The organism is Kitasatospora sp. NBC_00315 (genome assembly GCF_041435095.1).
GTDB lineage: Bacteria > Actinomycetota > Actinomycetes > Streptomycetales > Streptomycetaceae > Kitasatospora.
Window position 1 is genome coordinate 3,330,714 of record NZ_CP108025.1, and the last position, 230,686, is coordinate 3,561,399.

191 protein-coding genes, 5 tRNA genes, 4 pseudogenes and 1 riboswitch (2 of these 201 only partly in view) are annotated in these 230,686 nt (G+C 72.9%); of the genes and pseudogenes, 74 read left to right on the plus strand and 126 right to left on the minus strand.

What is annotated here, in order from left to right:
- The 15 genes from OG823_RS13325 to OG823_RS13395 all read right to left on the minus strand — a co-directional run.
- Positions 1-343, minus strand: the 5' portion of a protein-coding gene (locus OG823_RS13325) for an ABC transporter permease (RefSeq protein WP_371479716.1). It extends 584 nt beyond the left edge of the window; only the first 343 of its 927 coding nucleotides appear in the window; its start codon is at positions 341-343; the stop codon falls past the left edge of the window.
- 142 nt (positions 344-485) lie between these two features.
- Positions 486-2,111, minus strand: coding sequence for an ABC transporter substrate-binding protein (locus OG823_RS13330; protein WP_371479717.1), 1,626 nt, complete (start codon positions 2,109-2,111; stop codon positions 486-488).
- A 208-nt stretch (positions 2,112-2,319) separates the two neighbouring features.
- The gene (locus OG823_RS13335) at positions 2,320-3,336 is read right to left on the minus strand and encodes an ABC transporter ATP-binding protein (protein WP_371479718.1); all 1,017 of its coding nucleotides are present in this window, start codon (positions 3,334-3,336) and stop codon (positions 2,320-2,322) included.
- Positions 3,329-4,384: an ABC transporter ATP-binding protein gene (locus OG823_RS13340; protein WP_371479719.1), complete on the minus strand. Its 1,056-nt coding sequence runs from the start codon at positions 4,382-4,384 to the stop codon at positions 3,329-3,331. The genes OG823_RS13335 and OG823_RS13340 overlap by 8 nt, the downstream gene beginning before the upstream one ends.
- A 14-nt stretch (positions 4,385-4,398) precedes the next feature.
- Complete coding sequence (locus OG823_RS13345) at positions 4,399-5,340, minus strand: ABC transporter permease (protein ID WP_371479720.1); 942 nt, start codon at positions 5,338-5,340, stop codon at positions 4,399-4,401.
- Positions 5,333-6,259, minus strand: coding sequence for an ABC transporter permease (locus tag OG823_RS13350; RefSeq protein ID WP_371484464.1), 927 nt, complete (start codon positions 6,257-6,259; stop codon positions 5,333-5,335). Before OG823_RS13350 ends, OG823_RS13345 begins: the two co-directional genes overlap by 8 nt.
- Positions 6,260-6,405: 146 nt before the next feature.
- Positions 6,406-8,037: an ABC transporter substrate-binding protein gene (locus OG823_RS13355; RefSeq protein WP_371479721.1), complete on the minus strand. Its 1,632-nt coding sequence runs from the start codon at positions 8,035-8,037 to the stop codon at positions 6,406-6,408.
- Between the two features lie 539 nt (positions 8,038-8,576).
- Complete coding sequence (gene typA, locus OG823_RS13360) at positions 8,577-10,445, minus strand: translational GTPase TypA (protein ID WP_371479722.1); 1,869 nt, start codon at positions 10,443-10,445, stop codon at positions 8,577-8,579.
- A gap of 249 nt (positions 10,446-10,694) precedes the next feature.
- Positions 10,695-12,602: an ABC transporter family substrate-binding protein gene (locus OG823_RS13365; RefSeq protein ID WP_371479723.1), complete on the minus strand. Its 1,908-nt coding sequence runs from the start codon at positions 12,600-12,602 to the stop codon at positions 10,695-10,697.
- Positions 12,603-12,749: 147 nt separating this feature from the next.
- On the minus strand, positions 12,750-15,311 hold the full coding sequence (locus OG823_RS13370) for a SpoIIE family protein phosphatase (protein WP_371479724.1): 2,562 nt from the start codon (positions 15,309-15,311) through the stop codon (positions 12,750-12,752).
- A 218-nt stretch (positions 15,312-15,529) separates the two neighbouring features.
- A complete protein-coding gene (locus OG823_RS13375; protein ID WP_371479725.1) occupies positions 15,530-18,388 on the minus strand; it encodes a SpoIIE family protein phosphatase in 2,859 nt (952 codons plus the stop codon).
- A gap of 365 nt (positions 18,389-18,753) precedes the next feature.
- The gene (locus OG823_RS13380) at positions 18,754-19,149 is read right to left on the minus strand and encodes an NUDIX domain-containing protein (protein WP_371479726.1); all 396 of its coding nucleotides are present in this window, start codon (positions 19,147-19,149) and stop codon (positions 18,754-18,756) included.
- 10 nt (positions 19,150-19,159) lie between these two features.
- Entirely contained in the window at positions 19,160-19,288 is a 129-nt protein-coding gene (locus tag OG823_RS13385) for a hypothetical protein (protein ID WP_371479727.1), read from the minus strand.
- Positions 19,289-19,441: 153 nt separating this feature from the next.
- Positions 19,442-20,773 carry a DUF4190 domain-containing protein gene (locus OG823_RS13390; protein WP_371479728.1) on the minus strand — a complete coding sequence of 444 codons (1,332 nt, stop codon included), beginning with the start codon at positions 20,771-20,773 and terminating at the stop codon, positions 19,442-19,444.
- Between the two features lie 340 nt (positions 20,774-21,113).
- On the minus strand, positions 21,114-21,926 hold the full coding sequence (locus tag OG823_RS13395) for a methyltransferase domain-containing protein (RefSeq protein WP_371479729.1): 813 nt from the start codon (positions 21,924-21,926) through the stop codon (positions 21,114-21,116).
- A 145-nt stretch (positions 21,927-22,071) separates the two neighbouring features.
- On the opposite strand from OG823_RS13395, the gene OG823_RS13400 reads away from it, so the two are divergent.
- Positions 22,072-22,656: a pyridoxamine 5'-phosphate oxidase family protein gene (locus OG823_RS13400; RefSeq protein WP_371479730.1), complete on the plus strand. Its 585-nt coding sequence runs from the start codon at positions 22,072-22,074 to the stop codon at positions 22,654-22,656.
- 57 nt (positions 22,657-22,713) lie between these two features.
- Here the strand turns inward: OG823_RS13400 and OG823_RS13405 are convergent, their stop codons facing one another.
- Positions 22,714-24,105 (minus strand): DUF3616 domain-containing protein, encoded by a 1,392-nt coding sequence (locus tag OG823_RS13405; RefSeq protein ID WP_371479731.1) that lies wholly within the window; start codon positions 24,103-24,105, stop codon positions 22,714-22,716.
- A gap of 396 nt (positions 24,106-24,501) precedes the next feature.
- Here OG823_RS13405 and OG823_RS13410 point away from each other — a divergent pair.
- The 6 genes and pseudogenes from OG823_RS13410 to OG823_RS13435 all read left to right on the plus strand — a co-directional run bounded on the left by OG823_RS13410 (position 24,502) and on the right by OG823_RS13435 (position 29,691).
- Positions 24,502-25,646 (plus strand): annotated as a pseudogene (locus OG823_RS13410) (dihydrofolate reductase family protein).
- A 76-nt stretch (positions 25,647-25,722) separates the two neighbouring features.
- On the plus strand, positions 25,723-26,385 hold the full coding sequence (locus tag OG823_RS13415; protein ID WP_371479732.1) for an HAD-IA family hydrolase: 663 nt from the start codon (positions 25,723-25,725) through the stop codon (positions 26,383-26,385).
- 472 nt (positions 26,386-26,857) lie between these two features.
- Positions 26,858-27,115: a type II toxin-antitoxin system Phd/YefM family antitoxin gene (locus tag OG823_RS13420; protein ID WP_371479733.1), complete on the plus strand. Its 258-nt coding sequence runs from the start codon at positions 26,858-26,860 to the stop codon at positions 27,113-27,115.
- Positions 27,112-27,372, plus strand: coding sequence for a Txe/YoeB family addiction module toxin (locus OG823_RS13425; RefSeq protein ID WP_371479734.1), 261 nt, complete (start codon positions 27,112-27,114; stop codon positions 27,370-27,372). Before OG823_RS13420 ends, OG823_RS13425 begins: the two co-directional genes overlap by 4 nt.
- A gap of 454 nt (positions 27,373-27,826) precedes the next feature.
- A complete protein-coding gene (locus OG823_RS13430) occupies positions 27,827-29,242 on the plus strand; it encodes an AAA family ATPase (RefSeq protein WP_371479735.1) in 1,416 nt (471 codons plus the stop codon).
- Positions 29,239-29,691: a hypothetical protein gene (locus OG823_RS13435; RefSeq protein WP_371479736.1), complete on the plus strand. Its 453-nt coding sequence runs from the start codon at positions 29,239-29,241 to the stop codon at positions 29,689-29,691. Before OG823_RS13430 ends, OG823_RS13435 begins: the two co-directional genes overlap by 4 nt.
- Before the next feature lie 147 nt (positions 29,692-29,838).
- Here OG823_RS13435 and OG823_RS13440 read toward each other — a convergent pair.
- A pseudogene (locus OG823_RS13440) lies at positions 29,839-31,214 on the minus strand (IS1380 family transposase).
- A gap of 799 nt (positions 31,215-32,013) precedes the next feature.
- Complete coding sequence (gene ychF, locus OG823_RS13445) at positions 32,014-33,087, minus strand: redox-regulated ATPase YchF (RefSeq protein ID WP_371479737.1); 1,074 nt, start codon at positions 33,085-33,087, stop codon at positions 32,014-32,016.
- A gap of 407 nt (positions 33,088-33,494) precedes the next feature.
- Here ychF and OG823_RS13450 point away from each other — a divergent pair, with 407 nt between their 5' ends.
- A complete protein-coding gene (locus OG823_RS13450; RefSeq protein WP_371479738.1) occupies positions 33,495-34,148 on the plus strand; it encodes a DUF6542 domain-containing protein in 654 nt (217 codons plus the stop codon).
- 177 nt (positions 34,149-34,325) lie between these two features.
- On the opposite strand, the gene ppgK is transcribed toward OG823_RS13450, so the two are convergent.
- Together ppgK and OG823_RS13460 are read right to left on the minus strand one after the other, a co-directional pair.
- The gene (gene ppgK, locus OG823_RS13455) at positions 34,326-35,072 is read right to left on the minus strand and encodes a polyphosphate--glucose phosphotransferase (RefSeq protein ID WP_371479739.1); all 747 of its coding nucleotides are present in this window, start codon (positions 35,070-35,072) and stop codon (positions 34,326-34,328) included.
- A 170-nt stretch (positions 35,073-35,242) separates the two neighbouring features.
- Positions 35,243-36,226 (minus strand): 4-hydroxy-3-methylbut-2-enyl diphosphate reductase, encoded by a 984-nt coding sequence (locus OG823_RS13460; RefSeq protein ID WP_371479740.1) that lies wholly within the window; start codon positions 36,224-36,226, stop codon positions 35,243-35,245.
- A gap of 78 nt (positions 36,227-36,304) precedes the next feature.
- On the opposite strand from OG823_RS13460, the gene OG823_RS13465 reads away from it, so the two are divergent.
- Positions 36,305-37,657, plus strand: coding sequence for an APC family permease (locus OG823_RS13465; protein WP_371479742.1), 1,353 nt, complete (start codon positions 36,305-36,307; stop codon positions 37,655-37,657).
- A 10-nt stretch (positions 37,658-37,667) separates the two neighbouring features.
- Positions 37,668-38,879 (plus strand): exodeoxyribonuclease VII large subunit, encoded by a 1,212-nt coding sequence (gene xseA / locus OG823_RS13470; RefSeq protein ID WP_371479744.1) that lies wholly within the window; start codon positions 37,668-37,670, stop codon positions 38,877-38,879.
- A gap of 12 nt (positions 38,880-38,891) precedes the next feature.
- Here xseA and OG823_RS13475 read toward each other — a convergent pair whose 3' ends face one another.
- Entirely contained in the window at positions 38,892-39,392 is a 501-nt protein-coding gene (locus OG823_RS13475; protein WP_371479745.1) for a GNAT family N-acetyltransferase, read from the minus strand.
- A gap of 75 nt (positions 39,393-39,467) precedes the next feature.
- Between OG823_RS13475 and OG823_RS13480 the strand changes: the two genes are divergently transcribed.
- Positions 39,468-39,734: an exodeoxyribonuclease VII small subunit gene (locus OG823_RS13480; RefSeq protein WP_371479746.1), complete on the plus strand. Its 267-nt coding sequence runs from the start codon at positions 39,468-39,470 to the stop codon at positions 39,732-39,734.
- Positions 39,735-39,885: 151 nt separating this feature from the next.
- Complete coding sequence (locus tag OG823_RS13485; protein WP_371479747.1) at positions 39,886-40,497, plus strand: malonic semialdehyde reductase; 612 nt, start codon at positions 39,886-39,888, stop codon at positions 40,495-40,497.
- A gap of 136 nt (positions 40,498-40,633) precedes the next feature.
- Here the strand turns inward: OG823_RS13485 and OG823_RS13490 are convergent, their stop codons facing one another.
- The gene (locus tag OG823_RS13490) at positions 40,634-41,167 is read right to left on the minus strand and encodes a DUF4245 domain-containing protein (protein ID WP_371479748.1); all 534 of its coding nucleotides are present in this window, start codon (positions 41,165-41,167) and stop codon (positions 40,634-40,636) included.
- Positions 41,168-41,383: 216 nt separating this feature from the next.
- Between OG823_RS13490 and glpX the strand changes: the two genes are divergently transcribed.
- Positions 41,384-42,439, plus strand: a complete 1,056-nt coding sequence (gene glpX / locus OG823_RS13495; protein WP_371479749.1) for a class II fructose-bisphosphatase — start codon at positions 41,384-41,386, stop codon at positions 42,437-42,439.
- A gap of 127 nt (positions 42,440-42,566) precedes the next feature.
- Here glpX and OG823_RS13500 read toward each other — a convergent pair whose 3' ends face one another.
- On the minus strand, positions 42,567-42,929 hold the full coding sequence (locus tag OG823_RS13500; RefSeq protein ID WP_371484466.1) for a WhiB family transcriptional regulator: 363 nt from the start codon (positions 42,927-42,929) through the stop codon (positions 42,567-42,569).
- A 278-nt stretch (positions 42,930-43,207) separates the two neighbouring features.
- Entirely contained in the window at positions 43,208-43,924 is a 717-nt protein-coding gene (locus tag OG823_RS13505; RefSeq protein WP_371479750.1) for a DUF1707 domain-containing protein, read from the minus strand.
- Between the two features lie 160 nt (positions 43,925-44,084).
- Here OG823_RS13505 and OG823_RS13510 point away from each other — a divergent pair, with 160 nt between their 5' ends.
- Positions 44,085-45,749, plus strand: a complete 1,665-nt coding sequence (locus OG823_RS13510) for a fumarate hydratase (protein WP_371479751.1) — start codon at positions 44,085-44,087, stop codon at positions 45,747-45,749.
- Positions 45,750-45,893: 144 nt separating this feature from the next.
- Here OG823_RS13510 and OG823_RS13515 read toward each other — a convergent pair whose 3' ends face one another.
- The gene (locus OG823_RS13515; RefSeq protein WP_371479752.1) at positions 45,894-46,652 is read right to left on the minus strand and encodes a GntR family transcriptional regulator; all 759 of its coding nucleotides are present in this window, start codon (positions 46,650-46,652) and stop codon (positions 45,894-45,896) included.
- A gap of 203 nt (positions 46,653-46,855) precedes the next feature.
- Between OG823_RS13515 and OG823_RS13520 the strand changes: the two genes are divergently transcribed.
- Entirely contained in the window at positions 46,856-47,119 is a 264-nt protein-coding gene (locus OG823_RS13520) for a hypothetical protein (protein ID WP_371479753.1), read from the plus strand.
- A gap of 108 nt (positions 47,120-47,227) precedes the next feature.
- Here OG823_RS13520 and OG823_RS13525 read toward each other — a convergent pair whose 3' ends face one another.
- Entirely contained in the window at positions 47,228-47,455 is a 228-nt protein-coding gene (locus tag OG823_RS13525; protein WP_371479754.1) for a hypothetical protein, read from the minus strand.
- Positions 47,456-47,670: 215 nt separating this feature from the next.
- On the opposite strand from OG823_RS13525, the gene OG823_RS13530 reads away from it, so the two are divergent.
- The 3 genes from OG823_RS13530 (at position 47,671) to OG823_RS13540 (ending at position 54,041) form a co-directional block, all read left to right on the plus strand.
- Positions 47,671-50,652, plus strand: coding sequence for a BTAD domain-containing putative transcriptional regulator (locus OG823_RS13530; RefSeq protein WP_371479755.1), 2,982 nt, complete (start codon positions 47,671-47,673; stop codon positions 50,650-50,652).
- A 545-nt stretch (positions 50,653-51,197) separates the two neighbouring features.
- Positions 51,198-52,046 (plus strand): trans-aconitate 2-methyltransferase, encoded by an 849-nt coding sequence (locus OG823_RS13535; RefSeq protein ID WP_371479756.1) that lies wholly within the window; start codon positions 51,198-51,200, stop codon positions 52,044-52,046.
- A 153-nt stretch (positions 52,047-52,199) separates the two neighbouring features.
- Positions 52,200-54,041: a SpoIIE family protein phosphatase gene (locus tag OG823_RS13540; protein WP_371479757.1), complete on the plus strand. Its 1,842-nt coding sequence runs from the start codon at positions 52,200-52,202 to the stop codon at positions 54,039-54,041.
- A 215-nt stretch (positions 54,042-54,256) separates the two neighbouring features.
- Here the strand turns inward: OG823_RS13540 and OG823_RS13545 are convergent, their stop codons facing one another.
- Complete coding sequence (locus OG823_RS13545) at positions 54,257-55,219, minus strand: LysR substrate-binding domain-containing protein (RefSeq protein WP_371479758.1); 963 nt, start codon at positions 55,217-55,219, stop codon at positions 54,257-54,259.
- Positions 55,220-55,418: 199 nt separating this feature from the next.
- On the opposite strand from OG823_RS13545, the gene OG823_RS13550 reads away from it, so the two are divergent.
- Positions 55,419-55,970, plus strand: coding sequence for a peroxiredoxin (locus tag OG823_RS13550; RefSeq protein ID WP_371479759.1), 552 nt, complete (start codon positions 55,419-55,421; stop codon positions 55,968-55,970).
- Positions 55,971-55,973: 3 nt separating this feature from the next.
- The gene (locus OG823_RS13555; RefSeq protein WP_371479760.1) at positions 55,974-56,516 is read left to right on the plus strand and encodes an alkyl hydroperoxide reductase; all 543 of its coding nucleotides are present in this window, start codon (positions 55,974-55,976) and stop codon (positions 56,514-56,516) included.
- Positions 56,517-56,593: 77 nt separating this feature from the next.
- On the opposite strand, the gene OG823_RS13560 is transcribed toward OG823_RS13555, so the two are convergent.
- The 5 genes from OG823_RS13560 to OG823_RS13580 form a co-directional block, all read right to left on the minus strand.
- Positions 56,594-58,021 carry an AI-2E family transporter gene (locus tag OG823_RS13560; protein ID WP_371479761.1) on the minus strand — a complete coding sequence of 476 codons (1,428 nt, stop codon included), beginning with the start codon at positions 58,019-58,021 and terminating at the stop codon, positions 56,594-56,596.
- Positions 58,022-58,517: 496 nt separating this feature from the next.
- Entirely contained in the window at positions 58,518-59,696 is a 1,179-nt protein-coding gene (locus tag OG823_RS13565; RefSeq protein ID WP_371479762.1) for an IS30 family transposase, read from the minus strand.
- A 324-nt stretch (positions 59,697-60,020) separates the two neighbouring features.
- Entirely contained in the window at positions 60,021-60,722 is a 702-nt protein-coding gene (locus tag OG823_RS13570; RefSeq protein WP_371479763.1) for a transglycosylase SLT domain-containing protein, read from the minus strand.
- Positions 60,723-61,224: 502 nt separating this feature from the next.
- Entirely contained in the window at positions 61,225-62,559 is a 1,335-nt protein-coding gene (locus OG823_RS13575) for a PhoH family protein (RefSeq protein ID WP_371479764.1), read from the minus strand.
- A 223-nt stretch (positions 62,560-62,782) separates the two neighbouring features.
- On the minus strand, positions 62,783-63,577 hold the full coding sequence (locus OG823_RS13580) for an isoprenyl transferase (RefSeq protein ID WP_371479765.1): 795 nt from the start codon (positions 63,575-63,577) through the stop codon (positions 62,783-62,785).
- Between the two features lie 391 nt (positions 63,578-63,968).
- Between OG823_RS13580 and OG823_RS13585 the strand changes: the two genes are divergently transcribed.
- Positions 63,969-65,576, plus strand: coding sequence for a chitinase (locus OG823_RS13585; RefSeq protein ID WP_371479766.1), 1,608 nt, complete (start codon positions 63,969-63,971; stop codon positions 65,574-65,576).
- A gap of 136 nt (positions 65,577-65,712) precedes the next feature.
- Here the strand turns inward: OG823_RS13585 and OG823_RS13590 are convergent, their stop codons facing one another.
- Positions 65,713-66,447: a prepilin peptidase gene (locus tag OG823_RS13590; protein WP_371479767.1), complete on the minus strand. Its 735-nt coding sequence runs from the start codon at positions 66,445-66,447 to the stop codon at positions 65,713-65,715.
- A gap of 125 nt (positions 66,448-66,572) precedes the next feature.
- On the opposite strand from OG823_RS13590, the gene OG823_RS13595 reads away from it, so the two are divergent.
- Together OG823_RS13595 and OG823_RS13600 are read left to right on the plus strand one after the other, a co-directional pair.
- The gene (locus tag OG823_RS13595) at positions 66,573-67,280 is read left to right on the plus strand and encodes a hypothetical protein (RefSeq protein ID WP_371479768.1); all 708 of its coding nucleotides are present in this window, start codon (positions 66,573-66,575) and stop codon (positions 67,278-67,280) included.
- A 148-nt stretch (positions 67,281-67,428) separates the two neighbouring features.
- The gene (locus tag OG823_RS13600) at positions 67,429-68,643 is read left to right on the plus strand and encodes a pyridoxal phosphate-dependent aminotransferase (protein ID WP_371479769.1); all 1,215 of its coding nucleotides are present in this window, start codon (positions 67,429-67,431) and stop codon (positions 68,641-68,643) included.
- Between the two features lie 286 nt (positions 68,644-68,929).
- Here OG823_RS13600 and OG823_RS13605 read toward each other — a convergent pair whose 3' ends face one another.
- On the minus strand, positions 68,930-70,756 hold the full coding sequence (locus OG823_RS13605; RefSeq protein ID WP_371479770.1) for a phosphoenolpyruvate carboxykinase (GTP): 1,827 nt from the start codon (positions 70,754-70,756) through the stop codon (positions 68,930-68,932).
- A 268-nt stretch (positions 70,757-71,024) separates the two neighbouring features.
- On the opposite strand from OG823_RS13605, the gene OG823_RS13610 reads away from it, so the two are divergent.
- Complete coding sequence (locus tag OG823_RS13610) at positions 71,025-71,714, plus strand: hemolysin III family protein (protein WP_371479771.1); 690 nt, start codon at positions 71,025-71,027, stop codon at positions 71,712-71,714.
- On the opposite strand, the gene OG823_RS13615 is transcribed toward OG823_RS13610, so the two are convergent.
- Positions 71,607-72,125 (minus strand): hypothetical protein, encoded by a 519-nt coding sequence (locus OG823_RS13615; RefSeq protein ID WP_371479772.1) that lies wholly within the window; start codon positions 72,123-72,125, stop codon positions 71,607-71,609. The two genes, OG823_RS13610 and OG823_RS13615, sit on opposite strands and share 108 nt — an antisense overlap.
- Before the next feature lie 299 nt (positions 72,126-72,424).
- Between OG823_RS13615 and OG823_RS13620 the strand changes: the two genes are divergently transcribed.
- Positions 72,425-72,841, plus strand: coding sequence for a GNAT family N-acetyltransferase (locus OG823_RS13620; protein WP_371479773.1), 417 nt, complete (start codon positions 72,425-72,427; stop codon positions 72,839-72,841).
- A 150-nt stretch (positions 72,842-72,991) separates the two neighbouring features.
- Here OG823_RS13620 and OG823_RS13625 read toward each other — a convergent pair whose 3' ends face one another.
- Together OG823_RS13625 and OG823_RS13630 are read right to left on the minus strand one after the other, a co-directional pair.
- On the minus strand, positions 72,992-73,831 hold the full coding sequence (locus tag OG823_RS13625; RefSeq protein ID WP_371479774.1) for a hypothetical protein: 840 nt from the start codon (positions 73,829-73,831) through the stop codon (positions 72,992-72,994).
- Between the two features lie 8 nt (positions 73,832-73,839).
- Positions 73,840-74,481 carry a papain-like cysteine protease family protein gene (locus OG823_RS13630; RefSeq protein WP_371479775.1) on the minus strand — a complete coding sequence of 214 codons (642 nt, stop codon included), beginning with the start codon at positions 74,479-74,481 and terminating at the stop codon, positions 73,840-73,842.
- 274 nt (positions 74,482-74,755) lie between these two features.
- On the opposite strand from OG823_RS13630, the gene OG823_RS13635 reads away from it, so the two are divergent.
- On the plus strand, positions 74,756-75,694 hold the full coding sequence (locus OG823_RS13635) for a hypothetical protein (protein ID WP_371479776.1): 939 nt from the start codon (positions 74,756-74,758) through the stop codon (positions 75,692-75,694).
- 51 nt (positions 75,695-75,745) lie between these two features.
- On the opposite strand, the gene OG823_RS13640 is transcribed toward OG823_RS13635, so the two are convergent.
- Entirely contained in the window at positions 75,746-77,803 is a 2,058-nt protein-coding gene (locus OG823_RS13640; protein WP_371479777.1) for a thioredoxin domain-containing protein, read from the minus strand.
- 157 nt (positions 77,804-77,960) lie between these two features.
- Between OG823_RS13640 and OG823_RS13645 the strand changes: the two are divergent.
- Together OG823_RS13645 and OG823_RS13650 are read left to right on the plus strand one after the other, a co-directional pair.
- Positions 77,961-78,329, plus strand: a pseudogene (locus OG823_RS13645) (hypothetical protein); the annotation flags it as partial.
- A gap of 253 nt (positions 78,330-78,582) precedes the next feature.
- Positions 78,583-79,149 (plus strand): Uma2 family endonuclease, encoded by a 567-nt coding sequence (locus OG823_RS13650; protein ID WP_371479778.1) that lies wholly within the window; start codon positions 78,583-78,585, stop codon positions 79,147-79,149.
- Between the two features lie 157 nt (positions 79,150-79,306).
- On the opposite strand, the pseudogene OG823_RS13655 reads toward OG823_RS13650, so the two are convergent.
- The 3 genes and pseudogenes from OG823_RS13655 to mca all read right to left on the minus strand — a co-directional run.
- A pseudogene (locus tag OG823_RS13655) lies at positions 79,307-79,462 on the minus strand (DUF255 domain-containing protein); the annotation flags it as partial.
- 140 nt (positions 79,463-79,602) lie between these two features.
- Entirely contained in the window at positions 79,603-79,794 is a 192-nt protein-coding gene (locus tag OG823_RS13660) for a hypothetical protein (protein WP_371479779.1), read from the minus strand.
- A gap of 70 nt (positions 79,795-79,864) precedes the next feature.
- Positions 79,865-80,761, minus strand: coding sequence for a mycothiol conjugate amidase Mca (gene mca, locus OG823_RS13665; protein ID WP_371479780.1), 897 nt, complete (start codon positions 80,759-80,761; stop codon positions 79,865-79,867).
- Positions 80,762-80,983: 222 nt separating this feature from the next.
- On the opposite strand from mca, the gene OG823_RS13670 reads away from it, so the two are divergent.
- Together OG823_RS13670 and greA are read left to right on the plus strand one after the other, a co-directional pair.
- On the plus strand, positions 80,984-81,397 hold the full coding sequence (locus OG823_RS13670; RefSeq protein WP_371479781.1) for a DUF4307 domain-containing protein: 414 nt from the start codon (positions 80,984-80,986) through the stop codon (positions 81,395-81,397).
- Between the two features lie 321 nt (positions 81,398-81,718).
- Positions 81,719-82,213, plus strand: a complete 495-nt coding sequence (gene greA, locus OG823_RS13675; RefSeq protein ID WP_371479782.1) for a transcription elongation factor GreA — start codon at positions 81,719-81,721, stop codon at positions 82,211-82,213.
- Positions 82,214-82,357: 144 nt separating this feature from the next.
- Here greA and OG823_RS13680 read toward each other — a convergent pair whose 3' ends face one another.
- The 3 genes from OG823_RS13680 to ilvA form a co-directional block, all read right to left on the minus strand.
- Positions 82,358-83,215, minus strand: a complete 858-nt coding sequence (locus tag OG823_RS13680; protein ID WP_371479783.1) for an ABC transporter permease — start codon at positions 83,213-83,215, stop codon at positions 82,358-82,360.
- A 1-nt stretch (position 83,216) separates the two neighbouring features.
- Positions 83,217-84,293, minus strand: a complete 1,077-nt coding sequence (locus OG823_RS13685) for an ATP-binding cassette domain-containing protein (RefSeq protein WP_371479784.1) — start codon at positions 84,291-84,293, stop codon at positions 83,217-83,219.
- Between the two features lie 304 nt (positions 84,294-84,597).
- Positions 84,598-85,809, minus strand: a complete 1,212-nt coding sequence (ilvA, locus tag OG823_RS13690) for a threonine ammonia-lyase (RefSeq protein ID WP_371479785.1) — start codon at positions 85,807-85,809, stop codon at positions 84,598-84,600.
- A 135-nt stretch (positions 85,810-85,944) separates the two neighbouring features.
- Between ilvA and OG823_RS13695 the strand changes: the two genes are divergently transcribed.
- A complete protein-coding gene (locus OG823_RS13695) occupies positions 85,945-86,466 on the plus strand; it encodes a MarR family winged helix-turn-helix transcriptional regulator (protein ID WP_371479786.1) in 522 nt (173 codons plus the stop codon).
- Here OG823_RS13695 and OG823_RS13700 read toward each other — a convergent pair.
- The gene (locus tag OG823_RS13700) at positions 86,463-87,617 is read right to left on the minus strand and encodes a cystathionine gamma-synthase (protein WP_371479787.1); all 1,155 of its coding nucleotides are present in this window, start codon (positions 87,615-87,617) and stop codon (positions 86,463-86,465) included. The two genes, OG823_RS13695 and OG823_RS13700, sit on opposite strands and share 4 nt — an antisense overlap.
- Positions 87,618-87,851: 234 nt before the next feature.
- Between OG823_RS13700 and msrA the strand changes: the two genes are divergently transcribed.
- Positions 87,852-88,517 carry a peptide-methionine (S)-S-oxide reductase MsrA gene (gene msrA, locus OG823_RS13705; RefSeq protein WP_371479788.1) on the plus strand — a complete coding sequence of 222 codons (666 nt, stop codon included), beginning with the start codon at positions 87,852-87,854 and terminating at the stop codon, positions 88,515-88,517.
- A 148-nt stretch (positions 88,518-88,665) separates the two neighbouring features.
- On the opposite strand, the gene OG823_RS13710 is transcribed toward msrA, so the two are convergent.
- The 4 genes from OG823_RS13710 to OG823_RS13725 all read right to left on the minus strand — a co-directional run bounded on the left by OG823_RS13710 (position 88,666) and on the right by OG823_RS13725 (position 93,199).
- Positions 88,666-89,151, minus strand: coding sequence for a DUF1203 domain-containing protein (locus OG823_RS13710; protein ID WP_371479790.1), 486 nt, complete (start codon positions 89,149-89,151; stop codon positions 88,666-88,668).
- 177 nt (positions 89,152-89,328) lie between these two features.
- Complete coding sequence (locus tag OG823_RS13715; protein ID WP_371479791.1) at positions 89,329-90,621, minus strand: Ig-like domain-containing protein; 1,293 nt, start codon at positions 90,619-90,621, stop codon at positions 89,329-89,331.
- A 211-nt stretch (positions 90,622-90,832) separates the two neighbouring features.
- Complete coding sequence (locus OG823_RS13720) at positions 90,833-91,180, minus strand: hypothetical protein (protein WP_371479792.1); 348 nt, start codon at positions 91,178-91,180, stop codon at positions 90,833-90,835.
- Positions 91,181-91,798: 618 nt separating this feature from the next.
- On the minus strand, positions 91,799-93,199 hold the full coding sequence (locus OG823_RS13725; RefSeq protein WP_371479793.1) for a cystathionine beta-synthase: 1,401 nt from the start codon (positions 93,197-93,199) through the stop codon (positions 91,799-91,801).
- A 165-nt stretch (positions 93,200-93,364) separates the two neighbouring features.
- On the opposite strand from OG823_RS13725, the gene OG823_RS13730 reads away from it, so the two are divergent.
- From OG823_RS13730 to OG823_RS13740, 3 genes are all read left to right on the plus strand, one after another.
- Positions 93,365-94,516, plus strand: coding sequence for an SGNH/GDSL hydrolase family protein (locus OG823_RS13730; RefSeq protein ID WP_371479794.1), 1,152 nt, complete (start codon positions 93,365-93,367; stop codon positions 94,514-94,516).
- Positions 94,517-94,616: 100 nt separating this feature from the next.
- Positions 94,617-95,837 carry an acetyl-CoA C-acetyltransferase gene (locus OG823_RS13735; RefSeq protein WP_371479795.1) on the plus strand — a complete coding sequence of 407 codons (1,221 nt, stop codon included), beginning with the start codon at positions 94,617-94,619 and terminating at the stop codon, positions 95,835-95,837.
- A gap of 290 nt (positions 95,838-96,127) precedes the next feature.
- Positions 96,128-97,099: a hypothetical protein gene (locus OG823_RS13740; RefSeq protein WP_371479796.1), complete on the plus strand. Its 972-nt coding sequence runs from the start codon at positions 96,128-96,130 to the stop codon at positions 97,097-97,099.
- Positions 97,100-97,260: 161 nt separating this feature from the next.
- On the opposite strand, the gene OG823_RS13745 is transcribed toward OG823_RS13740, so the two are convergent.
- The 3 genes from OG823_RS13745 to OG823_RS13755 all read right to left on the minus strand — a co-directional run bounded on the left by OG823_RS13745 (position 97,261) and on the right by OG823_RS13755 (position 98,943).
- Positions 97,261-97,653, minus strand: coding sequence for a hypothetical protein (locus OG823_RS13745; RefSeq protein WP_371479797.1), 393 nt, complete (start codon positions 97,651-97,653; stop codon positions 97,261-97,263).
- A 148-nt stretch (positions 97,654-97,801) separates the two neighbouring features.
- Positions 97,802-98,716 (minus strand): Bax inhibitor-1/YccA family protein, encoded by a 915-nt coding sequence (locus tag OG823_RS13750; RefSeq protein WP_371479798.1) that lies wholly within the window; start codon positions 98,714-98,716, stop codon positions 97,802-97,804.
- A gap of 142 nt (positions 98,717-98,858) precedes the next feature.
- Positions 98,859-98,943 (minus strand) — tRNA-Leu (locus tag OG823_RS13755).
- A 429-nt stretch (positions 98,944-99,372) separates the two neighbouring features.
- Between OG823_RS13755 and OG823_RS13760 the strand changes: the two genes are divergently transcribed.
- On the plus strand, positions 99,373-100,146 hold the full coding sequence (locus tag OG823_RS13760; RefSeq protein WP_371479799.1) for an ABC transporter ATP-binding protein: 774 nt from the start codon (positions 99,373-99,375) through the stop codon (positions 100,144-100,146).
- 60 nt (positions 100,147-100,206) lie between these two features.
- On the plus strand, positions 100,207-102,765 hold the full coding sequence (locus OG823_RS13765) for an ABC transporter permease (RefSeq protein ID WP_371479800.1): 2,559 nt from the start codon (positions 100,207-100,209) through the stop codon (positions 102,763-102,765).
- Positions 102,766-103,089: 324 nt separating this feature from the next.
- Here the strand turns inward: OG823_RS13765 and OG823_RS13770 are convergent, their stop codons facing one another.
- The 7 genes from OG823_RS13770 to OG823_RS13800 all read right to left on the minus strand — a co-directional run bounded on the left by OG823_RS13770 (position 103,090) and on the right by OG823_RS13800 (position 111,368).
- Positions 103,090-104,469: an NAD(P)/FAD-dependent oxidoreductase gene (locus OG823_RS13770; RefSeq protein ID WP_371479801.1), complete on the minus strand. Its 1,380-nt coding sequence runs from the start codon at positions 104,467-104,469 to the stop codon at positions 103,090-103,092.
- Positions 104,470-105,020: 551 nt separating this feature from the next.
- Entirely contained in the window at positions 105,021-105,959 is a 939-nt protein-coding gene (locus OG823_RS13775; RefSeq protein WP_371479802.1) for an exopolyphosphatase, read from the minus strand.
- Positions 105,959-106,612: a DUF501 domain-containing protein gene (locus OG823_RS13780; protein ID WP_371479803.1), complete on the minus strand. Its 654-nt coding sequence runs from the start codon at positions 106,610-106,612 to the stop codon at positions 105,959-105,961. The genes OG823_RS13775 and OG823_RS13780 overlap by 1 nt, the downstream gene beginning before the upstream one ends.
- Positions 106,609-107,109, minus strand: a complete 501-nt coding sequence (locus OG823_RS13785; RefSeq protein WP_371479804.1) for a septum formation initiator family protein — start codon at positions 107,107-107,109, stop codon at positions 106,609-106,611. Before OG823_RS13785 ends, OG823_RS13780 begins: the two co-directional genes overlap by 4 nt.
- 130 nt (positions 107,110-107,239) lie before the next feature.
- Positions 107,240-108,526, minus strand: a complete 1,287-nt coding sequence (gene eno, locus OG823_RS13790) for a phosphopyruvate hydratase (RefSeq protein WP_371479805.1) — start codon at positions 108,524-108,526, stop codon at positions 107,240-107,242.
- A gap of 288 nt (positions 108,527-108,814) precedes the next feature.
- Complete coding sequence (locus OG823_RS13795; protein WP_371479806.1) at positions 108,815-109,675, minus strand: transglycosylase family protein; 861 nt, start codon at positions 109,673-109,675, stop codon at positions 108,815-108,817.
- Between the two features lie 5 nt (positions 109,676-109,680).
- Positions 109,681-109,850, minus strand: a riboswitch (cyclic di-AMP (ydaO/yuaA leader).
- A gap of 210 nt (positions 109,851-110,060) precedes the next feature.
- The gene (locus OG823_RS13800; RefSeq protein WP_371479807.1) at positions 110,061-111,368 is read right to left on the minus strand and encodes a cytochrome P450; all 1,308 of its coding nucleotides are present in this window, start codon (positions 111,366-111,368) and stop codon (positions 110,061-110,063) included.
- A 145-nt stretch (positions 111,369-111,513) separates the two neighbouring features.
- Between OG823_RS13800 and OG823_RS13805 the strand changes: the two genes are divergently transcribed.
- Positions 111,514-112,005: an SDR family NAD(P)-dependent oxidoreductase gene (locus tag OG823_RS13805; RefSeq protein WP_371479808.1), complete on the plus strand. Its 492-nt coding sequence runs from the start codon at positions 111,514-111,516 to the stop codon at positions 112,003-112,005.
- 136 nt (positions 112,006-112,141) lie between these two features.
- Here the strand turns inward: OG823_RS13805 and OG823_RS13810 are convergent, their stop codons facing one another.
- Together OG823_RS13810 and OG823_RS13815 are read right to left on the minus strand one after the other, a co-directional pair.
- Positions 112,142-113,152 (minus strand): MazG family protein, encoded by a 1,011-nt coding sequence (locus OG823_RS13810; RefSeq protein ID WP_371479809.1) that lies wholly within the window; start codon positions 113,150-113,152, stop codon positions 112,142-112,144.
- A gap of 48 nt (positions 113,153-113,200) precedes the next feature.
- Positions 113,201-113,818 (minus strand): hypothetical protein, encoded by a 618-nt coding sequence (locus OG823_RS13815; RefSeq protein ID WP_371479811.1) that lies wholly within the window; start codon positions 113,816-113,818, stop codon positions 113,201-113,203.
- 375 nt (positions 113,819-114,193) lie between these two features.
- Here OG823_RS13815 and OG823_RS13820 point away from each other — a divergent pair, with 375 nt between their 5' ends.
- The gene (locus OG823_RS13820) at positions 114,194-114,382 is read left to right on the plus strand and encodes a hypothetical protein (protein WP_371479812.1); all 189 of its coding nucleotides are present in this window, start codon (positions 114,194-114,196) and stop codon (positions 114,380-114,382) included.
- A 53-nt stretch (positions 114,383-114,435) separates the two neighbouring features.
- Here the strand turns inward: OG823_RS13820 and OG823_RS13825 are convergent, their stop codons facing one another.
- Positions 114,436-115,242 carry a DUF5984 family protein gene (locus tag OG823_RS13825; RefSeq protein ID WP_371479813.1) on the minus strand — a complete coding sequence of 269 codons (807 nt, stop codon included), beginning with the start codon at positions 115,240-115,242 and terminating at the stop codon, positions 114,436-114,438.
- A gap of 201 nt (positions 115,243-115,443) precedes the next feature.
- Positions 115,444-115,881 carry an ATP-binding protein gene (locus OG823_RS13830; protein WP_371479814.1) on the minus strand — a complete coding sequence of 146 codons (438 nt, stop codon included), beginning with the start codon at positions 115,879-115,881 and terminating at the stop codon, positions 115,444-115,446.
- Between the two features lie 238 nt (positions 115,882-116,119).
- On the opposite strand from OG823_RS13830, the gene OG823_RS13835 reads away from it, so the two are divergent.
- The 3 genes from OG823_RS13835 to OG823_RS13845 all read left to right on the plus strand — a co-directional run bounded on the left by OG823_RS13835 (position 116,120) and on the right by OG823_RS13845 (position 117,798).
- The gene (locus OG823_RS13835) at positions 116,120-116,971 is read left to right on the plus strand and encodes a helix-turn-helix domain-containing protein (RefSeq protein ID WP_371479815.1); all 852 of its coding nucleotides are present in this window, start codon (positions 116,120-116,122) and stop codon (positions 116,969-116,971) included.
- An 11-nt stretch (positions 116,972-116,982) separates the two neighbouring features.
- Positions 116,983-117,207 (plus strand): DUF397 domain-containing protein, encoded by a 225-nt coding sequence (locus OG823_RS13840; RefSeq protein ID WP_371479816.1) that lies wholly within the window; start codon positions 116,983-116,985, stop codon positions 117,205-117,207.
- A 174-nt stretch (positions 117,208-117,381) separates the two neighbouring features.
- Positions 117,382-117,798, plus strand: coding sequence for a VOC family protein (locus tag OG823_RS13845; protein ID WP_371479817.1), 417 nt, complete (start codon positions 117,382-117,384; stop codon positions 117,796-117,798).
- Between the two features lie 25 nt (positions 117,799-117,823).
- Here OG823_RS13845 and OG823_RS13850 read toward each other — a convergent pair whose 3' ends face one another.
- Complete coding sequence (locus tag OG823_RS13850) at positions 117,824-118,252, minus strand: nucleoside deaminase (protein ID WP_371479818.1); 429 nt, start codon at positions 118,250-118,252, stop codon at positions 117,824-117,826.
- Positions 118,249-119,115 carry a TIGR03619 family F420-dependent LLM class oxidoreductase gene (locus OG823_RS13855; protein WP_371479819.1) on the minus strand — a complete coding sequence of 289 codons (867 nt, stop codon included), beginning with the start codon at positions 119,113-119,115 and terminating at the stop codon, positions 118,249-118,251. The genes OG823_RS13850 and OG823_RS13855 overlap by 4 nt, the downstream gene beginning before the upstream one ends.
- Before the next feature lie 94 nt (positions 119,116-119,209).
- Here OG823_RS13855 and OG823_RS13860 point away from each other — a divergent pair, with 94 nt between their 5' ends.
- A complete protein-coding gene (locus tag OG823_RS13860; RefSeq protein WP_371479820.1) occupies positions 119,210-119,707 on the plus strand; it encodes an Lrp/AsnC family transcriptional regulator in 498 nt (165 codons plus the stop codon).
- A gap of 111 nt (positions 119,708-119,818) precedes the next feature.
- On the opposite strand, the gene mfd is transcribed toward OG823_RS13860, so the two are convergent.
- From mfd to OG823_RS13880, 4 genes are all read right to left on the minus strand, one after another.
- Complete coding sequence (mfd, locus tag OG823_RS13865) at positions 119,819-123,448, minus strand: transcription-repair coupling factor (RefSeq protein ID WP_371479821.1); 3,630 nt, start codon at positions 123,446-123,448, stop codon at positions 119,819-119,821.
- 534 nt (positions 123,449-123,982) lie between these two features.
- Positions 123,983-125,302 (minus strand): hypothetical protein, encoded by a 1,320-nt coding sequence (locus OG823_RS13870; RefSeq protein WP_371479822.1) that lies wholly within the window; start codon positions 125,300-125,302, stop codon positions 123,983-123,985.
- A 216-nt stretch (positions 125,303-125,518) separates the two neighbouring features.
- Positions 125,519-127,801 (minus strand): SUKH-4 family immunity protein, encoded by a 2,283-nt coding sequence (locus tag OG823_RS13875; RefSeq protein WP_371479823.1) that lies wholly within the window; start codon positions 127,799-127,801, stop codon positions 125,519-125,521.
- A 63-nt stretch (positions 127,802-127,864) separates the two neighbouring features.
- The gene (locus tag OG823_RS13880; RefSeq protein WP_371479825.1) at positions 127,865-128,866 is read right to left on the minus strand and encodes an SMI1/KNR4 family protein; all 1,002 of its coding nucleotides are present in this window, start codon (positions 128,864-128,866) and stop codon (positions 127,865-127,867) included.
- A 554-nt stretch (positions 128,867-129,420) separates the two neighbouring features.
- Between OG823_RS13880 and OG823_RS13885 the strand changes: the two genes are divergently transcribed.
- Both OG823_RS13885 and OG823_RS13890 read left to right on the plus strand, forming a co-directional pair.
- Complete coding sequence (locus OG823_RS13885; protein ID WP_371479826.1) at positions 129,421-129,891, plus strand: YwqJ-related putative deaminase; 471 nt, start codon at positions 129,421-129,423, stop codon at positions 129,889-129,891.
- A gap of 103 nt (positions 129,892-129,994) precedes the next feature.
- Positions 129,995-130,465: an SUKH-3 domain-containing protein gene (locus OG823_RS13890; protein WP_371479827.1), complete on the plus strand. Its 471-nt coding sequence runs from the start codon at positions 129,995-129,997 to the stop codon at positions 130,463-130,465.
- A gap of 66 nt (positions 130,466-130,531) precedes the next feature.
- On the opposite strand, the gene OG823_RS13895 is transcribed toward OG823_RS13890, so the two are convergent.
- A complete protein-coding gene (locus tag OG823_RS13895) occupies positions 130,532-131,809 on the minus strand; it encodes a sensor histidine kinase (RefSeq protein WP_371479828.1) in 1,278 nt (425 codons plus the stop codon).
- Positions 131,810-132,116: 307 nt separating this feature from the next.
- Here OG823_RS13895 and ppc point away from each other — a divergent pair, with 307 nt between their 5' ends.
- The gene (ppc, locus tag OG823_RS13900; protein ID WP_371479829.1) at positions 132,117-134,924 is read left to right on the plus strand and encodes a phosphoenolpyruvate carboxylase; all 2,808 of its coding nucleotides are present in this window, start codon (positions 132,117-132,119) and stop codon (positions 134,922-134,924) included.
- Positions 134,925-135,206: 282 nt separating this feature from the next.
- On the opposite strand, the gene OG823_RS13905 is transcribed toward ppc, so the two are convergent.
- The 7 genes from OG823_RS13905 to OG823_RS13935 all read right to left on the minus strand — a co-directional run bounded on the left by OG823_RS13905 (position 135,207) and on the right by OG823_RS13935 (position 140,654).
- Positions 135,207-135,473 carry a hypothetical protein gene (locus OG823_RS13905; protein WP_371479830.1) on the minus strand — a complete coding sequence of 89 codons (267 nt, stop codon included), beginning with the start codon at positions 135,471-135,473 and terminating at the stop codon, positions 135,207-135,209.
- Between the two features lie 206 nt (positions 135,474-135,679).
- A complete protein-coding gene (locus OG823_RS13910; RefSeq protein ID WP_371479831.1) occupies positions 135,680-135,898 on the minus strand; it encodes a response regulator transcription factor in 219 nt (72 codons plus the stop codon).
- Positions 135,899-136,197: 299 nt separating this feature from the next.
- Positions 136,198-136,779, minus strand: a complete 582-nt coding sequence (gene pth / locus OG823_RS13915; protein WP_371479832.1) for an aminoacyl-tRNA hydrolase — start codon at positions 136,777-136,779, stop codon at positions 136,198-136,200.
- 124 nt (positions 136,780-136,903) lie between these two features.
- Positions 136,904-137,494 (minus strand): 50S ribosomal protein L25/general stress protein Ctc, encoded by a 591-nt coding sequence (locus tag OG823_RS13920; protein WP_371479833.1) that lies wholly within the window; start codon positions 137,492-137,494, stop codon positions 136,904-136,906.
- A 287-nt stretch (positions 137,495-137,781) separates the two neighbouring features.
- Positions 137,782-138,759, minus strand: a complete 978-nt coding sequence (locus tag OG823_RS13925) for a ribose-phosphate diphosphokinase (RefSeq protein WP_371479834.1) — start codon at positions 138,757-138,759, stop codon at positions 137,782-137,784.
- A gap of 203 nt (positions 138,760-138,962) precedes the next feature.
- Complete coding sequence (gene glmU, locus OG823_RS13930; protein WP_371479835.1) at positions 138,963-140,429, minus strand: bifunctional UDP-N-acetylglucosamine diphosphorylase/glucosamine-1-phosphate N-acetyltransferase GlmU; 1,467 nt, start codon at positions 140,427-140,429, stop codon at positions 138,963-138,965.
- 152 nt (positions 140,430-140,581) lie between these two features.
- A tRNA-Gln gene (locus OG823_RS13935) sits at positions 140,582-140,654 on the minus strand.
- Positions 140,655-141,110: 456 nt separating this feature from the next.
- Here OG823_RS13935 and OG823_RS13940 point away from each other — a divergent pair.
- On the plus strand, positions 141,111-142,076 hold the full coding sequence (locus OG823_RS13940) for an acyl-CoA desaturase (protein WP_371479836.1): 966 nt from the start codon (positions 141,111-141,113) through the stop codon (positions 142,074-142,076).
- The gene (locus OG823_RS13945; protein ID WP_371479837.1) at positions 142,073-142,855 is read left to right on the plus strand and encodes a TetR/AcrR family transcriptional regulator; all 783 of its coding nucleotides are present in this window, start codon (positions 142,073-142,075) and stop codon (positions 142,853-142,855) included. The genes OG823_RS13940 and OG823_RS13945 overlap by 4 nt, the downstream gene beginning before the upstream one ends.
- Before the next feature lie 160 nt (positions 142,856-143,015).
- On the opposite strand, the gene OG823_RS13950 is transcribed toward OG823_RS13945, so the two are convergent.
- The gene (locus tag OG823_RS13950; RefSeq protein WP_371479838.1) at positions 143,016-143,843 is read right to left on the minus strand and encodes a methyltransferase domain-containing protein; all 828 of its coding nucleotides are present in this window, start codon (positions 143,841-143,843) and stop codon (positions 143,016-143,018) included.
- A gap of 110 nt (positions 143,844-143,953) precedes the next feature.
- On the opposite strand from OG823_RS13950, the gene OG823_RS13955 reads away from it, so the two are divergent.
- Positions 143,954-144,451, plus strand: a complete 498-nt coding sequence (locus tag OG823_RS13955; protein WP_073924928.1) for a MarR family winged helix-turn-helix transcriptional regulator — start codon at positions 143,954-143,956, stop codon at positions 144,449-144,451.
- A gap of 140 nt (positions 144,452-144,591) precedes the next feature.
- Here OG823_RS13955 and OG823_RS13960 read toward each other — a convergent pair whose 3' ends face one another.
- From OG823_RS13960 to OG823_RS13980, 5 genes are all read right to left on the minus strand, one after another.
- Positions 144,592-145,533 (minus strand): LuxR C-terminal-related transcriptional regulator, encoded by a 942-nt coding sequence (locus tag OG823_RS13960; protein WP_371479839.1) that lies wholly within the window; start codon positions 145,531-145,533, stop codon positions 144,592-144,594.
- Between the two features lie 396 nt (positions 145,534-145,929).
- Positions 145,930-146,925 carry a UDP-glucose 4-epimerase GalE gene (galE, locus tag OG823_RS13965; protein WP_371484468.1) on the minus strand — a complete coding sequence of 332 codons (996 nt, stop codon included), beginning with the start codon at positions 146,923-146,925 and terminating at the stop codon, positions 145,930-145,932.
- A gap of 266 nt (positions 146,926-147,191) precedes the next feature.
- Positions 147,192-147,860, minus strand: coding sequence for a LuxR C-terminal-related transcriptional regulator (locus tag OG823_RS13970; RefSeq protein ID WP_371479840.1), 669 nt, complete (start codon positions 147,858-147,860; stop codon positions 147,192-147,194).
- Positions 147,861-148,098: 238 nt separating this feature from the next.
- Positions 148,099-148,174, minus strand: a tRNA-Thr gene (locus tag OG823_RS13975).
- 111 nt (positions 148,175-148,285) lie between these two features.
- The gene (locus OG823_RS13980; protein WP_371479841.1) at positions 148,286-148,801 is read right to left on the minus strand and encodes a winged helix-turn-helix transcriptional regulator; all 516 of its coding nucleotides are present in this window, start codon (positions 148,799-148,801) and stop codon (positions 148,286-148,288) included.
- Positions 148,802-148,933: 132 nt separating this feature from the next.
- On the opposite strand from OG823_RS13980, the gene OG823_RS13985 reads away from it, so the two are divergent.
- Entirely contained in the window at positions 148,934-149,530 is a 597-nt protein-coding gene (locus OG823_RS13985) for a flavodoxin family protein (RefSeq protein WP_371479842.1), read from the plus strand.
- A 136-nt stretch (positions 149,531-149,666) separates the two neighbouring features.
- Here the strand turns inward: OG823_RS13985 and OG823_RS13990 are convergent, their stop codons facing one another.
- The 5 genes from OG823_RS13990 to OG823_RS14010 form a co-directional block, all read right to left on the minus strand.
- On the minus strand, positions 149,667-151,532 hold the full coding sequence (locus tag OG823_RS13990; protein WP_371479843.1) for an ATP-binding protein: 1,866 nt from the start codon (positions 151,530-151,532) through the stop codon (positions 149,667-149,669).
- Positions 151,533-151,947: 415 nt separating this feature from the next.
- Entirely contained in the window at positions 151,948-152,370 is a 423-nt protein-coding gene (locus tag OG823_RS13995; protein ID WP_371479844.1) for a hypothetical protein, read from the minus strand.
- Between the two features lie 174 nt (positions 152,371-152,544).
- Complete coding sequence (mycP, locus tag OG823_RS14000) at positions 152,545-154,098, minus strand: type VII secretion-associated serine protease mycosin (protein WP_371479845.1); 1,554 nt, start codon at positions 154,096-154,098, stop codon at positions 152,545-152,547.
- Positions 154,099-154,198: 100 nt separating this feature from the next.
- Positions 154,199-155,779 carry a WXG100 family type VII secretion target gene (locus OG823_RS14005; protein ID WP_371479847.1) on the minus strand — a complete coding sequence of 527 codons (1,581 nt, stop codon included), beginning with the start codon at positions 155,777-155,779 and terminating at the stop codon, positions 154,199-154,201.
- A gap of 61 nt (positions 155,780-155,840) precedes the next feature.
- Positions 155,841-156,494, minus strand: a complete 654-nt coding sequence (locus OG823_RS14010; RefSeq protein ID WP_371479848.1) for a hypothetical protein — start codon at positions 156,492-156,494, stop codon at positions 155,841-155,843.
- A 599-nt stretch (positions 156,495-157,093) separates the two neighbouring features.
- Here OG823_RS14010 and OG823_RS14015 point away from each other — a divergent pair.
- Entirely contained in the window at positions 157,094-159,052 is a 1,959-nt protein-coding gene (locus tag OG823_RS14015; protein WP_371479849.1) for an FUSC family protein, read from the plus strand.
- Positions 159,053-159,118: 66 nt separating this feature from the next.
- Here OG823_RS14015 and OG823_RS14020 read toward each other — a convergent pair whose 3' ends face one another.
- From OG823_RS14020 to rsmI, 7 genes are all read right to left on the minus strand, one after another.
- On the minus strand, positions 159,119-160,912 hold the full coding sequence (locus OG823_RS14020; RefSeq protein ID WP_371479850.1) for an ABC-F family ATP-binding cassette domain-containing protein: 1,794 nt from the start codon (positions 160,910-160,912) through the stop codon (positions 159,119-159,121).
- Between the two features lie 101 nt (positions 160,913-161,013).
- The gene (locus OG823_RS14025; RefSeq protein ID WP_371479851.1) at positions 161,014-161,940 is read right to left on the minus strand and encodes a 4-(cytidine 5'-diphospho)-2-C-methyl-D-erythritol kinase; all 927 of its coding nucleotides are present in this window, start codon (positions 161,938-161,940) and stop codon (positions 161,014-161,016) included.
- Between the two features lie 2 nt (positions 161,941-161,942).
- Positions 161,943-162,824 (minus strand): 16S rRNA (adenine(1518)-N(6)/adenine(1519)-N(6))-dimethyltransferase RsmA, encoded by an 882-nt coding sequence (gene rsmA, locus OG823_RS14030; RefSeq protein WP_371479852.1) that lies wholly within the window; start codon positions 162,822-162,824, stop codon positions 161,943-161,945.
- Between the two features lie 99 nt (positions 162,825-162,923).
- The gene (locus OG823_RS14035; RefSeq protein ID WP_371479853.1) at positions 162,924-163,802 is read right to left on the minus strand and encodes a TatD family hydrolase; all 879 of its coding nucleotides are present in this window, start codon (positions 163,800-163,802) and stop codon (positions 162,924-162,926) included.
- Positions 163,802-165,421 carry a methionine--tRNA ligase gene (gene metG, locus OG823_RS14040; RefSeq protein ID WP_371479854.1) on the minus strand — a complete coding sequence of 540 codons (1,620 nt, stop codon included), beginning with the start codon at positions 165,419-165,421 and terminating at the stop codon, positions 163,802-163,804. Before metG ends, OG823_RS14035 begins: the two co-directional genes overlap by 1 nt.
- Positions 165,422-165,605: 184 nt before the next feature.
- Positions 165,606-166,037: a hypothetical protein gene (locus tag OG823_RS14045; protein ID WP_371479855.1), complete on the minus strand. Its 432-nt coding sequence runs from the start codon at positions 166,035-166,037 to the stop codon at positions 165,606-165,608.
- A 214-nt stretch (positions 166,038-166,251) separates the two neighbouring features.
- Complete coding sequence (gene rsmI / locus OG823_RS14050) at positions 166,252-167,118, minus strand: 16S rRNA (cytidine(1402)-2'-O)-methyltransferase (protein WP_371479856.1); 867 nt, start codon at positions 167,116-167,118, stop codon at positions 166,252-166,254.
- A gap of 317 nt (positions 167,119-167,435) precedes the next feature.
- Between rsmI and OG823_RS14055 the strand changes: the two genes are divergently transcribed.
- Together OG823_RS14055 and OG823_RS14060 are read left to right on the plus strand one after the other, a co-directional pair.
- On the plus strand, positions 167,436-169,202 hold the full coding sequence (locus tag OG823_RS14055; protein ID WP_371484470.1) for a dolichyl-phosphate-mannose--protein mannosyltransferase: 1,767 nt from the start codon (positions 167,436-167,438) through the stop codon (positions 169,200-169,202).
- 165 nt (positions 169,203-169,367) lie between these two features.
- The gene (locus tag OG823_RS14060) at positions 169,368-171,098 is read left to right on the plus strand and encodes a penicillin-binding transpeptidase domain-containing protein (protein WP_371479857.1); all 1,731 of its coding nucleotides are present in this window, start codon (positions 169,368-169,370) and stop codon (positions 171,096-171,098) included.
- 63 nt (positions 171,099-171,161) lie between these two features.
- Here the strand turns inward: OG823_RS14060 and OG823_RS14065 are convergent, their stop codons facing one another.
- Together OG823_RS14065 and OG823_RS14070 are read right to left on the minus strand one after the other, a co-directional pair.
- On the minus strand, positions 171,162-172,595 hold the full coding sequence (locus OG823_RS14065) for a glycosyltransferase 87 family protein (RefSeq protein ID WP_371479858.1): 1,434 nt from the start codon (positions 172,593-172,595) through the stop codon (positions 171,162-171,164).
- A 181-nt stretch (positions 172,596-172,776) separates the two neighbouring features.
- On the minus strand, positions 172,777-174,264 hold the full coding sequence (locus OG823_RS14070) for an APC family permease (RefSeq protein ID WP_371479859.1): 1,488 nt from the start codon (positions 174,262-174,264) through the stop codon (positions 172,777-172,779).
- Between the two features lie 271 nt (positions 174,265-174,535).
- Here OG823_RS14070 and OG823_RS14075 point away from each other — a divergent pair, with 271 nt between their 5' ends.
- A complete protein-coding gene (locus OG823_RS14075) occupies positions 174,536-175,483 on the plus strand; it encodes a threonine/serine dehydratase (protein ID WP_371479860.1) in 948 nt (315 codons plus the stop codon).
- A gap of 35 nt (positions 175,484-175,518) precedes the next feature.
- On the opposite strand, the gene OG823_RS14080 is transcribed toward OG823_RS14075, so the two are convergent.
- The 5 genes from OG823_RS14080 to OG823_RS14100 all read right to left on the minus strand — a co-directional run bounded on the left by OG823_RS14080 (position 175,519) and on the right by OG823_RS14100 (position 180,808).
- Complete coding sequence (locus tag OG823_RS14080) at positions 175,519-177,030, minus strand: penicillin-binding transpeptidase domain-containing protein (RefSeq protein ID WP_371479861.1); 1,512 nt, start codon at positions 177,028-177,030, stop codon at positions 175,519-175,521.
- Entirely contained in the window at positions 177,030-178,382 is a 1,353-nt protein-coding gene (locus OG823_RS14085) for an FtsW/RodA/SpoVE family cell cycle protein (RefSeq protein WP_371479862.1), read from the minus strand. Before OG823_RS14085 ends, OG823_RS14080 begins: the two co-directional genes overlap by 1 nt.
- Before the next feature lie 94 nt (positions 178,383-178,476).
- Positions 178,477-178,983 (minus strand): DUF1269 domain-containing protein, encoded by a 507-nt coding sequence (locus tag OG823_RS14090; RefSeq protein WP_371479863.1) that lies wholly within the window; start codon positions 178,981-178,983, stop codon positions 178,477-178,479.
- 263 nt (positions 178,984-179,246) lie between these two features.
- Positions 179,247-179,918: an ABC transporter gene (locus OG823_RS14095; RefSeq protein ID WP_371479864.1), complete on the minus strand. Its 672-nt coding sequence runs from the start codon at positions 179,916-179,918 to the stop codon at positions 179,247-179,249.
- Positions 179,915-180,808, minus strand: a complete 894-nt coding sequence (locus OG823_RS14100; protein ID WP_371479865.1) for an ATP-binding cassette domain-containing protein — start codon at positions 180,806-180,808, stop codon at positions 179,915-179,917. Before OG823_RS14100 ends, OG823_RS14095 begins: the two co-directional genes overlap by 4 nt.
- Before the next feature lie 110 nt (positions 180,809-180,918).
- Here OG823_RS14100 and OG823_RS14105 point away from each other — a divergent pair, with 110 nt between their 5' ends.
- Both OG823_RS14105 and OG823_RS14110 read left to right on the plus strand, forming a co-directional pair.
- Positions 180,919-182,256: a VWA domain-containing protein gene (locus OG823_RS14105; protein ID WP_371479866.1), complete on the plus strand. Its 1,338-nt coding sequence runs from the start codon at positions 180,919-180,921 to the stop codon at positions 182,254-182,256.
- 2 nt (positions 182,257-182,258) lie between these two features.
- A complete protein-coding gene (locus tag OG823_RS14110) occupies positions 182,259-183,194 on the plus strand; it encodes a peptidase (protein WP_371479867.1) in 936 nt (311 codons plus the stop codon).
- A 97-nt stretch (positions 183,195-183,291) separates the two neighbouring features.
- On the opposite strand, the gene OG823_RS14115 is transcribed toward OG823_RS14110, so the two are convergent.
- Together OG823_RS14115 and OG823_RS14120 are read right to left on the minus strand one after the other, a co-directional pair.
- Positions 183,292-184,197 (minus strand): hypothetical protein, encoded by a 906-nt coding sequence (locus OG823_RS14115; RefSeq protein ID WP_371479868.1) that lies wholly within the window; start codon positions 184,195-184,197, stop codon positions 183,292-183,294.
- A 217-nt stretch (positions 184,198-184,414) separates the two neighbouring features.
- Positions 184,415-185,332, minus strand: coding sequence for an EamA family transporter (locus OG823_RS14120; RefSeq protein ID WP_371479869.1), 918 nt, complete (start codon positions 185,330-185,332; stop codon positions 184,415-184,417).
- Between the two features lie 45 nt (positions 185,333-185,377).
- Between OG823_RS14120 and OG823_RS14125 the strand changes: the two genes are divergently transcribed.
- A complete protein-coding gene (locus tag OG823_RS14125; protein ID WP_371479870.1) occupies positions 185,378-185,875 on the plus strand; it encodes a MarR family winged helix-turn-helix transcriptional regulator in 498 nt (165 codons plus the stop codon).
- Between the two features lie 164 nt (positions 185,876-186,039).
- Here OG823_RS14125 and OG823_RS14130 read toward each other — a convergent pair whose 3' ends face one another.
- The 10 genes from OG823_RS14130 to OG823_RS14175 all read right to left on the minus strand — a co-directional run bounded on the left by OG823_RS14130 (position 186,040) and on the right by OG823_RS14175 (position 197,431).
- Positions 186,040-190,050, minus strand: coding sequence for a hypothetical protein (locus tag OG823_RS14130; protein WP_371479871.1), 4,011 nt, complete (start codon positions 190,048-190,050; stop codon positions 186,040-186,042).
- A 355-nt stretch (positions 190,051-190,405) separates the two neighbouring features.
- A complete protein-coding gene (locus tag OG823_RS14135) occupies positions 190,406-190,672 on the minus strand; it encodes a hypothetical protein (protein WP_371479872.1) in 267 nt (88 codons plus the stop codon).
- Positions 190,673-190,713: 41 nt separating this feature from the next.
- Positions 190,714-190,787, minus strand: a tRNA-Ala gene (locus OG823_RS14140).
- Between the two features lie 93 nt (positions 190,788-190,880).
- Positions 190,881-192,149 carry a gephyrin-like molybdotransferase receptor GlpR gene (gene glpR, locus OG823_RS14145; RefSeq protein ID WP_371479873.1) on the minus strand — a complete coding sequence of 423 codons (1,269 nt, stop codon included), beginning with the start codon at positions 192,147-192,149 and terminating at the stop codon, positions 190,881-190,883.
- A gap of 150 nt (positions 192,150-192,299) precedes the next feature.
- Positions 192,300-192,926: a GNAT family N-acetyltransferase gene (locus OG823_RS14150; protein WP_371484472.1), complete on the minus strand. Its 627-nt coding sequence runs from the start codon at positions 192,924-192,926 to the stop codon at positions 192,300-192,302.
- On the minus strand, positions 192,923-193,459 hold the full coding sequence (locus OG823_RS14155; RefSeq protein ID WP_371479874.1) for a molybdenum cofactor biosynthesis protein B: 537 nt from the start codon (positions 193,457-193,459) through the stop codon (positions 192,923-192,925). Before OG823_RS14155 ends, OG823_RS14150 begins: the two co-directional genes overlap by 4 nt.
- On the minus strand, positions 193,456-193,899 hold the full coding sequence (gene moaC / locus OG823_RS14160) for a cyclic pyranopterin monophosphate synthase MoaC (protein WP_371484474.1): 444 nt from the start codon (positions 193,897-193,899) through the stop codon (positions 193,456-193,458). The genes OG823_RS14155 and moaC overlap by 4 nt, the downstream gene beginning before the upstream one ends.
- 224 nt (positions 193,900-194,123) lie before the next feature.
- Entirely contained in the window at positions 194,124-195,494 is a 1,371-nt protein-coding gene (glp, locus tag OG823_RS14165; protein WP_371479875.1) for a gephyrin-like molybdotransferase Glp, read from the minus strand.
- 24 nt (positions 195,495-195,518) lie between these two features.
- Positions 195,519-196,442: a UTP--glucose-1-phosphate uridylyltransferase GalU gene (gene galU, locus OG823_RS14170; RefSeq protein ID WP_371479876.1), complete on the minus strand. Its 924-nt coding sequence runs from the start codon at positions 196,440-196,442 to the stop codon at positions 195,519-195,521.
- Positions 196,443-196,495: 53 nt separating this feature from the next.
- Entirely contained in the window at positions 196,496-197,431 is a 936-nt protein-coding gene (locus OG823_RS14175) for a GGDEF domain-containing protein (protein ID WP_371479877.1), read from the minus strand.
- A gap of 66 nt (positions 197,432-197,497) precedes the next feature.
- On the opposite strand from OG823_RS14175, the gene OG823_RS14180 reads away from it, so the two are divergent.
- Positions 197,498-198,097: a 5-formyltetrahydrofolate cyclo-ligase gene (locus tag OG823_RS14180; RefSeq protein WP_371479878.1), complete on the plus strand. Its 600-nt coding sequence runs from the start codon at positions 197,498-197,500 to the stop codon at positions 198,095-198,097.
- Positions 198,098-198,104: 7 nt separating this feature from the next.
- Here the strand turns inward: OG823_RS14180 and OG823_RS14185 are convergent, their stop codons facing one another.
- Positions 198,105-200,828 carry a penicillin acylase family protein gene (locus OG823_RS14185; RefSeq protein ID WP_371479879.1) on the minus strand — a complete coding sequence of 908 codons (2,724 nt, stop codon included), beginning with the start codon at positions 200,826-200,828 and terminating at the stop codon, positions 198,105-198,107.
- Positions 200,829-201,481: 653 nt separating this feature from the next.
- On the opposite strand from OG823_RS14185, the gene OG823_RS14190 reads away from it, so the two are divergent.
- The 4 genes from OG823_RS14190 (at position 201,482) to OG823_RS14205 (ending at position 206,162) form a co-directional block, all read left to right on the plus strand.
- Positions 201,482-202,966, plus strand: a complete 1,485-nt coding sequence (locus OG823_RS14190; protein WP_371479880.1) for a potassium/proton antiporter — start codon at positions 201,482-201,484, stop codon at positions 202,964-202,966.
- A 440-nt stretch (positions 202,967-203,406) separates the two neighbouring features.
- Positions 203,407-204,855: an MFS transporter gene (locus OG823_RS14195; protein ID WP_371479881.1), complete on the plus strand. Its 1,449-nt coding sequence runs from the start codon at positions 203,407-203,409 to the stop codon at positions 204,853-204,855.
- A gap of 133 nt (positions 204,856-204,988) precedes the next feature.
- Entirely contained in the window at positions 204,989-205,342 is a 354-nt protein-coding gene (locus OG823_RS14200) for an FmdB family zinc ribbon protein (protein ID WP_371479882.1), read from the plus strand.
- Between the two features lie 445 nt (positions 205,343-205,787).
- On the plus strand, positions 205,788-206,162 hold the full coding sequence (locus OG823_RS14205) for a hypothetical protein (RefSeq protein WP_371479883.1): 375 nt from the start codon (positions 205,788-205,790) through the stop codon (positions 206,160-206,162).
- Between the two features lie 83 nt (positions 206,163-206,245).
- Here OG823_RS14205 and OG823_RS14210 read toward each other — a convergent pair whose 3' ends face one another.
- Entirely contained in the window at positions 206,246-206,470 is a 225-nt protein-coding gene (locus tag OG823_RS14210) for a hypothetical protein (protein WP_371479884.1), read from the minus strand.
- 183 nt (positions 206,471-206,653) lie between these two features.
- On the minus strand, positions 206,654-207,625 hold the full coding sequence (locus tag OG823_RS14215; RefSeq protein WP_371479885.1) for an RNA polymerase sigma factor RpoD/SigA: 972 nt from the start codon (positions 207,623-207,625) through the stop codon (positions 206,654-206,656).
- 520 nt (positions 207,626-208,145) lie between these two features.
- Here OG823_RS14215 and OG823_RS14220 point away from each other — a divergent pair.
- The 5 genes from OG823_RS14220 to OG823_RS14240 all read left to right on the plus strand — a co-directional run bounded on the left by OG823_RS14220 (position 208,146) and on the right by OG823_RS14240 (position 211,600).
- A complete protein-coding gene (locus OG823_RS14220) occupies positions 208,146-208,910 on the plus strand; it encodes a phosphatase PAP2 family protein (protein ID WP_371479886.1) in 765 nt (254 codons plus the stop codon).
- A 169-nt stretch (positions 208,911-209,079) separates the two neighbouring features.
- A complete protein-coding gene (locus OG823_RS14225; protein ID WP_371479887.1) occupies positions 209,080-210,015 on the plus strand; it encodes a carbon-nitrogen hydrolase family protein in 936 nt (311 codons plus the stop codon).
- Positions 210,016-210,216: 201 nt separating this feature from the next.
- Positions 210,217-210,750, plus strand: coding sequence for a GNAT family N-acetyltransferase (locus OG823_RS14230; protein ID WP_371479888.1), 534 nt, complete (start codon positions 210,217-210,219; stop codon positions 210,748-210,750).
- Between the two features lie 89 nt (positions 210,751-210,839).
- Positions 210,840-211,052 carry a hypothetical protein gene (locus OG823_RS14235; RefSeq protein ID WP_371479889.1) on the plus strand — a complete coding sequence of 71 codons (213 nt, stop codon included), beginning with the start codon at positions 210,840-210,842 and terminating at the stop codon, positions 211,050-211,052.
- Between the two features lie 475 nt (positions 211,053-211,527).
- A tRNA-Arg gene (locus OG823_RS14240) sits at positions 211,528-211,600 on the plus strand.
- Between the two features lie 478 nt (positions 211,601-212,078).
- On the opposite strand, the gene OG823_RS14245 is transcribed toward OG823_RS14240, so the two are convergent.
- From OG823_RS14245 to OG823_RS14255, 3 genes are all read right to left on the minus strand, one after another.
- Positions 212,079-212,579: a hypothetical protein gene (locus tag OG823_RS14245; RefSeq protein ID WP_371479890.1), complete on the minus strand. Its 501-nt coding sequence runs from the start codon at positions 212,577-212,579 to the stop codon at positions 212,079-212,081.
- A 176-nt stretch (positions 212,580-212,755) separates the two neighbouring features.
- Positions 212,756-213,355 (minus strand): HPP family protein, encoded by a 600-nt coding sequence (locus OG823_RS14250; protein WP_371479891.1) that lies wholly within the window; start codon positions 213,353-213,355, stop codon positions 212,756-212,758.
- 277 nt (positions 213,356-213,632) lie between these two features.
- The gene (locus OG823_RS14255) at positions 213,633-214,322 is read right to left on the minus strand and encodes a TetR/AcrR family transcriptional regulator (protein ID WP_371479892.1); all 690 of its coding nucleotides are present in this window, start codon (positions 214,320-214,322) and stop codon (positions 213,633-213,635) included.
- Positions 214,323-214,450: 128 nt separating this feature from the next.
- On the opposite strand from OG823_RS14255, the gene OG823_RS14260 reads away from it, so the two are divergent.
- Both OG823_RS14260 and OG823_RS14265 read left to right on the plus strand, forming a co-directional pair.
- Positions 214,451-214,996 (plus strand): carboxymuconolactone decarboxylase family protein, encoded by a 546-nt coding sequence (locus OG823_RS14260; RefSeq protein WP_371479893.1) that lies wholly within the window; start codon positions 214,451-214,453, stop codon positions 214,994-214,996.
- A 393-nt stretch (positions 214,997-215,389) separates the two neighbouring features.
- On the plus strand, positions 215,390-216,898 hold the full coding sequence (locus OG823_RS14265; RefSeq protein ID WP_371479894.1) for a glycosyltransferase family 39 protein: 1,509 nt from the start codon (positions 215,390-215,392) through the stop codon (positions 216,896-216,898).
- A 168-nt stretch (positions 216,899-217,066) separates the two neighbouring features.
- On the opposite strand, the gene OG823_RS14270 is transcribed toward OG823_RS14265, so the two are convergent.
- The gene (locus OG823_RS14270) at positions 217,067-219,622 is read right to left on the minus strand and encodes a D-alanyl-D-alanine carboxypeptidase family protein (protein WP_371479895.1); all 2,556 of its coding nucleotides are present in this window, start codon (positions 219,620-219,622) and stop codon (positions 217,067-217,069) included.
- Between the two features lie 300 nt (positions 219,623-219,922).
- Between OG823_RS14270 and OG823_RS14275 the strand changes: the two genes are divergently transcribed.
- The 3 genes from OG823_RS14275 to OG823_RS14285 all read left to right on the plus strand — a co-directional run bounded on the left by OG823_RS14275 (position 219,923) and on the right by OG823_RS14285 (position 222,239).
- Complete coding sequence (locus tag OG823_RS14275; RefSeq protein WP_371479896.1) at positions 219,923-220,675, plus strand: GPP34 family phosphoprotein; 753 nt, start codon at positions 219,923-219,925, stop codon at positions 220,673-220,675.
- Between the two features lie 500 nt (positions 220,676-221,175).
- Positions 221,176-222,033, plus strand: a complete 858-nt coding sequence (locus OG823_RS14280; protein WP_371479897.1) for a helix-turn-helix domain-containing protein — start codon at positions 221,176-221,178, stop codon at positions 222,031-222,033.
- On the plus strand, positions 222,030-222,239 hold the full coding sequence (locus OG823_RS14285; RefSeq protein ID WP_371479898.1) for a DUF397 domain-containing protein: 210 nt from the start codon (positions 222,030-222,032) through the stop codon (positions 222,237-222,239). The genes OG823_RS14280 and OG823_RS14285 overlap by 4 nt, the downstream gene beginning before the upstream one ends.
- Before the next feature lie 154 nt (positions 222,240-222,393).
- Here the strand turns inward: OG823_RS14285 and OG823_RS14290 are convergent, their stop codons facing one another.
- Complete coding sequence (locus tag OG823_RS14290) at positions 222,394-223,509, minus strand: ADP-ribosylglycohydrolase family protein (protein WP_371479899.1); 1,116 nt, start codon at positions 223,507-223,509, stop codon at positions 222,394-222,396.
- Positions 223,510-223,725: 216 nt separating this feature from the next.
- Here OG823_RS14290 and OG823_RS14295 point away from each other — a divergent pair, with 216 nt between their 5' ends.
- Positions 223,726-224,841, plus strand: coding sequence for a tyrosine-protein phosphatase (locus OG823_RS14295; protein WP_371479900.1), 1,116 nt, complete (start codon positions 223,726-223,728; stop codon positions 224,839-224,841).
- Positions 224,842-224,899: 58 nt separating this feature from the next.
- Here the strand turns inward: OG823_RS14295 and OG823_RS14300 are convergent, their stop codons facing one another.
- The 4 genes from OG823_RS14300 to OG823_RS14315 all read right to left on the minus strand — a co-directional run bounded on the left by OG823_RS14300 (position 224,900) and on the right by OG823_RS14315 (position 229,630).
- Complete coding sequence (locus OG823_RS14300; RefSeq protein WP_371479901.1) at positions 224,900-225,292, minus strand: hypothetical protein; 393 nt, start codon at positions 225,290-225,292, stop codon at positions 224,900-224,902.
- 26 nt (positions 225,293-225,318) lie between these two features.
- Positions 225,319-226,575, minus strand: a complete 1,257-nt coding sequence (locus OG823_RS14305; protein ID WP_371484475.1) for an amidase domain-containing protein — start codon at positions 226,573-226,575, stop codon at positions 225,319-225,321.
- A gap of 2 nt (positions 226,576-226,577) precedes the next feature.
- Complete coding sequence (locus OG823_RS14310) at positions 226,578-226,898, minus strand: hypothetical protein (protein ID WP_371479902.1); 321 nt, start codon at positions 226,896-226,898, stop codon at positions 226,578-226,580.
- 137 nt (positions 226,899-227,035) lie between these two features.
- Positions 227,036-229,630, minus strand: a complete 2,595-nt coding sequence (locus OG823_RS14315) for a bifunctional FO biosynthesis protein CofGH (protein ID WP_371479903.1) — start codon at positions 229,628-229,630, stop codon at positions 227,036-227,038.
- A 194-nt stretch (positions 229,631-229,824) separates the two neighbouring features.
- Between OG823_RS14315 and OG823_RS14320 the strand changes: the two genes are divergently transcribed.
- On the plus strand, positions 229,825-230,686 hold the 5' portion of the coding sequence (locus OG823_RS14320; protein WP_371479904.1) for an outer membrane lipoprotein carrier protein LolA. The gene runs 380 nt beyond the window's last position; 862 of the gene's 1,242 nt are visible here — the first part of the coding sequence; it begins with the start codon at positions 229,825-229,827; the stop codon falls past the right edge of the window.

Sequence of the window (230,686 nt, forward strand, 5' to 3'; positions counted from 1 at the left end):
TGAGGCCGACGACCAGCTCGAAGACGAAGGCCATCAGCGCCAGTCGGATGGTGACCGGGAACGCGTCCGCCATGATGTCGGTGACCGAGCGGCCGGTGAAGCTCGTCCCGAAGTCGCCCTGGAACAGGTTGCCCATGTAGTGCAGGTACTGCTTCCAGACCGGCTGGTCGAGGTAGTACTGGTGCCGCAGGTTGGCCACCACCGCCGGGTCCGCGGCCTTGTCGCCGAACAGCGCGGCGATCGGGTCGCCCGGCAGGGAGTAGACCATCAGGAAGATCAGCAGTGTCGAGCCGAAGAACACCGGGATCATCTGCAGCACTCGCCGGAGTACGTAGCTGCCCATCGCGCCTCCTTCCGAGAGGACTGAGTGCCTGGGCCCCGCCCTCCGTGCGGGGAGGACGGGGCCGGCGGGGGTGGGGGCCCCTTCTGCCCGGCGGGCCCCTCCCTCCCGGATGGCGGGAGGAAGGGAGGGCGTGGAGGGAGGGTCAGCCCTTGACCTCGACCTCGGTCCAGGCCGGGTTGCCGAAGGAGTCGAACGTGACGTTCTGGACGTTGGTGGAGAAGCCGGAGTTCGTGCGGTAGTACCAGAGCGGGATGGCCGGCATGTCCTGCTGGAGCACCGCCTCGGCCTGCTGGTATCCGGTCGCCGAGGCCTGGATGCTGTCCGCCTGGTCGGCCTGGGTCGCCAGCTTGTCGAACTCGGGGCTGCTGTAGCCGAAGTCATTGGACGCGGCGCCGGTGCGGTAGACGTCGGCGAGGAAGTTCGCGTTCAGCGGGTAGTCCTGCACCCAGCCGGTACGGAAGGCGCCGGTGACGGTGTGGCCGGAGATGGCGGCCCGGGCCGTCTTGAAGTCGACCTTCGGGTCGCCGGCGCAGTCCACCCCGGTGTTCTGGCGGATCGAGTTGCAGACCGCGTCGACCCACTCCTTGTGGCCGCCGTCCGCGTTGTAGGTGATGGTCAGCTTGTTCCCGGGGACGCCGCCGCCCTCGGTGATCAGCTGCTTCGCCATGGTCGGGTTGAAGGTGCAGAAGTTCCCGCAGTTGCCGGCCTTGTAGCCCTCGACCCCGTCGGCGACCCACGCCGAGGCGGAGGCGCGGGAGCCCTGCAGCACCGTCTTGGTGATGGTGTCGCGGTCGATCGCCATCGAGAGCCCCTGACGGACCTTCGCCTTGTCCGCCCCGGCCCAGTCGGGCTGGTAGAGCGGGAAGCCGATGTTCTGGATGGCGCCCTGCGGGGAGTCGACCGCACGGTCGCCGAGGTCGTTCTTGTAGGTCGCCAGCGCGGACGGCGGCACCTGGTCCATCACGTCCAGGTTGTTGGACTGGAGGTCCGCGTAGGCAGCCTCGGCGCTGGTGTACATCTTGAAGACGACACCGCCGTTCTTCGGCTTGTCCACACCCTGGTAGTTGGCGTACGCCTTCGTCACGACCTGCGAGTTGTGGGCCCAGCTGACGAACTGGTACGGCCCGTTGCCCACCGGGTTCTGGCCGGCCGCCGCCGGGTCGTTGTAGAAGCTGTCCGGCAGCGGCGAGAACGCGATGTAGCCCAGCTTGTACTCGAAGTACGAGACCTTGGTGGTCAGCTTGATGGTGAAGTGGGTGTCGTCCACGACCGTGAGACCGGACATCTTGTTCGTGGTGGGCACCCCGCTCTCCGGGTGGACGTCCTTGTAGCCCGCGATGTCGGAGAACCACGAGCTGCTGAGCTGGTTGTTGCTGGTGGTCGCGGCCCAGTTCCAGGCGTTGACGAAGTTGCTCGACTTGACCGGCGTGCCGTCGTGGAACGTCCAGTTGGACTTCAGCGTCACGTTGAAGGTCTGCGAGTCACTGGTGTCGATCGAGTCCGCCACCTGCATCCGCAGCTTGGCGTTGCTCGGGTCGTAGTCGACCAGGCCCTTGAAGAGGTTCTGCAGGATGCGACCGCCACCGACCTCGTTCGCGTTCGCGGGTTGGAGCGGGTTCTGCGGCTCACTGCTCTGGTAACTGAACGTCTTGGTGGCGTCGGACGAGCTGCTCCCGCCTCCCCCGCTGCTGCCACACCCGCTGGCCACCAGGGCCACGGACGTCGCGCCGGCGAGGACCCATCGAACACGGGGGGTGGCTGCGGGCATGGAGGTCCCTCCTCAAGGGTGTCTGTCGCATCACACCCCATGAGAAGCGCGCGGTAACGGCGGCGCGAGCCGGATACCGCCGGATGGGTGCAGCAGACTCACCGTCAGGTGTCCTCGTGGCGCCGCCGTGCCCTCGGCCGTGCCTCCCCGCCCGGAAAACCCGAAGGACCCGCGGCGCGAGGCCGCGGGTCCTTCGGGTCGGGCGGGGTCAGGCGGCGGCCACCGCCGTGACCTCGGCGAAGTGGCAGGCGGAGTCGTGCGCCGCCGGGCCGTCCAGCAGCGACGGCACCGTGAGCAGCGGGACCTCGGTCGCGCAGCGGTCCTCGGCCTTCCAGCAGCGGGTGCGGAAGCGGCAGCCCGAGGGCGGGTTGGCCGGCGAGGGGATGTCCCCGGAGAGGATGATCCGCTCGCGGCCCTCGCGGCCGGTCGGGTCCGGCACCGGCACCGCGGAGAGCAGGGCCTGGGTGTACGGGTGGGTGGCGTGCTCGTAGATCTGCTCGTCGGTGCCGATCTCGACCATCTTGCCGAGGTACATCACGCCGACCCGGTCGGAGATGTGCCGGACGATGGAGAGGTCGTGCGCGATGAACATGTACGACAGGTTGAACTCGGTCTGCAGCTGCTCCAGCAGGTTGATCACCTGCGCCTGCACGGAGACGTCCAGCGCCGAGACCGGCTCGTCGCAGATGATCACCTCCGGCTTCAGCGCGAGGCCCCGGGCGATGCCGATGCGCTGGCGCTGACCGCCGGAGAACTGGTGCGGGTACCGGTTGATGTACTCCGGGTTCAGCCCCACCACGTCCAGCAGATCCTGGACCGCCTTGCGGCGGTCGCCCTTCGGCGCCACCTCCGGGTGGATCTCGTACGGCTCCCCGATGATGTCGCCCACCGTCATCCGGGGGTTCAACGAGGTGTACGGGTCCTGGAACACCATCTGGATGTTGCGACGCACCGCCTTGAGCGCACCGCCCGAGAGCTTGGAGATGTCCTCGCCCTTGAACAGCACCTGACCGGAGGTGGCCTGCTCCAGGTTCATCAGGACCTTGGCCAGCGTCGACTTGCCGCAGCCGGACTCGCCGACGATGCCCAGCGTCTCGCCCTGCTTGAGGTCGAAGCTGATGCCGTCGACCGCCTTGACCGCGCCGACCTGCTTCTTGAAGAGGATGCCCTGGGACAGCGGGTAGTGCTTGACCAGGTCCTTGACCTCCAGGATGGGCTCAGCCATGGAGGGTCTCCTTCCAGAGGTGGCAGGCGCTGCGGCGGCCGGCGATCTCGGCGCCGTCCTTGTCCGTGACCTGGTGCAGAGCCGGGATGTCGGTACGGCACAGGTCGGTGGCCACGTCACAGCGCGGGTTGAACGCACAGCCGGCCGGCACCTTCAGCAGGTTCGGCGGCAGGCCCTTGATCGCGTAGAGCTCCTGGCCCTTCTGGTCCAGGCGCGGGATCGAGCGGAGCAGGCCCTTGGTGTACGGGTGCGCCGGGTTCGCGTACAGCTCGTGCACCGGCGCGGTCTCGACGATCCGGCCCGCGTACATCACCGCGATCTTGTCCGCGACGTCCGCGACCACGCCGAGGTCGTGGGTGATCAGGATCAGGCCCATGTTGAACTCGGCCTGGAGCTCCGCGAGCAGGTCCATCACCTGCGCCTGGACGGTGACGTCCAGCGCGGTGGTGGGCTCGTCCGCGATGATCAGATCCGGCTCCAGGGCCAGCGCCATCGCGATCATGATGCGCTGGCGCATACCGCCCGAGAACTGGTGCGGGTAGTCGCCCACCCGCTGCCTCGCGGCCGGGATCCGGACCCGCTCCATCAACTCGATGGCCTTGGCCTTCGCCTCCTTGCGGGAGGCGCCCTGGTGCACCCGGAACATCTCGCCGAGCTGGTAGCCCACGCTCAGCACCGGGTTGAGCGAGGAGAGCGCGTCCTGGAAGATCATCGCGATCTTCTGGCCGCGCAGCTTGCGGCGCTCCTCGTTGCCCATCTTGAGCATGTCCCGGCCGCGGAAGAGGATCTCGCCCGAGGTGACACGACCCGGAGGCATGTCGAGGATGCCCATGATGGTCTGCGCGGTGACGGACTTGCCGGAGCCGGACTCGCCGAGCACGGCGAGGGTCTCGCCGGCCGAGACGGAGTAGTTCACGCCGTTGACGGCCTTGGCGATGCCGTCCCGGGTGACGAACTCGACGTGCAGGTCCTTGACCTCCAGCAGCGGGGTGCCGGGGGTGAGGCGCCCGCTCGCAGGGGCGGTCTGTGGGTCAGTGACGGTGGTCATGATGCGTCCGCCTCTCAGCGCAGCTTCGGGTCGAGGGCGTCGCGGACCGCGTCGCCGAGCATGATGAACGCCAGGACCGTGACGCTCAGCATGCCCGCGGGGAAGAACAGGACGAACGGGGCGGTACGGATCGCCTTCTGGGCCGAGTTGATGTCGATGCCCCAGGAGATGGTCGGGTCCTGCAGACCGATGCCCAGGAAGCTCAGCGTCGCCTCGGTGGCGATGTACCCGCCGAGTGCGATGGTGGAGACCACGATCACCGGGGCGATCGCGTTCGGCAGGATGTGCTTGAGCAGGATCCGCCGCGTACCCGCGCCCAGCGCCTTCGCGGCCGTCACGTAGTCGGCCTGCTTGACGGTGATGACCGAGCCGCGCATGACGCGGGCCATCTGGGTCCAGCCGATCGCGGTGAGCGCGAAGACCACGCTCCACACCGTGCGGTCGGTGAAGGCGTTGAGGATCACCAGGCAGCCGAGCAGCAGCGGGATGCCGAAGAAGATGTCCGTGACGCGGGACAGCAGGGTGTCGATCCAGCCGCCGAAGTAGCCGGCGAGCATGCCGACCAGGCCGCCGACGACGGTCACCGCGGCGGTGACGCAGATGCCGACGATGATCGAGGCGCGCGCGCCGTGCACCACCCGGGAGTAGATGGAGCGGCCCTGGCCGTCGTACCCGAACCAGTCACCCTGGAAGAAGTGGGTGTAGTGCGGGTGGGTCAGGTAGTGGGCGCGCAGGTCGCCGGCGCGCGGGTCCACCGAGGTGAACAGGCCCGGCGCGATGGTCATCACGACCAGTACCAGGATCAGCGCGGCCGAGATCAGGAAGATCGGCTTGCGCCGCAGCTCCTCCCAGGCGTCCGAGCCGAGGCTGCGGGCCTTCTCGGCCTTGACCGGGGCGTTCTCGGGCGATCCGGCCTGGGCCGGGATCTTCGCGTTCTTCTCGATCACGTCAGGCATACCGGATCCTCGGGTCCAGGACCGCGTAGAGCAGGTCGACGATCAGGCTGGCGAACAGGTAGACGAGGACGAGAACGACCACGAACCCGACGACCGTCGCGCCTTCCTTCTGGTTGATCGCGCGGAACAGCGCGTTCCCGACACCCTTGACGTTGAAGATGCCCTCGGTGACGATCGCGCCGCCCATCAGGGCGCCGAGGTCGGTGCCGAGGAAGGTGATGACCGGGATCATCGAGTTGCGCAGGAGGTGGGTGCCGATGATCCGGCGGCGCGGCAGGCCCTTGGCGACCGCCGTGCGCATGTAGTCCGCGCGGACGTTCTCCACGATGGAGGTACGGCTCAGCCGGGCGACGTACGCGAGTGACAGCGAGCCCAGGACGATGGCGGGCAGCAGCAGCTGACCGAGGTTCATCGAGTCCTGCACGGTGGGCGTGACCCACTTCAGCTGGTCCGCGAAGATCGTCTGGAACAGGTAGCCGAGCACCGGGACCGGGATCGAGATCAGCAGCAGCGTCAGGACCAGGGTGCCCTTGTCCGCCAGCTTGCCGCGCTTCAGACCGGCCATCAGGCCGAGCGCGACACCGAGGACGATCTCGATGCCGAAGGCCATCAGGGCGAGCCGGATGGTGACCGGCATGGCCTCGCCGATGACGTCGCTGACCTGGCGGCCGGAGAGCGTCTCGCCGAAGTTGCCCGTGAACAGGTTGCCCATGTAGTGCAGGTACTGCTGCCAGAGCGGCAGGTCCAACCCGAACTTGTGCTTCAGTGAAGCGAGCTGAGCCGGATCCGGCTGCTTGTCGCCCCACATCGCCCGGACTTGGTCACCCGGCAGCGCGTACACCATCAGAAAGATGAGCGCGGTCGTACCGAGGAACACCGGGATCATCTGGAGCAGTCGCCTCGCGACAAAGCGCCCCATCATGCCTCCATTGCGTGGTCGGCGTGGAAGCGGCCGGTGCCGGCCCCCTCCCTTGTGGGGAGGGGAGGCCGACACCGGCCGTCGCCTTCACATTGCTGGCCGGGGTGAACTGCTACAGCCCCGGCGGGCCGAGTGGAATCGGCGGATTACTTCTTGACCTCGACCTGGGTGAACACCGGGTCGCCGAAGGAGTCGAACTTGACGTTCTGGACCTTCTTGTCCCAGCCCGAGTTGGTCTTGTAGTACCAGAGCGGGATGGACGGCATGTCCTTGGCCAGGACGGCCTCGGCCTCGCCGTAGAGCTCGGTGGTCTTGTCGATGCTGGCGGCCGCGTCGGCCTCCTTCGACAGCTTGTCGAACTCCGGGCTGGAGTACAGCGAGTCGTTCGCCGAGGCGCCGGTTCCGTAGATGTCACGGAGGAAGTTGGCGTTGATCGGGTAGTCCTGCTGCCAGGCGGAGCGCATGATGCTGGTGACCTTGTGACCGTCGATCAGGTCACGGGCCGACTTGAAGTCGGGCTTCGGGTCGCCGACGCACTCGACGCCGGTGGCCTGGCGGATCGAGTTGCAGACCGCGTCGACCCACTCCTTGTGACCGCCGTCGGCGTTGTACAGGATGGTGACCTTGTTGTCCGGCACGCCGCCGCCGGCCGCGATGAGCTCCTTGGCCTTGGCCGGGTTGTAGGTGCACGCGTCGCCGCAGGCACCCTTCTTGTAGCCGGCCACGCCCGGGGCGACCCAGCTGTCGGCCGCGGCACGCGAACCGCCGAGCACCGTCTTGGTGATGGTGTCGCGGTCGATGGCCATCGACAGGCCCTGACGGACCTTGGCCTTCTCCGGCGCCTTCCAGGCGTCGTTGTACATCGCGAACGCGATGGAGGTGATGCCACCCATCGGCTGGTCGACGGCCCGGTCGCCCAGGTCCGTCTTGTAGTTCGCGAGGTCGGTCGGGTCGACCTGGTCGAGGACGTCCAGGTTGTCCGAGGTGAGGTCCTTGTAGGCGGCCTCGGCGGCGGTGTAGTTCTTGAAGACGATGCCGCCGTTCTTCGGCTTGTCCAGGCCGGCGTACTTGTCGTACGTGGCGAGGGTGACGGCCTTGTTGTGCTCCCACGAGACGAACTTGTAGGGGCCGTTGCCGATCGGGCTCTCGCCGTACTTGGCCGGGTCGGTGTAGAACACCGTCGGCAGCGGGGAGAAGGCCGTGTAGCCGAGCTTGTACTGGAAGTACGAGACCGGGGCGGTCAGGTCGATGGTGAAGTGGGTGTCGTCGACGACCTTGAGGCCGGTCATCTTGTCGGCGGTCGGGTCACCCTTCTCCGGGTGCACGGCGTCGTAGCCGGCGATGTCGGAGAACCAGTTGCTGTTGACCTGGTTGTTCTTGGTGTTGGCGGACCAGTTCCAGGCGTCGACGAAGGACGCGGCGGTCACCGGGGTGCCGTCGTGGAAGGTCCAGCCCGACTTCAGGGTGACCGAGTAGTGCTGGGCGTCGGTGGTGTCGATCTTGTCGGCCACCTGGTTGCGCAGCTTGCCGTCCGCGGGGTCGTAGTCGACCAGGCCGCGGAAGAGGTTCTTGACGATGCGGCCGCCACCGACCTCCATGGCGTTCGCGGGCTGCAGCGGGTGCTGCGGCTCGCTGCCCTGGTAGCTGTAGACGCCCTGGGCGTTGACCGCACCGTCGGAGCTGCTGCTGCCGCTGGTCGAGCCGCTGCCACAAGCGGTTGCGGCGAGGGCGACAGCAACAGCTGCAACGACCCACTTGGCCTGGCTGGCACCGCGCATCGGTGTGCCTCCTGAAATCTGTGTTGCAAACGTGGAGAGCACCGGGGGGAGTGGCCGGCGACTGTGCCTGGCCGGCGGTGCTTCCTCGCTCGAGGTTCGGCGCGCACCCCTGCGCGTAACCCTTGCCCGAGCCTGACTGCACCCACTATCCGTCACACACGGATACGAAAGCGACGAATACGGATCTCAATTAGGTCACATGAACGGTCGGTAAGTTTCGAAAATCGGACATATAAGACATAGGCAGACAGGTATTAAACGGACAGTTGTCATGAATGACGGGTTGTCACGTTCGCTCAGCGGACGCTCAGGCGTGGTAGCGGTCATTCCGCTCCTACGCGCGTCGACAGCGGACCGTTAACAGACACCGTTCACTTAACAGGCGCAAGACGGTTAACGGCGCCGGGCGGCCGGGCCCCCGACGGGTCGCGCCGGCCCCGCTCGGGGCAGCGCAAAGGCCGCCGCCCCTCGACCCGTGACGGGTGGAGGGGCGGCGGCCCGGGCGCCGCGAGGCGGCGCCGACGGCGTCCTGGCGGACGTCAGTTCTTCTTGGCGCGCGAGGCCGTACGGCCGCGCTCCTTCTGGTCCAGGACGACCTTGCGGATACGCACGGTCTCCGGGGTCACCTCGATGCACTCGTCCTCGCGGCAGAACTCCAGGGACTGCTCCAGCGAGAGCTTGCGCGGAGGCACCAGGTTCTCGGTGGTGTCCGAGGAAGCCGCACGCATGTTGGTGAGCTTCTTCTCCTTGGTGATGTTGATGTCCATGTCGTCCTGGCGCGAGTTCTCGCCGACGATCATGCCCTCGTACACCTCGGTGGTGGGCTCGACGAAGAGCGTGCCGCGCTCCTGGATGCCCATCATCGCGAACGGCGTCACGACGCCCGCGCGGTCGGCCACCAGCGAACCGTTGTTGCGCATCCGCAGCTCGCCGAACCACGGCTCGTGGCCCTCGAAGATGCTGTGCGCGATGCCGGTGCCACGGGTGTCGGTCAGGAACTGGGTCCGGAAGCCGATCAGGCCGCGCGACGGGACGATGAACTCCATGCGGACCCAGCCGGAGCCGTGGTTCGTCATGGTCTCCATACGGCCCTTGCGGGTCGCCATCAGCTGGGTGATCGCGCCGAGGTACTCCTCGGGGCTGTCGATGGTCATCCGCTCGACCGGCTCGTGGGTCTTGCCGTTGACGATCTTGGTGACGACCTGCGGCTTGCCGACGGTCAGCTCGAAGAGCTCCCGGCGCATGGTCTCGACCAGGATGGCCAGCGCCAGCTCGCCACGGCCCTGGACCTCCCAGGCGTCGGGGCGCTCGGTCGGCAGCACGCGGAGCGAGACGTTGCCGACCAGCTCGCGGTCCAGGCGGTCCTTCACCATGCGGGCGGTGACCTTGTGGCCCTTGCCGCCCTTGCCGACCAGCGGCGAGGTGTTGGTGCCGATGACCATCGAGATGGCCGGCTCGTCCACCGTGATCAGCGGCAGCGCGATCGGGTTCTCGATGTCGGCCAGGGTCTCGCCGATCATGATGTCGGGGATACCGGCGACGGCACAGATGTCACCGGGGCCCGCCACCTCGGCCGGCTTGCGGGTGAGCGCCTCGGTCATCAGCAGCTCGGTGATCTTGACCTGGGCGATCGTGCCGTCGCGCTTGATCCACGCGACCTGCTGGCCCTTGCGCAGCTCGCCCTGCTCGACGCGGCAGAGCGCGATGCGGCCGAGGAAGTTGTCGGCGTCCAGGTTGGTGACGTGCGCCTGGAGCGGGGCGTCCTCGTCGTAGACCGGGGCCGGGACGTGCTCCAGGATGGTGGAGAAGAACGGCTCCAGCGAGTCGCTGTCGGCCGGCACGGTGCCGTTCTCCGGCTTGGTCATCGAGGCGACGCCGTCACGCGCACAGGCGTAGACGATCGGGAACTCGATCTGCTCCTCGGTGGCGTCGAGGTCCAGGAAGAGGTCGTAGGTCTCGTTGATGACCTCGTCGATCCGGGAGTCCGGACGGTCGGTCTTGTTGATGCAGAGGATGACCGGGAGCTTGGCGGTCAGCGCCTTGCGGAGCACGAAGCGGGTCTGCGGCAGCGGGCCCTCGGAGGCGTCGACCAGCAGAACGACCGCGTCGACCATCGACAGGCCGCGCTCGACCTCACCACCGAAGTCGGCGTGGCCGGGGGTGTCGATGATGTTGATCGTGATCGGTGCGCCACCCTCCTTGGGGTGGTACTTGACGGCGGTGTTCTTCGCGAGAATGGTGATGCCCTTCTCGCGCTCCAGGTCGTTGGAGTCCATCATCCGGTCGTCGAGGTGCTGGTGGGCGGCGAAGGCGCCGGCCTGCTTCAGCATGGCGTCGACCAGCGTGGTCTTGCCGTGGTCGACGTGGGCGACGATGGCAACGTTGCGGATGTCATTGCGCGTGGGCATGCGGAGCGGATTCTCCCGGAGTCGTGGGTTACGGCGCCCGGCTGCGTGACGCCGACCTGCGATCCCTGTTGATCGCCGCCGCCCGTTCCGCCTGCTACTACCGGTCCACCCGCCGGGCAGACACGCCACGGCTTACTCCTATGGTACTGGGAACCACCCAGCTCGGCCGAAACGGCCGTTCGGCCCCGGCCCCGGGGCACGCGTCACCGGTCTCCCGCGGTGGTCACGGCGGTGGCGCCGGCGGCTCGGTCAGGACGTCGCGAGGAATCCGAGGTCCTGGTAGCGGGGCTCGGCGAAGCCGTACGCCCCCGCGCCGGCCACCCCCGTGCGCACGGCCACCAGGTCGGGTCGCTGGTAGAGCGGGACGGAGTGGCCGAGCTCCCAGATCCGGGTGTCGGCCTGCTGGAGCAGCGACTGCCGGGCGGAGGGGTCGAGCTCGGCGGCGGCCCGGTCGAAGAGCAGGTCGATCTCCTGCGTCCCGGTGCGGGCGTAGTTGGATCCGCTCTGGGCGGTTCCGTCCGGGCCGGGCTGCGGCTTGGCGTAGACGGCGCGCTCGGCGGTGGCCGGCGAGGCGCTGGCGGGCCAGGAGAACAGGGCGAGGTCGTAGTCGCCGGTGGCCAGGTGGCCGCTGACGAAGCCGTCGGCGGCCACCGGCTGCGGGTGGACGGCGATGCCGTCGGCGGCCAGGTCCGCGGCCAGCGCGTCGGCGGTGCGGCGGGCGGTGGCCGAGCCGTCGGGCAGCAGCAGGGTGAGCGACAGCTCCTTGCCGTCCTTGCCGCGGGTCCCGGAGCCGGCGCTCCTCCAGCCCGCCTCGTCCAGCAGGCGCCCGGCCGGGGCGTCCCCGATCGCGGCGCTGTCGTCGCGGTATCCCTCCTGGTCGGCCGCCAGCAGGTGGTTGCCGAGGGCGACGGCCGGCAGGCCCAGCGGGGTGAGCGCGGCCTCCGCGATCTTCTGCCGGTCGACCGCGCGGGCCACCGCCCGGCGGACGGCGGGATCCACCAGCGGACCCCGGGTCGCGTTCAGGGTGAGCTCGGTGAGGGCCGGGGCGGCGGCCCGGTGCAGGGTGAGACCGGGCAGTGCCTCGGCCCGCTCGAGGGCCTGCGCGGAGGCGGTGGTCAGGGCGACGCCGTTGGCCGCGTCCGGCGGAGCGGCCGCCACGGCGGTGGCCGAGGCGGACGGGACGACCGTGGGCGGGGCGGACGGAACGGCCGTGGGCGAGGCGGTCGCGGCCTTGGGCGAGCCGGACGGGGTGACCGTGGGCGAGCCGCCGGCCGACGACGGGGCGGTCGCGGCCGGGGTGCCGGCGGGGAGCTGCGCGGTGGCGCGGTCGACCGCACCGGTCAGCGCGGCGATGTCGAGCTTGCCCTGGTCCAGGGCGTCGAGCCGGGCTGCCGGGGGCACCGCGAGGAAGTCCAGCCGCTCCGCCTTCGCGGTGTCGCCCCACCACGCGGGGTTGCGGGTCAGTTCGGCCCGGCCCGCCGCCGCGTCGTAGCCGGTCAGCGCGAAGGGGCCGGCCGAGGTGTGGAAGTCCGCGGCGAGCGGTTTGTTGAACGCGTCCGGGGAGGCGGTCGCGGCGGCCGGGTAGAGCGGGCTGAACAGGGCGCGCCACTCGGCGTACGGCTGCTTGAAGGTGACCTTGACCTCGTGCGCGTCGGCGCCCGGGGTAACCGAGTCGATCGCGTCGTACCCGGCCGTCCGGTTGGCGTGGTAGGCCGGCTCGGCGCCGTTCAGGGCCCCGCGCTGGGCGACGAAGTCGGCGGCCGACAGCGGGGTGCCGTCGCTCCAGAGGGCCCTCGGGTTGAGCCGGTAGGTGACCACCTGCGGCGACTGCCCGGGCGGGGTCGACTCGGCGGAGGCCAGGTAGTCGGGATCGGGGGTGAGGCGGGCGTGGTCGTCCGTCCGGAACAGCGAGGGCAGCACGGCCCTGGCCAGCAGTTCGGAGTCGGCGGTGGCCTCGGGCTGGTAGACGTTCAGCGTCGTGGGGACGGCGTCCACGGCCCAGCGCAGGGTGCCGCCGTCGCGGATGGCTGCCCGGTCGGCGGCGCTGACGTCGGAGACGGCCTTGGCGGCGGGGGGCGGCGAATCGTCCGAGCAGCCGGCCACGGAGGTCGCGAGGAGCAGCATGGCGGCTGCGGCGGTGAACTGGCGGGCGCGCATGCTCGTCTCCGTCGGGTTGCCGGGCGGCCCGGGAAGCCCGGACCGGGGCACCACTCAACGCGACGGGGGGCCGGGGCGGGCGCCGACACGGCGGCCGGGTGCGGCGATGCACCCGCGTGGCGGACAACCGGCCCGGTGCGGCGGGGCTCAGAGGCTGAGCTCGAACCAGACGATCTTGCCCTTGGGCGTCCGGCGGCTGCCCCAGCGCTCGGCCAGCAGACTGACCAGCTGCAGCCCGCGGCCGCCCTCGTCGGTCTCCTGGGCCCGGCGGCGGCGGGGCTGCGCGTACCCGTCGTCCCAGACCTCGCAGACCACCGTGCGGTCGCGCAGCAGGCGCAGCCGGATGTCGCCGCGCCCGTGCCGGAGCGCGTTCGTCACCAGCTCGCTGACCAGCAGTTCGGTGGTGTCGACCAGCTCCTCCAGACCCCGGACGAGCAGCCAGCTGCAGGCGAGTTCACGGGCCTTGGCGACGGAGGTCGGTTCGGGCGGCAGCCGCCAGTCAGCGACGGCGTCCTCGGGGAAGGAGTGCACCTTGGCCATCAGCAGCGCGATGTCGTCCTCGCCGTGGTGCGGGTTGAGCTCGCCCAGGACGTGGTCGCAGAGGTCCTCCAGATCCTTGGATCCCGCCGACAGCGCGACCCGGAAGGCCCGCAGGCCCTCGTCCAGCTGGTGCTTGCGGGACTCGACCAGGCCGTCGGTGTACAGGCCGAGCAGCGCGCCGTCGGGGAGGGTGAGTTCGACCTCCTCGAAGGGCTCGCCGCCGACGCCCAGGGGCAGGCCGGGGGGCACGTCGAGCATCCGGGCGGGCTCGTCCGGGCTGAGCAGGACCGGCGGCAGGTGGCCGGCGTTGGCGAAGACGCAGCGCCGGGTGACGGCGTCGAAGACCGCGTAGACGCAGGTGGCGAGGTAGACCTCGCGGGCCTCCTCGTCGGCGGGCGAGGTGAGCCGGCCGTACGGGGTGGGGCTCGCGGCCGGCGCGGAGTCGTCGCCCAGGCCCCGGGCGATCTCGTCGAGGGCGGTGAGCACCTCGGCGGGGTCGAGGTCGAGCATCGCCAGCGTCCGTACGGCGGTGCGCAGTTGGCCCATCGCGACGGCGGCCCGCAGGCCGCGGCCCATCACGTCGCCGATCACCAGCGCGGTGCGGTTGCCGGGCAGCGGGATGATGTCGAACCAGTCGCCGCCGACCTCGGTGTTGTTGTTGCTGGGCAGGTAGCGGCAGGCGATCTCCAGGCCGCTGGCGGCCGGGTTGCCCGGGGGCAGCAGGCTGCGCTGGAGGATCAGCGCGCGCTCGTGCTCGCGCCGGTAGAGCCTGGCGTTGTCGATGCAGACGGCGGCGCGGGCGACCAGTTCCTCGGCGATCGCGACGTCGCGGGCGTCGAAGGGCTCGCTACCGATCGCGCGGGAGAGCTGGACCAGGCCGAGCACCTGGTCCCGGGCGACCAGCGGGACGATCAGGGTGGAGCGCAGCAGCGGGTCGCGGCCGGGCTCGGGGATCACGCTGCGGCCGGTGCGCAGGGCTCTGGCGTGCGGGGAGCGGCGCGGGTAACAGAGCGTGCCGCCGGCCTCGGCCACCGGGAAGCCGCCGGTGGAGCCGAGCACCGAGGAGGCGCCGCCGACCACGCTGGAGACGGCGACCCGGCGCAGTTCGCCGCAGCCGTCCGAGACGCTCTCCCCCAGCCGGCCGGCCCGCGGGGTGGACTCGCCGACCAGCAGCGCGGTGTAGAGGTCGACGCTGGCGAGGTCGCAGAAGGGCGGGACGACGACGTCCAGCAGCTCCTTCGCGGTGGTCTCCAGGTCGAGGGTGGAGCCGATGTGGGCGCTGGCCTCGTTCAGCAGTGCGAGGTTGCGCCGGACGCCGTCGGCCTCGCGTTCGGCGACGTGCCGGCTGGTGACGTCGGAGACCTGCCCGGCCACGCCCATCGGCCGGCCGCTCGCGCCGTTGAGGCGGTACAGCGAGATCGCCCAGAGCCGGTTCCCGTCGACCGCGGGAACGCCGTGGAAGCGCAGGTCGAACACCGGCTCGCCGGTCTCCAGCACCTTGCGCAGGGCGCCCGCCAGGCGGTCGGCCTCGGACGGCGGGAAGAGGTCGTGCGGGGTGAGGCCCTCCAGGTCGGCCGGGACGAGGCCGACGCCCGCCGCGAAGGCGTCGTTGACGCGCTGCAGTCGCAGCCGCGCGTCGAAAAGGATGAACCCGGTGGGGGTCTGCCCGAAGACCGCCTCGGAGGCGGCGAGGTCGGTCTCGATCCGGCGCAGCCGCCCGAGATCGACGGCCAGACCGGTGGCACCGGCGGCGGGCAGGGCGCTGTCCGGCATCAGGTAGAGCTCGGCCAGGCCCTCGGCGCCGGCGGCGTCGCGGTAGGGCGCGGTGCCGACCCACTCCTCGCCGCCGAGGATGCTCTCCAGCCGGGCGCGGCCGCGCTGCCACAGTTCGCGCGGGACGAAGGTGGTGATCGGGTCGGTGCCGACCGCCTCGGCGGCGGGCAGACCGAAGAACTCGGCGGCGCGGTCGCTCCACTGGCTGATCCGGCCGTCGGCTCCGATCGCGAAGGTGGCGACCCGGATGTAGTCGTAGATGGAGCCCTGTTGACCGTGGCCCCACTGGTGTCGGGCGCCCGGCAGTGGCCTGGGCAGGCCCGGGGCAGTGGACTGCCCGGGCACGGCGACATGACCGCTGCTGCTCGGCGCGTTCCGCGCCGGGGTGCTGTTCAACGGACCGACCCCTCCAACCCGCGACCGTCCGGATGTCGAGAAGACCGAGTATTCATCATCCGGGGGTGGGCGCACACGCCCTCAACATCACAACATCAGATCGGGTGGAGGTTTTCGTGCCACCGCCCGCGCAACCACAATGCCACGCTCGCGCCCCCTCCCGGAGTGTGCGCTCCGCCCGACCGCTCCCCCGCATGTCATGTCCCGTTCTACTCGCGTCACGTCTCGTCCGGGTCCATACCCGTGAGGGCCTGTTCGAACCAGACGACCTTGCCGATCCCCTCGGCCCGCGCGCCCCAGCGCAGGGCGAGGCGGCGGACCAGTTCGAGGCCCCGGCCGCCCTCGTCCGCCTCGGCGGCGTGCCGCTCCTTGGGCGGGTCCGGCAGCGGGTCGGAGATCTCGACCAGCAGGGTGTCGCCGAGCGTCAGCCGCACCCCGATCGGCGCGCTCGCGTACCGGACCGAGTTGGTGACCAGCTCGCTCACCAGCAACTCGGCGGTGTCGGTGAGCCGTTCGATGCCCCACTCCGCCAGCGTGGCGCGTACCAGCCGGCGGGCCCGGGAGACGGCGGTCGGCTCGGCCGGCAGCGTCCAGCCGGCCGTCGGGGTGCCCGCCTGGCCGTGGCCGAGCCGGGCGAGCAGCAGCGCGACGTCGTCCGGCTCGCGGCCCTGCTCCATGGTGCCGAGGACGGCCTCGCAGGCCTGCTGGATCGACGCGTAGGGCTCCTCCAGCACGGTCAGCAGCCGGCCGAGGCCGACGTCCAGGTCCTTGTCCCGGGACTCCACGAGTCCGTCCGTGCACAGGGCCAGCAGGCTGCCCTCGGGGATCTTCAACTCGATCGATTCGAAGGGCACCCCGCCGACCCCGAGCGGCGCGCCGGAGGGCAGGTCGAGCACCCGGCCGACGCCGCCGGGCAGCGGGCCGCCGGTGTGGGTCGGCTCCTCGGCCGGCTCCCGGGGAACGATCAGCACCGGCGGGATGTGCCCGGCCTTGGCGACCACCAGCCGGGCGGTGGCCGGGTCGAAGACGGCGTAGATGCAGGTCGCGAGCAGCGCCTCGTCCGGGCTCTGGGCGAGGTCGTCGGTGAGCTCGTGGACGTGCCGCAGCAGGACGTCCGGCGGCAGGTCCAAACCCGCCAGGGTACGGACGGCGGTGCGCAGCCGTCCCATCGTGGCGGCGGCCCGCAGTCCGTGGCCCATCACGTCGCCCACCACCAGGGCGGTGCGGTCGCCCGGCAGCGGGATGACGTCGAACCAGTCGCCGCCGACCTCGGTGCCGATGCTCCCCGGTACGTAGCGGTAGGCGACCTCGACCCCGGTGGGCTGCGGGACCTGCTGCGGGAGCAGGGTGCGCTGCAGGGTCAGCGCGGCGGTCCGCTCGCGGGCGTACAGCCGGGCGTTGTCGAGCGAGCTGCCCGCCCGGTCGGCCAGTTCGACCGTGAAGGCGAGGTCGTCGCGGTCGAAGCCCTCGCGGTAGCCCGCCCGGCTGACCAGCAGCAGGCCGATCACGATGCCCCGGGCCCGCAGCGGCACGACCAGCATGCCGTGCACACCCAGGTCGTGGGCGGCCTGCATCTTGGGGTCGCCCGGGTAGGTGACGTCGTTCAGCTCGTCCGTGCCGGAGAGCAGCTCCGGCACGCCGGTGCGCAGCACGCGCCCGCAGGAGGAGTCCTCGGCGAAGGTGATCCGGGCTCCGCGGCGGAGCATCACCTCGACCTCCGGGCCGTCCTGCACCGAGGCGGTGCCGAGCTGGAGCAGGGAGGTGCGGCGGTCGTGGCCGTGCCGGGGCAGGTCGTCGCCGTGGGCGACGGCCTGCAGGAGGATCACCGCGGCGTGGTCGCTCAGCCGGGGCACGACGGCGCTCGCCAGCTCCTGGGCGATCCGGGAGGCGTCCAGCAGGTCGCCGACCCGGGAGCCGAACTCGTTGAGCAGCGAGAGCCGGCGGCGCGCGTGCTCGACCTTGGCCACCGCGCGGTAGCGCTCCGTCACGTCCATCACCGTGCCGGAGATGCCGAGCACCCGCCCGGACCGGTCGGTCATCCGGCTGTAGGAGATCGAGCGGAAGCCGCCGCGCGCGGTCACCGGGGAGGCCAGCGTCACGTCGATGACCGGCTCGCCGGTGGCCAGCACCTGGCGCTGGATCGCGGTGATCTCGTCGGCCGCCCGCTCGGGCAGGGTCTCGCCGGTGGTGCGGCCGACGTGCTCCTCCACGGTGACGCCGTTCATGTCGGCGAGGGTCTGGTTGACGGCGGTGTAGCGCAGGTCGGCGTCGAGCACGGCGATGCCGAGCGGGGACTGCTCGAAGAGGGCGTCGCGGACCGCGAGATCCCGTTCGACGGCCCGGACGATCCGCGCCTCGGCCAGCGCCACCTGGAGGAACGGCGTGCCGTCGCCGTCCACCAGCAGCGAGATCCTGGCCTCCACCGGGACGCCGGCGCCCTCCCGGTGCCGCAGCTCGGCCAGCCCGTGCCACCGCCCGGTGCGAAGCGTCTCCTGGATGGCCGCCCTGGTCCGCACGACCTGGGCGTCGTCGTCCAGCAGCTCGTCGATCCGGCGGCCCACCAGCAGCTCGCTCGGCCAGCCGAGCAGCTCTTCGGCGGCCGGGCTCCAGAGCACCACCCGGGCGGAGGTGTCCAGGATCGCGATGGCCACCTTCACCACGTCGAACAGGCTGCCCTGGGTGTGCTCGCCGAAGCGCTCCGGCACCGGTGCGAGGGCCGGGAACGGCATCGCCGGCCTGCCCCGGGTGCTCGGGCCCGGCGGGCCGGCGTGCACGATCGGGAGGGTCTGCCGGGCGCCCGCGTCGACCTCCCGGCGGCGGGCGGCGGGGCCCCGCGCCCGGCCCCCGAGGCGCAACCGGGCGCGGGCCGCGGCGCTGCCGGTGGCCCGGGTCCGGGCCGGGCCGCCCCGGCGGCCGATGCCCGCACGGAGCGGCTGGAGCGGGGCGGCGGCCTGCGGACCGGGGACGGGCGGGACGGGGCCGGGCGGGACGGGGCCGGGGGCGGGCGGGTGCCACGGCTCCCGTCGGGGAAGGCCCTGGGCTCGCCGCTCACCCTCGCCGCTACCCGTACTCGCCACGGACGGGGCCTCCGCCTCTAGGGATGCGCGCCTCGGCGGGGTGCCGTGGCGCGGACTGCCGTGACCGGCCCTGCTCGCGACCGGCCCTGGCCACGATCGGCGGCGCCGTAGGGGCCGGTTCACCGATGGTGACGAATGCTGCCGAAAAGTGACATACCCAACAGAAACCAAGGCTATCCCGGCCGGTCGAACGTCTCTTCCGATTGACCTGCCTGGCCTAGCGGAACCGCCCTCCCGTCGAACGGCCCGCACGGGCCCGCACCGGTGCGCAGGACGGCGCAGGACGGCGCAGGACGGCGCAGGACGGCGCCCGGTGCCGGCCGGTGCGCGTGAGGTGCGGGCGGGGCACGCCGGTCCGGCGGCGGTCAGCCCGCGGCGAGCAGCCGGGCCACGTGCGGGAGGACGGCTCGGTCGTGCTCCAGCCATTCGACGTCCGCGAGTTCGCCGGGCCCCAGCCAGCGCAGTTCGGAGTGGTCCTCCAGGGGCTGCGGCTCGCCGGACAGCAGCTCGGCGGCCCAGAACCGCAGCTCCAACCCGGCCCGCACCGTCCAGCTCCCCGGGAGCTGCTCCAACGCCCTGGCCCGGACACCGAGTTCCTCCAGCAGCTCGCGCTCCAGCGCCTGCTCCTCGGACTCCCCGGGCTCGGCCTTCCCGCCCGGGAACTCCCATCGCCCGGCGACCTCGGGCGGAGCGCTGCGCCGCGCGGCCAGCACCCGGCCCTGGTGGATGAGCGCGCCGCCGACGACGATCCGGTTCTCCATGGCGACGACCCTATGCGGCCCGGGCCTCGACCCGGGCCATCTGCCGGCGCGCCTCGAACTCGGCCGCCGGCCGCTCGGCCGCCTCCCGACCGAGGCCGTCGGCGGCCAGGAAACGGTTGCCGTCGTCGTCCCGGCTCATCACGCGGTGGGTCCCCAGGACGGCGAGGGTGGCGGGCCCGGCCCGCGTGGGGGTCGGGCCGGGCCCCGCAGCGGCGACGCTACGCGGACCCGGCTACCGGCAGGTACGAGGCGGGTTAACAGCACGTTAGGCGCCGCGGTGCGGGCAGGACCGTCAGACCTGGAGGTCGCCCGGGCGCTCGCCGGTGGCCAGCCCGAGTGCCGCCCGGACGGCCCTGGCCTGGACGGTCGACCGGCTCACCCGGTCCGTCCCCGCCCGCACCTTCGCCTCCACCTCGGCGTCGGACGCCGCGGCGGCCGCCTGCCAGGCCGCGACGGAGTCCTTCTTCCCGGCGATCATCGCGTCCACGGCGCCCTTGGCGGCGTCCGGCCAGGTGACCGCGGCCAGCTTGTCGGCCTCGTCCTGGGTGGCCCGGGCCATCATGGCCGCCCACAGCCGGTAGTCCTCGGGCGCGTCCGCCACCTCGTCCAGCGGCATCGCGTCGACGGCCTCGTTGAACGGCGCGACCGCCTGGAGGTAGCCGAGCTGCGCGGCGGTCAGGGTGGCGCGGTCGGTCCGCAGCGTCCCCCGGTGCAGGGCGTCCGAGTCCTCCAGGACACAGGTCAGCAGGCCGCCGGAACTCTTCCAGCTGTCCTCGGTCGGGTAGAGGTAGGTCGCCTCGACGCCGTCCGGGATCGCCCAGTCGTCCAGGACGTAACCGGCCAGGACGGGCGCGCAGAGCTTCTCCGCCACCCGGCTGATCTCGTCCTGGCCCGGGTAGCCGCCGCCGGTCGCGGCGGGGATCCGGACGGTTCCGGCCACCTCGCTGTGGTGCGGCAGCGTGCACGGCACCTTCGCAACCCAGGCCACCTCCTCGCTGTCACCGCGCGATCCCGCCGACGGGTTGTAGCAGTCCCCGGCGGCGAGTTGCTGCCAGGAGCTCGCGCCGCGCGGGGCGAACGGCCGGTTGTTCCCGGCGGAGTCGTCGGCGACGGCGCCGATCACCACCAGCGCGGTGAGCAGCATGCCGAACACCGAGAGCAGCAGACCGGCCACCGCGAGGCCCCGGCCGCGCTCACGCCGCTTGTGGATCTGCACCAGGGCGATCACCCCGAGCACCACGGCGACCGGCCAGGCGCAAATCAGCCCGGCCGCCAGGGCGCCGATGGCGAAGCCGTTGGTGCGCTGCGGCGGGTAGGCGTACATGCCCGGGTAGCCGGAGACCGCGCCCGGGGTGACGGCGGCCCAGCCACCCTGACCGCCCCAGCCGCCGCCCTGGCCGCCCCAGCCCGGTCCGGCACCCGGGCCCCACGGGCCGCCGCCCCAGGGGCCGGGTGCGGCGCCCGGCTGCTGCCCGGGCAACCCGGCGGGCACCCCCTGGCCGACCGGCACGCCGGGCCCGGCCGGCGGGTGGACGGCGAACGGCTGGACGGCGGGCGGCGGCTGGACGGCCTGCCCCTGACCGGGCGGCGCCCAGGGGTCGTAGGGCTGCAGCACGGGGGGCACGGGCCGGGCGGAGGGCACTGCGTCGGCCTGCGCCTGCGCCGGCACCGGCTCCGCCCGGGACGGCGCAGGAGATGGCGCGTCAGCCGGCTCGGATGTCACGGGCGGTGCTTCGGCGCCCGCCCCGGGCTCGCCGTCGGGCCCGGGGGCGTCGGGCACGGACTTCGACAAGCTGGGTGACACGTGGGGCTCCCCCGACCCGCCGGTCGCGGGCACCAGTTCGACTGCTGACGGAGGCGCGACTCTATCGGATCGCCCCACCCCTCGCCCCACCCCTCGCCCCACCCCCGCCCGGCACTCCGTCCGTCCCCGTCCGACCCGGCCCGCACCGGCTCCGGCGGCCTCAGACCCGGGCCAGCAGCTCCCCGTGCAGCACCGCGAACCAGCCGTCCTCCGAGCCCGCCCACTCCCGCCAGGCCGCCGACATCCGCTCCAGGTCCTCCTGCTCGGCGAAGCCCTCCGCCAGGGCGGCCCCGGCGATCGACGACTTCAGGATCCGGTCCGCCCACAGGCCGCCCCACCAGTCCCGCTGCTCGGCCGTCGCGTACGTCCAGGTGGACGAGCTCGCCTCGATCCCGGTGAAGCCGGCCGCCCGGGCCCAGGACAGCAGGCGCCGGCCCGCGTCGGGCTCGCCGCCGTTGGCCCGCGAGATCCGCTGGTACAGCGCCGCCCACTCGTCCATCCCGGCCGGCCGGGGGTACCAGGTCATCGCGGCGTAGTCGGCGTCCCTGGCCGCCACGGTGCCGCCCGGCGCCGTCACCCGGCGCATCTCGCGCAGCGCGGCCACCGGGTCGGCCACGTGCTGCAGCACCTGGTGGGCGTGCACCACGTCGAACTCGCCGTCCTCGAAGCGCAGCCGGTGGACGTCGGCGACCTCGAACACCACGTTGTCCAGCCCGCGCGCCGCGACGAAGGCCGCGGCCTGCTCCAGCACCTCGGCCGAAGTGTCCACCGCGACCACCCGTCCGCTCGGGCCGACCAGTTCGGCCAGGTCCGCGGTGATCGTGCCGGGTCCGCAGCCGACGTCCAGCAGTACCTGGCCCGGGCGCAGCGAGGGCACCAGGTAGGCCGCCGAGTTGGCGGCCGTACGGGAGCGGTGCGACCGCAGCACGGACTCCTGGTGGCCATGGGTGTAGGCGTTCTGACGTTCGGTCATGGGGTGCCCCCTCGGGTGGCGATCGGCTGTTCCGACATCTCCGACCGTACTGGTCGTCTCGCTCGTTGAGAATATTCGTCTCACATAAAGAGACGCCCTCGATAAAACCTGCTGCGGGACCGGGCTCCTGGCGGAGAATCGGACCATGGGAAAGACCTACGAACGAATCGACGGGCGGCTGCGCGCGTTCATCGAGAGCCAGCCCGTCTTCTTCATCGCCACGGCGCCGCTCGCGGACGACGGCCATGTCAACGTCTCCCCGAAAGGGCGCTCCGGCACGCTGGCCGTCCTGGACGAGCTCACGCTCGCCTACCTGGACTTCGGCGGCAGCACCGCCGAGACCATCGCCCATCTGCGCGAGAACGGGCGGATCACGCTGATGTGGTGCGCCTTCACCGGGCCGCCGACCGTGGTGCGGGTGCACGGGCGCGGCGAGGCCGTCTTCCGCGACGACCCGCGGTTCGCCGAGCTGGTGGGCCGCTTCGCCCCGGACGCCGACGGCGGCGGCCTGCGGGCCGTCGTGCTGGTCCACGCCGACCGGGTCAGCGACTCCTGCGGGTTCGCCGTCCCGCTGATGGACTATCGCGAGGACCGCAGCCTGCACTCGGACTTCTTCGGCCGCAAGAGCGATCCCGAGTTCGCCGTGTACTGCGAGGGCAAGGACCACGTCGCCACCAGCATCGACGGTATGCCCGCCCTCCCGCTCCCGCTGCCGCCGCGCCCCGCGTGAGCGCATGCCGGAGCCCCCGCCGGCGTCACGCCGACGGGGGCCCCGGAGCGGGCGTGCCTACGGGTTGACGGTGAACCAGGTCGAGCGGGACTTCTTCCACTCCGGGTGGGTGAGGTCCTTGGCCTCGGTGCCGTCGTTGTACAGGTCGGCGGAGCCGTCGTCCGTGATGAGCTGCACCCGGGCGCCCGCGACCGTCAGGTCGGGGACGTCCACCACGGCCTCCCAGCCGCCGGCGTCGCTGGTCGGCAGGTCGAGCAGCTTGACCGGGGCCGAGGTCGCGAGGCCGTCCCAGCGGTAGAGGGCGTACGGGTCGGAGTTGTCGTCGGCGGCCCAGGAGCCGGCCACGATCAGGTACTGCCCGGCCGCGTTGCGGCGGATGTCACGGATCGAGAGGCCGCCGAGGTTCAGCTCGATCGGCGTACCGAAGGTGGCGTGCACCGAGCCGCCGGGCAGCTGGTTGAAGTTGGTGACCGGCACCAGCAGCGCCTTGCCGTTGGTGACCGCCGGGGTCAGCGGGGCCCGGAAGCCGACGAACGCGGTGGTGGTGCTGCCCGGGGCGAACTCCAGGCCCTCGACGTTGAAGCCGTCGATCTGCTTGGGGATCTGGCCGGAGGCCGCGCCGGCCGCGAAGCCGTAGTGGTTCCCGTGGGACTGGTCCCAGGCGATCAGGTCGTCGCGCAGACCGGTGTACTCGCCCGCCAGCGTGAGCTGGGTGCTCGCGCCGGAGCCGGTGACCGTGGTGGTGAAGACGGTGCGGCGGTCGGCCTTGATCTCGCCGTCCTTGTTGTTGCCCAGCGATCCGGTCCAGTAGATCGTGTTGCCGACCCGGGTGGCGGCCTCGATGTCGATCTCCTTGGAGACGCCGAGCGCCGAGCTGAAGTCCCAGGTCTTCACCGGGGCGCCGGAGGCGTTGCGGTCGTACAGGCGCAGCACGTTGGACTCGTCGTCCGCCACCACGATGTAGCCGTTGCCGGCGTCCACGGCGGCGGAGGCGTCGCTGGAGCCGGTCAGGTAGCGGGCGTCCGCCGCGTACTGGACCGCGGCCGAGGCCGCGTAGTGCAGCGTCTTGGTGGCGGTCTTGCCGCCGAGGCCGGTCACCTTGACCGTCAGGTCGGTGTAGCCGACGCCCCGGGCCGCGACGGTGAGGGCCCGGCTGCCAGTGGTGCCGGCCACCGTGACGTCCGTGGTCTTCGCGACTGAGGTCTTGGAGCTGGCCGAGGCGGCGACCGTGAGCGCGGAGACGTCCGCGCCGCTCTGCGCGATCGTCACGGTGACGGTCGGGTCACCCGTCGCGCCGACCGCACCGGAGAGGTAGGTGGCCGAGAGGGCGATAGTGGGGGTGCCGTAACTGACCGCGAGGGCGGGCGCGGCGGGGATGGCGACGGCGGGCAGTGCGGCGGCCAGGGTGAGCGCGGCGGCGAGACCGAGCGGACGGCGCGGGTACGACACTGGTGGGGCCCTTCTACGACGAAGCGGTGCGAGGTCCGGATCAGGCTGATCCCGCCGGGCGAACGCCGCCCCTACAGCACCGGACGCCCGGACGAACGCTGCCCTTCGGATCGCACCCCGGGGCCGCCCCCTCCGGTCACCGGTACGAGCGGCCGCCCGCCGTACCGGTGAGCGGTCCCGCCCCCCGCGCACCCGTCGACGGAACCGCCCGTGCGCCGCCGTACCGTGGGCGGTGGCCCGGCGGGACCGGGCTCCGGAGACACCCCGGCCACGGGCCGCTCCGGCCGGGAAGCACCCGGACGGGAACCGCCCGGACGGGAACCACCCGAACAGGAACCACCCGGACAGGAACCACCCGGACAGGAACCACCCAGGAGAGGGACGGACCCCGCACCCATGGCCCCATCACGCCCGTACGTCCTGCTGAGCGCCGCCGTGTCGCTCGACGGCCACCTCGACGACGCCTCGCCGGAGCGGCTGCTGCTCTCCAACGCTGCCGACTTCGACCGGGTCGACGCGGAGCGCGCCGAGTGCGACGCGATCCTCGTCGGCGGCAACACGCTGCGCACCGACAACCCGCGTCTGCTCGTCAACGCCCCCGCCCGGCGGGCCGTCCGGGTGGCGGCCGGGCGGCCCGCGTACCCGTTGAAGGTGACGCTCAGTGCGAGCGGCGCACTCGACGCCGGCCTGCGGTTCTGGCACACCGGCGGCGACAAACTCGCGTACACCACCGATGCCGGGGCGGCGGCGCTGCGGCCGGCCCTGGCCGGGCTGGCGGACGTCGTCGCGCTGGGCCCGGAGGTGGCGCTCACGGCGGTGCTGGACGACCTCGGGGCACGCGGCGTGCGACGGCTGATGGTCGAGGGGGGCGGCAGCGTGCACACCCAGTTCCTCGCGCAGGGCCTCGCCGACGAGCTGCAGCTGGCGCTCGCCCCGGTACTGGTCGGCCAGGCCGCGGCGCCGAGGTTCGTGAACCCGGCCGCGTTCCCCGGCGGACCGGGCCGCCGGATGCGACTGCTGGAGGCACGTACGGTGGGAGACGTCGTCCTGCTCAGGTACGCCCCGAAGGAGCCCGCACCGTGACCGTTGACCAGCGAGCCGTCGATCGTGAACGGCTCGGCCGCGCCGTCGAACTGTCCCGGCTGTGCCCGCCCTCCGCGACCGCGTTCTCGGTGGGCGCCGTGGTGGTCGGCGCCGACGGCGAGGTGGTCAGCGAGGGCCACAGCCGGGAGGGTGACCCGCTCGTACACGCGGAGGAGTCCGCCCTCGGCAAGCTCGCGCCCGGTGACGCCCGGCTGCGCGGCGCCACCGTGTACAGCTCGCTCGAACCCTGCGGGGAGCGCGCCTCCCGCCCGCTGACCTGCTCCCAGCTGCTCATCGCGGCGGGCGTCGCCCGGGTGGTGGTGGCCTGGCGCGAGCCGGATCTCTTCGTCACCGGCTGCCAGGGCACGGCGCTGCTGGAGGCCGCCGGGATCGAGGTGGTGGAGCTGCCGGAGCTGGCGGCGGCCGCCCGTGCGGTCAACGCGCACCTGCTCGACTGATTTGTTTGTACCATTACGAAACAATCCACTCCCGGTCTCCTCCGGGAGCCTGCCGAGACCCCGGGGAGCCCCCGCCGTGCCCGCCATCACCGAACTGTCCGCCCGCGCCCTGCTGCTGGACATGGACGGCACCCTGGTCGACTCCGACGCGGTGGTCGAGCGCTGCTGGCGCCGCTGGGCCGCCGAGCACGGCCTGGACGGCGACGCCGCGATGCGCGTCGTGCACGGCCGCCAGGGCCACCTCTCGATGGCCATCCTGCTGCCGGAGCGGCCGATGGAGCGGAACATCGAGGAGAACCGCCTGATGCTGGCCGAGGAGACCGCCGACACCGACGGCGTCGTGCCCGTCCCCGGCGCGCCCGCCTTTCTCGCCGCACTGGGCGGCCTCCCGCACGCGCTCGTCACCTCGGCGAGCGACGCCCTCGCCCGGGTCCGGATGGGCGCGGCCGGCCTCCCGCTGCCGGCCGTCATGATCACCGCCGAGTCCGTCGGCGCCGGCAAGCCCGACCCCGAGGGCTTCCTCAAGGGCGCCGCCGCCCTCGGCTTCGCCCCCGCCGACTGCCTCGCCTTCGAGGACTCCGAGGCCGGCATCGCCGCCGCCCTGGCGGCCGGCATGCAGGTCGTCGGCATCGGCCCCCGGGCCACCGAGCACAACCCGACCGTGCAGGTGAACTCCCTGGAGGAGGTCCGGGTGACGCGGAACGCCGACGGCACCCTGGCGGTCCGGGTCGGCGGCTGACCGGGAGCGAGGACCGCCTCTGCCTCCCGGGCCCGGGAGGACCACCTCTTCCGGTGGCGGGTCCAGGAGCGCGGGCTCCTCGAGCGGATCAACACGCTCGTTGCCGATGTGGCGCGCGAGGGCGACGGGGCCCTGGGAGCGCCTGGCCGAGGAGGCACGCGCGTGGTCCTTGCCGGAGGCCGCCGAAGCGCCCGTCGGCGAGAACGTCCTCGTCTCACCCACCTGGACCGACTGCACGGACCTCCGTCCCCGAGTCCAGCCACACGAGGGGCGACGACTACAACCGGCCCTCCTGCGGACTCTCCGCGGACCGGCCAAGCGGATCGTCCGAGTCCTGGCCTCACGGATCCGCGTAGCCCATGATCCCGCCACGGCACCCTTCGGCACCTTTTGTGCCACGTCGAGCACCGGTGAGCACTTGTCGACACACCGCTGCGGACGTACAGTTTCTTGTACCCATAAGGAGCCGGCCATGAAGACGATGACCTATTCGGAGTCCCGCGCACGGTACGCCGAGGTGCTCAACGCGGTTACGGACGACCGCGAGGAGATAGTGATCACTCGCGCCGGACACGAGCCGGTGGTCATCGTCTCCCTGGAGGACTACGAATCCCTCAAGGAGACCGCCTACCTGCTCCGCAGCCCCGCGAACGCGCGCCGTCTGCTCGCCTCGATCGAGGAACTGGAGAACGGCGGCGGGACCGTACGCGAACTGGCGCCCCCGGAGTGAAGATCACCTTTGCCTCCCGGGCCTGGGAGGACTACCTGTGGTGGCAGGTACAGGATCGCAGGATCCTCAAGCGGATCAACACACTCATCGCCGATGCCACGCGCAACGGCAACGAGGGGATCGGCAAGCCAGAACCACTCAAGCACGGGTTCCAGGACTACTGGTCACGTCGAATCAACGACGAGCACCGCTTGATCTACAAGGTCACCGACGACTCGATCCTGATCGCCCAGTGCCGCTACCACTACGAGAGCTGATCCGGAGACCCGCTGGGCCTGCCGGCCGGCAGGCCCGGCGGGTCTCCGGATGGACCGTCAGACGTCGAAGCGGAACGTCGAACGCGGCGCTCCCACCTGCGAAAACGTCTCTTGTGAGGGGGCCCTCCCAGCACGATCCCAGCACGGGAGGGGCATCCCAGCACGCCCTGCCATCCTGGACCTCCGCAACAGTTCGGCATAGCCGGCAGCTCGGAAACCTCGGCCGCGTGAGGCTCCGGCCCCGTCGGGTGTTGAAGGTGGCCGCAGGCTACTGTTCGCCGCCACGCTCGTCCACGACCCAGGGCTGCGAGCCGCAGGCCAGCGCGCCGGGGAAAACAGGGCGGGCGCGGGGCCCTGGCCAAGGACAGGGAGGCCAATCGACGCACCCAAGGGATAACGATCTTCCTCGCCAGTACGCTTGGGTGGATCCGCCCGGCGAGCTTCCGGAGACAGCATGCTGACCCGCATCGAAGTCCACGGGTTCAAGAACCTCCTGAACCTGTCCATCGACTTCGGCCCCTTCACCTGCATCGCGGGGGAGAACGGCACCGGTAAGTCGAATGTTTTCGACGCCATCCAGTTTCTCTCCCTTCTCGCTGACCAGTCGATGATGGAGGCTGCCCAAGAGGTTCGGGGCGTACACGGTGAGCGTCAGGGTGACCCGCGTGACCTCTTCTGGAAGGGCTTCGATCCTGGCAGCCACCGGATGCGGTTCGCCGCCGAGATGATCGTCCCACTCCACACACAGGACGACTTTGGCCGGGCCGCGAAAGCTACGACCACGTTTCTGCGGTACGAGTTGGAGGTCGGCTACCAGGAGCCGTCCGGCCTGGACCGTTTCGGCCGCCTCACTCTCCTCCACGAGACGCTGAGTCACATCACCAAAGGCAAGGCCCCCCGGCACCTCCTCTTCCCCCACAGCGCGAGGGACTTCCGCAACACCGTCATTCAGGGCCACCGCAGCGGTGCCCCCTTCATCTCGACGACGACTGAATCCGGCGAGTCGGTCGTCAAAATCCACCAGGACGGCGGCAGCCGAGGTCAGCCCAAGCCTGCTGCGGCGTCCCGTGCACCCGCAACAGTCGTCTCCACCATCACCAGCAGTGACGACCCGACCATTCTCGCGGCTCGCCGTGAGATGCAGTCCTGGCGACGGCTCGCTCTTGAGCCGTCGGCTCTACGCCGGTCCGACCGGTACGTCGACCCACAGGTGATGGGCGCCGATGGTTCCCACCTGCCCGCGACGCTCTTCCGCGTGGCCCACGACACTCCCGGCGCGGATCCCAGCCAGGTCTACGCCAGAGTGGCGGGGCGTCTCTCTGACCTGACCGGAATCCATATCCGCGATCTGGATGTCGATCAGGACGAAGTCCGGCAGCTCCTCACGGTCAACGTGCGCGAGGTGGCTGGCATGACGCTGCCCGCCCGCAGCCTCTCCGAAGGAACCCTGCGCTTCCTTGCCCTGTGCGTCCTGCTCGAAGACACCTCCGTACGTGGTCTGATCTGCATGGAGGAGCCCGAGAACGGCATCCATCCCGCGAACCTCAATGCCATGGTCGCCCTTGTCCAGGACCTTGCCGTCGACCCGTCGGAGGAACCTGGCACGGACAATCCGTTCCGGCAGGTGCTGATCAACACACACTCACCCGGCGTCGTACAACTCGTCGAGCCTGAAGACCTCTTGTTCGCCGACACCTCGATCCACAGATCCGAGAACGGCTCTCTAAACCGGGCACTGCGGCTGCGTCCACTCGCCGAGACATGGCGGGCCACAAGGGCGGGTGGCGACTTCGTGACAAAGGCCGACGTCCTGCCTTACCTCACCACACCCGTCGGCGCGCAGCTAACGCTGGATTGGGGGGCCGCGTGACCACTCGTGTTCTGTTCATCGGGGAGGGCAGCAGTGACAACGGCCTCGCACCGCATGTCGAATCCATTGCCGTGCGCAGGGGGCTCGATGTCTCGGTCACCGTCCCGGACTTCGGTCTGCTTCGGCTACCGACCGGCCATTCCGTCCGGGACAAACTGCGGGTGGCTCGTGAGCTGCACGGGACCTATGACTTGGTGGTGGTGCAGCGGGATGCTGACCGCGGTCCCGCCCAGGACCGCAAGGACGAGATCAAGGAGGCAATGTGCGCCGAATGGCCCGGTCTCCGGCACGTCGCCGTGGTACCCGTCCGCATGCTGGAAGCCTGGCTGCTTCTCGACGAGGCATGTCTGCGCCAGGTTGCCGAGAATCCGCGCGGCCGCGTCAGTCTTGATCTCCCCAGGGGCATCGCGGCGGAAAGGGTCACCGACCCTAACCTCGATTTTTCATGACGGTCCGTTGGCGTGGTCGGCGGGCCGTTTCGGCTTGTGTGGGTAGTGGTGGGTAGGCCGAGGGCCCGACTGTCGCGTCGGGTGCGCGTCGGATTCCACGGTTCCGGAGGTGTTCGGCTGCTCGTCGGGGTGGGTCGTTGTCGCTGGTCAGCCAGGGTTCGGTAGTGCTTGCAGCCTGCTGAACGCGGTAGTGATCACGTCGGTCCAGGGCCAGTGGTTGGCCAGGCGGAGGATGCGGCGGCGGCCGGTGGTGACCAGGCGGGCGGCGGCGGAGAACAGTCGCAGCCGCATGCGCTTGGGTTCCCATCTGCGGGTTCGGCCGGTGAGGGCGAGCGTGGGCATCCAGGCGAGGAGGTCCAGGGCGAGTTGGACGATCTCCAGCCAGAGCTGATTTTGGGCGGTGTGGTGCAGGGGGAGATTGCGCAGGCCGGTGTCGCGGGCGGCGCGGATGCGGTCCTCGGCGCGGGCGCGCTGGCGGTGCCGCAGTTCCAGGGCTGCGATCGCGGTTCCGGGGGTGTTGGTGGCGAAGCAGGTCAGGCGCATCCCGTCGGCGTCGGTGAACCTCAACTGGGCTCCGGGGTGCGGTCGTTCCTTGCGGACGATCAGCCGTATTCCCTTCGGCCAGCCGTTGAGGACGTCGCCCGCGAGTTCGGCGACCCAGGCGCCGTCGCGGACCTGGCCGTCGGGTTCGACCGCGGGCGTCCAGGCCGGGGCCGGGACATGGAGCACGGCCTGGTGGACCGCGTCGGTGATCGTCATCCCGACCGAGTAGGACAGCCACCGGCCGCGTGTGGTCAGCCAGTTCAGGAAGTCGTGGGTGCCTCCTGCGGAGTCGGTGCGGATCAGGGTGCGGCGTCCACGCCGGTGGCGCTTGGGAAGTTGGGCCAGGGCGAGCTGGGTGGTGGTGATGTGGTCGGCGGCGGTGTTGCTGCCGGCGTTGCCCGGCCGCAGCAGTGCGGCCACCGGTTCCCGGAACCACCCGCTCCGTGGTCGACGAACGCGACCAGCGGGTGGTGTCCGAAGGTCCGCTTCCAGGTCGCGGTCGCGTCCTGCTTCTCGGAGTGCGCCAGCACCAGCACTCCGTCGATGTCCACGATCACCTGCCCTCCGGCGTCGGGGGCATCGGCCCCGGCAAGCTTCCAGACCCGTTCGCGGACCTCGGCCCTGGCCCGGCGGATCGCGGTCAGCGCGTGGGGCCCGGCCGCGGCCAGGGTCTCCACCAGGCGCGAGACGGTGGGGTCGGAGGCCACCAGCCCGAACACCTGCGGTTCGGCACGCAGCACGGCCACGTCCGACAGGCAGTCCCCGCCCAGCGCCACCGCCAGGGCCAGGTCCAGCAGCACCTTGCCCGGGTCGTGCACCGCACGCTGTTTGCGCCACGGCGCCAGCGCCGCCGATATCGCTGTGTCCAACCCGGTCTTGCGCACGGTCTCCACCAGCAGCACCCCGCCGGCCTGCGAGACCACCGCACCGCCGTCGCCCTGGACGCGGACGCGCGGGTAGGACCCGATAAGCTTCTTCACCTGGAGAGTGCTTCTTTCCTTGCAGCGGACAGGACCCTAGACAAGTCCCATCGTTGCAGGTCAGAAGCACTCTCCGTTTATTTGATCAAGGTTTGGACGAGCCGCTCATGAAAGCGCGAGGCTAAACAGCTCCTCAAGGACTCGCTCGCGCAGGCAAGCGAGTACAAAGGGCGCCGCCTCGCCCAGTTCCAGAAGCGCTTCTCGCAGCACCGGCTTCGTATGCTCGAACTCCTGGACCCGGAGGGGCCGGTGGCCTGTCTCCCGTCGTGGCAGGATTTCGTCAAGAACCTCGACGAGGCGTTCGAGATACTCGGTGGCTAACCCACCCAAACCCACGCAACTACCATCAGGTGCTGCAACCTCATGTGCAGGAACCCTCGCGGCCAGCCGCCTCTTCGACTGTCGGCACCGACCATCTGCTGCACCGACAGATCGATACACCCTCCCGGGCACGTACTCGGTGAGAGCGTCCCGGTCGTGCGTGGTCGTCGATCGCCGGTCGATGGGGCGCCCCCATAGCGGAGGCGACTGAAGGTAGGCGCTGCGGCAGCAGCCGCCTCTTGAGCATGATGCAAGCGTCCTCATGTAATCAGAAGCCGCCTGCGAGCTGCGGTCGCGCGTACAAGCCCCCCGCTAAACCCAGCACAGTAAGGGAGCAGGGGCAATGAGGGGTGACATGGGGTCAGTTTTCCCAGCACCGTCCCAGCGCGGGAAATAACCAGGGGCCCGGCTCCGAAGAGCCAGACCCCTGATGACCTGCATGTTTGCTAAGTCAGAGACGTGGTGTTACTTCATCCGCTCAGACGTTGAAGCGGAACTCCACCACGTCGCCGTCCTGCATGACGTACTCCTTGCCCTCGATCCGGGCCTTGCCCTTGCTGCGGGCCTCGGCGATCGAGCCGCAGGCGACGAGGTCGTCGAAGGAGATGATCTCGGCCTTGATGAAGCCCTTCTGGAAGTCGGTGTGGATCACACCGGCCGCCTCGGGGGCGGTGGCGCCCTTCTTGATCGTCCAGGCGCGGGTTTCCTTGGGGCCGGCGGTGAGGTAGCTCTGCAGGCCGAGGGTCTCGTAGCCGACCCGGCCCAGCGTGGCCATGCCGGTCTCCTCCTGGCCCATGGACTGGAGGAGTTCGAGCGCCTCGTCCTCGTCCATGCCGATCAGCTCGGACTCGATCTTCGCGTTGAGGAAGATCGCCTCTGCGGGGGCGACCAGGGCGCGCTGGGCGTCCTTGAACTCCTCGTCGGTGAGCTCGTCCTCGTCCACGTTGAAGACGTAGAGGAACGGCTTGGTGGTGAGCAGGTGCAGCTCGCGGACCGAGGACGAGTCGAAGCCGGCCTCGAAGAGGGTCCGGCCCTCCTCCAGGATCTTCTGGGCGGCCTCGGCGGCGGCCAGCGTGGCGGCCGACTCCTTCTTGAGGCGGGACTCCTTCTGGAGCCGGGGCAGCACCTTCTCGATCGACTGGAGGTCGGCGAGGATCAGCTCGGTGTTGATGGTCTCGATGTCGTCCTTGGGCGAGACCTTGCCGTCCACGTGCACCACGTCGGGGTCGACGAAGGCCCGGATGACCTGGCAGATCGCGTCGGACTCACGGATGTTCGCGAGGAACTTGTTGCCCAGCCCCTCACCCACGGAGGCGCCGCGCACGATGCCGGCGATGTCCACGAAGTCGACGGTCGCCGGGAGGATCCGCTGCGAGCCGAAGATCTCGGCGAGCGTGTTCAGCCGGGCGTCCGGGACGCCCACGACGCCGACGTTGGGCTCGATGGTGGCGAACGGGTAGTTGGCCGCCAGCACGTCGTTCTTGGTCAGGGCGTTGAAAAGGGTCGACTTGCCGACGTTCGGCAGGCCGACGATTCCGATCGTGAGCGACATGAAGCGCAGTCCCGTGGGCTCGGAGGGAGTGGAGCGGCCACCGTACGGGCCGATCCCCCAGTCTACGGGCAGGCGGCCGGCCGACCGGCTCGGGCTCCGGGGAACCCCGGGGGCGGGCGGGCCGTCGCGGCCGGGGGTCGACGCCGCCGGGAAGCCCGGGCCACCGACGGCGAGCCCCGGTACCGGACGGCACCGGGCGGCACCCGACGACACCGACGGTCCCGTCCGGCCCCCGCCGGCGCGGGCGACCGGACGGGACGGGTGACAAGGCGGCGGGCGGGCCGCCGGGCGGTTGCTTCGCACCCGTGCTGACGGAACATCATAGAACTACGCCGGACGGAGACACGGACCAAGCTCCCGGCCGCCCATTACACACTGTGGCGTTGATCGGACCGTACGTTGGGCTGGTGGAGCAGAGCATCCGTACCCAGCCGCCAGGGCCCCGCCGCCGTCCGCAGGTCGGCGGCGCCGGGGCCGCCGTACCGGGGCCCGGTCGGCCCCCGCGCAAGCCCGTACCGGACGGGACCGAGGTCGAGGCGTCCCGGTTGCGGACGGTGACCGAGACCCGTGAGGGACGCCGCGAGTCGGTGCGGCCCGGCGGGGGCCGGGTCGGCCCCCGGCTCCGGTTGCCACTGCGGATGCGGCTGGGCGCCCGACGCGCCGACGGCAGACCGCGCAGCGGGCGTCCGGCCCGGCTGACCGCGGTGGGCACCGGCGTGCTCGCCGTGGTCGCGAGCCTGGCGGCGGCCGGACTGGACCGGTTGCTGTTCGGCGGTATCGGCGTGCTGTTCGGGCTCGCCTACCTGCTGATCTGCTTCCAGCTGGCCGTCCGGGTACGCCTCGCGGACCTGCTGGCCGCCCCGATCAGCGGGCCGATCGCGTTCGCCGCCGCGCTGCTGCTGCTCGCGCCGGTGTCCAGTTCGGGCGTCACCGCGCAGGTGGTGGCGCTGGCGACCGGGCTCGCCCTGCGGGCGGTCTGGCTGTTCAGCGGGACGGGCCTGGCCACGGTGATCATTCTGGCCCGGTTCGTGGCCCAGCGCCGGATCCAGCGCGCCCGCTGACCCGGCTCCGGATCGCCCGCCGGCTCCACCCGCACGCCCCACCCGGCCCCGGCCCGGCACGGCAGCGCTCCGGCACGGCACGTCAGCGCCCCGCCCCGGCAGCGCCCCGCCCCGGCGGCGCCCTCGCGCTGCTGCCGACACCGCACCTCCGGCCCCCCGCCCGCGCCCCCGCGCGGCTCAGCCCGCCTTGGCCGCCGCCATCGCCGCGCCGACGATGCCCGCGTCGTTGCGCAGCTCCGCCGGGACGACCTGTGCCTCGCGCGCGTTCAGCAGCGGCATGAACTTCTCGTGCTTGCGGCTGACTCCTCCCCCGATGATGATCAGCTGCGGCGAGAAGAGCATCTCCACCATGTCCAGGTACTCGTCCACCCGCGACGCCCACTGCTCCCAGGTCAGCTCGTGGCGCTCCTTGGCGGCGGAGGAGGCCCGCCGTTCGGCGTCCTTGCCGCGCAGCTCCAGATGGCCCAGCTCGGTGTTGGGGACGAGCACGCCGTCGACGAAGAGCGCGCTGCCGATGCCGGTGCCGAAGGTGAGGACGAGCACCACCCCGTCGCGCGCCTTGCCCGCGCCGTAGGCGGTCTCCGCGAAGCCGGCCGCGTCCGCGTCGTTGAGGACGGTGGCCGGCAGGTCGAGTGCCTCCCGGAAGAGCCCCTCCGCGTCCAGTCCGATCCATCCCTTGTCGACGTTGGCCGCCGTCCGGGTGTGGCCGCCGACCACCACGCCGGGGAAGGTCAACCCGACCGGTCCCTGGTGGTCGAAGTGCCGGACCACCTCGCGGACCGCTGCGACCACCGCCTCCGGTGAGGCGGGGTGCGGGGTCAGCACCTTGTGCCGCTCCTGGGCCAGCACCCCGCGTCCGAGGTCCACCGGCGCACCCTTGATGCCGGAACCACCGATGTCCACGCCGAAAACCGTCGCCGCCATGCCTCACTCCTGTCCATCCACAGCCTGTGCACAAACGTACGAGAGGGCGCGCGACCCCGCCTGCCGGTCGCCGCGCCCACCGCCACGTACCCGCCCTGCTATACCCACCACCGGGCAGCACGATGCCCGGGAGCCGCGAGGGGCGCCCGGGCATCGGGAGGCGGGTGCGGCTAGAGCTTGCCGGCGGCCTCGGCCCGCAGGTCGCGGCGGAGCTCCTTGGGCAGCGAGAAGATCAGGTGCTCCTCGGCCGTCTTGACGATCGACACGTCGGCGTAGCCGCGCTCGGCGAGCCAGGCCAGCACGCCCTCGACCAGGATCTCCGGCACCGAGGCGCCACTGGTGAGGCCGACCGTGGCGACGCCCTCCAGCCAGGACTCCTCGATCTCGTCGGCGAAGTCCACCAGGTGGGCGGCCTTGGCGCCGTACTCCAGGCCGACCTCGACCAGGCGCACCGAGTTGGAGGAGTTCTTGGAGCCGACCACGATCAGCAGGTCGGTGTCGGGCGCCATCTGCTTGACGGCGACCTGGCGGTTCTGGGTGGCGTAGCAGATGTCGTCGCTGGGCGGGCTGACCAGCAGCGGGAAGCGCTTCTTCAGCGCGCCGACGGTGGCCATGGTCTCGTCGACCGACAGCGTGGTCTGGGAGAGCCAGACCACCTTGCTCTCGTCCCGGACCTGCACACCCTCGACGTCCTCGGGGCCGTCGACCAGGTGGATCCGCTCCGGGGCCTCGCCCATGGTGCCGACCACCTCCTCGTGGCCCTCGTGGCCGACCAGCAGGATGTCGTAGTCCTCGTCGGCGAACCGGACGGCCTCCTTGTGGACCTTGGTCACCAGGGGGCAGGTGGCGTCGACGGTGGCGAGCTTCCCGGCCTTCGCCTCGTCGTGGACGGACGGCGCCACGCCGTGCGCGGAGAACACCACGATCGAGCCCTCGGGCACCTCCTCCGTCTCGTCGACGAAGATCGCGCCCTGCCTCTCCAGGGTCTGCACGACGTACTTGTTGTGGACGATCTGCTTGCGGACGTAGATCGGTGCCCCGTACTGCTCCAGGGCCTTCTCCACGGCGATGACGGCGCGGTCGACACCCGCGCAGTAGCCCCGGGGGGCGGCGAGCAGGACGCGGCGCTGAGCAGTGGTGGACATGGCTCCCATGGTACGGGCGCCGTCGGGCCGCGCCGACGGTACGGGCAATGGGCCCGCGGGCGCAGCACGTGATCAAACATGGACATCATGGACACTGTGAGCGAGCGGGTCGACCCCGGTGGGCTGCGGCGCAGCCTGGGCGTGCGCGACCTGATGGTCTACGGTTTGCTGTTCATCGCCCCGATGGCCCCGGTCGGCGTGTTCGGGGTGCTGGACGCCAAGAGCCACGGCGCCGTGGCGGTGGTGTACCTCGCGGCGACGATCGCCATGGGCTTCACCGCGTTCTCGTACGCCCAGATGGTGCGGGCCGTGCCGCAGACCGGGTCGGTGTTCGCCTACGCCCGGGCCGGGCTCGGCGAGGGCCCCGGCTTCATCGCCGGCTGGATGGCGATGCTCGACTACCTGCTGATCCCCGCGGTGGCGTACCTGTTCTCCGGAATCGCGCTGAACTCGCTGGTTCCGGGCGTGTCGCGGTGGGTGTGGACGGTCCTGGCGGTCGTGGTCACCACGGCGCTGAACCTGATCGGCGTGCGGACGGCGGCGGCGGTCGGTTTCGCGGTGCTGGCGCTGGAGATCGCGGTGCTGGCGCTGTTCGTGGTGGCGGCCACGGTGGTGCTGGTCCGCGACGGCGCGGCCCGTGGCTGGGCCTCGCCGCTGGCCGGGGTGGGCGGTTTCTCGTCGACCGCCGTGCTCTCGGCGGTCAGCGTGGCGGTGCTGTCCTACCTGGGCTTCGACGCGATCGCCTCGTTCGTGGAGGAGGCCGTGGGCGCCTCGGCGGCGGTGGCGAGGGCGGTGCTGTGGTGCCTGGTGCTGGCCGGTGTGCTGTTCGTCGCGCAGACGTACCTGGCGGCGCTGCTGGAGCCGGACTCCCCGCAGCAGCTGGCGGCCGATCCGGCGGCCCAGGGCGCGGCCTTCTACCGGACGGTGGACGTGGCGATCGCGCACTGGCTGCACACGCTGGTCGCGGTCAGCAAGGCGATCGGTGCGGCCTTCGCCGCGCTGGCGGGGCAGGCGGCGGCCGGGCGGCTGCTGTTCGCGATGGGCCGCGAGGGGCGGTTGCCGCGCGCGCTCGCGGCGGTGGACGGGCGCTCCGGCGTGCCGCGTCCGGCGCTGCTGACCGCGGCGCTGATCACGCTGGTCGCGGCCGTCTGGGCGGCCCGCCGGGACGACGGGCTGGACCGGCTGACCTCGGTGGTCGACATCGGCGCGCTGACCGCGTTCGTCCTGCTGCACGCCTCGGTGATCGGCTGGTACACCGTCCGGCAGGGCTCCCGGGACCGCCTGCGGCACCTGATCGTCCCGGTGCTGGGCATCGCGGTGACCGTCGCGGTGATCGTCGAGGCCGCGCACGTCGCCCAGTGGGTCGGCCTGTTCTGGCTTGCCGCCGGGATCGTCGTGCTGCTGGTCCAGGACCGGACGGCTGTCGGCCGCCGGCGCTAGCCTCGTCATCATGGCCAACACCAGCTCACCCGAAGCCCCGATCCCGGTCGGCAAGGTCTCCGCGTTGATCGGCGGCTGGATCGAGCGTCTCGGCGCCGTCTGGGTGGAGGGCCAGATCACCCAGCTGAGCCGTCGGCCGGGCGCGGGCGTGGTGTTCCTGACCCTGCGTGACCCGGAGCGCGACGTCTCGCTGACCGTCACCTGCTTCCGGGCCGTTTTCGAGCAGGTCGCGGACGTGGTCCAGGAGGGCTCGCGGATCATCGTGCACGCCAGGCCGGAGTGGTACGGCGCGCGCGGCACGCTCTCGCTGCGGGCCGACGAGATCCGGCTGGTCGGGCTCGGCGAGCTGCTCGCCCGGCTGGAACAGCTCAAGCGGAGGCTGGCGGGAGAGGGCCTGTTCGCCGCCGACCGCAAGCGCCCGCTGCCGTTCCTGCCGCAGTGCATCGGCCTGGTGACGGGCCGGGGCTCGGCCGCCGAGCGGGACGTCCTGGAGAACGCCAGGCGGCGCTGGCCGGCCGTCCGCTTCGAGGTCCGCAACGTGCCGGTGCAGGGCAACAGCGCGGTGGCGCAGGTCTCGGCGGCGATCCGGGCGCTGGACGAGCATCCCGAGGTGGACGTGATCATCGTGGCCCGGGGCGGCGGCAGCGTGGAGGACCTGCTGCCGTTCTCGGACGAACAGCTGGTGCGGCTGGTCGCGGCCGCCCGCACGCCCGTGGTCAGCGCGATCGGGCACGAGCCGGACCAGCCCCTGCTGGACTTCGTGGCCGACCTGCGGGCCTCCACCCCCACCGACGCGGCCAAGCGGGTGGTGCCGGACGTCGGCGAGGAGCTGGGACGCGTCCGCCAGCTGCGGGACCGGGCCCGGCGCCAGGTGACCGGGCGGGTGGAGCGCGAGCAGCACGGCCTGGACGGCGTGCGCAGCCGCCCGGTGCTCGCCGCACCCGAGCGGATGCTGGACGGCCGCGCGCACGAGCTGACCGCGCTGCTGGAGCGGGCCAGGCGGACCGTCGGACACCGCCTGGACGCCGCCGAGTCGGATCTCGGGCACACCCTGGCCCGGGTCGTGGCGCTCTCCCCGGCCGCGACGCTGGAGCGCGGCTACGCCGTGCTGCAGCGTGCCGACGGCGCCGTGGTGACGGATCCGGCGCAGGTCGGGCCGAGGGACGTCCTGCACGCGCGGGTGGCCGGCGGCGGCTTCGCGGTGACGGTCGACGAGGTCTGAGCGGGGCGGCGGTCAGACCTCGGCCGGGTGGCGGCGGGACAGCGCGATCGAGTGCTCCCGGAAGCCGAGGCCGCGGTAGAGCTCCACCCCGGCGCTGCTCGCGTGCAGGTCGATCCTGGTCGCGTGGCGGTCGTCGAACCAGCCGAGCAGGGCCTCGGTGCAGGCCCGGGCGTAACCCCGACGCCGGTGCCCGGGATCGGTGCAGATGTTGAAGACGAAGCCGAAGAGCCCGTCCGGGTGCCCGGGGGCGGGCAGCCGCCGCTCCAGGGTGCCGACGGCGCAGGCGGCGAGGCGCCCGGGGCGGCCGGGATCGTCGACGACGAAGACGGGCATGGTGAGATCCGGCGCCGGCTGGGCGAGGCGCTCGCGGAGCACCGCCTCGGCGGCCGGCTGCCAGGGCTCGGGGGTGGGGTCGGCCGCTCCCGACCGGCCCGCCATCGCCTCGAACATCAGCCCGCGCAGCCGGACGAGTTCGGGCGCGTCATCGGGGATCCCGGGGCGTACGAGGCTCATCCGTGGAGCCTAGAGCCGGCCGCCGCCGGCGCGCACGTGAATTGTCCTGTCGGTGCCACCGCCTACGCTGGCCTCATGGCAGAGCAGGAGAGCGGGCGGCGGACGCCGCAGGAGAACGAGCAGCCGCCGACGCCCGACGACGCGCTCGGCTACGAGCACGCCCGGGACGCGCTGCTGGAGGTCGTCCGGCAGTTGGAGACCGGCGGGACGTCGCTGGAGGAGTCGCTGGCGCTCTGGGAGCGCGGGGAGCAGCTGGCCAAGGTCTGCCAGCGCTGGCTGGACGGCGCGCGCGCCCGACTCGACGCGGCGCTGGCCGCCGAGGAGACCGGCGGGAGCAGCTGACCGGCGCGGGCCCGGCGCCCGGACGGGGGATTCGGCGGACGTGACACGCGTCACATCGGGAACGGGAACAGTTGAATGTTCACTCATGTTGTGAACGGGGGATCGGCACTCGCCGAGACACGCCTTCCGTCCACGCATGAGGTGCACAAGCATGACGACTGCCGCCCACGACGCTCTGGTGCTCGACGCCGTCGCCCAGGACCTCCTCTTCCGCGAGGCCCACACGGCCAACACCTTCACCGACGAGCCGGTCGGCGACGAGCAGATCCAGGCCGTCTACGACCTGGTCAAGTACGCCCCGACGGCGTTCAACCAGCAGCCGCTGCGCGTCGTGCTGGTCCGCTCCGCCGAGGGCCGGGCGCGCCTGGTCCAGCACATGGCGGACGGCAACAAGGCCAAGACCTCGGCCGCCCCGCTGGTCGCCATCCTGGCCGCCGACAACGAGTTCCACGAGGAGCTCCCGACCGTGCTGCCGAGCTTCCCGCAGGCGAAGGACCTCTTCTTCTCCGAGCGCCCCGTGCGCGAGGCCTCCGCGCTCTTCAACGGCGCCCTGCAGGCGGGCTACTTCATCCTCGGCGTGCGCGCCGCGGGCCTGGCCGCCGGCCCGATGACCGGCTACAACGCCGAGGGCATCGACAAGGAGTTCTTCGCCGACGGCGAGCACTCGGTGCTGGCCGTGGTCAACATCGGCAAGCCGGGCGAGGACGCCTCGTACCCGCGCTCCCCGCGTCTGGCCTACGACGAGGTCGTCACCACCGTCTGATCCCCCCGGGGACGCCCGACCACGGGCGGACACCGCAGCGGCCCGCCACCCCCGTCGGGGTGGCGGGCCGCTGCGCGTTCGGGGCGGGAGGGGAGTCGGGCACCGGGAGCGGCCGGCCCGTCCGGGCCGGGCCCGCTCACTTCAGGGCCCGGGCCAGCTCCGTCAGTTCCTCGTACGAGGCGGTGCCGGTGACCAGCGTGGTCGCCGTGCCCGACGGGACCGCCAGCGCGCGGGCCTTGGCGCCCTGCACCTTGTCCCAGGTCGCCCCGGACACCGCGGCGGTGCCGTCGGCCGCGCCGCCGGCCACCTGCGCGGCCAGGAACTCCTCGCGGGGAGCGTCGCTCTGCTCGACGGCCGCGTACTGGCCGGAGGGGGTCACGAAGCCGAGGTGCCAACTGCTGTGCCCGTCCGAGCCCTTGCTGCTCGCGTCGTGGTACTCCACGGAGGTGGCCCGCCACTTCTGCGGCAGACCCTCCGGGGAGAGCAGCGGGAACGGTGCGGCCCGCTTCGCCGACGCCGCGGCCACCTGGTACTGGACCGGCTGCACGCCGTCACCCTCGGAATGCGGCACGAAGACGTACGCGACCGCGACCACACCACCGACCGCCAGCATCGACAGGATCATGTCCCGTACCGACTGCCGGCTCCTCATGCTGCTCTTGCCTGCCACCCCCTCATGGTGACCCATCGCACCGCGGCGGCCGACACCCGGGGTACCCACGCACGGGTGAACAGGGGCAAAGCCACCCGAAGCACCGGGGGCCCGGGACCCGCGCCACAGACAGTGCTCCGGGGGCCGGATACGATCGCAAGACCCTCACCATGGCGTTCGACTCGGGCAGTAGTCGGACGCTTACTGGCCGTCGCGTACAGAGAGGTAACGACGATGACCACGCACGCTGTGCAGTCCAGCTACCCGAACACCCTCCCGCAGTCCCTTGAGGTAGCACCCGAGGCTCCCGACCGGAACCTCGCACTCGAACTCGTCCGGGTCACCGAGGCGGCCGCCATGGCGGCCGGCCGCTGGGTCGGCCGCGGTGACAAGAACGGCGCCGACGGCGCCGCGGTCAAGGCCATGCGCACGCTCGTCTCCACCGTCTCGATGAACGGCATCGTCGTCATCGGGGAGGGCGAGAAGGACGAGGCGCCGATGCTCTACAACGGCGAGCGGGTCGGCGACGGCACCGGCGCCGAGTGCGACGTCGCGGTGGACCCGGTCGACGGGACCACCCTGACCGCCAAGGGCATGGCCAACGCGGTCGCGGTCCTGGCGGTCGCGGACCGCGGCACCATGTTCGACCCGAGCGCGGTGTTCTACATGGACAAGCTCGTGGCCGGCCCCGAGGCCGCCGAGTTCGTCGACATCACGGCCCCGCCGGCCGTCAACATCCGCCGGGTCGCCAAGGCCAAGGGCAGCGCCGTCGAGGACGTCACGGTGATGATCCTCGACCGCCCCCGTCACGAGGACCTGGTCCGCCAGGTGCGCGAGGCGGGCGCCCGGATCAAGTTCATCTCGGACGGCGACGTGGCCGGCGCCATCATGACCGCCCGCGAGGGCACCGGCGTCGACCTGCTGCTCGGCATCGGCGGCACCCCCGAGGGGATCATCGCGGCCTGCGCCATGAAGTGCATGGGCGGCGTGATCCAGGGCCGACTGTGGCCCAAGGACGACGCCGAGCGGCAGAAGGCCCTCGACGCCGGCCACGACCTCGACCGGGTGCTCACCACCAACGACCTGGTCAGCGGCGACAACGTGTTCTTCGTCGCGACCGGCATCACCGACGGTGAACTGCTGCGCGGCGTCCACTACCGCCAGGAGACCGCCACCACCAGCTCGCTGGTGATGCGCTCCAAGAGCGGCACCATCCGGGAGATCAACTCCACCCACAAGCTCTCCAAGCTGCGGGCGTACAGCGCGATCGACTTCGACCGCGCGAACTGACCCGGCGCCCGCGGGCGTCGTGGCAGCGGGCGGCACCGGACCAACGGCGGCCCCGGCGGAATCTCCCTCCGCCGGGGCCGCCGCCGCGTTCCGGGCCGGCCGCCTCCGGTGGGCCGGCCGGCGGCGGTCAGCCCGCTATCCGGCGGGCGGCGGACACCCGGGCGCTCTCCCGGAGCTCCACGTCGCGGCGCCGCTGGCGGGCCAGCACCACCCGCCGCTCGGCGGCCGTCAGACCGCCCCAGACGCCGTAGGGCTCCGGCTGGGCCAGCGCGTGCTCCCGGCACTCCAGCAGCACCGGGCAGCGGGCGCAGACCCGCTTCGCCTGCTCCTCGCGGGCGAGTCGGGCCGCGGTCGGCTCCTTGGAGGGCGCGAAGAACAGACCGGCCTCGTCCCGACAGCAGGCCGCCCCGGTGTGCCAGGGGCTGTCGTCGTCGTGCGCCTGTGCGAGCGGCTGCAGCGGTGCGGGCTGCGGCGCGGCGGCACGGCGGATGGCGCGGGAGTCGATCGGATGCAGCACGGCGTACTCCTGACGAGGCTCAAGACTCGGGGAAGGCGCGTCCCTGCCCGGCTGCCCCGCGCTACACCCCCCGTGCCGGCCCCAGGCCGCCTCCGGTGTCACAGCCGTACAAGAAACGATGTGCGACAGGAACTACCCCGCCCCACTCCGATTCATGCACACCGCACGCAACCGACTACTCAGTGCACTCAAGGCAACGCCGAGTGCACGACCGGCAGTTGACGGCGGGCCACGGAGGACCCCGCTCCGGCTCAGCCGTCGAGCTGCTTGCGCACCCACTCCTTGAGCTTCTTCCCCTTGCGCGGCTTGGCTTCGCAGCCGCCGAACACCGCCGCGCCCTTGATCCGGACGACCGGGGCGTACGGGTCGGCCGCCGTCTGCTCCTTGACGTCGAAACCACCGAAGATCCCGACCCCGCCGCCGTGCAGGCTGACGTTCTCCGGGACCTTGATCTCCACCCCGCCGAAGATCGCCGTCACCTCGATCACGACCTCGGGCGACTCGAACACGGCATCGGTGAGATCGATCTCGATCCCCCCGAAGACGGCCACCGCGCGCAGGTGCGAGCCGATCCGCCAGCGGCCCTTGCGGGAGGCCCCGCCGAAGACCGCGAGCATGGTCGGCGCCTCCTGCCGGGCGGGCGGCAGCGGCGCGCGCCCCGGCGTCCCGGCGCCGAGCGGCGGCTTCTCGAAGGAGATCGAGTGGTGTGCGGGAAGGTCGCGGGTCAGCGGCGCCAGCTCGCCGAGGGTCCTGGCGCCGTACGCCGCCTCGATCCGCTCGGCGTGCTCGTCGACGTCCAGCCGCCCCTCGGCGTACGCGTCGCGCAGCAGCTCGGCGACCCGCTCCCGGTCGGCGTCCGAGGCCCGCAGGTCCGCCTCGGCCACGGGGGTGCGCGCGGGCTCCGCCGCGGGCTTGGTCATGGGTACGGGCATCTGCCCCTGGTCGTCCTGCGACGGCGAGTTGTCCACGGGGCAAGACTAGCCACCGCCGCCGTACCGAACGACCGTTCCCGCCGATTCCCGTGACTCCCGTCACCCTGGCCGACCTGCGCGCGTACCCGGGATTGCGGACGCCTACCCTTGAGGGTGCTTCGCCGCCGCAGCCGGATCACCCTTAAGGACCGCCCCCATGGCTCCCACGCCAGAGTTCGCCTACACCGACCTGCTCCCCCTCGGTGCGGATCCCACCCCCTACCGCAAGATCACCTCCGAGGGCGTCTCCACCTTCGAGGCCGGGGGGCGCCGTTTCCTCAAGGTCGAGCCCGAGGCACTCCGGCTGCTCACCGCGGAGGCGATGCACGACATCTCGCACTACCTGCGCCCGGCCCACCTCGCCCAGCTGCGGCGCATCCTGGACGACCCGGAGGCCAGCCCCAACGACCGGTTCGTCGCGCTGGACCTGCTGAAGAACGTCAACATCTCGGCCGGCGGCATCCTGCCGATGTGCCAGGACACCGGCACCGCGATCGTGATGGGCAAGCGCGGCCAGAACGTCCTGACCGAGGGCGGCGACGAGGCGGCCATCGCGGGCGGCGTGTTCGACGCGTACACCAAGCTCAACCTGCGGTACTCGCAGATGGCCCCGCTGACCATGTGGGACGAGAAGAACACCGGCAGCAACCTGCCCGCCCAGATCGAGCTGTACGCCACCGACGGCGACGCGTACAAGTTCCTCTTCATGGCGAAGGGCGGCGGCAGCGCCAACAAGTCGTACCTGTACCAGGAGACCAAGGCCATCCTCAACGAGGCCTCGATGCTCGCCTTCCTGGAGCAGAAGATCCGCTCGCTGGGCACGGCCGCCTGCCCGCCGTACCACCTGGCGATCGTGGTCGGCGGCACCAGCGCCGAGTTCGCGCTGAAGACCGCCAAGTACGCCTCGGCGCACTACCTGGACGAGTTGCCGACCAGCGGCTCCGCCACCGGCCACGGCTTCCGCGACCTGGAGCTGGAGGCCAAGGTCGTCGAGCTCACCCAGAAGATCGGCATCGGCGCCCAGTTCGGCGGCAAGTACTTCTGCCACGACGTGCGGGTGATCCGCCTCCCGCGCCACGGGGCCTCGCTGCCGGTCGCGATGGCCGTCTCCTGCTCCGCGGACCGCCAGGCACTCGGCAAGATCACCGCCGAGGGCGTCTTCCTGGAGCAGTTGGAGACCGACCCGGCCAAGTACCTGCCGGAGACCACCGACGACCACCTCGACGACGACGTGGTGCGGATCGACCTCGACCAGCCGATGGCGGCCATCCGCAGCGAGCTCTCCAAGTACCCGGTGAAGACCCGCCTCTCGCTCACCGGCACGCTGGTGGTCGCCCGCGACATCGCGCACGCCAAGATCAAGGAGCGGCTGGACGCGGGCGAGGGCATGCCCAAGTACCTCCAGGACCACCCGGTCTACTACGCCGGTCCGGCCAAGACCCCCGAGGGCTTCGCCTCCGGCTCCTTCGGCCCCACCACGGCCGGCCGGATGGACTCCTACGTCGACCAGTTCCAGGCGGCCGGCGGCTCGATGGTGATGCTCGCCAAGGGCAACCGCTCCAAGCAGGTCACCGACGCCTGCGCCGCGCACGGCGGCTTCTACCTCGGCTCGATCGGCGGCCCGGCCGCCCGTCTCGCCCAGGACTGCATCAAGAAGGTGGAGGTCCTGGAGTACGCCGAGCTGGGCATGGAGGCGGTCTGGCGGATCGAGGTCGAGGACTTCCCCGCCTTCGTCGTGGTCGACGACAAGGGCAACGACTTCTTCGCCGAGACCACCCAGGGCCCGCTGATCACCAGCATCCGGACCCGTTCCGCGCAGTAGCCGCGCGGGTGTCCCGGCCGCCCGGCGCGGCCGGGACACACCGTCGCCCGCGCCCGTGCCGGTCGCCCGGGGTCGGGGGCGGGCCCGGAGCCCGGGGCCCGGGGCCCGGGCGACCGGCACGGGCCACCCGGGCTCGCAGCGGGCTCAGGCGTCGAAGTCGTACTCCAGCACGTACGAGGCCGCGTCCAGCACCATCTCGTTCACCTCCACCGGCTGCCCCTCCTCCGCGAAGGCGGTGCGGCAGATCAGGATCACCGGTGTGCCGGCGGGCAGTTCGAGCCGGGCGGCCTCCTCGGCGGCGGGCATCCGGGAGCGGATCTCCTCGCGGAAGTGCACGGGCTTGGCCCCTATCTCCGCCAGCCGCGCGTACGTCCCGCCCGGGCCGGTGTCCTCCCGGGTGATGGCCGTGCCCGCCACCAGGCCCGCGGGCAGGTAGGACGTCGAGATCAGTACGGGCTTGCCGTCCAGCACGAATCGGCGGTGCCGCACGCACATCTCCGCGCCGGGCTTCACCCCGAGAACCCCGGCGACGTGCTCGGGCGCGCCCTGCGCCTCGACCGTCACCTGGTCCACCACCAGGCTCCGACTCGCGAGGTCCGCGGACCATATCGAGCGCCCCGAGCCCCAGTGCCCCTGCGCGAGCCGCTGGATGCCGCGCCGGCGCAGCGGCCGGAAGTCGCGGACGAAGACCCCGGCACCCTTGCGGGCCTCCGCGATGCCCTCGCTCTGCAGCACCCCCAGCGCCTGACGCGCCGTCATGCGGGCCACGCCGTACGTCTCCATCAGATCGTTCTCGCCGGGCAGCCGGTCACCGGGGCGGTACTCACCGGACTCCACGGACGACTTGAGCGCGTTGGCGATCCGCTGGTACTTCGGCTGCCTGTCGCCACTGCTGTTGGCCATCGGCTCTCCCTCTTCCTCTCTAGACAGCTTACGACCGGGCCCCGCCCGGGACGAGGCGGCGGAGCCCATTGACATGTCTAGAGAGGCGGTGGTTCTCTAGAGAGGAACCGTTGTCAGCCACCGACCACCGCCCGCGCCGCCGACGGCGCCGCGCCCGGCGGATCCGAGGAGAACCGGCACGCAGCACGGCGAGGGAGCATCCAGTGAGCATCTTCAGAAGCGCCGACCGGCCGCACCGGCCCCGGGTGGGCGAACTCGTACGCGATCGGCGCACCGGACGCGACGGCGTCCACATGGCCACCGAGGGCGGCCTGCTCTACCTCCGGCCCGCGGGCGGAGGCGTGGAGTGGACGGCACGCCCCGAGGACGTCGGACCGGTACCGGAGGGCGAGCCGGGCGGGGAGCCGGGCGACTGGCCCGCCCCCAGGGGCCGGGCCGCCACGACCCCTCCGGCGCGGGCCGCCTGACCTGCCGACAGGACGGACGAGCCGACGAGCCGACGGCCGAACGCCCCGGGTCACCATCTGTGACCCGGGGCGTCCGGAGGGCTCGGGTGCGGCGTCATGCCACGACCGCTAGGGGTGGTTGGTGATGGCACCCAGCGGCTCGAAGGGCGCCGCCGGCTTGCCGTCGGCCAGGATCTCCGGGCCGGCCTCCGGATCCGCCCCGACCAGGCCGTCGAGGCCGGTGGGGAGCACGCCCTCGGCCGACGGGACGTACTCGGCGGTCTGCGGTGCGATCGGCAGGGCGGCCTCGGCCGGGGTGGCCGTCGTCTCTGCGGACGTGGTGTCGTTGTTGGCCATGAGCGGGCCGCCTTTCGGGTCATCGGATCGTTTCCGGCCCGGCCCGATCGGCCGGGGCACCGGCCAGTATCGTAGGGGTCGTTAAATGTCCTATAAACATCGTGCCGTTGGTGCGCTCCTCCACCGCTTCCGTCCCTCCGCCTAAGCTGTCGCTCTTACGGCGGACCGTCGAGCTCGCTGCGTGGGGAGCCCGCCACAGGCCATCGGGGGAATTCATGGAGCTTCGGGAAACGCCGCACCCCTCTGCGCTGCGCTTCCAGGTGCTCGGTCCGGTGCAGGCCTGGCGCGGTGAGCAGGCCCTCTCCCTCGGCTCCCCCCAGCAACAGGCCGTGCTCACCTCCCTGCTGCTGCGCCGGGGCAGGCCGGTGACCACCCAGGACCTCGTCGACGGCCTCTGGGGGGAGCGCCCGCCGCCGCAGGCCGTCGCGGCCCTGCGCACGTACGTCTCCCGGCTGCGCACCGTCATCGAGCCGAACCGGGAGACCCGGGCCCCCGCCGAGCTCCTGGTCTCGGTCAGTGACGGGTACGCGCTGCGCGTCTCGCCCGAGGCACTGGACCTCTCCGTGTTCGACTCGGCAGTCGCCGACGCGGCCACGGCGGCGGCGACCGGCAGTCCGCACGACGCACACCGGCTGCTGGCCTCCGCGCTCGCACTCTGGCGCGGCCGCCCGCTCGCCGGCGTGCCCGGACCCTACGCCGACTCCCAGCGGCTGCGCCTGGAGGAACTGCAGGTCACCACCTGGGAGGAGCGCTGCGCGGCCGCCCTCGACATCGGGCTGCACGCCGAGGTGGTGGCCGAGCTGAGCTCGCTCACCTCCGAGCACCCGCTGCGCGAGCGGCTGCGTGAACTGCTGATGCTCGCGCTGTACCGCTGCGGCCGGCAGGCCGAGTCCCTCGGCCTCTACGCGGACACCCGCAAACTCCTGATCAACGAGCTCGGCGTGGAGCCCGGCGCCGGCCTCGCCGCGATGCACGCGCGGATCCTCGGCGCGGACCCGACCCTGATGCAGGCACTGCCCGCGGAACCGGCGGCCGGCGGCCGCGAGGAGTCGCCGGCGTTCACCCCGCCCGCCCAACTCCCGGCCGACGTGTCCGACTTCAGCGGCCGGACCGAGCTGGTCGGCGAACTCCGGGAGGTGTTGCGCAGCGCCGCCGGCCAGGCGGTGCTGGTCACCTCGCTGGCCGGTATCGGCGGCGTCGGCAAGACCACCCTGGCCGTGCACGTCGCCCACAGCGTCCGCGGCGAGTTCCCCGACGGGCAGCTGTACGTGGACCTGCGCGGCGCCGGCGCGATGCCCGCCGACCCGGCCGTGGTGCTGGGCGACTTCCTGCACGCCCTCGGCGTCAGCGAGGCCCCGGACTCGCTGGAGCAGCGGGCCGCCCTCTACCGCTCGCTGCTGGCGAACCGCCGGATGCTGATCCTGCTCGACAACGCCCAGGACGCCGGTCAGTTGATGCCGCTGATCCCCGGCGTCTCCGGCTGCGCGGTGCTGGCCACCAGCCGCTCCCGGCTGGCCGGGATCCCCGGCGCCCACCTGGTCGACGTGGAGGAGCTGACCACCGACGAGGCCCTGGCACTGTTCTCGGCCATCATCGGCGAGGACCGGGCCAGGGCCGAGCCGGAGGCCTCGCTCGCCGTGGTGACCGCCTGCGGCTTCCTGCCGCTCGCGGTCCGGATCGCGGCCGCCCGGCTGGCCGGCCGGCCGCGCTGGAGCGTCTCCGACCTGGCCCGTCGGTTAGCGGACCAACGGCGCCGACTCGCCGAACTCCAGCTGGGCAACCTGGCGGTGGAGACCACCATCGGGCTCGGCTACGGGCAGCTCCAGCCCGCGGAGGCCCGGGCGTTCCGGCTGCTGTCCCTGGTCGACTCGCCCGACCTGCCGCTGAGCGCGGTCGCGGCGCTGCTCGGTCTCGACGACGACCGCGCCGAGGAGCTGGCCGAGTCCCTGGTCGAGGCCAACATGCTGGAGTGCTACAGCCCCGGCCGCTACCGCTACCACGACCTGCTCCGGCTCTACGCCCAGCGCCAGAACGAGAAGCTCCAGGCGGTGGCGGAGCAGGAGTCGGCCCTGCGCCGGCTGTTGGAGCTGCTACTCGCCACCCTGCTCAACGCCGCCGCCGCCATCGAACCCGACGACCTGCTGCCCGAGCCGCTGAACGCGCTGCCGCCCGTCGGGCTCGGCTTCGTCAGCGGAGCCGGGGCGCGGAACTGGATGCGGTCCGAGATGGCGCTGCTGCTGAGCGGCGTCGAGGCGGCCGTCCAGGGCCCGTCCGAACTGCTGCGGCCCGCCGTGGACCTGATGATCGTGCTGAACAGCATGATCGAGGACCCCACCCACGGCCAGCGCATCCGCCGCATCCTGGACACCGCCGACACCAGCGCGCGGTCGCACCACGACACCGCCGTACTGGCCCGGGTCCGTTACGTCCAGGGCTTCCTGCAGCACGTCACCAGCGAGTTCCAGAGCGCGGAGGTCTCACTGCGGGAGAGCCTGCGGCTGCAGGGCGAGCAGGACGTGACCATGCTGCGCTCCATGGTGGCCAACCTGCTGGGCATCATGCTGAACATCGCGCACCGCCCCGCCGAGGCCCTGCCGTTCTTCGAGCAGTCCCTGGCGATCAGCCGCGTCATCGGGGTGCCCAGCAGCGAGGCACGCCTGCTCGGCAACATCGCCCGCGCCCAACTGGACGTCGGACGGACCGGGTCGGCCGTCCTGTCGGTGCGCGAGGCGGTGGCCACCGCCCGGCGGGCCGGCGGCGGGCCCTGCCTGGCCGACACGCTCTACCAGCTCGGCGTCATCCTGGTGTCGACCGGGGACACCGGCGGTGCCACCACCCACCTGCGCGAGGCCCACCAGCTCTACCAGGCACAGCAGAACCGGCTCTGGGAGGCCTACACCCTGGCCAGGCTCGCGGCCGGGCTGCTGGTGAACGGCCAGCTGGCCGAGGCCGCCGAGGCCGCCGACGAGTCGCTGGCCATCGCCAGGGAGCTGGACGCGGCCTACTGCCAGGGCATGGCCAACGCCGCGCTCGGCGAGGCCCTCCTGCAACTGGCCCAGCCCGCACGCGCCCTGGCCTGCCTGCAGGAGGCGTACGCGATCTTCACCCGGCTCGGTGTGCCAGAGGCCTCCCCCGTGCTGGACCTCATCTCCCGACAGCAGCGACACACCGAGCCTTCCACTCCCCCCGCGCCGTAGCCCCCCCCCCGTCCCCCGACCGGAGGGCGATCCCCCCGGGAGGCGCCCGGTGCCCCCGCAGCCCCCCGGCTGCGGGATCACCAGCGACGCTTCCCCGGCGCTGGTCCCCACTGTGCACCGGGCCGATTGACGTTCGATAAACGCCGAGCCCTCGGCGGAATCCGCAGGTCGCCGCAGGTGGTCCGGCGCGCCATGCGGCGTGCGCCACCGGTGCGCACCACCCCGGGGAGCTCCGGCGCGCCGCCGCGCCCGGCCCGTATTCGGTGCGATGGGCGCGAGTTGGCCAAAAAGGGACCCCACGACCCAGTGATCACGCATATTCTCGGAGATCAGCGCACACCGCAGCCGTCGGCGCGGACGGCGGGCGATGCGGGCGGCGGGCGATCCGGACAGCGGTGGAGCACCAGGACTTCAACACGGAGTGACGCGGTGACACGGGGAGCGTGACAGACCGCCACCGGCAGGAGGCCGGCGAGGACGTACGGTGCCGGCGCCCTGCCTCGTACCGCCGACCGGCGGCCAGGGTGGAAGGGTGCCTCTCAATCGTGACGACCGGACAGATCTCCGATCCTCCACCCGCCGCCGGCGTGGCCGGCCCGGGTGCCCGTGCGAGCCGCCCCGCCGCCGCGCGGGCCGCCGAGTCCTCCGCCCGCGCCCGGGGCGAGGCCGCCGAGTCCTCCGCCCGCGCCCGGGGCGAGGCCGCCGCGCTCCTTCGCCGCCGCAGCGAACGCGCCCTGCAGGCCGTCGCGTTCGACTCGATCGGCACCGACTACGGTGAGGCCTTCCCGGCGAAGGGCGGCCAGCTGGCCTGCGGCGAGTGGCTGCTCGGCGAGCTGGAGCCCGGCGCCGAAGTGCTGGACGTGGGCTGCGGGACGGGTGAGCCGACCGTCCGCCGGCTCACCGACGGCGGTCTGGCCGTCACCGGTGTCGACCTGTCCGACGGGATGCTGGAGCTGGCCCGCCGCGCCGTGCCGCAGGCCGTCCACCACCGGATCGACATGTACGACCTGGCGACCGACCGGGCCACCGACGCCTGGGGTCTGCCCGGGCTCGGCCCGCGGGCGGCCGGCCGGTTCGCCGCCGCGACCGCGTTCTTCTCCCTCATCCTGCTCCCGCAGGACGAGATCCCGACCGTGCTGGCCCGGATCCGGTGCCTGCTGCGCCCCGGCGGCCTGCTGGCGCTGGGCATGGTGGAGGCGGATCTGGACCACGTCGCGCTGCCCTTCCTCGGCACCACCCTGCGGATCAGCGGCTATCTGCGGGAGGATCTGGAACACGTGCTGGTGGAGGCGGGGTTCACCGTCGAGGAGCAGTTCGGGCTGCCGTACGCACCGGCCAGGACCGCCCTGCCCCCGGAGGAGCAGCTGTTCCTGTGCTGTCGGCGCTCGGACTGAGCGTCAACGGCCCGGGCCCCCGACCGAGCCGGTACGAACCGAGTCCGTACGATTCCAGCCAGTCGAAGCCGGCCGGCCGGAGCCAGACCCAAGCCCGGGCGGCCGCTGCCGGCGCCGCCCGGACACCGACCCCGACTCCCAGGACAGGCAGCCGTGCGCGACCAGCTCACCCCCGAGGCCGGGCGGCCGCCCGCCGTGCCGTCGCAGCGGCGCCCCTCGCCGGGCCACGGCCCCGAGGAGTCCTGCGCCGGCGAGATCCCGGAGGAGCCCGCCGGGGATCCGGGCCGGGATCCGGGCGGGGTCGCCGAGCGGCTCGCCTACCTGGACGCCGCGACCCGGCGGATCAACTCCGCGCTGGACCTCGCCGCGACGCTGCGCAACCTCTGCCGGGTCCTGGCCCCCGCGATGGCCGACGCCGCCGTCGTGCACCTGCGCGAGCCGTTGCCGAACGTCGAGCGCGACCCGGGCTGCCCCACCGCGCTGCGGGTCCACCACAGCCACGGCACCAGGATCGGCGGCCGCTCCGTCGACGGCCCCGTCACGCCCGTGCGGCCCGGTGGCGCGCTGGCCCGCGCGCTGCTGCGCCGGGAGCGGGCCCAGCCCGCCGTCCTCGGCCGCCCCGACGACGCCCGGGTCCGCGCGCTGCTGCGTGAGCTGTACGGCCCCCGTACGCTCGGCCGGCTCGCCGCCGGTACCTCCGTGCTCGCCCTGCCGCTGCGGGGGCGCAAAGCGGTTCTCGGTCTGCTGCTGCTGATCCGCCGGCCCGGCCGCACGGCCACCGGTCCGGGCCCGGAGGGCGACGCCGACGGCGGGTTCGCCGGCGGGTTCGACCTCGCCGACACCGCGACCGCCTCCCATCTGGCCACCCAGGCCGGTCTGGCGGTCGACACCGCGCTGCGCTACACCCACGAGCGGGAGATCGCCGACCAGTTGCAGCGCAGCATGCTGCCGACCCACCTCCCGCAGCCGCACGGGGTCCGGCTGGCGCACCGCTACCTGCCCGGCGAGCGGGGCGCGCAGGTCGGCGGCGACTGGTACGACGCGGTACCGCTGCCGGGCAACCGGGTGGCCCTGATCGTCGGCGACGTGATGGGGCACTCGCTCACCTCGGCCGCGATCATGGGCCAGCTGCGGACCAGCGCCCAGACACTGGCCGCCCTCGACCTGCCCCCGCACGAGGTGCTCTACCACCTCGACGAGCAGGCCCAGCGCCTGGGCCGCGAGCAGCACCTGGCCACCTGCGTGTACGCGGTCTACGACCCGATCGCGAACCGGGTGGTGCTCGCCAACGCCGGGCACGTGCCGCCCGTGATGGTCCGGCCGGACGGCCGCGCCGAGCTGCTCGACCTGCCCTCGGGCGCGCCGATCGGGGTCGGCGGGGTGGACTTCCACTCCGTCGAGCTGCCCGCCCCGCCCGGCTCGGCGCTGCTGCTGTTCACCGACGGCCTGGTGGAGACCCGGCGCCGGCCGATCGGCACCGGCCTGGAGCTGCTCCGGGCCCGGCTCGCCACCTCCCACCGCCACTCCCCCGAGCACATGTGCCAGGACGCGCTGCGGATCCTCCCGCCCGGCGACCGGGGCGACGACATCGCGCTGCTGGCCGCCTCCTTCGACGGCATCCCCGCCGAGGACGTCGCCCACTGGTACCTGCAGCCGCGGCACGAGACGCCCGGCCGCGCGCGCCGGCTGGCCGCCCACACGCTGCGCCGCTGGGGCCTGGAACACCTCACCGAGACCACCGAGCTGATGGTCAGCGAGCTGGTCACCAACGCCGTCCAGCACGCCACCCGGCCGGTCACCCTCAGCCTGGTCCGCACCTCGCGGCTGCGCTGCGAGGTCGGCGACGACAGTCCCCTGCTCCCCCGCCGGCGCCGGGCCACGCCGGACGAGGAACGCGGCCGGGGCCTGCAGATAGTCGCCAGGCTGGCGGATCGCTGGGGCGCCACCCGACTGGGCACCGGCAAGGTGGTCTGGTTCGAGCAGCGACTGCCCTGAGCCGGGGCGCACTGAGCAGGGGTGGCCTGAGCCGAGGCGCACTGAGCCGGGGTGGCCTGAGCCGGGGCGCACTGAGCAGGGGTGGCCTGAGCCGAGGCGCCCTGAGCCGGGGTGGCCGGCTCCGGGCGGCGGCCGCCCCGAGCCGGTCCGACGGCTCGCGCCGGGCACCGGCCGTCGGCGGGGCGGGGGCGCCGCTCACCCGGTGGCGGCCCCGCTCACTCCACGATCCGGACCGGAAGGTGTCGCAGCGCCTCCCGCAGCGAGCCGGCGAAGCGGTCGTACTCCGCGCTGCGCGCGGAGCCGGGCCGGGTGGCCAGGCCGATCCGGCGGCCCGGAGCGGGCGTCGCGAAGCGGACGGCGGCCAGCCGGTCGCTGCGGCCGGCCTCGACGTCCAGGGCGGTGGCCGGCAGCAGGGTGACGCCGAGACCGCCGGCGACCAGTTGGACGAGGGTGGAGAGCCCGGCGGCCCGGGTGCTGCCGACGGCCTGGTCGTTGCCCACCTCGCGGCAGATGTCCAGCGCCTGGTCGCGCAGGCAGTGGCCCTCCTCCAGCAGCAGGACGTCCAGGTCGAGCAGGACGTCGCGCGGCACGTCGATCCGGCCGGCCAGCCGGTGGTCGGGCGGGGTGACCAGGACGAAGTCCTCGTCGAACAGCGGGAGGTCGCGGGTGGGCGAGCCGCCGCCGGTGGGGAGGGCGAGCAGCAGGACGTCCAGGCGGCCGCCCGCCAGGCCGTCCAGCAGCGACGGTGTGCGCTCCTCGTGGACGTGCAGTTCCAGGTCCGGGTAGCTGTGGCGGACCAGCCGCAGCACGGCCGGCAGCAGGTAGGGCGCGACGGTGGGGATGACGCCGAGGTGCAGTGGCCCGGTGAACGGGCGGCGGGCCGCCTCGACCTCCTCGGTGAGGGCGTGCAGCGAGGAGAGCACCCGGCGCGCGTGATCGAGCACGCGCTCCCCCAGGGGGGTGATGATGACCTTGCGCGTCGTACGCTCGACCAACTGCGTGCCCAGCGCGTCCTCCAGCGCCGCGACCGCTCCGGACAGGGCCGGCTGGCTGGTTCCGGTGGCAGCGGCGGCGTCCCGGAAGTGCCGGTGCTCGGCGACCGCCACGAAGGCTCTGAGCTGCGCAACGGTCGGCGTGCGGGGCCCGCGCTGGGAGCCGGCCGCTGTGCCGTTCGCCACAGCGCCGTCCGGTTTGCGCGGTCGTTCCCGGCGGGGCTTGGGCTGCTGGGTATTGATAGCTCTCTCCGATCAGACACATCGAGTCTAGCTATTTCTGTGATCAGTAGCCGGTGTGGCACGGTGGATCACGTCCGGAAACTGTCGAATCATAGGCAATACGGACGTCAGCCCTCACATCTCAAACCCAGGAGAAGCGAACGTGCTCACGATCGGTGACAAGTTCCCCGAGTTCGAACTCAACGCCTGTGTCGACCTCGACGCCGCGAACGCGTTCGCCGAGATCAACCACAAGTCCTACGAGGGCAAGTGGAAGATCGTGTTCTTCTGGCCGATGGACTTCACCTTCGTCTGTCCGACCGAGATCGCCGCGTTCGGCAAGCTCAACGAGGAGTTCGCCGACCGCGACGCCCAGATCCTCGGCGTCTCCGGCGACTCGGAGTTCGTCCACCACGCCTGGCGCAAGGACCACAAGGACCTGCGCGACCTGCCCTTCCCGATGCTGGCCGACATCAAGCACGAGCTGATGCAGGCGTGCGGCGTCGAGGGCGCGGACGGCACCGCCCAGCGCGCGGTGTTCATCGTGGACCCGAACAACGAGATCCAGTTCGTCATGGTGACCGCGGGTTCGGTCGGCCGTAACCCCAAGGAGGTCCTGCGGGTGCTCGACGCCCTGCAGACCGACGAGCTCTGCCCGTGCAACTGGACCAAGGGCGAGGCCACCCTGGACGCCGACCAGCTCCTGGCGGGCTGACCGATGGCGCTGGACGACCTGAAGGCCGCTCTTCCGGAGTACGCCAAGGACCTCAAGCTCAACCTGAGCGCGGTCATCGGCAACTCCGACCTCCCGGCCCAGCAGCTCTGGGGCACCGTCCTCGCCTGCGCGATGGCCACCCGCAGCCCCTCGGTGCTGCGCGGGCTGGAGCCCGAGGCCCGTGAGCACCTCACCCCCGAGGCGTACAACGCCGCCAAGGGTGCGGCCGCGATCATGGGGATGAACAACGTCTACTACCGGACGCTGCACCTGCTCTCCGACAAGGAGTACAGCAGCATGCGGGCCGGCCTGCGGATGAACATCATCGGCACCCCGGGCGTCGAGAAGGCCGACTTCGAGCTCTGGTGCTTCGCGGTCTCCGCGATCAACGGCTGCGGCCAGTGCCTCGACTCGCACGAGGCCGTGCTCCGCAAGGCGGGTGTCGACCGCGAGGTCATCCAGGCCTCCGCGAAGATCGCCGCGGTCGTCCAGGCCGTCGCCGCGACCCTCGACTCCGAGGCCGTTCTCGCGGGCGTCGACGCCTGACGCGAACCGTCGCACGCCTGCCCGAGGGCCCCGCCGGACCACCGGCGGGGCCCTCGGCGCGTCTGCCGGGCCGGGCCCTACTCGGCCGGTACGGCCACCGCCGGATCGGGCGCGGCCGCGGCGGACGCCGCCGGGGTCCGGGCGGCCGCGGCCTCCCTGGCCGCTTCGAGAGCGACGAAGACCTCCTGCCCGGCCTCGTTGCGGCGGCGCAGATGGGCGACCACGGTGTTGGTGACGGCGATCAGCGGGACGGCGACGATGGCGCCGCCGATGCCGCCGACGATCGAGCCGGCCGCGACACCGAGCACCACACCGAGCGGGTGGACCCGCACGGCGCGGCCGAGGATCAGCGGCTGCAGGATGTGGCCCTCGATCTGCTGCACGGCCACCAGCACCACCAGCACCATCAGCGCGGTGAACGGACCTTCGGTGACCAGCGCGATCAGCACCGCGATGGTCCCGGTGACCAGGGCGCCGACCAGCGGGACGAAGGCGCCGAGGAAGATGATCACGGCCAGCGGCAGGGCCAGCGGGACGCCCAGCAACTCGATCCCGACACCGATGCAGACCGCGTCGATGAAGGCCACGCAGACCGTGCCCCGGACGTACGCGGTGAGCGTCGCCCACGCCTTCGGACCGGCGCCCGCCATCGCGTACCGGGACTGCCGGGGCAGACCGCGCAGCACCCAGTTCCAGATCTTCTCGCCGTCGTAGAGAAGGAAGAAGGTGGTGAAGAAGGCCAGCAGCATGGCGGTGAGGACTTCGACGGCGATCTGGGCGCCGGTGATGCCGGCCGAGGTGATCTGCTCGGAGTTGGCGTTGATCGCCGTGGTGATCTGCTTGGCGAAGTCGTTGATCTGCTGCTGGGTCAGGTGCAGCGGCCCGATCACCAGCCAGTGCCGGAGCTTGTCGACGCCGTCCTGGACCCGCACGGTGACCGACGGGAGGTTGGTCGTCACCTGCCAGACCACGAACCAGCCGACCAGTCCTATTCCGGCCAGGCCGCTCAGGAACGTGCCGGCGGCGGCCAGCGAGCGCGGCACACCGCGCCGGCGCAGCCAGGAGACGGTGGGCTCCAGCAGCGCGGAGATCAGCAGCGAGGCGAGCACCGCGAAGGCGACCAGGCGCAGCATGTCGACCACGCGGAAGAGCACGTACAGCGCGGCGCCCAGCAGCAGCAGGCGCCAGGTCGACTCGGCGGCGACCCGCAGGCCCCAGGGCACCGCCTCGGCCGGGGTGGCCGGGCGGCCGGGGTGCAGCTCACGGCCGAGCACGGCGGGGGTCGACGGCAGGGGCGCGAGGTCGGGCGGCGAGCCGGCCTCGGCGCGGCGGGGCGAGGGGACGTACTCGTCGAGCACGTCCGGGTCGGCCGGGGCCTGGTCCGGCGCGCCCTCGGATTCGGCGGCGATCGCCGCGCGCCGCCGCCGCTCGATGCCGGCCGCCGCGCGGGCGACCAGCGCCAGCCCGGTGGCCGCTGCCCTGAACGCTTTTCCGCCCCGTGTCATGTCGTCCCACCGCCGCTACCACCGGACCGCCGGACCCGGCGGACCCGGCGGAAACGCCGTGGTCCCGCCACGGCTGTCGGGATGACGCTACCCGCCCGCCGAACGGGGATTCCGGGCGACCGCCGGGTTTCCGTCCGGGGCGGGCCGAAGAGCCGGTGAGAAATCACCACAAACACGGCGGAACCGGTGGTTTCAGTTCTGCGGACGACGGGGAGGTACCCGAACGAAGGCCCGAGAACCAACCGTCGGCGGACCGGTCGGCGAGGGAAGCAACCAGGACCCCTTCCCCGCTCCGCGTCCGCACCCAGGACCGCACCGCCCGCGCGCACTGGTCAGCGTCGCCGGGCGGCGCGGCCCGTCCCCGCCCGGGCGGGCGGGCGGGCGACGGCCGACGGCCGGGGTCGCGCACACGCGAGAACCCCCGGGCCGCGCGCACACGCGAGAACCCCCGGGCCGCGAGGGGCGGATTCTTGGGGTCCTCGCAACACCTGATGACCTATGCGGTCGTCAGTAGATCACGCAGGCGCTCGGCTGGAGTTTTCCAGCCGAGCGTTTTGCGTGGCCGGCCGTTGAGTTGCTGGGCGACGTGTTCGAGGTCTTCGGGGCTGTGCACGGACAGGTCGGTGCTCTTGGGGAAGTACTGCCGTAGCAGGCCGTTGGTGTTCTCGTTCGATCCGCGCTGCCAGGGGGAGTGCGGATCGCAGAAGTAGACCGGTACTCCCGTGGCGACGGTGAACTGCTTGTGCGCTGCCATCTCGCAGCCCTGGTCCCAGGTCAGTGAGCCGCGTAGGTGCTCGGGCAGTGTCTGGATCAAGGGCACCAGCACGTCGCGGACCTCCGCGGCGGTGTGCCCGCCGGGCAGGTGCCCGAGCATGACGTAGCGGGTGGAGCGCTCGACCAGGGTCACGATCGCGCTCTCGCTGCGGGGGCCGACGATCAGATCGCCCTCCCAGTGGCCGGGCACCGCCCGGTCCTCGACCTCGGCAGGCCGCTCGGAGATCATCACCATCTCGTCGACGAACCGGCGGGTGCGCTGCTCGGGGCTGCGGTGCGGCTTGCGGCGGGTTCGGCCGGTGCGCAGTGCGAGTGCGACCTCGCGTCGCAGCCCGCCACGTGCCTGGACGTAGATCGCCTGGTAGATCGTCTCCGGACTCACCCGCATGCTCTCGTCGTCGGGGAACTCGATGACCAGAGCGTGACAGATCTGCTCGGGCGACCACCGCTCCCGCAGCTTGCCCGCGACGAACTCGCGCAGCGAACCCGCCCGGGCGAGCTTGGACTCCTTGGGGCGCGACCGGCTTCCCGCCCATGCCCGCTGGGCCCGGTGCGGCCGGTAGACGCCGTCGACCGCACGGGTGTCGATCTCGCGCTTGACGGTGGAGGCCGGCCGGCCCAGGGCCCGCCCGATCGCCCGCAGCGACCGGCCCTCCCGACGCATGTCGGCGATCAGCTCCCGCTCGCCCACCGTCAGGAACCGTGGGTGCAGTCCGGCCTCGACCGCCGCTGTCGAGGGCGCCGACGTGCCGGTAACGGTGCTGGTCATACCCGTTGTGTAGTCGATCCTGCGCCCATCGGGGTAGATGCGCGCGTGACCGATCTGCCGAATCCCGCGATCCCAGTCCCGGGCAGTGCGCTCGTGGACCCCGACCTGCACGGCGGCGTCCTGCCGTCGCACCCCGGCCGCGCGAAGCCGGTCGTACTCCGCCCGCCCCGGGTGCCCGTCCCTTCCCGGCTTCCCACGGCCACGGACACCGGCCTTCCGCGCCCACCCGGCCGCCGTGTGACGGCTCACCCCGACTGCCCGGGCCGCACCCGTGACACTGCCGTTCTCCCGGTCCAGCGCCTCGAAGAACCTCGCCTTCAAGCCCTCAAAATCCACGATCCCCGCAACTCCCTGAATCCAGGGTGTTGCGGGGATCGCTAGAACCCGCCAGGTGCGTCCGGGGGTTCTCGGGTGCGACATCCGGTACCCGGTCGGTCGCTCCGGGTACGGGCGGTCCTAGTACCAGTGGTGCGACTGCCAGAACGACCAGGCACCGCAGGGGCTGCCGTAGCGGGTGTTCATGTAGCCGAGGCCCCACTTGATCTGGGTCGCGGGGTTGGTGCGCCAGTCCGCGCCGGCCGTGGCCATCTTGGAGCCGGGCAGCGCCTGGACCAGGCCGTACGCGCCCGAGCCGGCGTTGGTGGCCGTGTAGTTCCAGCCGCTCTCGCGCTTCACGATCTGGCTGAAGCACTGGAACTGCGAGTCGTCGCCGATGATCTGCTGGGCGAGCGCCTGCACCGAACCGGGGCTGACCGACACCGCAGTGGCGTCGACCGCGGTCATGGCCGAGCGGGCCTTGGCGCGGTTGGCGGCGGCCTCGTCGGCCACCCGCTTGTCCTCGGCCGCCTTGGCGGCCTTCTCCGCGTCGGCCTTGGCCTGCGCGTCGGCGGCGGCCTTCTGGCGCGCTGCCTCCTCGGCCGCCTTCTTCGCGGCAGCGTCGGCCGAGGCCTGCTGGGCGCTGGCCTGCTCGCTGAAGTGGTCACTGATGGTCTGCGCCTGGGCGCCAGAGGGGACGTCGGCAAGCAGGGTGGATCCTGCGACATCGACCGTCTGTGCGGTCTTGCCCTCGCTGCCCGAGGCCACACCCGCGACGGCACCGACAGCGGTGACGACGGTGGCGGAGGCCACAGCAACTCCCCGGACCGAGATCCGAGTCACATGGTTTCCTTCCAGCATCACCCACGCGTGACCGTAGGGCGCAACATGCCCCTTGGCACTGTCCTCCGCCGAAACCGGTCACGGGAGGTGCTGGCCCGTCGCCCACCGGGGTGACCCGGCAGGGCGTGTTGATCGGGCGGCGTACGGCTCAGGTTTTCAGTTGTTCTCCCACCGACCGGAGTTGGCGGGCTTTTCGCACACACCGCCACCGTCTTGGTGGCGCGGACCCCGGCGAAGGGGCCCTGTCGTGCCGTACGCGGGGCCTGACAGGGAACTCACCATGCCGCACCGGGCATCTCCGGCGCAATTCCCGTCTGCGTGGCGCATCTCACAATCGATCGACGCGGGAAATTCCCCCGTTCGGCAGACAAAAGGCAGTCAGATGTGATGACAAACGTGAAGCCCGCTCCATCAGGAGCGGGCTGCACGCAGAGAATTGACCGTCAATGGGAGTTACGTCCCATTTGTCGCATCGCCGATCCGGCGCACGCCCGGCCGTTGCTCAGAGCTGGATGTCCTCCAGCATCTCCGTGACCAGCGCCGCGATCGGCGAACGCTCCGAGCGGGTCAGCGTGATGTGGGCGAACAGCGGGTGCCCCTTCAGCTTCTCCACCACCGCCACGACGCCGTCGTGGCGGCCCACCCGCAGGTTGTCCCGCTGCGCCACGTCGTGGGTGAGCACCACCCGCGAGCCCTGGCCGATCCGGGACAGCACCGTGAGCAGCACGTTGCGTTCCAGTGACTGGGCCTCGTCCACGATCACGAAGGCGTCGTGCAGGGAGCGCCCGCGGATGTGGGTGAGCGGCAGCACCTCCAGCATCCCCCGGGAGATCACCTCCTCGATCACGTCCGGGGTGGTGACGGCGGAGAGGGTGTCGAAGACCGCCTGCGCCCAGGGGCCCATCTTCTCCGACTCGGATCCGGGCAGGTAGCCCAGCTCCTGGCCGCCGACCGCGTAGAGCGGGCGGAACACCATCACCTTGCGGTGCTGCTGGCGCTCCAGCACGGCCTCCAGGCCGGCGCAGAGCGCCAGCGCCGACTTTCCGGTGCCGGCCCGGCCGCCCATCGACACGATGCCGATCTCCGGGTCGAGCAGGAGGTCCAACGCGACCCGCTGCTCGGCGCTGCGCCCGCGCAGCCCGAAGGCCTCCCGGTCACCGCGCACCAGCCGCACCCGGCCGTCCCCGGCCACCCGGCCGAGAGCGCGGCCGCGCTCCGAGGTGAGCACCAGTCCGGTGTGGACCGGCAGCTCCTCGGCGCCCTCCACGTCCACCGCCGCGTCGTGGCCGGCGCCGAACAGCGCGTCCACCTGGTCGCCGGAGACGTGCAGCTCGGCCATCCCCGTCCAGCCGGACGTAGAGGCGAGTTCGGCCCGGTACTCCTCGGCCAGCAGGCCGACCGAGCTGGCCTTGATCCGCAGCGGCAGGTCCTTGGAGACGACGGTGACGTCGTACCCCTCCGCCTGAAGGTTGCGGGCCACCGCGAGGATGCGGGTGTCCGCCTCGCCGCCGCCGATGCGGTAGCCGGCCGGCAGGATCGACGTGTCCGAGTGGTTCAGCTCCACCCTGATCGTGCCGCCGAGTTCGCCCACCGGGATCGGCTCGTCGAGGCGGCCGTACCGGATGCGGTAGTCGTCGAGCAGGCGAAGCGCCTGACGCGCGAAGTAGCCCAGCTCGGGGTGGTGGCGCTTGGCCTCCAGCTCGGTCACCACCACCACCGGCAGGACGACCTCGTGCTCCTCGAAGCGCGTCATGGCGAGGGGGTCTGCCAGGAGCACGCTGGTGTCGAGAACGTACGTGCGCCGGTCTGGTGTCCGGCGGCTCTTGGAACTGACCACTAGGCCTCCAGGGCGGATGACCCTGCGTCACCCGCGGCATACCGGCCCCCGCGGCCCCGGCGGCCTGGGTACCGGTCTGATCCGAGTATTCCCAGGCGAGGGGTGGTGCATTCGCGCCGGAGCGAACTGACGGATCATTCCTGGTGAACGTTTGCCCCGGCCGCCGCCGGGTACGTCAGCATGTCGGATCCCGCACGGCCCGTCAGGCCCGGAACGCCGGGATTCAGAGCCCCAGCCGCCGGTTGCGCTGCTGGAAGTCACGCAACGCCCGCAGGAAGTCCACCTTGCGGAAGGCCGGCCAGTACGCCTCGCAGAAGTAGAACTCGCTGTGGGCGCTCTGCCAGAGCAGGAAGCCGGACAGGCGCTGTTCGCCGGAGGTGCGGATCACCAGGTCGGGGTCGGGCTGGCCCTTGGTGTAGAGGTGCTCGGCGATGTGCTCGACGTCGAGGATCTCGGCGAGCTCCTCGATCGAGGTGCCGCGGCCGGCGTGCTCCTGGAGGAGCGAGCGGACGGCGTCGGCGATCTCGTGCCGGCCGCCGTAGCCGACCGCGACGTTGACCGTGATGCCGTCGATGTGCGCGGTGTCCTGGGCCGCCTGCTTGAGGACGCCGGCGGTCTTCGGCGGGAGGAGGTCCAGTGCGCCGACCGGGTTGACCTTCCAGCGGTGCGCGGCGGCGAGGCCGGTGACGGCGTCCTCGATGATCCCGAGCAGCGGGACGAGCTCCTCGGCGGGCCGGGAGAGGTTGTCGGTGGAGAGCATCCAGAGCGTGACGACCTTGACGTGCGTCTCGTCGCACCAGCCCAGGAACTCGCTGATCTTGTCGGCACCACGCTGGTGCCCGTAGGCGGTGGTGCCCCCGGTGGCCTTGGCCCAGCGGCGGTTGCCGTCCAGGATCACACCGACGTGGTGGGGGGTACGGGCGAGGTGCACCTCGACCCGACGGCCGTAGAGGCCGTACATACCGTCGAGCAGGGTGCGCAGACCCGGCGTGCGTTCGACGACATCGCGCAGACCCATGGTTTTCCGGCCCCTCCGTGCTCATTCACTTGGGGTGCGTACAACCCCGCGGCGCAGCCTACTCCCGCCTGGTCTCCGACGGTAAAGCCGCAGGTCCCGGTCCGATCACGGTCGGGCGTCGCGGGTGGCCCCGGAGGGTGGGCGCCAGATCACGGGTACTGGGTCGGGTCGGATACGGAACGGTCTCCGCTTCCTTAAGGGATTCGTAAGTCGGCCCTGGATGCTTGACGATCCCTATTGGTCTAGTCCAGCTTGTGTGCCAGGGCGAGTGACTCCCATCACCACCCCAACCCCCACGAGCAGTTCTGCGGACCTTCCCTCCCCCACAACCGCGGCCGCCGCGCCCCCCACCGCGGCGGCCGCTCCCTCCTCCCACAGGAGCGACGCCACCATGGCCCGTACGCTGAACCAGCCCGCGCACAAGCGCCGGCGCACTCTGCCCGCCCTCGCGGCCGGCACCACGGCCCTCGCCCTGGCGGGCACCGGTCTGGCCCTGTTCGCCGGTGGCGCCAGCGCCGCCGTCGGCAACGTGGCGGTCAACGGCGGCTTCGAGAGCGGCCTGTCCGGCTGGACCTGTACCGGCACGACCGCCGCGGTCGGCTCCCCGGTCCACTCGGGCAGCGGCGCGCTGCTCGCGACGCCCGGCGCCGGTGACACCGCCGAGTGCCGCCAGACCGTCTCGGTGCTCCCCAACACCAGCTACACGCTGGCCGGCTGGGTCCAGGGCCCGTACGTCTACCTCGGCGCCAGCGGCACCGGCGGCACCGACCCGAGCACCTGGTCGGCCCAGAGCAGCTGGAACCAGCTCAGCACCAGCTTCACCACCGGCGCCTCCACCAGCAGCGTCACCCTCTACGTGCACGGCTGGTACGGACAGGCCGCCTACAGCGCCGACGACATCACCCTGACCGGCCCGGCCGGCACCGCCTCGCCGAGCCCCTCGCCCACCGCGACGGCCTCGCCGACCCCCACCGCCTCCCCCACCGCGACGGCCTCGCCGACCGCCACCAAGTCGCCGACCGCTTCGCCGACCGCCACCGCCTCCCCCACCGCGACCGCGTCGCCGACCGCCACCGCGACGGCCACCCAGCCGCCCGTGACCGGCCTGCCGAAGCACGTGCTGACCGGCTACTGGCAGAACTTCGACAACGGCGCGACCGTCCAGAAGCTCAAGGACGTCCAGAGCGCGTACGACATCATCGCGGTGTCCTTCGCCGACGCGACCACCACGTCCGGCGGGATCAGCTTCACGCTCGACCCGAAGCTCTCCACCGCGCTGGGCGGCTACACCGACGCCGACTTCAAGGCCGACATCGCCGTCAAGCACGCGGCCGGCAAGAAGGTCGTCCTCTCGGTCGGCGGCCAGAACGGCGCGATCAGCGTCGCCAACTCCGCCGCCGCGACCACCTTCGCCAACAACGCGTACGCGCTGATCCAGCAGTACGGCTTCGACGGTGTCGACATCGACCTGGAGAACGGCGTCGACGCCACCTACATGGCGCAGTCGCTGCACACCCTGGCGGGCAAGGTCGGCTCCAACTTCGTCCTGACCATGGCCCCCGAGACGATCGGGATGTACAGCACCTCCGGCAACTACTTCCAGCTGGCGCTGAACGTCAAGGACATCCTGACCGTCGTCAACACCCAGTTCTACAACTCGGGCGGCATGAACGGCTGCGACGGCAAGGTCTACAACCAGGGCACCGTCGACTTCATCACCGCCCAGGTCTGCACCCACATCCAGGGCGGCCTGCGTCCCGACCAGGTCGGCATCGGTGTCCCGGCGTCCGCCAAGGGCGCGGGCAGCGGCTACGTCTCCTCGGCCCTGGTCGACAACGCGCTGGACTGCCTGGCGACCGGCAACCACTGCGGCAGCTTCGTCCCGCCGGCCAAGTGGCCGACCATCCGCGGCGCGATGACCTGGTCCACCAACTGGGACGCTGCCAACGGCAACGACTTCTCCAACACCGTGGGCAGCTTCGTCCACAACATGCCGTAACTCCCGGGCGCGCCACTCCTTGAGGGAGGAGCCGGCGCGCCGCACGGCGGGGCCCGCCGCACCGACCAGGTGCGGCGGGCCCCGTCCGCGTGTGCGCCCGGGGCGGGGCGCGGCCGATGCGGCCCGGGCACGGACCTCAGCCCTGGGCGAGGACGATCGCGAGCAGCGTGCCGACCAGCATGAAGGGGCCGAACGGCAGCTCGATCCCGCGCGCCGGGCGGCGCCGTGCCCAGGCCGCCAGCGCCCGTGCCGTGCCCCAGAGCCCGGCCGCCGCGGAGGCCAGGAAGAGCGCCGTGAACGCGGTGCCCCAGCCGTACCGGCCGAGCACCGCGCCGAGCGAGAGCGCGAGTCTGGAGTCGCCGCCGCCCAGCAGGCCGAACCAGGCCGGCACCTCGAACAGCAGACCGGCCGCCAGGGCCACCCAGAGGCAGCGCACCGACGCCCCCGGCGTCCCCGCCACGAGCGCGGCCAACGGCAGGAGGACGGCCAGCCCGAGGCCGAGCCGCAGCGTCAGCGCGTCCGGCAGCCGGCGCACCGCGCCGTCCACGAAGCCGAGCACCACGCCGAACCCGGCCGTCCAGAGCAGCGGCAGGGCGTCCGGCGCCCCGGCCGCCACCGTCCACAGCACGGTCGCCCCCACCGCCGCCGCCACCGCCTCGACCTGCCCGGTGCCGGGGCCGAGCCGCCCGCCGCACCCGGGGCAGCGCCCGCTCGGCGGCAGCGCCCGTACCGCCCGCGCGCAGTGCGGGCAGGCCGCCTGCAGCGCCTCCCCGTACGGGACCGCGTGGCGCACCACCACCCCACGCAGCAGCGGCGCGAGTGCCGCTCCGGCCACCGCGCCCGTCACCGCCAGGATCACCGCTCCGTTCACCGCTCCCCCTCCTCCGGATCGTCGAGCGGCCCCCACCGCAGGGCCGCGAAGGGTGGCGTGAGCCGTCCGCCACCTCCGTTAGAGTCTGGTGCTTTGCGATTCGCACCAACCACGGGGGACACGTCTTGACGTCCGTTCAGAACATCCTGCGCGCAGCCGTTCCGGCCGCCGCACTCGCCCTGCTGCTGACCGGCTGCGGGCCGGACAACAACGGTGGACCGGGTGGCGACGCGGCCGCGGGCCCGGCCACCGGCACACCCGCCGCCACGGCGGTCGCCGACCCGAGCGGCGCCGTCACCGGTGGCGGCGCCGACGGCGGCTCGACGGGCGGCCCGGGCACGGCGGCGGGTTCGGCGGCGCCCGCCGGCGCCGACGCGGCCGGCGCCGGCACCTACGCGAGTCCGCTGGGCGCGAGCGCGACCGGTCACTACGTGGGCAAGGTGAAGGCCGACCTCACCCCGGTCTCCCTGGTCAAGGTCGGCGCGGCCGATCTGGCACCGCTGAACATCCCGGCCGCGGACCTGGCGGGCCGGACGCCGTACTACCTGACCATGTCGTTCACCAACCGCTCCGGCGCCACGGTGGCCGACAACTACTTCATGCAGCGGGTCCGGCTCACCGCCGACGAGCAGGACACGGGGGTGCTGGCGGCCGCGGTCGCGCCCGGCAGGTCCGCGGCGGCCTGCAACGCCGGCGCGAAGGCGCCGTCGCCGGCCGACGGCCAGAGCCAGAAGTCGTGCAGCGTCTACCTCTTCCCGGCCGGCAGCACGCCGAAGTTCATCAGCTACGGCTCGATCATGGACGACCACCCGCTGGTCTGGAAGGCCTCCTGACCCTGCCTCCGCGGTGGGGCCGGCCCGCCCGGCCGGCCCCGCCGCCGGTCCGGCGCGGCCGCTCCCCGGCGGCCGTTCGCGGCGACGCGTGTCCACGTGGCAGACGACACGCGACCGCGCGGGGCCCGGACCCGTAAAGTAGGCAGGCATGCAGGTGATCCAGTCCAGCAAGCTCGCCAATGTCTGCTACGACATCCGCGGCCCGGTGCTCGACGAGGCGATGCGGCTGGAGGACCAGGGCCACCGCATCCTCAAGCTCAACACGGGCAATCCGGCCCTGTTCGGCTTCGACGCGCCCCCGGAGATCCTCCAGGACATCCTGCGCAACCTCTCCACCGCGCACGGCTACGGGGACTCCAAGGGCCTGCTCTCCGCCCGCCGGGCCGTGGTCATGCACTACGAGGAGCGCGGCCTGCACGGACTCGGCGTCGAGGACGTCTTCCTCGGCAACGGTGTCTCGGAGCTGATCCAGCTCGCGATGACCGCCCTGCTGGACGACGGCGACGAGGTACTCGTCCCGGCGCCCGACTACCCGCTGTGGACGGCCTCGGTCAGCCTGGCCGGCGGCACCGCCGTGCACTACCGCTGCGACGAGCAGTCGGAGTGGTACCCGGACCTCGCGGACATCGAGTCCAAGGTCACCGACCGCACCCGGGCGATCGTGGTGATCAACCCGAACAACCCGACCGGTGCGGTGTACCCGCGCGAGATCCTCGAGGGCATCGTCGAGATCGGCCGGCGCCACCAGCTGGTGATCTACGCGGACGAGATCTACGACAAGATCCTCTACGACGACGCCGAGCACATCCCACTGGCCACCCTGGCCCCGGATCTGTTCTGCGTCACCTTCAACGGGCTCTCCAAGGCCTACCGGGTGGCGGGCTTCCGCTCCGGCTGGATGGTCCTCTCCGGCGACCGGCAGCGGGCCGGCAGCTACATCGAGGGCCTGACCGTCCTGGCCTCGATGCGGCTCTGTGCCAACATGCCGGCCCAGCACGCGGTGGCCGCCGCGCTCGGCGGACGGCAGTCGATCAAGGACCTGATCCTGCCCGGCGGCAGGCTGCTGGAGTCCCGGGACGCCGCCTACCGGATGCTCAACGACATCCCGGGCGTGAGCTGCGTCAAGCCCAAGGGAGCGCTGTACGCGTTCCCGAGGCTCGACCCGAACGTGTACAAGATCAAGGACGACGCCCAGATGGTGCTCGACCTGCTGCGCTCGCAGCGGATCCTGCTCGTCCAGGGCACCGGCTTCAACTGGCCCGAACCGGACCACTTCCGCCTGGTCACCCTGCCGCGCGCCGAGGAGATCACCGACGCGGTCACCCGGATCGGCGACTTCCTGAGCGGGTACACCCAGCCCTGACGGGCCGTACGACGACGGGCCGCTCGACGGGCCGTACGACGACGGGCTGAACCTCGACGGGCCCGAGCACGGCCGCGGGCCGACCCGGCGACCGAGCGGCCGCGGCCGGAGTCCCGGTCCGGACGATCACCCGACTCGGTCGGGGCGGGTGATCGTCCGGCCGGGGCTCCGGCCGCAGCCGTCACGTGTACGGCATCACGTGTACGGCGTCAGGTCGACGGCGTCACGTGTACGGCGTCAGGTCGACGGCGTCAGGCGCACGGCATCGTCCGCACGCGGTGCCCGGCTAGCCGAGGCGCTTGACCAGTGCCCGGTACTCGTCCCACAGCGCGGTGGGCGTGTGCTCACCGAAGAGCTCCAGGTGCTCCGGGACGAGCGCGGCCTCCTGGCGCCAGATGTCGGCGTCCACGGTGAAGAGCAGTTCGCGGTCCTCGGCCGACAGCTCCAGGCCGGACAGGTCGAAGGCCTCCTCGGTCGGCAGCACGCCGATCGGGGTCTCGACGCCCTCGCCGGTGCCCTCCAGCCGCTCGACGATCCACTTGAGGACCCGGCTGTTCTCGCCGTAGCCCGGCCAGACGAACTGCCCCGCGCCGTTCTTGCGGAACCAGTTCACGTAGTAGATCTTCGGCAGCTTCGCGGCGTCGGCCTGCGCACCCAGCTCCAGCCAGTGGCCGAAGTAGTCGCCCATGTTGTAGCCGCAGAAGGGCAGCATCGCGAAGGGGTCGCGGCGCAGCTCACCGACGGTGCCCTCGGCGGCGGCGGTCTTCTCGGAGGCGATGTTGGCGCCCAGGAAGACGCCGTGCTGCCAGTCGAAGGACTCGGTCACCAGCGGGACGGCGGTGGCGCGGCGGCCGCCGAACAGGATGGCCGAGATCGGCACGCCCGCCGGGTCCTCCCACTCCGGGGCGATCGTCGGGCACTGCGCGGCCGGGACGGCGAAGCGGGCGTTGGGGTGGGCGGCCGGGGTGCCGGACTCCGGCGTCCAGTCGTTGCCGCGCCAGTCGGTGAGGTGCGCCGGGGGCTCGTCGGTGAGGCCCTCCCACCACACGTCGCCGTCGTCGGTCAGCGCGACGTTGGTGTAGACGGTGTTGCCCCAGAGCGTCTCGATGGCGTTGGCGTTGGTGTCCACGCCGGTGCCGGGGGCGACGCCGAAGAAGCCCGCCTCGGGGTTGATGGCGTGGAGCCGGCCGTCGGCGCCGAAGCGCATCCAGGCGATGTCGTCGCCGATCGTCTCGACCGTCCACCCCGGGATGGTCGGCTGGAGCATCGCGAGGTTGGTCTTGCCGCAGGCACTCGGGAAGGCGGCCGCGACGTACTTCGCCTCGCCCGTGGGCGGGGTCAGCTTCAGGACGAGCATGTGCTCGGCCAGCCAGCCCTCGTCGCGGGCCATCGTGGAGGCGATGCGCAGCGCGTAGCACTTCTTGCCGAGCAGGGCGTTGCCGCCGTAGCCGGAGCCGAAGGACCAGATCTCGCGGGTCTCGGGGAAGTGCGAGATGTACTTGGTGCTGTTGCACGGCCACGCGACGTCCGCCTGGCCCTCGGCCAGCGGGGCGCCGAGGGTGTGCACGGCCTTGACGAACTCGCCGTCCTCGCCGAGCTGGTCGATCACGGCCCGGCCCATGCGGGTCATCACGCGCATCGACACGGCGACGTAGGCGGAGTCGGTGATCTCGACGCCGTACGCGGCCAGCGGGGAGCCGACCGGGCCCATCGAGAACGGCACCACGTACATGGTGCGGCCCTTCATCGCGCCCTTGAAGAGCCCGTTCGCGCCGCTGAAGAGCTCCCGCATCTCGGCGGGGGCCTTCCAGTTGTTGGTGGGGCCGGCGTCCTTCTCCTGCTCGGAGCAGATGTAGGTGCGGTCCTCGACGCGGGCGACGTCCGTGGGATCGGAGGCGGCGTAGTAGGAGTTGGGCCGCTTCTCGTGGTTGAGCTTCTTGAAGGTGCCCTGGGCCACCAGGAGCTCGGCGAGGCGCTGGTACTCCTCCTCCGAGCCGTCGCACCACTCGATGCGGTCGGGCTGGGTGAGCTCCGCGATCTCGCTCACCCAGGCCAGCAGACGCTTGTGGCGGGTGGGCGCGGATGCGCTGAGAGCAGAGTTCTCGTACGACACGATCGCTCCGTTTCACGCCATCTCGGCACCGAGACGGCGTAGCGGGGGTTTGAGGGTGCTTGCAGCGTAGCTCCGGCTTTCGAGCGTGAACACGGCACCTCGGCAAGTTTGACGCTACTTTTACTCCATTCCGGCTGATTACTAGCCGGTAATCCAGCGTTCACGTCTCGCTTGGAGCGTTCGATTCACGAGGGCAAACACTCCACAATGTCCAAGAGTGATGAGCACCACTTTCTACGTGCCAGTAACCTACGGAGCCGTAGGTAGCATGTTGCGCATGACAGCTGAGCAGACCCCGGCCCTCGAAACGCTCGCGGCGGAGGTCAAGCCGAAGTGGCGTGGATGGCTGCACGCCGGGATGTTCCCGGCCTCGGTCGCGGCCGGCATCGTGCTGATCTGCCTGGCCGGCTCGACGACCGCCAGGATCGCGTGCGCGATCTACTCGGTGAGCGCGTGGCTGCTGTTCGGCGTCAGCGCCGTGTACCACCGCTTCACCTGGGGCGCTCGGGGCGACGCCGTACTGCGCCGGCTCGACCACGCGAACATCTTCCTGATCATCGCGGGCTCCTACACGCCGTTCACCATCCTGCTGCTGCACGGCGGCCGGCAGCAGACCCTGCTCTGGCTGGTCTGGGGCGGGGCGCTGGCGGGAATAGCGTTCCGGGTCTTCTGGGTCGGCGCCCCGCGCTGGCTCTACACGCCCTGCTACCTCGCCCTCGGGTGGGCGGCCGTCTTCTTCCTGCCCGACATGATCCGCACCGGCGGCGCCGCCGTGATCACCCTCATGATCGTCGGCGGCGTCCTCTACAGCCTCGGCGGCGTGGTGTACGGGCTCAAGCGGCCCGACCCGTCACCGCGTTGGTTCGGGTTCCACGAGGTCTTCCACGCCTTCACCCTCGGCGCGTTCATCGTGCAGTACGTAGGCGTCTCGCTGGTGGCCTACAGCGTCGCGAGCTGAACCGACGGGGGCGTGGGCCACGCCGGCCCGCTTCGCCGCCCGGGCGCCCAGCGCCTCGTGCGCCCGCCGACAGCGCTCGCAGTGCGCCGGATCCGGCCGGTCTCCGCCGGGCCGGCGCACCCCCCGCGGGAGCCGGATCCACGCCCCCCGGCCGTTCGCCAGCCGGAAGCGGCGCGCCACGTAGGTCATCACCAGCAGCACCTCGACACCCGCCACCCCCAGGACGAGCCCCGCGCCGCTGAGCAGATAGGCCGCGACCACGGCCAGTGCGGCGGCCACCACGATCGCGGCGCCCCACAGCTGCGCCCCCGTCGAACCGTTGTCCGGCATCGGCTTCCCCTCTCCGTGCGGGCTCGTGGTCGGCTCCGGCCGCCCCACCCCTTCCGCCTTCGACATCACCTCGGTCGCCATTGACCCAGTGCCACATGGTATCTACCGACCGTGATCCGGGGGCCACCCGGGACGGCGAACGGGGGATCAACGCTGCGTCAATTTCCTGTGTGCGGCCAGTATTTGTCGTTTGATCACACTCTGTTACGAGGGGATCGTCGGCAGGCACCCCGGCGTCCGGCGCCGGTTCCGGCGCCGGACGCGGCCCCTGAGCAGCGGCGATCCTCCGGCCGCGGCGGCCGAGGCCCCTCCCCGCCACCGAGAACTGCCACCGAGAGCCGCCACCGAGAGCCGCCACCGAAAGCTGCCAGGATCTGTGCATGGAGATCCGTCGCATCACGCAGGCCGAGGACGTCCGGTCCGCCGGCCACCTGTTCGACTCACCGCCCCGGCCGGAGGCGACCGCGCGCTTCCTCGCGGACGAGCGCCATCACCTGCTGATCGCCTACGCGGACGACGTCCCGGCCGGCATGGTCACCGGTGTCGAGATGACGCACCCGGACAAGGGCACCGAGATGTTCCTGTACGAGCTCGGCGTGGACGAGCCGTTCCGCGGACGCGGGGTCGGCCGGGCCCTGGTGTCGGCGCTCGCCGACCTGACCCGCGAGCGCGGCTGCTACGGGATGTGGACGATCACCGAGGAGGACAACGAAGCGGCGCTCGCGACGTACGAACGCGCCGGGGGCTCGCCGGAGGGGGAGCAGGTCGCCCTCGTCTGGACCTTCGACCGGCCGTAGGCCGGGCAGGTGGCCCTCACGCGTGCGGCGGCAGCGCGGGCAGGACGACCGGGGCGGGCCGTGCCACGGCAAGGACGACGACGCTCCCGCCGTACGCGGCGGACGGCGGGTGCCCGCCGTCCGCCGAGCCCCGCCGTCCGCCGCCGGCGGCTACCCGCGCACCCGCCTGCGCAGCGCGACGCCCGCGCCCGCGAGGGCGGTGAGGCCGAGCGCCGCGACCGTCACGGCCGGCAGGGTGGCGCCGCCGCCGCTCGTCGCCGGCCCCGCCTCGTCCGGCCGGTAGCCGCCGCCCAGGCCCGCCCGGTCGTACGCGGAGCCGGGCAGCTTGTCCCCGTACCGCCGGTGCACCAGGCTCTGGTACGCGGCCACGGTGGCCCCGTCCGCGCCGACCGATCGGCGGGCCTCGTCGTCGAGCGGCAGCACCCGGCCGTCGCGCAGCACGTACCAGGCGTTCAGCTGCGGCTCGCGGAACGCCGTCCCGCCGCCGGTGTCGGCGGCCTTCGCCGCGTAGTCGCTCTCGTCGCCGCCGGACGCGATGTCGACCACCTTCCAGCCGTCGGCCCGCCGGACCGTCCAGACCGAGGCGACCCGGCCGTCCGCGGAGACGGCCCGGCTGGCCACGAAGTCCGTCCGGGCCACCGGCGCTCCGGGCGTACCGGCCACGAACCCCTCGTCGAGCGTGTAGACCGCCACCGGGTCGCCGACCAGTCGCGGAGCGGCGGCGGCCGCCGCCCTCGCCTCCTGGGCCGCGTCGAGGGTCTGCCACTGGGCCGGCAGGGCGCCACCGTGGGCGAAGAAGTGGCCCAACCGGTCCAGTACGGCCGGGTCCCGCGCGGCGTCGTGGGCCCGTGCCAGGTCGGCGGCGCCGAGCGGAACGGGAGCCGCGCCGTCGGCCGCCCGGGCGAGCGGGGCGCCGGCCAGGACGAGCACGGCGGTGAGCAGTGCGGCGGCGGGGCCCGCCACCGCCACGGACTTCCGGATGCCGGTCATGTCGCTCCTCACGCGCCGATCCGGTACAGGGAGTGGGTCCAGGAGAAGGAGCCGTTGCTCACGTAGTACGAGTAGTCGGCCCAGTTGTAGCGGTAGTCCGACGGCCACGGGTCGCCCCAGTAGACCCAGTTGCTGCTGGTGTCGTAGCCGTACAGGACGTGCATGTGGCCGCCGCCGGAACTCCACTGGATCCGGGTCTCCACCGGCCGGTCCGCGTTCACCTCGGTCTGAACGGTGGCGTAGCGAAGGTAACCGGTGACGTAGGTGCCCGGGTTGACGCCGATCCGGCCGAAGGCGTTCTGCACGTCGCCCAGACTGGCCTGGTTGTTGGGGCAGGCCGAGGTGGAGGAGCGGCCGAACGCGGCGTTGCAGAACTGGTTCTGGCTGTAGCCGTAGCCGAACCAGGTGGCGATGGTGTTGCCGCTCGCCGCCCAGCACCAGTTGGTGTTCTGCTGCTGCTGCATGGTGATGTCGAGCTGCTTGGACGTGCCGGCCAGGTCCGACCAGGTGCCGCCCGGCGCCGTGGACCGCGGCCGTGGGGAGGGCGCGGCCTGGACGGGCGCGGTGGCGGCGGCCGTGAGCGCGGGCGCGAGCACGCCGAGGGTGAGGGCCGCGACCGTACGACGTAGCCGTGTGCGAGGAACTGCCATGGGGGAAGGCCTCCTTGCATCTGCGGAGGAGAGGATGTGGGGGCGCGTCCGGACGCGTGCGACAGAGCATCCGCCTGGTGACGAGGGACGGTCAACGCCTCGATGACGGTGCGGGAGCGGAGTGTGAACGACCCGCGCGCCGGTGTGAACGGCCGGGCGGCGGCCCCGGGCGCGCACGCGCGAAGCGGTGACAATCCGGGCCGGCCCGTGTGAATATTCACGCCCGACCAGGTGCCATCGCTGCTGCCTGGCCTCGCCGAACGAGGAGTCCGACATGCAGCGCGCCGATCCGCCGCCCGACCTGGCCACCGCACTGCGCACCGGCCCCTTCCACCTCGCGCTGCGCACCGCGCTCGCGGCCCGGGGTCTGGCACTCAACCGGGTCCAGCGGCATCTGGCGCAGCGCGGGATCCAGGTCGGGGTCACCACTCTGAGCTACTGGCAGCAGGGGCGGCGGCGACCCGAGAGAGCCGAATCACTGCGTGCGGTAGGGGCGTTGGAGGAGTTACTGGCCCTTCCCGAGCATTCGCTCACCCGTCTGCTCGGTCCCCGCCGTGCGGCCGGAGCCCTCGCCGCCGACGCCCCTGCGGTACGCCCCTACCGCGATCTGATCGCCCCCGCCGCTGCGGTCGACGAACTACTGGCCGCGCTGCCCGGCCCGCCCGACACCGGTCTGCACACCGTCACCCACATCGAGCGCGTCCGGGTCGGCGCGGACCGTCAACTCCGTTGCCGCGACTCACTGCACGCCGTCCGTGCCCACCGCGACGGCGTGGACCGCTACCTCGCCATCCAGCAGGGCGATCCGGGCTGCGACGTCGACCGGGTGGCCGTCCGCGCGGAGGAGAACTGTCGGCCGGGCCGGATCGTACGGGACCAGGGCTCGAAGCTGGTGGTCGCCGAACTGCTGCTGGACCGGCGGCTGCGGTCGGGCGAGACCCACCTGCTGGCCTACGGCTTCGACGACGCGCCGGCTCCGCAGCCCGGCTGCGAGTACGTGCGGGGCTTCAACTCCGGTACGGGGCAGTACGTTCTGCAGGTCACCTTCCACCCGGCCGCGCTGCCGGTGCGCTGCCACCGCTTCGCCGGCCGCTCCCCCGGCGAGCAGCCGTACGAGTGCGAGGAGCTGACCCTGGACGGGCACCACGGCGTGCACGTGTGGGCCTCCGGCCTCGGGCCGTGCCTGGTGGGAGTCCGCTGGGACTGGGAGTGAGCGGCGGGCGCCGGCCGCACCGGCCCCGAGCGGGTTCTCGGCCCGGTGGCGCTACCCCTGCCGGCCGCCGAGTCGCTCCGCCAGCGCCGCGGGGTCCACCGTCGGCGCGTCGCAGGTGAAGTGGCGGCAGACGTACGCGGCGGGCGCGCCGTCCACCAGTGGGCGGTCGGCCAGCAGCGGCACGTCGGTCGGGCCCGGCTCGCCGACCGCGACCACGGCGCCGGGGGCGGTGCCGAGCAGCGCGGTGCGGTGCAGCGCGGCGGTCGCCGGATCGCCGGCCGGGCCGATCACGGCGATCTCGCGCGGGCCGTCCGTCCAGGCCTCCGCCGCGGCCAGGCCCCAGCCGACGAAGCGCGGCGCCCGCGAGGCGAGCGCGCCGACGATGGCGAGCGCCCGCTCGGCGGCCGTGCGGTGCAGCGCCGAGCCGGTGTACGCCGCGTACGTGAGCAGGGCGTTGGCCGCGGCGGTCCAGCCGGACGGAGTGGCGTTGTCGGTCGGGTCCTGCGGTCGGCGGATCAGCTCCTCGGCGTCGTCCGCCGTGTCGTAGAGCGCTCCCGACGCCTCGTCCGTGAAGTGCAGCAGGACGGTGTCCAGCAGGCCGCCCGCCAGGCCCAGCCACGCGCTGTCCCCGGTGACCGCGAACAGGGCGAGGAAGCCCTCGGCGGTGTCGGCGTAGTCCTCCAGGACGCCGGCGTTGGCGCCGGCCCGGCCGTCGCGCGAGGTGCGCAGCAGCCGTCCGTCCTCGGTGAGGTGGACGGCGAGCAGCAGGTCGGCGGCGCGGACGGCGGCCTCGACCAGGTCGGGGCGCTCCAGCAGCGCCCCGGTCTCGGCGAGCGCCGCGATGGCCAGGCCGTTCCAGGCCGCGACCACCTTGTCGTCCCGGGCCGGCGCCGGACGCTCGGCGCGGGCGGCGAACAGCCGGGCCCGGATCCGGTCGTAGGCCTCCCGCTCGGCGTGGTCGGCCGGGTCGGCGGGCAGCTGGAGCACGGAGGCGCCGTGCTCGAAGGTCCCCTCCGGGGTGACGGCGAAGAGCCGGGCGGCCGTGGCGGCGTCCTCGGGCCCGAGCAGCTCGGTCAGCTGCGCGGGTGTCCAGGCGTAGTACGCGCCCTCGGCCGTCCTCCCGGTGGCCGGATCGAGGCTGTCGGCGTCCAGCGCGGAGGCGAAGGCACCCTCGGGCGTGCGCAGCTCGCGCAGCAGGAAGTCGGCCGTCTCCAGGGTGGTCCGGCGGGCGAGGGCGTCGCCGGTGGCCCGCCAGAGGTGCAGGTAGGTGCGCAGCAGCAGCGCGTTGTCGTAGAGCATCTTCTCGAAGTGCGGCACCACCCAGGCGGCGTCCACCGAGTAGCGGGCGAAGCCGCCGCCGAGCTGGTCGTGGATGCCGCCCCTGGCCATCGCCTCGCAGGTCCGGACGGCCATCTCCAGCGCCACTGCGGAGCCGGTCCTGGCGTGGTGGCGGAGCAGGAACTCGACGGCCATCGACGGCGGGAACTTGGGCGCCCCGCCGAAGCCGCCGCGCGCGGCGTCGAACCCGCTGCTGAGCCCGGCCAGCGCCTGGTGCAGATCGGCCTCGGCCGGCGGCCGGTGGACGCCCGAGCCCACCGTGTAGACGGCGGCCCGCTCGGCCAGGTCGGCCCGGATCCGGGCGGCGACCTCGCCGACCTCGTCCCGGCGCTCGCGCCAGGCCGCGTCGACGCCCTCCAGCACCTGCCGGAAGCCGGGCATCCCGTGCCGGGGCTCGGGCGGGAAGTACGTCCCGAAGTAGAAGGGGTCCTTGTCGGGTGTGAGGAACACCGTCATCGGCCAGCCGCCCTGGCCGGTGGCCGCCTGCACGGCCTCCATGTACACGGCGTCGACGTCGGGCCGCTCCTCGCGGTCGACCTTCACCGCGACGAAGTGCTCGTTGGCGTAGGCGGCGAGCTTCTCGTCCTCGAAGGACTCGTGCGCCATCACGTGGCACCAGTGGCAGGCCGCGTACCCGACGCTCAGCAGCACCGGGACGCCCCGGCGCCGGGCCTCCTCGAACGCCTCGGGCCCCCAGGGCCACCAGTCGACCGGGTTGTCGGCGTGCTGCAGCAGGTACGGGGAGGTGGCATCGGCCAAGCGGTTCACCATGCGGGCAGTATCGCAGCCCCGACCACGGGAACCCCGAAACCTGGGCGGAGTGGTCGGGTTGATGCCAGCCGGTCGATCCGCGCGGTCCCGCCGCACGTGCTGCACCTGTGGAGCCGAGCGGCACAGCACTCTCTGCCCCCTTCTTGTGCAAGTGACCCGTCTGCTGCTCTCGGTCCCCGCGATCTGCCTGGTCCTGGGCTGGACCTACCTGGTCAACGACGAGAAGATCTCGGCGATCGGTTGCTATGTCCGCGACCACCTGGGACCGCGCCTGGGAGAACTCGCCTCCGCCCACGGCACGGTGTTCGGCTGGGAAGCCGACCACCGCAACGTTGCGGGCCGCACCATGCGCAAGCGGCTTCAGACCGTGGTGGACCTGTTCACGTACCTGGCCCTGCCAATGGTCTGCACGACCGCGTTCTGGTGCTCTCCCACCGTTCAGCCCCTGCTCGTGCTCACTTCTCTCGTGCAGACGCTCGCCCTGGCTGTACTGGGCTGGCAGTTCCTGCTCCGCGCGGAGCGCTAGCGCCAGCCCCGTCGGGCCCGCGTCCGTCGGCCGGCGCCTCCGCGCCGTGCGTCTGCGCCGAGATGCGGCCGGAGCAGGTGGGCCGGGTTCCCGTCGGCACCGGAGAACACCACGTGCCCTGGGACCGCGGAGGCTCACAGCACCACTCTGGTGGGTACGGAGCGTCCGACACGCAGAGCAGCGCCCCGGAGCCGCAGAACAGTACGCTGGGCCCAGCGGCACCGAGCCCGTCGAGTGCCGAGGAGGTACGCCGATGACCGCCGAGATGGTCGCTCCCGAGTGGATGCACCACCAGATCACCGCGGACGAGTACGACTCCTGGTCCGAGGAGCAGTGCGCGGGTATCGAGATCGTGGACGGGATGGTTGTCGTGAGCCCGAGTGCGTCCAAACGGCACAACCGCCTGGCCCGGATCCTGGCGAACGCCCTGGATGCAGCCGCCGGTCCGGACTGGAACGCCGACACGGACTTCGATGTCCGGTTGCAGGACGTGCCACTCACCAACCGGCGGCCCGATGTCGTCGTCTACCGGGCCGAGACCATCGACATCACGCCTACCCGCCCGGAGCACGTCCTCCTGGTCGTCGAGGTCGTGTCACCGGGTTCGGAGACCACCGACCGCATCGTGAAGGTGGATCAGTACGCCCAGGCCGGCATCGCCTTCTACTGGCGGATCGAGCAGACCGCTAACGGCGTCCCTCTCGTCTACACCTACGTCCTCGACCCCGCGAGCCGGTCCTACCGCGACGCGGACGTGTTCACCGGCACGATCAGGACAACCGCTCCGTTCGCGGTCGAGATCGACCTCAGCGTGATCTGACCCACCGTCCGAACATGTGACTGGTTGGCCTCGGGCGAGGCTTCCAGCTGGTCCTCAGCTCAGGCGACTACGTCCCGAACCGCTCGTCGTACGTGTCCGCGCCAGCACTCCTTGGAAACATCCCAGTTCAGCACTACCTGGTTGTCTACATTCATTGGCACCAGTGGCAGGCCGCGTACCCGACGCTCAGCAGCACCGGGACGCCCCGGCGCCGGGCCTCCTCGAACGCCTCGGGCCCCCAGGGCCACCAGTCGACCGGGTTGTCGGCGTGCTGCAGCAGATAGGGCGACGTCGCGCCGGCGAGACGGTTCACGCCGCCACCCTACTCACGGTGGGCAACGGGACGACTGTCGAAACGACGGGCCGATGCGCCCGAGTGCCGAAAGCACTCCGGCGGTCTCTCCGCTCAGGGAACCGCCGGCCACGCCCCCGGCCCACCGGGCCGGGCCGGGTTCACTCCTTCGGGGCGTCCGGCTCCTCGGTGAAGTCGACCCGCTTGAACTGCTTGTTCATGGATTTCACCAGGAACCAGGTGGCGACCGCGAGGGCGGCGAAGACCACGAAGCCCAGCAGGCCGGGGGTCACCTTGGTCTCGTCCAGGGCGAGGCCGGTGGCCAGGTCGGTGAGGTTCACGGGGGTGCTCATCTCTCCATGGTGACCCGGCCCGCTCGGGGCCGGGTCACCGGGGTGGTGCGTGTCGGAGCGCGGAGCGCGGTCAGTTGCCCGGCTCGGCCGCCAGGCTGTGGGCGCGCAGACCGGCGAACAGGTCGTCCTCGGGCAGGTCGGTGTCGATGAGGGAGCGGGCGAGCTCGTAGTCCTCGGTCGACCAGACCTCGCGCTGGACGTCCAGCGGCACCCGGAACCAGGGGCCGTCCGGGTCGATCTGGGTGGCGTGCGCGATCAGCGCACGGTCACGCGTCTCGAACCAGTCGCCGCACTCGACCCGGGTGGTGATCTCGCGCTCCTTGCGGCCGCTCTTCTCCCAGCCCTCGATCCACTCGCCGTACGGCGACTCGTGGCCGTGCTCGGAGAGGTAGGTGTGCAGGGCGCGGATGCGGCCCATCGGGAAGCCGTGGTTGTAGTACAGCTTCAGCGGCTGCCAGGGCTCGCCCGCCTCCGGGTACGCGTCCGGATCCCCGGCCGCGTCGAAGGCCAGCATGGTGATCTTGTGGGTCATGATGTGGTCGGGGTGCGGGTATCCGCCGTTCTCGTCGTAGGTCGTGATGACCTGCGGCTTGAACTCGCGGATCAGCCGCACCAGCGGCTCGGCCGCGGCGGCCACGTCCTGGAGGGCGAAGCAGCCGTCGGGCAGCGGCGGCAGCGGGTCGCCCTCGGGCAGCCCGGAGTCGACGAAGCCCAGCCAGGCCTGCTTGACCCCGAGGATCTCGCGGGCCGCGTCCATCTCCTTGCGGCGGACCTCGTGGATGTTCTCCTCCACGAACGGGTCGCCCTGGAGCTTGGGGTTGAGGACCGACCCGCGTTCGCCTCCGGTGCAGGTGGCCACGAGCACATCCACCCCCTGGTCGATGTACATGGCCATGGAGGCCGCGCCCTTGCTGGACTCGTCGTCCGGGTGGGCGTGCACCGCCATCAGTCGCAACTGCTCAGTCAACGCCTGGTTTCCTTCCACCATTGTTCTGGGCCGCCCACCGTCCGGGCCGCGCAGTCTCAGGGCCGCACCACCGCGGAGCCCGCCGTCGGCGCTCTCGCCGTGACAGGCCCGCGCCCCCGCTGGACCGGCCGCGGGCGTGCCCCTCCTATAGTGACGGACTGGAGGAGCCTTCCATTCCCCGCACCGTCCCGGCGGCCCCTCCTCCGAGAGGACTGAGCCCCCATGAGTGTCGGCACCACCACTGCGCGACCGCCCGAGGGCCGCTACGGCCGCAACGGCGACCGCGAGGCGGACCGCAGGCTGAAGGCCGTCGGCGCGGTCTGCGCGGTCGTGCTGCTGGCCGTGGTCGCCTGGTTCGGCGGCGCCTACCTGCTGCGGGAGACCAAGATGAACGGCCTGGTTCCGACCTTCGAGGCCGTCTCGGACTCCGAGATGCAGATCCATCTCCAGGTGAGCAAGAGCGCCGGCACCGCGGGGACGTGCACCGTCCGCTCGCAGGCCGCCGACGGCTCGGTGGTCGGCCTGTCCGACTTCGCGGTGCCCGCGGCCGGCGGAAGCTACGACGCCGTGCTCACCCTGAAGACCACCGCCCGCGGCACCACCGCCGAGTTGCTGGGCTGTACCCCGGCCAAGTAGCGTCCGCGCCGCGCTGACGCCACACGCCGAGGGCCGGCTCGTCCACACGTCACCCGTTCGGGCGCTAATTCGATCCGACCAGCGGGAATCCGGCCCTGGGGGCTCCGGCGGCGAGCGGTCACCGTCGGGCAACCCTGTGGTCGACGACGCGCGAATGCCTCTCCCGTCCGCAGACGGAAATTGTTAGGCTCGTGGTTTCGCCCCTTCCGCGCCGGATGGTACGGGAGTGGGCGTTGCTTTGTAGTTGAGACCGATATCAACACCACCTGTGCCCGGCGGCCCACAGCGCCCGGCACCGCCCAGTACCTACGAGGAGCACCCGTGACCCAGACCAGCGAAAACGTGACCTGGCTCACTCAGTCCGGCTACGACCAGCTCAAGGCCGAGCTGGAGACCCTGACCGGCCCCTGGCGCGTCGAGATCGCCCAGAAGATCGAGGCGGCCCGCGAAGAGGGTGACCTCAAGGAGAACGCCGGATACCACGCCGCCAAGGAGGAGCAGGGCAAGGGCGAACTTCGCGTGCGCCAGCTCACCCAGCTCCTGGAGCGCGCCAAGGTCGGCGAGGCCCCCACCGACACCGGTGTGGTGGCCCCCGGCATGGTCGTCACCGTGGCGTTCGACGGCGACCCGGAGGACACCATGGTCTTCCTGCTCGGTTCCCGTGAGGCCGCCGGCGACCTGGACATCTACTCCCCGCAGTCGCCGCTCGGCCGGGCCATCGACGGCAAGAAGGTCGGCGCGGACGCCGGCTACGAGCTGCCGAACGGCAAGAAGGCCTCCGTCCGGATCATCGAGGTCAAGCCCTACACCGGCTGATCCGCCAGGAGACCCGCGCGAAGGGCGGCCGTGGAGGACTCCACGGCCGCCCTTGCGCGTGCCCGGCCGCTGCTGCCCGATCGCGGAGCGGCCCCGCCATCCCATCGCGGAGCGGCCCCGCCATCCCATCGCGGAGCGGCCCCGCTATCCGATCGCGGAGCGATACTTCCGCACGGACAGCCAGGAGAAGACCGCCATGATGATCAGCGACCACACCACCGACACCGGGATCGCGTGCTGCATCGGCCAGGCGTCGTCGACCGGGCCGACCTGGTTGCCGAAGAGGTTGCGGCAGGCCTGCACGGTGGCGCTGAACGGGTTCCAGTAGGCGATGTTCTGCAGCCAGCCCGGCATGCTGCTGATCGGCACGAACGCGTTGGAGATGAAGGTCAGCGGGAACAGCCAGATCAGACCGGCCGAGGTGGCGGCCTCCGGACTGCGCACCGACAGACCGATCAGCGCGCCGATCCAGGAGAACGCGTAGCCGAGCAGGAGCAGCAGCCCGAACGCGGCGAGCGCCTTCGGGAGGCCCTCGTGGATGCGCCAGCCGACCAGCAGCGCGACCATCGACAGCACCAGCAGGATGAACGCGGTCTGCACGAGGTCCGCGAGCGTGCGGCCGACCAGCACCGCGGAGCGGGCCATCGGCAGCGAGCGGAACCGGTCGACCAGGCCCTTGGTCATGTCCTCGGCGATGCCGGCCGAGGCTCCCGCCACCGCGAAGGTGACGGTCTGGGCGAAGATGCCAGCCATCAGGAACTGGGTGTACGCGGAGGAGCTCGCCTGCGTCCCGGGGATCTGGATCGCGCCGCCCATGACGTACGAGAACAGCAGCACGAACATGACCGGCTGCATGAGACCGAACACGACGATCTCGGGAATGCGGGTCATCCGGCGCAGGTTCCGCTTGGCCACCACCCAGGAGTCGTGCAGGGTCGCCGCCGCGCCGCGCCGCTGCCTGGGGACGGCGCCGCCGATGGCGTGTTCCGTGACGGTCGACATCTCAGGCGTCCTTTCCGGCCGTGACGGCCCGGTGGTCGGCGTCGGTACCGGACTGGTCCTCGGGGCGCTGCCCGTCCTGCCTGCCGCGCCCGTGCCGCTTGGCCGGGCCCGCGTCGCCGCCGTTCTCCTGGTCCTCGGCGCTGGTGGCGTGACCGGTGAGGGAGAGGAAGACGTCGTCCAGGGTCGGGCGGCGCAGACCTATGTCGTCGATCTCGATCGAGCGGGCGTCGAGCTCGCGGATCACGTCGGCGAGCACCTTGGCGCCGCCGCTGACCGGGACGGTGATCCGCCGGGTGTTCTTCTCCACCGCCGGCTCGCCCTTGGCGTACGGGGCGAGCGCCTCCAGCGCCTGGCCGACGAGGGTGCGGTCGTGCACGACGACCTCGACGCGCTCGCCGCCGATCTGCGCCTTGAGCTGGTCGGCGGTGCCCCGGGCGATCACCTTGCCGTGGTCGACCACCGCGATGTCGTGGGCGAGGCGGTCGGCCTCCTCCAGGTACTGGGTGGTGAGCAGCAGCGTGGTGCCCTGCTCCACCAGGGTCTCGATGACCTCCCAGAGGGCGAGCCGGTTGCGCGGGTCCAGACCGGTGGTGGGCTCGTCCAGGAACATCACGGGCGGCCGGACGACCAGCGCGGCCGCCAGGTCGAGCCGGCGGCGCATGCCGCCGGAGTAGGTCTTGGCGGTACGGTCGGCGGCCTCGGAGAGGTTGAACCACTCCAGCAGCTCCAGCGCGCGGGCCTTGGCGTCCCGGACGCTCATCTGGTAGAGCTCGCCGACCATCTGGAGGTTCTCACGGCCGGTCAGGTACTCGTCCACGGCGGCGTACTGGCCGGAGAGCCCGATCAGGCTGCGGACCTTGTTGGGGTGCTTGAGCACGTCGACCCCCGCCACCACCGCGCGGCCGGAGTCGGGGCGGAGCAGGGTGGTGAGGACGCGGACGGTGGTGGTCTTCCCGGCGCCGTTCGGGCCCAGCAGGCCGAGCACCGTGCCCTCGGGGACATCGAGGCTGACGCCGTCCAGGGCTCGTACGTCGCCGAAGGTCTTCACCAGGTTCTCGGCTTGGATGGCTGGCGCCATGGCCTGCCTCATCTCCTCTGACGGGTGCGGTTGACGGGAGGATCATGGGAAACATTGAGCATTTTGTCCTATTTGTGCCCCCAAAGGACTACCCGACGACCAGATCCTTCATGCACGTATTCGCACATGCGATCGGTGGCCGACGCGATACATCGCGAGAATGGCAGCTTGCGATATATCGCGTCAAGGTCCAGGGCTCCGCCACTCCGGCAGAAGCCCTGACAGCCCGTCCCCGGCGGCGCCTGCGCTGCCCGTCCGGCCGCTCCCGCCGCCGGCCGACGGCCTGGCGCGGGAGCGAGCCGGTTCAGTGCGACACGACGTAACCCGCGGCCCGCAGGTCGCTCACCACCAGCGCGCAGTGTTCCGGGCCCTTGGTCTCCAGGTGGAGGTCGACCTCCACCTCCGTGAGGCCGAGCTTCGGATCGATCCGCACGTGCGCCACGTCCAGGACGTTGGCGTCGACCCGGGTCAGCACACCGAGCAGGTCGGCCAGCGCACCCGGCCGGTCGGTGAGGCGTACCCGCAGCGACAGGTACCGGCCGGCCGCCGCCAGGCCGTGCCGCAGCACCCGCTGCATCAGCTGAGGATCGATGTTGCCGCCGGAGAGCACCGCCACCACCGGGCCCTCGAACGACTCGGGCTGCTCCAGCAGCGCCGCGATCGGACTGGCCCCGGCCGGCTCCACCACCAGCTTCAACCGCTCCAGGCTGAGCAGCAGGGCGCGTGAGAGGGAGTCCTCGGAAACCGTCCGGATGCCGTCCGCCAGCGTGTTGATCACCTCGAAGGGGATGTCCCCCGGGCGCCCGACCATGATGCCGTCGGCCATCGTGGCGACGTGCTCCAGCGACAGCGGCCGCCCCGCCGCCAGCGAGGGCGGGTACGCGGCCGCGCCGGCCGCCTGGACGCCGATCACCCGGACGTCCGGCCGCAGCGGCTTGACCGCCGCCGCGATCCCGGCCAGCAGGCCGCCGCCGCCCACGCCGACCAGGATGGTCCGCACCTCGGGGCACTGCTCCAGGATCTCCAGCCCGACGGTGGCCTGGCCGGTGATGACGTCCCAGTGGTCGAACGGGTGGATGAAGACCGCGCCGGTGGCCTCCGCGTAGCGCTGCGCCGCCTCCAGCGCCTCGTCCACGTTCGCGCCGTGCAGCCGCACCTCGGCGCCGTAGTCCCGGGTCGCCGCGACCTTGGGCAGCGGGGCCGCCAGCGGCATGAACACGGTCGAGCGCACGCCCAGCAGCGAGGCCGCCAGGGCCACCCCCTGCGCGTGGTTGCCCGCACTCGCCGCCACCACCCCGCCCGCCCGCTGCACCGGCGACAGGCCGGCGATCCGCACGTAGGCGCCGCGCAGCTTGAACGACCCGGTGCGCTGGAGGTTCTCGCACTTCAGCCGGACGGGAGCACCCACCAGCTCGCTGAGGTGGCGGCTGCCCTCCATCGGGGTGACCCGGGCGACCCCGGCGAGCATCTTGTGGGCACCGCGGACATCGTCGAGGGTGATCGGCCAGCTCTGCATGCCGCCAGCGTACGGCGGCGGCCGGGGCCGTCCGGGATCTCGGGGCCGCCCTGCAACTTCTGTTGGCGGGGGCGCCCGGCGCGCGTACGCTGCTGCTCCTGAGCCTCCCTCACCGCACACCGATCGTGAGCCGCGATGACGACGACCTCGCCCAGGGCCCCCGGCCGCACCGATCCCCTGCACGCCCGGCTCCAGTACGAGGTGGCGGTCCTCGCCCGCCGGCTGGAGCAGGTCCGGAGCTCCGACACGCTCGGCGCCCTGGACCGCGCGGCCTACCTGCTGCTCGACCGCCTGGAGCGGCAGGGGCCCGCCAACATCAAGGCCCTGGCCGACGCCCTCGGCATCGACTCCTCGACGGTGACCCGGCAGGCGGCGCCGCTGGTCGGGGCCGCGCTGGTCGGCCGGGTCCGGAACCCGGCCGACCGGCGTGCGGTACGCCTGGCCCTCACCCCGCTCGGCACCGAGCGCCTCGCCGAGGTCCGGGCCGGGCGGGAGGAGTTGATGCGGCGCCTGGTCCAGGACTGGCCCGCCGACGAACAGCGGACGCTCTGCTCCCTGCTGGCCCGCTTCAACGACTCCCTGGAGTCGTACTCGGCGGGCCCGCAGGACGAGCGGATTCAGTCAAGGACCCGGCCCGGGACCCGGCCCGGGACCTAGCCCAGCGCCTGCTGGAGATCGGCCAGCAGGTCGTCGATCGACTCGATGCCGACCGACACCCGGACCAGGTCCGCGGGCACCTCCAGGGCCGAACCGGCCACCGAGGCGTGGGTCATCCGGCCCGGGTGCTCGATCAGCGACTCGACGCCTCCCAGCGACTCGCCGAGGGTGAACAGCCGCGCGCGGTTGCAGACGTCGACCGCCGCCTGCTCGCCGCCCGCGACCCGGAACGACACCATGCCGCCGAACGCCTTCATCTGCTTGGCGGCGATGTCGTGGCCGGCGTGCTCGGGCAGGCCCGGGTAGAGCACCTGGCTGACCTTGGGGTGCCGGGTCAGCAGCTCGGCGATCCGCTCCGCGTTGGAGCTGTGCCGGTCCATCCGGACGCCCAGCGTCTTGATGCCGCGCAGCACCAGCCAGGAGTCGAACGGCCCCGCGACGGCGCCCATCGCGTTCTGGTGGTAGGCGATCTCCTCGCCCAGTCCGGCCTCGGCCGCCACCAGCGCGCCGCCGACCACGTCCGAGTGGCCGCCCATGTACTTGGTGGTCGAGTGCACGACCACGTCCGCGCCGAGCGCGATCGGCTGCTGGAGGTAGGGGCTGGCGAAGGTGTTGTCGACCACCAGCAGCGCGCCGGCGCCGTGCGCGATCTCGGCGAGCGCCGCGAGGTCCGTGATGCCCAGCAGCGGGTTGGACGGGGTCTCCACCCACACCGCGCGGGTGGTGGGGCGCAGCGCGTCCCGGACGGTCGTCAGGTCCTGGGTGTCAGCGACCGAGAACTCGACGCCCCAGCGGGTCAGCACCTTGGCGAACAGCCGGAAGGTGCCGCCGTAGGCGTCGTTCGGGATGACGATGTGGTCGCCCGGCTTGAGGACGGTGCGCAGCAGGGTGTCCTCGGCGGCCAGGCCGGAGGCGAAGGCCAGCCCGCGGCTGCCCCCCTCCAGTGCGGCGAGGCACTCCTCCAGCGCGGTACGGGTCGGGTTGGCGGATCGGCTGTACTCGTACCCCTCCCGGAGGCCGCCCACCCCGTCCTGCTTGTAGGTGGAAACCTGGTAGATCGGCGTGACGACGGCCCCGGTCCGGGGGTCTGCTTCCTGACCCGCATGGATGGCAAGGGTCTCGAAGCCGTGGGGAAGCTGGTGCTCGGTCATACCACCGAGCCTAGTGGGCAAATGTTGCGAAGTCCGGTCAAAGCGAATTGCCCGTGGTCGGGGCCCGCTCGCCGCTACGATCTCCGCCCGCCGGGCACCGGTGCCGTCGCGCCGGCCCGCCGGGGATCCGGACACTCCGCGCCGTCGTCGGCGTCCGACAGCCCTTCCGGAATCCGGGGCGGACGGCGGGCGTTGCACTGTCCACAACCCTCCCGTCGACCGTTGGAGCAGGCCGTGTTGTTCAACCGCCACAAGACCGAGCTCGTCTCCGCCGAGCAGGCGCTGCCCGGCCGGGCGGCCCCGCGGTTCACCCTCAGCGAGCCGCACACCGTCCTCGGCACCCCGCTCACCGGGCCCTACCCGGCCGGGCTGGAGGTCGCCGACTTCGGCCTCGGCTGTTTCTGGGGCGCCGAGCGCACCTTCTGGAAGCTCCCCGGCGTCTGGACCACCCTGGTCGGCTACCAGGGCGGCCACACCGAGAACCCGACGTACGAGGAGGTGTGCAGCGGGCGGACGGGCCACACCGAGGCCGTCCGGGTGGTGTACGACCCCGCCGTCCTCTCGTACGAGCAGCTGCTGAAGACCTTCTGGGAGGCGCACGACCCGACCCAGGGCAACCGGCAGGGCAACGACGTCGGCACCCAGTACCGCTCCGCCGTCTACACCCACTCCCCCGCCCAGGCCGCCGCCGCCGACGCCACCCGCGACGCCTTCCAGCCCGCGCTGAGCGCCATCGGCCTCGGCCGGGTCACCACCGAGATCGCCCCCGCCGGCCCCTTCTACCCGGCGGAGCCGTACCACCAGCAGTACCTCTCGGACGCCAAGAACCCGGGCGGCTACTGCGGCCTCGGCGGCACGGGTGCGAGCTGCCCGATCGGTGTCGCGCGCACCGAGGGCTGAAACCCTCCCGCTGCCCGCCGACGTCGTCGCGACGATCCCCGCACGCCTCCCGCCCGGCACCCCGGGTGGGAGGCGTTCCTGTGACGGCTCCGGCCACCGGGCCGCCCCGCGGGGCGGCCCGACGAGGCGGACGGCCGGCGGCCGGCGGTCAGGCCCGGCGGATCTCGTGCAGGAAGCAGCCGAAGGCCAGCGCCCGGACGTGCACCACCGCCACCTGCGGGTCGGCCAGCAGCTCCCGGGCCACCTCCTCGGCCGTGTCGGGGGTGACGGCGACGCCGCGCAGGATGTGCCCCTCCCGGTCGTAGGCGCGCAGCACCCGCTCGGAGCCGTGGAAGCCCTCGGGCCAGCCGGGGCCCGCCCCCGCGCAGGCCCCCGCGTGCACGAAGACCGGCCCCAGCTCGTCGTACGGGCCCGGGTCGGCCCCCGTCTCCGCGGCCCAACGGCGCAGCGGGGCGTAGGAGAGCAGGGCGATCCGCTCGCCCGGGCGGGCGCGGGTGAGGCAGCAGCGCAGCGGGGCCCCGCCCGTCGCGTCGACGGAGCGGACGGGCGGTCGCCCCGCGTCGTCGTGTTCGCGCAGACGGTCGAGGACGGCGGGATCGATCGGACGGATCCGCAGGGCGGTGGTGGTCGTCATGTGGCCAGCCTGCGCGGACGGCGCCGATTCCACCGGCGGGATTCGGCCGTCGCGCTCGCGTACGGCGCGGTCGGCCCGCGAGGGCGGGCTCGGCGCCCGGCGGGGCGGCGCCGGCGGTTGGCGGCGGCGCCGGCGGTTGGCGGTGGCGCCGAGGTGCCCCTGCCGCTCGGGAGGCGGTCAGACGGCGCTGCCGGCCTGCCAGGCCGCCCAGCCGAGGTTCCAGCCGTTCAGGCCGTTGGCCGGGTCGACGGTCTTGTCCCCGGAGTTCACGACCTCGACCACGTCGCCGATGATCGAGCTCGCGTAGAACTTGTACCCGTTAGTGCTCGGGTCCTGGCCGCCCTTGGCGTCCTGCATGCCGACGCAGCCGTGGCTGGTGTTCTGGCCGCCGAAGACGGCCGGGTTGGACCAGTAGTTGCCGTGGACGAAGGTGCCCGAGGTGGTGAGGCGCTGGGCGTGCGGCACGTCGGGGATGTTGTACTCGTCGCCGAGTCCGACCGTGGTGGAGTCCATCTTGGTCTGCTGGAACTGCTCCGAGATGACCATCCTGCCGCCCCAGGTGGTGTGCTCGGGGGAGCCGCCGGAGATCGGGTAGACCGCGCTGACCTGGCCGTCGGTGGTCACGGTGAGCTTCTTGGCGGCGAGGTCGGCGACGCTGGTCTGGCTGCGGCCGATGGTGAAGCGGACGTCCTTGGACTGGGTGCCGTAGTAGCCCTTGGCGCCCTCGACGTCCTTGAGCCGGAGCTTGAGGGTCACCTTGGTGCCGGCCGCCCAGTACTCCTCGGGCCGGAAGTCGAGGCGGGTGCTGGAGAACCAGTGCCCGACTATCTCGACCCCCGGCTGGGCTATCACGGTGATCGCCTGCTGGACGGCCTTGCGGTCGGTGACCGGCTTGCTGAAGTTGATCGAGACCGGCATGCCGACGCCGACCACGGAACCGTCCTCGGGGGTGAAGTACCCGACGAAGGTGTTGGCGGGGGTGGTCGTGGTGAAGCCGGTGTTGGCGTCGGCCTCCAGCTTGTCGCCGTCGGTGGCGGCGACCGCGACGGTGTACTCGGTGGCGCTGGTCAGCGTGCCGGTGGAGGTCCACGTGGTCGAGTCGGCGGACATCCGCCCGGTGACGGGCCGGCCGGTCGAGTCCGCGAGCGCGACCGAGGTGAGGGTGCCGGAGGTGACGGTGACCTTGACCGGTTCGGTGAAGCTCGCGTCGGCGGCCCCGTCGGCGGGCACCACCGTGATCTTCGCGACGGAGGTCTTCGGCGAGCTGCTGGCGCTGCCGGTGGCGCTCGCACCCCCGGTGGTCCCGCCCGCCGCCCCGCTGCTGCCGGCCGCGCCGGTACCGCCGCCGGTGCTCTTGGTGTCGTTGCAGGCCGCGACGAGCAGCACGGGGGCCCCGAGGAGTCCGGCGAGCACGCCGCGCCGGGTCCAGTTGCCGTCGGTGGGCCGGTTTCGTCGGTCACGTGCGGTCACGTCGTCGTCTCCCTGCTGCTCACCTTCGGGGCATTACGGAGAGAAAGAGTGGATCTGTCCTTCCGCAGTTGCACCACCAACGGGATGAGATCGTATGAGAACACTTATCTTCGCGCCAAACATGGACAAACCGCCCGGCCGGTGCAGGCACCGGCCGGGCGGTCGTCACAGCAGCTCAGCGGCTCGCGCGCTCAGCCAAGGGTGTCCGGAGTCACTCGGCGGACTCGGCGGACTCGTCCACCGTGTACTCGTCCCAGCCCTCCCCCTCCGGGTCGAACTCGGTCTGCGCGGACTCCCAGGTGGCCGAGGCGAGCTCGACCCCGGGAACGCCACCGAGCAGGGCGACCGGGTCGATGAAGTGCGCGAGCGAACCGGAGGGGTCCACCTGGATGGCATCGACGGACTGCGCCCGCTCCTCGTCGTCGAGGTACTCGTCGTTCTCCACCTGGGCGAGGGCGGCGGCCTTCAGGGCCTGCTCATCGGTGATCTCCGCGATGAGCTCGATGCTGAGCCGGACGTAGCGCGGGGCGTCCTGGCCGGTCAGTTCAGTGCTGGTCATGCGTGCGAGCGTACGGGACGGCCGGGCCGCGTGAACACGGGTGGCCCGGGCGCCCCCGGAACACGGGAAGGCCGGCCCCTCCGAAGAGGGACCGGCCTTCTCGCCTCCGCCGGGGCTCCCCCACCCGGGAGCCGCGGAGACGCGCCTTTCGGCGCGGTGGGGTGCCGTGGGAGCCGCCGCACCCTGTGACCGGCAGTACCGGACAGGGGCGGGACGACGGCGTCTCCCACGGTCAGACACGGCGGGCCGGGTCAGGGCCGACCGACGTGTCCCAGATGAGACGGTTGCCGGGGAGCCGCTCCCGACTGTTGCCTCATCTCGCTCGGCGTCTTGCCGTGACTCATACATTGCACGCCCGTTGTTAAGCGGATGCTGCGTGCAGGTGTCGCCGGTGTACCACTTCGTCGGGTGGACGAAGTTTCAGCTTCCGTCCGGTACCGGCCGTCTGATCCCGGTTCGGACGGATCGGCGGCGGATCGGCGGCGGATCGGCGGCGGATCGGCGGCGGAGCGGGCCGCGGATCGGGTGGCGCGCACCGGCCCCGTCCCGGGCCGGAGGCGACGGCGGCTCAGCGCCCGGTGGACCCGGTGCACCCGGTCAGTGCCGGATGCGGCCCGCTCAGTGCCCGGTGCGGCTGGTCAGGAACCCCAGCAGGTCCTGGCGGGTGACGATGCCCTGCGGCTTGCCCTCCACCAGGACGACGGCCGCGTCGGCCTTCTCCAGCACGGTCATCAGGCTGGTCACGCTCTCGCCGGAGCCGACCACCGGCAGCGGCTTGGACATGACCCTCTCCAGCGGGTCGCCGAGCTCGATCAGCTTCGCGAACAGGCCCTCCAGCAGGAGCTTCTCGGCGACCGAGCCGATCACCTCGCCGGCCATGATGTCGGGGTGGCCCGCGCCCGGCGAGACGACCGGCATCTGCGAGACGCCGTACTCCTGCAGCACCCGGACGGCCTCGGCGACCGTCTCACCCGGGTGCATGTGGACGAACTGCGGGATGCCCTCGTGCTCGATGGCGTCCTTGCGGGCCAGCACCTCGCCGATGGAGGCCTCGTCGGTGGCGGACGGCAGGAAGCCGTAGTCGGCCATCCAGTCGTCGTTGAAGATCTTGGACAGGTAGCCGCGGCCGCCGTCCGGGAGCAGCACCACGACCACGTCGTCCGGGCCCAGTCGCTTGGCGACCTCCAGGGCGGCCACCACGGCCATCCCGCAGGAGCCGCCGACCAGCAGGCCCTCCTCCTTGGCCAGGCGGCGGGTCATCCGGAAGGAGTCCTTGTCCGAGACCGCGACGATCTCGTCGGCCACGCTGCGGTCGTACGCGGTCGGCCAGAAGTCCTCACCGACGCCCTCGACCAGGTACGGCCGGCCGGTGCCGCCCGAGTAGACCGAGCCCTCGGGGTCGGCGCCGATCACCTTGACCCGGCCGCCGGACGCCTCCTTCAGGTAGTTGCCGGTGCCGGAGATGGTGCCGCCGGTGCCGACGCCCGCCACGAAGTGGGTGATCCGCCCCTCGGTCTGCTCCCAGAGCTCCGGGCCGGTCGAGTGGTAGTGCGAGGCCGGGTTGTCGGGGTTGGAGTACTGGTCCGGCTTCCAGGCGTTCGGGGTCTCGCGCACCAGGCGGTCCGAGACGTTGTAGTAGGAGTCCGGGTGCTCCGGCGCGACGGCGGTCGGACAGACCACGACCTCGGCGCCGTACGCGCGCAGCGTGTTGATCTTGTCGGTGGAGACCTTGTCCGGACAGACGAAGATGCAGTGGTAGCCCTTCTGCTGGGCCACGATCGCCAGCCCGACACCGGTGTTGCCGGAGGTGGGCTCGACGATCGTCCCGCCGGGCTTCAGCGCGCCGGAGGCCTCGGCGGCCTCGATCATGCGCATCGCGATCCGGTCCTTCACGGAGCCGCCCGGGTTGAAGTACTCGACCTTGGCCAGCACGGTGGCGCTGATGCCTTCGGTGACCTTGTTCAGCTTGACCAGCGGCGTGTCGCCGACCAGATCGATGATCGAGTTGTGGTACCGCACGGGGGTCCTCCCGGGTTGTGGCACTGAGGGTTTTCGGTACTTCAAAGACTATGGCCACGGATGGCCCACGCCCGCCGATAGCGCGCGGTCCAGGCGGGTACCAGGAGTACGCAGACACTGGATCGGCCCCATCCGGGGCGTGGTGAGGACGCGAAGGGGGTGCCGATGGCAGGCGCGACGCAGTCGCGGGCCCGGGTGGCCCGGCGGATCGCAACGGCGGCGGCGTACGGCGGCGGCGGGCTGGGCCTGCTCGGCGTGGGTCTGGCCGGGCTGCTGCTGACCGAGAGCAAGCTGGCGGTGCGGGCCGTCGGCCTGCTGGACGGCGACCCGCCCAAGGCCGACGGCGTGTACGGCGAGGCCTTCACCGGGCCGGACCCGGGCGCCGGAGCGGACGGGAAGGGGCCGCAGGACGGCGGGCAGCAGGACGGCGGGCAGCAGCTGACGCTGGCCTTCCTCGGCGACTCCACGGCCGCCGGCCTCGGGGTGCTGCGCGGGCGGGACACCCCGGGCGCACTGCTGGCGGCCGGGCTGGCGTCCGTGGCGGAGCAGCGGGTCCGGCTGCTGAACGTGGCGAAGTCCGGGGCGCGCTCCTCCGACCTGGCCCGCCAGGTGGAGCTGGCACTGCCGCACCGGCCGGACCTCGCGGTGATCATGGTGGGCGCGAACGACGTCACCCGGCACAGCCCGGCCGCGCAGTCCGTGCGACAGCTCGGCGAGGCCGTCGAGGCGCTGCAGGCGGCCGGCTGCCAGGTGGTGGTCGGCACCTGCCCGGATCTGGGCACGATCAAGCCGGTCCGGCCGCCGCTGCGCTGGGTCGCCCGGCGGCTCAGCCGCCAGCTGGCGGCGGCGCAGACCATCGCGGTGGTGGAGGCGGGCGGCCGGACGGTCTCGCTCGGCTCGCTGCTCGGGCCGGAGTTCGCCGCCCGGCCGGAGATGTTCGCCTCGGACCGCTACCACCCCTCCGCACAGGGGTACGCGACGGCGGCGATGGCGATGCTGCCCTCGCTCTGCGCGGCCCTGGACCTCTGGCCGGTGGAGGACGAGCTGCTCGGCGCCGGGCAGGACGAGGCGGTGCTGCCGGTGGCGGTGGCCGCCGCGGCGGCGGCCGGGCAGGCCGGCGCGGAGGTCGAGGCGGTCGGTCCGGACGGCGGAGCCCGGCGCTGGGCGCTGATCCGCCACCGGCTGCGGCTCGGCCTGCCGGACCCGGGAGCCGGCCCGGCCGAGCCGCACGGCGAGCCGTCCGCGGAGGCCGGTGCGGCGCCCCGAGCGACGGATGCGGCGTCGGCCAACTCACACGCAGTGCCAGGTGACGCCTGATCTACCAAGCGGTAACTTTCCTCCCGGGCGCCCTCCCGGCCAGGCCGGCGGGCCGGGTGCCAGCCAGTCGAACACCGGCCATTGCACCGAGGAGCCCGTCATGCCCGAAGCCGTCATCGTCAGCGCCGCCCGTTCGCCGATCGGCCGGGCGTTCAAGGGCTCGCTCAAGGATGTCCGCCCGGACGACCTCACCGCCCACATCATCGCCACCGCGCTGGCCAAGGTGCCCCAGCTCGACCCGCGCGACATCGACGACCTGATGCTCGGCTGCGGCCTGCCCGGCGGCGAGCAGGGCCACAACCTGGCGCGGATCGTCGCCGTCCAGATGGGCATGGACTACCTCCCCGGCACCACCGTCACCCGCTACTGCTCCTCCTCGCTGCAGACCACCCGGATGGCACTGCACGCGATCAGGGCGGGCGAGGGCGACGTCTTCATCTCCGCCGGGGTCGAGACCGTCTCGCGCAGCGTCAACGGCACCTCCGACGGCCTGCCGGGCACCCAGAACCCGTTCTTCGACGAGGCGGTCGCCCGGACCGCCGCCCGCGCCGAGCAGGGCGGCGGGCAGTGGCACGACCCGCGCGAGGACGGCCTGGCGCCGGACGCGTACATCGCGATGGGCCAGACCGCCGAGAACCTCGCCGCCCTCAAGGGCGTCAGCCGCGCCGACCAGGACGAGTTCGGCGTGCGCTCGCAGAACCTGGCCGAGGCGGCCGTCAAGTCCGGCTTCTGGGCCCGCGAGATCACCCCGGTGACCACGCCGGACGGCACCGTCGTCTCGGCGGACGACGGCCCCCGGGCCGGCGTGACCCTGGAGGCCGTCTCGGGCCTCAAGCCGGTGTTCCGCCCCGACGGCACCGTTACCGCCGGTAACTGCTGCCCCCTGAACGACGGCGCCGCCGCGCTGGTCGTCATGTCCGACACCAAGGCCCGCGAGCTGGGCATCACCCCGCTCGCCCGGGTCGTCTCCACCGGCGTCAGCGGCCTGTCCCCCGAGATCATGGGCTACGGCCCCGTCGAGGCCTCCCGGCAGGCGCTCAGGCGGGCCGGCCTGACCATCGGCGACATCGACCTGGTCGAGATCAACGAGGCGTTCGCGGCCCAGGTCATCCCGTCCTACCGGGACCTGGGCGTCGACATCGACCGCCTCAACGTCAACGGCGGCGCCATCGCCGTCGGCCACCCCTTCGGGATGACCGGCGCCCGCCTCACCACCACCCTGATCAACTCCCTCCAGTGGCACGACAAGCAGTTCGGCCTGGAGACCATGTGCGTCGGCGGCGGCCAGGGCATGGCGATGGTCATCGAACGCCTCAGCTGAGTCACGGATCGTACCGAATGGTGAGACGGTCACTCATTCGGCATGACACAGAGTAATTGAGGGCCGGATCACATTCACGAGTCGATCCGGCCCTCGATTTGCTCGTTCACACGCCGGAAATCGACAGTGCGAAGTGGATCAACTCCGCTGCGTAGAGCGGCCGTACCTAACAATTTAAGGACAAGTCCGAAAGTCACTGACATATCGGACATCCGCCTCTGCAGTAACTCGCTCCCATGCGGCAGTGTGGAGATGTAACCCCGTTCCGCTCCTCGCTAGGAGTACGTTCCGTGAGCGCCGTCTACATCGTCCTGCTGCTGATCCTCATCACCGTGTCGACCTCCGCACTGCTCCAGCTCCGCGGCCTCTCCCGCCGCCTGGCGGCCCGCCCGGCCACCACCGCCTCCGCCCAGGTCGACGAGAGCGCGATACGCCGCGCCGTCACCGAGGCGCTCGCCGCCGACCGCGAACGGGAGATCACCGAAGCCCGGGCGTTCTGGGCCGAGCAGGAGGCCCGCGCGGCCGAGGACGCGCCACTGTTCGACTCCCCGCTGGGCGGCGACGGCATCGGCGTGGCGGCCGAGTGGCCGCTCTTCTTCCCGCGGCCCACCGGACCGCTGGACGCCGCGGACAACGCCGGCACCATGGACCCCGAGTTCGGCGAGGCGCTGCGCTCGGCCCTGGAGGACCTGATCAACGAGGGCGGCACCGGCGGCACCGCCACGGACGGCCCGACGGGTGGCGGCGCCCCCGTCCGCCCGGGCCACCCGGCCGGACACCCTGCCGGGATGTCGGCCGGCGAGGGCAACGGCGACGCCAAGGCCCGCCGCGAGGCCGACCTGCTCGCCACCGGCCTGGAGGCCGGGCTGCTGGACACCGAGCCGGCCGTCGAGGCCGAGCCGTTGGCCGCCCCGGATCCGCGCCGGCACCCCTCGCACCCGGACTTCGTCCCCAGCCAGGCCCCGTCCCGCGAGTGGACCGACACCCGGCTGACCGCGCTCGCCGAGGAGTGCGTCGCCCTCACCGACGTCCGTCCCGGCCCGCTCGGCACGCTCGACGTCTACGCCTTCGCCGACGGCACCACGCTCTGCGTCGCCCCCGGGGACCGCGAGGCCGCCTACCGGCTGATCGACGCCGTACGGGCCGGCGAGGACGTCCGGCTGCTGGGCGGATCCCGCTTCTCGGGCTCCTACTCGCTGACCTTCTCGACGGACGAGGAAGCGGTGTACGTCCTCGCCGACCGGGTGGTCGCCAGCATCTGACGCGGCACCAGGAGGCCGGCCGGGTCACGGGGTTATGACGCGGTCGGCCTCGCGGCATGCCGGGCCGGTCGCGTGCGGCCCCGCGGGCGGCGTCCTCGCAATCGGCCCGGCCCGCGGTCGACCGGGCCCGTACGGCCCGGGCGCCGGCCGGCTCCGAGGGGTCAGCCGCAGAGCTCCGCGGTGGCGGACACGGCCGCCCTCGCCCGGGCCAGCACCTCGTCGGCGGCGGCCGTCGCGCCGGCCGGCAGGCCGTCGAGGGCGGCGACGAGGGTGACCGGCGCCGCGTCCTCACGGGTGGCGAGTGCGGCGGCCAGCTCGTGGCCGGCGACCGCCAGCTGGTCGCCGGCCGCGAAGGCCCCGGCGTCGGGGAACTCGCGCGGCCCCGCGCCCTCCAGTGCCAGAGCGGCGGCCGCCAGCCCGCGGGCCAGCGCGAGGGCCGCCGCGGCGCGGGACGGGTGGCCGGGCACGGCCGCGAGCAGCCGGCTCTGCGGCATCGAGCGGAAGCGGTCCGCAAGGCGGTCGACGGCGTCCACGAGGAGTGTCGGTTCGGGCATACCGGGAGCCTAACCGGGCCGCGGCACCACCCGGACGACCCGGACGACCCGGGCCGGACCGGAGCGACCAGGCCCGACCCGGCCCCCGGAGCACGGGGCTCCGGGGGCCGGGAGCGGCCGGCGGGCAGCCGTTCGCTCCCGGGTGCGGCTAGTCGTCGCCGCGCAGGATCGCGATCAGGCGCAGCATCTCGATGTAGATCCACACCAGCGACAGGGTGAGCCCGAAGGCGGCCCGCCAGGCCTCCTTCTGCGGCGCGCCCTGCTGGATGGCCCGCTCGATCTCGGCGAAGTCCAGCGAGAGGAAGAAGGCCCCGAGGGCGATGCCGACCAGGCCGACCAGGATGCCCAGCGGACCTGAGTTCAGGCCCATGTCGGCGCCGAACATCGAGGCGATCAGGTTGACGAGCAGCAGGCCGACGAAGCCCATCGCGATGGCCAGGCCGATCCGCGTGTAGCGGGGGGTGACCCGGATCCGGCCGCTCTTGTAGGCGATCAGCATCGCGGCGAAGACCGCCGTGGTGCCCAGCACCGCCTGGATGGCGATGCCCGGCCAGATGGTGTTGAAGACCCTGGTGAGGGCGCCGAGGAAGAAGCCCTCCAGGCCCGCGTAGAGCAGGATCAGCGGCGGGTTGACGCTCCGCTTGAACGAGATCACCATGCCGACGACGAAGGCGGCGAAGGCCGCCCCCACGGCGACGCCGTAGTTGGCGTCCGGCAGCGCGAACCAGGCCACGGCGCCGGCGGCGACCAGGGTCAGCAGGGTCATGGCCGTACGGGCGACCACGTCGTCCAGGGTCATCCGCCCGGTGGCCAGCGGGCCGGCCGAGGGGGCCTGGTACATCTCGGCGAGCTGCTCGGCGGTCAGCGGCGCGCCGTCGCGCCCCCGCTGCCCGGACGGGCCCCCGGCGTACGGGTTGTCGGCGTAGGGATTGTTGCCGTAGGGGTTGCCGCCCTGCGGGCCGCCGGCCTGCGTCGGCTGCCGGGTGGTACCGAACCCCGCGTATCCGGAGTCACGGGTGAAGGACCCCTCCCGCGAGAAGACCGGATTGCTGCTTCTTCTCATGCTCATTCCCTCCGGGGCGGCACGGCGCCACCCACACTGCAAGGGTAATGGCTTGGCAAAGCCCCTCGGGTACGCCGCGAGGAGGACTTCCGGCGGGCCACGGTGCGGGGGCGCCCCGACCGGGCGCCCCGCGATCCGAGTGTGGTGCCCGGAGCCGGACTCGAACCGGCACGGCCTCGCGGCCAAGCAGTTTTAAGCTGCCCGTGTCTGCGTTCCACCATCCGGGCGTACGGCGACAACACCCGGCCACCGGCCGGAGAGTGCTCCGCATTGCACGGACCACGCCCAGAGCCTAGTCGCCCGGCTCCCTCTTTCGCATGTTCCCAGCCTGGGAAGTTGTCATGTTTCCTTGCCATCTGACGAACAGTCCGCGATCCGGCCACGGCAGGCGCCTGATCCGGCCAGCGGTACCCCCGCGGCGGCGCCGTCAGGGTCGGTGTCATACCGCAGGATGAGGCCGCTCACCGGCGCGTACGCCCAGCGGCGGTGGCTCCAACCGTTCCCCGGAGCGATGAAAACCATGATCACGTGGCTGAGGATGGAGGTACACCAGGGGCCCTGGCCGCAGGCGTCCGGCACCCCCTGACCACCTGACGGCCCCGGGGGCCCTTCACCCCCTCCCCCCGGCCCCATCGCCTCGATCCAAGGAGCTCCCCGTGACCACGACGACCGCAACCGCCGTCCGCACCGGCCAGGCGGCCGCCCGCGCCACCGGCCTCAACAAGGTCTACGGGGAGGGCGAGACCAGGGTGGTGGCGCTCGACAACGTCAGCGTGGTGTTCCCGCAGGGCGAGTACACCGCGATCATGGGGCCCTCGGGCTCCGGCAAGTCGACCCTGATGCACTGCATGGCGGGGCTGGACACCGTCTCCTCCGGCTCCTCCATGATCGGCGACACCGAGCTGGTGGGGCTGAAGGACAAGCAGCTGACCCAGCTGCGCCGCGACCACATCGGCTTCGTCTTCCAGGCCTTCAACCTGCTCCCCACGCTGACCGCGCTGGAGAACATCACCCTTCCCATGGACATCGCCGGCCGCAAGGTCGACCAGCAGTGGCTGGAGCGCGTGGTGGAGACGGTCGGCCTCTCCGGCCGTCTCTCGCACCGCCCCTCGCAGCTCTCCGGCGGGCAGCAGCAGCGCGTCGCCTGCGCCCGTGCCCTGGCGAGCCGGCCCGACATCGTCTTCGCCGACGAGCCGACCGGCAACCTCGACTCCCGCTCCGGCGCGGAGATCCTCTCCTTCCTGCGCAACTCGGTCCGCGAGCTGGGCCAGACCGTGGTGATGGTCACTCACGACCCGGTGGCCGCCGCCTACGCCGACCGCGTGGTCTTCCTCGCCGACGGCCGGATCGTCGACGAGCTGACCTCCCCGACCGCCGACAGCGTGCTGGACCGGATGCGCCGGTTCGACGCCAAGGGCCGTACGAGCTGACGGCCCGGCGGCCCGCCGCCGCCCCCGGCCCGTTCCGACTCCTTCACCCTGGACGCATCCATGTATCGCACCGCACTGCGCAACGTGCTGGCCCACAAGGGCCGCCTCCTGATGACGGCACTGGCCGTCATGCTCGGCACCGCCTTCGTGGCCGGCACCATGGTCTTCTCCGACACGTTCGGCAAGGCCATGTCCAACAGCTACGCCAAGAGCTTCTCCGACGTCTCCGTCCAGGTCAGCGACTCGGCCGCGGGCGCCGGCGCCGGCGCCCGGGAGAAGAGCGAGCGCGGCTCGGGCACGCTCACCGACGCCACCGTCCAGCAGATCGCCGCCCTGCCCGGGGTGGCCGGCGCCCGCGGCGTGGTCGGTGGCTTCACCGGTGTCGCCGACAGGAACGGCGAGCTGATCGGCAAGGCATGGAGCGCCAGGGGGGCCAACTTCGCACCCGCCGCCGACGGCGCGGACTCGCGCTACCCGATGGCCGAGGGCCGGGGTCCGAGGGCCGCCAAGGAGATCGCGCTGGACCGGGCGACCGCGGACAAGGGCGGCTTCAAGGTCGGGGACACCGTCCGGGTCGCCTCCAACGGCCCGGTCATGGAGTCCATCCTGACCGGAGTCTTCACCACCGACGACCCCGAGGTCGTCTCCGGCGGCACGCTCACCCTCTTCGACCGGGCCACCGCCCAGCAGCTGCTGCTGGCCCCCGGCCAGTACAGCGACATCGCCGTGACGGCCCGTCCCGGCACCGGCGAGAGCACCCTGCGGGACGAGATCACACCGAAGATCCCGGCTGAGGACCGCTTCCGGATCAAGACCGGCCAGGAGCTGAAGGACGACCAGGCGAAGATGATCGCCAGCGGCACCGACAGCATGAAGACCATGCTGCTCGCCTTCGCCGGCATCTCCCTCTTCGTCGGCATCTTCATCATCGCCAACACCTTCACCATGCTGATCGCCCAGCGCACCAAGGAGCTCGCGCTGCTGCGCGCCGTCGGCGCCAGTCGCCGTCAGGTGACCCGCTCGGTCCTGGTCGAGGCCCTGCTGATCGGCGCGGTCTCCTCGGTGGCGGGCCTGCTCGCGGGCATCGGCATCGGCGCCGGCCTGCAGGCGCTGATGGGCGCGCTCGGCGCGGGGATGCCCTCCGGCCCGCTGGTGGTCGCACCGCTGACGATCGCGGTGGCGCTGCTGGTCGGCGTCCTGGTCACGGTGCTCTCCGCACTGCTGCCGGCCATGCGCGCCTCGCGGATCGCCCCGGTGGCCGCGATGAGCAGCGGCGACCAGCCCAGTACCCAGAAGAGCCTGCTGATCCGCAACGCGATCGGCTCGGTCCTCGCGGCCGGCGGCCTGGCCCTGGTGGCCTTCGGGGCCTCGACCGGCGACAGCTCCGGGCGGGCACCGGTGGGCCTCGGCGCCGCGCTGGCCCTGATCGGTGTGTTCGTCCTGCTCCCGCTGCTGTCCCGTCCGGTGATCGCCCTGGTCGGTCCGGTCCTCGGCAAGCTGTTCGGGACGCCCGGCAAGCTGGCCCGGCAGAACGCCGTGCGCAACCCGCGCCGCACCGCCGCCACCGCCGCGGCCCTCACCATCGGCCTCACCCTGGTCAGCGCGCTGACGGTGCTCGGCGCCTCGGTGGGCGGAGCGATCGACAAGGCCGTCACCAGCGCGATGAAGGCCGACTACATCGTCTCCGCGGCCAACGGCATGGGCCTGTCACCGGAGGTGCCCGCGCAGATCGACAAGACCGCCGGCGTGGCCGCCTCCTCCGCCCTGACCTCCGTCTACTGGGACTTCGACGGCCGGACCAGGGCCGTCACCGGCATCGACGCGGCCGCCGCCGAGAAGGTGCTCTCGCTCTCCTTCACGAGCGGGTCGGCCGCCGGGCTCGCCAAGGGCGAGGTACTGGTCAACACCGACGTCGCGGCGAGCACCGGCCTCAAGCCCGGCAGCACGATCCCGGTGACCTTCCCGGACGACAGCAGGGGCAGCTACACGGTCGGCGGCGTCTTCGAGAAGAACGAGATGCTCAGCCCGGTGATCCTGGCCAACAGCGAGATCACCCGGCACGAGTCCGACGCCTACATCACCGACGTCCTGGTGAAGGGCGCGGACGGGGCGAGCGGCTCGTTGAAGCAGTCCCTCAAGGACGCCACCGGCGCCAACCCGGTGATCGAGGTGAAGACCAAGCAGGACGTCCGCGACGGCTTCAGCCAGATCATCACCTTCGCGCTGAACATGATGTACGGCCTGCTGGGGATGTCCGTGGTCGTCGCGATCCTCGGCGTCGTCAACACGCTGGCGATGTCGGTCTTCGAGCGCAAGCGCGAGATCGGGATGCTGCGGGCGATCGGCCTGGACCGCAGCGGCATCAAGCGGATGGTCCGTCTGGAGTCCGTGGTGATCTCGCTGTTCGGCGCCGTCGTCGGCGTCCTGCTCGGCTGCTTCATGGCCTGGGCGGTCAACGGCACCCTGAAGTCCAGCATCGCCGGGCTGACCACCGTGATGCCCTACGACAGGATCGTGCTCTTCCTGGTGCTCGCCGGGCTGGTCGGCCTGGTGGCCGCGATCTGGCCGGCCCGCCGGGCGTCCAGGCTGGACATCCTGGAGAGCATCAAGACCGACTGACCGGCCGAAGGCGCGGCGGGGCCCGGCGACCCACACGGTCGCCGGGCCCCGCCGCGCTTCACCCGCCGCGCACCACCCGCACGGGCGGGCCGGGCGGGCCGGGTGCGCGCCCCGGAGGGACGGCCCCGGATGCGGAAAGGACCCCGCCGTGGCCCCCGAGGGAGGGGGCGGCGGGGTCCTTCCCGTCTTCGTTCTGTCCTGCGACTGCTGTACTCCGCCCGGTCGCACGGCCGGCTGAGCACCACGGAGGTCGTGGTCCGGCGACGCTGCCGGGCGGAGGGCCTCCGACACATACCCGGGTGCTCCCACACCCGGGCCGGGTCGTTACTTGCTGGTGGCGAGTTCCTTCTCGGTGGGCTTGGCCTCGGCGACCTTCTCGGCGGCGCGCGGAGCCGGAGCGGCGGCCTCCTGGAAGGCCTCGAACGGCTTCTCCATCTCGGCCAGGCCGACGGTCTCCCGCTTGAGGAACATGGCGAGCGTCCAGTCGGTGAAGACCCGGACCTTGCGGTTCATCGTCGGGACCCGGCTGCCGTGGTACAGGCGGTGGAACCACCAGGCCGGACGGCCCTTCAGCTTGTACTTGCCGAAGAGGATCGCCACGCCCTTGTGCAGGCCGAGACCGGCGACCGCACCGAGGTTCTTGTGCTTGTACTCGGCCTGCGGGAAGCCCCGCATGCCCGAGATCACGTTGTCGCCGAGGACGATCGCCTGACGGACGGCGTGCTGTGCGTTCGGCGGGCACCAGGCGCCCTCGCCGACGGCGAGGTCGGGTACCTGGGCGTTGTCGCCGGCGGCCCATACGTAGTCGAAGCCCTGGACCTGAAGGGTCGGCGCGGTGTCGACGTGGCCACGGGGGCCGAGCGGCAGGCCGAAGTTGTTCAGGATCGGGTTGGGCTTGACGCCCGCCGTCCACACGATGGTGGAGGCGTCGGCCTCGACGCCGTTCTTCAGCACGACGTGCCGGTCGACGCAGGAGTCCATCGAGGTCTCGATGTAGATCTCGATGTTGCGCTCTTCGAGCTTCTCCTTGGTCCACAGACCGAGGTCCGGGCCCATCTCCGGGAGGATGCGGTTGGCCGCCTCCACCAGGATGAAGCGCATGTCGTCGCGGCTGACGGTCTTGTAGATCTTCGCCGCGTCCCGCGCCATGTCCTCGACCTCGGCGATGGTCTCGACGCCGGCGAAGCCGCCGCCGATGACCACGAAGGTGAGGGCCTTGCGACGGACGTCCGGGTCCGTGGTGGACTCGGCCTTGTCCAGCTGCGCCATGACGTGGTTGCGGAGGCTGATCGCCTCTTCGACCGTCTTCATGCCGATGCCGTGCTCGGCCAGACCGGGGATCGGGAAGGTACGGGAGACCGAGCCGGTGGCCACGACGAGGTAGTCGAAGGGCAGCTCGTAGGTCCCGCCGGCCGGCGGCGCGATGGTGGCGACCTTGCGCGCGTGGTCCACACCGGTCACGTGACCGGTGAGCACCTCCGCGTTCTTGAGGGCGCTGCGCAGCGGCGCGACGAGGTTGCGAGGCGCGACGTTGCCGCCGGCCGCCTCGGGGAGGAAGGGCAGGTACGTCATGTACGACCGCGGGTCGACGACCGTGACGGTCGCCTCCCCGTAGCGCATCTTCTTGAGGATGCGCATCGCGGCATACAGGCCGACGTAACCACCGCCGACAATGAGGATGCGAGGACGCTCCGTGGTGCTCATATCCGAAAGTATCCAGCACCGTCCGAGGCGCCCCTCGTGAGGCCCGTCACAGGGGTCTGGACACCCCGTGCTACACTACGCGGCCACTTCTGGCGCCGAACGGTCCCTCCGGGGCTTGCGCTCACCGGCCGAGCCCGCCGGCTGTGAGTGCGCCGGTTCGGACAACCCTCGTGAGCAGCAACGATCCTTGCGCCACCCGGGTTCCCGCCACTGATTTCGATTCCGTCGCCCGATCGCGAGGCCGACCTGCGAACCAACGGGCGCGATCGCCGGACGACCTTCGGTCCCAGATATCGGACACCCGAGGGCGCAGAGTGTGCCAAAAGGGCGGCGAAAGGCCGGATCCTCATGTGAAGAAATTCACGAAGTTTCTCGCGGGACCCTGTGCGCGCCACGGCCCCGGGCGCTCGGTGGGCGCTCCGGGGCCGTGAGGGTAAGCCCCGAAAGGGGCCTGGGCCACCGACCGGAGCCGGCCGGCCGACGGGCGGGCGGCCACCGACCGGAGCCGGCCGGCGGGCGGCCCGGATCTCCCGGGACGCCGTCGGGACCTCTCAGACGAGACTCCAGGCGATGCCGTCCAGGATGTCGTGCTCGCTGACGACCACCTCGTCGGCGCCGGTCCGCGTCATGATCTCCAGCAGTTCCAGGGCGCCCGCGGCGATCACGTCCACCCGGCCCGGGTGCATCGCCGGGATCGCCGCCCGTTCGGCGTGGGTGGAGCTCAGCAGCCGCCCGGCGATCTCCGCGACCTCGTCCCGCGAGATCCGCGAGTGGTGGATCCGGGCGGAGTCGTACTCGGGCAGCTCCAGCGCGATCGCGGACACCGTGGTGACGGTGCCGGCCAGGCCCACGAGGGTGGCCGCGCCGCTCAGCGGGACGGCCTCGGCCGCCTTGTCCAGCTCGCCCCTGATGTGCGCCTTGGCGGCGGAGATCTGGCCCAGCGTGGGCAGTTCGGCCCCCGCGAAGTGCCGCTCGGTCAGCCGGACGCAGCCGAGGTCGACCGAGCGGGCGGCCTCGACGTCGTCCGTGCCCAGCACGAACTCGGTCGACCCGCCGCCCAGGTCGAACACCAGGTACGGAGTGGGGAACTGACCGCCGGTGAGCTCCTTGGTCGCGCCGACGAAGGACAGCCGCGCCTCCTCGTCACCGCTGACCACCTCGGGCGCCACGCCCAGGATGTCGCGCACCCCGCTGGTGTACTCGTCGCTGTTCTCGGCGTCCCGCGAGGCGCTGGTGGCCACGAAGCGGATCCGCTCCGGCGTCACCCCGTAGGAGGTGATCACCTCGGCGTACTCGCGGCAGGCCGCGAAGGTCCGCTCCAGGGCCTCGGGCGCCAGCCGGCCGGTGCGGTCGACGCCCTGGCCCAGCCGGTTGATGACCATCCGTCGGTCGAGGTCGGTGATCGCGCCGGTCCCGGGGTCGAGGTCGGCGACCAGGAGCCGGATCGAGTTGGTGCCGCAGTCGATCGCGGCGACCCGGGTGGTGCCCATCAGCTCTCCTCCTCGGCCGCGCGCTTCTTCGCCGCGCGCTCTGCGGCCAGTCGTTCCTTGGCCGCGATCACGGCCGCGTGGTCCTCTGCCCCGGCCCGCTTCGCGGCGACCTTCTCCGCGCTCTCGGCCACCTCGGCGGCGGAGACGCAGGGGCCCTTGGCCCACCAGTCCTCCAGCATCCCGATCGCCTCATCGCCGAGCGGGTTCACACCGGGCCCGGCCGCCAGCGAGTGGCCGACCAGCACGTGCAGGCACTTCACCCGGTCCGGCATGCCGCCGGCGCTGGGGAAGCCCTCCAGCACCTCGATCGCGTCCCGGCGGGCGATGTAGTCCTCGTGCGCCTTCTGGTAGGCGGCGGCGAGCTGCGGGTCCTCGGCGAGCCGGGCCGTCTGCTCCTTCATCACGCCGTCCGCCTCCAGGGTGCCGATCAGCGAGGCGGCCTTGGGGCAGGTCAGGTAGTAGAGGGTCGGGAACGGCGTACCGTCCGCGAGCCGCGGGGCCGTCTCGACGACGTCCGGGTTGCCGCACGGGCAGCGGTGCGCCACCCCGCGCAGACCACGCGGGACGCGGCCGAGCTGGGCGGCGATGGCCGCGACGTCGTGGTCGGCGACGGCGGGGGCGTCGGAACCGGCGGGGGTGTTCTCAGTGGTCATGGGGCGCTGTCTCTTGCGGGGACGGGGATGGGGACGGGGGCCTGGGCGACCGGGGCGGCGGGCGCGGCGTCGGCCGCGTCGACCGAGTCCCAGATGCTCGCGTACCAGGGTTCGGCGGCCTTCGCCGGGCCGGCGGCGGAGGTGCCGGCGGCGGTGCCGCCGTCGGCCGGGGCGGGTGTCCTGGCGGCTCCGGCGGCCGGGTCGACCGAGATGTACGGGGTCTCACCCGGCATCGCGTAGTGCAGCCGGGCGCGGGCCTGCGCCTTGACGAACTCCGGATCCTGCCAGCGCGCCTTCTCCCGGCGGAGTTCCTCGACCTGCTGCCTGGCGTGTTCGGCCCTGGCGCGCTGGGCGGAGATCTCGGAGCGCTGGGAGATGAACTGCCGGGTCGGGTAGGCCAGGATCGCCACCAGCGAACAGAGCACCAGGACGAGGACGGTCGCCCGGCTCGTGAAGCGCGGACGCCCCGCGAAGCCCGGAATCTTCCAGCCTGCCATCTCCCGTTACCCCTCCTGGTCGCGCCGGTGCCCCGGCCCCCACCCTACGGGGTGAGAGCCGGGGCACCGGTGCAGCGGCTGTGTGTCAGCCGGGTACTGGAGGGCGTCGCCCCCGTACCCGCCGAGGCGACTACTCCGCCGCGCGGAAGCGCGGGAAGGCGCCGCGGCCGGCGTACTCGGCGGCGTCGTCGAGGATCTCCTCGATGCGCAGCAGCTGGTTGTACTTGGCGACGCGCTCGGAGCGGGCCGGGGCGCCGGTCTTGATCTGGCCGCAGTTGGTGGCGACGGCGAGGTCCGCGATGGTGACGTCCTCGGTCTCACCGGAGCGGTGCGACATCATGCAGCGGTAGCCGTTGCGCTGGGCCAGCTCGACGGCGTCCAGGGTCTCGGTGAGCGAGCCGATCTGGTTGACCTTCACCAGCAGCGCGTTGGCGGTGCCGGTCTCGATGCCGCGGGCGAGGCGGGTCGGGTTGGTGACGAACAGGTCGTCGCCGACCAGCTGGACCTTGTCACCGAGCTTGACGGTCATGGCCTTCCAGCCGTCCCAGTCCTGCTCGTCCAGCGGGTCCTCGATGGAGACCAGCGGGTAGGCGGCGACCAGCTCGGCGTAGTAGTCGATGAGCTCGGCCGAGGAAAGGCCCTTGCCCTCGAACTGGTAGGCGCCGTCCTTGTAGAACTCGGAGGCGGCGACGTCGAGCGCCAGCGCGACGTCCTTGCCGGGCACGTAGCCGGCCTTCTTGATGGCCTCGACGATGAGGTCGAGCGCCTCGCGGTTGCTCTCCAGGTTCGGGGCGAAGCCGCCCTCGTCGCCGAGGCCGGTGGAGAGGCCGCGCTCCTTCAGGACGCCCTTGAGCGTGTGGTAGACCTCGACGCCCCAGCGGACGGCCTCGGAGAAGGACTCCGCGCCGATCGGAGCGATCATGAACTCCTGGATGTCGACGTTGGAGTCCGCGTGCGAGCCGCCGTTGAGGATGTTCATCATCGGGACGGGCAGGACGTGCGCGTTCGGGCCGCCGAGGTAGCGGAACAGCGGCAGGTCCGAGGCCTCGGAGGCGGCGTGCGCGACGGCCAGCGAGACGCCCAGGATGGCGTTGGCGCCGAGCGAGGACTTGTCCGGGGTGGCGTCCAGGTCGAGCATGGCCTGGTCGATCAGGCGCTGCTCGGTGGCGTCGTAGCCGACCAGCTCCGGGCCGATCTGCTCGATGACGGCCAGAACGGCCTTCTCCACGCCCTTGCCGAAGTAGCGGTTCTTGTCACCGTCACGCAGCTCCAGCGCCTCGAAAGCACCGGTCGAGGCGCCCGAGGGGACAGCGGCACGGCCGGTGCTGCCGTCGTCGAGACCGACCTCGACCTCGACCGTGGGGTTGCCACGCGAGTCGAGAATCTCACGGGCTACGACGACATCAATGGACGGCACGAGGCATCTCCTAGCGGAAGCAGGTACCCGCAAACTGTTGTGGTGTCTGCGGATGATTGCGGAGTCGTTACGACCAGAGCCTAACCGCAAGGGCTCGCTGGGCCACGTCGGCCCGGGTCCCGTCTCAGGGTGTGGCCCGGCTACCCGTCAGTAGTTCACCTGGATGCCGCGCGGGATGCACCCAGAGCAGAACGAAGGGGGCCGTACCGGATATGTACGACCGCCGCACCCGCCTCTCGGGCGGCCCGCCCGGCCCGGGCCCGCGCGCGGGCGGGCCCGGACCGGGGGTCAGGCCCGCCCGAGATCCAGGACCTGACCCGGCACGATGAGGTCCGGGTCGCCGCCGACGACCGGACGGTTGCCGTCGTACAGCGCGCTCCAGCCGCCGGCCACGCCCTGGCCGCCGGCGATGGAACCGAGGGTGTCGCCGCTCTGCACGGTGTAGCTCCGGCCGCCGGTGACGGGAGCGGTGGCCGTGGCGGCCGCGGCCTGCGGGGCGGCCTGCGCGGCGGCGCCCGCGTACTGGTCGTAGACGCTGCGGTGGCTGGTCCAGTACCAGTCGCCGTTGTCCTGGTACCAGAAGACCCGGGCGTCCGCGTCCCAGCCCGTACGGCCGGTGAAGTCGGGGTTCCGGTCGGCCGTGTCGTCCGACCGGTCCGCCCCCGGCGGCGCGGCGGCCGAGCGGGAGTCGGCCGAGCGGGAGTCGGCCGAGGACTCCGCGGAGGAGGACTCGGTGACGGAGTCGGAGGTGTCGGCCTGGGCGGCCGGGCCGCCCTTGCGCAGGCCGGCCTTGCCCGAGCAGACCGGCCAGGCGCCGGGCCCCTGCGCGGCGAGCACCTTCTCCGCGACCGAGATCTGCTGCCCCTTACTGGCCCGGTGCGCCTGTGGGGCGTACTGGCCGCCGCCGTAGGCCTTCCAGGTGCTCTGACTGAACTGCAGCCCGCCGTAGTACCCGTTGCCGGTGTTGATGCTCCAGTTCCCGCCGCTCTCGCACTGGGCCACCTTGTCCCAGATGGTGACGGGGGCCGCGTGGGCGCCGGTGGCGGTGAGGAGCGGCATCGAGAGGCCGATGCCGGCCACGCCCGCCACGGCGATGACCTTCTCGGTCCGGGTACGACGACGGTGACGACCGTTACCAACGAACAGCATGAGGATGTCCCTCTCCGCACGCCTGCGAGGTGAGCTGTCGGGTTCGGACCGGGAGGTGGCCCGGCCGCCGGTCGCAGGAACGATCCTGCTAGGGCGGCTTCACCCCAAGCCGTGGGGAACGGCAGAAAAACCTGGGTCCCCCGCCCCTGCCCGAGGGTCTGGTCGGTTTCCCGGAGGCGCGGCGGGCAGGACTCGGCGTTCCGCGCACGGGGCTCGCAGCTGCGAACTGCAGGGAGAGTAGACAGATCCTCAGATCAATCACAAGCTCATATCGCTCACATCACGCGGAAATTACGACAAGCATTGGATCGTCTACAAACCACACCCATATGTACGGATTGATACGCCTTCTGACCGCCCATGACCGGTTCTGTCCGACACGCCGTCAGGGCGAGTCGACCGGATCCGACGCCTTCTCCGGCGTGAATTCGATCGGCAGTTCCCGCAGTCCGCGCATGATCAGGCCACCGCGCCAGCGCAGATCGGCCGGATCCGCCGCGAGGCGCAGATCGGGCAGCCGGGTCAGCAGCGTCGCCAGCGCGGCCTGCCCCTCCAGTCGGGCCAGCGGGGCGCCGATGCAGTAGTGGATGCCGTGACCGAACCCCAGGTGCGGGTTGTCCTTGCGGGCGAGGTCGAGCGTGTTCTCGTCGGCGAACCGGGCCGGGTCGCGGTCGGCCGCCGCCAGCACCACCAGCACCGGATCACCCACCGGGATGTCCACCCCGCCGATGGCCAGCGGCTCGGTGGCGAACCGCCAGGTGGCCAGCTCCACCGGACCGTCGTAGCGGAGCAGCTCCTCGATCCCGGTCTCCAGCAGCCCGCGCTCGCCACGCGCGAGGGAGCCCTGGAGCAGATCGAGCTGCCCCGGGTTCCGGAACAGCGCGTACATGCCGTTGCCGATCAGGTTGATCGTCGTCTCGAATCCCGCGAAGAGGAGGACGAAGCACATCGCCGCGGCCTCGTTCTCGGTGAGGTGCTCCCCGTGGTCGCTCGCCCGGATCAGATCGGAGATCAGGTCGTCCCCGAGATCGGCCCGCTTGCGGTGGATCAGCTCCAGCAGGTACGCCCGGATCCGCTTCACCGCCCTGGCCACCCCGCCGCGCGGGCCGCCGCCGTGCCGGATCATCATCGCGGCCCAGTCGCGGAAGTCGTCCTGGTCCTCCGGAGGAACCCCCAGCAGGTCGCAGATCGCGTAGATGGGGAGGGGGAAGGCGAACTCGTGGATCAGATCGGCCGATCCGCGCGCCGCGAAGGAGTCGAGCAGGCGGTCGGTCAGCTGCTGGACCCTCGGTCCGAACTCGGCCACCCGGCGCGGGGTGAACGCCTTGGAGACCAGTCGGCGCAACCGGGTGTGGTCCGGCGGGTCGATGTTGAGCAGGTGCGTCATGAGGTCCGCCTGCCGCTCCCCCGGAATGCCCACCCGGCCCGTGCGGTGCGCCTGCTCGCTGTGATGGGCGGGATTCTTGGAGAGCCGGCCGTCGGCCAACGCCTGTCGGGCGTCCGCGTACCGGGTGACCAGCCAGGCCTCCACCCCGCTGGGGAGGGTCGTGCGGTGCACGGGGGCGTGCTCGCGCAACCACGCGTAAGCGGGGTACGGATCGGCGGCGAACTCCCACGTGAACAGGGGCGGCTGGGCGGGCGCCCCACCGGAGCGCTGCGGTTCGGGCTGGTCGGTGTGCGGCTGAACAGGCATGTCCCGACGGTATCCGGTGGGCCGAAGGCGTGAGCCTGGTCACCTGATGGGTAATCCCTGTCGCAGAGGGTCGTGACGTGCCTAGGATCCTCCGACATGTCTTTGGTGGGCGCCGTGCGGTGTCGCCCACAGGGAGGAGCGCACCGTGCGGGTAACCGGGGCAGTGGTGGTCATCGCGGTACTGAGGGGCGGCTCGGGGGCCGACCTGGCCCGCCGGTTCACGGCCGCCGGAGCCGCCGGGGTGCTCATCGCCGACGAGGACCCCAACCACGCCGAGGACCTCGCCGCCGAACTCGACCGTCCGGGCTGCCCGGTCGTCGGGGTGTGCGGCGACATCCGGCGCCCGAGCGACGTCGCCGCCCTGGTCGACACCGCCGAGAAGCACCTCGGCCCGATCGACCTCTTCTGCGTGTCCGGCCCGGGCGGCGAGCGGATCGTCCCGCTCGCCGACCTCCCCCACCACCTCGGCCGGCTCGCCGAACTGCTCGCCCTGGTCGGCGAGGCGATCGGCGAGGTCGTCCCGCAGCAGCGCCGCGCCGCCGAGGACGAGCCCGCGTACGCCACCGTCGCCGCCCTCGGCGCCGTGCCCGCCGTGCCCGCCGTCACCGCCGTGGCCGCCGTGGCCGAGCAGGCCTGAGCCCGCCCCTCCCCCGGTCGGCCGTGCGGCGGGCGGTCGCAACCACCGCCGGTCGGGTCGGTCGCCCGTCCGTGCGCCCGTCCGTGCGTGCGTGCGTCCGTGCGTCCACCGATCGGCATGCCTGCCGGCCGGTACGTCAGTCCGTCAGGCCCTCCGCGGCCCGCACGTCCCGGCGGTAGCCCCGCGCCGCCGCCCGGAGGGCGGCGTCCACGTCCACGTCCGCGTCGTGCGCCCGCTGCGCCACCGCGAGCAGCAGACGCCCCGCGGAGTCCGCGGTCAGCTGGGCCGGCAGCTCGTACGGGGCGTCCGGCACGCCGGTGAACCCCGCCCGCCGCACCCGGGAGACCAGCTTCGCCGCGTACGCCAGGGCCGGCAGCCCGGCCGGCACGCCGTCCAGCACCGACTCACGCTGCTTCTCGGCGGCCTTCAGCTGCTCCCAGTTGGCCTCGACCTCGGCCGCGCCACCGGCCTCCACGTCACCGAAGACGTGCGGGTGGCGGTACATCAGCTTCTCGACGATGTCGCCCGCGACGTCGTCGATGGAGAACGGGTCCTGTGCGTCCTCCTCCGCGATCCGGGAGTGGAAGAACACCTGGAGCAGGACGTCCCCCAGCTCCTCGCGGAGGGTCTCACGATCCCCCTCCTCGATCGCCTCCACCAGCTCGAAGGCTTCCTCCACCAGGTACTTCACCAGCGACGCGTGGGTCTGCTCGGCGTCCCACGGGCAACCGCCGGGCGAGCGCAGCCGGTCCATCACCGAGACCAGGTCCAGCAGCCGGGCGCCGGGCAGGTCGTACGAGCCGGGCAGCAGCTCGATCTCCGGGACGGCGCCGGCCTCCTCGACCGCGAGCCTGGCCAGCGCGTCCGTCAGCCCGGGGTCGCCGTCGGGACCGCCCAGCCAGAGCGTGACCGGCACCCGGGCGTCCGACAGCAGGCGGGCGAGCGACGGAGCCGTCCCCCGTTCGACGATCTCCACCCGGACGCCCGCCTGCCGCAGGGCCGGCAGTTGCGGGTGGTCCGGGTCGCCCGCGAGCACCCGGTCGGCGCCGCGCAGGGCCTCCCAGGCCGGCCAGGAGAGCAGACCGGGGGCGACCCGGTGGGTGGTGGTGAGCAGGATCAGCTTCGGAACGGGCACAGTCGAGGTCACGTTCCGAACCTACCCGGCCGCCGCCCCCCACCGGGTCGCCCCCGGGCCTCAAGGAGCGGCGGTGGAACCCTCCGGGGCCCCGGCCGGCACCAGGGCCGCCCGCTGCGCGTCCCACCGGCCGTACCGGGGATTGACCCGGACCCCGAGCCCGGTCGCGGCCTCGGCCAGCGCACGGCGTACCGCCGCGTCCCCCGTACCCGTCCCGGCGTCCAGGCCCTGCGCCGCGGCCAGCAGCCGGATGCCCGCCTGCTGGCGGTAGTAGCCGTCGGCCCCGGTGGCCGGCACGCCCCGCAGGGCCAGCAGCCGGTCCAGTCGCACCGCGTCTGCGCCCGCCGGGCCGGATGCGCCGGCGCCGACCCCGTCCTGCGCCCGGGCGTCCGCGACGTCCCCCGCCGCCACGCTCAGCCCGCGATCGGCGAGCGCCCGGGCCACCAGCGCGTCGAGGATCAGCTCGGCGACGGCGCGCTGCGCGAGCTCCCCCGTCCCGCCCGGCTCGGCGGCCGCCGCCGCCCGCAGGCCGGTGGCCCGCGCCTGCACGTCCGCCAGGCTGATCCGCTCACCGCCCACCACGGCCGCCGCCCCCGCCTGGAGCGGACCACCGCAGGAGGTGAGGGACGCGGCGGCGAGCAGCACCGCGGCAAGGGCGACGGCGACCCGACGGTTCATACGTGCCTCCCCTCCGGGCGGGTTCGGTCGGCCGGCGGCACGCGGGAGGGCGGTCGGCCGGACGCCTCCGAGCGTAGGACGGCGCACCCCCGGTCGCGGGGACGCTGCGCCGAACGAGCCGGGCCGCGCCGCCGCCCCGAGCTGGGCGGCGGGCCGGCCGCGCGTCACCGCTGGGCGTGCCGCCGCCCCCGCTAGCCGGTCGCGTACGGGTTGCCCGGGGCGGGTACGGCCCAGCCGGCGGCGCGGGGGTCGGGGGGCGGGGCGCGAACGTCAGGCCCAGCTCCGCCAGGCACTCGGCCACCCGCAGGTGCTCCAGCGCGGGTCCTCCCTGCGGGCCGCCCTCGGCGGCCGCGGCGAGCCGGCGGTACTCCGGCAGTGCCTCCCGGTGGCGGCGCTGCTTCACCAGGGTGCGGGCGTGGATGGTCGCGAACCAACATCGCCCCGGGCGAGAGCGGCAAGGGCTTCGTCACCTTCGAGGTCCCCAAGGACGCCAAGCTCGCCAAGATCCAGTTCGGCCTGGACAGCGGCTTCGCCGACCAGACCGGCCAGTGGACCATCGGCTGACCGCCCGCCGCCACCGGGCCCGGGCGCTGCCCGAGCACGGAAGGGTCAGCGGATCACGCGCCGTCCGCCGGGCGCTGCCGCCCGGCGGCGAGGAACTCCCGGGCCCCGGCCCGGACGGCCGCCCAGTCGGTGGCGGGAGTGCGCGTGCGGGCCCGTTCCAGCCGGGCCGACCGGCCTTCGTGGTCACGGCGGAGCTGCTCGACGTCCAGGCCCACGCCGGGCGGCCCGCCGGCGGCCTCCAGGGCGGCGACGCGTCGCTCCATCGCCGCCAGCAGGGCCCGGTCCAGGTCGGCGACGGCGGCCGACAGGTGGTCGGCCGAGAGGGTGACGAGGCCCGTCAGCGGCGCAGCGAACTCGATCTCGTGGTCGGGCTCGTGCGTCCAACTGACGCTGATCCGGTCGGCCCCGTCGAAGACCGTCCGCCACCAGCGGATGTGCGGGGCGTTGACCAGCGGGCCCATGTACATCGAGCGGCGCCCGTGCCAGTCGGCGGCCGCCTCGGCCTCGGGGGTGACCTCGTCCTCGTCCCAGACCGGGCTACCGGCGAGATCGCTCGACACGAACCCGACCAGATCCCGCGGCACCGGCTCCATGACGTCCGCCAGGATCTCCAGGACGTCCTCCCAGATCCGGACGACGAAGTGGTCGACGTACGGGCGGTCCTGCGTGCCGAACTCCTCGCGCCACCGTCGCAGCGTGCGCTCGGAGTAGCGCAGCAGCTCGTGGCCGCCCAGCTCGATCCAGTACCAGCCGGCGGTCAGCGCGAACCAGTGCAGCGTCGGGTTGTGTTCCCCACCCCACGGGCGGACGTCCGCCAGATCCCGCAGCTCGAACCGGAACCGCAGCTCGTCGTCCGCCACTGCCTGCCCTCCCGTACGGTCGCCGCTCGGACCACGCGGACCACTCCGACCGGCCAGAGGGCGAGGACGGGACGGATGGAGAACTCCTCGTACCCGTCCGCACCGTCCGGCCGTGGACGGCTTCGGTGGCCATGGACAGGTTGCGGTCGGCGGTGGCCGATGCAGCCGGGCCCCCAGCCTGCCACAGTCGCCGCACGCCGATCACGCCACCGCGCGCAGCGTGTGGAGCTCGAACCACACGCCCTTGACCGGCAACCCGAACCCCGAGTCGGTGACTCCCCAGGCGTCCGCCAGCGCGTCGACCAAGCCGAGGCCGCGCCCGCGCCGGTCCTCCTCCGTGGCCACCCGGAGCCGGGGACGGACCGGGTTACCGTCGTAGACCGACACCCGCACCCTGGTGAGGTCGGCGGTGAACTGGAGCTGCACCAGGCCCTCCGCGTACCGGTGGGCGTTGGTGACCAGCTCCGACGTGCACAGGGCGGCCCGGTCGGCGAGATGCCCGAAGCCGATCAGCTCCAGGACACCGGTCACGAAGTCGCGGCAGATCTTCGGCGCGATGGCGGCGGACGGCAGCAGGACGGTGCAGGAGTGGGGGAACCAGAACGGTTCGGGGCGGTCCGACGTGAGGTCAGCAGTCATGGGAGGGCCTCCGGGCGGTCGGGAGAACGTGACAACGAGCGGTGGCGATGGCGTCCCGGAGCATGCGGGGACGATGCACTTCCGTCTTACGGCCGTCACGCATGGCGAGCGATGCGATACTCACCGTAGGGCACAAGCTTTTTACGGAACAAGGTTGTGCCGTCGATTCACCCGTACGTGTCCAACCCGGCTCACCGCACACGGGACAGACTCAGAGTCGGCCGGAAGGATGGGGCGCATGCCACCGAGGATCAATCCCACCGCACGGAACGAGCGCCTGGGAACAGAGCTGAGGAAACTGCGCGAACAGGCCGGCATGACGGCCCGTGCGGCCGCCAGCCTCCTCGGAGCCGACCAGGCCCAGATGTCGAACCTGGAGGCCGGGAGGGTCGGCGCCAGCGCCGAACGCGTGCGGCGGCTCGCGGCACACTACGCCTGTGACGACACGGCCCTCGTCGACGCGCTCGTGGAGATGGCGACGGAGCGCACCCGGGGCTGGTGGGAAGAGTATCGGGAGGTACTCCCGCGCAACTTCCTCGACCTGTCGGAGCTGGAGTTCCACGCCACGGCCATGCGCACGGTCAAGGTCGTCGAGATCCCCGGCATCATGCAGACCGAAGCGCATGCCAGAGCCGTCTTCGGCTACTACCCACCACCACTGCCGCCGAGGGATCTGGAAGCCCGGGTCGCCCACCGCATGCAGCGCCGTACGGTTCTGGACCGCGCCCATCCGCCCCTGGTCGAGGCGGTGGTCCACGAGGCAGCTCTGCACATGACGGTCGGTGGACCGCGAACTGCTCGCGAGCAGCTCGGCCTCCTACTCGAACTCTCCGACCGTCCGAACATCAGCGTCCGCGTGATCCCCTTCTCGGCGGGCGAGTTCGCGGGGCCAGGCGTATCGATGCTGTACCTCGACGGGCCGGTCCGCCAGCTCGACACGGTCCAGGTGGACACCCCCTTGAACGGAGTCCTGATGAATGCGGAGGCACAGCTCAGGAGGTATCGAACGCTCTATGCAAAGGTAGTGGGCGCATCGCTAGGGGTCGCCGCATCACGTGACCTCATCCATCGCCTTGCCAAGGACCTCTGAAGGGAACAGCCGTGCCGATCACCTGGCAGAAGTCGTCGTACTCGGGTGGCGGAGACGGCGCCGACTGCATAGAGCTGGCCCTCGTCGACGGCGCCGTCCTGCTGCGTGAGAGCGACGACCCCGGAGTCGTCGTCACCACCACACCCGCCAAGCTCCGTGCGTTCATCCTCGGCGTCAAGGCGGGCGAGTTCGACCACCTCGCCGACGGCGTTGTCCGCGCCTCCGACGGGCGTTAGAGTCGACCGGGTGACTGCCGGGTCGGCCATGGGCCACATACGAGTGAGGCGCCCGGCCCCGGCATGACCCCGGGGCGGGCCAGAGCCCCGCCCGATCCTCTCCGCTTCCTCGCGTCCGGCGCCCCTGTGCGGCGCCGCGTCCCATGTGACCGAGCCCCGGAGAGGCCCTCAGCAATGTCGTACGCCCCGCAGTACGCGCCGTCCGTCAGTACCGTCCAGCTCAACCACACAGCAGTCCACGCCAGGGACCGGCAGTTGTCGGCCGAGTTCCTCGCCGCGATCCTCGGCCTGGTGCTCGGCGCCCCGATCGGGCCGTTCCTGCCCCTGGATCTCGGCAACGGCGTCACGCTCGACTTCTACGAGAAGCGTGACGAGCCGATCCAGGCGCAGCACTACGCGTTCCTGGTACCCGACGAGCAGTTCGATGCCATGATCGCCCGGTTGGAGGCGGTCGGGGTCGTGTACTACGCCGATCCGCACCATGGCGAGCCCGGCCGGATCAACCGCCTCTTCGGTGGCCGGGGCGCGTACTTCGAGGACCCGGCCGGCCACAACATGGAGATCATGACCCGGCCCTACCTCCGGCCCTGAGCCGCCGCCGGGGACGGGCGGCGGGTCAGCGGTAGTACCCCTCGACCACGGCGCGGACCTCATCGAGCAGCGCGGGGCCGTCCTGCGGAACGGGTGGCCTCCCGCTGCCCGGCCTGATGTCCAGGAGTTGCTCGTCGGAGAGGGCGAACACCACCCGTCGCAGCCCGGCCTGTCGGATGGCCGCCTCGCACATCCCGCACGGCTGGCAGCTGGTGTACATGGTGGTCTCGGCCGCCGTGGCCGCGTCCAGCTCCCTCGCGGCCCAGCGCGCCAGTTTGAGCTCCGGGTGCGCGGTGATGTCCCGGTCGGTGAGTGTGGTGTTGCGGTCCTCCGCCAGCACCGTCCCGTCCGGCGCCGAGAGCAGCGATCCGAACGGCGGGTTACCGCTCGTCCGCGCCTCGGCGGCCAGCGCGATGGCGCGGCGGAGGAGGGCGTGGTCGTCGGGTGTGGTCATGACTGCTCCGTTCCGGTGCGGGGTGGTGGGTTGAAGTGCGCGGCCACCGTGGCCAGGGCCTGCCGGCCCACCTGCGGGTGGCAGGTCTCACGGGGGTCACCGTTGTAGTGGTCGAGGACGACGCTCTCGGCGCCCAGCAGCCGCAGCTGGTCGAGGTCGTCCATGACCTGGTCGATCGTGCCCTCACCGGCGAGGCGTCGCGGTCCTTCGACCGGCGCCGCGGTGAGCCTGAGCGCGATCCGGGGGGCCAGCGCGGGCACCGGGAGCCGTTGCTCCTCCGCGACGGACCTCAGCCTGTCCGCGGCCTCCCGCAGCCACGGCATCGTGCAGCGCAGCGGATGCCACGCGTCCCCGAGCCGGACGGCCCGGCGCAGACCGGCGTCGCTGTTGCCGCCGACCCAGAGCGGGATCCGCCGCTCCCCGTAGGAGGCGGTGTCCGCCCAGGCGGCCCGGATGTCCCGCAGGTGGTCGTCGGTCAGGCGTCCGCGCTGTTCGAAGGGGATCCCGAGCGCGGCGAACTCCTGCCGCGCCCAGCCCACCCCCACGCCGAGGACCAGCCGGCCGCCGCTGAGCCGGTCCAGGTTGGCCGCCGTACGGGCGGTGAGCAGCGGGTGCCGGTAGGGGGTGATGAGGACGGTCGTGCCGAGCCGGATCCGGGTGGTGAGGCCGGCCAGCCAGGACAGCGTGCTGAAGGGCTCGTAGAAGGGCGCCGGGTAGCGCTCGGCGACGTCGGGCGTGATGACGATGTGGTCCGAGACCATCAGCAGGTCGAAGCCCAGGCCCTCGATGGTCTGGGCGCCGCCGCGCAGCGCGCCCGGGTCGGTGCCGGGGCCGAAGTTGAGGAGGTTCACTCCGAGTTTCACGCGTTCGAGCCTAGTCGGCCGCCGTCGGCCCCCAGAAGGGATTCCCGCCTGTTCAGGGGCGGTTCGGCCGTGGATCCGCCGGTAATCTGGGCGGATGACCGAGACTCTTGACGCGACCGACTGGGCGATCCTGGCGGAGCTCCAGCGGGACGGCCGGATCGCGTTCACGGAGTTGGCACGGCGGGTGAACCTCAGTGCGTCGGCGACCACGGAGCGGGTGCGGCGGCTGGAGGCGGCCGAGGTGATCACGGGGTACCGGGCGGAGGTGGACCTGGAGCGCACCGGGCACGCGGTGCTGGCGGTGATCCGGCTGAAGTACCCGGGGAACGCGCACGAACCCCTGCACCGGTTGCTCGGGGAGCGCCCGGAGATCCTGGAGTGCCTGCGCACCACCGGGGACGACTGCTACGTCCTGAAGGTGGCGACCACCTCGACGGGTCACCTGGAGGAGATCGTCGACGCGCTGGCCCGGTTCGGGAGCACGACCACCAGCCTCGTCCTCAGCCGGACGCTGCCGTACCGCGGGCCCCGGGCGCCCCGGGCGGCCGCCCGGCCGGTCCGGGCGCCGGTCGGTCCCGCCACGTCCCCCTGACGAAGGCCCCGGCCGGGGAGCCCCGCCGACGGGCGGCGAGGCAGCGGGGCCCGCCGCCCATCCGCGGGAACGACGGGCCCGAACGGTCGGCCGGCCGGGCAACCGGGCGGGTCAGCGCTTGCCGCCCGCCAGGTCGTCGAACATCGCCGACAGGAACTCGCTGCACCAGGCCAGCAGTTCGCGCCCGACCAGCGGCTTGCCGCCGATCCGGCCGGTGGAGGGGCGGGGTACCAGGATCTGCTGGGCGGTCGCCTTGACCTGGCTGCGCGGGTAGAGCCGGTTGAGTCTCAACTCCTGCGACTCGCGCAGCTCCACCGGGCTGAATCGGATGTTGGCGCCCTGGAGGGTGATGTCGCCGATGCCGCACCGCCGGGCGTACAGCCGCAGGGCCGCGACCAGCAGCAGGTTCTCCACGGCCTCGGGCAACTTGCCGTAGCGGTCGGTGAGTTCCTCGCGGACGTGCAGGATGTCCTGCTCGGAGTTGACGGCCGCGATCGAGCGGTAGGCCTGCAGGCGCAGCCGCTCGCCGGGGGCGTAGTCGTGCGGGACGTGGGCGTCGACGGGCAGCTCGATCTTGACGTCGAGCGGCTCCTCCTCCGGCTCCGCGCCGCCGCCGGCCAGCGACTCGCGGAACTCGGCCACGGCCTCGCCGACCATCCGCATGTAGAGGTCGAAGCCGACGCCGGCGATGTGCCCGGACTGCTCGCCGCCGAGCAGGTTGCCCGCCCCGCGGATCTCCAGGTCCTTCATCGCGACGTACATGCCGGCGCCCATCTCGGTGTGCTGGGCGATGGTGGCCAGCCGCTCGTGCGCGGTCTCGGTGAGCGGCTTCTCCGGCGGGTAGAGCATGTACGCGTATCCGCGCTCGCGGCCACGGCCGACCCGGCCGCGCAGCTGGTGCAGCTGGGAGAGGCCGAAGGTGTCGCCGCGCTCCACGATCAGGGTGTTGGCGTTGGAGATGTCGATGCCGGATTCCACGATCGTGGTGGAGACCAGGACGTCGAACTCCTTCTCCCAGAAGTCGACGACGACCTTCTCCAGCAGGGTCTCGCCCATCTGGCCGTGCGCGGTGGCGACCCGTGCCTCGGGGACGAGCTGCTTCAGCCGGGCGGCGGCCCGGTCGATCGACTCGACCCGGTTGTGGATGTAGAACACCTGTCCCTCGCGCAGGAGTTCACGGCGGATCGCGGCGGAGATCTGCTTCTCGTCGTAGGGGCCGACGAAGGTCAGCACCGGGTGCCGCTCCTCCGGCGGGGTGGTGATCGTCGACATCTCGCGGATGCCGGTGACCGCCATCTCCAGGGTGCGCGGGATCGGGGTCGCGGACATCGTCAGCACGTCGACGTTGGCGCGCAGCTTCTTGAGCTGCTCCTTGTGCTCGACACCGAAGCGCTGCTCCTCGTCGACGATGACCAGGCCGAGATCCTTGAACCTGGTCTCGGAGGAGAACAGCCGGTGGGTGCCGATCACGACGTCCACCGAGCCCTCGAAGAGGCCCTCCAGGACGGCCTTCGCCTCCGCGTCGCTCTGGAAGCGCGACAGCGCCTTCACCACCACGGGGAAGTTGGCGTACCGCTCGGCGAAGGTGGAGAAGTGCTGCTGGACGAGCAGGGTGGTGGGCACCAGCACCGCGACCTGCTTGCCGTCCTGGACGGCCTTGAACGCGGCCCGCACCGCGATCTCGGTCTTGCCGTAGCCGACGTCGCCGCAGATCAGCCGGTCCATCGGGACGGACTTCTCCATGTCCGACTTGACCTCGGCGATGGTGGTGAGCTGGTCGGGCGTCTCCGCGTACGGGAAGGCGTCCTCCAGCTCGCGCTGCCAGGGGGTGTCCGGGCCGAAGGTGTGCCCGGGGGCGGCCATCCGCGCCGAGTACAGCTTGATCAGGTCGCCGGCGATCTCGCGGACGGCCTTCTTGGCCTTCTGCTTGGTCTTCGCCCAGTCCGCGCCGCCGAGCCGGTGCAGGGTCGGGGCCTCGCCGCCGACGTACTTGGTGACCTGGTCCAGCTGGTCGGTCGGCACGAACAGCCGGTCGCCGGGGTGGCCGCGCTTGGCGGGCGCGTACTCCAGCACCAGGTACTCGCGGGTGGCGCCCTGCACGGTGCGCTGCACCATCTCGACGTACCGGCCGACGCCGTGCGCCTCGTGCACCACGAAGTCGCCGGCCGCCAGGGCCAGCGGGTCGATCGCGTTGCGGCGCCGGGAGGGCATCCGGCGCATGTCCTTGGTGGAGGACTTCTGGCCGGAGAGGTCGGTCTCGGTGACGACGGTGAGCCTGAGCGCCTCGTCGACGAAGCCGTGCTCGATCGAGCCGCACGAGACGTGGACGACGTCCCTGGTGGGGGCGTCGGTGAGGTCGGCGACCAGACGGGACGGGATGCCCTCGTTGCCGAGCACCTCGGCGAGCCGGGAGGCGGGCCCGTGGCCCTCCGTCACCATGACCACCCGCCAGTCGGCGGTCAGCCGCTCCTTGGCGTCCGCGATGGCGCGGGCGGTGTCACCCCGGTACGCCTCGACGGCGCGCATGCCGAGGGTGAGGGTGTTGGTGTCGAATTCGAGCAGCGTCGTGCCGCCCGAGGAGTCGCTGGTGGCGAACGGACTGACGGACCACCAGGGCAGGCCGATGCCGGCCGCGTGCTCGCGGACGTCGGCCAGCGACCAGAGCGAGGCGGCCGAGACGTCGATCGACTCGACGTCGATCGGCCGGTCCCCGCCGGTCGCGGCGGCGACCCAGGACGCGTGCAGGAACTCCTGGCTGGTCGCCACCAGGTCCGTGGCCCGGGTGCGGACGCGCTCGGGGTCGCAGACCACGGCGATGCTGCCGGCGGGCAGGACGTCGAGCAGCAGCTCCATGTCCTCCACCAGGACGGGGGCCAGCGACTCCATGCCCTCGACCGCGATGCCCTGGGCGATCTTGTCGAGGATCTCGCCCAGCTCGGGGTGCCGGCCGGCCAGCTCGGCCGCCTTGGCGCGGACGGCGTCGGTCAGCAGCAGCTCCCGGCAGGGCGGCGCCCACAGGCCGTGATCGGCGATCTCCAGGGAGCGCTGGTCGGCGACCTTGAAGTAGCGGATCTCCTCGATCTCGTCGCCCCAGAACTCCACCCGCAGCGGGTGCTCCTCGGTCGGCGGGAAGACGTCCAGGATGCCACCGCGGACGGCGAACTCACCGCGCTTCTCGACCAGTTCGACCCGGGCGTAGGCAGCGGCGGCCAGCCCGCGGGCCACCGACTCCAGGTCGTGCGACTCGCCGCGGCGCAGCGCCACCGGCTCCAGCTCGGCCAGGCCCTTGACCTGCGGCTGGAGCACCGAGCGGACGGGCGCCACGATCACCTGGACGGGCCCGGCCGCCAGGTCGTCGGCGCGCGGGTGGGCGATCCGGCGCAGCACGGCCAGCCGGCGGCCGACGGTGTCCGAGCGGGGCGAGAGCCGCTCGTGCGGCAGGGTCTCCCAGGCGGGGAACTCCGCGACCGCGTCCGGGGGCAGCAGCGAGCGCAGCGAGGCGGCGAGGTCCTCGGCCTCCCGGCCGGTGGCGGTCACCGCGAGCACCGGGCGGCCCCGGTCGGCGTCGGCCCGACCCGCCAGGGCCCTGGCCAGCGCGGCGATCACGAAGGGGCGGGCGGCCGGCGGGCCGACCAGGTCGAGGTGCTGGCGTGCCCCGGCGGCGGCGCCGGTGGCGGCCTCGATCGCCTCGGCGAGGGCGGCGTCCCGCGCGACGACATCGAGCAGTCCGGTCAGGCTCATCTGGAGTCTCTTCTTCGTCCCGTAGCTGGAGTGGCCCAGGCGCCGGGAGGCCGGCCGGGCAACGCGAACGGCCCGGCACGCCGAGCGGCCGGGGGTGTCCAGCCTACGCCGGAGCGCCGACGCGCACGCGGCGCACCGGCGTGGGCGCGGCCGACCGGTGGTTCGTCATCGGTCCATGAATGCCACGAAGTGGACATACTCCTGTCACTGGCCGTCCATGGAGATCGCGCAGCATGGTGAATGTGCCCGCCGCACCCAACCGTGGGGGATGGCTGCAGTGGGCACGGTCGCAGCCCGATGGGGGTCGGGATGCGAGGCCGGGCGACCCTGGGTGGGGGCGCCCGCCCAATCGCCGGGAACCGTGGCGCCCTTTCCTGGAGGGCGCCACGGGTCTCGGCCCCTTTGCGTTCCGGGGCCCCCGGCCGCGCGCCACCGCGGGGCCCGGCGACCGGGACGGGCCCCGACCGGCCGGCGTGGCGGCGGTCGGGGCCCGGACAGCGGACGGATCAGGTGCGGCGGTGTGCGGCGGACGGATCAGGTGCGGCGGTGCGCCACGGTGTGGGGCGTCGCGTAGTCCGAGCCGTCGTCCACGATCACGATCTTCGGAATGATCCGGGTGGCCGCGTCCGTGCCCTCGACCGGCTCCCCGGGCGGGGTCGACGGCTTCGGCGGCGCCGCGGACACCCGCCCGGGGGTGAACTCGGGGGCCTCCCCGTCCGACGTCACCGGGAGCACGGTGGTGTCGGCCTCGGGGGCCGGGCCGGGCACCACCGGCGCGGACGGCCCGGAGGGCCCGGAGGACGCGGAGGACGCGGAGGACGCGGAGGACGCGGAGGACGCGGAGGACGCGGAGGACGCGGAGGACGCGTCCTGGACCACGGCGATCTCACCGGTGTCCGCCTCCGCGTCCACCGGGGCGGGCGCCGCGGCCGGCCGCACCGGGCCGGGCGCCTCGGCGGCCTGCTCGGGTTCGATCGCGCCGACCGCCGCGCCGGTGAGCGAGGCCAGCGTCCCCTTGATGTGATCCAGGTGCTGCTGCACCACCTCGTGGCGCTCGGCGAACTCGACCTGCTCCTGATCGCTCGCCGCGTTGATCCGCTCCGCCTCGCGGCGGGCCCGGTCGATCAGCTGATCGGCCTTGGCCTGGGCCTCCGCGTCGGACTGCTTGACCTTGCCGAGCACCGACTCGCGGTACTGCTCGGCCTCCTTGAGCCGGCGCGCCGCCGTCTGCGCCACCTCGGTGTCGCCGGCGTCCGCCCGGGCGACCGCCGCCGCGAACATCTCGTCCGCGCCGCGGCGCAGCTCCGCCAGCTTCGCCTCGGCCCGCTCCGACGCCTCGGCGGCGGCGACCCGGACCTGGGCGGCGTACGAGGTGGCGGCGTCCCGGGCGGCGCGGGCCTCGGCGTCCGCCTCACCGCGCAGCTTCTCGGCCTCCGCGCGGGTGCGCTCCTCGCTGCGCCGGGTGGCCTGGTCGGCCTCGGTGCGCACGGCGGTGGCGTACTCCTCGGAGGTGCGGGCGAGCTCCTGCCCGGCCTCGTAGACCTCGTCGCGGGTGTCCTCGGCGAAGCGCTCGGCGGCCTCGCGCACGGCCCGGGACTCCTTCTCCGCGGTGACCGCCAGCCCGGCGGCCTGCTCGCTGAGCAGGTTGTAGTCGGGTGCGGGGGCGTCCGCGGCGGCCTGGACGAACTCGTCGAGCCGCTTCTCCATCTCGCGCAGACCGGCGCCCAGGACGCTCAGCCGCTCCCAGGCCTCGTCGCGCTGGGCGGTCAGCGCTGCCAAGGTTCGATCGACCTGCTCTGGCGCGTAACCACGCCGGGCAGCGGTGAAACCGTACTGGGAGACGGCATCGCTCATGGGCTCTTCCCCTCGTGTCACGGGCTTCGGCTGTCACGGGCTGCGGGCGCCCAGGGCCGGAACGATTCTGAAGATGGCGGGACGAGCCGGGTAGGCCCATCCTCTTGACCTATTTTGCGCGGATTATGGGCAAACCCAAACGAGGCGCCGCCGTACCGACACGCCCGGGGGGTCGCACCGGGGGCCGGTGCGACCACTCCCACCTGCGACGATCCGCTAGAGCAGACCGTCCCAGAACTGTTCGAGCAGAACCGCCCACCACGTGTCCGCCGTCTGCAGCGCCGCCGGGTCGATCGCGGCCAGCTGGTTCTGGAAGTCGGTGGTCCAGCGGGCCGCCTGCTCCGGAGTGAGCCCGAAGCGCAGCCGCCACATCCGGCCCAGCAGAGCGAGCGCCCGGACGAACTCGGGCACGCCGGTGTTCACGAAGCGCGGCGGCTCGCCCCCGCCCTCCAGATCGACCGCGACCACGGCCGCCGTGCCGTACTGCACGCAGAGCTGGCGCCCGTAGTCGTTGCCCAGCACCAGGTAGCCGCCGAAGTCGGGGCCGCCCTGGACGCCGCGCTCGGCGGCCAGCTCGGCGAGCGTCGGGATCGGACGCCCCTCCTGCGCCTGGGCCCAGAAGAACGGCCCGAAGTCGCGCGGCAGCCCGGCCCACATCAGGGTCTGCGCCACCGGCTCGGGCACGCCCTGCCGGGAGACCGCGCGCTGCTCGAAGCGGAACACGGCCGGCCCGAAGGCCTGCCCGAGCTCCGCCGCCAGCTGCTGCGGCGCGACCGGCGCCGGCGGCGGGACGCTGCCGGGCGCGGGCGGCGGCACCCGCACGGGGCGAGGGCGCTGCGGGGCGGAGGCCAGCTGGTGCAGTTCGTCCAGGTGGTCCAGCAGGTGGACCATGCCGGCCTGCCGCGCCTGGTGGTCGCGGCCGTAGCCGGCGGTGTGGGTCAGCCGCACGTTCGGCCAGGACGCCCGGATCATCCGGGCGCAGTAGCCGCCCGGCAGGTCGCAGGACTCCAGCTCGGTGTAGAGCTCCAGCACCTGCTCCGGCGGGACGTTCAGCCGGCGCAGCTCCTGGAGGATCTTCCACTCCGGGTGCGGGGTGCCGGGCTCGCTGCGCTGCAGGAGCTTCTGCTCCGAGCCGTCCGGGCCCCGGTAGCTGAGCGCCGCGAAGTACCCGGGGCCGACCGCGGGCACCCCGGGGTCGACCGGCGGGCCCTGCGGACCGGGGAACGGCGGCGGGACGGCCGCCGGCGCGACGGCCGGGCCGGGCACGGCCGGGGAGGCGGCGCCCGGGTAGCCGTAGCCGACCGGCGGCATGGCGGAGGGCGGCGTGCCGTGGGCGACCGCGCCCGGGCCGCCGGGCAGCTCGATCGCGTGCGCGAGCTGGGTCGCCTCGTACGCGACGCCGGCGCCCGGGGCGGCCTGCGGCGCCGGGGCGGGCGGCGCGGGGGCCGGTGCACCGCCGCGCAGACCCGGCGGCGGCGGGGGCGGCGGGGCGCTCGCCCCTCGGCCGGCGCCGTTGTGGGCCGGTCCGCCCGCGCCTCCGCGCAGGTCGGCGGGGGGCGGGGGCGGTGGCGCGCCGGCCCCGGATCGGCCGTGACCGCCCTGCGGCGGCGCGGGCGGCACCGGGGCGGCGGGCGCGCCGGGCAGGCCCATCAGCCCGGGCGGCGCGTCGGGCGAGGCGAGCATGGTCGGGGCGTGGTCGACCGACGGCGCCGGTGGCGGCGGGCCGGTCGGGGCCGGAGCCGGGGCGACGGGGGCGCCGGGCAGACCCGCCAGGCCGGGCAGGGCGCCCGGCGGCGCCAGCACGGTGGGCGCGTAGCCGTCGGCGGCCGGCGGAGCCGGGTGGGCCGGCGGGGGCGCGGCCGGTACGCCGTCCGGCAGCTGCACGGTGACGGCCTCGCCGCCGGGCGGCGGCGCGAGCATGGTCGGGGCGCCCCCGGCGGGGCCCTGCGGGAACGGCGGGGTGCTGAGCACACCGGGGCCCCGGCCGTGACGGCCCTCGGCCGGGACCGGGGCGGGCAGGGGCGCGGGCGCGGGCGGCGGCGCGGGCGCGGCGGCCTGCGCGGGTTCCGGGGCGGGAGCAGGGGCGGGAGCAGCGGCAGGGGCGCCGAGCCGCTCGGCCTCGGCGGCGATCGCGGCCGCGCCGGCCTCCTGCAGCCACTGCGGCGGGCTGAGCAGGAAGGAGGTCGCCTCGACCGCGCCCGGCGCCGGCCTGGCCGCACCGGCCGGGTTGGCGGCCACCGGACGGCCGTACACCTCCTCGTACTGCCGGACGACCTCGTTGACGGGGAGCGCCGGCCACAGCGTGCTCGCTCCGCTGTCGCGGGCGACGACCAGCCGGGCCTCCCCACCGTCCGCCGCCGTGCCGTCCTCGGGATCGACCGCCCAGCAGATGAAGCCGAGATCGAACTCCCGGACCCGCACCTCGCGTTGCAGCGATCGCGGCACACCGCCGTTGATCCAGTCCTCGGCAAGCTCCTGCGCCTGCGCGTACGTCACCACGCCCGGTTCACCCCTGTCCCCTCAGCATCTTTCCCCGGCACGGCCGGCCGTGCGTCCCGCATCTCAGCGCACCGGTACGGCCCGGGCGAACCCGCCGTCCACCATCAGCTCGGCGACCGTCTCCAGCTCCGGCGGGCAACCGGCCAGCCGGAGCAGGAACGCGTCGAAGTCCTCGCCGCAGGGCAGCAGCAGCCGTGCCACCCGCTCCTCGGGGCTCTCGGCCCCGCCCTCGTCCCGCGCGTCGTCGTACAGGCAGGCCCAGACCGACCCGGTGCCCTCGCCGCGCACCTTGAGCGCCAGGATGCCGCCCTGGACGTACGCGATGCCCAGGTAGTCCTTGGTGAGGTGGTCGCGCAGGCACTTGTTGGCGTACACCAGGTCCTGGACGCCGAACTCCTCGCTTAGCGTCAGGAACGGCTGGTCCAGCAGCAGTCCGTACTCGGTGTCCAGCGCGACACCGACCGGGCCGCGGCCGCCGGCCACCTTGAGGAAGTTGCGGTACGCGCCGGGCAGCCGGTAGCCGAGGCGCTCCTCCGCCAGCTGGACCAGGTCCTCGGCGACGCTCATCGGGTCACCGCCGTCCTTGGCCAGCGAGAAGTGCACCGGCCGGTGCTCCTGCAACGGGCGGGTGCCGCGCCGGCCGTGGTCCGCGGAGGAGCGGGCGAGGCCGCCGTGATGCCGTAGCAGCGCCTTGACCTCGACCGGGACGAGCTCCATCCGGCGCCAGCCCGGGGCGGCCGCGCCCACCGCGTGGTGCCAGGTCCAGCCCGGCGGGGTGGCCACGGCCGTGTCCAGGTCGGCCCAGAGCTCGTGGCCCTGGGTGAAGAGCGCGGCGTTGGCGGAGACGAAGTCGGTCAGGCGCAGCTCGTCCACCCCGAAGCCGGCCGGCGGGTCGGCGACCTCGGCCGCGGCTGCGGCGTAGGCGCTGAAATCCGGGTGGCCGTACTCGTCCATCCGTACCCCGGCCGGATGCCGCTCGGCCCGCACCGGGTCCGGGAACTGCACCACCTGCCCCGCGTACGCCGCATTGGGTGCGGCGGCGGTACCGGGCCGACCTGTCGTCATCTGGGAGCCCCCACTGGCTGCTGCAACGTGTCCATCGCCGACTGCTGGGCACCAGCCTAGGGGGTGGGGGGCCGCGCCGGTCGCCCCGCCTGGAGGTTCGTCCGACCGGCGGCCGGGACACGGCGGCCGGGGGCGGTCGCCCGCTCCCGTCGGCGCCCCCGGCCCGCCTTCCGATGCCGGGGCGGCCCCGCCGCCGGCTGCCCCAGGGGCCGCCTCCGGGCGGGGAGTTGGCGCGGGTGCGGCCGGCGCCGCCGCCGGCCGCGGGGCCCCGACCCGGCAGCGGACCCGGGTCAGCCGGCGGCCGTTTCGGGCCACCAGGGGCGACTGGTGTCGAAGTCGTGAAGATCCCGCCATGGACTCCGACACGCCGGGCCGGCCTCCCCGTCGTTCCGTCCCTTCTGCCCCATACTGCACACCCCGGTTGGCTGATCGACAGTGGTGTTTGACAGGCTGGGGCCCGGCCCGACCCGGCATCAGTGCGGCCGCCGCCAGGCCGTTCACCACGGCAGCCGCCCCGGGGGCCCGCGAGGGCCGCACAGCAGGAGAGAGGACGCATGACCACCGAACAACAGACCGCACCGGCCGACGCCCCCCTGCTGCGCCACCACCGCGACAGCCTGCTGCCCGCCGTCGCGGCCGCGCTCTCGCTGCGCGGCGGCGAGGTGCTCACGCTGGCGGGTGACAAGGCCGAGCAGGGCCCCGGGCTGCACCCGCTGATCGGCGAGTTCCTGGACGCCCTTCCCGTCGAGCACCGCGAACGGTTCACCGGCCGGTGCCCGGAGGCGGTCCTGCTCTCCCAGCACCTGACGGCCGTGGACACCGCGCGCTCCAAGCGCGCCGCCCGCAAGGCGCTGAGCCTGCACGACGCCCGCAAGTCCCTCAAGGGCGCCCGGCTGACCACCGTACGGATCCGCGAGGAGAACGATCCCGCGCACGGCACCCACGCCCCGCCCTGCCGCTCCTGCGTACCGCTGCTGGAGCACCTGAACGTGCAGAGCGTCGCCGTCGGCCCACCCGCCGCCTGAGCGCCCGCCCCGCGCACGCCCCCGTCCCCGACCGCTGGAGCACCCCCTGAACCCGCTCAGCCAGACCGCACCCACCCGGCTCCGGCCGCGCTTCCCCGCCGACGTGGCGGCCGATCTCAAGACGGCCGGCTGGCACCCGGGCCGCTGGCAGATCCTTCAGGCCGAGCAGTGGGCCGACACCCTGGCCGGCCACGACGCCCCCGCCGACGACCCGGGCGGCGTACGGCACTCGGTCTTCCCGGCGGCCGTGGAAGCCTGGGCGGAGTTCGGCGGCCTCGCCTTCGAGTCGGCCGGCGCCGGACGCGAGCTCGCCCGCACACCGTTCCTACTCGACCCGCTCTGCGGCCTGCACCAGCCCCGGACGCTGGCCGACCTCGGCCGCGCGCTGGACACCAGGCTCGCCCCGCTCGGCGAGGAGATGTACGGCCGGGCGCTGCTCGCCATCGACGAGGCCGGCCGGGTCTACAGCCTCGACCACACCGGCGAGTGGTATCTCGGCGACAGCGTCGACCAGGCCGTCACCACCCTGCTGCTCGGCACCACCCCCGCACGGCTGTGCATCGCAGCCGTGTGACGGCGCCGGCCGTCGCGAACCGGTGACCGCCCGGCGGCCGGGCGGTCAGGGGTCAGCGGCCGGCGGTCAGCCCAGCCTCCCGTCCGGCAGCGCCAGCCGGGAGGGCAGCACCGCCTCCACCCGGAACCCGCCGTCCGGCTCCGCACCCGCCGCGAAGGTGCCGCCCAGCGCCTCCACCCGCTCCCGCATCCCCACCAGGCCGTTGCCGCCGCCGGGCAGCGCGGCCCGCTCCCCGGCGCCGCCCGGGCAGTCGTTGACCACCGCCACCCGGACGCCGTTGGGCACGTACGCCAGCAGCACCGCCACCCGGGCCCCGCCCGCGTGTTTGTGCGCGTTCGTCAGGCCCTCCTGGACCACCCGGAAGGCCGTCCGCTCCGCCTGCGCGCCGAACGCCCGGCGCGACCCGCTGACCGTGAACGTCACCGCCATCCCGGCGGCCTCCGACTGTGCGACCAGCCGGGGCAGACCCGCCAGGACGTCCGCCGGATCCGGCCGACCGCCCGGATCCTCCGACATCCGCAGCACCCCGAGGATCTCCCGCAGCTCGTCCAGCGCCTGCCGGCCCACCTCCGCCACCAGCTTGGCGCTCTGTGCCGCCTTCTGCGGATCCCGCTCGACGATCCGCTCCACCGCGCCCGCGTGCACCACCATCAGCGACACCCGGTGCGCCACCACGTCGTGCATCTCCCGGGCGATCCGGGTGCGCTCCTCCAGCCGCGCCCGCCGGGCCCGCTCGTGGGCCTGCTCGGCGAGCAGGTCGAGCTCCGTCTCCAGGCCGTGCGCCCGGTCCTTCAGCGAGTCCACCAGGCGGCGCTTGGCCCCGATGTAGAGGCCGGTCACCACCGGCGGCACCGTCAGCCCGACCGCGACCAGCACCGCCAGCAGCACCAGCCCCCACTCCGGCGGCCCGTCCCCCCGGGCGGTCTCCGGCGTCAGCACCGCGATCAGCGTCATCGCCAGTGCCTCGGCGAAGGCCAGCACGCCCAGCGCCACCACCCGTCGACGCCGCGAGGGCCACTCCCAGGTCGCCGCCAGCGTGTACAGCGACACCACCAGCAGGATCACCCCGAACAGCCCCGGCACGAAGACCAGCGCCACCAGCACCGGCACCGCCGGCCACCGCCGGCGCACCACCAGCACGGCCCCCGCCAGCGCCCCGAGGACCGCCGCGACCACCGCCCAGGCCGCGCCCAGCCCCAGCCGCCCGGCCATGAGGTCGTACGCCCCGATCGCGCACTCCAGGCCCGCCAGCGCCGCCAGACCGATGTCCAGCACAGCGCTGCGCCGCCGCTTCCACCACCACAGCGGCCGCTTCCGACCGCCCTCCCCCGGTGTCTTGCTCATGGGCGACAGCCTAGGCCCTGCCCCGGTTCCGGGACCGTGCACGCGCACCGGCCGCCACGGCGGCCGACCCCGCGCACCCGCCCAGTGGTCCAGACCGGTGCCCGGCCCGCCGGATCACCCGCGCCGCGAACGGGCCGGACGTGTCCGCGATCCGGCCACCTCTCGGACGGCGTCCCCCTTCACACCTATGCTGGTCGCGTCGGACAGCGCGGTCCGCACGCCACCCCCTCACCCGATGGGGGCATCCCACGGCCGAAGGCCGGGGGAGAGAGCCGTTGCCGAACCCCACCACCACAGGGAGCCAGCCGTGACCGCTCCGGTCCCCACCCCGGCGGACAGCCCCAACACCGCCGCAGACCCGATCGCAGACAACGCCGCACTGCGCGCGGACATCCGCCGACTGGGCGACCTGCTCGGCGAGACGCTGGTACGCCAGGAAGGCCCGCAGCTGCTGGGCCTGGTCGAGCAGGTCCGCCTGCTCAGCCGCACCGACGGCGAGGCGACCGCCGAGCTTCTCTCCGACATCGACCTGGACACCGCGGGCAAGCTCGTCCGCGCCTTCTCCACGTACTTCCACCTCGCCAACGTCACCGAGCAGGTGCACCGCGGCCGGGAGTTCGCCACCCGTCGCGCGCGCGAGGGCTCGCTGCTCGCCCAGACCGCCGACCAGCTCGCCGAGGCCGACCCCAAGCACCTCGAGGACACCCTCGCCCACCTGGCCGTGCGCCCGGTCTTCACCGCGCACCCCACCGAGGCCGCCCGCCGCAGCGTCCTCAACAAGCTGCGCCGGGTCGGCGAGCTCCTGGAGCGCATCCACCGCGAGCACGTCGCCTCCGGCCTGTCGACCACCGACCCCGCCCGGCACAGCTCGGCCAAGCGCCAGGCCGACCGCCGCCTCGCCGAGGTCATCGACCTGCTCTGGCAGACCGACGAACTGCGCATCGCCCGTCCCGAGCCCACCGACGAGGCCCGCAACGCCGTCTACTACCTGGACGAGCTCTACCGCGACGCCGTCCCCGAGGTCCTGGAGGAGCTGCACGAGGAGCTCGCCCGGGTCGGCCTGACCCTCCCCGAGGGCGTCCGGCCGCTGACCTTCGGCACCTGGATCGGCGGTGACCGCGACGGCAACCCCAACGTCACCCCGCAGGTCACCTGGGACGTCCTCAACCTCCAGCACGAGTACGGCATCAAGGACGCCCTCGCCGCGGTCGACGACCTGCGCAACTCGCTCTCCACCTCCGAGCGCCTCGCCGGTGCCTCGGTCGAGCTGCTCGCCTCGCTCAACACGGACCTGCACCTGCTCCCCGAGCTCAGCCCGCGCTACAAGCGGATGAACGCCGAGGAGCCCTACCGCCTCAAGGCCACCTGCGTCCGCCTCAAGCTGGAGAACACCCGCGAGCGCCTCGCCGGCGGCACCCCGCACGTCGAGGGACGCGACTACCGCGGCACCCGCGACCTGATCGCCGACCTCAAGCTCATCCAGGACTCCCTGCGCGGCCACCGCGGCCAGCTCATCGCCGACGGCCGGCTCGCCCGCGCGATCCGCACCATCGAGGCGTTCGGCCTCCAGCTCGCCACCATGGACGTCCGGGAGCACGCCGAGGCCCACCACCACGCCCTCGGCCAGCTGTTCGACCGCCTCGGCGAGGAGGCGTGGCGCTACGCCGACATGCCGCGCGAGTACCGCCAGAAGCTGCTCGCCAAGGAGCTGCGCTCGCGCCGCCCGCTCGCCCCCACCCCCGCGCCGCTGGACGCCGCCGGCACCAAGACCCTCGGCGTCTTCAACACCATCCGCGAGGGCTTCGAGCGCTTCGGCGACGAGATCGTCGAGAGCTACATCATCTCGATGTGCCAGGGCGCCGACGACGTCTTCGCCGCCACCGTGCTCGCCCGCGAGGCCGGCCTGATCGACCTGCACGCCGGGATCGCCAAGATCGGCATCGTCCCGCTGCTGGAGACCACCGACGAGCTCCAGGAGGCCGACCGCATCCTGGACGAGATGCTCTCCGACCCCTCCTACCGGCTGCTCGTCTCGCTGCGCGGCGACATCCAGGAGGTCATGCTCGGCTACTCCGACTCCTCCAAGTTCGGCGGCATCACCACCTCCCAGTGGGAGATCCACCGCGCCCAGCGCCGGCTGCGCGACGTCGCCCACCGCTACGGCATCCGGCTGCGTCTCTTCCACGGCCGCGGCGGCACCGTCGGCCGCGGCGGCGGCCCCTCGCACGAGGCCATCCTGGCCCAGCCCTGGGGCACCCTGGAGGGCGAGATCAAGGTCACCGAGCAGGGTGAGGTGATCTCCGACAAGTACCTGCTGCCCTCACTGGCCCGCGAGAACCTCGAACTCACCATCTCCGCCACGCTCGCCGCCTCCGCCCTGCACACCGCACCGCGCCAGGCACCCGAGGAGCTGGCCCGCTGGGACGCCGCGATGGACCGGGTCTCCGAGGCCGCGCACGACTCCTACCGCGCGCTCGTCGAGCAGGAGGACCTCCCGAAGTACTTCTTCGCGGCCACCCCCGTCGACCAGCTCGCCTCGCTCCACCTGGGCTCCCGTCCCTCCCGCCGCCCCGACTCCGGCGCGGGCCTGGACGGCCTGCGGGCCATCCCGTGGGTCTTCGGCTGGACCCAGTCCCGCCAGATCGTCCCCGGCTGGTACGGCGTCGGCTCCGGCCTGGCGGCCGCCCGCGAGGCCGGCCTCGGCGACGTCCTGGACGAGATGCACGGCCAGTGGCACTTCTTCCAGAACTTCCTGTCCAACGTCGCCATGACGCTGGCCAAGACCGACCTGCGGATCGCCCGCCACTACGTGGAGCAGCTCGTCCCCGCCGAACTGCACCACGTCTTCGACCAGATCGTCGCCGAGCACGACCTCACCCTCAAGGAGGTCCTGCGCCTCACCGGTGAGAGCGAACTCCTGGAGCACAACGAGGTCCTGAAGCAGACGTTCGACGTCCGCGACGCCTACCTCGACCCGATCTCCTACCTCCAGGTCGCCCTGCTGCGCCGCCAGCGCGAGCTGGTCGCCCAGGGCCTCCCGGACGACCCGCTGCGCGCCCGCGCGCTGCTGCTCACCGTGAACGGCATCGCGGCCGGTCTGCGCAACACCGGCTGACCACGCCCCGAACGCACCGCACCGCACCGCGCCCCGCCGGAACACTCCGGCGGGGCGCGGTGGTGTCAGGGGCCACGGCGGCGCCGTGGAGGGCGGCGGACGCCGAGACGGGCGCGGACGCCGAGACGGGGCGCGGACGCCGAGACGGGGCGAAGCCGGCCGGGCGGTACGGGGCGAGGCCGTCACGGCCGGGCGGGCCGGAACGTGGAACGGCCGTGGGGCCGGTACCGGTCTCCCGGGTACCGGCCCCACGGCCGTTCCACGTCCAGTGGCGATCGCGCGTCAGGACGCCTCCAGCCCTCCGGAACGGCGCCGCTTCAGCCACAGCGCGGCTCCGCCGGCCACCACGACCAGGCCGCCGCCGACCGCGAGCAGTCCTGAGTCCCCGCCGACCGAATCGCTGAGCACCGGCGCGAACTCGGCCGAGACCGGCACCGGTGAGGAGACCACCCCCGTGTCGGGCTCAGCGGCGCTCTCCGCGTGCGCCGCGGCGGCTCCGCCGAACATCACCCCTGCGGCGCCCACCGCCCCCACGGCGCCGACGCCCATGCGCCGCCCCAGCCTTACCACCCGTGCACGACGTATCCGTCGCACACGCTGCATTCTCCGCATCGAGCACTCCCCAGACCCCTTCGCGTACCGGCTCGACCGTATCCGATCGGCCCTACCCATCTCACGCCGGATCAGTCACCCGCGGCCAAGCGTTGTACGACCGTTGCGAACACCCGGCGGCAGCGCGGGGGCCGACGGCCCGCTCAGATCGAGTAGCTCAACTGTCCGAACGGGCACATCCGCAAGAGGTGCAGCTGCGCGGCCAGGCACGCGGCCGTGCGGGTCTCGAACCCCAGCTTCTTGACGACGCGGCCGACATGGGCCTTCACCGTCCGTTCGCTGAGGACCAGCCGGCGGGCGATCTCCTGGTTCGACAGCCCCATGCCCAGATGCCCGAAGACCTCGTACTCACGATCGGACATCGTGGTCAGCCGGCCGTCGGGCAGCGGCCCGATCCGGCAAGGGCACGTCTCGATGGGACAACCGTGAAGGTCTGACACTGCGATCCCTTTCCCCTGGGCCGCCTTCCCCCTCCGGCGGACGACCCGCCCGTCGACAGTAGCAGCACCTCACGGACCTGACCCCGCAACCGAGTTGATCGACTGCCTTCACCCGGATGACTTCTGATCAATCGTCATCCAATCCGCCAAAATGCCCGCCCGGGGCCCCACCCCCGGAACGCCGCACCCGGACCGCGGAGCCCAGGATCCGCGCGCCCCGCTCAGGAGTTGTACGTCGACTGGGCCCGCTCCAGGCCCTCCGCGAGCAGCGCCTCGACCGCGTCCGCCGCCCGGTCCACGAACCAGTCCAGTTCCTTGCGCTCCGCCGAGGAGAAGTCCTTCAGCACGAAGTCCGCGACCTCCATCCGCCCCGGCGGCCGGCCCACCCCGCAGCGCACCCGGTAGTACCCCTGACCCAGCGACTTCGTCATCGACTTCAGCCCGTTGTGCCCGTTGTCCCCGCCGCCGAGCTTCAGCCGCAGCACCGCGTAGTCGAGGTCCAGTTCGTCGTGGACGGCCACGATCGAGGACGTCGGGGTCTTGTAGAAGTCGCGCAGGCCCGTCATCGGACCGCCCGAGAGGTTCATGAAGGTCATCGGCTTCGCCAGCACCACCCGCCGCCCGGCGAGACGCCCCTCGGCGGTCTGCGCACGGCTCTTGTGCGCCTTGAACCTCGCGCCCATCCGCTGCGCCAGCAGATCCGCCACCATGAACCCGATGTTGTGCCGGTTGCGGGCGAAGCCCTCGCCCGGATTGCCCAGGCCGGCGATCAGCCAGGGCCCGGTGTACTCGTCGTCGCTCATCAAACGCTCCTCAGCGTGCCGTCCCCAGCACATCATCCCGGACGCACCGCTGCCCCGGCCCTCCGACGGAGCGGAGGAGCCGGGGCAGCGGTCGCAAGCAGTACGCCTAGGCGGTACGCGAGGCTCAGGCCTCGGCAGCGGCCTCGGCGGCCTCGGCGTCGGCGTCGGCCTGCGAGGCCTGGGCGCCGATGACCTGGAGGACGACGGTGTCGGCCTCGACGGCCAGCGTGGTGCCCTTCGGGAGGATGATGTCACCGGCGGTGACCGAGGCGCCGGCCTCCAGGCCCTCGACCGACACGGTCACGGACTCGGGCAGGTGGGTGGCCTCGGCCTCGACCGGGAGGGAGTTCAGGACGTGCTCGAGCAGGTTGCCACCGGGGGCCAGCTCGCCCTCGGCGATGACCGGGATCTCGACGGTGACCTTCTCGCCGCGCTTCACGAGCAGCAGGTCGACGTGCTCGATGGTGCGCTTGATGGCCTCGCGCTGGACGGCCTTCGGCAGGACGAACTCGTCCTTGCCCTCGATCGGGACGACCAGCAGCGCATTGGAGGTCTTCAGCGCCATCATCAGGGCGTGGCTCGGCAGGTTGAGGTGCACGGGCGCGAGGCCGTGGCCGTAGACGACACCGGGGACGAAGCCGGCGCGGCGGGCACGACGAGCGGCACCCTTGCCGAACTCGGTACGGGTCTCGGCGTCAAGGCGGATCTCGGACACGACTGCACTCCTCGTAAAAGAACTGGCGCGGGGGTGCAGGCAACGCGAAAAACCGCCGGGACCACACCCACAAGAACGATTTGGGGGTCACTCGGCGGTGCACGACTCTGCCGACAGCCGGAAACCGGCCTGAGCAGCGCGTCGATCACGGAGCGCACACCCGAAGAACGGGCACACGACATCCCTCGCCGAGCAGTCTCACGAGTCTAACCGCACCGGCAGTCAACCGTGAAATCGGCGGCGGCCCCCACCCCCCGAGGGGATGGGGGCCGCCGCCGGACAGATCGTCAGTGCACGCCCTCGAAGAGGCTCGTCACCGAACCGTCCTCGAACACCTCGCGGATCGCGGCCGCGATCGACGGCGCGATCGACAGCGTGGTGATCTTGTCCAGCTGGAGCTCGGCCGGCGTCGGCAGGGTGTTGGTGAACACGAACTCGCTCACCCGCGAGTTCTTCAGCCGGTCCGCCGCCGGGCCCGACAGCACACCGTGCGTCGCCGCCACGATGACGTCCGCCGCGCCGTTGTCGAACAGCGCCTCGGCCGCGGCGCAGATCGTCCCCGCCGTGTCGATCATGTCGTCGACCAGGACGCAGACGCGGTCCTTGACGTCACCCACGACGTCCGCCGACAGGATCGTGTTCGCCTGCGTCATGTCGCGACGCTTGTGGATGATAGCCAGCGGCGCACCGAGACGGTCGGACCACTGGTCCGCCACCTTCACCCGGCCCGCGTCCGGCGAGACGATGGTCAGCTTGGAGCGGTCCACCTTGCCGCCCACGTAGTCCGCCAGCAGCGGCAGCGCGAACAGGTGGTCCACGGGGCCGGAGAAGAAGCCCTGGATCTGCGCGGTGTGCAGGTCCACGGCCATGATCCGGTCCGCGCCGGCCGCGGCCAGCAGGTCCGCCACCAGACGGGCCGAGATCGGCTCCCGCCCGAGGTGCTTCTTGTCCTGACGGGCGTACCCGTAGAACGGCAGGATGGCGGTGATGCTCCGGGCCGAGGCCCGCTTCAGCGCATCGATCATGATCAACTGTTCCATGATCCACTGATTGATCGGAGCCGTGTGGCTCTGCATCACGAAGCAGTCCGCACCGCGCGCGGAATCCAGGAATCGGACGTAGATCTCACCGTTGGCGAAGTCCAGCGCCTTGGTCGGGACGAGATCGGTGCCCAGCGACGCGGCCACCTCCCTCGCCAGTTCAGGGTGGGCACGGCCGGAGAAGAGCTTGAGCTTCTTCTCACCCGACGTCGTGATCCCGCTCACTGCACCGTCTCCTCGCGTTGCTTACGCACATGAACCCGCCGCACCGCGGGCAGGCAGCCGCCTGAAGCGATGAAGGTCGGGGATTGTCCGTACACCTCGACCGGACCCAAAAGCCCAATGGCGCACGTATGTCCTCCAGGTTACGCGCCCGCGCAGAAAGCGTCCGCTCCGGTACCAGCCCTCGGACCTCCCCACCAGCCGCGTCAGCCCTCCGACGCCCCGCCCGCCACCCCCGCCGCAGCGGCGGCCGCCTGGGCCGAGGACGTCCCCGGACGCTTGCGCGCCACCCAGCCGTCGATGTTGCGCTGCTGCGCCCGGCTCACTCCCAGCGCACCCGCCGGCACGTCGTTCGTGATCACCGAACCGGCCGCCGTGTAGGCGCCGTCCCCCACCGTCACCGGCGCGATGAACATGTTGTCCGACCCCGTGCGGCAGTGGGCCCCGATGACCGTGCGGTGCTTGTTCACCCCGTCGTAGTTCACCGTCACCGAGGCCGCGCCGATGTTGGTGCCCTCGCCGATCGTGGTGTCCCCGATGTACGACAGGTGCGGCACCTTGGCGCCCTCGCCCAGCTCGGAGTTCTTGATCTCCACGTACGTGCCGACCTTCGACTTCCGGGCCAGCTTCGCCCCCGGGCGGAGGTAGGCGTACGGCCCCACCGAGGCGCTCTCGCCGACCTCGGCGCGGTCCGCCGTGGTGTTGCTCACATGGGCGCCCGCGCCCACCCGGGTGTCGCGCAGGGTCGAGTTGGGACCGACCTCGCAGCCCTCGCCCAGGTGCGTCGCACCCTGCAGCTGCGTGTTCGGCAGCACCACCGCGTCCGGCTCGTACGTGACCTGCACGTCCAGCCAGGTCGACGCCGGATCCACCACGGTCACGCCCTCGCGCATGGCCTGCTCGACCAGCCGGTCGTTCAGCAGCCGCCGCGCCTGCGCCAGCTGCACCCGGTCGTTGATGCCCAGGATGTCCCGGTGGTCGGCCGCCGCCACCGCGCCCACCCGGTGCCCCGCCCCCCGCAGGATGGCCAGGGTGTCCGTGAGGTACTCCTCGCCCTGCACGTTGTCCGTGGTCACCTGCGACAGCGCGTCCGCCAGCAGCTTCGCGTCGAAGGCGTACACGCCGGAGTTGATCTCCAGGATCGCCCGCTGGGCGTACGACGCGTCCTTCTCCTCGACGATCGCGGCCACCGCTCCGTCCGCCTCGTCGCGCAGGATCCGGCCGTACCCGAAGGCGTCCGGCACGACGGCCGACAGGACGGTCACACCGTTGCCCTGCTCCTCGTGCGCGGTCGCCAGCGAGGCGAGCGTCGCCCCGGTCAGCAGCGGCGCGTCCCCGGTCGTCACCACGACCGTGCCGTCCAGCGTCACACCGGACGCCGCCAGCGCCTCCAGGGCGGTGCGCACCGCGTGGCCGGTGCCCTTCTGCTCGGCCTGCACGACCGCCCGCACCGCCGGGTAGTGCGCCGACAGGTGCGCCTCCACCTTCTCGCGCAGGTGACCCACCACGACCACCAGCTGCTCCGGGGCCAACTCCTCGGCTGCGGCGACCGCGTGGCCGACCAATGACCGCCCGCACACCTCGTGCAGAACCTTCGGCAGGCTGTTCGACTTCATCCGCGTGCCACCGCCGGCGGCGAGCACGATGACAGCGGCAGGGGAATTGGCACTCACGCGGGAGGCTCCTCGGTCGGTTCACGGAGAGGGAGAACGGCCCGAGGCTCAGAAGTCCGCACGTCCGCGCCCCGGCGCTTCGAGGATAGCCGGGGGCCCGTGACCGGCCACGACACCTCGGGCCCGGGAGGCCCGGTTCTCACCACACAATGCTCCGCCGGATGGACTCGAACCATCACTGCAAGGCTCCAAAGGCCTGCGGGCTGCCAATTACCCCACGGCGGACAGTTGCTCAGACCCTACCCGAGTCGGCGCCGCCCCGTGTATCGACCGTGCCCCTTCCCCGCGTATCCGCCGAGCCCCTCCATCGGCCCTCGATCCGGCGGGAGAAGTCGGCGCCGTCGAGCACGCTGATCATCAGACAGCCACGGTGGACACCAGCCGTGTTCTCGCGCACCGTGCCCGGATCATGGGGCCCGAACGTCGCCCGCACCGACCGCTCCACCCACCGCGGCCCAACCTGGGGCGAACGGCGGGAGACCGGCCGGCGACCGCGCCCGTCCGGGGGCCGGCGACGGTGCCACCGGCGGCCTTCACCTTCGCCCATCCGTTCGGGTGAAAAGGCTAAAGCCCTGTTGGGATCACCCGCGCCGCACTTCCCACGGGGGCACCGCTCAACCTACGATGCCGTAGGTTACGCCCACGTAGGCTCCCCGTCTCCCCTCCCACTAGGGATGCCCCATGACTGTCCAGGCCGGCCAGGAGCGCTCCACAGCGCCCACCCCCTCACCCGAGCAACTGGTGTCCGCCACCCGCGGGGGTGAGAAGCAGGGCCCCGCGGAGCGGATCACGCTCGCGCTGTTCATCGCAGTGCCGTTCCTGGCCCTGGTCGCGGCGGCGCCGGCGGCCTGGGGATGGGGGCTCGGCTGGACGGACCTCGCGATCGCCGTCGTCATGTACTTCGTGGCCTGCCACGGCATCACGATCGGCTTCCACCGTTACTTCACCCACGGCGCCTTCAAGGCGAACCGGGCACTGCGGCTGACCCTGGCGGTGGCCGGCAGCCTGGCGATCGAAGGGCCGCTGGTGCGCTGGGTGGCCGACCACCGCAAGCACCACCGGTACAGCGACAAGGACGGCGACCCGCACTCGCCCTGGCGCTACGGCGAGAGCGTCCCGGCCCTGCTGAAGGGCCTGTGGTGGGCGCACATGGGCTGGCTGTTCGACGAGGAGCAGACCCCTCAGCAGAAGTACGCACCGGATCTGATCGCGGACCCGGCCATAAAGCGGATCTCCCGGCTGTTCTGGCTCTGGACGCTGATCTCGATGCTGCTGCCGCCCCTGGCCGGCGGGCTGATCACGATGTCCTGGCAGGGTGCGCTGACGGCGTTCTTCTGGGGCTCGCTGGTGCGGGTCGCACTGCTGCACCACGTGACCTGGTCGATCAACTCGATCTGCCACGCGATCGGCGCGCGGCCGTTCAAGTCGCGCGACCGTTCGGGCAACGTGTGGTGGCTGGCCGTCCTGTCCTGCGGGGAGTCCTGGCACAACCTGCACCACGCGGACCCGACCTCGGCGCGACACGGCGTGCTCCGCGGGCAGGTGGACTCCTCGGCGCGGCTGATCCGGTGGTTCGAACAGGCCGGGTGGGCGCGGGACGTCCGCTGGCCGGACGCGGAGCGGATCGCCGCCCGTCGCGCCGCATGACCCGTCGGCTGCAGCATGATGTAGGGGTGAACGGGAGCAGCGGAGACAGCGCAGACGGCCGGCGGACCTCGCGAACGGGTGCTGCGGCGGGTGCTGCGGCAGGCACCGCGGCGGCTCCCTCGGGCCGCCAGCGGGCCGCTGCCCCGGCGGCCCGGCCCCGGGGCGGCCGGGTCCGGATGACGGGCAAGCAGCGGCGGGAGCAGCTGCTGGACATCGGCCGTTCGGTGTTCGCCGAGCGCGGTTACGACGGGACGTCGGTGGAGGAGATCGCCGAGCGTGCCGGGGTGTCGAAGCCGGTGGTCTACGAGCATTTCGGGGGCAAGGAGGGGCTGTACGCGGTCGTGGTCGACCGCGAGATGCAGCTGCTGCTGGACATGGTGACGGGGGCGCTCACCGGGGGGCACTCGCGGGAGCTGCTGGAGCAGGCGGCGTTCGCGCTGATGGACTACATCGACACGTCCACGGACGGTTTCAAGATCCTCGTCCGGGACTCGCCGGTGGCACAGTCGACCGGGACCTTCGCGTCGTTGATCAGTGACATCGCGGTCCAGGTGGAGGACATCCTGGGGCTGGAGTTCAAGGCCCGGGGGTTCGACGCGCGACTGGCCCCGATGTACTCGCAGATGCTGGTGGGGATGGTCGCGCTCACCGGGCAGTGGTGGCTGGAGGTGCGCAAGCCCGGCAAGGCCGAGGTGGCGGCGCACCTGGTGAATCTCGCCTGGCACGGCCTGGAGGGCATGGAGCGGCACCCGAAGCTGGTGGGCGACCGCCAGGCCTGAGCCCGAACGGGGACGGCACGGCCCGAACGGGGGGACGGCAGCGCCCGGACGTGGGTACGGCGGCGCCCGGACGCAGGTGCGACAGCGCCCGAACGTGGGGACGACAGCGCCCGGCGCCGGCCGGGAGGCTCGGTACCGGACCGGGAGGCCCGTTACCGGCTCAGTACCGGACCGCGACGGCGAAGATCCGGCGGAACGGGAAGACCGTCCCGTGCGGGCCGGCCGGATAGGCCTCACGCAGCAGCGCGCCGTACTCGGCGAGGAAGGCGGCCCGGTCCTCGGGTGCGGCGAGCCGGCCCAGGACGGGGCGCAGGGCGGTCCCCTTGACCCATTCCAGGACGGGGTCGGGGCCGGCGAGCAGGGTCAGGTAGGTGGTTTCCCAGACGTCGGGGGTGCAGTGGGCACCGGCGAGCGCGTCCAGGTAGGTCTCGGGGCGGTGGACGCCCGCACGGGTGGCGTCGCCTCCGAGGAGGTCGCGCCAGCGGGGGCTGCGGCGCAGACCGGCGAGCAGCGTGTGACTGGGCGCGTCGAAGTTGCCGGGGACCTGGAACGCGAGGACGGCGCCGGGCTTCAGCGCGGCGGCCCAGCGGGGCAGCAGGTCGAGGTGCCCGTCGACCCACTGGAGGGTGGCGTTGCTGACGACGAGGTCGGGCCGGGCGTCCGCGGGGTCGTAGCCGCGGGCGTCGGCCAGCAGGTAGTCGGCGGTGGGTTCGCCCTCCGCGCGGGCGGTGGCGAGCATCTCGGGGGAGCTGTCGATGCCGGTGAGGCGGCCCCCCGGCCAGCGGCGGCGCAGCACGGCGGTGGAGTTTCCCGGTCCGCAGCCGATGTCGAGGACGGTGGGCGCCGGTTCGTGCGGGAGGGCGGGGACCCTGGCCAGGAGGTCGTGCAGCGGCCTGGTCCGTTCGTCGGCGAAGCGCAGGTACTGGGCCGGGTCCCAGTGGACCGTGCCCGGCTCGGGCTGCTGGGCGGGGCTCGGAGTGGACCTCATGACGGCCTCCAAAGTATCTCGACATCAAGATATCCAAGGGCAGCATGTCCTTTACATTTCTCGACGTCAAGAGACTTCACATCGACACATCCCCCGATACACTGATCGACATGGAGGACGAGGTCGACCGCCTGGTCGCAGCATGGCGCCGTGAGCGCCCCGACCTCGACGTGGAACCACTTGAGGTGCTCAGTCGGGTCAGCCGGCTCGCCAGACACCTGGACCGGGCCCGCCGCACGGCTTTCGCCGAGCACGGCCTGGAGCCGTGGGAGTTCGACGTCCTGACGGCCCTTCGGCGCGCCGGTTCGCCGTACCAGCTCTCCCCCGGTCAGCTGCTGACCCAGACCCTGGTGACCTCCGGCACGATGACCAACCGGATCGACCGCCTCACCGGCAAGGGCCTGGTCAAGCGGCTGCCCGATCCGGACGACCGCCGGGGTGTACTGGTCCGCCTCACCGACGACGGCCGGGACCGCGCCGACCAGGCGCTGGCCGGCCTGCTGGCGCACGAGCGGGCCCTGCTCGCCGAACTCTCCGCCGGTCAGCAGGGCGAACTGGCCGGGCTGCTGCGGCAGCTGGTCGCGCCCTTCGACAACGTCCCGGGCTGACCGTACCGGCTTCCCGCCCGACCCGTTCCACCGACCCGCTTCACCGACCCGTTCCACCGACCCGGTCCACCCGCCCGGTCCGCCGGTGCTGCCACCGTGCCCGCGTTCCGGCGGGTGCCGGGCGGGGCGGGCGACGGAGATCAACCCGCACCGGGCCCGGCGGCCGAGACGACGGGCGGCGGAGCCGTACGCGGGGCCTGATCCGTACGGGGAGTGGGGTCGGCGGGGCCGACGCCCGCCCGGCGGGCGACCGCGACGGCGGCGAGCGTGGAGTGCACCCCGAGCTTGCCGAGCACGTTCTGCATGTGGGTGCGAACGGTGTGCGGGGAGAGGTAGAGCCGTTCGGCGGTCGCCTGGCGACCGAGACCGGCGGTCATGCACCGGAGGATCTGCTTCTCGCGCGGGGTGAGGGTGTCGACCAGGCGCTCACTCTCGGTGCGGTCGCGCCGGGCGGTGGTGAGTTCCCGGATGACGGCGGTCAGCAGAGCGGGCGGGAGGTGGGTCTCGTCCCGCAGGACACCGCGGATGACGGCGGTGAGCCGGGCGAGGGAGCTGTCCTTGGCGACCCAGCCGCAGGCTCCGGCGTGCAGGGCGCGGGCCGCGCGGCGGGGATCGTCGTCGGCGGCGAGGACGACGGCGCGCAGCCGGGGGTGGTTGCGCCGCACGCGGGCCAGCAGGGTGATGCCGTCGGGCGGCGGACCACCGTTCTCGCCCGGTTGGTCCACCACGCGGTCGGCGTAGGGCGCCGCCGCCGTGGGGACGGCCGCGGGCACCGGCAGGGCCGGGCGGCGGGCCGCGGGCAGCGGGGAGACGGTGGCCGGGGGCTCTCCGACGGGGCCCGCGACGCCCCCCGGGCGGGGTCGACGGGCGGACGACTGGGAGTCGGGCGCCCCGAGGTCGGCGTCGACGAGGACGACGTCGAAGGGCCGGCCCTCCCGGGCGGCGCGCTCCAGAGCGCGCTCGGCGGCGCCGGCACTTCCTGCGGCCCCGACCTCGACGTCGGGCTCGGCCGCGAGGGCCGCGGACAGCGCCTCGGCGAAGATCCGGTGGTCGTCGACCACCAGCACACGGATCCGCCCCATCGTGACTCCCCTGTGCTACGGCACCGGACCCATCCACCAGCGGAATCAGCGTACGGGGGTGGGGGCACGATCGGTGGTGGTTTGGTGAAGTTTCGTCAGATCGTGGGGAGTTGGGCGTTCGATACCCGCACGCCTGGATCGTCGCGGCCCGAAGACCCGCTGCTCGGAGTCGCCCGGGTCAGGCGAAGGTGTCGGTCCCCCGGGGCCGGTCCGCGCCGCGCCGTACCGCTGCGGAGCGGTGGGTGCGGCGCGGGCCGGTGCCCGGGGTCCGTCGGTGCTGTTCGGTCCGTCGGCGCTGTTCGGCCCGTCGGTGCTGTTCGGCCCGTCGGTGCTGTTCGGCCCGTCGGTTGTGCGGGGCCCTCGGTGGTGCCCCGGGTCAGGCGGTGGTGTCCCGGGTCAGGCGGTGGCGGTGGCGGTGGCCGCGGCACGCGCCAGAGCGAACTCCCAGGCGTCGGAGACGATCGCGTCCAGATCGGGACGACGCGGAGTCCACCCCAGCTCCCGGTGGGCCCGCTCCGCCGACGCGACCAGAACGGCCGGATCCCCCGCCCGACGCCCCGCCGTCACCACCGGGATCTCCCGACCCGTCACCCGCCGCACCGCGTCGATCACCTCCCGAACCGAGAAACCACTCCCGTTGCCCAGATTGCAGATCAGGTGCTCACCCGCCCGCGCCACCTCCAACGCCAGCAGATGGGCCTGCGCCAGATCCGCCACATGGATGTAGTCACGAACACACGTACCGTCCGGCGTCGGATAGTCGTCCCCGTACACCGCGATGTGCTCCCGCTGACCCAACGCCGCCTGGAACACCAACGGAATCAGATGCGACTCCGGATCATGCCGCTCCCCGTACACCGCACCCGACACCGACGCATACGCACCCGCCACGTTGAAGTAGCGAAGACTCACCGCCGCCAGACCGTGCGCCACCGCCTCACTCGTGATCAGGTGGTCCACCGCCAACTTCGTCGCACCATAGGTGTTCGTCGGCGACGTCCGCGCACCCTCCCCGATCGGCACCACCTCCGGCTCCCCGTACACCGCCGCCGTCGAGGAGAACACCAACCTGCGCACACCCGCCCCACGCATCGCCGCGACCAACTCCAGCGAACCCGCCACGTTGTTGCGCCAGTACTTCTCCGGATCCTGCACCGACTCACCCACCTGCGACGACGCCGCGAAATGCAACACCCCGTCGAAGGACCCGTCCAACACCTCCCCCGCATCCTGGATCCGCCCCTGCACGAACACCGCACCCGCCGGCACACCCGCACGGAAACCCGTCGAAAGATCGTCCAGAACCACCACCTCGTGGCCCGCCTCCAGCAGATGGGCACCCACCACACTGCCCACATAACCGGCACCACCGGTGACCAGGTACTTACTCATGACGCGACCTCCCGCAGCCGACCTGCCGCCGCCTCGGCGACACATCGTCGATGAACGCTTCCAGACCGGTTGCTCCCGGTGCAGGGCCATTGTCCCCCGGTCCGCGGGCACCCCGCCCCGGGCCCACAGGCAGGCCGTCCCGGGCCCACGGGCACGGCACCGGAGCAGGCGGGAGGGCGGCCGCACGGGGGGACCGGCGGAGGACGGGCGGACGGCGGGAGGGTGGCCGCGGAGGGTGGCCGCGGACGGCGGAGGCGGCGGGCGGGTCAGCCGCGGGCCATCCGTTCCAGCAGGCCGGTCCTGGCCGCCACGGCGGCCGCCTCCAGCCTGGTCCGCGCGCCGAGCTTCGTCAGCACCCGCTGCACGTGGGTGCGGGCCGTGCTGGCGGCGATTCCCATACCGCCCGCGATCGCCCGGGTGTCCTCGCCCTCCACGATCCTCACCAGAACCTGGACCTCACGACGGGTCAGCAGGCGCAGCAGCCGTACCGATTCGTCGTCCGGTTCGGCGGGCGGTCTCAGCAGCTGTTCGAACACGCCCCGGAGCAGTTCGGCCGTCACCGCGGCCTCGCCGCCGCGCACCCGCGAGACGGCCCGCTCCACCACCTCTATCCGCTCGTCACTACGGATGTATCCGGCCGCACCGGCCGCGAACGCCGCCGCCACGCCGTGCAGTTCGCCCATCGGACCGAGGATGATCACCGGCACCTCGGGGCGCTCCCGACGGATCCGCCGGAGCATCTCGAAGGCGCCCGCATCACCCGGCCGGGCGATACCGAGAAGACAGACCTCGGGGCGCCGGCCCACCACCAGCTCCAGCGCGGCGCCGGCCGGCGAACCGACCGCCAACACCCGGTGCCCGCGCAGTTGCAGGGCGGTGGCGAGCGCCTCCGCCAGCAACCGGCGGTCGTCGACCACCACGAGCCGAACGCCCACGGCGTCCTCCCAGTCCCATCCGGCCGTACCCGTCGGGCGGGCCCGGTCCGGTCGGCGGAGCCGGCGGCCCGCGCGGCGCCGTGCCGCCCGGGTGCCTTCGCCACCGGGCGCGCCGCCGGGGCCCGCCTGTGACGCCCCATCAGAGCGCATCGGCACCGGTTGCGCCAGGGTGCGCGCACCTCAACGTCGTTGCCGGGCGCACGAAAAAGACCCTCGCCATTGGCGAGGGTCTTTCACTTGGAGCCCCCATGCGGAATCGAACCGCAGACCTTCTCCTTACCATGGAGACGCTCTACCGACTGAGCTATAGGGGCGAACCGGTCGAACAAGGAAGACAGTACATGGTCTTCGGCCGGAAAGTGAAATCCGGGACCGGCCCGCTCGGAACGCCCAGCGGCCCTCCCGGAGGACGTCCCCCGGGAGGGCTAGCGGGGCTCCTCCCGAGCGGCGTCCCCGTCCGCGCACCCGGTGTCGCGCTCCCGGTCGAAGCCCTCCCGGGCGGCCAGCATCAGCGGAGTGTTGAGCTCGGTCCAGCGGCCGAGCGGAGCGACCAGCGCGGCCAGCTCGCGCCCGGGCGGCAGCAGGCTGTAGACGACCCTGGGCGGGGTCTGCGGGTGCACCGTGCGACGCACCAGACCGTGCCGCTCCAAGGTCCGCAGCGACTGGGTGAGCATCTTGCGACTGACGCCGCCGACGCCCCGCTGCAGCTCGGAGAAGCGCTGTTCGCCGGACTCGCCGAGGCTCATGAGGATCAGCAGTGACCACTTGTCGGCCAGCTCCGCGAACATGCTCCGGCTCGGGCAGCGCTGCCCGAGGACGTCGAGCTCCTGCTCCTGGGCCTGCACACCGCCGGCTTCGCACGCCACGGCCCGCGGCCCGGCGGCGTTCCGCTCCACGGCTTCCTGCCCGGCGATGGCCGACGGCCGCTCCTGGATGGTCATGACCCCAGGGTACCCCCGCGGTCTCGAATCCCTACTTGGTAACCAGCAGAGACTTGGTCTATATTGGAGACCACGAGCGGAGCGAACGCTCGGCCCCACGCCCTGCCCTTCCGACCCGGGAGTCACTCCGTCATGACCGCCATCCGTCCGACCGTCGCCATCGCCTTCCACTCCGGCTACGGCCACACCGCCGTCATCGCCGAAGCCGTAGCCCGTGGCGCCGAGGCGGCCGGCGCCACCGTCGTCACGGTGGCCGTGGACGCCATCACCGAGGAGCAGTGGGCCCAGCTGGACGCCGCCGACGCGATCGTCTTCGGCTCGCCGACCTACATGGGCACCGCCTCCGGTGCCTTCCACGCCTTCGGTGAGGCCAGCAGCAAGCGCTGGTTCAGCGACGCGTGGATCAACAAGATCGCCGCCGGTTTCACCAACTCGGCGTCCAAGAGCGGCGACAAGGCCGGCACCCTGAGCTTCTTCCAGACCCTGGCCGCCCAGCACGGCATGCACTGGGTGAACCTCGGCCTCAAGCCCGGTTGGAACTCCAGCACCGGCAGCGAGAACGACCTCAACCGCCTGGGCTTCTTCACCGGCGCGAGCGCCTCCACCCCGTCCGACGGCGGCCCGGAGACCGTGCACAAGTCCGACATCGCCACCGCCGAGCACCTCGGCGACCGGGTCGCCCGGCACACCGCGATCGTGCTGGCGGGCCGGGCCGTCCTGGCCGGCTGATCCGGGCACTCCCCGAACGTCCGCAGGGCCCGCCGACGGCAGGCCCTGCGGACGTGTTCGCAGTCGGTGACGTGTCCGTCCGTGACCACCCGATGTGCGACCACCCGATCGGTGCACCCCGGCGTGGACTCGCCGCTCAGTGCTGCCCGGGCTCCCCGCCGGCCGTGATGCGCAGGGCGCCGATGCCGGAGGGGTCCGCGAGCAGCAGAACGCCCTCCGGGCTGACGTCGGCGGCCGGCGACGGGCCGGGCGAACGGAAGACGGCCACCACCTCGCCCGCGCCCTGGCCCACGCCGGCGCGGGCCAGGATCCGTACCCCGTCCGGCTCCGCGCCGAGCTCGTACCGGGCGGCGGCGCGCTGCCCTTGGCCGGGCCGGACCACCGTCGCCGGGTCGGCGACCGGCGCGCCGGTACGGGCGTCGAAGGCCAGCAGGGTGCTGCCCTCGGCCGCCGGCAGCTCGGCGATCACGGCGGGTGCGCCGTCCGGGGTGTACGCCGCGCTGAGGGCGGTGACCTCCGGGAGCGGCTGCCACCAGAGGGTGTGCCAGGGCAGGCCGGGGCCCAGGTCCAGGGTCGGCAGACCGTCCCGGTGGGCGGCGTGTTCGAGCAGTCCGGCCCGCTCGGCCGGCCCGGCCCCGGTGCGGGTGAACAGCGGGGCCAGGCGCAGCCAGGTCCGGGCGAGCGGCGGCAGGTCCACGCCGGAACGGGAGAGGTGTTCGGCCGCGGTGCGCAGCGCGACCTGGGGTGCGTGCAGCACGAAGCCCGGGTCGGCCAGCAGCTCGGGCAGCCGGCCCGCCGCCAGGGCGTGACCGGTCAGCTGCGCGTGGACGTACGGATCGGCCCTGGTCCAGCGGTCGGGACCACCCACCGGAACGGTGTCCAACAGGGCCTGGGTGAGCCGACGATGGGCCTCGACGGCCGTGCTGTGCAGACGGGTTCGCAGCTCGGCGCCGACCGCGGGATGCAGCAGCCGGATCTCGGACGGCTCCGCCGGATCGGCCGGCTCGATGAAGGGCGCCAGCAGGATCTGGCCGTCCAGCAGGGCGTCGGTGAGGTCGCGGCCGGCCACCGCCGAGGCGAGCGGGCCCCAGAGCGTCAGCGGCAGGGCGGCGTCGTCGCCGGCGAGCGCGAGCGGGGTGAGCAGGCGGCGGAGCGTCAGTTCGTCGGCGGCGCAGCGTTCGGCGTGCAGGTCGAGCGCCTGGGCTACGTCCGACGGGCACTTCGGCGGGCCGGCCTCGGGGGTGACCCGCAGCGACCGGGCGGCCAGCCGGACGACCAGCGCGTTGCGTGCGGTGCGGGCCAGCTCGGCGGCGAGCCGCTCCAGGTCGGCCGGCGTGGGGGCGAAGGGGCGCCGGGCGCCGCCCAGGCCGTGGACGGCTTGGAGGGCCAGGCCCGGGAGGTCGGCCCACGGCGGCTCGTCCAGGTCGATGATCCTGACCTGTTCGGGCGGCAGTTCGTCGGCCAGCCAGTGCGCCAGCGGACGGGGCAGATCGGCCAGCAACCGTACGCCGGGGGACTGCGCGAGCGGGCTGAGCACCGACCGGGTGGCCCGGCCGGCCTCGTCCCGCACCCGTGGCGCACCCGCTCGGTCCAGGTCGGTGACGACGACGGCGGCCGGGTCGTCCTCCGCCAGCGCGGCGAACCCCTCGTACACCTCGGCGGTGAGCCGGGCCCCCGGGGCGAGGCGGTCGCCGACCCGCAGCAGCAACTGCTCCGAGGTGAGCCCGGCGGCGCCGAACACCAGCGGCGCGGGCAGCCCGGCCGACGGCACGGTCGCCGGGTCCAGCACGGTGAGGTCGATCCGGGCCCGGGCCACCGGATCGCAGAGCATCAGGAACCCGGCGGCCAGTCTCGACCGTCCGCTACCCGGGGCGCCGGTCAGCAGCAGCACCCTGGGCGCCCCCGGCGCGCCGTCCCGCCACGCGGCCAGGTCACGCAGGGCCACAGCCCGCCCGCCGACGTGCGGATGCGGCCGGTGGCGGGCGGTGGTCGGGCCGGTCATGCGGCTTCTCCCTCGGTGCGATGGGGCCGTCCAGCAGGGCGATCGGGCCGTCCGCCGCGCCGTCACGGTACGCCGGGCCGTCGCGGTGCGGCGCGCCGTCGCGGTGCGGTCGCACCGGCGGCGGGGCGCACGGCTCCGCCGCACCTCGCGCGGGGTCCGGACAGGTCCGGTGGGGCGGTCCGAGTTCATGCGGCTCAGCGCGCCGTTCCTGACGGACCGAAAGCTGATCGTTCTTCCGGTCAGCCTAGTGGCAGCCGCCGGACCGGACCGGTAGCGGGGCCGAAGCACCGGCGGGGCCGACACGCCCCGGCGCCCCGCCCCGCGACCGCCTGGCTCGTGGACCGCCGAGCTCGTGGACCGCCGGGCTCCACCGCAGCCGGGCGTGCGGAGGGGCTCGTGGGCCGCCCGCGTACGCCTACCAGTCGCGCCACCTGTCGGTGATCTCGTGCCGGCCGATGCCCTGGCGTGCGGCGAGCCCCGTGACGTCCACTCCGGCCGCGACCAGCACGGCGTCGACGTGGTCGCAGAGCAGCTCCCGCTCCTCCGTCTCGTAGGCGGCCCCGTGGTGCTCCTCGTTGACCGCGTTGAGGGCCACCACCACGCGCTCGACCGCCGCGAGAAGATCAGCGTCCGCCCGGCCGGCCGCCGCACCGCCCACCTCCCCCTCGTACGCCGCGAGGACGCCGTCGGTGCTCGCGATCATCGAGTCGGGATACAGCTGTGCCGCGTACGCCTGCGCCGGGTCGAGCGTCCCGGCCGCCACGGCGGCCTCGTCCCGGGCCCGCCGGCGGCGCCACTCGGCGGTGGGGCGCGCGGGCAGCGATCGGATCTCTTCCATGCGTCCGACGCTAGCGGCGAGGTGCGACAACACGGCCCGGACGCGGCCCCGAGTGCGCGATCACTCCGGCAGCCGTCGGCCGGCCGGACCCGACGCCGGAAACGCCGGAGGCCCGGTGACGCGGCATGCGCGTCACCGGGCCTCCGGCGGCCACCCGTGAGGGGTGCGGCGGGCCTACTGGTTGTACGGGTTGTGCTGCGGCGGGTTCCCGGGCGGGCCGTACGAGGGCGGCGGGGTCCCCGGGCGGGCGGACTGCGTCGGTGCGTCCGGAGCGGGCTGCTGCGGCTGGGACTGGTGCGGCGGCCGACCGTACTGCGGCGGAGCGCCCGCACCGGGCTGCGGCGGGTACTGCTGGCCGAACTGCTGTCCGTACTGCGGCTGCGACGGCGCGGGGTACGCCGGGGGCGCGCCGACGGGCACGGGCCCCGCTCCGGGCGCGGCCGGGGCAGCCGGGGCGGCCGACCGCCGACGGGAGATCACCACCGCGACCACCACACCGATCAGCACCGCCAGGCCGACCACCGATCCGCCGACGATCAACAGCGTGTTGGAGCCCGACTTCTTGTTTTCCGCGTCATGGTTCGGCACGGTGACGGGAGCATCCCCGGTGGCCGGAGCGGAAGCGGCCGGGGACTGCGGCGTGGCCGTCGTCTGAGCCGGACCGCTCGCAGCGCCGGTGGGCGTCGAACTCGCGTCGTCCGCCAGCGGGCTGACGTTCGCCGGGCCGGGGTCGCCCGGGGTGGTCAGCGCGATGCGGGGGCGGACGATGCCGTAGCCGAGCGCATCCGAGCGGGCGGAGCCGTCGCTCGGCTTGCCGGCGGTGTTGATCAGGACGCGCAGGATCTGGTTGGCGGACCAGTCGGGGTGGACCGACCAGAGAAGGGCGGCGGAGGCGGAGACGAGGGCGGCGGCGTCGCTTGAGCCGTGCGACTTGCAGTAGCCCGACGAACCAGTGCAGGGACGATAGATGTCAACGCCGGGCGCTGCGAGATCAAGCTGGCTTCCGCGCTCCGACTCGTCCGTCACGACGCCATTACGGTCGACTGCGCCGACAGCAACCACCGTTGGGAGGGCAGCTGGATACTCAACTGGGTTTCCGCTCTGAGCTTCGTTGCCAGCGGCGGCTACCACCAGAGCACCCTTGGAGGCTGCATGCGCGACCGCAGCTCGTAGCTCGGCAATATCGGCATCCGAGAAGCCACTGCCGCCCTGCGAGATATTAATGACCTTGGCGCCCTGGTCAGCCGCATAAATGATGGCCTGGTCGATCTGCTTCAAGAAGTCGGAGTTACTGATCCCGGCAACCGAGTTCGCATTGTTCTGCGTCTTCACCGGAAGAATCCTAGCTTCAGGTGCCAATCCGACAGCACCTTTACCGCCCAAACCTTTGCCCGTTGCTGCAATAATCCCTGCGATGCCCGTCCCGTGGCCGATCTTATCGTCGCCGACTCCGCCTGAAAGGCCACTGAAATCCTTACCCGGCAACAACTGACCCACCAGGTCGGGGTGGTCCAGCTTGACTCCGCTGTCAATCACAGCGACCGTCACCCCCGCGCCCTTACTGGTCTGCCACATATCGGGCGCCTTCATACTGTCCAGGTGCCACTGCTGGTCCCGGATCGAGTCGACTGCCGCAGCCGGAGAGGCGGCCAGCCCGGCCACCACACCAGCAGCAAGCAGTGCCGCGGCGAACCGCCGCCCCCGCGTTCCCGCGTTCGTCCGCCGCATCACATGCTCCCTCGTCAGTCTCCCCGTGGCCCGGGGCCGTGTCCCCGGACAGGTCTGCCCGGTCACGAGGTCACCTCGTGACCGGGCAGGTGGTCCGGCCTTACTCAATCACGTTCGGATTGCTGCGCGGAGTTCCATCCGTCCACGTCTCTTCGTCCTCGTGCAGGTAGTCGGCACGGTTGCGGCGCTCGCGCTCCTTCTTGCCCGCGCCGCCCGCGCCGCCCGGCATTCCGCCCTGACCACCGCGGCCGTTGGCACCGGCACCGGCCGCGCCACCGGCACCGCCGGCCGCACCGGCACGGCTGCGCAGGCCCGTGCCACCGGGGGTGTACTCCCCGGCAGCGGCCGGTCCCTTGCGGCCGCCGACCGTGCCACCGGTCGTCGTGGTCAGGCCGCGCCCCCGCGCTCCACCGGCACCGCCCGCACCACCGCCGGCACCACCGCCACCCGGCATTCCGCCGCCGCCCATCCCGCCCGCGGCACCGGAGCGCCCGGCGGTCTGACCCTCCTTGGCGCCGAAGGTGTTGTTGGTACCGGCCCCGGCTCCGCCCGTCCCCGAGCGCCCGGGAATACTTCCGGAGCCCCCGGTACCGGTCGTCCCGGTGCCGGTCCTACCGCCGGTACCTCCGAACCCGCCACCGGGAATGTAGCCACCACCGCCCGGTACGTAGCCGCCACCGCCGCCACCCCCGGGGATGCCGGCGTTGCCTCCACCGCCGCCACCGGGAGTGATGCCGCCCGGGTAGATCGAACCGGTCGGGCCGGGCCCCACCGTGCTGGGCGGCAGGCTGTCCAGACCGGTGTGCGGGGGCGGCGTGGTGGTCGGGTAGGGAAGGGTCGTCACCGGGGGCTGGTGGCCCGGATTGGGGACCGGAGTGGGCGTCGGCGAGGGAACCGGCGCCGGCTGCCACGGAGTACTGGGGCCCGGCCCGGACGGTGTGCTGGGGGACCAGTTGCCACCGCCACCGCCGACCGGAACCGGCGCGACGCCCCGGGAGCCGCCGCCTCCACCGCCGGTTCCCGATCCTGATCCACCCGAACCGACCGGGACGTCCACCGATCCGTCACTAGGGTTGTTGTTGCTCGGCGGCATCGGAAGATCCAACGCATTCAGCTGGGTCGTCGCCATCTGGTACGTCTGCGCCAGCTTCTCCATCTGGTGGATGGCTTCCTGGTGCGCGCCTTCGACCCGCTTCTGGGCGGCCTGCGCCTCCGCGTCCGTCACCCAGTCGGAGTCGACCAGGTTGGCCGCCTTGTCGGCCGCGGTCCCGCCGACCGCGCCGCCGAGGAACCCGCCGGTGGCGAAGCCAAGGACTGTACCCGCGCCCTTGACCAGGCCGGTCGGCTGCGACTTGTGCTTGGCGACCGCCTGGATGTCCGACTGCGGAACGTCGGGAATGCCGGTCTTGGCGTTGGAGAGCGCCGCTCCCACCTGCTCGATGGCCGAGCCGGTGGTCTTCGACACACCGCTGAGCGTGTCGGCGGTGGTGTGGACCTTCGTGGCGAACTGCCGGAAGCTGTCGGCCGCCTCGCCCTCCCACTCCAGGTAGCGGAGGTGGGCCGCGAGGGTCTGGCTGATCTCCTCCAGGGCCGTGGCCGCGCTGGAGATGTGGCTGCCCTGTGCGGAGACCCGGGTCGGGTCCGAGTGCTCGATCATGGCCTTGAGACTGGCGTGATCCATGCTCTCGAAGTTCGTACCGCCTGCCATCACATGCTCCCCGTGTCAGTGAGTCGACTGGCCATCAGATGCTCCCCGAGTTCCCGCCCGCACCGGAGCCCGAGGCCGGAGCGGAGTACGGTCCCGGAGCGGGCGCCGGCGCGGAGACGGGCCCGGTGACGGGCCTGGCGAACTGGGAACCGGCCGGTCCGCCGCCCGGCTGGTAGCCCGGGGCGTACGGCGGCTGGGTGTACTGGCTCCCGCCCGAAGTGGCCTGCTGGACGAGTGAACCCGCGTCCTTGCTGGCCGCCGCGATGCTGCTCGTCTGGTCCTCCTCGGTGCCGCCGTAGTTCTTGGCGGTCTTGCCGAGGGCGTCGGCCATGCCCTGGATCTGGGTGGCCAGGTCCTTGATCAGCTGCTGGAGTCCGGTGAACGTCCGGTTGTAGGCGGTCATCAGGTCGTTCGACTCGGCGAAGCCGCTGCCGAGGTTCGCCGGCTGCAGGTGCTGCTGAGCCATCTGGGACTCCGCGGCGGGCGAGGTCATCAGGGCGTGGAGCAGTTCCTCCGCCCGGTTCTTGAACGTGATCAGGGTGTCCAGCTCGACCTTGACACTGTTCGCCCCGTATGTGGCCACCAGAGTGGCGGCGTTCTTCGCGGCCATGGCGACGGCGCCACCGACCGCCCAGCCGATCGGGTCGACCGACGCCGCTCCACCGTCCGCAGTGACGTTACTCGGCACAGCAATTCACCTCTCCCCCGCGTGGGCGGCCGACCGGCCGCCGCACCGCAACACACCATCAACTACGAACTCCTGCATGCTTGCTCGGCACGCGACCGACCCCGAGGCAATCGCCGCCAGGGTCAATCGTAGCCACCCCTCGCGTCGGCGCGGCAGGGGCCCGCCCGGACCTGCTCCAGATCGGTACGAACTTGACACGTACAGGCCCCCGGAACGCGGCCCGACAACCGACGCACCGTCACCCCGGCGCAGTGACGGAACCGGCCCGCCCGTCCCGCACCCCGCCTCCACCCACCCCTCGCTCCTCCGGAAAAACCACCCTCTCACCTCCGGAAACGCCGGCCTCCCACCTCCGGAAACGCGGGCCTCCCACCTCCGGAAACACCACCCTCCCGCCTCCGAAGACGCCGGCGGGCCCGCCCTCGTCACGCCGTCCCCACCCACCGCGTCGCGATAGACTGGCCCCGGACCGGCACCCTCCGGTACGCCCTCTTCTGCCGCGCAATGTCGCACAGCAGCGCCCTCACCGGCCCTCCCTGTGCGGCGCCCCACCGGGTGCCCCGGGGCGCGGGCCGCCGCAGCGGATCGGACGTGATCGCTTGTCAGCCGAGCGGCCGGACAGCCCGTCCCACGACCACCCCCTCCCCGTTCCGGTACCCGCCGGACGCCGCCGCTCCTCCGCCTGGTGGGCGCGCGCCGCCCGCCCGTCCTGGCCGCCGCTCCCGCTCGTGCTGATGCTCCGGGCCGCTGTCGGGATGGCCGTGCCGCTGGTGCTCGGGCATCTGTTCCACCGCCTCGACCTCGGCATCTTCGCCGGCCTCGGCGCGATGCACGCGACCATGAACGACCGGGTCGAACCGACCCGGCTGCGTGCGCCCCGGATCGCCGGCTCGCTGCTCTGCTCCGCCCTCGGCATGCTGATCGGCGCCTCGCTGCAGGAGTACGGCGTCGGCGCGCCGGTGGCCGGGCTGGTGCTGACGGCCGTCGCCTTCGCCTCCGGGGCGCTCAGCGCGACCGGCCCGCGCGGCAGCGCCGCCGGGATGCTGCTGCTGGTGTCGGCGGCCCTCGGCAGCGGCATGCCGACGGCCCGCCCGTGGTGGGCGGCCGGGCCGATGATGCTGGCGGGCGCGGCCCTGGTGGTGGTGCTCGGCCTGCCGCACCTCGCCCGGCGGCGCCGGCCGTACGCCGACCCGCGCAACCGGGCGCTGGCCGCCGCCTACGACGCGCTCGGGCGTACGCTGACCGACCTCGGCACGCCGCAGGGCGCCAAGTCCCGCCAGGTGCTGACGGCCCGGCTCAACCAGGTGCAGGATCTGCTGCCGCCGGCCCGGGCCCGCGAGTCCGAGCGCGGGCTGCGCCTGCGGCGGATGTACGAGGCGGGGCTGACCGCCACAGAGGCGGCCACCGGACTGCTCTGGGCCTGGCGGCCGGTGCCGCCGCGGGTGGCCGCCGTACCGGGGCTGCTGGCCCGGGCGGTGGAGCGCGGCGGCGGCGAGGTCGAGGTGCCGCACTGGCAGCCCGACACGCCGTCCCGCCGGGCCCTGGACGCGGCGCTGCGCGCGGCGGCCGACACCGTGGCGGGCCGCGAGAGCATGCTGGCCACCGCCACCGCCCCGCCGCCGGACCCGTGGCGGATGCGCGGACGGCTGCTCTCGCGCGGCTCGCTCCGGTACGGCCTGCGGGTGGCGCTCTGCATCGCGGTGGCCGAGGCCGCGACGGTCTGGCTGCCGCTCAGCAGGAGCTACTGGGTGCCGATGACCGTGGCGTTCGTGCTGAAGCCGGATCTCGGGTCGGTGTTCCTGCGGGCGGTAAGCCGCTCGGTGGGCACGGTGCTGGGCGTGGCCGTGACGGCGGCGATCCTCTCGCTGACCACCGATCCGTGGACCCTCACCCTGATCGCCGCGCTCTGCGTAGCACTGCTCCCGTACGCGACGGCCGCCCACTACGGGCTGAACACCGTGGTGATGACGCCGATGGCGCTCGTCCTGCTGCAACTGGGCGGGCAGAGCGGTGCGGCGGAGTTCTGGCCCAGGGTCCTGGACACCGTGCTGGCCAGTGCGATCGTGCTGCTCTTCGGCTATCTGCTCTGGCCCGAGCGGCCCCGGCACCGGATCGAGCCCCGGCTGGTGGACGCGACCACCGCGCTGCACGCCTACCTGGCTTCGGTCGCCGGCGCCGGGGCGGAGGCGGTGGCCCAGGTGTGGCTGCGCCGGACGGCCTACCGCGCGCTGGCCGAGGCCCGCCAGGAGGTGCGCAACGGCCTGTCCGAGCCGCCGCCGACCGGACGCCTCGCCGAGCAGTGGCTGCCCGCGACCGCCGCGCTGGAGCGGCTCAGCGGTGCGGTGGCGGCGTACGCCGCGCAGATCCGGTACGGCGGCCGGGTGCCGGACCCGGCCGAGGTGGAGCGGGTACGACGGGCGCTGGACGGTCTGACCGCGGCGGCCCGGGCGCACCGCCCGCCGACCCGGGCGGCGGCGCGCCCCACCGGGCCGCACGACCCGACGCGCAGCGCGCTGGGCCGGGCGGCGGACGAACTGGAGACGCTGCTCGGTTCCTGACCCCCGGAGCGCACCCGCCCGGCGCCCCCCGGCAACCTGACCGGCGGCGCCGCCTCGGGAACCGGCTCAGACCTGCTCGGCCAGCTCCATCCAGGCCAGCTCCAGCTCCTCCTTCTCCTCCCGCACGCTCCGCAGCTTGGCGTCCAGGTCCGCGACCTTGGCGAAGTCGGCGGCGTGCTCGGCGAGCTGGGCGTGCAGCTTGGCCTCCTGCTGGTCGAGCTTGGAGATCTGCCGCTCGATCCGCTGCAGCTCCTTCTTCGCCGCCCGGGTGTCGCCGGCCGGCCTGGCGACGGCCCCGCCCGGGGCGGCGGGGGCGGCCGCGGCGGCGATCTTCGCCCGGCGCTCGAGGTACTCGTCGACGCCGTTCGGGAGCATCCGCAGCTGCTGGTCGCCGAGCATGGCGTGCACGGTGTCGGTGGTGCGCTCGATGAAGAACCGGTCGTGGCTGATCACGACCATCGAGCCGGGCCAGCCGTCGAGGAGGTCCTCCAGCTGGTTGAGGGTCTCGATGTCCAGGTCGTTGGTGGGCTCGTCGAGGAAGAGCACGTTGGGCTCGTCCATCAGCAGGCGCAGCAGCTGGAGCCGGCGGCGCTCACCGCCCGAGATGTCGCCGACGGGCGTCCACTGCTTGTCCTTGCCGAAGCCGAACTGCTCGCAGAGCTGGCCGGCGCTCATCTCCCGGCCCTTGCCGAGGTCGACCCGGCTGCGGATCTGCTCGACGGCCTGCAGCACCCGCATCGCCGGGTCGAGCTCGGCGACCTCCTGGGAGAGGTAGGCGAGGCGGACGGTCTTGCCGACCTTGATCACGCCCGAGGCGGGCTGGACGTCGCCCTCGGAGGCGTACGCGTCGCGCATGGCGCGCAGCAGGGAGGTCTTGCCCGCGCCGTTGACGCCGAGCAGGCCGATCCGCTCGCCGGGGCCGAGGTTCCAGGTGAGGTTCTCCAGCAGCAGCTTGGGGCCGGCCTTGACGGTGACGTTCTCCAGCTCGAAGACGGTCCGGCCCAGGCGGGCGTTGGCGAACTTCATCAGTTCGCTCTTGTCGCGGGGGTCGGGGACGTCGGCGATCAGGGCGTTGGCGGCCTCGATCCGGTAGCGCGGCTTGGAGGTCCGGGCGGGGGCGCCCCGGCGCAGCCAGGCGAGCTCCTTGCGGGCGAGGTTCTGCCGCTTGGACTCCTCGGTGGCCTCGATCCGGGAGCGCTCGGCGCGGGCGAAGACGTAGTCGGAGTAGCCGCCCTCGTACTCGTGCACCTCGCCGTGCTGGACGTCCCACATCCGGGTGGAGACCTGGTCGAGGAACCACCGGTCGTGGGTGACGCAGACGAGGGCGGAGCGGCGGTTCTGCAGGTGCTTGGCGAGCCAGGCGATGCCCTCGACGTCGAGGTGGTTGGTGGGCTCGTCCAGCACGATCAGGTCGGGCTCGCCGAGCAGCAGCTTGGCGAGCGCGATGCGGCGGCGCTCGCCGCCGGAGAGCGGGCCGATGACGGTGTCCAGGCCCTGGCCGAAGCCGGGCAGGTCGAGGCCGCCGAAGAGGCCTTCGATGATGTCGCGGATCCGGGAGTCGCCGAGCCACTCGTGGTCCTCGCGGTCGGCGATCACCTCGTGCCGGATGGTCGCCGCCGGGTCGAGCGAGTCGTGCTGGGTGAGGACGGCCATCTGGACGCCGCCGGCGTGGGTGATCCGCCCGCCGTCGGGCTCCTCCAGCTTGGCCAGCATCCGGATGAGGGTGGTCTTGCCGTCACCGTTGCGGCCGACGACCCCGATGCGGTCTCCCTCGCTGACGCCGAGGCTGACCCCGTCCAGAAGGGCACGGGTGCCGTAGACCTTCGTGACGGACTCGATGGTGGCGAGGTTGACGGCCACGTGTGCTGCGCTCCTGGGATCGGCTGGGCCGGGGGATGCCCCGGTCTCCCAAGAGTAGTGGGGCCGGGGCGTGCGCCGGTCCGGCGTCCGCCGCGGCTTGTTCAGCCGGCGGCGAGGACGGCCGCGCCGGGCACGGGCCCGTACGTCGCGCGGGCGGCCCGGCAGGTGCCGGAGGCGGTGAGGGCGGCGGCGACGGCCTCGGCCGCTTCGGCGTCCTTGGTGAGGAAGGCGCAGGTGGGGCCGGAGCCGGAGACCAGGGCGCCGATGGCGCCGGCGTCGGCGCCGGCGTGCAGGGTGGCGGCGAGGGCGGGGCGCAGCGAGAGGGCGGCGCTCTGCAGGTCGTTGGTGAGGGCGGCGGCCAGAGCGGCCGGGTCGCCGTCGGCGAGGGCGGCGAGCAGGGCCGGGTCGGCGTCGGGGGTGGGCACGTCGGCGTCGGCGGAGCCGGTGCCGGCCTCCTCGCGCAGGCGGTCGCACTCGCGGAAGACGGCTGGGGTGGAGAGTCCGCCGTCGGCGACCGCGAAGACCCAGTGGAAGGTGCCGGTGACCGGCAGCGCCTCCAGGATCTCGCCCCGTCCGCGCCCGAGGGCGACGCCGCCGAGCAGGGCGAACGGCACGTCGGAGCCGAGCTCGGCGGCGAGCGCGAGCAGCGTCTCCCGCGGGGTGTCCAGGGCCCAGAGCGCGTCGCAGGCGACCAGGGCGGCGGCGCCGTCGGCGCTGCCGCCGGCCATGCCGCCGGCCACCGGGATGTCCTTGGCGATGTGCAGGTGGACGTCGGCCGCGACGCCGTGGTGGGCGGCGAGCAGCCGGGCGGCGCGGGCGGCGAGGTTGCTGTCGTCCAGCGGGACCTGGTCGGCGTCGGGGCCGGTGCAGCTGAGGGTGACGCCGTCGCCGGGGGCGGCCGCCGTGGCGGTCACCTCGTCGCCGAGGGCGACGGCGAAGAAGATGTTGGCGAGATCGTGGAACCCGTCGCCGCGCAGGCCGCCGACGCCCAACTGGACGTTGACCTTGGCGGGGACTCGGGCGGTCACACTCACTGGGCGTCCCCTGCGGGCTTGTGCTCGGCGATGGCGGCGAACTGCTCGACGGTGAGCATCTCGCCGCGCAGCTTGTGGTCGATCCCGGCGTCGGCCAGGGCCTGCTCGGCGGCGGCGGGGGAGCCCGCCCAGCCGGCCAGGGCGGCGCGCAGGGTCTTGCGGCGCTGGGCGAACGCGGCGTCGACGACCGCGAACACCTCCTTGCGGGTGGCGGTGGTCCGCGGCGGGTCGCGGCGGACCAGCGAGACGAGCCCGGAGTCGACGTTCGGCGCGGGCCAGAAGACGTTGCGGCCGATGGCCCCGGATCGCTTCACCTCGGCGTACCAGTTGGCCTTCACCGAGGGGACGCCGTAGACCTTGTTGCCGGGCTTGGCGGCGAGCCGGTCGGCGACCTCGGACTGCACCATGACCAGGGTCCGCTCGATGCTGGGGAAGGTCGCCAGCATGTGCAGCAGGACGGGGACGGCGACGTTGTACGGGAGGTTGGCGACCAGTGCGGTGGGCGGCGGTCCCGGCAGCTCGGTGACGTCCATGGCGTCGCGGAGCACCAGGTCGAAGTCCTTGGCCCGGGCGGGCAGCCGGGCGGCGATGGTGGTCGGCAGGTGCGCGGCGAGCAGGGGGTCGATCTCGACCGCGGTGACGTGGGAGGCGACCTCCAGCAGCGCCAGGGTGAGCGAGCCGAGGCCGGGCCCGACCTCGACCACCGCGTCCTCGCCCGTCACGTCGGCGGCCCGGACGATCCGCCGTACGGTGTTGCCGTCGATGACGAAGTTCTGCCCGCGCTGCTTGGTCGGCTTCACGCCGAGTGCGGCGGCCAGCTCCCGGATGTCGGAGGCGCCGAGCAGGAAGCTGTCAGGGGTGGGGTCGGTGGTGCTCACCCGCCAAGGATACGGGCGGGTCGGGTGTCCGGAGTTCGGGACCTGCCCGCGGTCCGTCCCGCCGGACCGGACGCCCGTCCGTCCGTTCGTCCGTGCGGCTCAGTAGCCGAAGGCCCGCGCCGTGTTCTGCGCGACGGCCTTCGACAGCTCGTCCTCGTGCAGGCCCAGCGTGGCGGCCATCGAGCGGAGGGTGACCGGGATCAGGTACGGCGCGTTCGGGCGGCCGCGGTAGGGGTGCGGGGTGAGGAACGGCGCGTCGGTCTCGACCAGGACGCGCTCCGGCGGGGTGGCGAGCAGGGCGTCCCGCAGCGGCTGGTTGGCCTTGAAGGTGACCGGGCCGGCGAAGGAGAGGTACCAGCCGTGCTCGGCGCAGATCCTGGCCATCGCGGCGTCGCCGGAGTAGCAGTGGAAGACGGTGCGCTCAGGGGCGCCCTCCTCCAGCAGGATCCGGATGACGTCCTCGTGGGCGTCGCGGTCGTGGATGACCAGGGCCTTGCCGTGCCGCTTGGCGATCTCGATGTGGCGACGGAAGGACTCCTGCTGGATGTCCACGCCCTCGGGGCCGGTGCGGAAGTAGTCGAGGCCGGTCTCGCCGACCGCCCTGACCTGCGGCAGGGCGGCGAGTGCGTCGATCTCGGCGAGCGCGGCGTCCAGTGCGCCGCCGCCGCCGGCCGGACGCTGCTGCCCCGACCAGCCGTCCGGGTCGCCGAGGAAGATCCGGGGTGCCTCGTTGGGGTGCAGCGCGACGGCCGCGTGGACCTGCTCGAACTCGGCGGCGAGCTCCGCCGCCCAGCGCGAGCCGGCCACGTCGCAACCCACCTGGACGACGGTGGTGACCCCGACGGCGGCGGCCTTCGCGAGGCTTTCCGCCGGGGTGCCGGACTGCATGTCCAGGTGGGTGTGCGAGTCGGCCACCGCCACCGCCAGCGGGGCGGGCGGGGGCGGCGGGACCGACCGGTCGTCGTCTTTGCGGGCCATCAGACTGCGGGCTTCTCTTCCAGGCGGGGGAACAGGATCTCGCCCTTGGTGACGGTGGCGCCGACGGGCAGCCGGCCCCAGTCGGCGGCGGAGTCGATGCTCTGCGCGGCGAGCGCGCCGAGGCCGGCCTCGGCGCCGAGCGACACCCAGAGCTTCTCGGCGGTGTCCGGCATGACCGGGTTGAGCAGGACGGCGGTGGCGCGCAGCGACTCGGCGGCGGTGTAGAGGATGGTCGCCAGGCGCGCCCGGCCCTCCTCCGAGTCGTCCTTGGCGACCTTCCAGGGCTCCTGGTCGCTGAGGTAGCCGTTGACCTGCTTGACGAACTCGAAGATCGCGGCGAGGCCGCCGGCGAAGTCGAGGTCCTCGCCGATCTTCTGGTCGGCGCTCTTCACGGCGGCGGTGAGGCCGTCCGCGACGGCCTGCTCGGCGGGGCCGGCGGCGGTGGCGGCCGGCAGCGCGCCCTCGAAGTACTTGCCGACCATGGCGGCCACCCGCGAGGCGAGGTTGCCGAAGTCGTTGGCCAGCTCGGAGGTGTACCGGGCGGAGAAGTCCTCCCAGGAGAACGAGCCGTCCGTGCCGAACGGGATCGCCCGCAGGAAGTAGTAGCGGTAGGCGTCGACGCCGAAGTGCGAGGTGAGGTCCTGCGGCGCGATGCCGGTGAGGTTGGACTTGCTCATCTTCTCGCCGCCGACCATCAGCCAGCCGTTGGCGACGACCCGCTTGGGCAGCGGCAGACCGGCGGCCATCAGCATCGCGGGCCAGATCACCGCGTGGAAGCGCAGGATGTCCTTGCCGACCAGGTGGACGGAGGCGGGCCACAGCTCGGCGAAGCGCTCCGGGTCGCTGCCGTAACCGGCGGCGGTGATGTAGTTCTGCAGGGCGTCGACCCACACGTACAGGACGTGCTTCTCGTCCCAGGGCAGCGGGACGCCCCAGTTGAACGTCGAGCGGGAGATCGAGAGGTCCTGAAGGCCCTGCTCGACGAAGCGCAGCACCTCGTTGCGGGCCGACTCCGGGGCGATGAAGCCGGGGTTCTCGGCGTAGAACTCCAGCAGCTTCGGGCCGTAGGCGGAGAGGCGGAAGAAGTAGTTCTCCTCCTCCAGCCACTCGACCGGCTTCTTGTGGATCGGGCAGAGCTTCTCGTCGGGGGTGGCGCCGTCGAGCAGTTCGGCCGGGAGCTTGTACTCCTCGCAGCCGACGCAGTACGGGCCGGAGTAGCCGCCCTTGTAGATCTCGCCCTTGTCGAAGAGGTCCTGGACGAACTCCTGGACCCGGTCGGTGTGGCGCTGCTGGGTGGTGCGGATGAAGTCGTCGTTGGCGATGTTCAGGTGCTGCCAGAGCGGCTTCCACGCCTCCTCGACCAGCTTGTCGCACCACTCCTGCGGGGTGACGCCGTTGGCGTCCGCCGTGCGCATGATCTTCTGTCCGTGCTCGTCGGTACCCGTCAGGTACCACACCTTCTCGCCGCGCTGGCGGTGCCAGCGGGTGAGGACGTCGCCCGCCACGGTGGTGTACGCGTGGCCCAGGTGCGGGCGATCGTTGACGTAGTAGATCGGGGTGGAAACGTAGTACGCCGGGGTCAGGGCCCCGGTGTTGCTGTGGTCTGCAGTGGCCGCCATGGTCGGAAAGCTTAGTCGCGTGCGGGGGCCGCCCTCGACCCGATGCCGCCGGGGCGTCCCGGGCGGCGTCCGACGGTGCGGGGGCGCCCCGGGAGGCGGGGGTGCGGCGGGCCCGGCGGTCGGGCGGGCCCGCCCGACCACCTTCAGCCCTTCAGCCCCCGGCCGCCTTCAGCCCTTCAGCCCTTCAGCCCTTCAGCCAGGCCAGGAAGCCGGCCAGCCGCCCGCGCGGCGACTCGTGCAGCGTCTTGCCGGGCGCGGCGGGCCCGGCCGGCTCCGCGTAGGAGGAGTACCCGGGGGCGTGGTGGGTGGACGCCGCCACGCCGGTGACCCGACCGGCGCGCATGATCCGCACCGTGTGCCCGCCGCAGCCGGGGCAGCTCGGCTGCAGAAGCGGCGACGGCACCCGGACCCCGTTGGCGTGGTACTCGATCACGGTGTGCCCGTCCCGGGCGACGTGGTGCTCGATCTCGTACGCCTGCTCCCAGCCGTACCCGCAACTCAGGCAGGCGAAGGAGTAGGCCTCCCGGACGCTCTCGACCGGGGTCGGCGGCCGGCCGGAGAGGCCGAGGCCGCTCGGCGCGCCGCCACCGAGGGGGGTACCGATTGTGTCGCTCATCGCGGTCTCCCAGCGCCCGCCGGACGCTCGCCCGGGCGGGTCTTTCATACCGGTGAATGCCCTGCTGGCCGCAACCGATGCCCACCTTGTCGAGACTTGGACCGGGGTTGGGAATCCCTGTACGAAGTCGCGGCGAAAACTTCAGATCATCGGGCGTTTACCTGGGCCTTTTCTCCAAGGTACGCGCCTGGGGCCCCACTGGCACGCTCTGTGCTCAGCGGCCCGCGGAGGCCTCGTTCTTCGCTGCGACCACAGCGTCGAAGACGTCCCGCTTGGGCAGTTTCAGCTCGGCCGCGACGGCCGCGATGGCTTCCTTGCGGCGCTCCCCCGCCTCCTCCCGGACCGCCACCCGGCGGGCCAGCTCCCCGGGGGTGAGATCCGCCGGGCCGGCCGGCGGGGCGCCCGCGACCACGACGGTGATCTCCCCCCGCACGCCCTCGGCCGCCCAGGTGGCCAGCTCGCCGATCGGGCCGCGCTTGACCTCCTCGTAGGTCTTGGTGAGCTCGCGGCAGACGGCGGCCGGGCGGTCGGCGCCGAAGGCCTCGGCCATCGCGGTGAGCGCCTCGGCGATCCGGTGCGGGGCCTCGAAGAAGACCATGGTGCGGGGCTCGGCCGCGACCTCGGCGAGCTGGCGGGCGCGGTCGCCGGCCTTGCGCGGCAGGAATCCCTCGAAGGTGAACCGGTCGACCGGCAGACCGGAGAGGGCGAGCGCGGTGAGCACGGCGGAGGGCCCTGGCACCGCCGTCACCCTGATCCCGGCCTCGACCGCCGCGGCGACCAGCCGGTAGCCGGGGTCGGAGACCGAGGGCATGCCGGCGTCCGTGACCAGCAGCACGCGGGAGCCGCCGAGCAGCGCCTCCACCAGTTCGGGCGTGCGGCCGACCTCGTTGCCCTCGAAGTAGGAGAGCACCCGGCCGGCCGGGGTGACCCCGAGGGCCTGGGTGAGCCGGCGCAGCCGCCGGGTGTCCTCGGCCGCGATCACGTCCGCGGTGCCCAGCTCGCCGACCAGCCGGGGCGGGGCGTCCGAGACGTCGCCGATGGGGGTGCCTGCCAATACCAGTACGCCTGTCACGCGCTCCATCCTCCCAGGGATTGCGGGCGGCCCCGCGCGGCAAGGGCTTTTCGGACGAACCGGGCAGCTTCGGAGGGAGCGGCCGCCCCCGGGCGCGCCGCCCCTACGATGTGCGGGTGAACGGCGACACGGCGGCCACTGCGCCCACCGATACGGGCCTCAGCGGTACGGACCACACCCCGCGGAGCGGCGTCGACGTGCCGGGCCGGGCGGCCGGGCCGTCCGCCGCCGTCCCGGCGCCGCGCGGCCACGACGACCGGCCCGACGACGGGCCCGACGACGGCCCCGGTGACGAACCGGGGGACGGCCTCGACGACGGGTCGGACGTGGACCCCGACGACGGGCCGGACGGGCCGGGGCGGGAGCGGCTGCCGGCCTGGCGGCGGGTCCTCTCCCGGCACGGGTACCGGCCGCCCGAGCGGCTCTCGCTCACCGATCGTCTGGTGCCGCCGATGCCGGGGACCGGCGGGCCCCCGCTGGTGCTGAACCGGCTGGGGATCTTCCCGCCGGACGCGCTCTGGGCCTGGCTGTGCCGGTGGGCGGGCTGGCTGGGGCCGCTCGCGGTGGCGCTGTTCGGCGGTGTGCTGCGCTTCACCGGGCTGGGCACCCCGCACGCGGTGATCTTCGACGAGACGTACTACGCCAAGGACGCGTACGCGCTCTGGCAGGGCGGCTACGAGACCAACTGGGGCGACGGCGCCAACGAGGCGATCATGGGCTCGCCGCAGAGCATCCCGTACCGCGTCGACCCGGCCTACGTCGTGCACCCGCCGGCCGGGAAGTGGATCATCGGCCTGGGCGAGCAGGTCTTCGGGATGAACCCCTTCGGCTGGCGAGCGGCCGTGGCCCTGCTCGGCACGCTGTCGATCCTGATGATCGCCCGGATCGGACGGCGGCTCCTGCGCTCCACGCTGCTGGGCTGCGTGGCCGGCCTGCTGCTGGCCGTCGACGGCCTGCACTTCGTGATGAGCCGGGTCGCCCTGCTGGACCTGGTGGTGATGTTCTGGATCCTGGCCGCCTTCGGCTTCCTGCTGCTGGACCGCGACCGCACCCGGGCGCTGATCGCCCGCCGCCTGGACGGCGTCCCGGACGCCGTCACCGCCCGCCGGATGAACCTGGGCTGGCGCCCGTACCGAATAGCGGCCGGTGTCTGCGTCGGCCTGACCTGCGCCACCAAGTGGAGCGGCCTGTACGTCGCACTCGCCTTCGGGCTGCTGACCGTGCTGTGGGACGCGGGCTCCCGCCGGGCGGCCGGGGCCGCGCACCCGTACCTCTGGACGCTGGTGCGCGACGCCGTCCCGGCGTTCTGCTCGATCGTGGTCACCTCGGTGGTCGTCTACATCTCCTCCTGGGCCGGCTGGTTCGCCAGCAGCAGCGTCCCCGGCCAGGGCGGCTACGGCCGGGACTGGGCGGCCCACCGCGCCGGGATCTCCCCCGAGTTCGTGCCGCTGCCGGGCCTGGGCCAGGTGCGGATGCCGTTCCGGTTCGACCTGACCTGGGTGCCGGACGCCCTGCGCAGCCTGTGGCACTACCACTCCACGGTCTACGACTTCCACACCCACCTGACCAGCCCGCACACCTATCAGTCGAACCCGTGGAGCTGGCTGGTGCTGGGGCGGCCGGTCTCGTACTTCTACGAGTCGCCCAAGCTCGGCCAGAACGGCTGCAAGGTCAACGAGTGCGCCCGCGAGGTGCTGGGCATCGGCACCCCGCTGCTGTGGTGGGCGGGCTGCGTGGCGCTCGTGTACTGCCTGTACCTCTGGGCGGTGCGGCGGGACTGGCGGGCCGGGGCGGTGCTCTGCGGTCTCGCGGCCGGCTACCTGCCGTGGTTCGGCTACCAGCAGCGGACCATCTTCCTGTTCTACGCGGTCGCCTTCGTCCCGTTCCTGGTGCTCGCGGTGACCCTGATGATCGGCGCGATCATCGGGCCCCCGGGGGCCTCCCGGGACCGCCGGATCGTCGGCGCCACCGGGGCCGGCGCACTCGTTCTGGCCGTCGTGTGGAACTTTTTGTACTTCTATCCCCTCTATACAGGGCAGACGATACCGATGGACGACTGGCGTGCCCGGATGTGGTTCAACAGCTGGATCTGAGCGCGTCCGTCCGTCGCGGGGGCCGCCCCGGCGTACCGGAACCGTCACGGGAGCCCCACCTTTCGTGAACGCACGGACCGGTCCCGCCTACGCTGTCCCCCGAACGCGCTTCCGACCACCCGCCGGGAGCCCGCCAGCCGCCAGACCTATGGGGGATCAGTCACCATGCACAAAGGCGCGAAGATCGGCGTCATCACCGGCGTCTCGGTCGCGATGCTCGCCGGCGCGGGATACGGGGCGTACAGCCTCGTGGGCCCCGGCTCGTCCGACGACAAGACGCCCAAGGCCCGCACGGTGGTCGCCGAACCGCCCAGCGCCGAGCAGGCGTCGAGCGGGGCCAAGGCGTTCCTGGACGCCTGGGCCGCCGGCGACCTGGAGGCGGCCGGCAAACTGACCGACAACCCGCAGGCCGCGACCACCGCGCTGCAGGCCTTCAAGGACAAGGTCAAGCCGAGCGGTCTGACGCTGGCCCCCGGCGGGCCGGCCACCCCCGCCGCGTTCGCCGCGGCCACGGCCGCCCCCTCGTCCACCGCCGCGCCGAAGACCACCGCCTCCCCCACCGCCGAGGCCACGGCGACCGGCACCCCGGCGCCGGCCGGCCAGGTGCTGATGGGCTACTCCGCCAAGGCGGAGTTCGAGGGCACCAGCAGCGCCTGGAAGTACGACGGCTTCCTCGGCGTGGTCAAGATGAGCGACAACACCCCCGCCGTGCACTGGGCGCCGACCGTGATCCACCCGCACCTGGCCGAGGGCGAGACCATCACCTCGCAGCCGATCTTCGCTCCGCCGTCCAACGTGGCCGACCGCAACGGCAAGTCGCTGGCCACCTACGCCTCGCTCGCCCCGCTGGTGGCCAGCCTGCAGAAGAACGCCACCGGGGATCCGGCCGACGCCGGCACCGGCGTGGTGATCGTCAACGACTCCGGCAAGGGCAGCCCGGAGAACCTGTTCACCATCACCGCCCCCAAGCCCGGCAAGCCGCTCAAGCTGACCATCGACAGCGCGCTCCAGACGGCGGCCGAGAAGGCGGTCCTGGAGCAGTCGCACGGCGGTACGCGCGCCTCCTCGCTGGTCGCCATCGAGCCCACCACCGGCAAGATCCTCGCGGTCGCCAACGCCCCGGCGACCGGGCGCAACTACGCCTTCCTGGACAGCACCGCGCCCGGCTCCACGATGAAGGTGATCACCGCGGCGGCGCTGCTGGAGGCCGGCCTCAGCCCCGACTCGCCGATGCCCTGCCCCGCCACCACGACGGCCGGGCACACCATCAAGAACGACTTCGACGAGCCGCACCCCGAGTACACCTTCAAGGACGACTTCACGAACTCCTGCAACACCGCCTTCGTGATCGAGGGCAAGGCCAAGCTCAAGTCCGGCGACCTCGCCGAGATCGGCAAGAACGCCTTCGGCTTCGGGACGGTCTGGAAGACCGGCCTGTCCAACTTCGACGCGGTCATCCCCGGCGCGGGGCAGAACGCGGACGAGACCGCCGACGAGTTCTACGGCCAGGGCAAGATCCAGATGAACGCCCTGGCGATGGCCTCGGTCGCCGCGACCGTCAAGGGCGGCGTGTTCAAGCAGCCGATCCTGATCGAGGGCATGCCGCAGGTGGAGGCGCCCGGCAAGCTCTCGCCGGACACCCTGACCAAGCTGCGCGCCATGATGGCGGCGACCGCCCGTACCGGTACCGCCGCGCAGCCGATGGCCGGCCTGCGGGGCGACATCGGCGGCAAGACCGGCACCGCCGAGCGCGCCCCGGGCGCGCCCACCGACAGCTGGTTCACCGCCTACCGCGACAACCTGGCGGTCGCCGCCCGGGTCGAGGGCGGCGGCCACGGCATGGACGCGGCCGGCCCGGCCAGCGCCGCCGTCCTGGCGGTCGGCAACCCGGGCTGACCGACCGGCCCGACGGCCCGGGCGGTGCCGCGCGCGAACCGCGTGCGGCGCCGCCCGGCCGGCTCAGGACGGCACCGGTACGCCCCGCTCCCCGCCCGGCTGCCGGAGCAGGCACCGCTGCGCCTCGGGCAGCGCCGACCGCCGGCGGCCGGCGGCCAGCCGGGGCCAGATCACCAGGACGACCGGCAGCGCCAGGTAGCCGAAGCGACCGGCCGGGGCCAGCGTGAACGCCAGCGCCAGTCCAGCCGCCAGCAGGTCGGCGGCGGCGATCGCCGAGGCCGGCGGACGGGCCAGCAGCCAGATCGCCACCGCCGCGCCGCCGGTCGTCAGCAGGACCAGCGAGACGGTGTGCCCGGTCGGGCCGAAGCCGGCCAGGACCTTTCCCGGCAGCGGGCTCCCGGCCGGGGTCCGGATCGAGGTGAGGCCCAGCGGGTAGCGGACCACCTGCTCGCGCAGCACCGAGGCCTGGGTCAGCGCGACCGGCAGGACGACCGCCAGCGCCGCGCCGACCGCCGTGAGCGCGGCCCGGGCGGCGGGCCGGCGCCCGTACAGCCGCCAGATCAGCAGGACGGCGACCGGCAGCGCCGGCCAGGCCGTCCACTTCAGGCTGCAGGCCAGTGCCAGCACCAGCCCGGTGGCGATGGTGCGGTCCCGCTCGGCCAGCGCCATCGCCAGGCAGCAGACACCGATCAGCGGCAGGTCGACGCCGCCGACCGCCAGGGCCAGCGCGATCAGCGGGGAGGCGGTGAGGACGGTCAGCGGCAGGAGCGTCGCGCGGTCCCGGCTCGGGCGCAGCAGCCGCCAGGACGCCAGCAGGCAGCCGAGGAAGGTGAGGGCGAACCATATCCGCGCGTCGCCGAGCACCAGGGTCAGCGGGCTGTTCGAGCCCAGCAGGCAGCGCGGCAGGCCGAACAGCGCCATCGCCGGCAGGTAGGGGTTGTAGTCGGTGACCACCGCCGGGTCCGGCAGGTAGGGGCTCCCGGTGGTGAGCAGCAGGTGCGCCGAGCGCTCGACCACCATCACCTCGGACTGGTGGCGGCCGTGCACCGCCAGCAGCGCCAGCGGCAGCAGGACGGCGCCCAGCAGGCCGACGGCGGCCGCGGCGCGGGCCGCGTGGCGCCGGGGCAGCACCACGCAGAGCAGGCCGGCGAGCAGGTAGGAGGGGGCCGCCACGGTGCCCCAGAGTCGTTGGTTGGGCAGGTCGGAGACGAGGGGGAAGGCCGCCGCCCAGCCGGCCGCGACGGCGCAGCCCAGCAGCTGGACGGACCGCATCGCGGCCAGCCGGGCGGGCGGGGGGAAGCCTGGCGCCGCCGGTCTGGGGTCGTCGCCGCGTTGGCGCGGGAACGGGCGCGTTCCGGCGCCGAAGCGCCGCCGCGTCCGGCGCGCCCCCTGCGGGAGCGCGCCGTGCGGGACGGCTGCGGGGTGGGCCTGCGTGCTGCTGCGGCCGATGAGGCGCCCGCGGGTGCGGGGCCGGCCGGGCGTGCGGGTGCTCACCATGGGGGAAGGTTATGGGCGGGATGTGCGCGCTGTCCCGGTGTTCGCGTGGCGGCTTCGGGGTGTCTTCGGGGTCCGCTCGTGGAGCCGTCGGGGCCGCCTGCGCCGTCCACCGCCGGCCGCCTCGGTCTGACCTGCGCCGACGCGGGGGCCCGCCCGGGCCGCCCGCCCGCTCGGCGCGGGCTCACGGGGTACCGGCCGGCTCCGGCTCGCGCTCCTGGTTCAACCGGGAGTGTTTCGTGCTGTACCCGAAGTAGACGCCCGCGGCCACCACCAGGGCGACGGCACCGGCCCGGAAGGTGTCCGCGTGCAGCCCGGTGATCAGGTAGACGCAGCAGCCCACGCTGAGCAGCGGCACCAGCGGGTAGCCCGGCACCCGGAAACCGCGGGGCAGGTCAGGCTGGGTCCGGCGCAGGATGATCACGCCGACCGAGACCACCGAGAAGGCGATCAGGGTGCCCAGGCTGGTGATGTCGGCCAGGACGTCCAGCGGCACGAAGGCGGCCAGCATGCTGACGCCGACGCCGACCACCAGGGTGTTCCAGACCGGCGTGCCGGTGCGCGGGGAGAGCCGGGCGAACCGGCGGGGCAGCATGCCGTCCCGGCCCATGGAGTAGAGGATGCGGGTCTGGCCGTAGATCACCACGAGGGTGATGCTGAAGATCGAGACGATCGCGCCGATCGCGAACACGATGGCCGGCCAGCTCTGGTGGGTGACGTCCTGGAGGATCTGGGCGAGCCCGGCCTCCTGGCCGTCGAAGTTCTGCCAGGGCTGCACGCCGATGCCGGTGACGGCCACCCCGATGTACAGCACGGTGACCACGACCAACGAGATGATGATCGCCAGCGGCAGGGTCCGACGGGGGTTCTCGACCTCCTCGCCGGCGGTGGAGACGGCGTCCAGGCCGATGAACGAGAAGAAGATGCTGGACGCCGCGACCTGGACGCCCGAGAGGCCCAGCGGCATGAACGGGGTCAGGTTTCCGGCGTGGAAGCCGGTGAGGCCGATCGCCAGGAAGAGCACCAGGATGCAGATCTTGATGCCGACCATGACGGCGTTGACCTTGACCGACTCGCTGACCCCGCGCACCAGGAGGAAGCAGACCAGCGCGACCAGGATCACCGCGGGCAGGTTGAACCAGCCGCCGTCCTGGCCCGGCGCGCCCGACAGTGCGGCCGGGATCCGGACGCCGAAGGCCAGGTCGAGGAACTTGTTCAGGTACTCGGCCCAGCTCACCGCGATCGCGGAGGCCGAGACGCCGTACTCCATCAGCAGGCAGATGCCGACGCCGAACGCCACGCCCTCCCCGAGTGTCGCGTAGGCGTAGGAGTAGGAGGAGCCGGAGACCGGGATCGCGGAGGCCATCTCGGCGTAGCAGAGCGCGGTGAGGCCCGCGGTGAGCGCCGCGATCACGAAGGAGAGGATCACCGCCGGACCCGCCTCGGGCACCGCCGTGTTGAGGACGAAGAAGATGCCCGTTCCGACCGTGGCGCCGATGCCGATGGAGGAGAGCTGCCAGAGCCCGATCGACCGCTTCAGGTGGGGGACGGGCCGCCCGCCCTCCCCGGGTGCTCCGGCGGGCGGGACGTCCCGGCCCTCGCTCTCGGCGATCAGGGTGGCGACGGGTTTACGTCTGAGCAGGCGTTCGCCGAGGGTGGTGTTGCTGGTCAAGGCGCGGATCCTTCTGGGCGGGGTGAGGGTGTCCTGGCGGCCGGTCACCCGACGGGCCGCGGAGTGCCATCGGGTACCAACCGGACAAAGATGGGACAGTACCCCGCGAATGCACCAGTGTCGCAACGGAACAGTCCGGCGCCCCGCCTTGGACGAATGGTCGAACCCGTCCGCGCAAACCGGACACTCCGCCCGACGGCGTAGGGTCGTGCCGGGGGGTGAGGGTCCAGGCGCCCTTGTCCGCCGCCCCGACCTCCTGGAGCTGACCCGAGTGAGCACCCTTCCCACGTACGACGACGTCAAGGCCGCCGCCGGGCGGATCGACGGCGTCACCCGCACCGCGCCCGTGGTCGCCGTCGGCCCGGTGGCGCCCGGCGGCGGCGACCTGTACTTCGCCCTCGACTTCCTGCAGCACAGCGGCAGCTTCAAGGACCGCGGCGCGGCGAACTTCGTCGCCGCGCACCGCGAGCGCGGTTCGCTGCCGGCGGCCGGCGTGGTGATCGCCTCCGGCGGCAACGCCGGCCTGGCCTGCGCCTGGGCCGCCCGCGCCCAGGGCGTGCGGGCCACCGTCTTCGTACCGGTCACCGCGCCGCCGGTGAAGGTCGCGCGGCTGCGCGCCCTGGACGCCGACGTCCGGCTGGTGGGGCGGGAGTACGCGGACGCCCTGGCCGCGTCCCGGCTGTTCGCCGCCGAGAGCGGCGCGCTGGCCTCGCACGCCTACGACGACCCGTACATCGCCGCCGGGGCGGGCACCCTGCTGCCCGAGATCCTCGCCGCCGTCCCCGGCCTGGACACCGTGGTCGTCGCGGTGGGCGGCGGCGGCCTGTTCACCGGCATCGCCGTGGCCGCCGAGCACCACGGTGTGCGGGTGGTCGCCGTCGAGCCGCAGCGGTGCCGCGCGCTGAACGCCGGCATCGAGGCCGGCGAGCCCGTCGACGTCCCGGTGGACTCCGTGGCCGCCGACTCGCTGGGCGCCCGGCGCACCTCGGAGATGGCCGTGCACTGGGCCCGGCGGGCCGGCGCCCGCTCGGTGCTGGTCGCCGACGAGGCGATCACCGGGGCCCGGCGGCACCTGTGGGACGAGCACCGCCTGGCCGTCGAGCACGGCGCGGCGACGGCGCTGGCCGCTCTGCGCGCCGGCGTCTACCGCCCGGAGCCGGGTGAGCGGGTCGCCGTCGTCCTGTGCGGCGCCAACACCGACCCGGCCACGCTGGCATAGCCGTCCGGCCGCCGGGCCCCGCTCCGGTCACCGGGTCAGCCGCCCAGCACCGCCTGCATCACCGAGCGGGCGATCGGGGCGGCCAGGCCGCCGCCGGTGACGTCGGTGGCGTTGCTGTCCGCGATCACCACGGCCACCGCGACCGGCGGCACCCCGGTGGAGCCGGCCGGCGCGGCCCAGGAGATGAACCAGGCGTACGGGGTGCCCGTGTTGTCGACGCCCTGCTGGGCGGTCCCGGTCTTGCCGCCCACGGTGGCGCCGCGGATCCGCGCGTTGGTGCCGGTGCCCTTCTCGACCACGTCCGTCATCAGCTGCCGCACCTGGGCGGCGACCTGGGGACTGACGGCCTGTCCGTAGGTGGCCGGGTGCATGACCTGGACGGACGTGCCGTCGCTCCGGGTCAGTCTGTCCACGAGCTGTGGATACATCACCGTGCCGCCGTTGGCGACGCCCGCCGCCACCATCGCCATCACCAGCGGGGTGGCGGCGGTGTCGAACTGGCCGATCGAGGAGAGCGCGACCTGGGACGGGTTCATCGCGGTGTCGAAGTTGGAGCGCGCCGCCCGGACGGGGATGTCCAGCTTGGCGTCGTTGAAGCCGAAGGCCTCGGCCGTCGAGACCATCTTCTCCAGCCCCACCTGCACGCCGAGGTAGCCGAGCACGCTGTTGCAGGAGTAGACCATCGCGGCGTCCAGTGACAGGCCCGCCCGGTTGCACGCCGAGGTGTCGTTGACCAGCGGCGTCGTCGTCCCCGGCATGATGTACGGATACGGAGCGCCGGTCGGCGCGCCGATGTCGGTGACGACGCCCTCGGCCAGCGACGCGGCGGCGGTGACCACCTTGAAGGTCGAGCCGGGCGGGTAGATCTGGCGCAGCGCCCGGTTCAGCAGCGGCTGGTTGGTGTCGGCCCGGAGCTTGTCCCAGGCCTGCTGGTCGGCGGTGGCGCTGCCGGCGAAGGAGCCCGGGTCGTACGAGGGGGTGCTGGCCAGCGCGAGGATCCGGCCGGTGGCGGGCTCGATCGCGGCGACGGCGCCCTTCTGGTTGCCGAGACCCTTCATCGCGGCCTGCTGGGCGGCCCGGTCGATGGTGGTGTAGACGTCGCCGCCGGGGCTCTGCTTGCGGGCGATCGCGTCCCACAGGGCCCAGCCGGCCAGTCGGGGGTCGGTGCCGGACAGGACGTCGTCCTCGGTGCCCTCCAGCTGGGTGTTGCCGTAGGTCTGCGAGGAGTAGCCGGTCACGGGTGCGTACAGCGGGCCGTCGGTGTAGGTGCGCTCGTAGTCGTAGCGTCCGCCGGTGGGCGCGGAGCCGGTGACGGTCTCGGCGCCGACCAGGATGTTGCCGCGCGGCTGGCTGTAGCGCTCGATGGTGAGGCGCTGGTTGGCGGCGTTGTGGTTGAGGCGGTCGGCCTGGAAGACCTGCACCCGGGTGGCCTGGGCCGCGAGCGCGACGATCAGCAGGATGGTGCCGGCCCGGCGGCCGGTGGTGGAGATGCCCGCCGCGCCCTGCGGGGCTCCCGCCGGGGGCGCGGTGCGGCCGCCGCGGGCCATCAGGACTCCTCCGGAACCGGAAGCGGGCGCCGGGCGACGTCGCTCATCCGCACCAGCAGCGCGACGATGACCCAGTTGGTCACCACCGAGGAGCCGCCCTGGGCGATGAACGGCAGCGTCATGCCGGTCAACGGGATCAGGTCGAGCACGCCGCCGGCCACCACGAAGACCTGGATCCCGACGATGGCGGCCAGCCCGATCGCCAGCAGCCGCCCGAACGGGTCGGTGAGTGCGATGCCGGTCCGAAAGCCCCGCGAGACCAGCAGCGCGTACAGCAGGAACAGGGCGATCAGGCCGGTCAGGCCCAGCTCCTCGCCGATGGTGGCGAGGATGAAGTCCGACTTGGCGGCGAAGCCGATCAGGATGGAGTGGCCGTTGCCCAGCCCCGTACCGAGCAGGCCGCCCCAGGCGAAGGCGAACAGCGACTGGGCGATCTGGTTGGCACCCCGGCCGGCCGCGATCGACCCGAGCGGGTCGAGCCAGTCGGTGACCCGGCCGTGCACGTGCGGGGAGAGCCAGCCCACGCCCACCGCGCCGACCGCGGCCAGCAGCAGGCCGATGGCGATCCAGCCGCTGCGGGCGGTGGCCACGTACAGCATCACCACGAAGAGGCCGAAGAAGAGCAGCGAGGTGCCGAGGTCGGTCTCCAGCACCAGGACGCCGACGAAGGCCGCCCAGATCAGCAGCACCGGCGCCAGCACCCGCCCGACCGGCAGCCGGACCCTCCAGATCCGGCGGCCGGTCAGGGCGAGCGCGTCGCGGTGCACCGCCAGGTACGCGGCGAAGAAGACCGCCAGCAGGATCTTGGCGAACTCGCCCGGCTGGAAGGACAGCGGCCCGATGGTGATCCAGATCCGGGAGCCGTACACCGGCGGGAAGAGCACCGGCAGCGCCAACAGCACCAGTGCGACCAGCGCGCCGATGTACGCGTAGCGCTGCAGCCGCTTGTGGTCGCGCAGGAACAGCACCACCGCGATGAACAGGGCGACGCCCAGGGTGGACCAGAGCAACTGGGTGGGGGCGGCCTCGCTGCGGGTGTTCGCCCGGTCCAGGCGGTAGATGACGACGAGTCCGACGCCGTTGAGCAGGATCGCGATGGGCAGCAGCAGCGGGTCCGCGTAGGGCGCCTTCCAGCGGACCACCCCGTGCGCCAGCAGCGCGAGAACGCCCAGCGCGGCGCCGTAGCCGCCGGCGCCGGACGGCACCGTGCCGTCCATGTTGACGCCGACCTCGATGTAGCCGAGGACGGCGACCAGGACGGCGGCCAGCACCAGGGCGAGTTCGGTGTTGCGGCGGGTCCGCACCGGCCTGCGCCGGGGGGCCGGCCTCGCGACGGCGGATGGGGTCGCCACGGACCGTCCTGTCGGGGGCTCGTCGGGTTCGGGGTCGGGCGGTACGCGCACCGGGGGCGGGCGGGCCGGCGGCCCGTCCGCCCCCGGGCGGGCCTCAGACCGAGGCGGTGTGGCTCTGGGCCGCCTTGACGGTCTCGCGCAGGTGCTCCTCGGCGTCGTCGGACAGCGAGGTCTGGATGATCTCGCCGCCGTACCGGGCCAGCGCCGGGACGACCTTGTCCGCCGTCGCGTCGCGGACCAGCAGGAACAGCGCGGCGGTGCCGGGCTGCAGCTTCTGGCCGACCTGGCGCATGAAGGAGTCGTCCACGCCCACGTCGGTGGACGCGCCCACGGCCGCCCCGGTGGCGCCGCCGACCGCCGCGCCGAGGAAGGGCATGAAGAAGAGCAGGCCGATGACCCCTCCCCAGAGCGCCCCCGAGGCGGCGCCCGCACCCGTGGTGCTCACCGCCTGGTGCATCTTGATCTTGCCGTCCTCGCGGCGCTCGACGACGACCACGTCCTCGAGGTTGATCAGCTTCTGCTTCTGCAGGGCGAGGACTTCGCTGCGAACCGTCTGCGCGGTGGCGACGTCCGGATAGGCGATCGCGAACAGGTTGCTCACGGGGTGGTCCTTCCCACTCGTGGTGCGTAACGGCTGGGGGCGGGGCACCGGTGCGGCGGCGTCCCTCGCCCTGGGCGCCACCCTAGCGAGAATTAGCCATATTTATTTCCTTTGGTACCGGTGTGTCCGATTTTGCCGGGATCGCCAGGGTCACCGGGGTCGCCGGGATCGCCGGGATCGCCAGGGTCACCGGGGCCACCGGGGTCACCGGGGTCGCCGGGCCGGGTCGGCGACGCGTGGTCCGGACCCCCGGCCACGGACGGTCAGTCCGGGCGCCGTCCCGCCGCCCAGGCCGTCCCGGCCGCCACCAGTGCCGTCAGGGCGAGCGCTTCGAGCAGTGCCGTCCACGGCCGGTCCACCCGCCCCGACCGGGCCGCCGCCACCAGCGCCCGGACGGCCGCGTTCGCCGGCGAGCCGGACGCCACCAGCGCGAGCACCGCACCGGCCAGGGCCAGCGGGAGGCCGTACTGCGCGCGCGGCAGGACCGGCCGGTTGCAGAGCGCCCCGACCGCCAGTCCCAGCAGGACGCAGACCACCGAGGCGAGCAGCCCGGCCGACAGCGCCCCCGCCAACGGCGCCGCCGGCGCCCCGGGGTCGGCGACCGGTCCGCAGAGCGGCCACAGCACCGCGAGGCCGGCGACGGCCGACAGCAGGCCGGCCGTCAGCGCCGCCAGCAGCGAGGCCAGCTGCACCCGCGCCGCGCCGGCCGGCGCCACCCGGCAGGCCCGCGCGGCCGGCGGCTCCGCCGTCAGCGCGCAGCGCGTGTACCAGGCGGTGACCGGCAGCAGCACGGGTGCGCCGTACCCGAGGGCGCCGAGCAGCGGATCACCGGCGCTCACCCCGACCACCATCAGCAGTACGTACGCCAGGAACGGCGGCAGCCAGCCCCACGAACGCAGCAGCAGCTCCAGCTGATAGCGGGTCAGTGCCGTCACGGGGCGGCCTCCGTCCCGAGCGGGGCCGCGGACGTCGGCCGGCCTCCGGGGCCGGGCGTCTGCGAGCGGCCCAGGGCCAGGATCCGGACGTCCGGACGCGCGGCGAGCAGCGCGCGCAGCAGCGCGTCCGAGTGCCGGGAGGCGACGGCGAGCCGCACCGCCGTACCGCCCAGCGCCGTCCGGGCGGGATCACCCGGCAGCCGGGCCGGCAGCGGGCCGCCCGGGGCGTCCAGCTCGATCTCCACCGGTGCCTCGGCGGGGCCGGGGACGGGCCGGGCGGGCGCCGCCCGCAGCGCGCCGTCCCCGCCCACCCGGTATCCGGCGGTGGCCCGGCCGTCGAGCCGGGCGGGGTCGTGGTCGACGAACAGGACGACCGCGCCCCGGGCCGCGTGGTCGGCGGCCGCCTCGTCCAGCACCGTCCGGGCCGCGACGTCCAGGCCGGTCCAGGCCTCGTCCAGCAGGAGGACGTCCGCCTCGGCGATCAGGGCCTGGACGACCGCGACCTTCTGGCAGGTGCCCTTGGAGAGCCGGCTCAGCGGGGTGCCGGCCCGGTCGGCGATGCCGAAGCGCTCCAGCCACTGCCCGGACCGGCGGCGTGCCTCGGCCGCCGACAGCCCGTGCACGCGGCCCAGGCGCAGCAGGTAGCCGGCCGCGTCGAAGGGCAGCGCGGGCGGGAACCGCTCGGGCACGTACGCCCGGCGGCCCGGCACCGCGATCCGGCCCGTGCTCGGCCGCTCGATCCCCGCGACCAGCTTCAGCAGCGTGGACTTGCCGCTGCCGTTCGCGCCCTCGATCCGGACCAGGTCCCCGGGCGCCAGTTCCAGGTCCACGTCCCGCAGCACCCAGCGGCCACCGCGGCCGTAGCGCTTGCCGACACCGCTCAGCCCCATCCGGCTCTCCCTTCCCTTGTCCGGCACAGTAGTTCGCCCCGCCTCCCGGCGGGCCACAGGGGCGGCCCCGCGTTCGCCACCGCGAACTGATGATCCCTAGGATTCCCCGGGTGACTACCGACCGACGACCGACGGCCAGGCTCGGCAGCCTGCTGGCCGCCCTCGCGATAGCGGGCGGTGCGCTGCTCAGCGGCCTTCCCGCCCATGCCGACGAACCATCAGGCGGCGCCACCGCCCCCGCCAAGACCACCGGGGAGGCCCCCAGGGTCGACCTCGTCCTCGACGTCAGCGGCTCGATGCGGGCCGCCGACATCGAGGGCAGAAGCCGGATCTCGGTGGCCCAGCAGTCGCTGAACGAGGTGATCGACGCGCTGCCCGCGGAGACCGAGTTCGGCATCCGCACCCTCGGCGCGACCTACCCCGGCAACGACAAGGCGCAGGGCTGCCTGGACACCCAGCAGCTCTACCCGGTGGGCCGGACCGACAAGGTCGAGGCCAAGACCGCGGTGGCCACCCTGCGCCCCACCGGATGGACCCCGATCGGCCTGGCCCTGCGCGGCGCCGCCCAGGACCTCGGCAAGGGTGAGACCACCCGTCGGGTGGTGCTGATCACCGACGGCGAGGACTCCTGCGCCCCGCCGGACCCGTGCGACGTGGCCCGCGAACTCGCCGCCCAGGGCATCCACCTGGTCGTCGACACGCTCGGCCTGGCGCACGACGACAAGACCCGCCAGCAGCTGCTCTGCATCGCCAACGCGACCGGCGGAACCTACACCGACGTCCGAACCCAGGCCCAGCTCACCGAGAAGGTGAAGCAGCTGGTCGACCGGTCGAACGACACCTACACGGTGACGCCGACCAAGACGGCCGGAGCCGACACCTGCGCGACCGCGCCCGTCCTGACGCCCGGCGTCTACAGCGACCGGGAGAAGTTCTCCGAGCACCGGGTCTACCGGGTGCCGGTCAAGGCCGGCCAGGAGCTGCGGGCCTCGGTGAGCGTCTCGGTCGACCGGGCGGTGGCCCGCGACTACGGGGTGCTGCTGCAGGCGACCAGCACCGCCGGGCAGGAGCTCGTCCGGGGCACCGACGCGGGCAGCGGCCGCACCGACGTGGCCTCGACCGGCCTGCGCTGGTCGTCCTCGCTGTCCTCCGCCTCCCCGAGCGCCTCGGCGACCGCCTCGGCGTCGCCCGGCGCCGGCGCGGTTCAGGACGTCTGCCTGGTCGTCAGCAACTCGCTGGCCCCGCAGGCGGGTGTCCAGGCCGAGCCCGGTCTGCCGCTGGAGCTCACGGTCGACCTGGCCGCGGCCTCCCCGGCGCCGAACGGGCTCGCCATGGGCCTGGGGCACGGCTGGATCCTGCTGCTCGTACTGACCCTGGCCGGCCTGCTGACCGGTCTGGTCTTCGGCTGGATCGCGCGCTGGCGTATCGCTGTCTGGCGGGAGAACTGACCATGGCCACGACCATCCGTACCGCACTCGGCGCGGCCGCCCTGGCCCCGCTGCTGCTCGCACTGCCGGCCCAGGCCGCCTCGGCCGCCTCGCCGTCCGCCTCCCCCTCGCCCACCGCGAGCGGCACCGCCGCTCCGACCAGCAAGGTCGGAACGTCCTTCCTGACCGCGACCACGCTGGCCCCCGGCCAGGACGCCGCGGCCGCCGCCTCCACCGGCGACTACCTGTACTGGGCGTTCGCCGCCACCGAGGGCCAGACGCCCACCGCGCGGCTGACGGTCACCCTCGCCCCGGCCGCCGACCGGCACGGGCCGCAGACCTGGAGCGTGGAGGTCTTCGACGGCCTGCGCCGGCGCCAGTCCTGCACCGCGGGCACCCAGAACGCCACCGGTGAGGCCACCGCGACCGCGCTGACCCTCGACTGCACGCTGCGCCAGGTCCGTTCCTGGGCCGAGCCGTGGTCGGGCGACCCGCTCCCGGGCACGTACTACGTGCGGCTGTCGGTGACGGACGTGCCGCAGCAGGACCTCGGCCTGGCGGCCTCCGTGCAGTTGCACATCGCCGCCAAGGGGGGCCCGGACGACGCCCAGCCCGAGGGCGGCTCGCTCAAGGCCCCGCTGGTGCCGCCGGTGAACGCCGGGGCCACCGTCGCTCCCGGCAGCACCGCCGTACCGGCCGCCGCCGCCCGCGCGGCGGCCCCGGCCGAGCCCGTGTCGCACTGGTACAGCGGCTGGTTCTCCGGTGGGAACAGCCGCTGGTTCTGGACCATCGGCGGCGGCGTACTCGCGGCCCTGGCCGGCGTCGCGGGCTACACGCTCACCCGTCATCCGCGCGGCCGGCGGCCGTCCCGCTACGGCGCCGTACCGCCGCAGGGCCGGGCACCGCAGCCGGGGTCCGCGCCGCAGGCCGGACAGTACGGCGGGCCCGGACAGGGCTGAGCACCGGTCCGCACACCGCAGGGGCCCGTCCGGAGAGAAGATCTCCGGACGGGCCCCTGCGCTCGCTCGGCTGCCGTCGGTCACGGCAGCGGGCGGGTCAGCTGTTGCGCTGCGCGCGGCGGCGGGTGAGGAACACCGCGCCACCACCCAGGGCGAGCAGGGCGACGCCACCGACCGTGATGGCGGTGGTCTGCGTGCTGTTGCCACCGGTGGTCGCGAGGCTGGCGTCGGCCACCTCGGAGACCGGGGCGACGGTCGGGCTGCCGACCGGGCCGGCCGTGCTGGTCGGCGCCGGGGCCGACGGGCTGCCGCTCGGCGCGGCGGTGGTGGAGGTGGAGGCGGACGGCGAGGCCGACGGGCTCACGCTCGCCGAGGGCGAGGCGGAGGGCGAGACCGAGGCGGACGGGCTGGCGCTCGCGGTGGGCGAGACCGTGGCCGTCGGGGACGTCGTCACCGTGGGCGTGGCGGTGGGGCTGGTGGAGGGGGTCGGCGCGCAGGCCTTGCCGCCGTTCCAGGCCGTGATCAGGTCCTTCGGGAAGACCGCGTTCGGGTACTTGGGCAGCGGCGAGCTGACACCGTCGTGCTTCTTGTCGGTGCCGTACAGGTCGATCTGGCCGAAGCAGGTCGGCGCGTGCGCGCTGACGTCCAGGGTCGCCTTCGGCTTGGAGTCGCTGAGGGTGACGGTGTCCCAGCCGAGGAAGGTCTGGGTGCCCGAGGTCGCCCAGGTCGGGCCCTGGGTGTTGTACGAGGCGAGCGAGACGTTGTACTTGCAGCCCTCGGCCGGGTGGCCGGAGAGCTTCACGACGATCTTGGTGTACGGCGAGGACATCCGGCCGTCGTCGCCGAAGGTCTTCCCGCCGTCGGTCGAGTACGTCACCTCGACCTTGTCGCAATGCTGGCCCTGGACGGCGGCCTGCGCCGTACCGGCGAGCGCGACGGGGGCGGCGACGGCTATGCCGACGGCAGCCAGCGCCGACAGCGACCTGTGGAGTGATCGGGACACGAGTGGCTCCTTCGAGCTTTGATCGCCAGGCCCCGGTAGCAGGGTGCGCGGCCGGGAGCTGGGCACTGTGAGATCGGCGACAGTACACGAGGCCGAAACATGTCCAACCCCTGGGATCCCCGGAGGGGTTCGGAGCAGGGGGGCGATGCGGGACAAACCCGGGCAGGCCCACCCTCCGATCGTCCGACCCCTCATGATCGCGCTCCGTCAGGCGAAATCAGTCGGTCGTATGCGATGCTCTCGCCACGGCCCCGACGGTGACCGCCGGGCGCCCTCCCGGACCCCGTCGCCGGGCCTGCGAGGCGACCAGGGCCGCGAGCACGACGGCCCCGCCGAGCACCTGGGTGCCCGTCAGCCCCTGCCCGAGCACCGCCCATCCCGCCAGCGTCGCCACCACCGGGCTGAGCAGGCCCAGGAAGGTGACGGCGACGGGCGGCAGGGCGCGGATGCCCCGGAACCAGAGCGCGTACGCCAGGGCCGCGCCGACCAGCGAGAGATAGCCGTAACCGGCCAGGTTCGCGCCGCTCAGCACGGCCGGCGGCGGCCCCTCGACCAGCAGCGCGACCGGGAGCAGCAGCAGTCCGCCGGCCACCAACTGCCAGCCGGTGGTCGCGAGCAGGGGCGCGGGCGAGACCCAGCGCTTGCTGAGCACCACGCCGACGGCCATCACGACCGCGCCACCGAGCGCCGCGGCGACCCCGATCCCGTCCAGCCGGGCGTCGGCCCGCAGGACGAGCAGGCCGACCCCGGCCGCCCCCGCGAGGGCGGACAGCACGGTACGGACCGTCAGGCGCTCGCCGAGCAGGCCGACGGAGAGCCCGGCCACCAGCAGCGGCTGCACGGCGCCCACCGTGGCGGCGACCCCGCCGGGCAGCCGGTAGGCGGCGACGAAGAGCAGGGCGAGGAACGCCCCGATGTTGAGCGCCCCGAGCACCAGGGCGCGCCACCACCACACGCCCCGCGGCAGCCGCCGGGTGATCAGGAGGAGCAGCAGGCCGGCCGGCAGCGCGCGCACCACGGCGGCGAGCAGCGGACGACCGGGAGGAAGCAGTTCGGTGGTGGCCAGGTAGGTGGTTCCCCAGATGGCGGGGGCCAGTGCGGTCGTCAGGACGATGGCGAGGCGATTGCTTAGCACTAAGCAAGAATATCTCAGCGCTAAGCAATCGACTAGGCTGCCCCCGTGGCAGATCACGTGGAGCGCGTACTGGAGCAGTGGGGCGCCGAGCGCCCCGACCTGGACGTCTCACCGATGGCGGTGATCGGGCGGATGAAACGGCTCCACCAGCTGGTCGAGGCGGAACTGCGCCGCACCTTCGCCACCCACGGGCTGGACACCCCGTCCTTCGACGTGCTCGCCACGCTGCGCCGCAGCGGCCCGCCGTACAGCCTCACCCCCGCCGCGCTGATGCGCAGCGCCATGGTCACCTCCGGGGCCATCACCCAGCGCCTGGACCGGCTGGAGGGCCGGGGCCTGGTCGCCCGCACCCCCAGCACGACCGACGGACGGGGCGTCCACGTCACCCTCACCGAGGACGGCCGGGCGCTGATCGACCGGGCGCTGCCCGACCACGTCGCCACCGAGCACCGCCTGCTCGCCGGCATCGACGCCGACCGCCGCGACGCCCTCGCCCGGACCCTCCGCGAGCTCCTGGAGTCCCTCGGCGACCGAACGGACTGATCCGGCACCCGCGGCGCCGCGCTCCCCGCGGGCTCTCCCTCTCAGGCGCTCCCACCGGCCCGCTCCCACCGGCGCGCTCTCACCGGCCTGCTCCCGCCCGCGCCGGAACCGGCACTGCCGCGCCGTCCGGGGAGGACGGCGCGGCAGGTACGGGCGGCTGGGCGTCAGGCCGTGAAGTAGCCGTTCAGATCGGCGATCACGTAGGCGTCGCCCATGTGGTTGTAGATGGTCACCCGACCGTCCACCACCGGGACGACCACCAGGTTGGCGGTGGTCTGCCCGGCCGTGAAGTTGAGGTTCGAGACGCCGGGGCGCTCGATCCCGTGCGGGTGGACCGTCAGGTGGCTGTCCTGCGTGGGTGCGGTGACCGTGACGTTCAGCACCACCGCGGTCACCCCGGTCAGCGGCACGCCCTCGACCCCGGTCACCGCGAAGCTGACGACGCCGTCCGTGCCCACCGCCCCGGCGCGGGCGCCGGCCCCGTAGCGGGTGTCCAGCAGGCGCACCGGCGTGGACGAGGAGAACGTCGCCCCGGTGGCGGAGTAGTAGCCGGTGACGTCCGCGATCAGGTCGACCGAGGCCGAGAAGTTGCGCAGATCCACCTTGCCGTTCACGACCGGGACCGTCACCAGGTTCGGCACGATCTGCCCGGCCGTGAAGTTGAGGTTCGACACGTCCGGCACCGGCTGCCCGTCCGGGTACACCGTCACATGGCCCGCATCGGTCGGGTACACGGCCGTCACGTTCATCACCACACCGGTCACGCCGGTGGCGGGGATGCCGTTCACGCCCGCCACCTGCAGCGTCACCACACCGTCCCGGCCGATCCGCCCCTGCTTGGCCCCGACCCCGGACCGGGTGTCCAGGAAGCGGGACGGGGTGATCGTGGTCAGCGCGGAGCCGGTGGCCGCGTCGGTGTAGTACCCCGTGACGTCGGCGAGCAGGTCGACCGACGTCGAGGCGTTGCGCAGATCCACCTTGCCGTTCACGACCGGGACCGTCACCAGGTTCGGCACGATCTGCCCGGCCGTGAAGTTGAGGTTCGACACGTCCGGCACCGGCTGCCCGTCCGGATAGACCGTCACATGGCCCGCGTCCGAGGGCGAGACGGCGGTCACGTTCATCACCACCGCGGTCACCCCGGTGGCCGGCACGCCCTTCACGCCCGCCACCTGCAGCGCCACCACACCGCCCCAGCCGATCCGCCCCTGCGCGGCCCCGACCCCGGACCGGGTGTCCAGGAAGCGGGACGGGGTGATCGGCACGAACCGGCTCTTCGCCGTGGCCACGGCCGGCGTGACGGTGTACGCCCTGGGCAGGTAGCCCGGCGAGGCGACCCCGCCGGTGTACCCGATGCCGTCGAGCACCACGTCGTACGTCCCCGGCTCCAGCCCGTTGGTGTCGACCAGCACGTCGAGCGAGGTGCCGTCGGCGCTCACCGAGAGCGGCGACATGACCGGCTGGCTGCTGCTCCAGGTGTCACTGCGGGACAGCTTCACCTTGGTACCCAGGGTCAGTCCGGTACCGCGGACCACGGCCTGGGTCCGCGTCCCGGCGACGCCGGTGGCGGGGCTGACCGCGGTCGGCAACGAGCCGGCCGGACGGGTGCAGCCGGTGTCGCAGAGCCCCTGCATGCTGTACTCGACCGGCGTCGCCGCCTTGGCCGCGCTCACCAGCAGGACGGCCTGCTCGGCCGGGGAGTTGGCGTCGCTCTGGCAGCGGGCGCCGAAGGTGCCGTACGAGCTGCCGCACTGGTACCCGAGATAGGAGTTGTCGCCCCACTTGGAACTGCTCAGCAGGCTCACGGCGGGAGTGTCGACACCGGTGCTGCTGGTGGTACCGACGACGTTGAAGGCCTGCGAGGGCTTCACGTCGAGCACGGCGCAGTAGGCGGACGAGGACTCGGTGAGCGTCCCGCTGCGCAGCGGGAAGCCGCCGACCGAGACCGGGTGGGCGGTGCATTCCGGCGCCCAGCCGGCTGCCGTACCGACCTTCCAGGTGTCCACGTTGGCGTGGACGGCCGTGCCCTGGTAGCCGGAGGCGACCACGACCGCGACGTAGGAGGTCGAGCCGGTGACCCGGCAGGAGAGACCCCACTGCCGACAGAGCACGTTGCCGCCGGCGTCCACGGCCATCAGCAGCGTGGAGGCGTCGTACCGCGACCCCAGGGTGCGCGCGCTCAGCCAGAACCGGTCCGTGGTCGCCGCGGCGACCCGGATGCAGCGGGCGTCCAGCGCGGAGGTCAGGTCGAGCGCCGTGGAGCGGCCGCCGACCGTCGTCGAAGCCGGAGCCGTGCAGCTCGCGGTGGGCGAGATGTCGCGCCGGACCAGCTTGTAGGTGTCCTCCCAGCCCGTGCCGACCAGCATCGCGGTGTACGGGACGCCGGCGCCGAGCACGCAGGTGGTGGTGGAGCTGCCGACGGTCGAGCAGACCTCCGTGCCCGCGGGGTCGACCAGCCGGACCGAGGCGTTGACCACGTTCTTGAGGTTGGCGTAGTCGAGCATCTCGGCGGTGGAGTGCCGGTCGGCCGGCAGGCTCAGGCAGACCTGCTGGACGGCCTGGGTCAGCGGGACCTCCGCACCCCAGGAACCGTCGAACCCGGACTGCGGCCAGGCGGTGCAGCCGGCCGCCTCACCGGTGCGGTGGATCACCAGCTGGTAGGCCTTGGACGCGGTGCCGCTCAGCACCGCGCGGAACGGCGCGGTACCGGTCAGCTTGCAGACGGCGTACGAGTAACCACCGTTGTCGCACTGCTTGGCGCCGGACGCGTCATCGACCTCGACGCCGACGGAGGCGCCGTCGGCCGGCGGCCGGTTCAGCAGGTAGACGCCCTTCCCGGAGGCGGTCGGCAGGGTCAGGCAGAGCTGCTGCCCGGGCCCGCCGAAGGTGCCCGTGGCCGCACCGGTCACCAGGCCGTCGTCGGCGGCCGCGACGCAGCCCCGGGTCTCCTTGGCCGAATGGAAGGCCATGCCGAAGGCGCCGGCGGCGGTGTTCCTGGCCTCGACCACCCAGAGGTAGTCACCGGGCGTCAGGTCACAGGATCCGAGGTAGCAGTTGGCCACCGGAGCGGTGCCGTCGGCGTTGTACAGCCCTCCGGAGAGGGCGGCACCGGTGCTCACCGGGCCGAAGCCGTAGCGGGCGGGCGCCGGCACCCGAAGGGTGCGGCAGCGCGCCGTGGGGCTCAGGTCGGGCGAGACGCCGAACGCCTGCGGCTCCACCGGTGCGCAGCCCTCCGGCCGGGAGAGCCGCGCCGCGGTGAAGTCGTACTCCTGCGCCGTCCCGGAGGACTGCTGGACCGTCACCCGGAACGGCGCGCTGCCGGTGAGCAGGCAGTCGAGACCGTTGCCGGTGTCGTTGCGGGAGGTGCAGACCTCCTTGCCGGTGGCGTCGTAGACGGTCTGGACGACCTGGTAGGTGGAGGCGTAGCTGCGCAGCAGGTCGCCCGAGGCCAGATCCAGGGTGTAGCAGTCACCCGCCGAGCCGGTCGGCAGCGATCCGTGGAACACGGTCGGCGCACCGAGCGTGCGGTCCCCGGCACCCACCGCCCGGCAGGCGGCGGACAGCAGCGGCAGGTACGAGAGCGACACGCCGGTCACCATGCCGTTGCCGTCCCTGACCTGCAGGGCGTACGTACCGGCCTGGCTGGTGGCGCAGCGCAGCACGCCGTACCCGTAGCCCGCACCGAGGGGGTTCTCACAGGCCACGTCGGTGCCGTCCGGCGCTACCAGCTTGGGGTAGATCCAGCCCTGGGCGGCGATGACCTGGAGCATGACCAGGTCCTTCGGCTGCGGCAGGGTGAGCGTGAGGGCGGCGGTCGCGTACGGCTCGACCGAGCAGGTGACGACCGTGCTCGGTGCCAGGCTCGCCGGGCAGGTACCCGCCGGGTCGCTCTGCTGGAGCGACCGTACGGCGGCGTCGTGCTCGGCCTTCGGGTCAACCCGGGGCGCGGCCTTGGGCTCCGTCTTCGGTCCGGCCGGTGCGGTGGCGGCCCCCTGGGCGCCGGCCGCCGGACTCGCGGCCGCACTCGGGGCCGAGGTCGCGGCCGGGCTGCCCGCGTCGGCCCCCGGCTGCGGCGCACTCGCGGCCGCGGGGCGCGCCGGCGCGGCGTACGCGGGAGCGGTCTGGCTCACCAACGAGGCCAGGACCGCGACCAGCAGGGCACCGGAGGCGACCACGCCGCCGCCTCTCCCCCGTCTGTGCCGCGTTCTTCTGCCGATCGGCAGCAGGTTCATGCACTCCCCCAGTTCGAGCAGGCCCGACTCCTATGACCATCAAAGGAGTTATCGAGCAGGCGGAGTCTAGCCAATCGCGTACGTACCTACCGGACCGGACGACGGCCGACGGTACGGAGCCGACGCGCCACAGCCGCCGGGAGGCCGGAGTGCGACGCCGGGACCGCCTGTCGGAGCCGACGGGCAGGTCGGCCTGCCGAGGGTGCCACGCGCCGGTCCGCCGTGCCACGGAGTTTTCCCGCCGCCCCACCGCCGGACGGCGGCCCCGCCGGATCGCGGCGGCACCGCCCGCAGCCGGTCAGCCGTGGCTGCCGGACCTGACCGCCCGGAACACCAGCCGGGTGCCGCGATCGAGAAGCGGCACGATCACCAGGTTCGGCACGGTCTGCCCCGCCCGGTAGTTGACGTGCGACGTGGTCGGCCGCCGGACGCCCTCCGGGTACGCGCGGAACGACCCGTGGACGCGGACCGCCCGGCCCTCGGTCGTCCGGGCGACGGAGCCACCCGGGAGCACCGGGCAGGATCCGGAGCAGTTGCTGTACGCCACTGCCGCGGGGACGAACAAAGGCCCTCCCGGGAACTCCCGGGAGGGCCTTTGACATTGGGTGGAGCTGAGGGGATTCGAACCCCTGACCCCCTCGATGCGAACGAGGTGCGCTACCGGACTGCGCCACAGCCCCAACGAGAAGAAACTTTAGCACCTTCCGGGAGTGCTCCGTGACCATTGCCGCCCGGAGCGCCCAGGTGGGGCGTGGGGCGCTCCGGCGACGGGGTCATTCGTTGGCGGCGCGGGGGCGGCTGTCGTAGCCGTCCTCGGCGGGTGCCCCGGGTGCGGCCGACCCGGCGGGGGGTTCGGCGTACTGGTCGAAGAGCGGGGTGTTGCGGGGCTCAGCCGGTCGGCCGGCGTTCCAGGTGCCGGGGGCGCCCAGGTCGAGGCCCCTGCTGACCCGGGGGGCCACGGGGGCGGTGACGTAGGTCGGCAGCGGGACGGGGACGGGCTCCCAGGAGTCGGGGCCCGCGGCGGCGCGTTCGCGCATGCCGTCGACCCACTCCTCGTGGTCGGTGGCCTCGACGAGAGCGGAGGCCGCCGTGCCGGGCCGGGCTCCGTGCGGGGCCGGGTCGGCGGCGATCCGCAGGTGCGGGCGGCCGCGGTCGGCGGCGTGGGCCGCGTCGTGCGGGGGCTCGCCGGTGGAGTCCCGGCGGTCGGGCCGGACGCCGCGCGGGCGCGCCCCGACGGCCGGACGCGGCTCGGGGCGGGCCTCGGCGGCGGGGCCGCCCTCCGCCCGGCGACGCTCGCGCTGCCGCAGATGCTCGGCCGCCTGGGCCGCCCTGGTCCGGTCGATCTTGACCTCGTAGCGCTGGCGCTCCAGCCGGCGCAGGTGGCCGATGTAGAGGGTCAGCAGGGCGGCGGGCAGCGCCGGGGCCCAGAGGAAGGCGATACCTGCCACGGCCGCGAAGATCGCGCCGAGCGCGAAGGCCAGGAAGAGCACGCTGACCATCCGGCGCCTGCGGGCCAGCAACCGGGCACGCCGCTCGACCCCGGCGCGGCGCTCGCCCGGGAGCTCGGCGGCGCGGTCGGTGGCACGGTCGGGGATGCGGCCGGTGGCGCGATCCACGCTCTGCGCCGTCCGCTCGGCGGCCGGAGCGAACTGCTCCGTCCGGGCGGCCGGGAGGGCGGGCCCGCCCGCGGTGCCGTCGTCGGACGCGCCGTCGTCGGACGCGTCGGAGTCGGCCGTCCAGGAGCCGGCCGGTCCGGGGCCCGCGTCCGCCTCCGCGGACGGATCGCCGCCGCAGGGGTCACCGACGGCCGGATCGTCCGGGGTCCGGTCGTCCGGGGTCTGGTCGTCGCGCGTTTCGTCGCCAAGGGCCCGGGATGCCCGCCGCTCCATCGCCGAACGCCCGGCCAGCAGGCGGATGGCGGTGCTGAAGCGTTCCGTCGGGCGCGCCTCGTTGAGCTCGTCCTGCCTGCGGAGCCACATCGGCACCAGATAGGCGGCCCAGGCCCCTACGATGACCGCGTAGATAAGGCCGCTACTGCTCACGTTTCACACCGTACGGGCAGCGGGGAAGGGGCGGCAGCAATTTGGCGCGGCGTGTCGTGTGATCAAGCTGATTCTCCGACTATTTTGCCGGCTTTTGTGCCTGTCCGTGAGGACCCCGATGCCATATCGATATTCTTTTCGAACATATATTCAATTACCGGCCTCGCGGCCCGATCTGATCGTCCGCCAGCGCTCCAGCATCCCCTCCGGAACCTCCTCGGCGGTGAGGACGTAGACCAGGTGGTCCCGCCAGTCCCCGTCGATGTGCAGATACCGGGGCCGCATTCCCTCCGACCGGAACCCGAGTTTCTCCACCACCCGACGGCTCGGCATGTTCTCGGGCCGGATGCAGACCTCGATCCGGTGCAGTCCGAGCACCCGGAAACAGTGGTCGACGGAAAGGGCCACCGCCGTCGGCATGATGCCCAGGCCCGCCACCGCCTCGTCGATCCAGTAGCCCACGTTGGCCGAGCACATCGAGCCCCAGGTGATCCCGCCGACGGTCAGCTGGCCGGCGAGGCGGCCCTTGTGCAGGACGACGAACGGCAGCATCCGCCCGGCCGAACCCTCGCCGCGCAGGTAGCGCACCATCTGCCGGTAGGTGGGCCTCGGCCCGCCGGGACGCCCGGCCGGCGAGGGCGGGACGGTCGCCTCCCAGCGTCTCAGCCAGTCCCGGTTGCGGCGGCTGACCTCCTGCCAGTCCCGCTGGTCACGAGCCCTGATGGGGCGCAGCGTGACGTCCCCCTCGTGGAGTTCGACCGGCCAGCCGGCGTTCAGTGCGCGCTCCTGTCGGCTGCGTCGGGCGCGACGGCGGTGCCGGGTGCCTCGACGGCGTCGGGCCGGGGGTGGTCGCCGCCGGCGAGCTGGTCGACGGCGTGCCCGAGCAGCGGCGCGAGAACGGCCAGGCCGTCCTTGACGCCACCGGTCGAACCCGGCAGGTTGACGATCAGGGTACGTCCGGCGAGGCCCGCCAGCCCTCGGGACAGCGCCGAGGTCGGGACCTTCTCGCGGCCGTACGCCCTGATCGCCTCGGGGACGCCGGGGATCTGCCGGTCGATGACGCGGGCGGTCATCTCGGGGGTGAGGTCCATCGGTGAGATGCCGGTGCCGCCCGTGGTCAGCACGACGTCGTAGCCGGCGGCGACGGCCTCGCGCAGAGCGGCCTCGACCGGCTCCCCGTCGGGGACGACCCGCGGCCCGTCCGCCTCGAAGCCCATCGCGCGCAGGCCCGCCACCAGCAGCGGGCCGCCCTTGTCCTCGTACACCCCGGCCGAGGCGCGGTTGGAGACGGTCACCGCGAGGGCCCTCATCGCGGGCCGTCCTCGTCGGCCGACCAGTCGCCGCTCTTGCCGCCGGTCTTGCTGAGCACCCGGACGTTCTCGATGGCGGCCGCCTTGTCGACGGCCTTGACCATGTCGATCACGGCGAGCCCGGCGACCGCGACCGCGGTCAGGGCCTCCATCTCGACGCCGGTACGATCCGCCGTCCGCACCGTCGCGGTGATCTCGACGGCCTCGTCGGTGACCACGAGGTCGACCTTGACGCCGGAGATCGCGATCGGATGGCAGAGCGGGATCAGCTCCGGGGTCTTCTTGGCCCCCATGATCCCGGCGATCCGCGCGACCGCGAGGGCGTCGCCCTTCGGGACGCCCTCGCCGCGCAGCAGCTCGACCACCCGGGGGGCCACCCGGACCCGGCCGGCGGCCACGGCGGTCCGTACCGTGGTGGCCTTCTCGGAGACGTCGACCATGCGGGCGGCGCCGGCGGCATCGACGTGGGTGAGGCGATCGCCGGGTGGTGTGGTCGTCACGGGTGCTCCAGGAGGACGGGTGGAATACCGCGCTACCGTACCTCCCGGCCAGGCCGCCGGGTGGGACGGGCCAAGGCGTGGGCCGGTCTTCCGCGGACCGCTCGCGCGCAGGTCCGGGCCGGCGCCCCCGCGGCGGGGCGGCCCTGCCCGCCGACCCGCTCGGGTCAGGCGGTGAGCAGGACGACGTCGACCTCGCTGCCGGCGGGCAGGGCGGTGACCTCCTCCGGCACGGTGATCAGGCAGTTCGCCCGGGCCAGCGCCCCGACCAGGTGCGAGCCTTCGCCGCCGACCGGCTCGACCCGCCCGTCGGGGGCGTACCACCCGCGCAGGAACTGCCGGCGGCCGGCCGGGGAGCGCAGCGCGGCGGAGCAGACGGCGCGGACCACGGGGCGGTGGACGTCGGGGGCGCCGAGCATGGTGCGGATGACCGGCCGGACGAACAGCTCGAAGGAGATGTACGCGCTGACCGGGTTGCCGGGCAGGGCCAGCAGCGGGACGCCGCTGCCGGTGCTCCCGATCCGGCCGAAGCCCTGCGGCTTGCCGGGCTGCATCCGCAGCCTGCGGAAGTCGACCTCGCCGAGGCCGCCGTCCTGGAGGGCCTCCTTGACCACGTCGTACGCGCCGACGCTGACCCCGCCGCTGGTGACGACGAGGTCGGCCCGGCCGAGCTGGTCCTCCAGCACGGCCCGCAGCACCGCCGGGTCGTCGGGGACGCCGCCGACCCGGTAGGCGATCGCGCCGGCGTCGCGGGCGGCGGCGGTGAGGGTGAAGCTGTTGGAGTCGGGGATCCGGCCGGGGCCGACCGGCTCGCCCGGCTGGACCAGTTCGCTGCCGGTGGAGAGGACCACGACGCGCGGACGGGGGCGGACCCTGACGGTGGCCCGGCCGATCGCGGCGAGCAGGCCGAGCTGGGTGGGGCCGAGCAGGGCGCCGGCGTCGAGCACCTGCGCACCGGCGGTGATGTCGCTGCCCCGGCGGCGGATGTGGGCGCCTTCGGAGACCGGGCGGAGCACCCGGACCTCCTCGTCCTCGACCGGCGCGGTCATCGCGGCGGCGGCCGTACCGGTGCCGGTGCCGCCGTCGGTCCACTCGACCGGGGCGACCGCCTCGGCGCCGGGCGGCATCGGCGCGCCGGTCATGATCCGGGCGGCCTGGCCGGGGCCGACCTTGGGCAGTTCGCCGGCGCCGGCGGCGATGTCACCGACGACGGCGAGCACCGAGGGGTACTGATCGGTCGCCCCGGCCGTGTCGGCGGTACGCAGGGCGTAGCCGTCCATCGAGCTGTTGTCGAACGGCGGCAGGTCACCGGCGGCGAGCACGTCCTCGTCGAGCCGGCAGCCCTGGGCGTCGAGCAGTTGCAGCTCGATCGAGGGGAGCGGGCCGACCGTGGACAGGACGTCGGCGAGGTGCTCCCCGACCGTCCACATCCGGTCGGCCGGGAGCGGGCCGGGGCCGCCGGCCGGGGGCGAGACCGGGTCCGCGGCGCCGTCGCAGCAGGCTGCGGGGGTGGTGGTGCGCTCCGTGGGCCCGGTCATCGCTCACTCGCTCTCAGTGGTGGGTCAGTCCTGCTGCATCTCGTTGCCGACGAACTGCTTGAGCCAGGCGCGGAACTCCGGGCCCAGGTCCTCACGCTCGGACGCCAGTCGGACGATAGCGCGCAGGTAGTCCGCCCGGTCGCCGGTGTCGTAGCGGCGGCCGCTGAACAGCACGCCGTGCACCGTGCCGCCGGCCTCCGCGTCGCGCGTGGCGAGCTCGCGCAGGGCGTCGGTGAGCTGGATCTCGCCGCCGCGGCCGGGCGGCGTCTCGCGCAGCACGTCGAAGACGGCCGGGTCGAGGATGTAGCGGCCGATCACGGCGTAGTTGGACGGCGCGTCGGCGGTGTCGGGCTTCTCGACCAGGTCGCTCACCAGGAAGACGTCGTCGCCGAAGCCGTTCGGCTTGACGGCGGCGCAGCCGTACAGGTGGATCTGGGCGGGGTCGACCTCCATCAACGCGACGACGGAGCCGCCGAGTTCCTGCTGCACCTCGATCATGCGGGAGAGCAGCGGGTCGCGGGGGTCGATCAGGTCGTCGCCGAGCAGGACCGCGAACGGCTGACCGGCCACGTGCTGCTCGGCGACCAGCACGGCGTGCCCGAGGCCCTTGGGGTCCCCCTGGCGGACGTAGTGCATGTTGGCCAGCTCGACGGACTCGCGGACGCGGCGCAGTCGGTCCTGGTCACCCTTGCGGGCGAGCAGCTCCTCCAGCTCGTAGGCGCGGTCGAAGTGGTCCTCCAGCGCCCGCTTGTTACGGCCGGTGACCATCAGTATGTCGGAGAGACCGGCGGCCGAGGCCTCCTCGACGACGTACTGGATGGCCGGCTTGTCGACGACCGGCAGCATCTCCTTCGGCGTGGCCTTGGTGGCCGGAAGGAAGCGGGTCCCCAGACCTGCCGCGGGCACAACGGCCTTGGTGACCGGCGGGCGGGATCGTGTCGTCGTCATGCGTTTACCTTACTAAGGCGTTCTGACGCCGGGCTGAGCGCAGGGTGAAACCGCTATGAATGAAGATCGCGGCCGGCGGGAACAGCGGTCGGCGTGTCCGGACGGACGGTGGGAGCGAGGGTGTTCCCGCCGTCACAGAGCGACAGGCTACCGGGGTTTGCCGACCGCTCCTGCACGGCGTCCGGGTGCCTCTGCGACTCCCCGGCCCGCCACGGACGCTCCGGCTCCGGCCGACCCTCCTGCGGGTGACGCTCCGGGGCGGCGGGTGTGCTCGCTCCCCGCCAGCAGTCCCCGCCGGCCCGCTTCGCCTCGGTCAGCGCGCGGTCGGCGGCCCGCAGCAGCAGCGCGGCGTGGGCGCCGTCCCGGGGCAGGACGGCGATGCCTACGGCGGCGGTCAGGCCGTTGCCGTCGGCCGGGCGCGACTCCCGGGGAGCGGAGGACCACTCCAGCAGGCGGTGCCGGCGCACGGACCAGATCAGCCGCTCGGCGACCTGGACCGCCCCCTCGACGCCGGTGTCCGGCAGCAGGACGAGGAACTCCTGCCCCCCGTAGCGGCCCAGGGTGTCCGAGCGGCGGATCTCCATCCCCAGGCGCTGGACGAGGTCGCGCAGTATGGCGTTGCCGCGGCCCCGGCCGTGCTCGGCGGTGATCGCCTCGAAGCCGGAGATCTCCAGCATCAGCAGGGCGAGCGGGTGCGGCTGGTCGATGCGGTCGGCGCGCTGGTCGGCGCGGCGGGCCCGTTCGATCTCCCGGCCGAGGGTGAGCTGCAGGTGCCGGTAGTTCCACGCGCCGGTGAGCGGGTCGCAGGAGGCGGTGCGCTCCAGTTCCGCGCAGCGGTCCTCCAGTTCGGTGATCCGCCCGCGCAGCCCGGCCTCGCGGACGGCGGCGCCGGCCGCCCCCCGCCGCAACCGGACCCCGAGCAGGGTGGCACCGGCGAGCGCGGGGGCGCTCAGTACGGCCATGGCCTCGACCAGCAGCGCGGTGGACATTCTCCGGGGCGCCTTCCGCATGTCAGGCTCTGTCCGTCACCGGACACAGAGCTGTGGAGGGATCCCATGCACAACGACAAGGCCGAGCTGAGGACACGGTTGCTCACCGCGCGGCGGGCCGCCTCGCCCCAGTGGCGCGAAACCGCCGCGCGGGCCCTGGCCGGCCACGCGGCGGAGCTGGCCGGCCCGGGGCAGACGGTGGCGGCCTACGTCTCGGTCGGCGCCGAGCCGGGCACCCGGCCGCTGCTGGACGCGCTCACGGCGCGGGACGTCCGGGTGCTGCTGCCCGTCCTGCTCCCCGACAACGACCTGGACTGGGCCCGGTACGAGGGCGCCGGGCAGCTCGCCCCGGCGGGCCGGGGGCTGCTGGAGCCGACCGGCCCCCGGCTGGGCCCCGACGCGGTCACCGGCGCCGCGGTGGTGCTGCTGCCCGGGCTGGCGGTGGACCGTCGGGGCCTGCGGCTGGGCCGGGGCGGCGGCAGCTACGACCGGGTGCTGGCCAGGCTGGCCGGGGCCGGGGCGCACCCCCTGCTGGCCACCCTGCTGTACGAGGACGAACTACTGGAATGGGTGCCCGCCGAACCGCACGACCTGCCGGTGGACGCGGCCGTCACCCCTGCCGGTGTGCACCGGCTGGGCCCGGGGCCCGAAGGGGTGACGGCCTGAGCGCCGGTCAGCCGCTGGTGAGGACCAGCTTGTTCTTGACGGCCTTGTCGACGGCGTCCTTGGAGTAGGCCCAGGGCAGCAGATCGCCCTTGACCCAGAGCGCGGTCTGGTCGTTGTAGTTCTGGTGGAAGGCGTGGCCGGAGGCGCCGCCGACGTTGATCCAGCGCGAGGCGTCGAAGTCGCTGAGGTCGACGACCATGCGCATCGAGGGGATCCAGTCGACCTCGTAGCCCGCCGCCGCGTTCCAGCCGGCCGCGTCGACCGCGGCGGTGCCGCCGGAGAGCTCGTACGGTCCCCGGTTGAGCAGCTTGTGCACCAGGCCGGAGGCGATCGAGGAGTTGTCGGTGCCGAGGGTCTGCTCGCGCAGGGTCAGCGTGTGCAGGCGGCCCCAGCTCCAGGTGGAGACGTCCTTGCTGAGCAGCGAGGTGAGGTCCTGGCGGGCGTCCTTCATCGCCTCGGCGAGCAGGTTGCTCAGGCCCTTCTGCTCGTGGTGGTCCGAGTCGATGTACGTCCACCAGCTGCTGTCGGGCCGGGACAGCTGCTCGCGCACGACCTCCATCCACCGGTCGCCGCCGTCCGGCTGGGCCTTGCCCGGATCCCGGGTGCCGCACTCGGTGACGATCGACGTGGTGGTGTCGGGCCTGGTCGGGTCGGTCGGCGCGTGCACCAGCAGGCAGTTGTCCTCGGCCCGCAGGTCGGCCGGGAACTTCTGGCCGAAGGCGAGGCTGAGCAGCTGGCGCCAGACGCCGTTGTAGTAGGCGGCGGCGGCCGAGTCGGCGTCCTGGTGGTAGTTCCAGTCCTTGAGCAGGTCCTGGGCCGTCCGGACGTACGGGTCGTCGATCTGCACCTTGAGCAGCAGCGGGACGAGCGTCTGCGCCATCACGCTGGTGTTGTCCAGCTGCATGGACTGCATGTCGTCCGGGGAGATCTTGCCGCCGTTCTTGAGCTTGGCCTCGATCTGGTCGGTGATCTCCTTGGCCCGGGTGCCGTACTCCCAGTCCTTGGTGAGCAGGTACTTGTACGTCGGGTCGACCACGGCCTGGTTGGCGGTGACGATGTAGCCGGCCGTCGGGTTGAAGCTGTAGGGCAGGGCGCTGAAGGGGACGGAGTCCTTCCAGGTGTACGCGGAGTCCCAGCCGAGCGAGGGGTAGCTGCCGTCGCCCTTGCCGCGCACCGGGATGTCGCCGGGGGCCTGGTAGCCGATGTTGCCCTTGGTGTCGGCGTAGATCAGGTTCTGCGCGGGCACGGCGAAGTCCTTCGCGGCCGCCCGGAACTCGTCCCAGTTGCTCGCGCGGTCCAGCTTGAACACCGCGTCCATGGTCTTGCCGGGGGTCAGTGCCGTCCACTGCAGGGCGACGCCGTAGCCGGTGGTGCCGCGGTCGGGGGCGGCGTTTCCGGCGGGGGCGTACAGGCCGACCTTCTGCTGCTCGGAGCTCGGGTCGGAGATCAGTGGGGCGCCGCCGCGGGTGGTGCGGACGGTGATGGTGCGGTCCGCGCCACCGGCGACCTTGATGGTCTCCTTGCGCAGGTCGAACTTCACGTCCTTGCCGTCGACCTGGTAGGTGTCGGGGCCGGTGACCTTCTCCAGGTAGAGGTCGGTCACGTCGGCGCCGAGGTTGGTGAAGCCCCAGGAGACGGTGTTGTTGTGGCCGATCACGACGCCCGGCATGCCGGCGAAGGTGAAGCCGGAGGTGTCGAAGGCGCAGGTGGCCGAGACGGTCCGGCAGTGCAGGCCCATCTGGTACCAGACGGAGGGCATCCCGGGGCCGAGGTGCGGGTCGTTGGCCAGCAGCGGCTTGCCGGTGGTGGTGTGCTTGCCGTCGACGACCCAGGAGTTGGAGCCGATGCCCTGACCCTGGCGGCCGAGCAGCTGCGGCATGGCGTCGATCCGGTCGGAGACGTCCTTGAGCATGGCCTGGGTGACGGTCGCCCCCTGGGCGGTGCCGCTGCCGGGCGCGGCCGCGGGCGGGGTCGTGGAGCCGTCGGCCGGCTTGTAGGTGTCGCCGCTGACCGTGCCGGTCTTCACGATGGTGCCGTTGCGGTCGTACGGGTAGTCGGGGTACAGCTCCGCGATCTTGTCGGCCGTGAAGTCCTGGCTGAGCAGGGAGCGGTCGATCTCCTCCTGCAGGTTGCCGGAGAGGTTCCAGGCCATCGCCTTGAGCCAGGCCACCGAGTCGACCGGGGTCCACTTCTCGGGGGTGTAGCCGCCCTTGGCCACGCCGAGCAGCGCGTACTCCAGCGAGGCGCTCTCACCGCCGGGGTGCTCGGCGAGCCAGGCGTTCACGCCGTCCGCGTAGGACTGCAGGTACTTCTTGGTGTCCGGGTCCAGCAGGGTGTCGTACTCCTGCTGCGCGACCTGGTGCCAGCCCATGGTGCGCAGGAAGGTGTCCGTCTCGACCTGGCCGGAGCCGAACATCTCGGAGAGCCGGCCGGAGGTGATGTGCCGGCGGACGTCCATCTCCCAGAAGCGGTCCTGGGCCTGCACGTAGCCCTGGGCCCGGAAGAGGTCGGTGGCCGTGTCCGCGTACAGCTGCGGGATGCCGTTGGCGTCCCGCTCGACGTCGACCGGCGCGGAGAGCCCCGCCACCTTGACACTGCCGTTGACGTCGGGGAAGGACGCGCGGACCGCGGCCACTCCCCGGTAGCCGCCGTATCCGAGTCCGGCCACCAGGAGCACGGCCAGCACGAGCACGATCAGACGGGCGCGCCGGAACTTCTTCGAGCGGGGCATCTGGGTCCTTGGCATCAAACAGGTGTCGCCCGGAGGGCGTCTTCGGAAGGGTGGTGGCGGGCGACGGGCGGGAAGGGTGTCGCCCGGAGGGCGTCTTCGGAAGGGTGGTGGCGGGCGACGGGCGGGAAGGTGTCGCCCGGAGGGCGTCTTCGGAAGGGTGGTAGCGGGCGACGGGCGGGAAGGGTGTCGCCCGGAGGGCGTCTTCGGAAGGGTGGTGGCGGGCGACGGGCGGGAAGGGTGTCGCCCGGAGGGCGTCTTCGGAAGGGTGGTGGCGGGCGACGGGCGGGAAGGTGTCGCCCGGAGGGCGTCTTCGGAAGGGTGGTAGCGGGCGACGGGCGGGAAGGGTGTCGCCCGGAGGGCGTCTTCGGAAGGGTGGTGGCGGGCGACGGGCGGGAAGGGTGTCGGTTGGGGCCGTGACAGGTCACCACATTAGGCCGACTCAGGTGGCGGCCGTGCACGGGGGACGTCCACGGTGGGATCTGAGGACCCTACCGGCCCGGCGAACGGGCGCCGCGCGGGGCCGGGGACAGCATGGGGGTGCGGGGGATGGTTGAGGGATTTACCTAAAGAACCAGTAAAATGTTAGACTGAGTAACGATCCACCGTGACGCTCCGTCAGCCACCCCGTCCACCCCTGCCCGAGGTGCCCCTGCGTGACTGTTGACAACCTGAACCACTTCCTCCTGGAGTTCTCCGCGATCCTGCTGGTCGCGGTGGTCGCCGTGCGCATCTCCACCCGCTCGGGGCTGCCCAGCCTGTTGATCTACCTGGGCATCGGGGTGGCCCTCGGCCAGAACGGGCTGGGCATCACCTTCAACAACGCCGAACTCACCCAGGTCCTCGGGTACGCGGCGCTCGTGGTGATCCTCGCCGAGGGCGGCCTCAAGACCAGCTGGCGCGAGGTCAGACCGGTGATGCCGGCCGCCGTCGTCCTGGCCACGGTCGGCGTCGCCATCAGTGTCTTCGTCACCGCGGTCGGCGCCCACTACCTGGTCGGCCTGGACTGGCGGGCCTCCCTGCTGCTCGGCGCCATCGTCTCCTCGACGGACGCCGCCGCGGTCTTCTCCGTGCTGCGGATGGTGCCGCTCCCGCAGCGGCTGACCGGCCTGCTGGAGGCCGAGTCCGGCTTCAACGACGCCCCGGTCGTCATCCTGGTCGTCGCCTTCGCCAGTACCGGCGAGGCGGACACCTGGTACGTGCTGGTCGGCACCATCGTCGCGGAGCTGGCGATCGGCGCCGCGGTCGGCCTCGCGGTCGGCAAGCTCGGCGCCTACGCGGTCAAGCACGTCGCCCTGCCGTCCTCGGGCCTGTACCCGATCGCCGTCATGGCGCTGACCGTGCTCGCGTACGCCGGCGGCGCGCTGCTGCACGGATCCGGCTTCCTGGCCGTCTACGTGAGTGCGGTCATCCTCGGCAACGCCAAACTGCCGCACGGCCCCGCCGTGCGCGGCTTCGCCGACGGCCTCGCCTGGATCGGGCAGATCGGCATGTTCGTGCTGCTGGGGCTGCTCTGCACCCCCGCGAGCATGGGTTCGGCCGTCGTTCCCGCGCTGGTCATCGGCGCCGTCCTGGTCTTCGTCGCCCGGCCGCTGTCGGTCGTGCTGACCCTGACGCCGTTCAGGCTGCCCCTGCGCGAGCAGGCCCTGCTGAGCTGGGCGGGGCTGCGCGGGGCGGTGCCCATCGTGCTGGCGACCATCCCGCTGGTGGCGGGCGCGCCGCGGGCCCAGGACGTCTTCAACATCGTCTTCATACTGGTGGTGGTCTTCACCCTGCTCCAGGGGCCGACCCTGCCCTGGGTGGCCAGATGGCTGAGGATCTCCGAGGGCTCGATGGGCCAGGATCTCGGCATCGAGTCCGCGCCACTGGAGAAGCTGCACGGGCAGTTGCTGTCGGTGGCGCTGGCGGCCGACTCGCGAATGTCCGGCGTCGAGGTCGGCGAGCTGCGCCTGCCCGCCGGGGCCGCCGTGACCCTCGTGGTGCGCGAGGGCAGCAGCTTCGTCCCCGACAAGACGACCGTGCTCCGCGGCGGCGACGAACTACTGGTGGTGACCACCGACGCGGTCGGCGAGGCCGCGGAGAAGCGCCTGCGGGCCGTGGACAAGGGCGGCAAACTGGCGAGCTGGCTCAACGGGCGCTAGGCGGGCGCCGCCCGACCGTCGCCCGGAGGGCGATCGCGGGGCAGTGGAGCCGGGCGGGGGTCGGGTCGGAGCGGCGGCCGGGCGCCGGGAGTCGAGGCCGGGCGGCCAGCCGCCGGGAGCCGAGGCCAGCGCCTGGGAGCAGCGACTGGGATCCGGCGTGGGCACCGGCTGTTCACCTTGTATTGGCAGGAGGATTTTCGACAGAGCCTGTACTGTGGAGGCGTACCCGCATCTACGCGCGTATAGATACACCCATGATCACTGATACATCCGCAACATCTGCCTGAAGCAGAGTTGGCGCGACCGCTCGGCGGCCGCGGCCCGCAGCACCCATGCCGGGCCCGGTATCTACCCCGGTCGACGCGCGAGAGGACGACTCTCGGCGCCGTCGGGGCCACCCACACCCCTGCCGCGCTACCAGGCAGCAGGAAGGACCGACCGTGACGGCGCGCCGAACGGTCGACCGCACCCCCGCCCACACCCCGGCCCCCGCACCCGCGCGCGTCGGCTACGGAACGCTGCTGCGCACCCCCGGTGCCCGGACGTTCCTCGTTCCCGCCTTCGTCGCCCGCCTGCCGTTCGCCATGCTGAGCCTGGGCATCGTGCTGCTGGTCTTCGACACCCACGGTTCGTACGGCACCGCGGGCGCCGTCGCGGCCGTCTCCGCCGTCGCGCAGGCCTTCATCGGCCCGCAGACCGGACGACTGGCCGACCGCTACGGCCAGTCCGCGGTCCTGCTGCCGAGCGTCCTCGTGCACGCCGTCTCGGTCGGCGCGCTGATCGCGCTCGCCCTCGGACACGCGCCGGTCTGGTCGCTCTTCCTCGCCGCGGCGCCGGCCGGCGCCAGCGTGCCGCAGATCGGCGCCATGGTGCGGGCCCGCTGGGTCGCCAAGCTCGCCGACTCCTCCCCCGGCACGCTGAACACCGCGTTCGCCTTCGAGTCCGTGACGGACGAGTTCACCTTCGTGATCGGCCCGGTGCTCGCCACCGCCCTGGCCACCGGGATCTCCCCCGCCGCCGCGCTCGTCGCCGAGGCCGCGCTGACCGTGGTCGGAGGGCTCGCCTTCGCCGCCCGGCGCGGCACCGCGCCCGCCCGCCACCCGCACGTCCCGGGCGTCCGGCGGGCGTCCGCGCTCGCCTCGCCGGGCGTGCGGCTGCTGGCCGGCGCGTTCCTCGGCGTGGGCACCGTCTTCGGCGCCATGCAGGTCTCGGTCACCGCCTTCACCGAAGCGGCCGGACGGCCCGGGGCCAGCGGAACCGTGTACGGCGTCTTCGCGGGCGGCTCGATGCTCGCCGGCGTGCTCTACGGCATGATCGCCTGGCGCCGCCCGGCCCGGCAGCGGCTGCTCGCCGGCTACACCCTGCTGGTGCTCGGCTGCTCCACCCTGTGGGCGATGCCCGACCTGACCACGCTCTCCCTCGCCGGGCTGGTCTGCGGACTCGCCATCGCCCCGACCCTGATCACCGGCTACACGCTGGTCGAGACGCTGGTCTCGGACGGCGCGAAGACCGAGGCCTTCACCTGGCTGACCGGTGCCATCGGGCTCGGCCTCGCCGCCGGCTCCACGGTGGCCGGGCAGCTGATCGACGGCCACGGCCCGTCGGCCGGGTTCCTGGTACCGGTGGCGGGCGCCGGGGCGGGGCTGCTCGCCCTGGTGGTCCTTCGACGACTGCTGGTGGCGCCGAGCGCTCCCGGCACGCCCCCGGCCGCCGGTGCGGAGGTGAGCACGCGGGCCGCTGTTCCGGCAGCGGGCACCCGGGTCACCGTCGCGGCGGCGACCGCACCCGCCGACGGCGGACGGACCGGGCCGGAGGCCGGCGCCCCGATGTCCCGGGGCGGGGAGAGGGGCGGCACCCCGGGCCGGCTCGTCGGGGCCTCGAAGGGCTGAGGCCGGTGGCCCCGCGCCGCCGGTGGTATCTCACACCTGCGGCGCTGGACTGATCAGGCGGAATGCCGCATCATTGAACATCGTTAGCACTCATTAGGCGAGAGTGCCAGGGGGAAGTGCAGGAGGAAGACAAGTGCCCACGTACCAGTACCAGTGCACCGAGTGCGGGAACGGCCTGGAGGCGGTGCAGAAGTTCACCGACGACGCGCTGACCACGTGCCCCGACTGCGAGGGACGGCTCCGCAAGGTCTTCTCGGCCGTGGGTGTGGTGTTCAAGGGCTCCGGCTTCTACCGGACGGACAGCCGCTCCTCCTCCAGCAGCTCGGTGGGCTCGGCCTCCGCGGCCGGTTCGTCCGGTTCGACCGGCAGCGGCTCGGCGGGCACCGGCTCGACCGCCGGCTCGTCCTCCGGCAGCGGCTCGACGACCTCCGCGAGCCCCGCGCCCGCGGCTGCCAAGTCGTCGACCGGGAGCAGCTCCGCGAGCTGAGCCCCCGCAGGGACGCCACGGACTTCGAAGGGCCCGGTACCACCGTTCGACGGTGGTACCGGGCCCTTCGCGTGGGCGACCGCGCAGTCGTTCGGGACCGCCCGGGACCGCCCGGGACCGCCCGGTCCGCCGCGCCGAGTACCGGTGCCCGCGACTGCGTGCCGTCTCCGTCTCCGTCCTCCCCGGCGGCGAGGTCAGGGCCTGCGTCACCCCTGGGGGTGTACGAAGTTATCCACAGCCCCTGGTTTTCCACAGGCTGACGGAGGGGGATTCCGCCGCTTCGCCGACCGGCCCAAGCTGAGCCCACACCGTCGGCCCGGGGCCTGCGGCGGACGCGCGGCCTCCCTGCGGGCTGCGGTTCCACGGCCTGCGGCCGTGGGCCACCGCCGTGCACCCCGGGGCCGACGGGGTCGCCCACAGTTCCCGGCCCGAGGCGGTGCCCGACATGACCGGCTTCACCCCACCCCTGCTCCCATCCGGCCTTCCGTGCCCGCTCCCGGCGGCACTGCCCGCCACGCGGCACCGGGCCGGCGCCCGGCGTAGCGTCCCCGCCGCCGCACCCGCCGTCCCGCCCGGGCGCACCGTCCCCGCCTTCGCCCCGATCCGGCGCGGCGGCAGCGGGCGGCACCGGCTTCAGCAGGCCGTGCGGCACCGGCCGGGCGTCCTGGTCACCGGTCTGCTCGCCGTCGCGACCGCACTCACCGCGGGCCCACTGCGCCCGGGCCCGCCGGCTCCCGCCGCCACCTCGGCCGCCCACGAGCCCGCCGGCGCGCCACGCTGTGCCGCCGGTACCCCCGGCAGTTCGGCGCAGAGCCCGTGAACGGGCCCTGGCCCTGGTCTTCGAGGGCGGTGGCGGTCGCCCCCCAGCCCGATCGCCGTCCGGGCGAGCTGGATGCCTTTCGGTCAGCCGCCGTGGTGGGGGGGCCGCTGGCTCAGGTACCAGTCGAGCCCGCGTCCCCCGCTCTCGCCGGCCGTCGGCCGCTCACCCCAGCCGTTGTCGGTGTCGTCGCCGGACTGCTGGTCGAACGGATCGCCGAACACCAGCTTCGCCCGGGCCGCCCCGCCGACCGCGTCCGGCGGAGTCTCCCCCGACTTTTCCTGCCCCTGCCCCTGCCCCTGCTCGCCCATCGTCCTGCCTCCAGCCGCTCCAACCAGTCCCCACCAGCGTACGAGCCGGGGCCCCGGCCCCGGTCATCCGTCCACCCGGGGGCCCTGTCCGCCGCCCGCCCACCGGACGGCCACCGGCGCCACGCCCACCGCGTCGGGCCCCCGGAGCCGGGCCCCCCGACCGCTCTCGAACCGGCCCAGCGCTCAGGCCGCTTCGAAGCCCGCGTGGTCGGCGATCTTCTTCAGTTCGGCGAGCGCGTGCTTCTCGATCTGGCGGATCCGCTCGCGGGTCAGGCCGTGCTGCTTGCCGACCTCGGTGAGGGTGCGCTCCCGACCGTCCTCCATGCCGTACCGGGAACGGATGATCGATGCCGTGCGGTCGTCCAGCCGGCCGATCAGCCCGTCCAGCTCCTCCCGGCGGAGCATGACCATCACGGCGTCCTCGGGGGAGGTCGCGCCGGTGTCCTCGACGAGGTCACCGAACTGGGTCTCGCCCTCGTCGTCGACCGACATGTTGAGGCTGACCGGATCCCTGGCCCAGTCCAGCACGTCCTTGATCCGGGCCTCGGTGGTGTCGAGCTCCGCGGCGATCTCGGCCGGCTCTGGCTCACGCCCCAGCTCCTTGGCCTTCTCCCGCTGCACACGTCGGATCCGACCGAGTTCCTCGACCAGGTGGACGGGCAGCCGGATGGTGCGCGACTGGTCGGCGATCGACCGGGTGATCGCCTGACGGATCCACCACGTCGCATAGGTGGAGAACTTGAAGCCCTTGGCGTAGTCGAACTTCTCGACCGCCCTGACCAGGCCCGCGTTCCCCTCCTGGATGAGGTCGAGCAACGGCAGCCCGCTGCGCGGGTAGCGCCGCGCCACGGCGACGACCAGGCGCAGGTTGGAGCGGATGAAGACGTCCTTGGCGCGCTCGGCGTCCTCGGCTATCGACTCCAGCTCCTCGCGCGTGACGCCCTTCGGAAGGGCGCTCTCCTCCAACAGGTGCCGGGCGTACACACCGGCCTCGATACGCAGCGAAAGCTCGACCTCCTCGGCGGCATCGAGCAGGGGCGTCCTGGCGATCTCGTCGAGGTACATCCCGACCAGGTCGCGGTCGGCTTCGAAGTTGGTCGGGCGGGCCGAGCGAGTCCGGTCGGCCCTGTCGCGAACGACGGCACGGGTGGCCATGCTTGCTCCCTTGCTGGTCTTGCCGAGATCTGCCTCCCTGCCCGCAAGGGCAAGTATGCGGGCCCCTTCGGGACTCACACGTAACGATCCAACGCACAGAAACCGGACAACATTCCCATGTTGCCCAGATTCACCGGCGGATGCAGTATCCTGCCGGTTTTCACCCCGGAATTGGACGGAGGGTGAACGGCAAGGCACGGCTGGTGCCAGATCGGGGCTGGTTCGACGGGTCGGCGCCCGCCGAACGGGACATCCATTCGATCCGCCATTCGCCGGCCCCGCAACAGGACCGGCCGCCGCGGGAACACCCCAGCCGTCGGCGGAGCGGCCGCGCCACGGGCCCCGGCCGACCGGCCGCCGCGGAGCCCCCGACGGGAGGCCCTCGGAGAGTCGAACCCCGGAGCGGCTCCTCGCGTTCCCCTCCGTCCCGACCGACATGCTCAGCTCCTTCGCACAAAAGATGCCGAATCGCTATGCGTCCACCGCCGGATCCGCACGCGCCCCTGGGAAGGTCTCAGCCATGCACCTGACCAACGGCACCTCCGAGACCGCCCCGAACCGCCACCTGCTGCGGTACGCGGCGATGGCGGCCGGCTGCGCCGCCCTGTTCGGAGTGCTGGCGGCCCTGGTGGGGGCACACTGGGGGCCGCTGGCCCGCCTGGACCAGGGCTGGATCGACTCCGAGCACGGCTACTCCCGTCAGCACACGGCCTGGACGGCAGCCGTCCAGATGCTCAGTGACATCGGCGGCACCATCACCATGCGGGTCCTGCTGGGCCTGGCGGCTGTCTGGCTCTGGCTGATCGGCGCCCGGGTGCTGGCCGCCTGGACGGTCACCCAGGCGCTGATCGGCTGGGGGGCCCTGTGGGGATTCAAGCTCTCCATCGGCCGCACCCGGCCGCACTTCGCCGACCCCGTCGCGCACGCCTCCGGCCCGGCGCTCCCGTCCGGACACGCGATGGCCTCGGCGATCACCTGCGTCATCCTGGTCTGGCTGGTGTGGCCGCACGCCAACCGAGCGGGCCGGGCGGCGGCCGCGAGCGTCGCGGCCGTGACCGTGCTGACCATCGGCTGGACCCGGATCGTGCTCGGGGTGCACTGGCCCAGCGACGTGCTGGCGGGCTGGCTGGCCGCGGGCATCGTCCTCGGCGGGGTGACGGTGGCCGTCGAGCTCTGGCGCCCCGGCGCGCTCGCCCGGGACGTCCGCCGGGTGAACTGGCGCACCAGACCCCGGGTGCAGCGCGTCCTGGTGAGCGGTTCCGCCGGGCCCGGCGGGGAGCACTAGGGGGATCGGCGACGCGGGGAGCGCTAAGGGGATCGGCGGCGCGGGGCTCGATGGCGCGGGGCCGAGCAAAGGGTGCCCCACCGGGTTTCCCGGCCCGTGTTCGAGCTCCATGCCTGGGTCCCCAACCCCGGGAGGCCGGGCCGCCGGTGCACCGGGTTACCGTGCCGCCATGCCGTCGAGAAGTCCCGCAGTCCCCGTCACCGCCACCCGCCTCACCACCGACCACACCGCCACCGGCCACTCCCCCGGCAACCGTCCGGCCACCGGCGGGTTCCCTGCCGCCCCGTTGCGGATCGTCGCGGCCCAGGCTCCGGTGGTGGCCGGCGACATCCCCGCCAACGCCGTCACCGCCGCCGCCGTGATCCGCGAAGCCGCCGCGGCGGGCGCCCGGCTCGTCGTCTTCGCCGAGAAGTTCCTCTCGGGTTACGAGCCCGACCTCATCCGGGCGGATCCACTGCGGCACGCCGTCCAGATCGACGACTCCCGGCTCGCTCCGATCAGCGACGCCTGCCGGGAGAGCGGCACCACGGCCGTGGTGGGCGCCGCCGTCCAGGACGAGACCGGCTCGCTGCGTGTCTCGGCTCTGGTCATCGGCCCCAGCGGTGAGCTGGTCACCCGGTACGACAAGCAGTACCTCTTCAAGGCCGAACGCGAGATCTACCGACCGGGCACGGCCGGTTGCACGCTCGAACTCGACGGCTGGCGGCTCGGACTCGGCATCTGCTACGACTCCGGCTTCCCCGAGCACGCCCGGGCCGCCGCGCTGGACGGCTGTCACGCCTACCTGGTCGGCGCACTCTTCAGTGTCGGACACGGGCACCACGAATCCCGGACCTGGTTCCCCGCCCGCGCCCTCGACAACACCGTGTACACCCTGCTGGCCAACCACATCGGCGAGAGCGGCGGCTGGAACACCTGTGGGACGAGCGCCGTGTGGGCCCCGGACGGGCGGCTGCTCGCCGAAGCCGGGGCGGACCGGCGCGAGCTCGTCCTCGTCGACCTCGACCCGGCCGTGCTGAGCGCCACCCGCCGCTCCGAGCCACTGCTGCACGACCTGCACGACCGCCCCGACGACACCCCCCGTACGCGGCACCGGCTGAGCTGAAGCCGACGGACGCCGGTGGAGCGGTGAGCGTCCGGGCCACCGGGGCCCGCCGTCCAGGCCGCCGTCCAGGCCGCCGTCCGAACCGTACCCGGCGCCGCCGCCCTCACCCCCGGCGCTACCCCCGACGCCGCCGACGGCTGAGCGGCGGCGCGCGAGTGCGTCGAGTCCGTCGGCGCGCCCCACCGGGCTACGCTCCCGCGCATGCGGACAACACTGCACGGCACCCTGGTCACGCTGCGGCCCGCCACCTCGGACGACATTCCGGCGCTGGTCGCCATCCGCGAGACCCCCGAGGTCCACCGCTGGTGGCGCGGTGGAGCCGACCTGGTGTCCGAGGTCACCGAGGATCTCGCCGATCCGGCCGCCGAGACGCTCGTCGTCCTGCACGCCGGACGGCTGGTCGGCGCGATCCAGTGGGCGGCGGAGACCGAACCGGACTACCGCCACGCCAACATCGACATCTTCCTCGACCCGGCCGCACAGGGCCGGGGCCTCGGCACCGACGCGATCCGTACGCTGGCCCGGTACCTCTTCACCGAGCACCGGCACCACCGCCTGGTGATCGATCCGGCACTCGACAACACCGCCGCCGTCCGCTGCTACACCAAGGCCGGGTTCCGGCCGGTCGGGGTCATGCGCCGGTACGAGCGCGGCACGGACGGCAACTGGCACGACAACCTGCTGATGGACCTGCTGGTGGAGGAGTTCGACGCCCCCGCCGGACGCACCGTCTGACCCGTACCCCCGTGCGACATCCGTGCCCCACCCGGGCTCCGTGGGCTCCCGCCCGGTAACCTCCCGGCCCCGGATGCCGTTGATGAACCATGAGAGTGATACCGACCCAGTGGCGCCCCTCGGGCCACCCGGATGGCGAAACGGTTCTTCAACAGGACCTGCCGGAGTCACCGGACCAGCCGGACGAGCCCATCTTCGACGAACTGGCCCGCCGCTGGGACGGCGCCGGGCGCACCGTCCCCGGCCGCCCGGACCGCGAATGGACGAGCCTGGTCTCCCGTCCCGCGTGGCCCCACCGCTAGACCTCAGCGGCGCCGGCACCGGATCGGCCCGACCCTGCATCGGCGCGTCGTGCCCGCGCGCCCGCCCCTGCGCCGCGCCCACTGGCGCAGCGTCACAACTCCACGCATGCAGCCACCCGGCCGGATGCCACACCGCCCCCAGGGCCCGGAAAAGCCGGGCCCCGTCCCCGCCGAAAGCCGGGCCCCGTCCCCGCCGCCACGCCGCGGCCGGGCCACCCTCGTGCCCGTCGCGCCACCGGCGCCCGGCGCCCCGGATGCGGAGCCGACGGGGCAGCGCCGCCGATGCACCTAACTGGGGAGATCTCCGCAGGCACCATCCGCTAGTCTGTCAGGGGTCAGCAGGCCGTCCCGCTGCGCACCCGGAGTGACCCGATCGAGGGCCCCGCCGGGGGCACTGCCGCGTCGGCTGGCCGCAACGTCCGCGGCGTCCTTCCCACGCTCCTTCCGGAGTACGGCAGGATCCACGAGACACCCCGCCTCAGTAGCTCAGGGGATAGAGCACGGCTCTCCTAAAGCCGGTGTCGCAGGTTCGAATCCTGCCTGGGGCACAGCACGAGAACAGGCCCGGGTCGGGGGGGAAACCCTCCGACCCGGGCCTCCTTCGTTCCGGACCGCTGGTCCTCTCGCGCCCCGGCCGTGCCCGTGGCCCCCGGCGGGTCCTGCTCGCCGAGTACGTCGTGGAGGGCCTCGCCTCCCGTCGGCGACGGCCCGGTCACGGCCGCCGGCCGTGTGCCGCTGGAGGGGCGCGCGGCCCTCATGGTGCTTCGGCCCGTCCGTGTCATCGTCTCGCGGGTGCTCGCGCCGTACTGCGAGGCGCAGGGCGCTCCCGAGGTGCCGAAGGTCGTTCAGGTTCACCCGGGTTGAGACTGCGTCTCCGGACGGCGGATCCGTGTGGCTGAAGCCGACGCCGTGACGAACCGGGGACCGTCGGCGGCCTCGCCGCGCGGGAACCTACCGGACGGACGGGTGGGTCGCCGGGGTGCGCGGCGCGGCCCGGCAGCCCGCCGCGCCGCGCCAGGACCGTGGTCAACGGTGGAACAGCCCGCGCCAGCCGCGCGGTTCCGCCGTCCTGACCGCGGCCAGGACGGCGGTCACGAACGCCTCCGGGGTCGGTTCGGGGCCCTGACCGAGATTGACGTGATTCTGGTCCGCCCATTCGCCGAGGACGGTGCCCGGCGCACCGTCGGCCGGACCGACCGAGTACTCCAGCGTGAGGTAGCGGCAGCTGTCGGCGCCCGGCGGGAGCACCACCGCGGCGAAGTAGGCCTCGGTGGGCGCGATCGGCTCGGGCAGGGTGACGAGGAGGAGGCGATGCCCCTCGCGCTCCAGCAGGCAGCCGGCCAGTCCGTCGCCCGGCAGTTGCTGCTCCGGGGTGAGTGACTGGCCGAAGCCCTCCCACATCGCCAGGAGCGACTGGCCCACCTCGCGGACCGGAGGTGTCACCACCATCTTCGGCCCGAACTCGGCCGCCGCTCCGGCGAGCACCCGGTGGACGAACCCGTAGTGGTGAACTCGGCTCTCCGTCATACGACTTCGCCTCCCTGTCCGCGCCCGGGCAACTGCTCGGCCCCAACCTACTACCCACTGTCGGCGACCGGTCGACGCGGTCCGTCACTGCCTGTCCGCCCCTTGGCAAGGGGCAGCAGTCTCGGCCGCTCGGGAGGGGCCTGGGCGGTCGGCGCCGCCACGGCCGGGGCTCGCGCTCACCACCAGCGGGCCGGGTAGGGCCCGATGGCGCCGGCCCACGCGGCCGCGACGCCCGCGAGCACGAGCACCACGGCGCCCACGGCGAGCAGCGCCAGGAAGCGGGCCGGATCGGGGTGCTGCACCACGGCCAGCACGGCGGTGGCCGCTGCCGGAGCGTGCACGGCGCGCAGCAGACCCATCAGCGCGATGGACACTCCGGCGGCAGCGGCGGCGGCCCAGAGCGTGTGGCCGAGTACGGCGGCGGTGACCGCACCCGCCGCGGCCGAACCGAGTTGCCCGACGATCACCGCGCGCGGCTGGGCCGGCGGAAGGGCCGGGGAGCCACAGATGATCATGGCTGTGGCGGCCAACGGCGCGATCATCAGCAACTGGCCGGTGGCCTGCCCCAACGCCACCAGGAGCAGCAGCGCCCCGGTGGCGGCGACCGCGCCCCGACCGGCCGCCCACTGCCTGGCCGCCCACCGGCCGACCGCCCACGCCCCCGGCGCCGGAGCCGGCGCCGGCGCCGGAGGCCCGGACGCCGGTCCGGCCGTCGAAGGCACCGGATCCGACGGTGTCGGCGGCTGCGCGGACGGCGTGCCGAGGGAACTGCTCACGGTGTCATCTCCTGTCGAAGCGGGTCACGGACGAGATGGATCCGGCCCGCCGCAGGAGCCGGCACGGCCGTGGTCCTCCGTCCGACGCCGCCCCGACAGCGGGCGACGTCGGACGTTCGATCGGTCGGCCGGATCGGCCCGGGTCGGCCGTGAGATCAGTCGGGTGTCCGACCGGGTGTCCGACCAGGTGTCCGACCGGGCGTCCGACCGGGTGTCCGACCGGGCGTCCGACCGTCACACCACGGCAAGGGCCGGTCCGGGCACTCGGCCGGCACCCTCACCCCCGGCGCACACTCACGGCGTCGGCCGCGGCGTCAGCCACCGCGTCGGGCACCGCGTCGGGCACCGCGTCGGACACGGCGTCGGGCACGGCACTCGGATCCCGCCCCGGGGTCCGGTCCCGGTCCCGCGGGGAGGCCTGGAGCAGAGCCGCAGCGACGGCCCGGGCGCGCGGGGCGGCGTCCGTGCCGCCCTCCCGCAGGGCCGTGACGATGGCGCCGTCGCCGAGAAGCGCCAGCTGCCGGGCGAGGGTGGCGTGGTCGCGGTAGCCGCCGTCCGCCAGCAGGCGGTCGAGGAAGGAGATCACCTGTTCCTTGTGCTCGGCGGCCGTCCGGTGGGCGGGGCTGTCCCGGTCCGCCTCCTCCACCATCGTGTTGATGAAGGCGCAGCCGCGGAAGTCGGCCGCCACGAACCGCTCCTCCAACCCGTCGAAGAGCGCCAGTGGCAGTTCGGCCGCGTCGAGCGCACTGGCCTCGACCGTCCGGGCCAGCCAGGCCCGCCAGGTGGCATCGCGGCGACGCAGGATCTCGACCACCAGGTCGTCCTTGCCGGGGAAGTGGCGGTAGAAGGACGCGCGCCCCACCTCGGACTCGGCGATCAGCCGCTCGACCCCGACGGCCCGGATGCCCTCCTCGTAGAACAGGCGCTCGGCGGCGACGAGGAGTCGTTCTCTGGCGTTGCTCGGCATGAAAAAACGGTACCACTCGGTGCCGAATGGCGACAGGGCTCTTGCCCTAGACGGTACCGATCGGTACCGTCAATTCGGAACCGATCGGTACCGAAATGGTTCGACGGCCGCCCGCAGAGGAGAACCCCGTGCCGCGCATCCCCCGACTCACCCCTGAAACCGCCGACGAGGAGCAGCGCGAGCTGATCGAGGGCACCCTCCGACAGCTCGGCAAGGTGCCCAACCTGTACGCGACGATGGCGAACGGGCCGGCCGCCCTGCGCGGCTACCTGGCCATGCGCGAGGCCCTGGCCGGTGGCACCTTCGGGACCCGCCGGCGCGAACAGCTCGCGCTCTTCATCGCCCAGCGCAACGCCTGCGGCTACTGCGTCTCGGCCCACAGCATGCGGGGCGGCCGGGTCGGCCTCACTCCGGACGAACTGCTGGCGACCCGCCGGGGCACCGATGCGGACGAGCACATGCACCAGGTCCTGCGGATCACCGGCGAGATCATGTCCACCGGCGGCCGGGTCACCGGGACGGCCCTCGCCGAGGCCCGCGCCGCCGGTGTCACCGACGGCGAACTGGCCGAGGTCGTGGCGCACATCGCCCTCAACCTGCTGTCGAACTACTTCAACCACCTGGCCGAGCCCGATCTCGACTTCCCGGCCGTGGAGCCTCACCCGATCGGTTAGCGCTCCGGCCGGTACCCCTGCGGTCCCGGCGCGACGCGGGACGCGACGCCCATCGGCACCGGTACGGGCGCGCGAACGGGCGAGCCGACGAAGAGGGCGGACGGGCAGGCTAGGCGGGCGGGACGCCCCGGTCAGGCGAAACAGGCCGGAGGAGGGCGGGGCGGCCCCGCCGGGCGCGGCGCGGGCGGCCCCGCCGGGCCGCCGGCGCCGCCCGCGCCAGGCGGATGCGGAGCCCCGCCGGGAACCCAGGCCCGGGCCGTCCGACAAGGGGATTCTCACCGAATCGGATGAATCGTCAGCCTCCCTCTCCAGTACCCTGGGAGCCACTCCGGAGGAGTCCACACATCCGGCGTTCCCTCACGACGTTCCCTCCCAGTCCCGAGGCCCTGCTCCATGACGCCTTCCCTGCCCGCCCGAACCGTCTCCCGGCTGTTGGGCGGAGTGTGGATATGGCCCGCGCTGGCCGCGGTCGTCATCGGTTGCTACCGGCTGACCACCCCGGAGCTGTGGCGGGACGAGATCTCCACCTGGACCGCGTCCACCCGGGGGCTCGGCGACCTGCTGCGGATGCTGCAGCACGTCGACGCCAGCAACGGCGTGTACTACGTGTTCATGCACGGGTGGACGACGCTGTTCGGCGACTCGCCGATCGCCCTGCGACTGCCCTCGGTCCTCGCGATGGCCGGCGCCGCCGCCTTCTCGGCACTCACCGCGCAGCGGATGTTCGACAGCCGGGTGGCGGGGCTGGCGGCCGGCCTGCTGCTGACCGTCGTGCCGAACGTGGCCCGGTACGCCCAGGAGGCCCGCTCCTACGCGCTGGTGACCTGCGCCGTGGCGGCCGCGACCTGGCTGCTGCTGCTGGCCCTGGAGCGCCCGGGTCCGGGCCGCTGGGCCGGGTACAGCGCCTGCGTGGCACTCGCCGGCGGCGCCCACCTGATCTCCCTCAGCACGCTGGGAGGACAGTTCGCGCTCGTCCTGCTGCACCTGTGGCGGACCCGCGGGGCGGTGAACCGGCGGCTGCTCTGGCAGTACCCGCTGGCCGTGCTGGGCGCCCTGGCGCCGGTGGTGCCGCTGATGCTGCTCGGAAGCAGCCAGTCCGTCCGCCAGCTCGGCTGGATCCCCACCCCGACCCTGTTCGACCTGCGGACCTTCGGGAAGCTGCTGTTCGCCTCCGCGGACGTCTTCCACCTCTTCGCGGCCCTCGCCCTGGTCACCCTGCTGTGGCGGGGCCGCCGGCTGGCGGCGCTGCAACTGCTGCTGGTCGCCGTGCTGCCGGTGGCCGCGGTCTGGGCGGTCTCGCTCGGCGCCACCTCCTACTTCATCGACCGCTACCTGCTCTTCACGCTGCCGGCCTGGGCCGCGCTGGCGGGTGGCGGCGTGGGCGCGCTGTACGCGATCGCACGGCGGTTCGCCCCCGTTCCGGTCTGCGCGGCGCTGGCGCTGGCCGCGGTCGCCGTACCGGCGGTGCAGGCCGCGCCGCTGCAGCGCCTGGTCCGCGGACCGTACGCGCACGAGCACGGCAGCGACTACCGGAGCGCCGCCGCGTTGATAGCGGCCGGCTACCGGCAGGGGGACGGGGTGGTGGCCCCGTACGGCGAGTGGAACTGGGCGATGATCGGGCCCGCTGTCGACTTCTACCTGCCGCACGACATCCGCCCGTACTCGGTCTTCCTGCAGAACACGGCGGCCCAGGCGGGCGACCTCTACCCGGTCGAGTGCCCCGTCCCGACCTCCTGCCTCGGGACCGCGCAGCGGATCTGGGTGGTGACCGTCGGAACGGCCACGGATCCGCTGCAGACCCTCCCCGCCGACCAGTCCAAGGCCCTGCGGGCGCACTACGCGCCGGCCGGGGTCCAGCTGGTCCGCGGGCTGACGGTGTCGCTGCTGGAGCGCACCGGCTGAGCGGACGGTCCGGCGCGGAACGGCCGAGGGGACGGACGGGGCTTCCCGTCCGTCCCCTCATCGTGGGACGTCCCCCTCGTCGGCGGACGTCCCCTGGCTCTCGGGGCATCCCTCGTCGCGGGACATCCCGGCCGGAGCGCCCGGCCCCCCGGCCCAGTCCGAACGGGGTCAGAGCAGGCGGGTCAGCCGCGACAGGATCGACGGCGGCGCCAGCGCGGACTTCAGGACCACCGGCACCTCGACCGCACCGTCACCGGCTCCGGCCCTGAGCACGCCGACCTGGGTGCCCGCGGCGGCCCGGTGGCCGACCTTGGCCGGATCCAGGCTCAGGGAGGCGGTGACGCCGTCCCAGCCGGCGACGGTGACGTCCTTGGACGCCACCACGGGCATCCGGCCGCCGAGCCCGTCGTCCACGTAACCCACGACATCGCCCTGCTTGGCCAGGGTCTGCCCGGCGAGGCCGCTCTGCGCGGCCGTGATCTGCTTGCCGCTCGTCGTCAAAACGGCCTTGAGGATGGTCTCGGTGGCGGTGGCCGGCTGGCCCAGCGTGACACCGAGGATCATCCGCCTGACGCCGCCGACGTCCTTGACCGCGGCCCACATCAGGCAGCCGCCGGCCGGGGTGCTGGAGCCGGTCTTGACTCCGATGACGCCGTTCTTCACCGAGAGCAGGGTGTTGGTGTTGAAGACCCGCTGCCCGTTGAACACGGTGTCGGGCTCGGCCACGATCTGGCGGAACACGTCGTTCTTCATGACCTGCTCGGCCAGCTTCAGCTGGTCCTTCGCGGTGCTCTTGGTCTCCGCGTTGAAACCGGCCGGGTCCGCGTAGACGGTGTTGGCCATGCCGAAGGCGGCGGCCGTGTCGTTCATCTTCTTGACGAAGGCATCCTCCGTCGTCGCGTCCCAGCGGGCCAGCAGGCGGGCCACGTTGTTGGCGGACGGCAGCATCAACATCTCCAGCGCCTCGTACTGGGTGAGCTGCTGGCCCTCCTTGATGGCCACCGTGGACTGGTCGGTGTCGGCCGACTCCGAGGCCGCCTGCTTGTCGACGGTGAGGACCGGGCCGGTCTCCCCCTTCTTCAGCGGGTGGTCGCGCAGGATCAGGTAGGCGTTCATCACCTTGGTGACACTGGCGATGGGCGCCGGTGTCTCGGTGCCCGAGCCGCCCATGCTGCCCACCCCGACCACCTCGGCCGCCGACTGCCCCTTGGCGGGCCAGGGGATGGTGAGCGGGCTCCCGGTGAAGGAGTACGAGGCCGGGACGGAGAGCCCCACCGTGGCGGACGGCAGCGGGCGCAGCAGCTGAGCCGCCGCCACGACGCCGAGCACCAGGGCCAGGAACACCGTCCAGATGGTGACGCGCTTGAGCGCACGGCGCAGCGGCGAGACCGGGCGGGCGCTGAGCGCCGCCAGTACCTGCATCGCCTCGGAGGTCGTCTCCGGCTGCGACAGCGCCGCGGGCTGCGCCAAGTCCTGCGGCAGCGGATCCGGGGCCGGCAGCGGCCGGGGATCGGGCTCCGGCAGGGGTGCGGGGGCCGGCCCGGGCTCGGGGGCCGGCCCCGGCGCGGGCTTCGGCCCCGGGCCGGGTTCTGGCTCGGGGAGCGGCTCCGGTGCGGGCTCGGGCTCCGGCAGCGGAGCGGGAGCGGGCGGCACCGGCACCACACCGGCGGCCGGTCGGCCGGACTCGGCGGCGGTCTTCGCCGGCGCGCCGGGACGCACCGGCTGCGGCTTCTCCAGCTTCTCCACGGCGGCCTTCGCCGGTGCTTCGGCGGTGGACCGCGCGGACGCCGACGCCGGTGCGGCGTCCCGCATGGCGAGACGCGGATCGACCGCGGAGGAGCGCTCCTCGGGTGACCCGTCGCGGTCCGTGCCCTTGGTGTCGTCCTGCGCCGCGGACCGGCCGTCGACGGAACGGTCCTCGTCGACGGACGCCGTCGCGCGGCCCCCGGCGACCGGGCCGCTCTGCTGCTCAGCGGCCTTCCCGCCGGTCTCCGCCGCCCTCGCCGGGAGATCGCCGGGCAGGCGCAGCGTCCTGGTCGCGTTGTCGGCCGGCAGCCGCAGCGCGGTGGTCGCGTTGTCGGCGGGCAACCGCAGCGTGGTGGTCCTGTTGTCCACTTCCCGGACACGCAGCTGCACGGTCGAGCCGCCCTTGCCGACGGCCCCGCCCAGGGTGGCGGCGTCGTCGGGCGCGTCCTCGTCGGCACCGGCACCGGTGTCGGCGTCGGCACCGGCGTCGGCATCGGCACCGGCGTCGGCGTCGGCGTCGGCGTCGGCGTCGGCGGGATCGGCCCCGGCATCGACGTCGTCAACGGCTTCCCCATCGGCTTCGTCGGCGTCCGGGGCGGCCTCGGCCCCGGCCCGCCCACCGCCGTCGGAACCCGCGGCGGCGGGCGCCGCCCCCGCACCGGACGCCCCCGCCCCGGACCGCCCCGCCCCGGACGCCCCCGCACCGGACGGCCTCACGCCGGACGCCCCCGCACCGGACGGCCTCACCCCGGCAGCGTCCTCGTCGGCGGAGTCCTCGTCGACCCTGTCGTCGTCGCCCGCGTCCTCGACACCCATGCCGATGTCGCGCAGGCGCAGCTGCACGGTCGATCCGGGCCGCGCGGCGCCGTCCGCCGCCGCGCCGGAACCGGCCGCGACGGCGCCCGTCCGGCCCGGCGGGGTCTCCCGCTTCCGCTCCTGCTCCCCGTCGCGCAGCAACCTGTCGGGGGACTCGCCCACGTAACCCAGCCTCCTCATAGGCCCGGCGGGGCAACGGCCGACCCGATTTCGGGAAGCCGCCACCCCGCCCCATGTACTCGTACAGTCTCCGCCACCGGGCGGCCGATCCGGCCGCCCACACCCCGTCCGACCGGCGGATATCGCGGCGGTGCGATCGTCGCCCCGGCCGTTCCCTGGTCAGACGCGGGGCTCGGCACCGCTGGTTCCCCGTCTCGCGCGCTAGGTCACGATTCGGAGGCGTACTCGACAAGGCCGTGTGAGAGGCGTCACGCTGTCATTCATCCACGCGGGGAGGCTTGGATGGGCAAGAGCCGTAGAACAATTCCCGAGGAACTCCTGTTGCTCGCTCTGGACCCGACCACGGGCACCACGGCGCAGCCGCAGACCCTCGATCTCGGACTCGCCGGGGCACAGCTCGTCGAGCTGTCCCTGGCCGGACGGATAGTCCCTGATGGGGACCGGATCGCCGTGGTGCTGCCACGGCCGACCGGGGACCCCACCTTGGACCACGCCCTGGAACTGCTGCGCCGTCGCGGCAGTCCGGTGCGTGCCGCGCACTGGATCGGCGGGCCCCGACTGGGGCTCCGGCAGACGTATCTGGCGCACCTCGAACGGTGCGGCATGGTCACTGCGGTGCCGGGACAGGTGTGCGGGGTCCTTCCGACGACGCGTTACCAGGCGTCGGACGACTGCTCGAACGCCGCTATCAAGCAGCGACTCGACACGTCGATCCGGACCGGGGTCCCACCGGACCCGAGGACGGCCGCGCTGGCCGCCCTCGCGCATGCGGTGGGTCTCGGAAAGCACCTGTACCCGGGTAACGAGGGCAGGTCGTCGCGGTCCCGGCTGCGCGACCTGATCCGTTACGACCCGCTCGGTGGGATGGTCGCGCACGCCGTCATGGACGTGCAGAACGGCCTTCCGTCCCAGCAGGGCCGTAACAACGCCCAGGCGAGCGCGGCGCCGGCCACCGGCGACCACGCTCCGCGGACGGCGACCCGGGGTCCGGCGGCGCCCGGACGGGCCGTAGCCACCCGGGTCGGTGCCCGGTGAGCGACCGGCCCGCAAAGGGGCGCACGGTGAGCGGCACGCGCCGCTGACCGACAGTGAGCAACACGCAGGAAGCGAAGGGGCGGTCGCCCGGCACGGAAGTCGCCGGGCGACCGCCCCTTCGCCGTTCCCGGACCGGTCCGCCGGACCGGACGGCCACCGCGCCGGAGCACCGCCCTACCGGGGCGCCGCCGCACCGGGCACCGCCCTACCGGGGCGCCGCCGCACCGGGCCCGCGGGCGGGCACACCCGGCCGTCTCTTCCTCGTACTCGGCCTCGCTCGGCTGTTCTCCACCGTACTGTCGCTCTTACCAGCAAGGGGCGGTCGCCGTCTCGCCGAAGCGCTTTTCCGATGATCTGTTCTACTGCGCTCCCGCGATTCCCCGGCGCCGACCTGATCCAAGGTGGCATGCTGCTCCAAGTCAGGGGGGTTGGTACCAATTTCCACACTGTTCCGAGGATTGCCGGTCCAACATTCACCGGAGGCCCGGCCGGAGGTCGATGTGTCCGCGAGCATCAATCCCACCGTGCGCAGGCGACGCCTTGGCGCCGAACTGCGGCGACTGCGCGAGACCCTGGGCATGACGGCGGAAGAGGTGGCCGGGAGACTGATGGTCTCCCAGTCCAAGATCAGTCGCCTGGAGAACGGGCGGCGAAGCATCAGCCAGCGGGACGTCAGGGACCTCTGCGACGTCTACAACGTCGACGACGAGCGGATCCGCGCCGGCCTGATGGAGATGGCCAAGGAGTCCCGGCAGCGCGGCTGGTGGCACGAGTTCAACGACATCCCGTACAGCGTCTACATCGGGTTGGAGGCGGAGGCCTCCTCGATCCGCGCGTACGAGTCCTCGTTCGTCCCGGGGCTGATGCAGACCCAGGAGTACGCCGAGGCCGTGGTGCTGGGCACCCAGCCGGACACCGACGCCACCGCGGTACGGCGGCGGGTGGAGGTGCGGCTCAAGCGGCAGAGCCGGATCAACGGGGAGAACCGGCTCGGCAGCCTCTGGGCGGTGATAGACGAGGCCGTACTGCGGCGCGAGGTCGGCAGCCGCGCGGTGATGGCCCACCAGCTGGCCCAGCTGCTCGATCTGAGCTCGCGGTCCAACATCAACCTTCAGGTGATCCCGTTCTCGCACGGCGCGCACCCCGGCATGACCGGGACATTCTCCTTGATGGAGTTTCCCGAGTCCGCGGATTCGACGGTTGTCTACTTCGAAGGGGTGACAAGCGACCTCTACCTGGAGAAGGAGGCGGACGTCCGCCGCTATACCGGACTCTACGACCATCTGAGGGCCGCGGCCCTCAGTGTCGCGGAGAGCCGGACACTGATAGCCAAGATCGCAGAGGGGTACCAACCATGATCACCACGTTCGAGAACGGCCTGGCCTGGCGCAAGAGCAGCCACAGCGGCGGCAATGGTGCATGCGTCGAGATCGCCGTGCCGAGTGCGTCCTCCGTCGCGGTGCGCGACTCCAAGGATCCGCAGGGGCCGCAGCTGCGCTTCTCCCCCCAGGCCTGGGCCTCGTTCGCCGCTGCGGCCGGATCGGGCGCCTTCGGCGGGGTCTGACCGACCGCCACCCCTGTCGGCGTCCGCTCCTCACCACCCGAGTGGTCCCCCGCCGCCCCACGGGAGTCCCGTGGCCAGGTGGCCCGGCCCCCCGCCCCGCCCGTGGCGCCGGTGCCCGCCGTCATCCCGCGGCGGGCACCGGGCCCGGTCCCCCTCAGCGCGGCACGGGGTAGCGCACGGCCCAGGCCGACCCCTCCGACGCCTCCTGGCCGTGCAGCTCCGGCCCGTGCACGAGCTCCAGCACGAAGTCGTCCGCGAGTTCCAGGATCGTCCCCCGCCCCTCCAGCCCCGCCAGCAGCTCCGGCGGCAGCGCGGTGTCCCCGTGCAGGGCCCCGAGCAGGTTGCCGCAGATCGCCCCGGTCGAGTCGCTGTCGCCGGAGTGGTTGACGGCCAGCAGCAGCCCGGACTTCACGTCGTACGCCACCAGCGCGCAGTACACGCCGATCGCCAGGGCCTCCTCGGCCACCCAGCCCTCGCCGAGTTCCTCCACCCGCTCGGCGGAGGGCTCCCCGGCGCGGACCGCGTCCAGCGCCGCACGCAGCGCGGCCGTCGTCTCCTCGTGCGCGGGCCGCTCGGAGAGCAGCGCCAGCGCGAGGTGCACGCCCTCCTCCAGGGTTCCGCCGCGGGCCACCGTGTGGATGATCACCGCGAGCGCCCCGGCCGACAGGTAGCCGCTCGGGTGTCCGTGCGTCAGCACCGAGCACTCCACGGCCAGCTGGAAGACCAGCCCGGGCTCCCAGCTGGTGAGCAGGCCGAACGGTGCGGCGCGCATCACCGTGCCGCAGCCCTTGGAGTGCGGGTTCTTGGGCGCGTCCAGCGTGCCGAGCCGGTCCGCCTCCGGACCGGAGAGCCCGGACAGGCAGGCCTGGCCGGGTGCGCGCTGGGCGTACAGCCACTCCTCCCGGCCGAGCCAGCCGAGGTCGGCCCGGCGCTCGTCCGGGCCCCAGTCACGCTGGGTGGCGGCCCAGCGCAGGTAGGCGAGATGGACGTCGGTGGGCGGGTGCCAGCCTCCGGTGTCGCGGCGCACGTGGGCCCGGATCAGGCCGTCGACGGTGAACAGCGACATCTGGGTGTCGTCGGTTATCGCGCCGCTGCGGCCGTAGGCGGGGGCGTAGCCCGTCACGCCGAGCGGGCCGTGCACCGCCCGGATCTTCTCCAGCGACTCGAACTCGATGCCGGCGCCGAGCGCGTCGCCGATCGCCCCGCCGAGCAGACAGCCCCGCACCCGGCTGCGGAAGTCCTGCTGCTGCGCACGTGACCACAGTGGCATCACGAGTCGGTACCTCTCTCCCGGGAAGCGTGGGGGTGCCCCCGGACAAGGCCGGGGGAAGGGCGCCCGACGACCGATCGCGCGCCCCCGCACTGTATTCGACTTGTCGGCCGGTCAGACCGGTACCCTGCGAACGCCAGTTCTTCAACAGTTTGTTGCTGCCGCGCCATGCGCCGGCCGTGGACCGCCACCCGGGCCTGCCTAGCGTCCCCGGTCATGACCACCACCCGTATCCGCCTGACCGCCGCGCTGACGCTCACCGGCGCGCTCGTCCTCGGCTCCCCCGCCCTGGCCTTCGCCGACGGCCCCCTCGGGACCGCCCCCACCGCCTCGGCGAAGCAGCACGCTCCGGCCATCCCCTTCACCGCGGCGAACGTGGTGCAGCAGGCGGACGGCGGCTTCACCCTGACCTGGACCGCTCCCGGTGCCCGCGGCGTGACCGTCTACGCCGGCACCGACCAGGAGGACATCCGCCACCGCAAGCCCGTCGCCCGCGGCGCCGGCTCCGCCACCGTGACGGTCAGCGGGCTGGCCGCCGCCGACCGCTGGTTCTTCGAGCTCGTCCCGGACCGTGGCGAGTCGCTGATCGTCGCCGACCGCTCGCTGCACCTGGCCTCCGCGCCCAACTTCCGCGACGCCGGGGGCTACCGCACCGCCGACGGCCGCTGGGTCAGGATGGGCGTCGTCTACCGCTCCGGCGACCTCAGCAGGCTGACCGACCAGGATCTCGCCAAGCTCCGCCGGCTCGGCCTCACGGAGGTCTTCGACCTCCGTACCCCCGGCGAGCAGAAGGCCGCGCCCGACCGCGTCCCGGCCGGCGCCACCACCGTCGACGCCAACGTCCTCGGCGCCGCCGACACCGGGGCGTTCGACGTCACCGGTCCGGAGGCCGCGGTCCGGGCGATGACCGACGCCGAGCGCACGATGGTCTCCGCCGACAGCGCCCGGGCGGCCTACCGATCGGTGCTGGTCGCGCTGGTCGAGCGGAACGACGAGGGCGTGCTCTACCACTGCACCGCCGGCAAGGACCGGACCGGCTGGGCCTCCGCCGCCCTGCTCACCGCCCTCGGCGTGCCGCGCGACACCGTGGAGGCCGACTACCTGGCCAGCAACACCTACCGGGCCGCCGAGAACGCCGCCACCCTGGCCCAGCTGCCGCCGGCCTACCAGGCCGTCTACAAGCCGCTGCTGGAGGTGCGCCCCGAGTACCTGGAGGCGGGCTTCGACGAGGTCCGGCAGAAGTTCGGCTCCTTCGACGCCTATCTGAAGTCCGGCCTGGGCCTGGACCAGCGGGACCAGCGCGATCTGCGCAGCCGGCTGCTGGTCGGCTGACCGGCGGCCGGCCCGCCACGCGCCCCGGGGGCGCGGAGCGGGCCGGCCCGGCGGCGGGTCACCCACCGCAGCTGTCACCCGAGGTGGCCGGCCCCGACAGGATGTGGACCACGGCGAAGAGCTCGACCAGGAAGAACACCGTCGCGAACACCGCCACCAGCGCGGCCAGCGCCGTCCAGAGGCCCTGATGGCGCCCGCCCGCCCGGCTGCCGAGAACCGCCCGGAAGGCGCCGGCCGCGGACCCGAGGCCGAGCAGCACGCCCAGGAAGAGGGCCGCCCTGGCCGACGCCGGCGTCGCGAGCGCCGGGCGGCAGTGCTGGAGCGGCGCCAGCACGTCGTGGTCGACCCCGACGGCGTACCGCACGAACAGCCAGCCGACGGCTCCCGCCAGCACCACCGCGCCGAGCCAGGGCAGCCGCGCCCTCCGGAGGCCGTCTCCCGACCCGTTCACCCCACCACTCCCTCTCTCGTTCCCGCTCAGTACCAGTTCGGCTGGACCCGGACGAAGTGCATCTTCTGCTGCCCCTCGGCCGAGGCCTCGTGCCCGGACCGGCCGTCCAGGCTGACGTTCTTCCGGGGGTCGGAGTGCTGCGTGTAGCGGATGTCGCCGTCCGGCGTCACCGCCGTGACGACCGCCGTGTGGTGGATGTTGCCCTTCTCCAGCCCGTCGTTCTGGTCGGTGTCCTCCTCGAAGAAGACCAGGTCACCGGGCTTCACCTCGGAGGCGGGGAGCTCCCGCCCACCGTTGCCGACCATGAAGTCGCGGAGGTTCTCGGCGCCTCCCCACGCGTGGCTGTGCTGCTGCCCGACCAGCCCCAGGCCCATCCAGCCCGGATCGTTGCCCTTGTTCCAGGCATCGCCCTCGAAGGTCCAGTCGCCCTTCATCCGGACGCCGGACTGCAGCAGGGCCTCCGAGGCGAAGTTGGTGCAGTTGTTCTCGCCGTCGAAGTCCCCGGAGCCGTCGTTCCAGTGCTCCAGCGTCCACTGCACCATCGCCACCCGGTCGAACTTGCGGTCAGGACCGCCCCGCAGGTCCTCCTTGACGCTGTCCGGGATGCCGGGCAGGCCGGCGAGCCGGACCGGGTCCGAGAGTTCGAGCTGCTTGCGCTGGGCGTCCGAGAGCGAGTCCCACCAGTCGGCGACCAGTCGCGGATCCTTGCCGTCCGGGATGTCGCCGGAGAGCATGTCCAGCTCGACCTGGGAGGCCTCGCCCTGCAGTTCGTCCAGGGCCCGGCCCGGATCGGTCTCGCAGGTGGCCGCACCGAGCTTGCGCAGCTCGGCCGCCGCCCGGTCGTCCGCCTGGGTGGCCTCCCGCAGCGCCTCCTTGATCAGGTCCGCGACCTCGTTCATGTGGGTGATCTTCTCGCCGGTCACCTCGCCGGTGGTGCAGACCGTGCCGGATCCGTCCACCTCCAGCTGGTAGCCGACGGCCAGGTCGACGGCGTGGGCCAGGGCCCGCTGCGCGTACTCGACCGAGGAGTGCCAGCCGTCGAGCACCATCGCGACACCGCGCATGATGTCGGCGCCGGCCTCCAGGATCTTCGCCTGCTCGTCCAGCTTCCTGCCCGCGGCCTCGCCGACCGCGTCCTGCCAGTCGTCCTTGAGCGGACCCACCCCGTTGCGGTGGATGTCGTCGACGGCCTGCCAGGCCTCCTTGGACAGCTCCAGCCAGCCCTCGGCGGCGCGCTGCAGCTTCGCCGGGTCGGCGGCCTTCAGGGCGGCGTACTCGACCATGCTCACGCCCCCGCGTTCAGGTCGCGCGCGGCCTGGTCGAAGCGCCGGCCGGCCTCCTCGTTGGCGGCGTCGTAGGAGTGCGCGGAGTCCCGTAGCTGCTCGGAGTAGGTCTGCAGCTGCTGCACCACCGAGGTCATGTGGGTCTGCCAGGCCTGCGCGCACTCCTGCAGCGCCGGGCCGGCCGCCCACTCGGGGTAGGCGCCGGCGGCGATCAGGCTTCCGTCCAGCCAGTGCCCGGACCTCTCGCCGACGTGCGCGGAGGTCGCGCCGAGTGCTCCGGAGGCCTGGTGCAGGCCGTCCGGGCGGATGCGGATGTCGAACACGTCTTTCCCCCGTGGATCGTGGACAGCCCACGCTGCCACCGAGGGTGACGCACGGGAGCGGCCCACGGTTGCAGCGGCCGGCCGGGCGCCCCGGATCGTCCGGCACCGGTCCCCGGCACCGGACGGTCCGCCGCCGGTCAGTCCAGGACCGGGAGCAGCTCCGGCAGGTGCCCGTCCGAGGCGAGGGCGGCGGCCCGGCGCTCGGCCGGCACCTCGCCGTAGGTGGTGGTGCGCTGGCGGTGCGGCCGGCCGGCCGCCTCGGCGATGGCCTCCAGGTCGCGCACGGACTTGTAGCTGCCGTACGCCGAGCCGGCCATCCGCGAGATGGTCTCCTCCATCAGCGTGCCGCCCAGGTCGTTGGCGCCCGAGCGGAGCATCTCGGCGGCGCCCTCGGCCCCCAGCTTCACCCAGCTGGTCTGGATGTTGGGGATGTGGGTGTGCAGCAGCAGCCTGGCCATCGCGACCACCGCCCGGTTGTCGCGGGCGGTCGGCCCGGGCCGGGAGATGCCGGCCAGGTAGACCGGTGCGTTGGTGTGGATGAAGGGGAGGGTGACGAACTCGGTGAACCCGCCGGTCCGCTGCTGGATCTCCGCGAGCAGCCGCAGGTGGCCCAGCCAGTGCGCGGGCGTGTCCACGTGGCCGTACATCATCGTGGACGAGGAGCGGATGCCCAGCTCGTGCGCGGTGCCGACGACCTCGACCCAGGTGGCCGCGGGCAGCTTGCCCTTGGTCAGCACCCAGCGGACGTCGTCGTCCAGGATCTCGGCGGCGGTACCGGGGATGGTGTCCAGACCGGCCTCCTTGGCCTGCTGGAGCCAGTCCCTGATGGAAAGTCCGGTGCGGGTCGCGCCGTTGACCACCTCCATCGGCGAGAAGGCGTGCACGTGCATGCCGGGCACCCGGGCCTTCACCGCGCGGGCGATGTCGAAGTACGCGGTGCCGGGCAGGTCGGGGTGGATGCCGCCCTGCATGCAGACCTCGGTGGCGCCGACGTCCCAGGCCTGGGCGGCGCGGTCGGCGACCTGGTCCAGCGAGAGGGTGTAGGCGTCGGCGTCGGTGCGGCGCTGGGCGAAGGCGCAGAACCGGCAGCCGGTGTAGCAGACGTTGGTGAAGTTGATGTTCCGGGTGACGCAGTAGGTGACGGTGTCGCCGACCGCGTCCCGGCGGACGTCGTCGGCGATCCGGCAGAGCGCGTCCAGGGCCGGACCGTCGGCGTGGAACAGGGCCAGTGCCTGATCGTCGGTCAGCCGGGTCGGGTCGTCCGCGGCCACCGCCAGCGCCTCGCGGACGTCACCGGTCAGCCGCTCGGGCGCGGCGCCGGCGACCTGCTCGCGCAGCGCCTCCCAGTCCCCGTAGACGTCCTCGAAGTCGGCCCGGCGGTCACCGGTGCGCCCGTCGGTGTCGATGGTGCGGTGCAGGTCGGTGCGCCCGTAGGAGGCGGGCAGGTCCTCCGGCTCCTGCCAGGGCAGGCCGACCGGCCTGGCGTCCGCCCGGGCCAGGCCGGTGGCCGGGTCGGCGAGCGCGTTGACGTGCGGCAGGATCCGCGGGTCCAGCCAGGGCTCGCCGCGCAGCAGGTACTCGGGGTGGACGGTGAGCCGCTCGCGCAGCTCGAAGCCGGCTTCGGCGGTTCGGGCCGCCAGGTCGTCGATGTGCGGCCAGGGGCGCTCGGGGTTGACGTGGTCCGGCGTCAGCGGCGAGACGCCGCCCCAGTCGTCGATGCCCGCGCCGATGATCAGCGCGAACTCGCCGCCGACCAGGTTCGGCGGCGCCTGGACCCGTGCGGAGGGTCCGAGCACCAGGCGGGTGACGGCGATCGCCGCCGCCAGCTCCTCCAGCTCCGCGTCGGGCATCGCGCGCATCGCGGTGTCCGGCTTGGCCCGGAAGTTCTGCACGATCACCTCCTGGATCGCGTGGTAGCGCCGGGCGGTGCGCCGGATCGCGAACAGGGCGTCGGCCCGCTCCTCGTACGTCTCGCCGATCCCGATCAGCACGCCGGTGGTGAACGGCACGGCGCTGCGCCCGGCGTCCTCCAGCACCCGCAGCCGGACGGCGGGCTCCTTGTCCGGCGAACCGAAGTGCGGGCCGCCGGGCTCGGACCAGAGGCGGGTCGCGGTGGTCTCCAGCATCATGCCCATGGACGGGGCGACCGGCTTCAGCCGCTGGAAGTCCGTCCAGGTCAGCACGCCGGGGTTCAGGTGCGGCAGCAGGCCGGTCTCCTCCAGCACCCGGATCGCCATCGCCCGGACGTAGGCGAGGGTGTCGTCGTAGCCGTGCGCGTCCAGCCACTCGCGGGCCTCGGGCCACCGCTCCTCCGGCCGGTCGCCGAGTGTGAAGAGGGCCTCCTTGCAGCCCAGCGCGGCCCCCTGACGGGCGATCTCCAGGACCTCGTCCGGTGAGAGGTACATGCCGTGGCCGGCCCGCCTGAGCTTCCCCGGGACGGTCACGAAGGTGCAGTAGTGGCACTTGTCCCGGCACAGCCGGGTGAGCGGGATGAAGACCTTCTTCGAGTACGTGACGACCCCGGGCCGCCCGGCCTGCGCCAGCCCGGCGTCGCGCACCCGCGCGGCGCTCTCGCACAGCGCCCGCAGATCGGCCCCCCGGGCCTGGAGCAGCACCGCCGCCTCGCCCGCGTCGAGCGCCACGCCGTCACGGGCGCGGCGCAGGGCCCGCCTCATGGCGTTCGCGGTGGGGGCGGGAGCGGAAGTGGCCGGGGAGGCGTCCGTTACGTCCATGGCGCGACCCTACGCCTGCTTTCAGCCCGTAGGACTACGTGACCCTGAGTTGGGATCAGGGTCACCCGCCCCGGTACATGCGTCGTGAGGCGTAGCCGCATCTGGCTCCGTAGGGCGATGCCGGCGGCCCGCCGATCGCCTCTAATGGAGTGGGGACGGGCGAGCGGGTCACAGCTACGGAGGGGTTGAACGCGATGACGGACGACACGACGACGGCGGGGCAGGTCGCAGCGCCGTACCGGCCTGGGCGGCGCACGGCGGTGCGGGTGCTGGTGCCGGTGACGGTGGCCGGGGTGGTGGCCGCAGGCATCGGTCTGGTGCCCGCGCTGGCCGACGGCGGGGCACCGGGCCTGCCGCCCCTGACGGCCCAGCAGGTGGTGGCGAAGGCGCTCGGCTCCGAGTCCCGGACGCTCACCGGCACCGTGCAGGTCTCCGCCGACCTGGGGGTGCCCGCGCAGCTGCTCGGCTCCGCCGCGGGTCTCGGCGGCGGCTCGGGTCTCGGCGGCGGAGCGGGGGCCGGGCAGCAGGGCTCCCCGGCCGCGCCGCAGACCGAGCTGCCGGCTCTGCTGGGCGGCGAGCACACCCTGCGGGTCGCGGTGGACGGCCCCGACCGACAGCGGGTCGGGCTGATCAAGGACCTCGCCGAGTACGAGCTGGTCCGCAACGGGAGCCAGGCCTGGGCCTGGGACAGTGCCCGCAACGAGGCCGTGCACCTGGCGCTGCCCCAGGGCGCCGCTGCCGGCGAGGCCGCCGGGGCCCCGCTGACGGGCGTGCCCAGCACCCCGCAGGAGGCGGCGAAGCGGTTCCTCGACCTGAGTGCGGACAGCACCTCCGTAACGGTGGATGGTACGGAGACGGTGGCCGGCCGGAAGGCGTACCGGCTGAGCGTGCGGCCGACCGGCGCGGGCTCGACGATCGGTGAGGTGCGGATCGCGGTGGACGCCGACAACGGCGTGCCGCTGGCGGTGGTGGTGAAGGCCGCCGACGGGGGCGCCACCGTGTTCGACGTCCACTTCAAGGACGTCTCCTTCGCCGCGCCGGCGGCCGGGACCTTCG

Excerpts from the sequence above, each read along its gene's own strand:
- rsmI (WP_371479856.1), bottom strand. The coding sequence starts at position 167,118 with ATGGAGCGCGTGACAGGCGTACTGGTATTGGCAGGCACCCCCATCGGC.
- OG823_RS14315 (WP_371479903.1), bottom strand. The coding sequence starts at position 229,630 with ATGGACGTAACGGACGCCTCCCCGGCCACTTCCGCTCCCGCCCCCACC.
- OG823_RS13475 (WP_371479745.1), bottom strand. The coding sequence starts at position 39,392 with ATGAGCCTCGTACGCCCCGGGATCCCCGATGACGCGCCCGAACTCGTC.
- OG823_RS13365 (WP_371479723.1), bottom strand. The coding sequence starts at position 12,602 with ATGCGCGCCCGCCAGTTCACCGCCGCAGCCGCCATGCTGCTCCTCGCG.
- OG823_RS13560 (WP_371479761.1), bottom strand. The coding sequence starts at position 58,021 with ATGACACGGGGCGGAAAAGCGTTCAGGGCAGCGGCCACCGGGCTGGCG.
- OG823_RS13815 (WP_371479811.1), bottom strand. The coding sequence starts at position 113,818 with ATGAACCGTCGGGTCGCCGTCGCCCTTGCCGCGGTGCTGCTCGCCGCC.
- OG823_RS14245 (WP_371479890.1), bottom strand. The coding sequence starts at position 212,579 with ATGACGGAGAGCCGAGTTCACCACTACGGGTTCGTCCACCGGGTGCTC.
- OG823_RS13795 (WP_371479806.1), bottom strand. The coding sequence starts at position 109,675 with ATGCTGTTCGTTGGTAACGGTCGTCACCGTCGTCGTACCCGGACCGAG.
- OG823_RS13780 (WP_371479803.1), bottom strand. The coding sequence starts at position 106,612 with ATGACCACTGAGAACACCCCCGCCGGTTCCGACGCCCCCGCCGTCGCC.
- OG823_RS13845 (WP_371479817.1), top strand. The coding sequence starts at position 117,382 with ATGTCGTACGCCCCGCAGTACGCGCCGTCCGTCAGTACCGTCCAGCTC.
- OG823_RS13995 (WP_371479844.1), bottom strand. The coding sequence starts at position 152,370 with ATGGAAGAGATCCGATCGCTGCCCGCGCGCCCCACCGCCGAGTGGCGC.
- OG823_RS13355 (WP_371479721.1), bottom strand. The coding sequence starts at position 8,037 with ATGCGCGGTGCCAGCCAGGCCAAGTGGGTCGTTGCAGCTGTTGCTGTC.
- OG823_RS13685 (WP_371479784.1), bottom strand. The coding sequence starts at position 84,293 with ATGGCGCCAGCCATCCAAGCCGAGAACCTGGTGAAGACCTTCGGCGAC.
- OG823_RS14180 (WP_371479878.1), top strand. The coding sequence starts at position 197,498 with ATGCACAACGACAAGGCCGAGCTGAGGACACGGTTGCTCACCGCGCGG.
- OG823_RS13625 (WP_371479774.1), bottom strand. The coding sequence starts at position 73,831 with ATGACCGGCATCCGGAAGTCCGTGGCGGTGGCGGGCCCCGCCGCCGCA.
- OG823_RS13905 (WP_371479830.1), bottom strand. The coding sequence starts at position 135,473 with ATGGGCGTCGGCGCCGTGGGGGCGGTGGGCGCCGCAGGGGTGATGTTC.
- OG823_RS13720 (WP_371479792.1), bottom strand. The coding sequence starts at position 91,180 with ATGACCAGCACTGAACTGACCGGCCAGGACGCCCCGCGCTACGTCCGG.
- OG823_RS13640 (WP_371479777.1), bottom strand. The coding sequence starts at position 77,803 with ATGGTGAACCGCTTGGCCGATGCCACCTCCCCGTACCTGCTGCAGCAC.
- OG823_RS13745 (WP_371479797.1), bottom strand. The coding sequence starts at position 97,653 with ATGCCCGAACCGACACTCCTCGTGGACGCCGTCGACCGCCTTGCGGAC.
- OG823_RS13330 (WP_371479717.1), bottom strand. The coding sequence starts at position 2,111 with ATGCCCGCAGCCACCCCCCGTGTTCGATGGGTCCTCGCCGGCGCGACG.
- OG823_RS14045 (WP_371479855.1), bottom strand. The coding sequence starts at position 166,037 with ATGAGCGACACAATCGGTACCCCCCTCGGTGGCGGCGCGCCGAGCGGC.
- OG823_RS13700 (WP_371479787.1), bottom strand. The coding sequence starts at position 87,617 with ATGACCGAGCACCAGCTTCCCCACGGCTTCGAGACCCTTGCCATCCAT.
- OG823_RS14265 (WP_371479894.1), top strand. The coding sequence starts at position 215,390 with ATGACGCCTTCCCTGCCCGCCCGAACCGTCTCCCGGCTGTTGGGCGGA.
- OG823_RS14205 (WP_371479883.1), top strand. The coding sequence starts at position 205,788 with ATGACCGGCTTCACCCCACCCCTGCTCCCATCCGGCCTTCCGTGCCCG.
- OG823_RS14100 (WP_371479865.1), bottom strand. The coding sequence starts at position 180,808 with ATGGGGCTGAGCGGTGTCGGCAAGCGCTACGGCCGCGGTGGCCGCTGG.
- OG823_RS13630 (WP_371479775.1), bottom strand. The coding sequence starts at position 74,481 with ATGGCAGTTCCTCGCACACGGCTACGTCGTACGGTCGCGGCCCTCACC.
- OG823_RS13530 (WP_371479755.1), top strand. The coding sequence starts at position 47,671 with ATGGAGCTTCGGGAAACGCCGCACCCCTCTGCGCTGCGCTTCCAGGTG.
- OG823_RS14035 (WP_371479853.1), bottom strand. The coding sequence starts at position 163,802 with ATGGCCCGCAAAGACGACGACCGGTCGGTCCCGCCGCCCCCGCCCGCC.
- OG823_RS13600 (WP_371479769.1), top strand. The coding sequence starts at position 67,429 with ATGCAGGTGATCCAGTCCAGCAAGCTCGCCAATGTCTGCTACGACATC.
- metG (WP_371479854.1), bottom strand. The coding sequence starts at position 165,421 with ATGGCGGCCACTGCAGACCACAGCAACACCGGGGCCCTGACCCCGGCG.
- OG823_RS14215 (WP_371479885.1), bottom strand. The coding sequence starts at position 207,625 with ATGGCCACCCGTGCCGTCGTTCGCGACAGGGCCGACCGGACTCGCTCG.
- OG823_RS14155 (WP_371479874.1), bottom strand. The coding sequence starts at position 193,459 with ATGAGGGCCCTCGCGGTGACCGTCTCCAACCGCGCCTCGGCCGGGGTG.
- ilvA (WP_371479785.1), bottom strand. The coding sequence starts at position 85,809 with ATGCAGAGCTGGCCGATCACCCTCGACGATGTCCGCGGTGCCCACAAG.
- OG823_RS13860 (WP_371479820.1), top strand. The coding sequence starts at position 119,210 with ATGACCGAGACTCTTGACGCGACCGACTGGGCGATCCTGGCGGAGCTC.
- OG823_RS13385 (WP_371479727.1), bottom strand. The coding sequence starts at position 19,288 with ATGAGCCGGGACGACGACGGCAACCGTTTCCTGGCCGCCGACGGCCTC.
- OG823_RS13945 (WP_371479837.1), top strand. The coding sequence starts at position 142,073 with ATGACCCGTCGGCTGCAGCATGATGTAGGGGTGAACGGGAGCAGCGGA.
- OG823_RS13620 (WP_371479773.1), top strand. The coding sequence starts at position 72,425 with ATGGAGATCCGTCGCATCACGCAGGCCGAGGACGTCCGGTCCGCCGGC.
- OG823_RS14230 (WP_371479888.1), top strand. The coding sequence starts at position 210,217 with ATGCGGACAACACTGCACGGCACCCTGGTCACGCTGCGGCCCGCCACC.
- OG823_RS14305 (WP_371484475.1), bottom strand. The coding sequence starts at position 226,575 with ATGGTCGAGTACGCCGCCCTGAAGGCCGCCGACCCGGCGAAGCTGCAG.
- OG823_RS13785 (WP_371479804.1), bottom strand. The coding sequence starts at position 107,109 with ATGGCAGGCTGGAAGATTCCGGGCTTCGCGGGGCGTCCGCGCTTCACG.
- OG823_RS14225 (WP_371479887.1), top strand. The coding sequence starts at position 209,080 with ATGCCGTCGAGAAGTCCCGCAGTCCCCGTCACCGCCACCCGCCTCACC.
- OG823_RS13510 (WP_371479751.1), top strand. The coding sequence starts at position 44,085 with ATGGCTCCCACGCCAGAGTTCGCCTACACCGACCTGCTCCCCCTCGGT.
- OG823_RS13585 (WP_371479766.1), top strand. The coding sequence starts at position 63,969 with ATGGCCCGTACGCTGAACCAGCCCGCGCACAAGCGCCGGCGCACTCTG.
- OG823_RS13335 (WP_371479718.1), bottom strand. The coding sequence starts at position 3,336 with ATGGCTGAGCCCATCCTGGAGGTCAAGGACCTGGTCAAGCACTACCCG.
- OG823_RS13670 (WP_371479781.1), top strand. The coding sequence starts at position 80,984 with ATGAGTGTCGGCACCACCACTGCGCGACCGCCCGAGGGCCGCTACGGC.
- OG823_RS13400 (WP_371479730.1), top strand. The coding sequence starts at position 22,072 with ATGGGAAAGACCTACGAACGAATCGACGGGCGGCTGCGCGCGTTCATC.
- OG823_RS14185 (WP_371479879.1), bottom strand. The coding sequence starts at position 200,828 with ATGCCCCGCTCGAAGAAGTTCCGGCGCGCCCGTCTGATCGTGCTCGTG.
- OG823_RS13885 (WP_371479826.1), top strand. The coding sequence starts at position 129,421 with ATGACCACCGAACAACAGACCGCACCGGCCGACGCCCCCCTGCTGCGC.
- OG823_RS13420 (WP_371479733.1), top strand. The coding sequence starts at position 26,858 with ATGAAGACGATGACCTATTCGGAGTCCCGCGCACGGTACGCCGAGGTG.
- OG823_RS13895 (WP_371479828.1), bottom strand. The coding sequence starts at position 131,809 with ATGAGCAAGACACCGGGGGAGGGCGGTCGGAAGCGGCCGCTGTGGTGG.
- OG823_RS13735 (WP_371479795.1), top strand. The coding sequence starts at position 94,617 with ATGCCCGAAGCCGTCATCGTCAGCGCCGCCCGTTCGCCGATCGGCCGG.
- OG823_RS13910 (WP_371479831.1), bottom strand. The coding sequence starts at position 135,898 with ATGTCCGATCGTGAGTACGAGGTCTTCGGGCATCTGGGCATGGGGCTG.
- OG823_RS14175 (WP_371479877.1), bottom strand. The coding sequence starts at position 197,431 with ATGTCCACCGCGCTGCTGGTCGAGGCCATGGCCGTACTGAGCGCCCCC.
- OG823_RS14295 (WP_371479900.1), top strand. The coding sequence starts at position 223,726 with ATGACCACCACCCGTATCCGCCTGACCGCCGCGCTGACGCTCACCGGC.
- OG823_RS13850 (WP_371479818.1), bottom strand. The coding sequence starts at position 118,252 with ATGACCACACCCGACGACCACGCCCTCCTCCGCCGCGCCATCGCGCTG.
- OG823_RS13395 (WP_371479729.1), bottom strand. The coding sequence starts at position 21,926 with ATGACCGAACGTCAGAACGCCTACACCCATGGCCACCAGGAGTCCGTG.
- OG823_RS13525 (WP_371479754.1), bottom strand. The coding sequence starts at position 47,455 with ATGGCCAACAACGACACCACGTCCGCAGAGACGACGGCCACCCCGGCC.
- OG823_RS13770 (WP_371479801.1), bottom strand. The coding sequence starts at position 104,469 with ATGAGCACCACGGAGCGTCCTCGCATCCTCATTGTCGGCGGTGGTTAC.
- OG823_RS13800 (WP_371479807.1), bottom strand. The coding sequence starts at position 111,368 with ATGCCTGTTCAGCCGCACACCGACCAGCCCGAACCGCAGCGCTCCGGT.
- OG823_RS13695 (WP_371479786.1), top strand. The coding sequence starts at position 85,945 with ATGACGACGACCTCGCCCAGGGCCCCCGGCCGCACCGATCCCCTGCAC.
- OG823_RS13950 (WP_371479838.1), bottom strand. The coding sequence starts at position 143,843 with ATGAGGTCCACTCCGAGCCCCGCCCAGCAGCCCGAGCCGGGCACGGTC.
- OG823_RS13960 (WP_371479839.1), bottom strand. The coding sequence starts at position 145,533 with ATGGGGCGGATCCGTGTGCTGGTGGTCGACGACCACCGGATCTTCGCC.
- OG823_RS13345 (WP_371479720.1), bottom strand. The coding sequence starts at position 5,340 with ATGCCTGACGTGATCGAGAAGAACGCGAAGATCCCGGCCCAGGCCGGA.
- OG823_RS13465 (WP_371479742.1), top strand. The coding sequence starts at position 36,305 with ATGGACACTGTGAGCGAGCGGGTCGACCCCGGTGGGCTGCGGCGCAGC.
- OG823_RS13515 (WP_371479752.1), bottom strand. The coding sequence starts at position 46,652 with ATGGCCAACAGCAGTGGCGACAGGCAGCCGAAGTACCAGCGGATCGCC.
- OG823_RS13610 (WP_371479771.1), top strand. The coding sequence starts at position 71,025 with ATGTTGCGCATGACAGCTGAGCAGACCCCGGCCCTCGAAACGCTCGCG.
- OG823_RS13940 (WP_371479836.1), top strand. The coding sequence starts at position 141,111 with ATGACTGTCCAGGCCGGCCAGGAGCGCTCCACAGCGCCCACCCCCTCA.
- OG823_RS14210 (WP_371479884.1), bottom strand. The coding sequence starts at position 206,470 with ATGGGCGAGCAGGGGCAGGGGCAGGGGCAGGAAAAGTCGGGGGAGACT.
- OG823_RS13980 (WP_371479841.1), bottom strand. The coding sequence starts at position 148,801 with ATGACCATCCAGGAGCGGCCGTCGGCCATCGCCGGGCAGGAAGCCGTG.
- OG823_RS14080 (WP_371479861.1), bottom strand. The coding sequence starts at position 177,030 with ATGGCCCGCGGCGGCCGCACCGCGCCCCCGGCGGGAGCCCCGCAGGGC.
- OG823_RS13880 (WP_371479825.1), bottom strand. The coding sequence starts at position 128,866 with ATGACGACAGGTCGGCCCGGTACCGCCGCCGCACCCAATGCGGCGTAC.
- OG823_RS13750 (WP_371479798.1), bottom strand. The coding sequence starts at position 98,716 with ATGAGAAGAAGCAGCAATCCGGTCTTCTCGCGGGAGGGGTCCTTCACC.
- OG823_RS13380 (WP_371479726.1), bottom strand. The coding sequence starts at position 19,149 with ATGGAGAACCGGATCGTCGTCGGCGGCGCGCTCATCCACCAGGGCCGG.
- OG823_RS14220 (WP_371479886.1), top strand. The coding sequence starts at position 208,146 with ATGCACCTGACCAACGGCACCTCCGAGACCGCCCCGAACCGCCACCTG.
- OG823_RS13430 (WP_371479735.1), top strand. The coding sequence starts at position 27,827 with ATGCTGACCCGCATCGAAGTCCACGGGTTCAAGAACCTCCTGAACCTG.
- OG823_RS13555 (WP_371479760.1), top strand. The coding sequence starts at position 55,974 with ATGGCGCTGGACGACCTGAAGGCCGCTCTTCCGGAGTACGCCAAGGAC.
- OG823_RS13350 (WP_371484464.1), bottom strand. The coding sequence starts at position 6,259 with ATGGGGCGCTTTGTCGCGAGGCGACTGCTCCAGATGATCCCGGTGTTC.
- OG823_RS13680 (WP_371479783.1), bottom strand. The coding sequence starts at position 83,215 with ATGTCGACCGTCACGGAACACGCCATCGGCGGCGCCGTCCCCAGGCAG.
- OG823_RS13775 (WP_371479802.1), bottom strand. The coding sequence starts at position 105,959 with ATGGGCACCACCCGGGTCGCCGCGATCGACTGCGGCACCAACTCGATC.
- OG823_RS14285 (WP_371479898.1), top strand. The coding sequence starts at position 222,030 with ATGATCACCACGTTCGAGAACGGCCTGGCCTGGCGCAAGAGCAGCCAC.
- OG823_RS13635 (WP_371479776.1), top strand. The coding sequence starts at position 74,756 with ATGCAGCGCGCCGATCCGCCGCCCGACCTGGCCACCGCACTGCGCACC.
- glpX (WP_371479749.1), top strand. The coding sequence starts at position 41,384 with ATGACCACGCACGCTGTGCAGTCCAGCTACCCGAACACCCTCCCGCAG.
- OG823_RS13340 (WP_371479719.1), bottom strand. The coding sequence starts at position 4,384 with ATGACCACCGTCACTGACCCACAGACCGCCCCTGCGAGCGGGCGCCTC.
- OG823_RS14255 (WP_371479892.1), bottom strand. The coding sequence starts at position 214,322 with ATGCCGAGCAACGCCAGAGAACGACTCCTCGTCGCCGCCGAGCGCCTG.
- OG823_RS14290 (WP_371479899.1), bottom strand. The coding sequence starts at position 223,509 with ATGCCACTGTGGTCACGTGCGCAGCAGCAGGACTTCCGCAGCCGGGTG.
- OG823_RS13485 (WP_371479747.1), top strand. The coding sequence starts at position 39,886 with ATGACGACTGCCGCCCACGACGCTCTGGTGCTCGACGCCGTCGCCCAG.
- OG823_RS14065 (WP_371479858.1), bottom strand. The coding sequence starts at position 172,595 with ATGGTGAGCACCCGCACGCCCGGCCGGCCCCGCACCCGCGGGCGCCTC.
- OG823_RS13660 (WP_371479779.1), bottom strand. The coding sequence starts at position 79,794 with ATGAGCACCCCCGTGAACCTCACCGACCTGGCCACCGGCCTCGCCCTG.
- galU (WP_371479876.1), bottom strand. The coding sequence starts at position 196,442 with ATGACGACGACACGATCCCGCCCGCCGGTCACCAAGGCCGTTGTGCCC.
- xseA (WP_371479744.1), top strand. The coding sequence starts at position 37,668 with ATGGCCAACACCAGCTCACCCGAAGCCCCGATCCCGGTCGGCAAGGTC.
- OG823_RS13710 (WP_371479790.1), bottom strand. The coding sequence starts at position 89,151 with ATGACGACCACCACCGCCCTGCGGATCCGTCCGATCGATCCCGCCGTC.
- OG823_RS13955 (WP_073924928.1), top strand. The coding sequence starts at position 143,954 with ATGGAGGACGAGGTCGACCGCCTGGTCGCAGCATGGCGCCGTGAGCGC.
- pth (WP_371479832.1), bottom strand. The coding sequence starts at position 136,779 with ATGAGCGACGACGAGTACACCGGGCCCTGGCTGATCGCCGGCCTGGGC.
- OG823_RS13580 (WP_371479765.1), bottom strand. The coding sequence starts at position 63,577 with ATGGGTCTGCGCGATGTCGTCGAACGCACGCCGGGTCTGCGCACCCTG.
- OG823_RS13870 (WP_371479822.1), bottom strand. The coding sequence starts at position 125,302 with ATGAGCGATGCCGTCTCCCAGTACGGTTTCACCGCTGCCCGGCGTGGT.
- OG823_RS14235 (WP_371479889.1), top strand. The coding sequence starts at position 210,840 with ATGAGAGTGATACCGACCCAGTGGCGCCCCTCGGGCCACCCGGATGGC.
- OG823_RS13460 (WP_371479740.1), bottom strand. The coding sequence starts at position 36,226 with ATGGGAGCCATGTCCACCACTGCTCAGCGCCGCGTCCTGCTCGCCGCC.
- mycP (WP_371479845.1), bottom strand. The coding sequence starts at position 154,098 with ATGCGGCGGACGAACGCGGGAACGCGGGGGCGGCGGTTCGCCGCGGCA.
- OG823_RS13480 (WP_371479746.1), top strand. The coding sequence starts at position 39,468 with ATGGCAGAGCAGGAGAGCGGGCGGCGGACGCCGCAGGAGAACGAGCAG.
- OG823_RS13985 (WP_371479842.1), top strand. The coding sequence starts at position 148,934 with ATGACCGCCATCCGTCCGACCGTCGCCATCGCCTTCCACTCCGGCTAC.
- OG823_RS13990 (WP_371479843.1), bottom strand. The coding sequence starts at position 151,532 with ATGACCGGCCCGACCACCGCCCGCCACCGGCCGCATCCGCACGTCGGC.
- OG823_RS13730 (WP_371479794.1), top strand. The coding sequence starts at position 93,365 with ATGGCAGGCGCGACGCAGTCGCGGGCCCGGGTGGCCCGGCGGATCGCA.
- OG823_RS14060 (WP_371479857.1), top strand. The coding sequence starts at position 169,368 with ATGCACAAAGGCGCGAAGATCGGCGTCATCACCGGCGTCTCGGTCGCG.
- typA (WP_371479722.1), bottom strand. The coding sequence starts at position 10,445 with ATGCCCACGCGCAATGACATCCGCAACGTTGCCATCGTCGCCCACGTC.
- OG823_RS13615 (WP_371479772.1), bottom strand. The coding sequence starts at position 72,125 with ATGGCGACCGAGGTGATGTCGAAGGCGGAAGGGGTGGGGCGGCCGGAG.
- OG823_RS13830 (WP_371479814.1), bottom strand. The coding sequence starts at position 115,881 with ATGACTGCTGACCTCACGTCGGACCGCCCCGAACCGTTCTGGTTCCCC.
- OG823_RS13765 (WP_371479800.1), top strand. The coding sequence starts at position 100,207 with ATGTATCGCACCGCACTGCGCAACGTGCTGGCCCACAAGGGCCGCCTC.
- ppgK (WP_371479739.1), bottom strand. The coding sequence starts at position 35,072 with ATGGCGGCGACGGTTTTCGGCGTGGACATCGGTGGTTCCGGCATCAAG.
- OG823_RS14005 (WP_371479847.1), bottom strand. The coding sequence starts at position 155,779 with ATGGATCACGCCAGTCTCAAGGCCATGATCGAGCACTCGGACCCGACC.
- galE (WP_371484468.1), bottom strand. The coding sequence starts at position 146,925 with ATGAGTAAGTACCTGGTCACCGGTGGTGCCGGTTATGTGGGCAGTGTG.
- OG823_RS13650 (WP_371479778.1), top strand. The coding sequence starts at position 78,583 with ATGACCGCCGAGATGGTCGCTCCCGAGTGGATGCACCACCAGATCACC.
- moaC (WP_371484474.1), bottom strand. The coding sequence starts at position 193,899 with ATGGTCGACGTCTCCGAGAAGGCCACCACGGTACGGACCGCCGTGGCC.
- ychF (WP_371479737.1), bottom strand. The coding sequence starts at position 33,087 with ATGTCGCTCACGATCGGAATCGTCGGCCTGCCGAACGTCGGCAAGTCG.
- OG823_RS13835 (WP_371479815.1), top strand. The coding sequence starts at position 116,120 with ATGCCACCGAGGATCAATCCCACCGCACGGAACGAGCGCCTGGGAACA.
- glp (WP_371479875.1), bottom strand. The coding sequence starts at position 195,494 with ATGACCGGGCCCACGGAGCGCACCACCACCCCCGCAGCCTGCTGCGAC.
- mfd (WP_371479821.1), bottom strand. The coding sequence starts at position 123,448 with ATGAGCCTGACCGGACTGCTCGATGTCGTCGCGCGGGACGCCGCCCTC.
- OG823_RS14110 (WP_371479867.1), top strand. The coding sequence starts at position 182,259 with ATGGCCACGACCATCCGTACCGCACTCGGCGCGGCCGCCCTGGCCCCG.
- OG823_RS14275 (WP_371479896.1), top strand. The coding sequence starts at position 219,923 with ATGGGCAAGAGCCGTAGAACAATTCCCGAGGAACTCCTGTTGCTCGCT.